The organism is Pacificoceanicola niger (assembly GCF_048553275.1).
Taxonomy (GTDB): domain Bacteria; phylum Pseudomonadota; class Alphaproteobacteria; order Rhodobacterales; family Rhodobacteraceae; genus Pacificoceanicola.
Window position 1 is genome coordinate 1 of record NZ_JBLZMW010000005.1, and the last position, 230,686, is coordinate 230,686.

Annotated in this window: 187 protein-coding genes, 1 tRNA gene and 1 pseudogene; 98 read left to right on the forward strand and 91 right to left on the reverse strand. The window is 63.1% G+C overall.

The window, feature by feature from the left end; translation table 11 throughout:
- Positions 1 to 77: 77 nt before the first annotated feature.
- Positions 78 to 173, forward strand: a pseudogene (locus tag ACN2XU_RS08505) (VOC family protein); the annotation flags it as partial.
- On the opposite strand, the gene ACN2XU_RS08510 reads toward ACN2XU_RS08505, so the two are convergent.
- From ACN2XU_RS08510 to ACN2XU_RS08525, 4 genes are all read right to left on the reverse strand, one after another.
- Positions 170 to 721, reverse strand: a complete 552-nt coding sequence (locus ACN2XU_RS08510; RefSeq protein ID WP_419409999.1) for an NADPH-dependent FMN reductase — start codon at positions 719 to 721, stop codon at positions 170 to 172. The pseudogene ACN2XU_RS08505 and the gene ACN2XU_RS08510 overlap by 4 nt on opposite strands.
- A 96-nt stretch (positions 722 to 817) precedes the next feature.
- Positions 818 to 1,486: a YiaD family glycine zipper/OmpA-like lipoprotein gene (locus ACN2XU_RS08515; protein WP_419410000.1), complete on the reverse strand. Its 669-nt coding sequence runs from the start codon at positions 1,484 to 1,486 to the stop codon at positions 818 to 820.
- Positions 1,487 to 1,621: 135 nt separating this feature from the next.
- Positions 1,622 to 2,458: a methylated-DNA--[protein]-cysteine S-methyltransferase gene (locus ACN2XU_RS08520; protein WP_419410001.1), complete on the reverse strand. Its 837-nt coding sequence runs from the start codon at positions 2,456 to 2,458 to the stop codon at positions 1,622 to 1,624.
- A gap of 56 nt (positions 2,459 to 2,514) precedes the next feature.
- The gene (locus ACN2XU_RS08525; RefSeq protein WP_419410002.1) at positions 2,515 to 3,210 is read right to left on the reverse strand and encodes a VPLPA-CTERM sorting domain-containing protein; all 696 of its coding nucleotides are present in this window, start codon (positions 3,208 to 3,210) and stop codon (positions 2,515 to 2,517) included.
- 193 nt (positions 3,211 to 3,403) lie between these two features.
- On the opposite strand from ACN2XU_RS08525, the gene nth reads away from it, so the two are divergent.
- From nth to ACN2XU_RS08540, 3 genes are all read left to right on the forward strand, one after another.
- The gene (gene nth / locus ACN2XU_RS08530; protein WP_419410003.1) at positions 3,404 to 4,048 is read left to right on the forward strand and encodes an endonuclease III; all 645 of its coding nucleotides are present in this window, start codon (positions 3,404 to 3,406) and stop codon (positions 4,046 to 4,048) included.
- Positions 4,045 to 5,037 (forward strand): adenosine kinase, encoded by a 993-nt coding sequence (locus ACN2XU_RS08535; protein WP_419410004.1) that lies wholly within the window; start codon positions 4,045 to 4,047, stop codon positions 5,035 to 5,037. Before nth ends, ACN2XU_RS08535 begins: the two co-directional genes overlap by 4 nt.
- A gap of 93 nt (positions 5,038 to 5,130) precedes the next feature.
- Positions 5,131 to 6,318 carry a S8 family serine peptidase gene (locus ACN2XU_RS08540; protein WP_419410005.1) on the forward strand — a complete coding sequence of 396 codons (1,188 nt, stop codon included), beginning with the start codon at positions 5,131 to 5,133 and terminating at the stop codon, positions 6,316 to 6,318.
- A 17-nt stretch (positions 6,319 to 6,335) separates the two neighbouring features.
- On the opposite strand, the gene polA is transcribed toward ACN2XU_RS08540, so the two are convergent.
- On the reverse strand, positions 6,336 to 9,143 hold the full coding sequence (gene polA, locus ACN2XU_RS08545) for a DNA polymerase I (RefSeq protein WP_419410006.1): 2,808 nt from the start codon (positions 9,141 to 9,143) through the stop codon (positions 6,336 to 6,338).
- Here polA and ACN2XU_RS08550 point away from each other — a divergent pair.
- Positions 9,114 to 9,689, forward strand: coding sequence for a hypothetical protein (locus ACN2XU_RS08550; RefSeq protein WP_419410007.1), 576 nt, complete (start codon positions 9,114 to 9,116; stop codon positions 9,687 to 9,689). The two genes, polA and ACN2XU_RS08550, sit on opposite strands and share 30 nt — an antisense overlap.
- Position 9,690: 1 nt before the next feature.
- On the opposite strand, the gene ACN2XU_RS08555 is transcribed toward ACN2XU_RS08550, so the two are convergent.
- The gene (locus tag ACN2XU_RS08555; protein ID WP_419410008.1) at positions 9,691 to 9,870 is read right to left on the reverse strand and encodes a zinc-finger domain-containing protein; all 180 of its coding nucleotides are present in this window, start codon (positions 9,868 to 9,870) and stop codon (positions 9,691 to 9,693) included.
- A gap of 75 nt (positions 9,871 to 9,945) precedes the next feature.
- Between ACN2XU_RS08555 and ACN2XU_RS08560 the strand changes: the two genes are divergently transcribed.
- Positions 9,946 to 10,863, forward strand: a complete 918-nt coding sequence (locus tag ACN2XU_RS08560; protein ID WP_419410009.1) for an ABC transporter ATP-binding protein — start codon at positions 9,946 to 9,948, stop codon at positions 10,861 to 10,863.
- Between the two features lie 43 nt (positions 10,864 to 10,906).
- Here the strand turns inward: ACN2XU_RS08560 and ACN2XU_RS08565 are convergent, their stop codons facing one another.
- On the reverse strand, positions 10,907 to 11,275 hold the full coding sequence (locus ACN2XU_RS08565) for a histidine triad nucleotide-binding protein (protein WP_419410010.1): 369 nt from the start codon (positions 11,273 to 11,275) through the stop codon (positions 10,907 to 10,909).
- A 27-nt stretch (positions 11,276 to 11,302) separates the two neighbouring features.
- A complete protein-coding gene (locus ACN2XU_RS08570) occupies positions 11,303 to 12,877 on the reverse strand; it encodes a DUF5928 domain-containing protein (RefSeq protein ID WP_419410011.1) in 1,575 nt (524 codons plus the stop codon).
- Between the two features lie 144 nt (positions 12,878 to 13,021).
- Here ACN2XU_RS08570 and ACN2XU_RS08575 point away from each other — a divergent pair, with 144 nt between their 5' ends.
- Both ACN2XU_RS08575 and ACN2XU_RS08580 read left to right on the forward strand, forming a co-directional pair.
- On the forward strand, positions 13,022 to 13,840 hold the full coding sequence (locus ACN2XU_RS08575) for a sulfotransferase family protein (RefSeq protein ID WP_419410012.1): 819 nt from the start codon (positions 13,022 to 13,024) through the stop codon (positions 13,838 to 13,840).
- A gap of 519 nt (positions 13,841 to 14,359) precedes the next feature.
- Complete coding sequence (locus ACN2XU_RS08580) at positions 14,360 to 14,536, forward strand: hypothetical protein (RefSeq protein WP_419410013.1); 177 nt, start codon at positions 14,360 to 14,362, stop codon at positions 14,534 to 14,536.
- 128 nt (positions 14,537 to 14,664) lie between these two features.
- Here the strand turns inward: ACN2XU_RS08580 and ACN2XU_RS08585 are convergent, their stop codons facing one another.
- Positions 14,665 to 15,258: a DUF1285 domain-containing protein gene (locus tag ACN2XU_RS08585; protein ID WP_419410014.1), complete on the reverse strand. Its 594-nt coding sequence runs from the start codon at positions 15,256 to 15,258 to the stop codon at positions 14,665 to 14,667.
- Positions 15,259 to 15,327: 69 nt separating this feature from the next.
- On the opposite strand from ACN2XU_RS08585, the gene ACN2XU_RS08590 reads away from it, so the two are divergent.
- From ACN2XU_RS08590 to ACN2XU_RS08605, 4 genes are all read left to right on the forward strand, one after another.
- Positions 15,328 to 16,335 (forward strand): AAA family ATPase, encoded by a 1,008-nt coding sequence (locus ACN2XU_RS08590; protein WP_419410015.1) that lies wholly within the window; start codon positions 15,328 to 15,330, stop codon positions 16,333 to 16,335.
- Positions 16,336 to 16,419: 84 nt separating this feature from the next.
- Entirely contained in the window at positions 16,420 to 17,298 is an 879-nt protein-coding gene (locus ACN2XU_RS08595; RefSeq protein WP_419410016.1) for a DUF58 domain-containing protein, read from the forward strand.
- Positions 17,295 to 20,078 carry a DUF4159 domain-containing protein gene (locus ACN2XU_RS08600; protein ID WP_419410017.1) on the forward strand — a complete coding sequence of 928 codons (2,784 nt, stop codon included), beginning with the start codon at positions 17,295 to 17,297 and terminating at the stop codon, positions 20,076 to 20,078. Before ACN2XU_RS08595 ends, ACN2XU_RS08600 begins: the two co-directional genes overlap by 4 nt.
- Positions 20,075 to 22,114 carry a glutamine amidotransferase gene (locus tag ACN2XU_RS08605; protein ID WP_419410018.1) on the forward strand — a complete coding sequence of 680 codons (2,040 nt, stop codon included), beginning with the start codon at positions 20,075 to 20,077 and terminating at the stop codon, positions 22,112 to 22,114. Before ACN2XU_RS08600 ends, ACN2XU_RS08605 begins: the two co-directional genes overlap by 4 nt.
- A 54-nt stretch (positions 22,115 to 22,168) precedes the next feature.
- On the opposite strand, the gene ACN2XU_RS08610 is transcribed toward ACN2XU_RS08605, so the two are convergent.
- Positions 22,169 to 23,065 (reverse strand): LysR family transcriptional regulator, encoded by an 897-nt coding sequence (locus tag ACN2XU_RS08610; RefSeq protein ID WP_419410019.1) that lies wholly within the window; start codon positions 23,063 to 23,065, stop codon positions 22,169 to 22,171.
- Between the two features lie 102 nt (positions 23,066 to 23,167).
- Between ACN2XU_RS08610 and ACN2XU_RS08615 the strand changes: the two genes are divergently transcribed.
- On the forward strand, positions 23,168 to 24,163 hold the full coding sequence (locus tag ACN2XU_RS08615) for an NAD(P)-dependent alcohol dehydrogenase (RefSeq protein WP_419410020.1): 996 nt from the start codon (positions 23,168 to 23,170) through the stop codon (positions 24,161 to 24,163).
- A 65-nt stretch (positions 24,164 to 24,228) separates the two neighbouring features.
- On the opposite strand, the gene ACN2XU_RS08620 is transcribed toward ACN2XU_RS08615, so the two are convergent.
- The 7 genes from ACN2XU_RS08620 to ACN2XU_RS08650 form a co-directional block, all read right to left on the reverse strand.
- Entirely contained in the window at positions 24,229 to 24,699 is a 471-nt protein-coding gene (locus tag ACN2XU_RS08620; protein WP_419410021.1) for an Hsp20 family protein, read from the reverse strand.
- 135 nt (positions 24,700 to 24,834) lie between these two features.
- Positions 24,835 to 25,635 (reverse strand): trypsin-like serine peptidase, encoded by an 801-nt coding sequence (locus tag ACN2XU_RS08625; RefSeq protein WP_419410022.1) that lies wholly within the window; start codon positions 25,633 to 25,635, stop codon positions 24,835 to 24,837.
- Positions 25,632 to 26,432 carry a trypsin-like serine peptidase gene (locus ACN2XU_RS08630; RefSeq protein WP_419410023.1) on the reverse strand — a complete coding sequence of 267 codons (801 nt, stop codon included), beginning with the start codon at positions 26,430 to 26,432 and terminating at the stop codon, positions 25,632 to 25,634. Before ACN2XU_RS08630 ends, ACN2XU_RS08625 begins: the two co-directional genes overlap by 4 nt.
- A gap of 108 nt (positions 26,433 to 26,540) precedes the next feature.
- Positions 26,541 to 27,830 carry a glycolate oxidase subunit GlcF gene (gene glcF / locus ACN2XU_RS08635; RefSeq protein ID WP_419410024.1) on the reverse strand — a complete coding sequence of 430 codons (1,290 nt, stop codon included), beginning with the start codon at positions 27,828 to 27,830 and terminating at the stop codon, positions 26,541 to 26,543.
- A gap of 3 nt (positions 27,831 to 27,833) precedes the next feature.
- On the reverse strand, positions 27,834 to 28,181 hold the full coding sequence (locus ACN2XU_RS08640) for a hypothetical protein (RefSeq protein ID WP_419410025.1): 348 nt from the start codon (positions 28,179 to 28,181) through the stop codon (positions 27,834 to 27,836).
- Positions 28,181 to 29,305 (reverse strand): FAD-binding protein, encoded by a 1,125-nt coding sequence (locus tag ACN2XU_RS08645; protein ID WP_419410026.1) that lies wholly within the window; start codon positions 29,303 to 29,305, stop codon positions 28,181 to 28,183. Before ACN2XU_RS08645 ends, ACN2XU_RS08640 begins: the two co-directional genes overlap by 1 nt.
- Positions 29,306 to 29,369: 64 nt before the next feature.
- Complete coding sequence (locus tag ACN2XU_RS08650) at positions 29,370 to 30,818, reverse strand: FAD-linked oxidase C-terminal domain-containing protein (protein ID WP_419410027.1); 1,449 nt, start codon at positions 30,816 to 30,818, stop codon at positions 29,370 to 29,372.
- Positions 30,819 to 30,955: 137 nt separating this feature from the next.
- Between ACN2XU_RS08650 and ACN2XU_RS08655 the strand changes: the two genes are divergently transcribed.
- Genes ACN2XU_RS08655 through ACN2XU_RS08665 form a run of 3 tightly spaced genes read left to right on the forward strand, consistent with a single transcriptional unit; the run spans position 30,956 to position 32,471 of the window.
- Entirely contained in the window at positions 30,956 to 31,366 is a 411-nt protein-coding gene (locus ACN2XU_RS08655) for a CopD family protein (protein WP_419410028.1), read from the forward strand.
- Between the two features lies 1 nt (position 31,367).
- Complete coding sequence (locus tag ACN2XU_RS08660) at positions 31,368 to 32,078, forward strand: DUF599 domain-containing protein (RefSeq protein ID WP_419410029.1); 711 nt, start codon at positions 31,368 to 31,370, stop codon at positions 32,076 to 32,078.
- 36 nt (positions 32,079 to 32,114) lie between these two features.
- Positions 32,115 to 32,471, forward strand: coding sequence for a hypothetical protein (locus ACN2XU_RS08665; RefSeq protein WP_419410030.1), 357 nt, complete (start codon positions 32,115 to 32,117; stop codon positions 32,469 to 32,471).
- A gap of 59 nt (positions 32,472 to 32,530) precedes the next feature.
- Here ACN2XU_RS08665 and pbpC read toward each other — a convergent pair whose 3' ends face one another.
- Both pbpC and ACN2XU_RS08675 read right to left on the reverse strand, forming a co-directional pair.
- Positions 32,531 to 34,543 (reverse strand): penicillin-binding protein 1C, encoded by a 2,013-nt coding sequence (gene pbpC, locus ACN2XU_RS08670; protein ID WP_419410031.1) that lies wholly within the window; start codon positions 34,541 to 34,543, stop codon positions 32,531 to 32,533.
- A 4-nt stretch (positions 34,544 to 34,547) separates the two neighbouring features.
- Positions 34,548 to 39,980, reverse strand: a complete 5,433-nt coding sequence (locus tag ACN2XU_RS08675; RefSeq protein WP_419410032.1) for an alpha-2-macroglobulin family protein — start codon at positions 39,978 to 39,980, stop codon at positions 34,548 to 34,550.
- A 212-nt stretch (positions 39,981 to 40,192) separates the two neighbouring features.
- On the opposite strand from ACN2XU_RS08675, the gene ACN2XU_RS08680 reads away from it, so the two are divergent.
- Positions 40,193 to 42,730 carry a hybrid sensor histidine kinase/response regulator gene (locus ACN2XU_RS08680; RefSeq protein WP_419410033.1) on the forward strand — a complete coding sequence of 846 codons (2,538 nt, stop codon included), beginning with the start codon at positions 40,193 to 40,195 and terminating at the stop codon, positions 42,728 to 42,730.
- A gap of 4 nt (positions 42,731 to 42,734) precedes the next feature.
- Here the strand turns inward: ACN2XU_RS08680 and yaaA are convergent, their stop codons facing one another.
- From yaaA to ACN2XU_RS08695, 3 genes are all read right to left on the reverse strand, one after another.
- Positions 42,735 to 43,511 carry a peroxide stress protein YaaA gene (yaaA, locus tag ACN2XU_RS08685; RefSeq protein WP_419410034.1) on the reverse strand — a complete coding sequence of 259 codons (777 nt, stop codon included), beginning with the start codon at positions 43,509 to 43,511 and terminating at the stop codon, positions 42,735 to 42,737.
- A gap of 30 nt (positions 43,512 to 43,541) precedes the next feature.
- Positions 43,542 to 45,596 carry a DNA helicase RecQ gene (recQ, locus tag ACN2XU_RS08690; protein ID WP_419410035.1) on the reverse strand — a complete coding sequence of 685 codons (2,055 nt, stop codon included), beginning with the start codon at positions 45,594 to 45,596 and terminating at the stop codon, positions 43,542 to 43,544.
- A 128-nt stretch (positions 45,597 to 45,724) separates the two neighbouring features.
- Positions 45,725 to 46,018: a YggT family protein gene (locus ACN2XU_RS08695; RefSeq protein ID WP_419410036.1), complete on the reverse strand. Its 294-nt coding sequence runs from the start codon at positions 46,016 to 46,018 to the stop codon at positions 45,725 to 45,727.
- 146 nt (positions 46,019 to 46,164) lie between these two features.
- On the opposite strand from ACN2XU_RS08695, the gene ACN2XU_RS08700 reads away from it, so the two are divergent.
- The gene (locus tag ACN2XU_RS08700; RefSeq protein WP_419410037.1) at positions 46,165 to 46,707 is read left to right on the forward strand and encodes an acyl-CoA thioesterase; all 543 of its coding nucleotides are present in this window, start codon (positions 46,165 to 46,167) and stop codon (positions 46,705 to 46,707) included.
- A gap of 120 nt (positions 46,708 to 46,827) precedes the next feature.
- On the opposite strand, the gene ACN2XU_RS08705 is transcribed toward ACN2XU_RS08700, so the two are convergent.
- The 4 genes from ACN2XU_RS08705 to ACN2XU_RS08720 all read right to left on the reverse strand — a co-directional run bounded on the left by ACN2XU_RS08705 (position 46,828) and on the right by ACN2XU_RS08720 (position 52,717).
- A complete protein-coding gene (locus ACN2XU_RS08705) occupies positions 46,828 to 47,700 on the reverse strand; it encodes a dimethyl sulfoxide reductase anchor subunit family protein (protein ID WP_419410038.1) in 873 nt (290 codons plus the stop codon).
- 79 nt (positions 47,701 to 47,779) lie between these two features.
- Positions 47,780 to 48,529, reverse strand: coding sequence for a 4Fe-4S dicluster domain-containing protein (locus tag ACN2XU_RS08710; protein ID WP_419410039.1), 750 nt, complete (start codon positions 48,527 to 48,529; stop codon positions 47,780 to 47,782).
- 115 nt (positions 48,530 to 48,644) lie between these two features.
- The gene (locus ACN2XU_RS08715) at positions 48,645 to 51,467 is read right to left on the reverse strand and encodes a molybdopterin oxidoreductase family protein (RefSeq protein ID WP_419410040.1); all 2,823 of its coding nucleotides are present in this window, start codon (positions 51,465 to 51,467) and stop codon (positions 48,645 to 48,647) included.
- A gap of 116 nt (positions 51,468 to 51,583) precedes the next feature.
- Entirely contained in the window at positions 51,584 to 52,717 is a 1,134-nt protein-coding gene (locus tag ACN2XU_RS08720; protein ID WP_419410041.1) for a citrate/2-methylcitrate synthase, read from the reverse strand.
- A 30-nt stretch (positions 52,718 to 52,747) separates the two neighbouring features.
- Between ACN2XU_RS08720 and ACN2XU_RS08725 the strand changes: the two genes are divergently transcribed.
- On the forward strand, positions 52,748 to 53,599 hold the full coding sequence (locus tag ACN2XU_RS08725; RefSeq protein ID WP_419410042.1) for a phosphate acyltransferase: 852 nt from the start codon (positions 52,748 to 52,750) through the stop codon (positions 53,597 to 53,599).
- 34 nt (positions 53,600 to 53,633) lie between these two features.
- Here ACN2XU_RS08725 and xsc read toward each other — a convergent pair whose 3' ends face one another.
- Entirely contained in the window at positions 53,634 to 55,412 is a 1,779-nt protein-coding gene (gene xsc, locus ACN2XU_RS08730; RefSeq protein ID WP_419410043.1) for a sulfoacetaldehyde acetyltransferase, read from the reverse strand.
- Positions 55,413 to 55,596: 184 nt separating this feature from the next.
- Between xsc and ACN2XU_RS08735 the strand changes: the two genes are divergently transcribed.
- Both ACN2XU_RS08735 and ACN2XU_RS08740 read left to right on the forward strand, forming a co-directional pair.
- Complete coding sequence (locus tag ACN2XU_RS08735; protein ID WP_419410044.1) at positions 55,597 to 56,010, forward strand: hypothetical protein; 414 nt, start codon at positions 55,597 to 55,599, stop codon at positions 56,008 to 56,010.
- Positions 56,000 to 56,680, forward strand: a complete 681-nt coding sequence (locus ACN2XU_RS08740) for an HTTM domain-containing protein (RefSeq protein ID WP_419410045.1) — start codon at positions 56,000 to 56,002, stop codon at positions 56,678 to 56,680. Before ACN2XU_RS08735 ends, ACN2XU_RS08740 begins: the two co-directional genes overlap by 11 nt.
- On the opposite strand, the gene ACN2XU_RS08745 is transcribed toward ACN2XU_RS08740, so the two are convergent.
- Positions 56,677 to 57,855 carry a glycosyltransferase family 4 protein gene (locus tag ACN2XU_RS08745; RefSeq protein ID WP_419410046.1) on the reverse strand — a complete coding sequence of 393 codons (1,179 nt, stop codon included), beginning with the start codon at positions 57,853 to 57,855 and terminating at the stop codon, positions 56,677 to 56,679. The genes ACN2XU_RS08740 and ACN2XU_RS08745 overlap by 4 nt on opposite strands.
- 208 nt (positions 57,856 to 58,063) lie before the next feature.
- Between ACN2XU_RS08745 and ACN2XU_RS08750 the strand changes: the two genes are divergently transcribed.
- A complete protein-coding gene (locus tag ACN2XU_RS08750) occupies positions 58,064 to 59,464 on the forward strand; it encodes a hypothetical protein (protein WP_419410047.1) in 1,401 nt (466 codons plus the stop codon).
- Positions 59,464 to 60,741 carry a glycosyltransferase family 4 protein gene (locus ACN2XU_RS08755; RefSeq protein ID WP_419410048.1) on the forward strand — a complete coding sequence of 426 codons (1,278 nt, stop codon included), beginning with the start codon at positions 59,464 to 59,466 and terminating at the stop codon, positions 60,739 to 60,741. Before ACN2XU_RS08750 ends, ACN2XU_RS08755 begins: the two co-directional genes overlap by 1 nt.
- Before the next feature lie 3 nt (positions 60,742 to 60,744).
- Here the strand turns inward: ACN2XU_RS08755 and epsE are convergent, their stop codons facing one another.
- Positions 60,745 to 61,950: an exopolysaccharide biosynthesis GT4 family glycosyltransferase EpsE gene (gene epsE / locus ACN2XU_RS08760; protein ID WP_419410049.1), complete on the reverse strand. Its 1,206-nt coding sequence runs from the start codon at positions 61,948 to 61,950 to the stop codon at positions 60,745 to 60,747.
- A gap of 197 nt (positions 61,951 to 62,147) precedes the next feature.
- Here epsE and ACN2XU_RS08765 point away from each other — a divergent pair, with 197 nt between their 5' ends.
- The 6 genes from ACN2XU_RS08765 (at position 62,148) to ACN2XU_RS08790 (ending at position 78,319) form a co-directional block, all read left to right on the forward strand.
- Positions 62,148 to 62,972, forward strand: coding sequence for a glycosyltransferase family 2 protein (locus ACN2XU_RS08765; RefSeq protein WP_419410050.1), 825 nt, complete (start codon positions 62,148 to 62,150; stop codon positions 62,970 to 62,972).
- Positions 62,969 to 64,333, forward strand: a complete 1,365-nt coding sequence (locus ACN2XU_RS08770) for an oligosaccharide flippase family protein (RefSeq protein ID WP_419410051.1) — start codon at positions 62,969 to 62,971, stop codon at positions 64,331 to 64,333. Before ACN2XU_RS08765 ends, ACN2XU_RS08770 begins: the two co-directional genes overlap by 4 nt.
- A 185-nt stretch (positions 64,334 to 64,518) precedes the next feature.
- A complete protein-coding gene (locus ACN2XU_RS08775; RefSeq protein ID WP_419410052.1) occupies positions 64,519 to 70,959 on the forward strand; it encodes a type I polyketide synthase in 6,441 nt (2,146 codons plus the stop codon).
- Between the two features lie 3 nt (positions 70,960 to 70,962).
- Positions 70,963 to 71,955: a glycosyltransferase family 2 protein gene (locus tag ACN2XU_RS08780; protein ID WP_419410053.1), complete on the forward strand. Its 993-nt coding sequence runs from the start codon at positions 70,963 to 70,965 to the stop codon at positions 71,953 to 71,955.
- Between the two features lies 1 nt (position 71,956).
- Positions 71,957 to 76,570 (forward strand): MupA/Atu3671 family FMN-dependent luciferase-like monooxygenase, encoded by a 4,614-nt coding sequence (locus tag ACN2XU_RS08785; protein WP_419410054.1) that lies wholly within the window; start codon positions 71,957 to 71,959, stop codon positions 76,568 to 76,570.
- Between the two features lie 423 nt (positions 76,571 to 76,993).
- The gene (locus tag ACN2XU_RS08790; RefSeq protein WP_419410055.1) at positions 76,994 to 78,319 is read left to right on the forward strand and encodes a Wzz/FepE/Etk N-terminal domain-containing protein; all 1,326 of its coding nucleotides are present in this window, start codon (positions 76,994 to 76,996) and stop codon (positions 78,317 to 78,319) included.
- Between the two features lie 140 nt (positions 78,320 to 78,459).
- Here ACN2XU_RS08790 and ACN2XU_RS08795 read toward each other — a convergent pair whose 3' ends face one another.
- From ACN2XU_RS08795 to ACN2XU_RS08820, 6 genes are all read right to left on the reverse strand, one after another.
- Entirely contained in the window at positions 78,460 to 80,085 is a 1,626-nt protein-coding gene (locus ACN2XU_RS08795) for a CpsD/CapB family tyrosine-protein kinase (protein ID WP_419410056.1), read from the reverse strand.
- A gap of 211 nt (positions 80,086 to 80,296) precedes the next feature.
- Complete coding sequence (locus tag ACN2XU_RS08800; protein ID WP_419410057.1) at positions 80,297 to 82,381, reverse strand: NAD-dependent epimerase/dehydratase family protein; 2,085 nt, start codon at positions 82,379 to 82,381, stop codon at positions 80,297 to 80,299.
- Between the two features lie 12 nt (positions 82,382 to 82,393).
- Positions 82,394 to 83,353: a glycosyltransferase family 2 protein gene (locus ACN2XU_RS08805; RefSeq protein ID WP_419410058.1), complete on the reverse strand. Its 960-nt coding sequence runs from the start codon at positions 83,351 to 83,353 to the stop codon at positions 82,394 to 82,396.
- On the reverse strand, positions 83,350 to 84,564 hold the full coding sequence (locus ACN2XU_RS08810; RefSeq protein WP_419410059.1) for a glycosyltransferase family 4 protein: 1,215 nt from the start codon (positions 84,562 to 84,564) through the stop codon (positions 83,350 to 83,352). The genes ACN2XU_RS08805 and ACN2XU_RS08810 overlap by 4 nt, the downstream gene beginning before the upstream one ends.
- Positions 84,561 to 85,535, reverse strand: a complete 975-nt coding sequence (locus tag ACN2XU_RS08815; protein WP_419410060.1) for an NAD-dependent epimerase/dehydratase family protein — start codon at positions 85,533 to 85,535, stop codon at positions 84,561 to 84,563. The genes ACN2XU_RS08810 and ACN2XU_RS08815 overlap by 4 nt, the downstream gene beginning before the upstream one ends.
- A complete protein-coding gene (locus ACN2XU_RS08820; protein ID WP_419410061.1) occupies positions 85,523 to 86,644 on the reverse strand; it encodes a Gfo/Idh/MocA family protein in 1,122 nt (373 codons plus the stop codon). Before ACN2XU_RS08820 ends, ACN2XU_RS08815 begins: the two co-directional genes overlap by 13 nt.
- Positions 86,645 to 86,899: 255 nt before the next feature.
- Here ACN2XU_RS08820 and ACN2XU_RS08825 point away from each other — a divergent pair, with 255 nt between their 5' ends.
- A complete protein-coding gene (locus tag ACN2XU_RS08825; protein WP_419410062.1) occupies positions 86,900 to 87,661 on the forward strand; it encodes a WecB/TagA/CpsF family glycosyltransferase in 762 nt (253 codons plus the stop codon).
- 7 nt (positions 87,662 to 87,668) lie between these two features.
- On the opposite strand, the gene ACN2XU_RS08830 is transcribed toward ACN2XU_RS08825, so the two are convergent.
- From ACN2XU_RS08830 to ACN2XU_RS08840, 3 genes are read right to left on the reverse strand one after another with little or no spacing between them, the layout of a single operon-like run.
- Positions 87,669 to 88,436, reverse strand: a complete 768-nt coding sequence (locus tag ACN2XU_RS08830) for an SDR family oxidoreductase (protein WP_419410063.1) — start codon at positions 88,434 to 88,436, stop codon at positions 87,669 to 87,671.
- Positions 88,433 to 89,998, reverse strand: a complete 1,566-nt coding sequence (locus tag ACN2XU_RS08835; RefSeq protein WP_419410064.1) for a GMC oxidoreductase — start codon at positions 89,996 to 89,998, stop codon at positions 88,433 to 88,435. The genes ACN2XU_RS08830 and ACN2XU_RS08835 overlap by 4 nt, the downstream gene beginning before the upstream one ends.
- A 3-nt stretch (positions 89,999 to 90,001) precedes the next feature.
- Positions 90,002 to 92,032, reverse strand: coding sequence for an acyltransferase family protein (locus ACN2XU_RS08840; protein ID WP_419410196.1), 2,031 nt, complete (start codon positions 92,030 to 92,032; stop codon positions 90,002 to 90,004).
- A gap of 243 nt (positions 92,033 to 92,275) precedes the next feature.
- Here ACN2XU_RS08840 and ACN2XU_RS08845 point away from each other — a divergent pair, with 243 nt between their 5' ends.
- Positions 92,276 to 92,770, forward strand: a complete 495-nt coding sequence (locus ACN2XU_RS08845) for a serine O-acetyltransferase (protein WP_419410065.1) — start codon at positions 92,276 to 92,278, stop codon at positions 92,768 to 92,770.
- Between the two features lie 249 nt (positions 92,771 to 93,019).
- On the opposite strand, the gene ACN2XU_RS08850 is transcribed toward ACN2XU_RS08845, so the two are convergent.
- From ACN2XU_RS08850 to ACN2XU_RS08860, 3 genes are all read right to left on the reverse strand, one after another.
- Complete coding sequence (locus ACN2XU_RS08850) at positions 93,020 to 93,535, reverse strand: DUF1697 domain-containing protein (RefSeq protein WP_419410066.1); 516 nt, start codon at positions 93,533 to 93,535, stop codon at positions 93,020 to 93,022.
- Between the two features lie 123 nt (positions 93,536 to 93,658).
- Positions 93,659 to 94,978, reverse strand: coding sequence for an ammonium transporter (locus ACN2XU_RS08855; protein ID WP_419410067.1), 1,320 nt, complete (start codon positions 94,976 to 94,978; stop codon positions 93,659 to 93,661).
- A gap of 35 nt (positions 94,979 to 95,013) precedes the next feature.
- Positions 95,014 to 95,352 (reverse strand): P-II family nitrogen regulator, encoded by a 339-nt coding sequence (locus ACN2XU_RS08860; protein ID WP_419410068.1) that lies wholly within the window; start codon positions 95,350 to 95,352, stop codon positions 95,014 to 95,016.
- 256 nt (positions 95,353 to 95,608) lie between these two features.
- Here ACN2XU_RS08860 and ACN2XU_RS08865 point away from each other — a divergent pair, with 256 nt between their 5' ends.
- The gene (locus ACN2XU_RS08865) at positions 95,609 to 97,795 is read left to right on the forward strand and encodes a transglycosylase domain-containing protein (protein WP_419410069.1); all 2,187 of its coding nucleotides are present in this window, start codon (positions 95,609 to 95,611) and stop codon (positions 97,793 to 97,795) included.
- A gap of 108 nt (positions 97,796 to 97,903) precedes the next feature.
- Here ACN2XU_RS08865 and ACN2XU_RS08870 read toward each other — a convergent pair whose 3' ends face one another.
- Positions 97,904 to 100,861, reverse strand: a complete 2,958-nt coding sequence (locus ACN2XU_RS08870) for a calcium-binding protein (protein WP_419410070.1) — start codon at positions 100,859 to 100,861, stop codon at positions 97,904 to 97,906.
- A gap of 300 nt (positions 100,862 to 101,161) precedes the next feature.
- Between ACN2XU_RS08870 and ACN2XU_RS08875 the strand changes: the two genes are divergently transcribed.
- The 3 genes from ACN2XU_RS08875 to ACN2XU_RS08885 all read left to right on the forward strand — a co-directional run bounded on the left by ACN2XU_RS08875 (position 101,162) and on the right by ACN2XU_RS08885 (position 103,641).
- Positions 101,162 to 101,518, forward strand: a complete 357-nt coding sequence (locus ACN2XU_RS08875) for a cupin domain-containing protein (RefSeq protein ID WP_419410071.1) — start codon at positions 101,162 to 101,164, stop codon at positions 101,516 to 101,518.
- Positions 101,519 to 101,533: 15 nt separating this feature from the next.
- Complete coding sequence (locus ACN2XU_RS08880) at positions 101,534 to 103,099, forward strand: 2-isopropylmalate synthase (protein WP_419410072.1); 1,566 nt, start codon at positions 101,534 to 101,536, stop codon at positions 103,097 to 103,099.
- A gap of 92 nt (positions 103,100 to 103,191) precedes the next feature.
- Positions 103,192 to 103,641, forward strand: coding sequence for a hypothetical protein (locus ACN2XU_RS08885; RefSeq protein WP_419410073.1), 450 nt, complete (start codon positions 103,192 to 103,194; stop codon positions 103,639 to 103,641).
- Between the two features lie 32 nt (positions 103,642 to 103,673).
- Here the strand turns inward: ACN2XU_RS08885 and ACN2XU_RS08890 are convergent, their stop codons facing one another.
- From ACN2XU_RS08890 to ACN2XU_RS08905, 4 genes are all read right to left on the reverse strand, one after another.
- Positions 103,674 to 104,186, reverse strand: a complete 513-nt coding sequence (locus ACN2XU_RS08890) for an alkylphosphonate utilization protein (RefSeq protein ID WP_419410074.1) — start codon at positions 104,184 to 104,186, stop codon at positions 103,674 to 103,676.
- A gap of 113 nt (positions 104,187 to 104,299) precedes the next feature.
- Positions 104,300 to 105,016: an LrgB family protein gene (locus ACN2XU_RS08895; protein ID WP_419410075.1), complete on the reverse strand. Its 717-nt coding sequence runs from the start codon at positions 105,014 to 105,016 to the stop codon at positions 104,300 to 104,302.
- Complete coding sequence (locus ACN2XU_RS08900) at positions 105,009 to 105,425, reverse strand: CidA/LrgA family protein (protein WP_419410076.1); 417 nt, start codon at positions 105,423 to 105,425, stop codon at positions 105,009 to 105,011. The genes ACN2XU_RS08895 and ACN2XU_RS08900 overlap by 8 nt, the downstream gene beginning before the upstream one ends.
- A complete protein-coding gene (locus tag ACN2XU_RS08905) occupies positions 105,382 to 106,368 on the reverse strand; it encodes a 2-hydroxyacid dehydrogenase (RefSeq protein ID WP_419410077.1) in 987 nt (328 codons plus the stop codon). The genes ACN2XU_RS08900 and ACN2XU_RS08905 overlap by 44 nt, the downstream gene beginning before the upstream one ends.
- Positions 106,369 to 106,475: 107 nt before the next feature.
- On the opposite strand from ACN2XU_RS08905, the gene ACN2XU_RS08910 reads away from it, so the two are divergent.
- Complete coding sequence (locus ACN2XU_RS08910; RefSeq protein ID WP_419410078.1) at positions 106,476 to 106,979, forward strand: SH3 domain-containing protein; 504 nt, start codon at positions 106,476 to 106,478, stop codon at positions 106,977 to 106,979.
- Between the two features lie 24 nt (positions 106,980 to 107,003).
- Here ACN2XU_RS08910 and ACN2XU_RS08915 read toward each other — a convergent pair whose 3' ends face one another.
- The gene (locus ACN2XU_RS08915; protein WP_419410079.1) at positions 107,004 to 108,395 is read right to left on the reverse strand and encodes a phosphomannomutase; all 1,392 of its coding nucleotides are present in this window, start codon (positions 108,393 to 108,395) and stop codon (positions 107,004 to 107,006) included.
- Positions 108,396 to 108,518: 123 nt separating this feature from the next.
- On the opposite strand from ACN2XU_RS08915, the gene ACN2XU_RS08920 reads away from it, so the two are divergent.
- Complete coding sequence (locus ACN2XU_RS08920; protein ID WP_419410080.1) at positions 108,519 to 110,849, forward strand: Tex family protein; 2,331 nt, start codon at positions 108,519 to 108,521, stop codon at positions 110,847 to 110,849.
- Positions 110,850 to 111,084: 235 nt separating this feature from the next.
- Complete coding sequence (locus ACN2XU_RS08925) at positions 111,085 to 112,527, forward strand: mannose-1-phosphate guanylyltransferase/mannose-6-phosphate isomerase (protein ID WP_419410081.1); 1,443 nt, start codon at positions 111,085 to 111,087, stop codon at positions 112,525 to 112,527.
- Positions 112,528 to 112,712: 185 nt separating this feature from the next.
- Here ACN2XU_RS08925 and ACN2XU_RS08930 read toward each other — a convergent pair whose 3' ends face one another.
- The 7 genes from ACN2XU_RS08930 to ACN2XU_RS08960 all read right to left on the reverse strand — a co-directional run bounded on the left by ACN2XU_RS08930 (position 112,713) and on the right by ACN2XU_RS08960 (position 120,165).
- The gene (locus ACN2XU_RS08930; RefSeq protein ID WP_419410082.1) at positions 112,713 to 114,074 is read right to left on the reverse strand and encodes a polysaccharide biosynthesis/export family protein; all 1,362 of its coding nucleotides are present in this window, start codon (positions 114,072 to 114,074) and stop codon (positions 112,713 to 112,715) included.
- Between the two features lie 140 nt (positions 114,075 to 114,214).
- On the reverse strand, positions 114,215 to 114,475 hold the full coding sequence (locus tag ACN2XU_RS08935) for a hypothetical protein (RefSeq protein WP_419410083.1): 261 nt from the start codon (positions 114,473 to 114,475) through the stop codon (positions 114,215 to 114,217).
- A gap of 116 nt (positions 114,476 to 114,591) precedes the next feature.
- A complete protein-coding gene (locus ACN2XU_RS08940; protein ID WP_419410084.1) occupies positions 114,592 to 115,260 on the reverse strand; it encodes a YjbF family lipoprotein in 669 nt (222 codons plus the stop codon).
- Complete coding sequence (locus tag ACN2XU_RS08945) at positions 115,239 to 117,371, reverse strand: YjbH domain-containing protein (RefSeq protein ID WP_419410085.1); 2,133 nt, start codon at positions 117,369 to 117,371, stop codon at positions 115,239 to 115,241. The genes ACN2XU_RS08940 and ACN2XU_RS08945 overlap by 22 nt, the downstream gene beginning before the upstream one ends.
- A 196-nt stretch (positions 117,372 to 117,567) precedes the next feature.
- Positions 117,568 to 118,467 carry a GNAT family N-acetyltransferase gene (locus ACN2XU_RS08950; RefSeq protein ID WP_419410086.1) on the reverse strand — a complete coding sequence of 300 codons (900 nt, stop codon included), beginning with the start codon at positions 118,465 to 118,467 and terminating at the stop codon, positions 117,568 to 117,570.
- On the reverse strand, positions 118,464 to 119,489 hold the full coding sequence (locus tag ACN2XU_RS08955) for an aspartate aminotransferase family protein (RefSeq protein WP_419410087.1): 1,026 nt from the start codon (positions 119,487 to 119,489) through the stop codon (positions 118,464 to 118,466). The genes ACN2XU_RS08950 and ACN2XU_RS08955 overlap by 4 nt, the downstream gene beginning before the upstream one ends.
- Complete coding sequence (locus ACN2XU_RS08960; RefSeq protein ID WP_419410088.1) at positions 119,467 to 120,165, reverse strand: class I SAM-dependent methyltransferase; 699 nt, start codon at positions 120,163 to 120,165, stop codon at positions 119,467 to 119,469. Before ACN2XU_RS08960 ends, ACN2XU_RS08955 begins: the two co-directional genes overlap by 23 nt.
- Before the next feature lie 137 nt (positions 120,166 to 120,302).
- Here ACN2XU_RS08960 and ACN2XU_RS08965 point away from each other — a divergent pair, with 137 nt between their 5' ends.
- Entirely contained in the window at positions 120,303 to 121,220 is a 918-nt protein-coding gene (locus tag ACN2XU_RS08965; protein WP_419410089.1) for a hypothetical protein, read from the forward strand.
- A 3-nt stretch (positions 121,221 to 121,223) separates the two neighbouring features.
- On the opposite strand, the gene ACN2XU_RS08970 is transcribed toward ACN2XU_RS08965, so the two are convergent.
- The 3 genes from ACN2XU_RS08970 to ACN2XU_RS08980 all read right to left on the reverse strand — a co-directional run bounded on the left by ACN2XU_RS08970 (position 121,224) and on the right by ACN2XU_RS08980 (position 124,795).
- Entirely contained in the window at positions 121,224 to 122,168 is a 945-nt protein-coding gene (locus ACN2XU_RS08970) for a hypothetical protein (protein ID WP_419410090.1), read from the reverse strand.
- A 76-nt stretch (positions 122,169 to 122,244) separates the two neighbouring features.
- Positions 122,245 to 123,360 (reverse strand): hypothetical protein, encoded by a 1,116-nt coding sequence (locus tag ACN2XU_RS08975; protein WP_419410091.1) that lies wholly within the window; start codon positions 123,358 to 123,360, stop codon positions 122,245 to 122,247.
- A 220-nt stretch (positions 123,361 to 123,580) separates the two neighbouring features.
- The gene (locus ACN2XU_RS08980) at positions 123,581 to 124,795 is read right to left on the reverse strand and encodes a hypothetical protein (RefSeq protein ID WP_419410092.1); all 1,215 of its coding nucleotides are present in this window, start codon (positions 124,793 to 124,795) and stop codon (positions 123,581 to 123,583) included.
- A gap of 556 nt (positions 124,796 to 125,351) precedes the next feature.
- Between ACN2XU_RS08980 and ACN2XU_RS08985 the strand changes: the two genes are divergently transcribed.
- The 20 genes from ACN2XU_RS08985 to ACN2XU_RS09080 all read left to right on the forward strand — a co-directional run bounded on the left by ACN2XU_RS08985 (position 125,352) and on the right by ACN2XU_RS09080 (position 156,050).
- Complete coding sequence (locus ACN2XU_RS08985) at positions 125,352 to 127,769, forward strand: phage tail sheath family protein (protein ID WP_419410093.1); 2,418 nt, start codon at positions 125,352 to 125,354, stop codon at positions 127,767 to 127,769.
- Between the two features lie 14 nt (positions 127,770 to 127,783).
- Positions 127,784 to 128,284 carry a phage tail protein gene (locus tag ACN2XU_RS08990; RefSeq protein WP_419410094.1) on the forward strand — a complete coding sequence of 167 codons (501 nt, stop codon included), beginning with the start codon at positions 127,784 to 127,786 and terminating at the stop codon, positions 128,282 to 128,284.
- A gap of 34 nt (positions 128,285 to 128,318) precedes the next feature.
- Positions 128,319 to 129,101 (forward strand): hypothetical protein, encoded by a 783-nt coding sequence (locus ACN2XU_RS08995; protein ID WP_419410095.1) that lies wholly within the window; start codon positions 128,319 to 128,321, stop codon positions 129,099 to 129,101.
- Complete coding sequence (locus ACN2XU_RS09000) at positions 129,098 to 129,925, forward strand: hypothetical protein (protein WP_419410096.1); 828 nt, start codon at positions 129,098 to 129,100, stop codon at positions 129,923 to 129,925. Before ACN2XU_RS08995 ends, ACN2XU_RS09000 begins: the two co-directional genes overlap by 4 nt.
- A complete protein-coding gene (locus tag ACN2XU_RS09005; RefSeq protein ID WP_419410097.1) occupies positions 129,925 to 131,178 on the forward strand; it encodes a Pvc16 family protein in 1,254 nt (417 codons plus the stop codon). The genes ACN2XU_RS09000 and ACN2XU_RS09005 overlap by 1 nt, the downstream gene beginning before the upstream one ends.
- A complete protein-coding gene (locus tag ACN2XU_RS09010; RefSeq protein ID WP_419410098.1) occupies positions 131,175 to 132,986 on the forward strand; it encodes an ATP-binding protein in 1,812 nt (603 codons plus the stop codon). Before ACN2XU_RS09005 ends, ACN2XU_RS09010 begins: the two co-directional genes overlap by 4 nt.
- Positions 132,979 to 133,212 carry a hypothetical protein gene (locus ACN2XU_RS09015; protein WP_419410099.1) on the forward strand — a complete coding sequence of 78 codons (234 nt, stop codon included), beginning with the start codon at positions 132,979 to 132,981 and terminating at the stop codon, positions 133,210 to 133,212. Before ACN2XU_RS09010 ends, ACN2XU_RS09015 begins: the two co-directional genes overlap by 8 nt.
- Entirely contained in the window at positions 133,209 to 140,159 is a 6,951-nt protein-coding gene (locus ACN2XU_RS09020) for an eCIS core domain-containing protein (RefSeq protein ID WP_419410100.1), read from the forward strand. Before ACN2XU_RS09015 ends, ACN2XU_RS09020 begins: the two co-directional genes overlap by 4 nt.
- 5 nt (positions 140,160 to 140,164) lie before the next feature.
- Positions 140,165 to 140,935 (forward strand): hypothetical protein, encoded by a 771-nt coding sequence (locus ACN2XU_RS09025; RefSeq protein ID WP_419410101.1) that lies wholly within the window; start codon positions 140,165 to 140,167, stop codon positions 140,933 to 140,935.
- On the forward strand, positions 140,932 to 141,216 hold the full coding sequence (locus ACN2XU_RS09030) for a hypothetical protein (RefSeq protein ID WP_419410102.1): 285 nt from the start codon (positions 140,932 to 140,934) through the stop codon (positions 141,214 to 141,216). Before ACN2XU_RS09025 ends, ACN2XU_RS09030 begins: the two co-directional genes overlap by 4 nt.
- Before the next feature lie 3 nt (positions 141,217 to 141,219).
- A complete protein-coding gene (locus tag ACN2XU_RS09035) occupies positions 141,220 to 142,350 on the forward strand; it encodes a hypothetical protein (RefSeq protein ID WP_419410103.1) in 1,131 nt (376 codons plus the stop codon).
- Positions 142,351 to 142,353: 3 nt separating this feature from the next.
- A complete protein-coding gene (locus ACN2XU_RS09040) occupies positions 142,354 to 142,923 on the forward strand; it encodes a phage baseplate assembly protein V (protein WP_419410104.1) in 570 nt (189 codons plus the stop codon).
- Entirely contained in the window at positions 142,923 to 143,255 is a 333-nt protein-coding gene (locus ACN2XU_RS09045) for a hypothetical protein (protein WP_419410105.1), read from the forward strand. The genes ACN2XU_RS09040 and ACN2XU_RS09045 overlap by 1 nt, the downstream gene beginning before the upstream one ends.
- The gene (locus tag ACN2XU_RS09050) at positions 143,255 to 143,650 is read left to right on the forward strand and encodes a GPW/gp25 family protein (RefSeq protein ID WP_419410106.1); all 396 of its coding nucleotides are present in this window, start codon (positions 143,255 to 143,257) and stop codon (positions 143,648 to 143,650) included. The genes ACN2XU_RS09045 and ACN2XU_RS09050 overlap by 1 nt, the downstream gene beginning before the upstream one ends.
- Positions 143,647 to 146,049, forward strand: coding sequence for a baseplate J/gp47 family protein (locus ACN2XU_RS09055; RefSeq protein ID WP_419410107.1), 2,403 nt, complete (start codon positions 143,647 to 143,649; stop codon positions 146,047 to 146,049). The genes ACN2XU_RS09050 and ACN2XU_RS09055 overlap by 4 nt, the downstream gene beginning before the upstream one ends.
- Positions 146,046 to 148,448 carry a baseplate J/gp47 family protein gene (locus ACN2XU_RS09060; RefSeq protein WP_419410108.1) on the forward strand — a complete coding sequence of 801 codons (2,403 nt, stop codon included), beginning with the start codon at positions 146,046 to 146,048 and terminating at the stop codon, positions 148,446 to 148,448. The genes ACN2XU_RS09055 and ACN2XU_RS09060 overlap by 4 nt, the downstream gene beginning before the upstream one ends.
- The gene (locus ACN2XU_RS09065) at positions 148,445 to 150,667 is read left to right on the forward strand and encodes a hypothetical protein (protein WP_419410109.1); all 2,223 of its coding nucleotides are present in this window, start codon (positions 148,445 to 148,447) and stop codon (positions 150,665 to 150,667) included. Before ACN2XU_RS09060 ends, ACN2XU_RS09065 begins: the two co-directional genes overlap by 4 nt.
- 21 nt (positions 150,668 to 150,688) lie before the next feature.
- Positions 150,689 to 154,237: a right-handed parallel beta-helix repeat-containing protein gene (locus tag ACN2XU_RS09070; RefSeq protein WP_419410110.1), complete on the forward strand. Its 3,549-nt coding sequence runs from the start codon at positions 150,689 to 150,691 to the stop codon at positions 154,235 to 154,237.
- Between the two features lie 11 nt (positions 154,238 to 154,248).
- A complete protein-coding gene (locus tag ACN2XU_RS09075) occupies positions 154,249 to 154,995 on the forward strand; it encodes a carboxypeptidase-like regulatory domain-containing protein (RefSeq protein WP_419410111.1) in 747 nt (248 codons plus the stop codon).
- 194 nt (positions 154,996 to 155,189) lie between these two features.
- Positions 155,190 to 156,050: a hypothetical protein gene (locus tag ACN2XU_RS09080; protein WP_419410112.1), complete on the forward strand. Its 861-nt coding sequence runs from the start codon at positions 155,190 to 155,192 to the stop codon at positions 156,048 to 156,050.
- On the opposite strand, the gene ACN2XU_RS09085 is transcribed toward ACN2XU_RS09080, so the two are convergent.
- From ACN2XU_RS09085 to ACN2XU_RS09100, 4 genes are all read right to left on the reverse strand, one after another.
- Positions 156,002 to 156,268 carry a phosphopantetheine-binding protein gene (locus ACN2XU_RS09085; protein WP_419410113.1) on the reverse strand — a complete coding sequence of 89 codons (267 nt, stop codon included), beginning with the start codon at positions 156,266 to 156,268 and terminating at the stop codon, positions 156,002 to 156,004. The two genes, ACN2XU_RS09080 and ACN2XU_RS09085, sit on opposite strands and share 49 nt — an antisense overlap.
- Complete coding sequence (locus tag ACN2XU_RS09090) at positions 156,255 to 157,706, reverse strand: class I adenylate-forming enzyme family protein (protein WP_419410114.1); 1,452 nt, start codon at positions 157,704 to 157,706, stop codon at positions 156,255 to 156,257. Before ACN2XU_RS09090 ends, ACN2XU_RS09085 begins: the two co-directional genes overlap by 14 nt.
- Positions 157,696 to 158,682: an aKG-HExxH-type peptide beta-hydroxylase gene (locus ACN2XU_RS09095; protein ID WP_419410115.1), complete on the reverse strand. Its 987-nt coding sequence runs from the start codon at positions 158,680 to 158,682 to the stop codon at positions 157,696 to 157,698. The genes ACN2XU_RS09090 and ACN2XU_RS09095 overlap by 11 nt, the downstream gene beginning before the upstream one ends.
- An 87-nt stretch (positions 158,683 to 158,769) precedes the next feature.
- The gene (locus tag ACN2XU_RS09100) at positions 158,770 to 159,936 is read right to left on the reverse strand and encodes a hypothetical protein (RefSeq protein ID WP_419410116.1); all 1,167 of its coding nucleotides are present in this window, start codon (positions 159,934 to 159,936) and stop codon (positions 158,770 to 158,772) included.
- Positions 159,937 to 160,728: 792 nt separating this feature from the next.
- On the opposite strand from ACN2XU_RS09100, the gene ACN2XU_RS09105 reads away from it, so the two are divergent.
- Positions 160,729 to 160,804, forward strand: a tRNA-Thr gene (locus tag ACN2XU_RS09105).
- A gap of 395 nt (positions 160,805 to 161,199) precedes the next feature.
- Here ACN2XU_RS09105 and ACN2XU_RS09110 read toward each other — a convergent pair.
- From ACN2XU_RS09110 to ACN2XU_RS09120, 3 genes are read right to left on the reverse strand one after another with little or no spacing between them, the layout of a single operon-like run.
- Positions 161,200 to 162,717, reverse strand: a complete 1,518-nt coding sequence (locus ACN2XU_RS09110; protein ID WP_419410117.1) for a heme biosynthesis protein HemY — start codon at positions 162,715 to 162,717, stop codon at positions 161,200 to 161,202.
- 10 nt (positions 162,718 to 162,727) lie between these two features.
- Positions 162,728 to 164,122 (reverse strand): COG4223 family protein, encoded by a 1,395-nt coding sequence (locus ACN2XU_RS09115; RefSeq protein WP_419410118.1) that lies wholly within the window; start codon positions 164,120 to 164,122, stop codon positions 162,728 to 162,730.
- 58 nt (positions 164,123 to 164,180) lie between these two features.
- Positions 164,181 to 164,903, reverse strand: coding sequence for a uroporphyrinogen-III synthase (locus ACN2XU_RS09120; protein ID WP_419410119.1), 723 nt, complete (start codon positions 164,901 to 164,903; stop codon positions 164,181 to 164,183).
- Between the two features lie 73 nt (positions 164,904 to 164,976).
- Between ACN2XU_RS09120 and tsaD the strand changes: the two genes are divergently transcribed.
- The 4 genes from tsaD to ACN2XU_RS09140 are packed head-to-tail and all read left to right on the forward strand — an operon-like array spanning position 164,977 to position 167,701.
- Positions 164,977 to 166,059 carry a tRNA (adenosine(37)-N6)-threonylcarbamoyltransferase complex transferase subunit TsaD gene (gene tsaD / locus ACN2XU_RS09125; protein ID WP_419410120.1) on the forward strand — a complete coding sequence of 361 codons (1,083 nt, stop codon included), beginning with the start codon at positions 164,977 to 164,979 and terminating at the stop codon, positions 166,057 to 166,059.
- Entirely contained in the window at positions 166,056 to 167,006 is a 951-nt protein-coding gene (locus tag ACN2XU_RS09130; protein WP_419410121.1) for an NAD(P)H-dependent glycerol-3-phosphate dehydrogenase, read from the forward strand. Before tsaD ends, ACN2XU_RS09130 begins: the two co-directional genes overlap by 4 nt.
- A gap of 3 nt (positions 167,007 to 167,009) precedes the next feature.
- Positions 167,010 to 167,285: a YciI family protein gene (locus tag ACN2XU_RS09135; RefSeq protein ID WP_419410122.1), complete on the forward strand. Its 276-nt coding sequence runs from the start codon at positions 167,010 to 167,012 to the stop codon at positions 167,283 to 167,285.
- On the forward strand, positions 167,282 to 167,701 hold the full coding sequence (locus ACN2XU_RS09140) for an EVE domain-containing protein (RefSeq protein ID WP_419410123.1): 420 nt from the start codon (positions 167,282 to 167,284) through the stop codon (positions 167,699 to 167,701). Before ACN2XU_RS09135 ends, ACN2XU_RS09140 begins: the two co-directional genes overlap by 4 nt.
- A 357-nt stretch (positions 167,702 to 168,058) precedes the next feature.
- On the opposite strand, the gene ACN2XU_RS09145 is transcribed toward ACN2XU_RS09140, so the two are convergent.
- The 3 genes from ACN2XU_RS09145 to ahcY form a co-directional block, all read right to left on the reverse strand.
- Positions 168,059 to 168,400, reverse strand: a complete 342-nt coding sequence (locus ACN2XU_RS09145; RefSeq protein ID WP_419410124.1) for a DUF2853 family protein — start codon at positions 168,398 to 168,400, stop codon at positions 168,059 to 168,061.
- A gap of 120 nt (positions 168,401 to 168,520) precedes the next feature.
- Entirely contained in the window at positions 168,521 to 169,489 is a 969-nt protein-coding gene (locus tag ACN2XU_RS09150) for a ketopantoate reductase family protein (RefSeq protein ID WP_419410125.1), read from the reverse strand.
- Positions 169,490 to 169,641: 152 nt separating this feature from the next.
- Positions 169,642 to 171,030 carry an adenosylhomocysteinase gene (gene ahcY, locus ACN2XU_RS09155; RefSeq protein WP_419410126.1) on the reverse strand — a complete coding sequence of 463 codons (1,389 nt, stop codon included), beginning with the start codon at positions 171,028 to 171,030 and terminating at the stop codon, positions 169,642 to 169,644.
- Positions 171,031 to 171,151: 121 nt separating this feature from the next.
- Between ahcY and ACN2XU_RS09160 the strand changes: the two genes are divergently transcribed.
- The 4 genes from ACN2XU_RS09160 to ACN2XU_RS09175 all read left to right on the forward strand — a co-directional run bounded on the left by ACN2XU_RS09160 (position 171,152) and on the right by ACN2XU_RS09175 (position 173,750).
- On the forward strand, positions 171,152 to 171,859 hold the full coding sequence (locus ACN2XU_RS09160; RefSeq protein ID WP_419410127.1) for an FkbM family methyltransferase: 708 nt from the start codon (positions 171,152 to 171,154) through the stop codon (positions 171,857 to 171,859).
- A 13-nt stretch (positions 171,860 to 171,872) separates the two neighbouring features.
- The gene (locus ACN2XU_RS09165) at positions 171,873 to 172,466 is read left to right on the forward strand and encodes a hypothetical protein (RefSeq protein ID WP_419410128.1); all 594 of its coding nucleotides are present in this window, start codon (positions 171,873 to 171,875) and stop codon (positions 172,464 to 172,466) included.
- Positions 172,467 to 172,937, forward strand: a complete 471-nt coding sequence (locus ACN2XU_RS09170) for a GNAT family N-acetyltransferase (protein WP_419410129.1) — start codon at positions 172,467 to 172,469, stop codon at positions 172,935 to 172,937.
- Between the two features lie 126 nt (positions 172,938 to 173,063).
- The gene (locus tag ACN2XU_RS09175; protein WP_419410130.1) at positions 173,064 to 173,750 is read left to right on the forward strand and encodes a M90 family metallopeptidase; all 687 of its coding nucleotides are present in this window, start codon (positions 173,064 to 173,066) and stop codon (positions 173,748 to 173,750) included.
- A gap of 119 nt (positions 173,751 to 173,869) precedes the next feature.
- Here the strand turns inward: ACN2XU_RS09175 and ACN2XU_RS09180 are convergent, their stop codons facing one another.
- Both ACN2XU_RS09180 and ACN2XU_RS09185 read right to left on the reverse strand, forming a co-directional pair.
- Complete coding sequence (locus ACN2XU_RS09180; RefSeq protein ID WP_419410131.1) at positions 173,870 to 174,424, reverse strand: ActR/PrrA/RegA family redox response regulator transcription factor; 555 nt, start codon at positions 174,422 to 174,424, stop codon at positions 173,870 to 173,872.
- Between the two features lie 95 nt (positions 174,425 to 174,519).
- On the reverse strand, positions 174,520 to 175,140 hold the full coding sequence (locus ACN2XU_RS09185) for an SCO family protein (protein ID WP_419410132.1): 621 nt from the start codon (positions 175,138 to 175,140) through the stop codon (positions 174,520 to 174,522).
- A gap of 77 nt (positions 175,141 to 175,217) precedes the next feature.
- Between ACN2XU_RS09185 and regB the strand changes: the two genes are divergently transcribed.
- The 10 genes from regB to hslU all read left to right on the forward strand — a co-directional run bounded on the left by regB (position 175,218) and on the right by hslU (position 189,049).
- Positions 175,218 to 176,615 (forward strand): sensor histidine kinase RegB, encoded by a 1,398-nt coding sequence (gene regB, locus ACN2XU_RS09190; protein WP_419410133.1) that lies wholly within the window; start codon positions 175,218 to 175,220, stop codon positions 176,613 to 176,615.
- 253 nt (positions 176,616 to 176,868) lie between these two features.
- Complete coding sequence (locus ACN2XU_RS09195) at positions 176,869 to 178,227, forward strand: PAS-domain containing protein (RefSeq protein ID WP_419410134.1); 1,359 nt, start codon at positions 176,869 to 176,871, stop codon at positions 178,225 to 178,227.
- Between the two features lie 48 nt (positions 178,228 to 178,275).
- Positions 178,276 to 178,749, forward strand: coding sequence for a tRNA (adenosine(37)-N6)-threonylcarbamoyltransferase complex ATPase subunit type 1 TsaE (gene tsaE / locus ACN2XU_RS09200; protein ID WP_419410135.1), 474 nt, complete (start codon positions 178,276 to 178,278; stop codon positions 178,747 to 178,749).
- Positions 178,746 to 179,705, forward strand: a complete 960-nt coding sequence (locus tag ACN2XU_RS09205; protein ID WP_419410136.1) for an aminoglycoside phosphotransferase family protein — start codon at positions 178,746 to 178,748, stop codon at positions 179,703 to 179,705. Before tsaE ends, ACN2XU_RS09205 begins: the two co-directional genes overlap by 4 nt.
- On the forward strand, positions 179,690 to 180,358 hold the full coding sequence (locus tag ACN2XU_RS09210) for a nucleotidyltransferase family protein (protein ID WP_419410137.1): 669 nt from the start codon (positions 179,690 to 179,692) through the stop codon (positions 180,356 to 180,358). Before ACN2XU_RS09205 ends, ACN2XU_RS09210 begins: the two co-directional genes overlap by 16 nt.
- A complete protein-coding gene (addB, locus tag ACN2XU_RS09215; RefSeq protein ID WP_419410138.1) occupies positions 180,351 to 183,269 on the forward strand; it encodes a double-strand break repair protein AddB in 2,919 nt (972 codons plus the stop codon). Before ACN2XU_RS09210 ends, addB begins: the two co-directional genes overlap by 8 nt.
- Positions 183,266 to 186,649, forward strand: coding sequence for a double-strand break repair helicase AddA (gene addA / locus ACN2XU_RS09220; RefSeq protein ID WP_419410139.1), 3,384 nt, complete (start codon positions 183,266 to 183,268; stop codon positions 186,647 to 186,649). Before addB ends, addA begins: the two co-directional genes overlap by 4 nt.
- A 68-nt stretch (positions 186,650 to 186,717) precedes the next feature.
- A complete protein-coding gene (gene trxA / locus ACN2XU_RS09225) occupies positions 186,718 to 187,038 on the forward strand; it encodes a thioredoxin (protein WP_419410140.1) in 321 nt (106 codons plus the stop codon).
- Positions 187,039 to 187,163: 125 nt separating this feature from the next.
- A complete protein-coding gene (gene hslV, locus ACN2XU_RS09230) occupies positions 187,164 to 187,721 on the forward strand; it encodes an ATP-dependent protease subunit HslV (protein ID WP_419410141.1) in 558 nt (185 codons plus the stop codon).
- A 20-nt stretch (positions 187,722 to 187,741) separates the two neighbouring features.
- Positions 187,742 to 189,049 carry an ATP-dependent protease ATPase subunit HslU gene (hslU, locus tag ACN2XU_RS09235; RefSeq protein WP_419410142.1) on the forward strand — a complete coding sequence of 436 codons (1,308 nt, stop codon included), beginning with the start codon at positions 187,742 to 187,744 and terminating at the stop codon, positions 189,047 to 189,049.
- A gap of 240 nt (positions 189,050 to 189,289) precedes the next feature.
- On the opposite strand, the gene ACN2XU_RS09240 is transcribed toward hslU, so the two are convergent.
- The 5 genes from ACN2XU_RS09240 to pip form a co-directional block, all read right to left on the reverse strand.
- Positions 189,290 to 190,843 (reverse strand): ABC transporter substrate-binding protein, encoded by a 1,554-nt coding sequence (locus ACN2XU_RS09240; RefSeq protein WP_419410143.1) that lies wholly within the window; start codon positions 190,841 to 190,843, stop codon positions 189,290 to 189,292.
- A 61-nt stretch (positions 190,844 to 190,904) separates the two neighbouring features.
- Positions 190,905 to 192,560 carry an ABC transporter ATP-binding protein gene (locus ACN2XU_RS09245; protein WP_419410144.1) on the reverse strand — a complete coding sequence of 552 codons (1,656 nt, stop codon included), beginning with the start codon at positions 192,558 to 192,560 and terminating at the stop codon, positions 190,905 to 190,907.
- Positions 192,561 to 192,563: 3 nt separating this feature from the next.
- Positions 192,564 to 193,760 (reverse strand): ABC transporter permease, encoded by a 1,197-nt coding sequence (locus ACN2XU_RS09250; protein WP_419410145.1) that lies wholly within the window; start codon positions 193,758 to 193,760, stop codon positions 192,564 to 192,566.
- Positions 193,757 to 194,746, reverse strand: coding sequence for an ABC transporter permease (locus ACN2XU_RS09255; RefSeq protein WP_419410146.1), 990 nt, complete (start codon positions 194,744 to 194,746; stop codon positions 193,757 to 193,759). Before ACN2XU_RS09255 ends, ACN2XU_RS09250 begins: the two co-directional genes overlap by 4 nt.
- Before the next feature lie 129 nt (positions 194,747 to 194,875).
- Positions 194,876 to 195,856, reverse strand: coding sequence for a prolyl aminopeptidase (gene pip, locus ACN2XU_RS09260; protein WP_419410147.1), 981 nt, complete (start codon positions 195,854 to 195,856; stop codon positions 194,876 to 194,878).
- Between the two features lie 48 nt (positions 195,857 to 195,904).
- On the opposite strand from pip, the gene ubiG reads away from it, so the two are divergent.
- Both ubiG and ACN2XU_RS09270 read left to right on the forward strand, forming a co-directional pair.
- Positions 195,905 to 196,645 carry a bifunctional 2-polyprenyl-6-hydroxyphenol methylase/3-demethylubiquinol 3-O-methyltransferase UbiG gene (ubiG, locus tag ACN2XU_RS09265; protein ID WP_419410148.1) on the forward strand — a complete coding sequence of 247 codons (741 nt, stop codon included), beginning with the start codon at positions 195,905 to 195,907 and terminating at the stop codon, positions 196,643 to 196,645.
- A 97-nt stretch (positions 196,646 to 196,742) separates the two neighbouring features.
- On the forward strand, positions 196,743 to 197,954 hold the full coding sequence (locus tag ACN2XU_RS09270; RefSeq protein ID WP_419410149.1) for an MFS transporter: 1,212 nt from the start codon (positions 196,743 to 196,745) through the stop codon (positions 197,952 to 197,954).
- On the opposite strand, the gene ACN2XU_RS09275 is transcribed toward ACN2XU_RS09270, so the two are convergent.
- Genes ACN2XU_RS09275 through ACN2XU_RS09285 form a run of 3 tightly spaced genes read right to left on the reverse strand, consistent with a single transcriptional unit; the run spans position 197,951 to position 200,234 of the window.
- The gene (locus tag ACN2XU_RS09275) at positions 197,951 to 198,541 is read right to left on the reverse strand and encodes a Smr/MutS family protein (RefSeq protein ID WP_419410150.1); all 591 of its coding nucleotides are present in this window, start codon (positions 198,539 to 198,541) and stop codon (positions 197,951 to 197,953) included. The two genes, ACN2XU_RS09270 and ACN2XU_RS09275, sit on opposite strands and share 4 nt — an antisense overlap.
- Positions 198,538 to 199,578, reverse strand: coding sequence for a murein transglycosylase A (gene mltA / locus ACN2XU_RS09280; protein WP_500797238.1), 1,041 nt, complete (start codon positions 199,576 to 199,578; stop codon positions 198,538 to 198,540). Before mltA ends, ACN2XU_RS09275 begins: the two co-directional genes overlap by 4 nt.
- Positions 199,575 to 200,234, reverse strand: coding sequence for a Tim44/TimA family putative adaptor protein (locus ACN2XU_RS09285; RefSeq protein ID WP_419410152.1), 660 nt, complete (start codon positions 200,232 to 200,234; stop codon positions 199,575 to 199,577). The genes mltA and ACN2XU_RS09285 overlap by 4 nt, the downstream gene beginning before the upstream one ends.
- A gap of 104 nt (positions 200,235 to 200,338) precedes the next feature.
- On the opposite strand from ACN2XU_RS09285, the gene ACN2XU_RS09290 reads away from it, so the two are divergent.
- Both ACN2XU_RS09290 and secB read left to right on the forward strand, forming a co-directional pair.
- Positions 200,339 to 200,848, forward strand: a complete 510-nt coding sequence (locus ACN2XU_RS09290) for an FxsA family protein (protein WP_419410153.1) — start codon at positions 200,339 to 200,341, stop codon at positions 200,846 to 200,848.
- 60 nt (positions 200,849 to 200,908) lie between these two features.
- Positions 200,909 to 201,403, forward strand: coding sequence for a protein-export chaperone SecB (secB, locus tag ACN2XU_RS09295; protein WP_419410154.1), 495 nt, complete (start codon positions 200,909 to 200,911; stop codon positions 201,401 to 201,403).
- Positions 201,404 to 201,418: 15 nt separating this feature from the next.
- Here secB and dnaQ read toward each other — a convergent pair whose 3' ends face one another.
- Genes dnaQ through ACN2XU_RS09315 form a run of 4 tightly spaced genes read right to left on the reverse strand, consistent with a single transcriptional unit; the run spans position 201,419 to position 204,162 of the window.
- The gene (gene dnaQ / locus ACN2XU_RS09300) at positions 201,419 to 202,156 is read right to left on the reverse strand and encodes a DNA polymerase III subunit epsilon (RefSeq protein WP_419410155.1); all 738 of its coding nucleotides are present in this window, start codon (positions 202,154 to 202,156) and stop codon (positions 201,419 to 201,421) included.
- Positions 202,149 to 202,742, reverse strand: a complete 594-nt coding sequence (gene coaE / locus ACN2XU_RS09305) for a dephospho-CoA kinase (RefSeq protein WP_419410156.1) — start codon at positions 202,740 to 202,742, stop codon at positions 202,149 to 202,151. Before coaE ends, dnaQ begins: the two co-directional genes overlap by 8 nt.
- On the reverse strand, positions 202,739 to 203,566 hold the full coding sequence (locus tag ACN2XU_RS09310) for a shikimate dehydrogenase (RefSeq protein WP_419410157.1): 828 nt from the start codon (positions 203,564 to 203,566) through the stop codon (positions 202,739 to 202,741). Before ACN2XU_RS09310 ends, coaE begins: the two co-directional genes overlap by 4 nt.
- Complete coding sequence (locus tag ACN2XU_RS09315) at positions 203,563 to 204,162, reverse strand: Maf family protein (RefSeq protein ID WP_419410158.1); 600 nt, start codon at positions 204,160 to 204,162, stop codon at positions 203,563 to 203,565. Before ACN2XU_RS09315 ends, ACN2XU_RS09310 begins: the two co-directional genes overlap by 4 nt.
- Before the next feature lie 502 nt (positions 204,163 to 204,664).
- Here ACN2XU_RS09315 and rho point away from each other — a divergent pair.
- Genes rho through ACN2XU_RS09345 form a run of 6 tightly spaced genes read left to right on the forward strand, consistent with a single transcriptional unit; the run spans position 204,665 to position 211,462 of the window.
- The gene (gene rho, locus ACN2XU_RS09320; protein ID WP_419410159.1) at positions 204,665 to 205,936 is read left to right on the forward strand and encodes a transcription termination factor Rho; all 1,272 of its coding nucleotides are present in this window, start codon (positions 204,665 to 204,667) and stop codon (positions 205,934 to 205,936) included.
- A gap of 14 nt (positions 205,937 to 205,950) precedes the next feature.
- On the forward strand, positions 205,951 to 207,234 hold the full coding sequence (mnmE, locus tag ACN2XU_RS09325; RefSeq protein ID WP_419410160.1) for a tRNA uridine-5-carboxymethylaminomethyl(34) synthesis GTPase MnmE: 1,284 nt from the start codon (positions 205,951 to 205,953) through the stop codon (positions 207,232 to 207,234).
- A 12-nt stretch (positions 207,235 to 207,246) separates the two neighbouring features.
- The gene (gene mnmG / locus ACN2XU_RS09330; protein ID WP_419410161.1) at positions 207,247 to 209,115 is read left to right on the forward strand and encodes a tRNA uridine-5-carboxymethylaminomethyl(34) synthesis enzyme MnmG; all 1,869 of its coding nucleotides are present in this window, start codon (positions 207,247 to 207,249) and stop codon (positions 209,113 to 209,115) included.
- A gap of 56 nt (positions 209,116 to 209,171) precedes the next feature.
- The gene (rsmG, locus tag ACN2XU_RS09335; RefSeq protein WP_419410162.1) at positions 209,172 to 209,732 is read left to right on the forward strand and encodes a 16S rRNA (guanine(527)-N(7))-methyltransferase RsmG; all 561 of its coding nucleotides are present in this window, start codon (positions 209,172 to 209,174) and stop codon (positions 209,730 to 209,732) included.
- Entirely contained in the window at positions 209,725 to 210,534 is an 810-nt protein-coding gene (locus ACN2XU_RS09340) for a ParA family protein (RefSeq protein WP_419410163.1), read from the forward strand. The genes rsmG and ACN2XU_RS09340 overlap by 8 nt, the downstream gene beginning before the upstream one ends.
- Positions 210,535 to 210,559: 25 nt before the next feature.
- Positions 210,560 to 211,462 (forward strand): ParB/RepB/Spo0J family partition protein, encoded by a 903-nt coding sequence (locus ACN2XU_RS09345; protein WP_419410164.1) that lies wholly within the window; start codon positions 210,560 to 210,562, stop codon positions 211,460 to 211,462.
- A 12-nt stretch (positions 211,463 to 211,474) separates the two neighbouring features.
- Here the strand turns inward: ACN2XU_RS09345 and hemW are convergent, their stop codons facing one another.
- From hemW to rph, 3 genes are read right to left on the reverse strand one after another with little or no spacing between them, the layout of a single operon-like run.
- Positions 211,475 to 212,632 carry a radical SAM family heme chaperone HemW gene (gene hemW, locus ACN2XU_RS09350; protein ID WP_419410165.1) on the reverse strand — a complete coding sequence of 386 codons (1,158 nt, stop codon included), beginning with the start codon at positions 212,630 to 212,632 and terminating at the stop codon, positions 211,475 to 211,477.
- Positions 212,622 to 213,236 (reverse strand): RdgB/HAM1 family non-canonical purine NTP pyrophosphatase, encoded by a 615-nt coding sequence (rdgB, locus tag ACN2XU_RS09355; protein WP_419410166.1) that lies wholly within the window; start codon positions 213,234 to 213,236, stop codon positions 212,622 to 212,624. The genes hemW and rdgB overlap by 11 nt, the downstream gene beginning before the upstream one ends.
- On the reverse strand, positions 213,233 to 213,946 hold the full coding sequence (rph, locus tag ACN2XU_RS09360; RefSeq protein WP_419410197.1) for a ribonuclease PH: 714 nt from the start codon (positions 213,944 to 213,946) through the stop codon (positions 213,233 to 213,235). The genes rdgB and rph overlap by 4 nt, the downstream gene beginning before the upstream one ends.
- Before the next feature lie 115 nt (positions 213,947 to 214,061).
- Here rph and hrcA point away from each other — a divergent pair, with 115 nt between their 5' ends.
- Positions 214,062 to 215,126, forward strand: a complete 1,065-nt coding sequence (hrcA, locus tag ACN2XU_RS09365; protein ID WP_419410167.1) for a heat-inducible transcriptional repressor HrcA — start codon at positions 214,062 to 214,064, stop codon at positions 215,124 to 215,126.
- Positions 215,127 to 215,135: 9 nt separating this feature from the next.
- Entirely contained in the window at positions 215,136 to 215,693 is a 558-nt protein-coding gene (locus ACN2XU_RS09370; RefSeq protein WP_419410168.1) for a nucleotide exchange factor GrpE, read from the forward strand.
- 120 nt (positions 215,694 to 215,813) lie between these two features.
- Here the strand turns inward: ACN2XU_RS09370 and ACN2XU_RS09375 are convergent, their stop codons facing one another.
- The 3 genes from ACN2XU_RS09375 to mutS form a co-directional block, all read right to left on the reverse strand.
- On the reverse strand, positions 215,814 to 216,248 hold the full coding sequence (locus tag ACN2XU_RS09375; protein WP_419410169.1) for a type II toxin-antitoxin system MqsA family antitoxin: 435 nt from the start codon (positions 216,246 to 216,248) through the stop codon (positions 215,814 to 215,816).
- A gap of 1 nt (position 216,249) precedes the next feature.
- Complete coding sequence (locus ACN2XU_RS09380) at positions 216,250 to 216,561, reverse strand: type II toxin-antitoxin system MqsR family toxin (RefSeq protein WP_419410170.1); 312 nt, start codon at positions 216,559 to 216,561, stop codon at positions 216,250 to 216,252.
- Between the two features lie 258 nt (positions 216,562 to 216,819).
- A complete protein-coding gene (gene mutS, locus ACN2XU_RS09385; RefSeq protein ID WP_419410198.1) occupies positions 216,820 to 219,441 on the reverse strand; it encodes a DNA mismatch repair protein MutS in 2,622 nt (873 codons plus the stop codon).
- 115 nt (positions 219,442 to 219,556) lie between these two features.
- Between mutS and ACN2XU_RS09390 the strand changes: the two genes are divergently transcribed.
- Both ACN2XU_RS09390 and ACN2XU_RS09395 read left to right on the forward strand, forming a co-directional pair.
- Entirely contained in the window at positions 219,557 to 221,812 is a 2,256-nt protein-coding gene (locus ACN2XU_RS09390; RefSeq protein WP_419410171.1) for an NADP-dependent malic enzyme, read from the forward strand.
- Between the two features lie 33 nt (positions 221,813 to 221,845).
- Positions 221,846 to 222,718, forward strand: coding sequence for a ribokinase (locus tag ACN2XU_RS09395; RefSeq protein WP_419410172.1), 873 nt, complete (start codon positions 221,846 to 221,848; stop codon positions 222,716 to 222,718).
- On the opposite strand, the gene msrA is transcribed toward ACN2XU_RS09395, so the two are convergent.
- Positions 222,715 to 223,326 (reverse strand): peptide-methionine (S)-S-oxide reductase MsrA, encoded by a 612-nt coding sequence (msrA, locus tag ACN2XU_RS09400; RefSeq protein ID WP_419410199.1) that lies wholly within the window; start codon positions 223,324 to 223,326, stop codon positions 222,715 to 222,717. The genes ACN2XU_RS09395 and msrA overlap by 4 nt on opposite strands.
- Positions 223,327 to 223,463: 137 nt before the next feature.
- Between msrA and ACN2XU_RS09405 the strand changes: the two genes are divergently transcribed.
- The 3 genes from ACN2XU_RS09405 (at position 223,464) to ACN2XU_RS09415 (ending at position 225,576) form a co-directional block, all read left to right on the forward strand.
- Positions 223,464 to 224,363: a D-amino acid aminotransferase gene (locus tag ACN2XU_RS09405; protein ID WP_419410200.1), complete on the forward strand. Its 900-nt coding sequence runs from the start codon at positions 223,464 to 223,466 to the stop codon at positions 224,361 to 224,363.
- Entirely contained in the window at positions 224,360 to 225,076 is a 717-nt protein-coding gene (locus ACN2XU_RS09410) for a sulfotransferase-like domain-containing protein (RefSeq protein ID WP_419410173.1), read from the forward strand. The genes ACN2XU_RS09405 and ACN2XU_RS09410 overlap by 4 nt, the downstream gene beginning before the upstream one ends.
- Positions 225,077 to 225,162: 86 nt before the next feature.
- Complete coding sequence (locus ACN2XU_RS09415; RefSeq protein ID WP_419410174.1) at positions 225,163 to 225,576, forward strand: DUF7282 domain-containing protein; 414 nt, start codon at positions 225,163 to 225,165, stop codon at positions 225,574 to 225,576.
- A 107-nt stretch (positions 225,577 to 225,683) separates the two neighbouring features.
- On the opposite strand, the gene ACN2XU_RS09420 is transcribed toward ACN2XU_RS09415, so the two are convergent.
- Both ACN2XU_RS09420 and ACN2XU_RS09425 read right to left on the reverse strand, forming a co-directional pair.
- Complete coding sequence (locus tag ACN2XU_RS09420; RefSeq protein WP_419410175.1) at positions 225,684 to 225,968, reverse strand: SCP2 sterol-binding domain-containing protein; 285 nt, start codon at positions 225,966 to 225,968, stop codon at positions 225,684 to 225,686.
- A gap of 141 nt (positions 225,969 to 226,109) precedes the next feature.
- Complete coding sequence (locus ACN2XU_RS09425) at positions 226,110 to 227,333, reverse strand: argininosuccinate synthase (protein ID WP_419410176.1); 1,224 nt, start codon at positions 227,331 to 227,333, stop codon at positions 226,110 to 226,112.
- Positions 227,334 to 227,454: 121 nt separating this feature from the next.
- Between ACN2XU_RS09425 and ACN2XU_RS09430 the strand changes: the two genes are divergently transcribed.
- Genes ACN2XU_RS09430 through ACN2XU_RS09440 form a run of 3 tightly spaced genes read left to right on the forward strand, consistent with a single transcriptional unit; the run spans position 227,455 to position 230,270 of the window.
- On the forward strand, positions 227,455 to 228,189 hold the full coding sequence (locus tag ACN2XU_RS09430) for a hypothetical protein (RefSeq protein WP_419410177.1): 735 nt from the start codon (positions 227,455 to 227,457) through the stop codon (positions 228,187 to 228,189).
- A 36-nt stretch (positions 228,190 to 228,225) separates the two neighbouring features.
- Positions 228,226 to 229,452: a threonine ammonia-lyase IlvA gene (gene ilvA, locus ACN2XU_RS09435; RefSeq protein WP_419410178.1), complete on the forward strand. Its 1,227-nt coding sequence runs from the start codon at positions 228,226 to 228,228 to the stop codon at positions 229,450 to 229,452.
- Complete coding sequence (locus ACN2XU_RS09440; RefSeq protein ID WP_419410179.1) at positions 229,449 to 230,270, forward strand: SDR family oxidoreductase; 822 nt, start codon at positions 229,449 to 229,451, stop codon at positions 230,268 to 230,270. The genes ilvA and ACN2XU_RS09440 overlap by 4 nt, the downstream gene beginning before the upstream one ends.
- A gap of 11 nt (positions 230,271 to 230,281) precedes the next feature.
- On the opposite strand, the gene ACN2XU_RS09445 is transcribed toward ACN2XU_RS09440, so the two are convergent.
- Positions 230,282 to 230,680 (reverse strand): Hpt domain-containing protein, encoded by a 399-nt coding sequence (locus tag ACN2XU_RS09445; RefSeq protein WP_419410180.1) that lies wholly within the window; start codon positions 230,678 to 230,680, stop codon positions 230,282 to 230,284.
- Between the last annotated feature and the right edge of the window lie 6 nt (positions 230,681 to 230,686).

Below are 230,686 nucleotides of genomic sequence, written 5' to 3' on the forward strand. Positions count from 1 at the left end.
CTTCATTCGAAATCTCCTCGTTCATCTTGCCGAGAAAATTCTACGTTTGCAGCCCCTTAAAATCGGGGGGGATTACCGGACCGGTCGCACGTACGGGTGCAACGGGCGCACTCATGTCGATCTATGTACGGGACCCCGACGGCAATTTGATCGAGGTCGCCAATCCGGCTTAGGTTTTCATCCGGATCGCCTCGGTACGGAGTTCATCCATCAGTTCATCGAGCAGTTTAATCCCGAATTCATTGATCAGATGGCCATTTTCGTCCCATTGATCCCCCGTCGCGGCGATCATCACCTCGGGCCCGGTCAGAAGGCGCGGGCGGAACGGCGTCAGGCAAAGGCGGGTCATATTCTGTGACCGCTCACCTCCCGCCCTCCCGGCGGCGGCAGAGACAATGGCGACAGGTTTATGAAACCACGGGTTACCCTCGGTCCGGCTGATCCAGTCCAAGGCGTTCTTCAGCACGCCACTGATACCCTTGTTATATTCGGGCGTGGCCACGACAACGGCATCCGCGTTGGCGATTTGATCCGCCACGGCTTGAACTGCCGGCGGAATGCCCTCCGCGTCATGCTCGTCGGCATCGAACACGGGGAACCGGATATCAGCGAGCGCGAAAGCCGACGCGCCAAACCGGCGCGCCGCCTCTTTCGCCAATAGCGTATTCGTCGATCCGGCCCGAAGCGAACCGCTGATCCCCAAAAGAGTCAAATCTGTCATAGCCAAGGCCCTTTCTGCTGCTGGGTCATGAGCTACAACGCAACAGCGCCACGGCAAGCCGCGGCGCTGCAAAAGTTTCGCACGAATTGGCGCAGGTTACGCGTTCGGCAGGATCACGATTTCGACGCGGCGGTTCTGGGCCTTGCCTTCAGCGGTCAGGTTGGACGCAACCGGCTGATCCTCGCCCCGGCCAATCGCGGCGATCCGGCTACCCGGCACACCTTCGGAGATCAGCACGTTCGCCACGGATTGGGCGCGGCGCTGCGACAGGTTCTGGTTATAGGCGGCATCGCCGTCACTGTCGGTGTGGCCAATGACCTGAACCGTGGTGTTCGGATAGGCGAGCAAGCTTTGACCCACGTCCCGCAGATCGGAAACCAGTGTCGGACGCAGCGATGCGCTGTCGGTGGCAAACAGGATATCCTGCGGCATGGTCACGATCAGACGATCACCGGTGTTGCGGATATCGACGTTGTTGCCCAGCTGCTGACGCAGCTCGGCTTCCTGCTTGTCGAGCTGATTGCCGATGGCCGCACCGGCTGCCGCGCCGACGAGGGCACCGGCAACAGTCGCGCGGTTGCGCTCGCCCACGTCGCTGCCACCGGCCAGACGGCCAGTGATCGCGCCAAGGCCCGCGCCAATCAATGCGCCCTGCTTGGCCTGGCGGTTCGGATCGTTTTCACTGATCAAGGGTCCGGTGGTACAGGCGCTCAGGCCAAAGGATGCCACGACGGCGAGAAGAATCGGGGAAGTTGCCCGGATCATAGAGAAGCCTCTCAGGTTTAATTGCCCTCCATTCATGAGGGCTATCATGCTTGATATACAATAACATTGGATAGCCTCGCACATAAGTCACGAGAAAATCGGCAAAGCTCCGCCCATCAAACGCTGCATTTCCCGTCAGGCCTCTTCGCGCGCGGCCTCCCAGGCGAGGATCGCGCGTTTGACGGGAATGCCCCAATGATAGCCGCCCAGCCCGCCAGATTTCCGCAGGGCGCGATGACAGGGGATCAAATAGCTGATCGGATTGCGCCCCACAGCGGTGCCCACGGCACGCACAGCCTTGGGATGTGCAATGGCCTGCGCAATTTCCGAGTATGTGGTGACATGGCCCGAAGGGATCTGCATCAAGGCTTCCCAGACCTTGATCTGGAACGGCGCCCCGATCAGGTACAACGGCAGCGGTCCGTCCTGCTGCACCCCGAAAGCCTGCAGCGCCCAGGGTCTGAGCCGAATGGGGTCCTCGATGAACGCCGCGTTGGGCCAGCGCCCGACCAGATCCTTCATGGTGTCCTCTGCCGTGGTCTCGGCCGCGAACCCGATGCCACAGATCCCCTTGTCCGTGCCCATGACGAGCGCCGGGCCAAACGGGCTCTCGAACCACCCCCAGTAAATCGTCAGCCCCTGCCCCGCGCGCGCGTAATCGCCAGGGCTCATCGCCTCCCAGCGCAGGAACAGATCGTGCAGCCGTCCGCCCCCGGAGAGGCCGGATTCATGCGCCGCATCGAGCGTCGTGAACTTCTGCTGCAACAGCCGCTTGGCGTGGCTCAGGGTCAGGTATTGTTGATATCGTTTGGGCGACACGCCCGCCCATTTGCTGAACAGGCGCTGAAAATGCGCCGGGCTCATGCCGATCTCGCCCGCCAGATCGTCCAGCGTGGCCTGCGGCCCAAGCGTGTCCACCGCGTCGATCGCGCGGCGCATCACGTGGAAATGGTATGAATCGCTCTGTGTCATGGATCGCAGGCTAGGCGTATCCTGCCCTGCCCGCGACCCGCTTCTTGCGCTTTGACTCAGGCTATTGTGCGCCTGCGCCGGATAACAGCCAGACCGCCAAGCGCCGCGAGCAAGAGCGGCAGACCCGCTGGCAACGGAACAGCGGCGGTGTAGTAGAAATTCCGGTAAAAGCTGGACTGGGCATTGCCATCTTCGGACGGTGCCGTGTTGGGATCGAAATAATTGTAAAACGGGACATATCCCGCCCCACCGGCATCATAGGAGCCACTTGCCGTTACGGCGAAGGTGACCACGAAGGGCACCGATCCGTTCACCTCCGTCACGGCAAAGATGTCCGGACTGGTGATGCCAACGGTCAGCGGATCAATCCAGCCGGATCCACCGCTGACGATGGTGACGACAGCGCGGGTAAAGACCGGACCGGCAAGGATAGACGTCGTGCCTTCGTAAACGAGGGTCGCGCCAGACATGGAGGCAACGCTCATAGTCTCGCCCGCGGCGTTGATCGACCCATCCATGGCGAGGCCAAATTCCTCAAGGCCCCACCAAAGCTGATCCCAGGCGGCGGAATCAAAGCCCGAATAGGTCCAGGTTGCAGTGCCGGTATTGGGACCATAGTTGCTGAACGCAAAACCTGACCCCGAGTAGCTCGTCCCGCCAGGCGCCGGATAGCCCGCCAGAGTCGCGGAATGGGCCGCCGATCCGAGCATCAAGACACCGATCAGTGCAGCAATTCGTTCAAGAAATTTCATTTTGAAGTCCTCCCTATCGCTCTGTTGAATGCAGGTATCTTACCATAAAACACGGCAATCTTTGACGGCGGCGGCACGGGTTTTGTGTCAAGCCCGCCCGCCTCCCGCCCCGGAGCCGACCTGCCAAGGCGCCAGGCCTCGTACTGCGCACTCGGACTTGCCCGGGACGACTTTGCAGTCCATACCTCCGCGCATGGCCAAACAGCTCGACTATCATACGATCCGAGAGATCTTCACCCGCTTTCAGGACTCCGAACCGGAGCCGAAAGGCGAGCTTAACCACGTCAACGCCTATACGCTTGTCGTCGCTGTGGCGCTCTCTGCTCAGGCGACGGATGCCGGGGTGAACAAGGCAACCGAAACGCTTTTCCAGATCGCGGACACGCCCGAAAAGATGCTTGCCCTTGGCGAAGACGGGGTGATCGAGCACATCAAGACCATTGGCCTCTTTCGCAACAAGGCCAAGAACGTCATCAAGCTGTCCCGCATCCTTGTCGAGCAATACGGCTCCGAAGTCCCCTGCTCGCGGGCCGCGCTGGAATCCCTGCCGGGCGTCGGGCGCAAAACGGCGAACGTGGTGCTCAACATGTGGTGGCACTACCCCGCGCAGGCCGTGGACACGCATATCTTCCGGGTCGGAAACCGCAGCGGCATCTGCCCCGGCAAGGATGTCGTCGCAGTCGAGCGCGCCATCGAGGATCACATCCCCGTCGATTTTCAACAGCACGCGCATCACTGGCTGATCCTGCACGGGCGCTATATTTGCGTGGCGCGGAAACCGAAATGCAAGGCCTGCCTGATAAGCGATCTGTGCCAATTCGAGGAAAAGACTGCATGAGCAAGAAGTACAAAGTCATCGGCATCGGCAACGCCGTCGTCGATGTGATCAGCCGCGCCGAAGATACCTTCCTTGACCTGATGGGCATCGAAAAGGGCATCATGCAACTGGTCGAGCAGGAGCGCGGCCAGACACTCTATGCCGCGATGGAAGACCGGGTACAGACGCCCGGCGGATCCGTTGCGAACACAATCGCCGGGATTGGCACGCTGGGTTTGCCGACGGCTTTCATCGGCCGGGTCCACGACGATGCGCTTGGGCGTTTCTATGCGGATGCGATGACCAAGGAGGGCATCGATTTCGTCAACCCGCCAGTGCCGGGGGGCGAGCTGCCGACCTCGCGCAGCATGATCTTCGTCTCGCCCGACGGTGAGCGCTCGATGAACACCTATCTCGGGATTTCCTCCGAGCTGGGGCCCGAAGACGTCAGCGAAAAGGTCACCGGAGAGGCCGAAATCGTCTTTCTCGAAGGCTATCTCTTTGACAAACCCAAGGGCAAGGAGGCCTTCCTGCGTGCCGCGCGCACCTGCCACGCGGCGGGCGGCATGGCCGGGATCGCCATTTCTGATCCATTCTGCGTCGAGCGTCATCGCGCGGACTTCCTCACCCTGATCGAAAACGAGATGGACTATGTCATCGGCAACGAGGCCGAGATCCGCTCGCTCTATCAGAATGATGATCTTGAAGCCGATCTGGCGGCTGTCGCGGCAATCTGCCCGCTGGTGGTCTGTACCCGCTCAGGCGATGGCGTCACCATCATCCGCAATGGCGAACGCTTCGATATTCCGGTGGAAAAAGTTGTCCCTGTCGACGCAACCGGCGCCGGGGACCAATTCGCCGCGGGCTTTCTCTATGGTCTCGCAACCGGCGTCGACATGAAAACCGCCGGGCGTATGGGATGCACGGCTGCGAGCGAAGTCATCCGGCACATCGGCCCGCGCCCGGAGGCGAACATGCAGGCACTGTTCCGCCATACAGGCCTGATCTAGCGGCGATTTTACGCTTGGTTCACGGAGTGGGCCTTTGGGATTTGCGCCACCGGGAGTAGCCTTTTCGACAAAGGTATTTTTCCGGAGCATTTCATGACGCGGTACATTGTCCTGCGCGACACGTCAGGGAATTGGTGCAGATCAACGGTTCCCGTGGTTCGCACCATCCGGCCAAATGACCCTGATCAGCCGGGCGTGCCGTATTTGTCCATCTGGGAGCTGACGCCATCCGAAGTCGATGAAATCGCGAAAGATCCGTCCTACCTGCGCGTCACCCCGGTCATGCCCACCCGCTTGCTGGCCCCGGAGCCGATGGACGATGTCAGAAGCTCGGATCTGGTGCCCGGGTGGGGTTCGGTCGCGGTTGGTGCCGATTCGACGCCCTATTCGGGAAAAGGCGTGCGTGTGGCTTTGCTCGACACCGGGATCGACGCGCGCCACCCCTGTTTCAAAGGGCTGTCCCTGACAACCCGCGATTTCGTCGGCACAGGAATTGACGACGTGAACGGTCACGGCACGCATCTTGCCGGGACCATCCTTGGGCGCGATCTCGGGGGCATGCGGATCGGCGTGGCGCGCGGCATGACAACCCTCGTGGCGGCCAAGACACTGACCGACACAGGACAGGGCCGCACCGACGAATTCCTTCATGCGCTGCTCTGGGCCTTGACGGAGAAGGCCGACATCATCGGCTTTTCCCTCGCCTTCGACACCCCCGCCTACGAAGAGCAACTGGCCGCCGAAGGGTACCCGCAGACGCTCGCCAAGAATGCCGCAATTCATGCCTATCGCGGCAATCTCCGGGTGTTCGAGACGATCCTGAGCATGATGGACCGTGAGACCCGTCCGCTTATCCTTGGCGCCGTCGGCAATGACAGCCTGCGGACCATTTCGCCCGACTTCGTGACCGGTCCCGCCTCTCCGGCCGCAGCGCGCGGCGTGTTGACCGTCGGCGCCATTGGCCCAAGCAGCACGGGTTACGTCCAGGCTCCGTTCAGCAACATCGGGCCGCTCCTTGTGGCGCCCGGGGTCGGCATCGTGTCAGCCTGCCCCGGTGGAGATGTGCGCAGCATGAACGGCAGCTCCATGGCCATGGCGCATGGGGTCGGCGTTGCGGCGCTTTGGGCCGAACACCTGCGCGAGACCGGCGCGCCCCTCAATGCGGAGACGCTGGCAGCCGCCCTGATCGGCGCAACAACCTATGATGGGATCTCACCGGATGTCGGCCTTTATGATCGCGGGCAGGGTCTGATTCAGGCGCCGCTTGCCCGGAACGATTGAGCAAACGAGCCCGGCAGTCAGTGCGCCTCGGCCCAGTTTGCCCCCTGACCCGCGTCGACGATGAGCGGCACGTCCAGCTTGACCACCGGCTCCGCCGCCCCCTGCATCACATCGCGCGCCGCGCCGATCAGATCATCCACCGCGGCCGTCTCCACTTCGAAAATCAGTTCATCGTGGACCTGCAGCAGCATTTTTGCAGGCAGCCCCTCGATCGCCTTCGGCATCCGGACCATAGCGCGCCGGATAATGTCCGCCGCCGTGCCCTGAATGGGCGCGTTGATCGCGGCGCGTTTGGCAAAGCCCGCGCGCGGGCCTTTGGCGGCAATCTCGGGCGTGTGGATCACCCGACCAAACAGCGTCTCGACCCGCTTGTGCTCGGTGGCAAAGGCAATGGTCTCGTCCATATAGGCCTTGATCCCCGGGAAGCGCTCGAAATACCGGTCAATAAAGCCCTGCGCCTCGGCGCGCGGAATGCGCAGGTTGCGGGCAAGGCCAAAGCCGGAAATGCCGTAGATCACACCGAAGTTGATCGCCTTGGCCTGACGGCGAATCTCCGGCGTCATCTCCTCCATCGGCACGTTGAACATCTCGGAAGCGGTCATGGCGTGGATGTCCTGCCCGTCGCGGAAGGCGTCCTTGAGAGCGTCGATCCCGGCCATATGGGCTAGAATCCTCAGTTCGATCTGGGAGTAGTCGAGACTGACCAGAACCTTGCCCTCGTCGGCCACGAACGCCTCGCGAATGCGCCGCCCCTCTTCGCTTCGCACCGGAATGTTTTGCAGGTTCGGATCATTCGACGCCATCCGCCCGGTGGTTGCCCCGCTTTGCAGGTAAGACGTATGAACGCGGCCGGTTTCCTTGTTGATGTGCTCCTGAAGCGCATCGGTGTAGGTCGATTTCAGCTTGGACAGTTGCCGCCAGTCGAGCACGCGGGCGGGCAGATCATGCTCGGTCGCGAGGTCTTCGAGAATGTCGGCGCCGGTGGCATAGGCCCCTGTCTTGCCCTTCTTGCCGCCCTCAAGCCCCATCTTGTCAAAGAGAATCTCGCCAAGCTGCTTGGGCGAGCCGACGTTGAAGCTTTCACCGGCAAGCGCGTGGATTTCCGCCTCCAACCCGGCCATCTTCTGGGCAAAGGCATTGGACATGCGTGACAGCACTTCGCGGTCCACCTTGATCCCGGCCATCTCCATCGTCTTGAGCACCGGCACAAGGGGCCGTTCCAGCCCCTCGTAGACCCGCGTAACCTTGGCTCTGTGAAGCTGCGGCTTGAAGGTCAGCCACAGGCGCAGGGTAATGTCCGCATCCTCGGCGGCATATTTCACCGCCGTTTCGATCGGCACCTGGTCAAAGGTGATCTGCTTCTTGCCACTGCCAAGCAGATCCTTGATCGGGATGGGCTTGTGCGACAGATACCGCTCCGAGAGCGTGTCCATGCCGTGACCATGCAGCCCGGCATTCATCGCATAGGACATCAGCATGGTGTCGTCGATCGGCGCGACCTCGACGCCATAGCGCGAGAAGACCTTGGCATCGTATTTCATGTTCTGCCCGATCTTCAGCACCGCCGGGTCTTCCAGCAGTGGCTTCAGAGCGTCCAGCGCTTCGTTCAGCCCCAACTGCCCCTCGGCCAGATCGTCGTTGCCGAACAGATCGTCGCCAGCGTTCTCGCGGTGGGTCAGCGGGATGTAACACGCCTCCCCCGGCACCACGCTCAGCGAGATCCCGACAAGATCACAGGCCATCTCATTGAGGCCCGTGGTCTCCGTATCGACGGCCACATACCCCCGCTCCCGCGCCTGCGCGATCCAACGCTCCAGCGCCGCCATGTCGGACACGCATTCGTATGTCTCGGGATCAATCGCGGGCCAGTCCGGTGCCTCCTCCGGCGGGTTCGCGCCTTCGGGCGTGGTGTCCGGCATGGTCGGGGCCTCGACGCCCAGTTTGTCCGACACGCGCTTGGTCAGGGTGCGGAACTCCATCTTGGTCAGAAAACCAAGCAAATCCTCCGCCACGGGCTCGCGCACTTCGAGATCATCAAGCGTGAAGGGCAGATCCATCTGCTCGTCCAGCTGCACAAGCTTCTTCGACAGCTCGATCTGTTCGCGGTGCTCGATCAGGGTCTGCCGCCGCTTCGGCTGTTTGATCTCTTCGGCCCGGTCCAGCAACTCTTCGAGCGAGCCAAACTCGTTGATCAGCAAAGCCGCCGTCTTGATCCCGATGCCCGGCGCGCCCGGGACGTTATCGACCGAATCCCCTGCCAGGGCCTGCACATCCACCACGCGCTCCGGGCCGACGCCGAATTTCTCCTCGACGCCTTCGCGGTCAATGCGCTTGTTCTTCATCGGGTCGAGCATCTCGACGCCGCCGCCGACCAATTGCATCAGGTCCTTGTCGCTCGACAGGATCGTGACCCGCCCCCCCGCTTCACGCGCCTGTCGTGCCAGCGTGGCCATGATGTCGTCGGCCTCAAAGCCTTCGATCTCCTTGCAGGCAATATTGAACGCAAGTGTCGCCTCGCGGGTCAGCGGGATCTGCGGGCGCAGGTCTTCTGGCATGGCCTCGCGGTTGGCCTTGTACAAATCGTACATATCATTGCGGAAGGTGTGGCTCCCCTTGTCGAAGATCACCGCCACATGCGTCGGGGCTTCGGGACCGGTATTCTCTTCGATGTAACGCTGCAGCATGTTGCAAAAGCCGCTGACCGCCCCGATCGGCAACCCGTCGGATTTCCGCGTCAGAGGCGGCAGCGCATGGAACGCCCGGAAAATATAGGCCGAGCCATCAATCAAATGAAGATGGCAGCCCTTGCCGAAGTTCTCGCCCATGGTACACCTCTGGAATTCCTGTTCAGAGGCCTGTTTGCCATGTTCCGTGTCCTCATGCCAGTTGTCCTTTGCCTCGCGGGCCCGGCCTTTGCCGATGGGCTGACGCTGCGCGCTCCGGGTGAAAATCCGCCGCCCGCAGAGCTCGCGCCGCCGTGCGAAAATATTCCCGGCAGACAAAGCAACTGCGTCCGCGTTCTGGCCTGTATCGGCGCCTCAGGGCTGTATTTCGATGGCGCGGCTCGGGGTTGGGATCAGGGCACCGTGGAGGGGGTCACGAGCGAAGGAATCGCCTGCGCCGGGCACTGGCGGTCCGGCGGGTTTCTTGGCTCCGGAACGTCCCGGATGCAGTGCGAGGACGGTCTGGAAGTCTCCGTGCTCTATTACACGCAAGACAACGAAACCGGCACGGTCATCGGGCGCGGCACCGATAGCATCGGACGCGCGATCACCGTCTGGACCGGGGAAAACGTGTTGCGATACCTGACGGGGGATGGGCGACCGTCGGCTGAACTGCCCTGCGGGCCGACCCCGATCCCGATCGGCTAGGTCAGACCTTGCCTTCGAAATCCGTGTGCACGTATTTCGCGTCGCAATAGGGACATTCGACAAAACCGGTCGTCTCAGGGATCTGCAACCAGACGCGCGGGTGCCCCAGCCCCGCCTCGCCGCCGTCACAGGCCACGCGATAGCTGTCAACGATCTTGGTTTCCGGCGCCTCGATGGTCATGGAACGCTTTCCCTTTGACTGGCTTTGCACTAGGTGCCTTATGCGCCAAGTGACCTGAAGGAGCAAGATGCAGCCATGACGCAGGACGCAATCCGGATTGCCGGACTGAAGAAAACCTATGACGGTGGCAAGGACGCTCTCAAAGGCATTGATCTCACCGTGCCGGCCGGGTCGGTTTTCGGTCTGCTCGGCCCGAATGGCGCGGGCAAGTCGACGCTGATCAACATTCTGGCCGGGCTGGTCACGAAAACCGCCGGATCCGTGGAAATCTGGGGGTGGGATCAGGACCAAAATCCGCGTCAGAGCCGGGCCGCCATCGGCGTCATGCCGCAGGAGCTCAACCTAGATCCGTTCTTCACGCCGCGTGGCGCGCTTGAAGTGCAGGCCGGGCTCTATGGTGTACCAAAGGCGCAGCGCCGCAGCGCTGAAATCCTTGAAATGGTCGGCCTGTCCGACAAGGCAGAGGCCTATGCCCGTACCCTGTCCGGCGGCATGCGGCGGCGACTGCTGCTGGCCAAGGCGCTGGTGCACACGCCGCAGGTGCTGGTTCTGGACGAGCCGACCGCCGGGGTGGATATCGAGCTGCGTCAGATGCTCTGGGCCAATGTGCGCAAGCTCAACCGCGAGCGCGGCATGACGATCATTCTGACCACCCACTATCTCGAAGAGGCCGAGGAGATGTGCGACGAGATCGCCATCATCAATCACGGCGCGCTGGTGGCGCGGGACAGCACGAAAAACCTGCTCGGACAGCTGGACGCCAAGACCATGGTGATCCTGCCGGAGCAGACGCCGGAGAGCCTTCCCGAAACACCGGGCATCGCGATCGAGCGGCGCGAAGACGGCACGCTGGCCTTCAGTTACAATGCCAAGGAAACCACTGCCGAGAGCGTTCTGGGCGCCGTTCATGCAGCGGGCATCCGCATCCGCGACGTGCGGACCGAACAGGCGGACCTGCAGGACGTTTTCCTGTCGCTGACCAAGAGCGCCTGAGCCTGGCACCGACGCCGGGCAACAGGCCGAAACTCCGCTTGGCTCAGCCCTTGGCCAGCATCCGCCCCAGCACGCGTCCGGCAAGGATGTGCACATGCAAATGCGGCACTTCCTGCACGCCGTCGTGGCCCGCGTTGGAAATCAGCCGCCAGCCATCCTCGGCCACGCCCTCCTGCTTGCAGACCTCGCCAACCGCGCGGATGTAATCGACGATTTCGGCATCTGACGCCGTCTGCGCGAAGTGATCAAAGCAGACATACGGTCCCTTCGGAATCACCAGGACATGCGTCGGGGCCTGCGGATAAAGATCGCGAAAGGCCAGGGAATGCTCGGTTTCGAGCACGGTGGTGTTCGGGATCTCGCCGCGCAGGATCTTGGCGAAGATGTTCTGATCGTCGTAAGTATAGCTCATGTCTGTCCTCGGGGTCGTGAACCGCTGTCAGTCGGCATAAAGATAGTCGGTGGCGGCGATGTCCAGCGCCTTCTCCGGCGTGATCGTCAGGAATTCCGCCAACGCCCGCGCATTGGCCTCGGGCAGGTCCGCCTCGCGGATTCGCAGGAAGTTGTCAAAGTTCGCATCGCGGATCTGATCGCTTTCGTGCAGCATGTCATTGCGCACCGTCGGCAGCAGCCGCTCCAGCGTCTCACGCGGTGTCCGTTCTCCGGCAAGGCCGACGCGCTTGGCATGGCCAACCAGGTATTCATCTGAAAACAAACACTCTATTTCCAGCATCCGGGTCAGTGCCCGGTCATTTCCGAAGTCTTCGAGCAAATCGAGATTGGCCGGGTCCATGCAAACGATCAGCCGGTCGGTTTCATAATAATCGTACAGCATTCGCATCAGGGCCCGGCGGTGGCGGTGGCGTTTGTCCATGCTGGACTGGATGCCACCGAGGTCCGGGAGCGGGCAGTCCTGTTCGTTAAACAAATATTCGATGCAGGGGATGTTGGTCATCTGCCGCACGCGGTCGAGCAGACGTTTGGCCACGTGCCACTTCTTGCACACCACGATAAGCAATTCGCGCTCGCGCCCGAGCGAGCTTTCCTTCTCCCAGAAGCGCGGCGCAAAGCGGCGACCAATGCGTCCTTTTTCCGTCAGGAACTTGTACAGCGAACGCCCCTCGTTGGAGATCTGGAAGCGCACCCCTTCGGAGGCATAAAGCACACCGAGGCGGCGGCGCAGCTCGGTGGCGTCAGGGCTGATCTTGCGGGCAAAGAGAAAGTCCTGCGAAAGCAGCAAGTCATAGTGATCGTTGTACAAAGTCACCGGCATTCCATAGTCCGAAAACATCAGGAAGGTCAGTGTCCGGCTGTCGATTTCATGGCCCGGCACGAGATGGCGCACCAGCGTCTGGAAGAAGGTCTCATCGGGAATCCAGGTCGTCCGGAAGAAGCGCATCACATCGCGGCGGCGCTTGGTGAAATCGAGAATCCATTCGATGGTGCGGCGGCGCAGACACCACCACTGGCTGCCGATCATGATCTCCAGATCGTCCGGGATACGGCGTTTGATCCCCAGGCGTTTTTGCACTTCGAACATGGCGTAGAAGCGCGCTTTCTGGGTGCGTTCGTTGAACCAGTGCCGATAAATCAGTCGCTCTTCCCTCCAACCGGTCTTGATCCACTCGGACTGAAAATAGTCAAAGCTTTCAACATAGTCGCAGTCGCGCCGGTCCAGAAACTCATGCGCGTATTCGGCGGATTTGATCGCCATGCAATCGCCGGAAAGCATGTAGAAATGGGTGGCGCGCGGGAAGCGGTCGACGGCGGCCTGAACCGCATTCAGGGAGGCCTGCACAAGGCTCCATTCACCCCAGCCGCATTTGATCCGCCTGGCGAAGGTGACGTTGGGATTGTCCTTCAGAGCGGCTTTGATCCTGTTGAAATCGGCGCGGGGGGCGCGGGCGTCGAAGTGGATCGCCATGTAATCCCCCACAGCCGTCAGGCTCTGCGCCTGCTTGATGATGGCGTCAGGATCCTTGTGACACAGGAGTATGAAGGCGATTTTTGCCATCGGTGAAACCGCGCTGCCCTACTTTCGTCTGAATGGTTATGTGATAAGGGTGAAAGGACGTTGAAGAAACCTGTTTTCTTTGTTTTTTCTTGGGAAGTTTGCGTACAGGGTGGGGCTGGTTGCGCCTTTTGGGAGGTTGAGTGCATGGGGTTTCCAGGCACCTGGATGACAGAAAGTCAGAGCGTCGTGTATCGGGTCGTGCCAAAGTGTGCGTGCTCGACCATCGGGCAGATCATGTATTATTCGGACCACGGGACGTTTTTTGATGGTGACATCCATGACGCCGCGGAAGGCATGCACAAGTGGGCGATCGAAGAGAGTCAGCCGCTGATCAAGGCCAATGTGAAGACCCGGACCAGCTATACCTTCACCTGCGTCAGGAACCCCTATACCCGTGTTTTGTCTAGCTTTTTCGACAAGATCTGCGGCATTCAGCGGAACGGGAAGCGCTATCGTGGCAACCTTGTGCCGCTGCTCATCCAGAAATACGGCGTCGAGGTCGGCGGGCCGGAGGGGCAGGACGATTTCGACCAGATCAAGAGCTTCCGGCGCTTCCTTTTGTTCGTGCGTGACACCATCCGCTGGCGTCGCCCGATGGAGCCCGACATCCATTGGAGCGCCATGTCGGGCCATGTGAGCACCTTCATCGTCAATGGCGGGCGCTACAATAAAATCTTTTGGACTGAACAGTTTAACGAGGGCATGCAGGATGTGCTCGACCACATAAACACGGCGCATCCCGTCGATCTGAGCAGCATTCCGCGCTTCAACGAAAGCGAAGGGCACGGGCCGAAACGGCTGCATCCGGTGGAGGATTATTTCGACGATCTGTCCATGCACCTGATGAAGGAAATCTATCACCGGGACTTTGCGCTGTTCAAGTACGACTTCGACAATCCGGCGAACAAGATGCCCATCGGGGAGATTGATCTGGCCGAGGTGCACGCCAAGCTGGGCGACTGATCCCCTTGCGAAAACCGGGCAAAGGTTACAGCACCGAACGCCCGGTAACGGACCGTTCGGTGCCCCCGCACACGCGTTTCAAGGGGCAATTCGGTACAAAATTCGCGGATTTTGGTACGAAATGCGGAGCCCGGATCGGGACCCTTTGGATGGCCCAAACAGCGTTTGGTACGATTCGCAGCGCGTTTGGTACAAAACCCCGAAGCGGGACGCGCAACCGGGCCGAATTCCGGTTAAGGTCCGTTAGGAAGGATTAATCCGCCGTCGCTGCCGCCCGACGGGAGGCCCCCTGAGCCGCAGCACGGCATTGACCGGACACCCGGAGTGCGATGGATCGCCCGGCCGCGCATGGCGCCGGGGATCGCTTGGGTGTGATCATCCGAGACCCCCTGCCCCCGCACAAGCCAGTCGGTCGTGGCGATGCCGGAACGCCCCTTTCAGAGGGACCGCCCGTACCGTTACATCGAAAGCGGCATGGCAATGCACAGGATGGGCAATTTGCGCATCTTGGTGGCCTTGATGGCCATGACACTGCTGTCGTTTCCCGCACGCGCGGCGGCGACGGTCTGCATCCTGATCGCCGATGCGGACACGGCGGATATCCTGTTGGACGAGGGCGATTGCCGATCCCGCACCACGCCGGCGTCCACCTTCAAGGTGCCTGTTGCGGTCATGCCTGTGACGCGGGGGTTCTGACGGGGCGCCATGCGCGGGAACGGGCCAAGGCGTCACCCCGCACTCTGACGCGGGATGGGTTGCCCAGGGATTGGTTCGGGCTGGTCGATTGAGGCCGGTCCGGTGATACCGGCCAGAGGGCGGGTGCCTCAGTCGTCCGGCAGCTCGTCAGAGGGGATGACCGGGAAGAACTGCCCCGAGGACCACAGACCGAACCAGCCCTCGTGATGGGAGCCGAGATCGACAAGGCGGTAGAAGCTCTTGCGGTCGATCAGCGCTTCGAGATTGGCACGGATCAGCACATAGGGCGACGGCTCGCCAGTTTCGGGGTCGCGCTCGACCCGAATGGGATGGTCGGGACCGGCGGTGGCGGTATCGCCCACATGGGTTTCGAAAGTCAGGCTCTGGGCCTCGCCGGTGCCCTGCGCGGTGAAGTCGACGGCGACGAAGGGCGCGTCATCGACGGTGATCCCGACCTTTTCCACCGGAGTGACCAGAAAATAGGCGTCGCCATCCTTGCGCAGGATGGACGAGAACAGTTTTACCAATTCAAAGCGCCCGATGGGCGTGCCAAGGTAGAACCACGTGCCATCACGGGCGATGCGCATGTCGAGATCGCCGCAAAACGGCGGATTCCACAGGTGGACCGGCGGCAGGCCCTTTTTGCCCGCCGTGTTGGAGGCAGCACGCGCCGAGGCGGCGAGGCCTTCGGCAGAGGGGGTCACGACATTTTGTCCGCTCATAACTTTTGCCATTTACGTTTCGGGCGATACACTCATCACCACAACTATAGTTCGTTCAGGAGAATTGCCATGGCCGAGGCCGAAGATCTGGTTGCCGATATCGAAGCGCTTGAGGCACGGCTGGCGGAGGCCAAGCGGTCGATCACCGCACGGTTCATCGGGCAGGAGCGGGTCGTTGACCTGACCTTATCGGCGCTGCTGTGCGGTGGACACGCGCTGTTGATCGGCCTGCCGGGCTTGGGCAAGACACGGCTTGTCGAGACGCTGAGCACGGTGATGGGCCTCAATGGCAACCGCATCCAGTTCACGCCCGACCTGATGCCCGCCGATATTCTCGGCTCCGAGGTGCTGGAGACCGGGCCGGACGGCAGCCGGGCGTTCAAGTTCATCGAAGGGCCGATCTTCTGTCAGCTTCTGATGGCGGACGAGATCAACCGCGCCTCTCCGCGGACGCAATCGGCGCTGCTGCAGGCGATGCAGGAAAAGGTGGTGACGGTGGCCGGGCAGACGCGGGCGCTGGAGGCGCCGTTCCATGTGCTGGCGACACAGAACCCGATCGAACAGGAGGGCACCTATCCGCTGCCGGAGGCGCAGCTCGACCGGTTCCTCGTGCAGATCGACGTGCCCTACCCGGATCGCGGCACGGAGAAGGATATCCTGCTGGCCACGACCGGCGTGGAAGAGGCGGATTCGCATCAGGTGTTCGACGGGCCGACGCTGATCGCGGCGCAAAAGCTGCTGCGCCGGATGCCGGTGGGCGATGCGGTCGTCGAGATGATCCTCGATCTGGTGCGGGCCTTCCGCCCGGGCGATCCGGCCTCTCCGGAGCGGGTGAAGGAGATCGTGGCATGGGGTCCGGGGCCGCGCGCGGCGCAGGCGCTGATGATGACGGTGCGGGCGCGGGCGCTCTTGCAGGGGCGGCTGGCGCCGTCGCCGGAGGATGTGCTGGACATGGCCAAGCCGGTTCTGGTGCACCGCATGGCGCTGAGCTTTTCGGCGCGGGCGCGGGGCGAGGATCTTGGCGCGCTGATCGACGATGTGGCGAGCGGCATGGCGAAGACGAAGGCCGCCGCGTGACGGGACCTTTGGCGCTCACGCTTGATCGGACACATGGCGCACCGCGTCTGACGGGGTGCGTCCGGACCCACAGAAGGCCTGCCCATGACCTCTGACATTCTCACGCTCCGGCAGCGGGCGCAGGAAGAGGCGATCAGCTTTCCGGCGCTGCTGGCCCGTGCCGAGCAACTGGCGGGCACCGTCCTGCTGGGCGATCATGGCCGTCGCCGGGCCGGGATGGGGGATGATTTCTGGCAATACCGTCCGCTGCGGGCGGGCGACAGCTATCGCCAGATCGACTGGCGGCGCAGCGCGCGGGGCGATGAGCAATTCGTGCGTGAACGGGAATGGCAGATCGCGCAGAGCGTGCAGGTCTGGGTTGATAATGGCGCCTCCATGCGGTTTTCCGGGGACAAGGACACGCCGACCAAGGCGGACCGGGCGCGGCTGATCACGCTGGCCGCCTGCATCCTGCTGCTGCGCGCCGGAGAACGTGTGGGGCTGACCGGCTGGAGCCTGCCGCCGCGCAGCGGTGACGTGCAGATCCTGCGGCTGGCCGAGGTTTTCGCGGGCGACGACCCGGAGGATTACGCCGAACCGGAAGCGCGCGGCATCATTCCGCACTCCAAGGCGCTGTTCGTGTCGGATTTCCTCGGCGATCTGACGGCCGTTGAGAATGCACTGACCAAAGCGGCGGATCGCGGGGTGCGCGGCCTGCTGCTGATGGTGCTGGACCCGAGCGAGGAGAGCTTTCCCTTCGAAGGGCGCACGATTTTCGAGAGCGTCGGCGGCACGCTGGCGCATGAGACGCTCAAGGCCGGGGATCTGCGCGAGCGGTATCTGACGCGGCTGGCCGAGCGCAAGGCACGGCTGAACGATCTGTGCCGCCTGACGGGCTGGCAGTTCAGCGTGCATCACACCAATTCCAGCGCGCAATCCGCGCTGCTGTGGCTCTATCGGGCCATGGATGGGAGTCACGGATGACGATTTTCGGTGCAATCGGCTTTGCCTCGCCCTGGCTTTTGCTGGGCCTGCTGGCATTGCCGATCCTTTGGGTGATCCTGCGGGCGGTGCCGCCCGCGCCGATCCGGCGGCTGTTTCCCGGGGTGGTACTGCTGCTTGGGCTGAAAGATGACGAGCAGGTCAGCGACCGCACGCCGTGGTGGCTTTTGCTGCTGCGGATGCTGGCGGTGGCGGCGGTGATCATCGGCCTTGCCGGGCCGGTGCTGAACCCGGAGACCGATGACCAGGCGGCGGGCAATGGGCCGCTGCTGGTGGTGATGGATGCAAGCTGGGCTTCGGCGGCGGATTGGCGCGCACGGATGACCTCGCTGGACGGGCTGCTGGCCAAGGCGGGGCGCGACGGGCGCACCGTGGCGCTGCTGCGGCTGACCGCGCCGGAGGAGGTGCGCTTTGGCGCGGCGGATGCGATGCGACGGGGCCTGACCGGGGTGACGCCGGAGCCATGGGAGCCGGATGCGGCGCGGCTTGAGGCGGCCTTGGAGGCCCTGCCGGAGGGCGGCTTCGACACATGGTGGATGTCCGACGGGCTTGCCCGCGACGGGCGCGAACCGCTGCTCACAGCGCTGGAGTCGCGGGGGCGGGTGACGGTCTATGAAAGCCCGCGCAGCGTGCTGGCGCTGGAGCCGGCGCGGTTCGAGGATGGCAATCTGAAGATCGTCGCGCATCGCCTGCGCCCCGGCCCGGAGGCCGAGGTGACATTGGTGGGCGAGGGCAAGGACCCGGCGGGCAATGATGCGGTTCTGCTGCGCGCGCCGGTGGTATTTGCCAGTGGCGAGACCCGCGCGGAGACGGCGATTGCCGTGCCGTCGGAGCTGCGCGCGCGGATGACGCGCTTCGAGATCGAGGGCAATCGCAGCGCCGGGGCCGTGAGCCTGCCGGACGACAGCCTGCAACGCCGCGAGGTGGCGCTGATCGCGGGCCGCGAGGACCGCGAGGGGCTGGAGCTGCTCTCGCCGCTGCATTACCTGCAAAAGGCGCTGGTGCCGACCGCGGACCTGCTCGATGGATCGCTGACCGACATTCTGCCCGCGAACCCCGATGTGATCGTGCTGGCCGATGTGGCGACCCTGTCGGAGGCGGAAACCGAGGGTGTCATGGCGTGGTTGGACAAGGGCGGCATGTTGCTGCGCTTTGCCGGGCCACGCCTTGCGGCCAGCGATGTCAGCCGGGCCGAAGAAGATCCGCTGATGCCCGTGCGCCTGCGCGCCGGGGGGCGGACCGTGGGCGGCGCGATGAGCTGGGGCGAGCCGAAGGCGCTGGCGCCCTTCGAGGCGGGCACCCCCTTTGCCGGGCTGAGCGTGCCGGAGGATGTGACCATCAGCAGCCAGGTGATGGCGCAGCCGGACCCGACGCTGGCCGAGCGGGTGATTGCGCAGCTCTCCGATGGCACGCCGCTGGTGACGCGCAAGCGCGTGGGTCAGGGGCAGATCGTGCTGTTCCATGTGACGGCGAATGCGGAATGGTCGAGCCTGCCGCTCTCTGGTCTGTTCGTGCAGATGCTGGAGCGGCTGGCTGTGTCGTCGCTGGCGGAAGCGCCGGAGGCAGGCGAGATGGAGGGCACCGTGTGGCAACCGCTGCGCGTGTTGGATGCCTTTGGCGCGGTGCAGGATGCCGGGACCCTGCCGGGGGTGGCCGGTGCGGCGCTGATCGACGATCCGCTGGGCCCCGATCTGCGTCCCGGAATTTACCAGGGGGAGACCCGCAGTCTGGCCCGGAACGTGACGCCGGTCGATGCCCGGATCGCCCCGGCGGTCTGGCCTGCGGACGTGTCGCTGCGCGGGCTGAGCGCGCCGCGCGAGACGCTGCTGACGGGATGGCTTCTGGCGCTTGCGATTGCGCTGCTTCTGGCCGATGTGGTGGCCTCGCTGGCACTGTCGGGGCGGCTGCGCGGGCCGCGCGCGATCGGCCCGGCCATGGTGCTGCTGGCGCTGATGGGCCTGCCCGACATGGGGCAGGCGCAGGCGGACGCGGAGACGCAGACCGACGATCGGCTTGCAATTCTGGCCAGTTCCGAAGTGGTTTTGGCGCATGTGATCACCGGTGATGCGCGGCTGGACGCCGTGGCGGAGGCGGGGCTGCGCGGGCTGTCGGACACGCTGTTTTTCCGCACCTCCGTGGAACCGGCGCTCCCGATGGGCGTCGATCTGGAGACCGATGAACTGGCGTTCTTTCCGCTGCTCTACTGGCCGATCACCCCGGATCAGCCGACGCCCTCGGATGTCGCCTATGCCAAGCTGAACGAGTATCTGCGCTCCGGCGGGATGATCGTGTTCGATACGCGCGATGCGGATATTGCCGGGTTCGGCTCCAACACGCCGAACGGGCGCAAGCTGCAGGCGCTGGCGCGTCCGCTGGATATTCCGCCGCTGGAACCGGTGCCGGAGGATCACGTGCTGACGCGGGCCTTCTACCTGCTGCAGGATTTTCCGGGGCGTTATGTGGGCCGCGATGTCTGGGTCGAGGCGGCGCCGCCGGATGCGGAGTTGATCGACGGGATGCCGTTCCGCAACCTCAATGACAACGTCACGCCAGTGGTGATCGGCGGCAATGACTGGGCGTCGGCCTGGGCGGTGGATGAGCAGGGGCAGCCGCTGGTGCCGCTTGGCCGGGGCTACAGCGCCGAGCGCCAACGCGAGATTGCCGCGCGGTTCGGCGTGAATCTGGTCATGCATGTGCTGACCGGGAATTACAAAAGCGATCAGGTGCATGTGCCTGCATTGCTGGACAGGCTTGGACAATGACCGGACAGATCGTTTTCGACCCGCTGCTGCCGTGGTGGATTGTCGCCGTGCTGGGCGCGCTGGCGCTTGGTGGAGCGATGCTGGCGCTGTGGCGGGGGCTGACCGGCTGGGCGCTGAGGCTGCTGGCCGGGGTGGTTCTGGTGGCGGCGCTGGCGCAGCCGTCCTGGCAGGTCGAGGACCGCGCGCCGCTGGCCGATATCGTGCTGATCCTCGAAGATCAGAGCGCCTCGCAGCAACTGGCCGAGCGGGCCGGGGTGACGGCGGATGCGGCGGACCGGCTGGAAGCGCAGCTGCTGGCGCGCGCGGGCACCGAGGTGCGGCGCATTCCGGTCGGCGATGGCACCGGCGATGCGGGCACGCAGCTGATGACAGCGCTGAGCGCGGCTTTGGCCGAAGAGCCGCGCGGGCGGATCGCGGGCGTGCTGCTGCTCTCCGACGGGCGGCTGCATGATCTGGAGCGGGCGCCGGATCTGCCCGCGCCGATGCATCTGTTGCTGACCGGACAGGCGGATGACTGGGATCGCCGCCTGATCGTGCAGAACGCGCCGGCCTTCGCCATCCTCGGCGAGGAGGTGGAGCTGACGCTGCGGGTCGAGGATGATGGCGCGGCGCCGGGCGCCGAGGCCACGGAGCTGCAGATTTCGGTCGACGGCGAAGCCCCGCAAAGCTTTACCGTGCCGATCGGCGAGGATCTGAGCCTGCCGATCACCCTGCCCCACGGCGGGCTGAACGTGATCGAGTTCATCGTGCCGGAGGCGGACGGCGAGCTGACCGACCGCAACAACCGTGCCCTGGTGCAGATCAACGGCGTGCGCGACCGGCTGCGGGTACTGCTGGTCTCCGGTGAGCCGCATCCCGGCGGGCGCACATGGCGCAATCTGCTGAAATCGGATTCCTCGGTGGATCTGGTCCACTTCACCATCCTGCGACCGCCCGAAAAGCAGGACGGCGTGCCGGTGAACGAGCTGTCGCTCATCGCCTTTCCGACCCGCGAGCTGTTCCTTGAGAAGATCGACGATTTCGACCTGATCATCTTTGACCGCTACAAGCGGCGCGGCATTCTGCCGTCGATCTACCTCGACAACATTCGCAACTATGTCGAGAACGGCGGGGCGGTTCTGGTGGCGGCGGGGCCGGATTTCGCATCGGCGGATTCGATCTATCGCTCGCCGCTGGCCGAGATCCTGCCCGCCGAACCGACCGCGCGCGTTGTCGAGCAAGGCTATCGCCCGGCGGTCACGGACCTTGGTCACAAGCATCCGGTGACGGCGGGCCTGCTTGGGGCCGACACCTGGGGCCGCTGGATGCGCCAGATCGAGGTCACGCCGGAGCGCGGCGATGTGGTGATGTCGGGCGTGGACGATCGTCCGCTGCTGATCCTCGACCGGGTTGGCGAAGGGCGCGTGGCGCTGCTCGCCTCGGACCATGCATGGCTTTGGTCGCGCGGATTCGAGGGGGGCGGGCCGCAGCTCGAACTGCTGCGCAGGCTGGCCCACTGGATGATGAAAGAGCCGGAACTGGAAGAAGAGGCGCTGTGGGCGGAGGCCACCGGCCAGACGATGCGGATCATTCGCCGCTCGCTTGGGGATACGGTGGGGGCGGTGACCATCACACGGCCGGATGGCGAAACCGAAGAGGTGCCGCTCGAAGAGATCAGCCCGGGCCGGTTCGAAGCGCTTTATGAAGGGCCGGATATAGGGCTTTACCGGCTGGAAGAGGGCGAACAGAGTGCCGTCATCGGCCTTGGCCCCGCCGCGCCGCGCGAGTTCGAACAGACGATTGCCAGCGCGGATTTGCTGGAACCGATGATCACAGGGCTGCGCGGCGGTACGCCCCGGCTCGAAGACGGCGTGCCGGGTATCCGCACGGTGCGCTCCGGTCGGCCCGCTGCCGGTCGCGGCTGGATCGGGATCACGCCGCGCGACGCCTTCGAAACGCTGGACGTGCGCCAATCGCCGTTGCTTCCGGCATGGCTGGTTCTGCTTCTTGCCTCCGCGTTGATCGTCGGCGCGTGGCTGCGCGAGGGGCGTAACTGACGGCAAGCCGGACGGGGCGCGACCGCGCGTTGGTCTGCGGCCCTGGCGATCGCGTCAGCCGCGCAGCAGGGCGGGCAGCATCTCTGCCAGCAGGTCCCAGACGATCCGCACGCGCGGGCTCGTCCGCAATTCACGGTGGGCGACCAGCCAGACCGGATAGTCGAGGGTGAGATCCGGCAGGACGCGCAGGATGTCCGGTTGCGCCGCAGCCAGCGTGACCGGACCGACGCCGATGCCAAGACCGGCGCGCATCATCTCCCAATGCACCGGATGGGTGGAGCCGGTGACGGAGAAGTTCTCTTCGGTGACGGGAATGTCCCGGGCGTTGAGCGCGGTGATGTAATTGGCGTTTTCGTCGAAGCCGATGAGGCGGGCCAGGGTCAGGTCGGCGGGTTTGCGGAGCGGCGGCAGGCTGGCGACATAGGCCGGCGTGGCAAAGAACCCGGCGCAGTCTTCCGCCACCCGCTTGCCGATCAGATCGGGTTGGTCGGGGCGGGCGTTGCGGATGGCGATGTCGGCCTCGCGGCGTTTGAGATCGCGGATGGCGTTGGAGGCGACGACCTCCACGCGGATGCCGGGCGCGACCTCCCGCAGCCGGGTCAGGACCCGGGGCAGCAGCCACATGGAGTAGATTTCAGAGGCGGTGATGGCGACATGGCCTTCGACTTCCTGCGCCTGTCCCGAGGCAGCAAGGGAGACGGCGGCGGCGGCCTCGCCCATTGCGCGGACGTGATCCATCAGCTGCGTGCCGGATTTCGTCAGGACCAGCCCGCGCCCGACGCGCTCGAAGAGCAGAACGCCGAGTTCCTCTTCGAGGGCGGTGACCTGACGGCCCAGCGTCGGCTGGGTCATGCCAAGCGCCCGCGCCGCCGCCGAGAGCGAGCCCTCCTCGGCGGTGACAAGAAACGCGCGGGCGCGGTTCCAATCGAAGGTGACAGAACGCCAATCCATACGTCATTGCATGGATACCAACCGGATTTTGTCAATCCCTTCGGCATGGCGCATAGTGTATCGCGCCGTAACGCTTGGCCCCCGTCTCTGAAAGGATACAGTATGAAAGCCGCCACACAGGACCGCTTCGGTCCGCCCGAGGTCGTCACCATCCGCGATCGCCCGACCCCGGTTCCGGAGCCGAAGGCGGTGCTGATCCGTGTGGGCGCGGCGGCGGTGACCACGGCGGACTGGCGCATTCGCGCGGCGGCGTTTCCGGGTATCACCTGGTTGCCGGGTCGCATCATGTTCGGCCTGCGCCGCCCCAAGGTGCCGGTGCTGGGCGTGACCATGGCGGGAACCGTGGTGGCAACCGGGGAGGGCGTGACGCGGTTCCAGGTTGGTGAGCGGGTGTTTGGCTTTGTCGGGCAAGGCGGCCATGCGGAGTATATCGCGGTGAAGGAAGACGCGGCGATCATCGCAACGCCGGAGGCGCTGTCGGATGTGGAGGCCACCGCCCTGCCCTTTGGCGGCGCGTCGGCGCTGGTCTTCCTGCGCGATGTGGCCAAGCTGACGGCGGGGCAGCATGTGTTGATCGTCGGGGCGTCGGGCGCGGTTGGCTCCTACGCGGTTCAGATCGCCAGGATTCTGGGGGCGGAGGTGACGGCGGTTGCCGGACCGGGGCGGGCAGACATGCTCACGGCATTGGGGGCACATCACGTCGTGGATTATCGCCGGGAAGACCCCGCCTCCCTGCGCAGTCAGTATGATGTGGTGTTCGACACCATCGGCGCGACCCGCTGGAGCACGATGCGGCACAGGCTGAAACCCGGCGGCGTTTTCGTACCGCTGAATATGGGTGGGCGCGAGCTGTGGGATATGATCCACGCCAAGGTGACAGGAGGGCCGCGCGTGGCGCTGTCGGTCAGCGGCGACACGGCGGAGGATCTGGAGCAATTGGTTCGCTGGATCGCCGAAGGCACGCTGCGGCCCGTGGTCGACAGCGTGTTTCCCCTCGCGCGCATCGTGGACGCCTATGAGCAGGTCGAAACCCGGCACAGCGCGGGCACCGTGGTTGTCAGCATCGAGCCCGCGGCAGAGGCGACGCAGACCGTCTGACAGAGACGAAAAAGGCCCCGGGGGATGCCCCGGGGCCTGATGGCTTACCTGACAGGGAGAGGGGGTCAGTTCACCGTGTCGGCGTTCACCACGTCTTTTTCGATGGCGCGGGTCGGCTTGGCGATTTCGATCTGGCGCGGTTTCAGCGCCTCGGGGATCTCGCGCTGCAGCTCGATGTGCAGCATGCCGTCCTCATGGGTTGCCCCCTTGACGCGGACGTGATCGGCGAGGTGGAAGCGGCGCTCGAAGGCACGGGTGGCGATGCCACGGTGCAGATAGGTGCGCTCGCCCTCGTCCTCGGCCTTACGGGCAGAGACGACAAGAGCCTGCTCCTTGACCTCGACCGAAAGGTCGCGATCGGAGAAGCCGGCCACGGCGATGGAGATGCGATAGGCATCATCGGCGGTCTTCTCGATGTTGTACGGCGGATAAGTCTGTTGGCTGACGTCGTTGGCCAGGACGCGGTCCATCATGTCCGCGATCTGATCAAAGCCGACGGTTGCACGGTAAAGCGGTGCAAGATCGAAGTGTCGCATGGGAATCCTCCATTTGAGCGATACCAATATGTGCGGCGCCTTCCCATCCGGGACAGGCGTCTGATTGTACCGGGACCTGCTTGGCAGCGCCCCGGTGATCATGAGGTAAGACCGGCCCCGGAGGGTTTCAAGCCCTCAGGGTCTGACGAATTTCGCCCCCGAGTCAGAGCGCTCTCCAATGCCGATCACCCGCGCACCGGGGCCGGGTTCGGTCCGCGCTGCGCCATCCGCAAACTGAGCCTTGAGGGCGCTCACCTGTGCCGTGAGGCCGGGACCATAGGCCACGTCCGCATTGCCCCCGGAGATGATCGACAGGATGCGCAACCGGCCGTTCTCCCGGATGAAGACCGGTGCACCGGAGCTGCCGAAGGTCACAGAGCAGTCGAAGCCGAGGATGCCCTCGACGAAGCGGCCAACAAGGGCGCAGCGGGCCTCGCGCGAGAGCACCTCGGCCCGTCCCCTGCCGTAGGACACCACGCTGACTGCGCTGCCCTCGGGCGGTGTGGTGGCGAGGGTGAAGGGCCGGGCCTCGGCGGCGAATATCTCTGTGTCGAGACGCAGAAGCGCCACATCGTTTGCGATCATGGTGGCGTCGAGTTGCCCATCGCCCGTATCGGTATAGCCCGCGCCCACCCGGTATTCGGTGATGCCACGCTCGGCAATGGCCTGCCCGTTCTGATAGCCCGCGCGGAAGCGCAGATTGGCCGCCGCCACGGGCCGCCCCGCCACATCGTGCACGCAATGAGCGGCGGTCAAAACAAAGTCCCGTGCGATCAGCGTGGCGGTGCAGAAACCGCGCCCCGTTTCGAGCCGCCCCACGGCCTCCCAGCCCAGAACCGCGCCCCGGCTGCCCATAACGTCCAGTTCGGTGCGGGTCTGGGCGGCAAGGGGGGCCGCGAGACTGGCGAACAGAACGAGGAGCGCGGGACGGATCATGGCCGGATGAACTTGGCCCCTGTCGCGTCGTTCCGGGTCCCGGCGGTTTGCCGGATCAGGCCGCGCGGCAGCCCCGCGCCATCGGCCACCAACGCGCGCAGCACGGAGAGGGGCGAGTCGAGCGAAACCGCCAGCGAGACCGCCTCGCCCGTCCCTTCGTCCCGCGCCTTGGCCGACACCACGGAGACCACGCGCGGCGTGCCATCTTCGCCGAAACTGAAGACCGGCGAGCCGGAGGCGCCGAACTCCACCGCACAGGAGAGGACGAGAATGCCATCCTGCCGCGACAGCACGGAGCACAGCTCCTGCAGGCTGGGTGCTTCGGAGCGGTTGTACGCATAGGAGACAACGCCGACCTCCGCGCCCTTGTCCGGGCGGGATTGTGTCAGGAAAGGTTCGATTGTGGTGTTGCGGATCGGATGCTGCAATTCGAGAAGCGCGAGATCCTTGCGAACCCGCGCTGTGTCCGCCGGGCTGCTGAAGTCGTAGTCCGGCAGATGGACCGCCTGCCGCACCCGGCGATAGGCGGCGGCGCGGCCATTGCGCCATCCGGCGAGAAACTGGATGTCATCGGTCGGTACACGGACGCCTGTGACCGGATCGAACAGGCAATGCGCCGCCGTCAGAACCAGGTCCGGCGCAATGAGCGCACCCGTGCAAAAGGCATCCCCGGCAATTTCGAGCCGCCCCACGGCCTCCCACTTTCTGTCATCGTTCTGACTGCCGAGGGAAAAGAAACCCTCGGCGTGCAACGCCGTACCCCAGAAAAGGGCGAGACAAATCAGAAAATGACGCACGACCGCAGCCTACTTGTTATTGCTCTTGAGCAATTAGACACAGGCTGCGGCGAAATTAGGGCGACCATGCCGACAATCCGGTTTTTGTTCGTCGCTGTGGCGCCGTGGTCAGCCTTCACCAAGGGCGCGCGGCTTCGGCCCGCCCGTCGCCCAATCCAGCAGCTCGACGGTGTGCACGATGGGCACCTCGGTGCCGGACCCGATCTGCATCATGCAGCCGATGTTCCCGGCGGCGATGATGTCGGGCTTTTTGGCTTCCAGCGTCTGGACCTTGCGGGTCTTGAGCTGCGTGGAAATCTCCGGCTGCAACAGGTTGTAGGTGCCCGCAGAGCCACAGCACAGGTGGCTGTCCGCCGGTTCGACCACCTCGAAACCGGCTTTGCGGAGCAGGTCCTTGGGGTGCGTCTTGATCTTCTGGCCATGCTGGAGCGAGCAGGCGGCGTGATAGGCCACGCGCAGGCCCCTGGCCGCGCCTTCGGGGATCTCCAGCATGGTCAGCACTTCAGAGATGTCCTTGGCCAACCCGGCGATCCTGGCCGCATCCGACGCCTGCGCCGTACCTTCGAACATATGGCCGTAGTCCTTCACCGTGGTGCCACAGCCGGAGGTGTTGATGACGATGGCATCGAGGCCATCCCCGTCGATTTCCGCCTTCCAGGCCTTGATATTGGTGGCGGCGGAGGCGTGGCTGAGGTCTTCCTTGCCCATGTGGTGGGTCAGCGCCCCGCAGCAGCCCGCGCCCTTGGCCACGACGACCTCCACACCCAGCCGGGTCAGCAGGCGGATGGTGGCGTCATTGATATCGGTGTTCAGCGCCTTTTGCGCACAGCCGGTCATCAGCGCCACGCGCATCCGTTTCGGCGCCTTGGGCGCGAAGCTTTGCGGGTCGTCGTTGCGGCTGACCGGGGGGATGGACTTCGGCGCCATTTCCAGCATCGCCCGGAGGCGCGGGTCCGGCATGAACCGGGCAAAGGGCCGGCCAATCTTTGCCCCCAGAAGTGCCAGCCGGAACCGCCCCGGATAGGGAATGATCCGCGCCAGAATCCAGCGCAGGGCGCGATCCGACCACGGCCGGTCGTAGTGTTTTTCTATATAGGCGCGGGCATGATCGACAAGGTGCATATAATGCACACCCGAGGGGCATGTGGTCATACAGGCAAGGCAGGACAGGCAGCGGTCGATGTGCCGGACGGTTTTCTCATCCGGGATACGCTCGTTCTCCAGCATGTCCTTGATCAGGTAGATGCGCCCGCGCGGGCTGTCGAGCTCATCACCCAGAACCTGATAGGTCGGGCAGGTCGCGGTGCAAAAGCCGCAGTGCACACAGGTCCGCAGGATCTGGTTGGCGCGGGCGGTTCCGGCATCCTCAAGCTGGGCGTCGGTGAAATTCGTTTGCATGCGTCAGACCATCAGTCGGGCCGTGGCCAATCCGAACCACGGCAGGGTTGTTGTCAAAAGCGCGATCGTGGTGACCCAGCGGCGCGCGCGGAGGCCCGTGAGGCGGCGCAGGAAGGCATGACCGGTCATCGCCACCGCCAGCACCCAGGCCAGCCACAGCAGGATCAGCGACGACAGCATCCGCATCGGCCCGAGGCTCTGCAGCATCAGGGCCAGCGTCACGCAGAAGATCGCCGCCAGACCAAGGCCGATCAGCACGGAAAGGCGGGTGGGCAGCCGCAACAGCAGCGCGCAAAGCAGTGGTCCGGCCCCGAAGATGAGCACGAAGGCGAGAAAGGTCATGCTGGCCATCAGCTCATCAGCCCCGGATTGAGAATGCCCCGGGGGTCGAACTTCTGCCGGACCCCGCGGGTCAGCGCCGCCACAGGCGCGGGTTCGGGATGGAACCGCGCGAGACGCTGGCGGGTGTCCGCGGAGGCCCGGATCAGGGTTGCATGGCCTTTGAAACCCGAAGGCCGAATGTCGTCACCCGGCTCGGTCTCGACCCAGATCAACCCGCCACCCCAGTCATAAAGCACGCGCTTCACCGCGCCGCGCTGGCGCAGGGCATCGACAAAGGCGGGCGCATCGGAAGGCTTGACCGAAACGCGCCAGACGTCGCCGCCGCTGCCGTGCATCGCTTCCACGTCGCGTACCCGGTGCCAGCCAGCCGCCACCTGCTCCGAATCGGATTCGACCGTTACGTCCTGTCCGCCGAACATCGCCTGCAGCTTACCCGCGCGATAGGCCACCGAGCCTTCGAACCCCTCGATCCGGATCATCGTCACCGGGTTCCCATCCATACCGGCAGGCATATGAGCCGCGCCGGTCACGTCGAACGGCGAGCCAAGCGCCCGCGCCATCGCAGTCACCGCATCCGCGTCACCCAGTCCCTTGACGCGCACACAGGCTGCCGCCTCCGGCTTCGGCAGCACCTTGAGGCTGACCTCCGTCAGAACGCCGAGCGTACCATGGCTGCCCGCCATCAGCTTCACGAGATCGTAGCCGGTGACGTTCTTCATCACCCGCCCGCCATTCTTGACCACCCGCCCCAGACCATCGACGAACCGCACACCGAGCAGGAAATCCCGCGCCGCGCCCGCCTGGATGCGCCGTGGCCCGCTGATGTTGGCCGCGATCACCCCGCCGATCGTCGGTACGCCGGTGCTGCCAAGCAATCCACGGTGATCCATCGGCTCGAACGCCAGCCGCTGGCCTTCCGCCTCAAGCGCCGCCTCGATCTCCGCGAGGGGTGTACCGGCCTGCGCCACCAGTGTCAGCGATCCGGGGTCGTAGAGGGGTATCCCCGACAGCCCGCCGGTCTCCAGCAAGGTCCCCAGCGCATCAAAGCCGCGCGTGCCACCGCCGCGAATGGAGAGTGGGCCATCCGCCCTGGCGATCATCTCGGCCACTGCCGCTTCGCTTGTCGGTCTCATGTGTTTCTTCTCTGTCCAAATATCCTGGGGGAGTCGCCGCAGGCGGCGGGGGCAAAGCCCCCCTTCATTCCGCCGCCAAACGCACCGTGCGCCGCGCTTCGGAGGCGGCCAGCGGGAACACCTTCGCCGGATTCAGCAGCCATGCGGGATCAAACACGTCCTTGACCGCCATCTGCGCTTCGAGATCGGCGGGATCGTATTGGTCGACCATCAGGTCGCGTTTCTCGATGCCGACGCCGTGCTCTCCGGTCAGGCAGCCACCGACCTCGACGCAGAGCTTGAGGATCTCCGCCCCGAACCGCTCGCACAGCTCAAGCTGCCCCGGTTCGTTGGCATTGAACAGGATCAGCGGATGCATGTTGCCATCCCCGGCGTGGAACACGTTGGCCACGTCCAGTCCGAATTCCGTCGACATCTCGCCGATCCGTTTGAGCACATAGGGCAGCTCCGACACCGGGATCGTGCCGTCCAGGCACATGTAGTCGTTGATACTGCCCATCGCGCCGAAGGCCGATTTCCGGCCAAGCCAGATACGGGCCGCCTCGTCCGCCGATTTTGCCTCGCGCAGCTCCACCGGGTTGTGCCGCCGCGCGATCGCGGTGATCTTTTCAAGCTGTTCGGCGATTTCCGCCTCGGAGCCTTCAACCTCGACGATCAACAGCGCCTCGCATTGCGGGTAGCCCGCGCCGGAGAAGTCGTCCGTGGCGCGGATACAGGGCGCATCCATGAATTCGATGGCCACAGGCAGCACGCCCGCCTTGATGATGTCGGAAACGCAGGCTCCGGCGACTTCGTTCGAGTCATAGCCGATCAGCACCGGCCGCGCGCCTTCGGGCTTGTGCAGGATGCGCAGCGTGGCTTCGGTCACAACGCCAAGTTGCCCTTCGGAGCCGCAGACCACGCCAAGCAGATCCAGTCCCCCGGCGTCCAGATACGCGCCGCCCAGCTCGACCACCGTGCCATCCATCAGCACCATGGTTACGCCAAGCAGGTTGTTGGTGGTCACGCCATATTTCAGGCAATGCGCCCCGCCGGAGTTCATGGCGATGTTCCCGGCAATGGCACAGGCCAGTTGCGACGACGGGTCCGGCGCGTAGAAAAAGTCGTTTTCCTCGACCGCGCCGGTGACAGACAGGTTCGTGCGCCCGGTCTGCACCCGAATAAAGCGATTGTCGTAATCGGTTTCCAGCACCGCGTTCATCCGCGCCACACCGAGGATGACGCAGTCGGCGGTGGGCAGGGCACCGCCTGCAAGCGATGTGCCGGAGCCGCGCGGCACCACCGGGACGCCTTCCTCGGAGCAGATGCGCAGCACGTCCGAGACCTCCTGCGTAGTGGCGGGCAGCACGGCGGCGAGCGGCGGGCAGCGATAGGCGGTGAGCGCGTCGCATTCATAGGCACGGGTTTCGGCGGGATCGTCGATCACCGCACCCTCGGGCAACACGCTTTTCAGCCGCGCAACGATGCGGGGTTTACGGGCGATGATCCCGGCGTCGGGCTCTGGCATCTGCATGGCGGCCTCCTCCAAGGCTTCCCGGAAACCGGGCAATTGGTCAGTTTATATAACCAAAACCGCAGATTTGCGAGTCACAAAACGCCACAGGCGCAGCGACTCTTGCGCTTGGCTTCCGTTCAAGGTCATTTGCCCCCATGGCATGGGTCAAAATCATACACATTCTTTGCGTCATGGGGTGGATGACCTCCATCTTCGCCGTGCCGCGGGCACTCATCTACTGGAAGCGCGATTTTCAGAAGGCCGGCGCGCAAGGGCCCTTGGGCGATCTGACATGGCGGCTTTATCGGTTTTCCTTCGGGCTGGGCGTGATCGCCATCGCCACTGGGCTTTGGTACGCGCATTGGCTTGGCTGGCCCGCCTGGGTGCATCTCAAGGCGGCCCTCGTGGTGCTGCTGGCGCTGCATTATCTGTGGACCGGCAGGCTGGTGAAGCGCGCGCAGAAGGGCATTTTCACCGAATCCGACACCTACCTGCGCATCTTCAACGAAGTCAGCGTCTTTGGCACCATCGCGGTTCTCTGGGTCGTGGTGGTCCAGCCGTTCTGACATGGATGTTCTGGCCCGCCTTTCGCTGTTCTCTCCGCCGGATTACATTGCTGTCGCGATGCTCTTGCTGCTTTGGGTCGGATCGACCCGGCTGATCGAGCATTCGCCAAAATCGCGCCCGTCCACCTCCAGCCTGATGGCCGCCTATCGCCGCGAATGGATGGTGCAATTCGTCACCCGCCAGCCGCGCATCTTCGATTCTCAGATCGTCGGACAGTTGCGGCAGGGCACGGCCTTCTTTGCCTCCGGTTCGATGATCGCCATCGGCGGTGGGCTGGCGCTTCTGGGGAACACCGAGCGGTTGCGCGGTCTGGCGCAGGATCTGACCCAGCAGTCCGATCCCATGGTGGTCTGGGAGATCAAGGTGTTCGTGATGCTGGCGTTTGCGGTGAATGCCTTTCTCAAGTTCGTCTGGTCGCACCGGTTGTTCGGCTACTGCGCGGTGCTGATGGCCTCCGTCCCGAACGAGACGGAGGACCCCAGCGCCCTGCCCCGCGCCGCCAAGGCGGGCGAGATCAACATTCTCGCGGCGCGTGGCTACAATCGCGGGCTGCGCTCGGTCTATTTCGGCATCGCCGCCACGGCGTGGCTGGCCGGACCCTGGGCGTTGATGATCGCGACGCTGTTCACCGCGGCGGTGATCCTCCGCCGCGAATTCGCCTCGCAGTCGCGCGAGGTTCTGCTGGCGCAGGGCGATCGCACGCAGTCGTGACCGGCACTCCGGGCGAACTCGGTTAGGCTGCCGCGCATGAGACGCTTTGTTTTCGCCCTGATCGCCAGTCTGCCGGCGACCTCCGCCCTGGCCGATCCGCCGCAGATCCAGGCCGTTCAGGCAACGCGCAGCGGTTCGGGCTATACCCTCTCGGTGACGCTGGCCCATCCGGACACCGGCTGGGATCATTACGCGGATGGCTGGCGGGTGGAGCGTGAGGACGGCACGGTGCTTGGCACCCGCGTTCTGGCGCATCCGCATGTGGAAGAGCAGCCGTTTACGCGCGCTTTGGGCAATGTCGCGGTGCCAGAGGGCACGACGGTCGTGTTTGTGCGGGCGCGGTGCCTTGTGGACGGGTGGCGCGATGATCGCGTGGCGGTCGACCTGCGCTGAGGCGGCGGCTTGGCGCGCGGCTTGTCTCACCGCCCCTGTCGCACTGTCGATGCGGGCGTCTAACGCACCTCCACCGAGACCCGGCCGGATTGCCCCAGGGCGTCGATCACCGACAGCGTGGTGAACCCGGCACCGAGGTCCGGCGCAAAGAACGCGCCACCGCGCAACTCTGTGCCGACAACGGCCCCATCCGCCAACAGCGTGTAGGGCGGGGTTCCACCCCGCACCTTGATCGGAATGTCACCCCCCGCCGAGAGCCGGGCGCCGTCTGGCGGAAAGGTCAGCTGCAGGCTCTGCGCGGCATCACGCGGCCCGAACCGTTGCAGGGTCGCGGGCAGTTGCGCCCGGGACACCAGAAGCGTCTCCGCCGGGGGTGGGGGCAGCGGCGCGGGGCGGACCGTCGCCCGGCCCAGCACCTCGAACAGCATCGGAGCGGCGAGATCCCCGCCAAAGGCCCCCGGCACCGGCGTGCCATCCGGCCTGCCGATCCAGACCCCGGCAACATAGCGCCCGTTCCAGCCGAGCGCCCATGCATCGCGGTGGCCATAAGACGTACCGGTCTTGTAGGCGACGCGGCCTTGCGGTCCGGCCTGCGGCGGAGGCATGAGCCCGGCCAGCACATGTCCCACCTGCCACGCCGATGCAGCGCTCATGATGCGGTCGAGCGGTTCCGGCGCCGCGCCGTTTTGCCAGGTCAGCGTCTTGGCCTCGCCGCCCCGCGCCAGCGCGCCGTAGAGCTGCACCATCTCCTCCAGCGTCACGCCCAAGCCGCCAAGCGAAAGCGCAAGGCCGGGTGCGCCGCCCTGCAGGCCCGGATTGACCCCGGCGCGTTTCAGCGCCGACATCAGGTGCGCCGGGCCGAGCGCCTCTGTCAGCCGCACAACCGGGATATTCAGCGACAGTTGCAGCGCCCGCCGCACCGGCACCTCGCCCCGGTACACTCCGTCGAAGTTTTGTGGCGCATAGGTGCCGAACTGCACCGGCGTGTCGAGGATCAGCGTCTCCGGATGCACCAGTCCCCGGTCAAAGGCGAGCCCGTAGACCAGTGGTTTCAGCGTCGAGCCGGGAGAGCGCATGGCCTGTGTCATATCGACAAAGCCCTGCCCTTCGGTTGCGGTGTAGCGCGGCGAGCCGACAGAGGCGAGGATCTCGCCGCTCTCGATATCGGCCAGCACCACGGCCATGGAAAGGCGTGGATCGCGGCCCTGCATGTAGGTGCGCGTCAGATTTTCCAGCGCGATCTGCAGCCCCTTGTCCAGTGTCAGGTCGTGCCGCCCCGGCCCGGTTGCCACGGCTCGGTCGGCCATATGCGGCGCGATCTGCGGCATGGCGTGGCGGCCCGGTGGCGCCGGATCGCTCTGACCCGCCTGGGCATCGCCCATGGTGATCACACCGGCCTGCGCCATACGAATCAGAACGCGGTCCCGCGCGCGGCGCGCGGCCTCCGGGTGGCGGTCCGGGCGGCGGCTTTCGGGGGCTTGCGGCAGCGCGACGAGCAGCGCCGCCTCGGCGGGGGTCAGACGGCGCGGCTCCTTGCCGAGCCAGACAAGGGAGGCCGCGCGCAACCCTTCGACGTTGCCACCGTAGGGCGCGAGCCGCAGATAAAGATCCAGGATCTCGTCCTTGCTCAGATGCCGTTCGAGCGCCAGCGCCAGCCGCATCTGGCGCAGCTTGCCCGCCCATTGTCCGGTGGTCCCATCCTCCAGCAGCCGCGCCACCTGCATCGTCAGGGTGGAGGCCCCGGAGACGATTTCACCATTGCGCAGCGCCTGCCAAGCGGCGCGCAGGGTCGCCTGCGGATCAACACCGGCATGCGCCCGGAAGCGCTTGTCTTCGTAGGCAATCAGCATGTCATAAAACAGCGGGTCCACCTGATCGGCGCTGAGTGCCATGCGCCAGAGACCGTCCTCGATGGTATAGGCGCGCAGCAGTGCGCCGTGCCGGTCGCGGACCTCCGGCGCCGTGGCATGGACCAGGACGGGCAGTTCCGTTTCATCGATGAGCCTGTCCAATCCGTCGCGGATCACCGCGACGGACCAGAGGCACAGGACAAGGGCAAACAGCCGTTTCATGGCGTTATGGCAGGATCGTCACGCTGCCCGAAGCCGTGGTGGCGCGGTAGTCGGGGCGGTACATGTCCTCCACAAGGGCGGCCGGGTGGTGGAAGTCCCCGGGCGAGACGGCGCGCAGGATATAGGCCAGCCGGAATGGCTCGGTTCCCGCGTGGGTCACCGCGGCGAGGAAGCGATCGGAGCGGAACTCGGCATGGTCCGCCTCAGCCGGTTCCAGCCAGTCGAGCGCGCGCAGATCGCCCGAGCGCAGCAGGGCCGGGTTGTCGATCTCGAACCCGGCGGGCAACGGATCGTCCACCATCAGGCGCGCGCGCGTGTCATCGGCGGGCCGCACGGTCAGCACCGCGACCATGCGGTCGCCGGTCCGGATCACATCGCCCAGCGGATCACCCTCCATGGTGTAATACGCGCGGGTCAGGGCATAGCCATAGCCGCCCGCCTCCGTCTCGCCCATCGGCACACCGAGGGTGGTGAGAGTCACATCGGTGGGCGTGTCCGCCGTGTTGCGGATCACCATCGGCTGCAGCGTCTCCCCGTCGAGTTTCCGGACGAAAGGACCGACCTGCGGGGTGCCATCCACTTCCAGGCCCGACACGGCCGGGTCCTGAACCATGGCGTGGGCCGCCAGCAGCGCCCAGCTTTGCTCCTGCGTCGAGAGTGGCCGGGTGACGGACGCCAGCCGCGCGGTGAGCGCGCCTGTGTCGACCGCCTCCGAACGTGCTTGGGTGGCCAGCGACAGCACCGCGGCGGTGTCGCGGAAGGCCGAGCCATAGTCGGCGCGATATTCCCGGTCGCCGGTTTGCGCCAGGCGGGCGATCCGCGCGGCGGCCTTGGCAAAGAGCCGGTCCGCCCTTTGTTGATCGCCATAGGCCGCGAGCGCCGCGCCAAGCTGCGCCTGCGCCATCGGAGTGGCCAGCGCGTCGGCCTTTTCATCCGCGTAGTAGCGCAGATCGCCCATCGCCGCCGCCCCTTCGCGGGCCAGCACCATCAGCGCATAGGCGATATCCTCGCCGCCGCGATCGAAGTCCGGCGCATAGGCGATGCGGTTCCTGAGATTGTCGAGGGCGCTGCGGAAGGCGATGTCCGGCACCTCATGGCCCTGCGCCCTGGCGCGGCTGAGGAAGTCCGTGACGTAGGCGTCGAGCCAGAAATCACCGGACTCCGCGCGCCACAGCCCGAACGCGCCACTGGCCGCCTGACGGGTCAGGATCCTGGTCACGGACTGGTCGATGCGCTGCACGATGCGGGCGGGATCGCCAAGACCGAGCGGTTCGGCAACCGACGACATATAGAGCAGCGGCAGCGCCTGCGATGTCACCTGTTCGGTGCAACCATAGGGATAGCGGTCCAGCCGCGCCAGAAGACCGGGCGCGTCGAACCGAGCCAACGGACCGGCGGAGACGAGCGCACTGCTGCCCTCAGGGCGCAGGTTGGCGAAGATTTCACGGTCCAGCGTGAAGCTCTGCCCCGGGGCCAGTGACAGACGGCGGGTGGCGCCGACGGGCGGATCGTTGGCGCGCACGCCAAGGGTCAGCGCCTTGGTCAGGCGTTGACCGTCCGGCGTGATGAGGGCGATGGCGATGGTGTGATCGCCGGTTTCGGACGCGGTCAGCGGGATGGTCAGCGCGACCTTCTCCCCCTCGGAGAGCGTGACCATTGCGGGGATCGCCGCCGTGTCCAGCGTCAGGCCGGAGGCGGTGACAGAGAGCGGCATCGCCCCGGTCTCGCCTTTCGTGTGGGTCAACTCCAGCAGCAGGCGGGAGCGATCGCCAGGCGCGAGAAAGCGCGGCAAGGACGCCGAGAGCACCACGGGATCGCGCACCAGCACGTCCTGTTCGGCCTGTCCAACGGCCGTGTCCGACCACGCCACGGCCATCAGCCGCACGGTGCCGTTGAAATCCGGCATGTCAAAGGAGACCTCCGCCCGGCCCGAGGCATCGACCTGCACCGGCCCCTGGAAGAAGGCGACGGTGGCTTCGGTCGGCGGCGGGCTTTGCAGGCGCATCGCAGACCCGGCATCGCCGCCAGAGCGCACCTGCCCCATGGCGCCGTTCATGCCGTCGATCAGGCGACCATAGATATCGCGCAGTTCCACGCCGAGGCGGCGCTGGCCAAAGTAGTAGCCCGCCGGATCGGGGCTCTGGAACCCGGTGAGATTCAGAATGCCGAGATCCACGGCGGCCACGGTGACATAGGCGGTCTCGCCCGCGCCAAGCCCGTCCAGTTGCACGGCGGCGGTCAGGGTCTCGCGCGGGAGCGCCTCTGCGGGCGCATCGAAGGCCACGGACAGCCTGCGATCTCCGGGATCGACAGCGGCGTGGGCGAGGCCGAGGGCGCGGGCGGGATTGTGACCGGCGGAAATGTCCATCGGTCGGATCACCTGCGCCGTGACATAAACGCCCGCGCCCCAATCGTCGGTGACGGGAAGCTGCAGGGTGTTCTCGCCTTCGGTAACCTCGATGGCCTGCATCGAGAGCACGCGGTCCGCCAGAACGGTAACCAGCGCCTTGCCCGCATAGCGCGGAACCATGCGCAGGGTGGCGGTCTCGCCGGGGGCATAAGCCGGTTTGTCGAGCGACACCGACAGCATGTCCGGCGTCTCGGCGGCATTGGCGGGTGCGTACCAGCCCGCATCAAAGCCCATGGAGGCCGAGACATAGGCGCCGTCCGTGCGCTCCACGACCACCTCGTACTGACCCCAATCCACATCGGCGGACAGGTTCAGCGGCTCCGCGCCGAGGCTGCCGGTGCCGCGGGCGATGGTCTCGCGTGTGCTCACCGGCTCCCAGTTCCAGTTGCCGTAAAGCTGATACCATTGGTAGTGCGTGTCGACGCGGTTGATCTGCCACGTGATGTCCATCGCCTGCGGCGCAAGGTCCGGGCCGAGGGCGATCACGTCGAAGCGGGCTTCGGCCCCCTCCGGCAAGCTGTCGTCAAAGGCGGGGCGAATGCCGATCATCGGTGTCGGCGGCGCGACGGGGCGGGCGATCTCGCGCTCGACCGGACGGCCCGAGCCTTCGGCGATGCGCAGGCGGGCGGTGGCCATCATCGGGCGGCCTTCGGGATCGAGATCGGGAATCGGCAGGGCCAGCGCGGCATGGCCCGCACCATCGGTCAGCAGATCCGAGGGGAAGCTTTGCGTGCGCACGGTGACGCCCGCGTCATGGCGACCGAAGCGGTACTTCGGGAAGGCATCGAGCGTGTTCTGCGCGCGCAGGATCACCTCGCCTTCGATAGGCAGATCGCTGCCCGGCGCGCCAAAGAGATAGCGGGCATCGACGGTCAGGTCCGGCGCTTCCAGCGGGTTGATCACACCCTCGGGCAGCGACAGGTCAAAGTCGATGCGCTCGGGCACGAAATCCTCGACCAGCACGGTTTTCGAGGTCAGCGCCGGGGCGTCCGGATCGGCAAAGGCCTCCATCCGCCATGTGCCGCGCGGAGCGGAGGCGGCAATGGGCAGATCAAAGACATGCCCGCCCGCCTGCCCGCCGTCCGAAACGTGGCGGGAATATTCGACGCCATCGGGGCGGGTGAGTACCATGGTCAGGGGCAGATCGCGCACTGCCTGCGCCGCCGCATCGCGGGTCAGGGCGGTGACATGGATGACCTCGCCCGCCCGGTAAGCGCCGCGATCTGTGGCAAGAAACGTGTCGATGGGGCCAGCCGGGGCGCGGCCCTCGACCCCGCGATCCGAAAGGTCAAAGGCGGGGTCGGTGAGCGAGAGGAACGCAATGTCCTCCTCGCCGCGTTTGGCGGTCACCAGCGCAGGCTGTGCGCCGCCGGTGCCGCGCATCAGCCCGGGGGCGAATTGCGCCATGCCGTCTGCATCGGTCTGCGCCGTTTCGAGGATACGGTTGGACGACGAGAGCAGGGCAACCTCAAGCCCCTGCAGCGGCTCTGCCGAGCCAAGCCCCCGGGCAAAGACCGTCAGCCCGTCATTGCCCTGCATCGTGGTCAGACCGATGTCCGACAGGATGAACCATTGCGTTGCCCGGTCGTTGTCATAGGGATCGCTGCCCGGAACGGCGGCCGTCAGCGCATAAACGCCAGCGGGCAGGTCCCCGACCACGTCGCCCATGGGCAGACGGGTGAGAACATCGGCATTAAGGCGGTTTTCCACCTCGCCCGTGCCGGTCCAGATGTCTTCGGCCACCTCGTTGCTGAAGGCCTGCTCCTCGTAGTAGCTGAGCGGCTTGCCGAAATAGCTGTCCTGAATGGCGCGGAGCAGGTTGCGGTCCGACACGCGGCGCAGCGTCAGATCCAGCTCCGACAGGTTCACCGTCTCCACCGGCAGCCCGGCATCGGCGCTGCGCGGCAGGACGTAGGCGCGGCCCGGGAAGGACACCGCCGGGGTGCGGTCGCGCACATAGGCGGTGATCTCCACATCCTTGACCAGCGTTTCGCCGGAGGCGGCAGGCAGACCAGAACGGAAGGTGAGCGTGTAACGTCCGCCATGCTCGACACCGCTGATGCAAATGCGTTGATCGTCGGCCTCGACCGCAAGGCGCGGGTCCGGCAGGCGCACATAGGGCGCATAATCCTGCCCGGCGGGGATCAGCGGTTCGGAGAATTCGGCGCAGATGCGGGGGCTGGCGCTGTCGGCCTCAACCGCATGTTCGGAAACGCGAAAACCGTATTTGCTGATGGCTTCGTCCAGCAGGCGGGTGACCTCCGGGTTGCCGGTCAGGCCTTCGGCAAGGCGCAGCGGCGGGATGGTGTCGCGTCCCCGGCCCTGCGTCCCCAGCACCTCGGCCATGAGAACCAGCGCCGATTCCCGGCGGCTGTCTTCCGCGCTGCGCAGGTAGCCGTTGACCGAGGCAAGGAACGCCCGATCGCGGTATTTGCGGCGGTCCCCGCCGGTCAGGGTTTCCGCCAGTTCCGCAGACCAGCGCCCGTACTGCAGCCAGCCGGACACGGCATCGGACTGCGCCAGTGCCGCCCCGGTCCAGTGAATGGCATCCCGCAAATTGCCCTGCGCGCGGCTGTTTTGCGCCGCATCGAGCAGTTGCCGCTCCGTCCATTCGCCGCCCCCATGGCGCACGCCAAGGTTTGCCGCCTCGTCCAGCGCGTTGGCCAGATCACCCTCACGCAGGAATTCGAGATCGGTCCGGCGGGTTTCGGCCAGTGCACGGATCGCGGGATCCGTGTCGACAACCTGCGCCGATAGCGCGCCCTCATAGGGCTGTCGGTCGGTGATGTCGGACTTCGGGAAACAGGCGTTGGAGCGTTTGTTGAAGGTGAAGGCCTTGCAGTCCGGGGTGTTCAGGCATTGCCGCTGGCAGGCCTCCTGCGTGGTATCGAACAGCGCCTGGAGATCCGCACCGTAGAAATCAACATCGCGGGTGACGACCAGCCGCCGGTCCGGGATGATTTCCTGTGCCTGCGCGGCGGTGATGGAAACAACGGCCAGCAGACCGGCGAGAAGAAAACGGCGCATGAAAACGCTCCTGCAAGGAATGGCCCATCGTGCACCCGCGACCCCCTGACTTGCAAGGATTCTGACCCTCCGGAAAACCATACCCGGGCAAGTTCGGCCACGGCGTCCGGCCAGCGGTATGCAGCGCGCCTTCCCAGCAGCGGGTTTGCGCACCTTAAGCGGATATTCACCCATAAGGGCGAAGACTGCGCACAATTTTCGGAGGGCTGACAATGACCATGGCCTCGCGCCTGGCCGAAGAAAGACGCGCCCGTCTTGCGGCAGAACGCCTGCTTGAGCTCAAGCAGGCCGAGCTTCATGCTGCCAACAAGAAACTCGGTGCTCACGCCCTCCAGCTCAGCCATGAAATCACCGAAACCCGCGCCGAGGTAGCGGAAGTCCGCGACGAAAACCGCCGCGTGATCACCCAGCTTGGCGAAGCCACACAGAAGATCGAACTGGTCGAGGATCAGCTTTGGAAGGCGTTGAAGACCGTGCGCGACGGCTTTGCCATGTTCAACGCCCACAACCAGCTGGAGCTCGCCAACCCCGCGTATATCTCGGTCTTCGATGGCATGGAGAGCGTCGACGTCGGCACCACCTATGCCGAAATCCTGCAAATCCTCGCAGAGGAAGGCATTGTCGACTTGCAAGGGGAACCCAGCGAAAAGTGGCAGTCGCGCATGTATGCGCGCTGGGGCAGCAACCCGATTCCGCCGGAAACCGTGCGCCTTTGGAATGGCCGGTTCATCAAGATTCAGGATCGCCGCACGCCCGATGGCGGGGTCGTGTCGCTCTGCGTCGATCTGACGGAATTGATGCGCATGTGGTCCGCCATCGAAGAGCTGCCCGATGGCTTTGTCCTCTACGATGACGAGGACCGGCTGCTCATGTGCAATGAACCCTACCGCGAAATTTACAGCGCCAGCGCCCCGGCCATCGTGCCCGGCGCCAGCTTTGAGGACATTCTGCGCTATGGGCTGGAACGCGGGCAATACAAGGAGGCGGCCGGGCGCGAGGAAGAATGGCTTGAGGAGCGGCTGAAAGCCCATCGCCGGGCCGACCGCGAACTGGAACAGCATCTGGATGATGGCCGCTGGCTGCGGGTGTACGAACGTGAGACCCGTGGCGGCGGGCGCGTCGGCCTGCGCGTCGACATCACGGAGATAAAGAAGGATCAGCAGCGCCTGAAAGAGGCCACGGTTCGGGCCGAGGCCGCCAATCGCGCCAAATCCGCCTTTCTGGCGAATATGAGCCATGAGATCCGCACGCCAATGAATGGCGTTGTCGGCATGGCGGACCTGATGTCGGAAACCAACCTGACCGAGGAACAGCGGCTTTATCTCGACACCATCCGCTCCTCCGGTGAAGCGCTCCTGGTGATCATCAACGACATTCTCGATTATTCGAAGATCGAGGCGGACAAGCTCGAATTGCACCCCGAGCCCTTCGATCTGGAACGGGCCATTCACGAGGTGGTGATGCTTCTGCAACCCACCGCCCGGGACAAGGACATCCAGATTCTGGTGGATTTCGACATGTTCCTGCCCACCCGGTTTATCGGCGATCCGGGACGGCTTCGGCAGATCCTGACCAACCTGATGGGCAATGCGGTCAAATTTACCGTGGAGGGGCATGTCCTGGTGCGGGTGGTCGGCATGGTGGCGGACGACGGCCCGTCGGCCATTCACATCACCGTAGAGGACACCGGCATCGGTATCCCGAAGGACAAGGTCGAGCATGTCTTTGGCGAGTTCAATCAGGTCGAGGACGAGCGGAATCGCAAGTTCGAGGGGACCGGCCTTGGCCTTGCCATCACAAAGCGGCTTGTTGAACTGATGGATGGCGAGGTCTGGGTCGACTCCGAGCTTGGCAAGGGAAGCTGTTTCGGCATGCGCATCATGCTGCTCCCGGATGAGCCGGCCACCTATGAGCGCGCCGCCCTGCCCGCGAGGCTGCGGCGGGTCCTGGTGGTGGACGATCACAGCGCCAACCGGGTGATCCTGTCCAAACAGCTCGATATTCTGGGGCTCACAACGGAATTCTGCACGACAGGCTCCGAGGCGATCGACCGGATCGCCGATGCGCCCGATCTGATCATCGCGGAGGAGGACCTGCCCGACATGCAGGGGCATGAGCTGGCCGCCCATATCCAGAATTCGCGCCACCCGGTTCCGGTTATCCTGATGGCGGACAACCCGACCCAGATTTCGAAACCGCAGCGGGAGGCAGTGCATGTGGTGCTGCAAAAGCCTCCGACCCGGCGGCAGCTTTTCTCTGCCCTTGAAACCGTCAAGCTCGCGGAGCCGAAAACCCTGTCCGAGTCGGAACCGGCCACTCCGATCACCATCGAGCCGATCATGGGAGACGACAGGTCCGACCCGCTGGACGTGCTCGTTGCGGAGGACAACAAGACCAACCAACTGGTGTTCCGCAAGATGGCGGCGGCGTTCAACGTCTCGCTTCGGTTCGCCAACAATGGCGTGGAAGCGGTCGATGCCTACAAGGAGCAGAAACCGGATCTCGTGTTCATGGACATTTCCATGCCCGTCATGGACGGCAAGCAGGCAACCCGCGAGATCCGGGCGCTCGAGACCGCCAGCGGGCGGGTGCCGATCATCGCGGTCACCGCGCACGCCATGGCCGGAGACCGTGAAACCATCCTTGAGGCCGGTCTGGACGATTACCTGACCAAGCCGCTGCGCAAGGCCGAACTTGGTGAGAAAATCCGCTTTTACCGCCGCCAGATCATGAAGGCCAAAGCCTCCTGACGCCTCAGGAGGCGGTCGTGGCGGCGCGGGTGAAGACCGGCTTGTCCGGCTCCGACAGATCGGCGCGATATGCGTAGCCGCCGCTATCGAAATCAAGCAGACCGGCCGGATCGGTCAGGCGATGCTGTACGATATAGCGCGCCATGGCCCCCCGCGCCCGTTTGGCAAAGAAGCTGACGATCTTCGGCGTGCCGTTTTTCTCTTCCATGAACTGCGGGGTGATGACCCGCAGGGTCAGCGGTTTCGCGGGCACCGCGCCGAAGTATTCCTGGCTGGCGCAGTTGATCAGCACATCCGTGCCAAGGGTTTCGCCCTGTGCATTCAATGCTTTGGCGATCTCGTCACGCCAGTAGTCATACAAGTTTGCGCCGCGCCGCGTCTTCAGCCGTGACCCCATCTCCAGCCGGTAGGCCTGGATGCCGTCCAGCGGCCTGAGCAGACCGTAAAGCCCCGACAGGATTCGCAAATGCTCCTGCGCCCACGCCAGTTCCGCAGCGTCGAGCGAGCCTGCCTCCAGTCCCATGTAGGTATCCCCGGCAAAGGCCAGCGCGGCGGGGCGCAGGTCCTCGGGGCCCGGCGCATCGGTGTAAGCCTTGAAGCGGTCGCGGTTGAGTTTGGCGAGGTCATCGGACAGGCTCATCAGCGCCTTGAGATCCTTGAGCGGCAGATTCCGCGCGGTGCGCGCGAGGCTCCCGGCCTCCTTGAGGAAATCCGGCTCGGTCATCTCGACCGACCGCTCGCTCCAGTCCAGCCGCTTGGCCGGCGAAATCACGATCAGCATGGCATCCCCCGTCTTGGTTCAGCGCAGGATCTAGCCCGCCTCCCGCAGAACCTCAAGGAAAGCCGCACCAAAACGCTCGGCTTTCTTCTCGCCGAGCAGCCGCTCCATGGAGGAATCGCAATCCGGGCGCTGTTCCGCGATTTTGGCCAGTTGGGACGCCGAGCAGGACAGCGGCTTGTCCACGCCCTCCGGCCCGCGCATCAGCTGCGCCTGCGCCTCCATCAGGGCGTCGTAGAGCGTGCCGGCGTTGCGCCCGGCCAGCTTGCGCCGCGTCGGGTGCAGCTCTTCGACACTGCCGTTGATGACTTCGAGGAAGGCATTGCCATAGCGCTCCAGTTTCGTCGCGCCGACGCCGTTGACCTGCGCCATCTGATCGAGGTTGGCGGGACGCCGCTCTGCCATTTCGATCAGGGTGCGGTCCGGGAAGATCATGTAGGGCGGCATCTGCGCGTCCCGCGCCAGCGCCGTGCGCTTGGCCTTGAGCGCCGAGAACAGCGGCGCGTCTTCCTCGGAAACCAGCGCCTTGACCGCCGGGCGGCGCTCTGCGCTGCGGACGATCGTGTCCATGCGAAGCTGGATCGTCTCCTCGCCGCGCAGCAAGGGCCGCGCCCCTTCCGTCATCACCAACGCACCGTGACGCTCCGCATCGGGCCGCATCAGGTCGCGGCCCATCATCTGCCGGAACACCGCCTGCCATTGCCCCTTGGACAGATCTTTTCCCACGCCGAATGTGGGCAGCCCGTCGTGGCCGCGCTGGCGGATCTTGTTAGTGTCCTTGCCCATGAGAATGTCGATCAAGTGGCCCGCACCAAAGGATTCGCCCGTCCTGAGCGCAGCGGACAGCGCCTTGCGCACCGCCTCGGTGCCGTCGAACAGCTCTGGCGGGGTGTCGCAGAGGTCGCAATTGCCGCAGGGCTCCGCCACCTCACCGAAGTATTTCAGCAGGGCCTGCCTGCGGCAGCCCAACGCCTCCGCCAGCCCGAGCAGCGCATTGAGCCGTCCGTGATCCGCATCGCGCCGCTCTGGCGGTGCATTGCCCTCGTCGATTTGCGAGCGGCGCAGGCGGATGTCATCCGGACCGAACAACGTCAGCGTTTCCGCCGGGGCGCCGTCCCGCCCGGCGCGGCCGATTTCCTGGTAGTAGGCCTCGATGCTCTTGGGCAGATCCGCGTGAGCGACCCAGCGGATGTCCGGCTTGTCCACGCCCATGCCAAAGGCCACCGTCGCCACGACGATCAGCCCGTCCTCCGTGGCAAACCGTTCCTCCACTGCGCGGCGATCCTGCGCCTCCATCCCGCCGTGGTAATAGCAGGCCGAATGCCCCGCCTCCGCCAAAGCCTGCGCTAGGGTCTGGGTCTTGGCGCGAGTGCCGCAATAGACGATGCCGGACTGCCCCTTGCGGGCCTTGGCAAAGCTCAGGATCTGCTGACGCGGGCCGTCCTTGGGTTGAAAGGCGAGGTGAATGTTGGGCCGGTCAAAGCCGCGCAGGAAGGTCTCCGGTTGCTGGCCATCGAACAGCCGCGTGACGATCTCTTCCTGCGTTTCGGCATCCGCCGTGGCGGTGAAGGCGGCCAGCGGCACGTCCAACGCGCGGCGCAGCTCCCCGATGCGCAGGTAATCAGGCCGGAAATCATGGCCCCACTGGCTGACGCAATGCGCTTCGTCCACCGCGATCAGGGAGACACCGGCCTGCGACAGCATCCGCTGTGTGCCGGTATTGGCAAGCCGTTCGGGTGCAAGGTAGAGCAGCTTGAGCGAGCCATTCTGCAGCATGTCCCAGACCGCGTCGGTCTCTTCGGGGGTGTTGCCGGAGGTCAGGGCCCCGGCGGCGACACCGGCCTCGCGCAGCCCGCGCACCTGATCGCGCATCAACGCGATGAGCGGTGAGATGACCACCGTCACCCCGCCCCGTATCAAGGCAGGCAGTTGAAAACAGAGGGATTTGCCACCCCCCGTGGGCATGATGGCAAGCACGTTCCGTCCCGTCGCGACGGCGTCGACGATCTCGCCCTGACCCGGGCGGAACCCGTCAAAGCCGAAAACATCCTTGAGAAGCGCCTCGGCGGGCGCGGCGTCGCGGGGCATGGGACCTGCCGATTATTACTAGATCTGCTCTATTCCCGACAATCACACACTAAGATTCGGTGAATCAAGCCCCGACTGACCGCCTTTGCCGCGCGCCCGTCCGATTTCAGCCGATTGCCCGAAGACCGTCAGTAGCCGTAGAAGACCCCGGCGTTGTTGGCGAGGATGATCCGGATCGCATAAACCGCAACCAGAGCGACAAGCGGCGCAAGATCAAGACCGCCCATGGCCGGCAGGATCGTGCGGATCCGCGAGTAGACCGGATCGAGAATACGGTTCAACCCGTCCCAGATCTGCGCCACGATCGGCTGCCGCAGGTTCAGCACCTGGAAATTAATCAGCCAGCTCATGATGACGTGGGCAATGATGAAGAACCAGACGATGTCGAGGATCAGCATCAGGATTTGGAACAGCGACTGCATCATACGCCCCTTGCGTTTCGATAGTTTCGTTAAGACCGCGCAAGACCTAAGCATTCGCTGCCGAAAGGGCAAGACGGGACGCAAGGTCGTGGTTGACGCGCGGTTGCCACCGGCGCACCACGGCGGCCAATCACAAGGAGCCGCCGATGTATCCGTTCTTCCGCCTGTACAAGGACATGTATTTTGCCCGCCGCGCGTCGCGCATGGGCCTTCTCGACACTCATGTCAGCCACCACCGCTGCATGCCCTGGGATCTCGACATGTGGATGGAACTGAACAACGGGCGGACCCTGACGATCTATGACCTCGGACGTATTCCCATGGCCGAGCGCAGCGGGCTTCTGGACGTACTGAAACAGCAACGCTGGGGCCTGACAATCGCCGGATCGGTGGTCCGCTACCGCCGCCGCGTGAGAATGTTCGACAAGGTCAGGATGCTGAGCCGGGTGACGGGATGGGATCACCGCTTCGTCTATCTCGAACAGTCCATGTGGAAAGACGGCGAATGCACCAGCCACGCGGTCTATCGCTCCGCGATCACCGACAGCAAGGGCATCGTGACCACGGACCGCATCATGCACGCGATGCAACAGGACGTGGCCTCACCGGAGCTGCCCGAGTGGATCAAGGCGTGGATCACCGCCGAAGACAAACGTCCCTGGCCGCCGATGCTGGATGCCGCAAACTGACCCCCCGCACCCTGCTTCTTCTCTTTCCAAATACCTCCGGGGGAGTCGGCGAAGCTGACGGGGGCAGCGCCCCCACACAAAATTTTGTTCCGGCAAAATTTTTCTGCGGCAAGAAGACGGTCACCGACCGTAATAGAGCCCAGCGACGTGCTCGGCCTCGGCAAAGAACAGCCAGCGCGCGGCAAAAACGCCGAGGATGTGGCACAGCACGGCCAGTGCCGCCAAAATATGCGAGAAGGGCAGCGACAAGCAGAGCACCGGCACGACTGCCATCAGCAAAAGCGCGATCACCCGCAGTTTCAGCGCATGTTTGCGGGCCACGCGATAGGCCATTTCGCGCATGACGTAATTTGATCCGGTATGCGGCGGCTCGAAAGCGCGAAGCGTCCCACCCATGGAACCAAGGCCCGTGGCCGTGGCAAGGGTCGAGCCGGACCCGGCAAGCCGTCTGTCGCCATCGATCCAGACATACAGTTGCAGTGCGCCCGCAAGAGCCAGACCAACGCCGCCTTCGACAATCCGCCCCGACAGCAAGGCCCCACCCGAGACGGAGAGCAGAAGAAACAGCGCGGGCGTGCTCCAGTGATGCCAGCGCGGTACGGTCCTGAGCTGCGCATAGATCATCGATGTGGCAAAGACCGTGACGAGGCATAGCAAGGCAGAGAGCCAGCCGATCGGCGCAATGTGCGCACCGAAGACCACCAGCGCCAACGCATAAAGCCCCGACACGCCCAGCGCGCCAGCCGCGGCCCAGGCCTCGCGTGAGAGCCAGCTGCTGCGCCACTGGGTGAACGCCTTGAGCGCCCGCTCCTTGCGGCCCAGGTGGAAGGCTGAGAACAACAGCCCGCCGCCCGACAGCGCAAAGGCGATGGCGAAGAACGCAAAGCCGACAAGACCGGTGGGCGGGTCCGGGTCGATCCCGAGCCAGACCAGCAAGCCAAAGCCGAGCCCCGAGAGCGTGGTGAAGGCGATGATTGACGGGGCCGGATGCATCAGGCCGCCTTTCGTCCGGCGTGCGGGGCAAAGCCCCGCCCTACAGAGTGTCGGATCATTGTCTCGGGTGGCCGCAGTGTCATAGCTTCTCCAGCGCTTTGTCGATCCAGCGCAGCAGCCCGCGCGGCTCTTCTGCGACCGGCTCAAGGAAGGGGGCCAACACATCGACCTCGCCCTCCCAGCGGTCCTTGGGCCGGGGCGGCAGGTATTTGTTGACCGGCTTCGTGCCCTGTTCCGGCATCAGATCCACGCCGCCGCGCTCCGCCACCAGCTGGCTGACGTCGCTGCCCGGATCGCCGAGATCCCCGAAATGCCGCGCGCCTGCCGGGCAGCTGCGCACGCAGGCCGGAACGCGGTCCTCTTCGGGCAGGTTTTCGTTGTAGATGCGATCGACGCAGAGGGTGCATTTCTTCATCACGCCCTCCGCGAGATCCAGCTCGCGCGCGCCGTAGGGACAGGCCCAGGCGCAGAGCCCGCAGCCGATGCAATCGCTTTCATTCACCAGAACGATGCCGTCCTCCACCCGTTTGTAGCTCGCCCCCGTGGGACAGACCGTCACACAAGGAGCGTCTTCGCAGTGCAGGCAGGACCGCGGGAAATGCACCAGCTGGGCGGCGCCCTCCTCTGGCTGCACCTCATAGCTGTGCACGCGGTTGAGGAAAGTGCCCGTGGGATCGGCGCCATACGGCTCCTGATCCGACAGGGGCGCGCCGTAATTCTGGGTGTTCCAGCCCTTGCAGGACACCACGCAGGCATGACAGCCCACGCATGTATCGAGGTCGATCACCAGACCCATCTTGCGCTCTGTGCGCTCTGGCAGCTGGGTCATGCCGCGCCCTCCCGGCCATGGTTCGATTCAGGCACAGGCTCAAAGGCAGTAGCGCGACAATGCGCACCCGGGCGAACCGGCGGGACAATGGCCTGAACGGGAAAATCACCGACCATCATTCTGTCACCTCCCATGCCAAAGCGCCCGGCGCCGGGGGAACCGGGCTTTGCTGCGCCTCGAAGACGGGCAGCGCCTCGTCCGGGGCCTTGGTCTTTTCCAGCCGCACACGCAGATCGAACCACGCGGCCTGACCGGTGATCGGATCGGAATTGGACCAGCGCAGCCCGTCGCCCTTGGGCGGCAGCAGCTCGTGGATCAGGTGGTTGAGCAGGAAGCCTTTCGTCGCCTCCGGCGCAGCCTTGTCCAGCGCCCAGGCGCCCTTGCGTTTGCCGATGGCATTCCACGTCCAGACGGTATCGGAATTGAGCGCGGCCATATGAGCGGCGGGTACGGTGATTTCGCCATGGGAAGAGGTGACGCGGACCCAATCGCCATCCTGCAAACCGAGTTTCTCCCACCAGTAGGTTGGCAGATAGAGCGGGTTGCGCCCGTGGATCTGCCGCAGCCAGGCATTTTGCGACCCCCAGGAATGATACATCGCCATCGGGCGCTGCGTCAGCGCGTGCACCGGAAAGCCCGCCGGATCTTCGTGCGCATCGGAAAGCGGCGCATACCAGATCGGCAGCGGGTCCATGGTCACGGCCATGCGCGCGCGCAGGTGCTCTGGAGGCAGATGCGCGCCTGTTCCTTCGGCGGCGGCCTGAAACCGGCGCAGCGGTTCGGAGTAAAGCTCAAAGACATAGGGCGTGGGCGCCTCGAACAGGCCCATCTCCACCGCCCAGTCCTGATAGGCGCTGTTCCATGGTTTGTAGAACCGGGCCGCCTCCGGGATGTGAAAACTGGCAAAGCCGCCGTTGGCGATATAGCTGTCGAGCTGTGCCGAGTTTGGCGCGCCACGCCCGTGGGTCAGCCCCTTGTCGCCCATCCGCCAGCCCGCAAGCGGCCCTATGCCCGGCTTGCGCTGATGGCTCTGGATGTAATCGGCATAATCCGCGTAGAGCGGCGCGCCGTCCTCATCCACGAACCCCGGAAGCCCGAGCCGCGCCCCGAGGTCGATCAGCACCGATTGAAACCCGCGCACATCGCGGTCCGGCTTCACCACCGGCCAGCGGATGGCATCACCCGCCGCGTCCGGCTCGGAGATCGGCCGGTCGAGCAGCGAAATGCAATCGTGCCGCTCCAGGTATGTCGTATCGGGCAGGATCAGGTCGGCATAGGCAACCATCTCGGAGCTATAGGCATCGGAGTAGATGATCCGGGGAATGACGTACTCCCCGTCCTCATCGGTATCGGTCAGCATTTCCATGACCTTGCGGGTGTTCATCGACGAATTCCACGCCATGTTCGCCATGTAGAGGAAAAGCGTGTCGATCTTGTACGGGTCCCCGGCGTGGGCGTTTGAGATCACCATGTGCATGAGGCCATGGACGCTCAGCGGGTTTTCCCAGGTAAAGGCCTTGTCGATGCGGATCGGCTGGCCGGCCGGGTCCAGCGCCAAGTCGGCGGGCCCCTGCGGATAGCCCAGATGCGGACCATCGAGCGGCTGGCCCGGCGTGACTTTGAAATGCGGTTTGGGATGGGCGTGCGCGGGTTTGGGATAGGGCGGCTTGAAGCGCATCCCGCCCGGCGTTTCCACCGACCCCAGAAGAATTTGCAGAATGTGCAGCGCCCGACAGGTCTGAAACCCGTTCGAATGCGCCGAGACACCGCGCATGGCATGGAAGCTGACCGGGCGGCCGATCATCTGTTCGTGGCGCTCGCCCCGGAAGTCGGTCCAGGGCTGATCCAGCACGATCGCCTCGTCAAAGGCCACCCGCGCCAGTTCCGCCGCGATCCGGCGGATACGCTCCGGGGTCAGGCCGGTTTTCGGCCCCACCACATCCGGGCTGTATTGCGCGTCCATGTAGCGCTCGACGATCCGGTGCATCACCGAGGCATGGGTCACGCCAGCCTTGCGAAAATGCCCGGTCAGGTCCGGCTGTACGCCCTGCCCGTCCCAGGGAGCGAGCCTGCCGGTGCGGCGGTCGATCACCTGCGGTTTGCCGTCTTCATCGCGCAGCGCCAGTCCGTAGCCCTCGGACTTCGGATCACTGTCGAGAATGAACGGCGCGTTGGTGAACCGCGCGAGATAGGACAGGTCGATTTTCCCGGCCTTCAACAGGCAATGGATCAACGACAGGATGAACAGCCCGTCGGTGCCCGGCCGGATTCCCACCCATTCATCGGCAATCGCGTTATACCCCGAGCGAATGGGGTTCACCCCGATCACCGTCGCGCCGCGTTCCTTCAGCTTGCCCAAACCGATCTTGATCGGGTTGCTGTCGTGATCCTCGGCAACGCCAAACAGCATGAACAGCTTGGTCCGATCCCAATCCGGGCTGCCGAACTCCCAGAACGCCCCGCCCATGGTGTAGATGCCCGCCGCCGCCATATTGACGCTGCAAAATCCGCCATGCGCGGCGAAATTCGGCGTGCCGAACTGCTGCGCCCAATAGCCGGTGAACGACTGGCTCTGATCCCGCCCGGTGAAAAAGGCCAGCTTTTCCGGCGCGGTTTCACGCAGGGGTTTCATCCACGACTCCGCCGTTTCCAGCGCGTCTTCCCAGCTGATTTCCTCGAATTGCCCGGACCCACGCGGCCCGACGCGCCGCAGGGGCGCGCGCAGACGCGAGGGCGCGTTGTGCTGCATGATCCCGGCGCTGCCCTTGGCGCAGAGCACGCCCTTGTTCACAGGATGATCGCGGTTGCCCTCGATATAGGCAACCTTGCCGCCTTTCATGTGGACGTTGATCCCGCACCGGCAGGCGCACATGTAGCAGGTCGTCTTGCGCACCTCGTCCGAGACCTCCGGCGATGTGTTCAGATCAGGCTGGGCCATCCTTGTCCTTCGTGTCGGGCGCAAGTCTGCGCAAGGTGTATCATTCGTATATCAATTTTATCGCTTCGCAAGGATTTCAGAGAAATTTCCCGCCCCTCGCGCCAGAATGCGAACCATCATCTCTGCGCCATCGGTATATAGGGCCGTTTTTCCGGTCCGTTGTACAGGGTCAAAGGCCGGATCAGGATGTTCTGGCGTTGTTGTTCCAGACATTGGACAAGCCAGCCGGGCATCCGCCCGATGGCAAAGATCGGCACGTAAAGGTCCATGGGAATGCCGTGCAATTGGTAGATCACGCCAGAGTAGAAATCGACGTTCACATTGAGGCCGTGGCGGGCGTAGGGCTTCATCGCTTCCACCACCGCCTGCAGGATCTCGTACCACTCCGGCGCGCCCATCTCTTCACCCAGTTTCCGCACCCCGTCGCGCATGTGCCGGGCGCGCGGGTCCTCGGCGCGATAGACCCGATGGCCAAAGCCGGTCACCGCCTCGCGACCCGCGCGCTTTTCCTTCACGTAGGCGGCGGCGTTCTCGGGGGTGCCAATCTCGCGCACCATTTTCATCACGTCCTCAGCCGCGCCACCATGGGCGGGTCCGGCCAGCGTGCTGAGCGCCGTGACCATCGCCCCATGCAGGGTGGCTTCTGTGCCCACGGTCACCCGCGCGGCAAAGCTCGACGCATTCGCGCCATGCTCCGCGTGCAGGATGAAATCCACATCGGCCAGACGCGCGGCATTGGCGCTGGGCCTTTCCCCCTTGAGCATCCAGAGCCAGTTTGCCGCGTGGCTCAACTCCGGGTCTGCGGGCACTGGTGCGCGCCCGTTGCGGATTGCCTCATGCGCCGCGATGATCATGGGCACCTGCGAGGTCAGGCGAATGCCATTGCGCAAGAAGCCATCTTCGCCCTTCTCCGTGCTCCCCGGCTCCAACGTCGCCAGGGCCGACACGCAGGTGCGCAGAACATCCATCGGATGGCCGTCCTTCGTGGCGTGGATCACGTCATGGATCGCATCGGGCAACTGCCGCGCCGCCTTCATCCGGGCATCGAAATCCGCAAGCTGTGCCGCATCCGGCAAATCGCCATGGATCAGCAGGTAACACACCTCCTCGAAGGTCGACTGCTCGGCCAGATCGTGGATCGTGTACCCGCGATAGAGCAGCTCCCCCGCCGCCCCGTCGATATGGCTCACGCCGGAGCGTTCGAAGTAAATGCCCTTGAGGCCACGGTTGATCTTCACGTCATCGCTCATCATGGTGCCTTTCGCAAACGGAGGGGTGTCATGGCGGTTCTGGAACAGTTGATGGAGGCGGCGCGCGCGCGGCGCCCCCGCGTGGTCTTTCCGGAAATGGACGACCCGCGCGTGGCCGAGGCCAGCGCCCGGCTGAGGGCCGAAGGACTTGCGGAGCCGCTGCCCCTGTCCGAGCCGTCAGAGGCGCAGCTGCGCGCGCTGACAGAGGCGCGGGGCATGAAAGAGGGCATTGCCCGAAGGATGCTGACGAAACCGCTGTTCCGCGCCGCCGCCATGGTCGCCGCGGGCGAAGCCGACTGCATGGTCGCCGGAGCCGACAGCCCCACCCGCCGCGTGATCGAAGCGGCCAGCATCGGGATCGGCCTTGCCGAGGGCGTCACCGTCCCGTCGAGCTTCTTCCTGATGCTGTTCCCGGACGGGCGCGAGATGCTTTTTGCAGATTGCGCCGTGACCGTGGCCCCGGATGAAGAGGCGCTCGCCTCGATCGCGGTTGCCTCCCATGCGTCCGCCATGGCCCTGCTCGGCACGGCGCGACCGGCCCTGCTCAGCTTCTCGACCGGAACCTCCGGCGCCGGCGCAAGCGTCGAGACTGTCCGCGCCGCTGCCCGACTCACCGGCTTTCCCGGCCCGATCCAGGCGGACGCGGCGCTGAACCCGCGCGTTGCGACAAAGAAGGGGATGGGCGAGGGCAATGCCAACGTGCTGATCTTCCCGTCTCTGGACGCAGGCAACATCGCCTACAAGTTGGCGCAGGAACTGGCGGGCGCGCAGGCGCTTGGGCCGATCCTGCAAGGCTTCCGCAAACCCGTCTGCGATCTCTCGCGCGGGGCAACGGTGGCGGATATCGTGGCGGCGACGGCGGTGACCGCCGCGCTGGGCTAGGGGACCAAAAGTCTCTGCACGGGTCTTGGCGCGCTCAGACCACTTGCTTGCGCATATCCGCAGGGTCGATCCCAGCCACGACATTGGGCTTTTTCATCGCGTCGCGGCGGAAGGGTTCGCCAAGCTCCTGATTGATCAGCGCCTCGATCAGCGTGGTCACGCCGTGCTCCATCTGATCCTTCACCGCCTGGGCCAGCGCGGCGGTCAGCGCGTCCATCGTCTTCGCCTGCACACCCTTCAGCCCACAGGCCTGCGCGATGGCCGCATAGGACACGCCGTCGTCCAGCTCCGTGCCGACGAAGTTGTCGTCATACCACAGCGTCGAGTTCCGCTTTTCCGCGCCCCATTGGTAGTTTCGGAACACCACCTGCGTGATCGCGGGCCATTCCTCGCGGCCGATCGCCGTCAGCTCCGTCACCGAAATCCCGAACGCCCCGTCCCCGGCAAAACCCACGACCGGCACATCCGGGCAGCCGATCTTGGCGCCGATGATGGCGGGCAGGCCATAGCCGCACGGTCCGAAAAGCCCCGGCGCGAGGTACTTTCGCGGCTCGTCAAACGACGGATAGGCGTTGCCGATGGCACAGTTGTTGCCGATGTCGGAGGAAATGATCGCATTGCGCGGCAGCGCGCTCTGGATCGCGCGCCACGCCATGCGCGGGCTCATCCAGTCGGGCTTGTCCGCACGGGCGCGTTCGTTCCACGTGGTGCCGGGATCATCGTCCTCATGGGTCATTTCGGTCAACTGCTGCGCCCAGCGCGATTTCGTCTCGGCGATCTTCGCCTTGCGCTCTGCGCGCCCGGCCTCGCCCGCGTCCTCGGACAACTGCCGCAGGATGCCCTTCGCCACCTTCGCCGCATCCCCGACGATGCCGACGCTGATCTTCTTGGTCAGGCCGATGCGGTCGGGGTTGATATCCACCTGAATGATCTTTGCCTGCGCGGGCCAGTAGTCCATGCCATAGCCCGGCAGCGTCGAAAACGGGTTGAGCCGGGTGCCGAGGCACAGCACCACGTCGGCCTCCCTGATCAGCTCCATGCCTGCCTTCGAGCCATTGTAGCCCAACGGCCCCGCAAACAGCGGATGCCCGCCCGGAAACGCATCGTTGTGCTGGTAGCCCACGCAGACCGGCGCCTCCAGCCGCTCGGCCAGATCCATGCTCGCCGCGATGCCACCCTTCGACAGCACGACGCCCGCCCCATTGAGGATCACCGGGTTCCTTGCCGAAGACAGCAGCGCCGCCGCCTCAGCCACGGAATTCTCCCCGCCGGAGGAGCGCTCGAATTCGATCGGCTCGGGGATGTCGATATCGACGATCTGGGTCCAGTAATCGCGCGGCATGTTGATCTGTGCCGGAGCGCTGGCCTGTTTCGCCTTGGAGATCACCCGCGTCAGCACCTCGGCCACCCGGGAGGGATCGCGCACCTCTTCCTGATAGGCGACCATATCCTTGAACAGTGCCATCTGCTCGACTTCCTGAAAGCCGCCCTGCCCGATGGTCTTGTTCGCGGCCTGCGGCGTCACCAACAGCAGCGGCGTGTGGTTCCAGTAGGCCGTCTTGACCGCCGTGACGAAGTTGGTAATCCCGGGGCCGTTCTGCGCGATCATCATGCTCATTTTACCCGAAGCGCGCGTATAGCCATCGGCCATCATCCCGCCGGAGCCTTCATGCGCACAATCCCAGAACATGATCCCCGCCTTCGGGAAAAGATCCGAGATCGGCATGAAGGCAGAACCGATGATACCAAAGGCATGTTCAATGCCATGGCGTTGCAGCACCTTCACGAAGGCTTCTTCGGTGGTCATTTTCATCGCTCGGATTCCCTGAATGGCACCGCCCTCGCACGGGGCGCTTTGCGATGCATCGTAGGCTCTGTGGCCCGCCCCGGATAGGGCCAGTTGAGGCACCCGATTATGTCCAAATATCCGCGCGCCGGAAACCGCCGGTTAAACCCCTTTGCTTACACCCTGCGGAATCCTTTCGGGAGAATCCGGAATGCCGAACGTCCTCTCTCTGCTCCTACCTGCGCTGATCCCGTCGTGGCGCTTTTTCAAGACCGTCGCGCCCAGCCCGCGTATCGAATACCGTCTGGACGGCGCACCGTGGTCGGAATGCCAGCATCGCCCGCGCCAAATAGGCCCCGCGCGCATGCTGCGCCGGATGCTCTGGAACCCGCGCTGGAACGAACAGCTATTTCTGGTCAGCCTGTCGGAACGATTGGTCGCGGACCCGGAGCAGGCCGATCACGCGCTTGCGGAGCTGAGCACACGGCTGATCCGCCTCAGCCACGCCGCACCAGGCGCGACGCTGGAATTCCGGCTGGTCTTCGTCGCCCGCGACGGGGCGCAAATCGGCAAATTCATCGAATACGAAAGCCCGCCAATCCCGGTGCCCGCGCATGAGTTTTGACACAGCCCTGCGCCTGACCGAATGCCTGATGGCGCTGGCGATCATCCAGCAGAGCCTTGAGCACCGCGCCACCGAACGGCGCGGCACGTGGATGTTTCTGCTGCGCATTGCGCTTTGTCTGTGGCTGCTCATGGGCCTCATGCCGGGGGCGGCGCTGGCCTGTCTGTTTGCAACGAGCCTCGCTCTGCTGCACCGCTTTCAGGGGCCATACAACGGCGGCAGCGACAAGATGACCCTGCTCATCCTCACCTGCCTGACCGCCGCCCGCCTCGCTCCCGAACGCTATGCCGAGCTGGCCTTTGCCTACCTCGGGGCGCAGCTCATGCTGTCCTATTTCGTCTCCGGCTGGATCAAGGTCATCAATCCCGAGTGGCGCAGCGGGCGGGCGCTGGCGGATGTGTTCCGCTTTTCCGCCTACCCGGTGAGCGAGGGGCTGCGCGCGCTGGCCCATCGCCCGCGCATGCTTTGGCTCGGGGGCTGGGCCGTGATGCTTCTGGAACTTGCCTTTCCGCTGGCGCTTCTGCATCCGCTGGCATTGATGGCTGCGCTCACGCTGACCGCCGCCTTCCATTTCGCCAATGCCTGCCTTTTTGGGCTCAACCGGTTTTTCTGGATCTGGCTTGGCGCATACCCCTCGATCCTGTGGCTGCAATCGCGCCTGATCGGCTAGGCTTCGGCTCGCTTAATCGCCACGGCTTCGCGCAGCAACCCTGCCACCGATTGCCCCCACGCATCCCAGTTCAGGCTCTCTTTATACTCGCGGTGTGCGGAAATCGTCAGCGCGATATAGTCCTTTGGCGCGTCGACGTAGGACATCACCTTATCGGCGAATTCGGTCGGGCCCGATCCGGCCGGCAAGGCATAGCCATTCACCCCGTTGCGGATCGGCACACCGCCCACCCGAAGGCACAGGGACGGCAACCCAAAGGCCGACGCCTCGCAAAACGCGAACCCATAGCTTTCGTAGGATGGCTGAACCAGAAAATGCGCCCGCGTGAGCTCCGCGTTGAAATGTTCAAGATCCGCCGGATCGGCCTTGTCAAGCTGGGGATGGACCGTAACCCATTCGTTTACATGAAAATCTGGTGGCACGCAGCCAATGACAGTAAGCCGCGCGTCGACCCCCCGCGCGCGCAATTCCTTCATGCAATCAAAGGCAATCGGCCCGCCTTTGGCAAACCAGTCACGCCCGATCATCAACAGGCGCACGGGCCGGTTGTGATGAATCTCGGTGCGGCTGAAGGGCGGGGGCGGCGTATCGAGGTTGGCCCCCCACGGCACGAGCTTCGAGCGCGCCTCGCCAAGCCCATAGCGTTGATCGGCCAGATCCTTTTGCCACCGGGACGGCCACAGCAAAAGATCGGTGTTGCGAAAGGTCTCTTGCTCACACCGCTCCACCCACCCATCAAGCCGCCGCCCGATGCGCAGCCAAGATTTGTGGAACTCACCGATTTCCGACATCCGATACGTGGTTTGCGTGGCGTCCGAGGTGTAGGCCGTGACCATCGGGCCGGGCGGTGTGACATGGCACATTGATTGAAACGAATAGGCGCAGAACAGCACATCATACGGACCCCGGGCCAGCTCCCGCTGAAGCCCGCGCGCAATCACGCGCGACAACGCCAGATGCATCCGCCACCGCAGGCGCAGATTGACGGGATCGGGCATTTTGTGAATGAGGCGGCGCAACAGCTCGGCACCATGCCAACTGTGCGACAGGATCGTCACCTCACCCGCGTGCTTGCGCAGCGAATCGTAAATCCGGGCATTGCCACCCGAATACAGGTTCCGATTTAGCGGAGACATATCACACAGATATGCGATCCGCAGCCTGTCCTCACTCATAAGCGCCCCCGCTTTTTCAAGCCGCCTGACTGCCGGGGAAATGCGGCGAAACTGGGGCAAAAGCCCGTGTTTGAGCTCAATCGGCCCAACTGTGGCGGCTTTGTTTCCGATTTCACGCTTTCGGCCCAATGTGGACGCGACATTGCCGCAGGCGCTCATTAGGGTTGACGTTATCCGGCTCCGCGCCGCCCGCAATCCGAAGGCTCCGATGCCCAATCCTGTCGCCTTTCTCGCGCTGGCCATCTGGCCCATCGTGACGGTGCTGCTTTTCCTGCGGCTGCCGCGCGAGCGTGCGCTGATCTGGTCTGTCATGCTGGGCTATCTCTTTCTTCCAGAGCCGCCCGCCGCCTTCGATCTGCCGCTGATTCCGCCGCTGAACAAGCACAACATCCCGGCGGTCGCGGCCTTTGTCTTTCTGCTCTGGCGCAATGGACCGCAGCAGGCGTCGCTGCTGCCGGTGTCCTGGGTCGGGCGGGCGCTGCTGCTGATCTTCATCCTGTCGCCGGTGATGACCGTGCTGACCAACGAAGAGCCGGTCTTTTTCGGTCAGGTCGGCCTGCCCGGGCTGACGCTCAAGGACGCCGCCGCGCTGATCGTCCAGCAATCGCTGCTGATCCTGCCGTTCCTGCTTGCCCGGCAGCATCTTGCCAGCGGCGGCGCGCAGCGGGATCTGATGGTGGCCCTGATGATCGGCGGACTGGTCTATTCGCTGTTCATGCTCATCGAAATGCGCCTGTCTCCGCAGTTGAACCTCTGGGTCTATGGCTATTATCAACACCTCTTCGGACAAAGCATCCGCAGCGGCGGCTATCGTCCCGTTGTATTCCTCTACCACGGGCTTTGGGTTGCTTTCTTCATCATGACCTCCGTTGTATCCGCATGGGCGCTCTGGCGGATGGACGATCAGGCAAGCCGCATGAAACTGCTCGCTGCCGCGCTTTACCTCTCGCTGATCCTCGTGCTGGCTAAATCTTTTGGCGCGCTGCTGTTTGCCCTCTTGCTCGTGCCTGCGGTGCTCCTGCTCAGCCACCTGATGCAGATCCGGATCGCCATCGTAATCGGGGCGCTTGCGGTCTGTTACCCGGTGATGAAGGGGGTGAACCTCATCCCGGAGGAGCGCCTTCTCTCTGCCATCACCGCCTACGAACCAGAGCGCGCCCGCAGCCTCGAATTCCGTTTCGACAATGAGCAGACACTGCTCGATCGGGCTTATATCAAACCGATTTTCGGCTGGGGCAGCTGGGGGCGCAACCACATCCTCGATCCGGTGTCGGGCAATATCCTGACGGTCACGGACGGACGCTGGATCATCCTGATCGGCACCTATGGCTGGGTTGGGTTCCTCGCCGAATTCGGTCTGCTGCTCTGGCCGCTGATCCTGCTCTGGCGCGAGGCAATCCCAAGCCGCAGAGACGCCATTTCGCCCTTCATCGCGCCGCTGTCGCTGATCCTCGCCATCAACCTCGCCGACATGCTGCCCAACGCCACGCTGACGCCGCTGACATGGCTGATCGCGGGGGCGTTGACGGGCTATGCCGAACAGCTCCGCGCCGCGCGCCTGAAAATCCGGCTGCATTCGTCGAAACTTCACTGGCAATCGGTGATGTAATGGCACGCCCGCGCGTTCTGGCCATCGCCGAAGCGGCGAACCCCGAGTGGGTCAGTGTCCCCCTTGTCGGCTGGTCGCTGGCCAGTGCGCTGCGGTCGGTGGCCGATGTGCACATTGTCACGCAGATCCGCAACCGCGAGGCCTTCCTGCGCGCGGGGCTGATCGAAGGGCAGGATTTCACCGCCATCGATTCCGAAGCCTTCGCCCGCCCGATGTGGCACCTTGCCGAACGGCTGCGCATGGGCGAGGGCAAGGGCTGGACCGTGGTTCAGGCGATCAATGCGATCAGCTATCCGCATTTCGAGCGGCTCGTCTGGAAGACCTTCGGCGCGGCCATCCGGCGCGGCGCGTATGACATCGTGCATCGCATCACACCGCTGTCGCCGACGATTTCCTCGTCTCTGGCTGGGAAATGCGCGCAGGCGGGTGTGCCTTTCGTCCTTGGGCCGCTCAATGGCGGCGTGCCCTGGCCCAAGGGTTTCGACGCAGAACGCCGCGCAGAGAAGGAATGGCTGAGCTACACTCGCTCCGCCTACAAACTTCTGCCCGGACGCAGGGCCACGCTGCGTCAGGCCGCCGCCATCCTCGCCGGCTCGCATCACACCGCGACGGAAATCCCGACGGAGCATGAAGGCAAGACACTCTATATTCCGGAAAACGGCATTGATCCCGCGCGCTTCAACCGGATCGCGGCGCCCGATGGCACGCTGCGCGGCGCGTTTGTCGGCCGTCTTGTCCCGTACAAGGGTCCGGACATGCTGATCGAGGCCGCCGCGCCCTTGCTCCGCGAGGGCAGGCTGAGGCTCGATATCATCGGCGATGGCCCGATGCGGCCTCAGCTGGAGCAGCTGGCGCGGGGCCTCCCCGGAATCACCTTTCACGGCTGGCAGGCGCATGAGGCGGTGCAGGACATCCTGAGCCAATGCCATTTGCTGCCGTTCCCGTCGATCCGTGAATTCGGCGGCGGAGTCGTGCTGGAGGCGATGGCGCTCGGCGTGGTGCCGCTGATCGTCGATTATGCCGGACCGGGTGAATTGGTGCAGGACGGCTGGGGCCTGAAGGTGCCCTGCGGCACCCGCGAGGAGATCACAGGGCATTTCGCCCGGACGCTTCGGGCGCTTGCGGACGATCCCTCGGGCCTGCCCGCGATGGCGCAGGCCGCGCGCGCCCGCGTCGCCTCGCATTTCCTGTGGTCGCGCAAGGCCGAGCAGGTGGCGCAGGTCTATGACTGGGTGCTGAACGGCAAACCGGGCCATGGCCCGCAATTCTTCGATTAGGCGTCAGCGCCCTCGCTGGATTTCCTCAACCAGCGTTTCCGCCCCGAGGGAGGCGCGGAAATGCTCTTCCACATGCGCCCGCCCCGTGGCCGACAGCCGCATCAGCGCGTCCGGATCGGTGGCCAGCGCCCGGATTGTCCGCGCCAGCGCGCCGGGGTTCTTCGGCGGCACGAGATAGCCGTGGGTGCCGTCGCGGATCAGTTCCGGCACGCCACCCGCATCGGTTCCGATCACTGGCACGCCCATGGACATGGCTTCCATATAGGCGACGCCCAGAGGCTCGTGCCACGACGCCAGAACGAAGATGTGCGCCTCTTTCAACTTCTCGCGCACGGCCCCTGCGTCGATCGCGCCCAGCAGCTTGACATGATCCTGAAGCCGCAGCTTTTTCAGATGCGCTTCGAGTTCCAGCCGGTAGCCGCCGCCGCCGGCATCATCCTCGCCCGCGATCTCCAGGCGGACATCCACACCCTGATCGAGCAGTTGGCGCATGGCGCTCATCACGTCCTGATGACCCTTGACCACGTTGAGCCGCCCACAGGAAAACAGCCTGACAGGCCGGGTTTTCTCGGGCGGACGATAGGGCGTGTCGCGGCTCAACATGCGGGTGTCGACGCCCATGGGCCGGATCACCATGCGATCCGGCAGCGATCCGGCGAGGGTTTGCTCGACCTCGTGCAACAGCTTGTGCGTGATGATGGTGGCGAATTTCGCGCCCGACCATTTGAAGCGCTGGCCGGGACCGTAATCGGACAGCGGGCCGTGCAGCGTGATCGAATACTCCGGCCCGCCGAGCTTTCTGGCAAAGGCGGCGATCAACGCGGCGCGGCCACAGGAATGGGCGTGAATATGGTCAAGGTTCTGATCGGTCGCATGGCGAAGCAGGTGCTGTGCCGCACCCAGCGCAACCGCCGCGTCCCTGGCAAAACCCGGCCCTTCCCGTGCGATCCAGCCCGGCAACCCCTCGGCCGTCAGCTTGCCCAGCGCCACGGCAGAGGCGACAGGATCGAAGCTGCCGAGATAATCGGTTCTCAGGATCGCATCATCGGACCAGTCATGGGCAATCAATCCCGACGGGGGCTTGCGGGTCGACAGCACATGCACGTCGTGCCCCATCGCTTCGAGCGCGAGAATCTCGCGCCAGAAGAAGATGTGGGTTTGCCCCGGGAATTGAGGCACCAGATACCCGATACGCAGCTTTTGCGACACCTTTGCCTTTGCCTTGGTTGATGGGCAGCGAAACCGGTCTTCCCCAAAAGACGGCTGCCCCGGACTATTCCAGCCGGAACCATGCTTTGGCCATAGTTAACCGGCACCAAGGCGCGGGTGAGGGCTTGTATTTTCTGAATGTGTGGCCCCAAAGGTACGGGGCAATGGTCGAGGTTACGTTGGAAGACGAAACGTCAATGTCGGTGATCGTACCGGCCAACAATGAGGCAGCGCTTATCGGCGGCTGCCTTTCGGCGCTTCTCGGCTCCGACGGGCCGCGAACCGGCGCGGTCGAGATCATCGTCGTAGCCAACGGCTGCAGCGACGACACGGCGGCGCGGGCGCGGGATTTCTCCGACCGGTTCGACGAAAAGCGCTGGCCCCTGACCGTGCTGGAACTGGCGGAGGGCGGCAAACTTGGCGCACTCAATGCCGGGGATGCGGCGGCCAGCGGCGCGATGCGGGTCTATCTCGACGCGGACGTGACGGTCAGCCCGCCACTGCTGGCGCAGATCGCGGAGGCGCTGCACAGCCCGGAGCCGCGCTATGCCAGCGGGCAGGTCCGGATCACGGCGCGGGGTTTCATAAGCCGGGCCTACGCGCGGATCTGGGCCAGGGTGCCCTTCATGGCCGACTGCGTGCCGGGTTGCGGGCTGTTTGCGGTGAACCGCGCCGGGCGGCAGCGCTGGGGCGCTTTTCCGGACGTCATCTCTGACGACACGTTCGTTCGGCTCAGCTTCTCCCCGGAGGAGCGCATCGGCGTCCCCGCCCCCTATGACTGGCCGATTGCCGAGGGTTTTGGCAGGCTGAAAAAGGTGCGGCGGCGGCAGGACGTGGGCGTTGACGAAATCGCGCGGACTTATCCCGCGCTGTTGGACAACGACGACAAACCCGCCTTTGGAACCGGGCGAAAACTGCGGCTCGCCCTGCGCGACCCGATCGGCTTTGCGGTCTATTCCGGGGTTGCGCTGGCGGTAAAGCTGACCAAGGGCACGCAAAGCGATTGGAGCCGGGGCCGATGAATGCGCTGATGGGACGTTTCCGGGGAGAGGGCCTGTCGGCGCGGATCATGCGCTCGTCGCTGCTCACCGTCGGCGGTTTTGGCTTCAGCCAGGTGATCCGCCTGGCCTCAAACCTGATCCTCACCCGCCTACTCTTTCCCGAAGCCTTCGGCCTCATGGCGCTTGTCATGGTGTTCCTCATGGGGCTGGGCCAATTCTCCGACGTGGGCGTCACTCCCGCAATTCTTCAGAGCAAACGCGGCGATGACCGCGACTTTCTCAACACCGCCTGGACCATTCAGGTGATGCGCGGTTTCGGCCTGTGGCTGGTCGCCTGCGCCGCAGCCTTTCCCATGGCCTGGGTCTATGATGAGCCGCAGCTGACTCATCTGCTGCCGGTTGCGGCGCTGACCCTGCTCATCGCCGGGTTCAAACCCACGCGCATGGACACCGCCAACCGCCACCTGCTGCTTGGCCGGGTCACGGTGATCGACATGGGCGTGCAGATCATCGGCGTGCTGGTGGCCGTTGGGCTGGCCTGGCTGACCGGCTCGGTCTGGGCCCTGGTGATTTCCGGCGTTGTTGGCGGCATTGCGGAGGTGGTGGTGAACAGCACATGCCTCCCCGGCGAGCGTAATCGCATCCGCTGGGAGAAACCGGCGGCGGAGGAGCTGATCAACTTCGGCAAATGGGTTTTCCTCGCCACCATCGCGGGGTTCCTGTTCTCTCAGGCGGACAAGATCCTGATCGGCAAGTATCTCGCACTCGATGATTTCGGTGTCTACAACATCGGCTATTTCCTCGCCGCCTTCCCCATGCTGCTTGGCGGGATGGTGACGCGCAAGATCCTGATCCCGATCTACCGCGAGACCCCGCCGACCCAGAGCCCCGCGAATTTTGCCAAGCTGCGCAAGATGCGCTTTGCCGTCACTGCGATGCTGATGGGCATGGTGGCGGTCTTCGCCGCGCTCGGCGTCTGGCTCGTGGCGCTGATGTATGATCCGCGCTATGCCATGGCCGGGCCTGTCATCGTGCTGCTGGCCTGTGCACAGATGCCGATGCTGATCGTGATGACCTATGATCAGGCGGCGCTCGCAGCGGGGGATTCGAAGCGTTTCTTCGTGCTCGCGGCGACGCGGGCCGCGCTTATGATCGGCTGCCTGCTTGTCGGGCTGGAAACCGCCGGTCTTCTCGGTGCCATCATCGGACAGGGCGCGGCGTTTGTGCTCGCCTATCCGGTGGTTGTCTGGCTGGCGCGGCGCATGGGGGCGTGGGACGGCCTGCACGACGCGGTCTTTGCCGGGGTCGGCCTCGCGCTGGCCAGCGGGGCGCTTTGGCTGAACTGGACCGCGATCCTGCAGCTCGCGGGGAATACACTCTAGAGTCTCCCGTTTCCAAAGTGGCAACAATAGCGCTAGGCTTGTGCTACATTTCCGGAATCCGCACTATTTGAGCCAATTACCGCGAGAACTGGGCGACAGCCGGGTCGGATTCCTAAAAAACGCCGCATTTTCCCCGCATCCCTTTAATTTAGTGGTGATGTAGAAAGGTGGCGGGGTAACAGTATATGTCGGGGAACACCGCACAACAGTATGGCGAGAATGACATCGCCATTGTCGGGATGGCCACGCACCTTCCCGGATCATCGGGTATTGCCGAATACTGGCGCAACCTGCGGGACGGGGTATCGTCGATCCGGCGGCTGTCCGAAGAGGATCTGAAAGCCGCGGGCGAAGATCCCGGTCTGATCCGCCACCGCGATTACGTGCCCTTCGCCGCGCCGCTGGATGATTTCGAACACTTCGACGCGGAGTTCTTCGGGTTTTCCCCGAAGGAAGCCATGATCATGGACCCGCAGCACCGCCAGTTCCTCGAATGCGCCTGGGAGGCGTTGGAAACGGCGGGCCATGTTCCGGAAAACTTCCCCGGACAGGTCGGCGTCTTTGCCGGTTGCGGCATGGGGAGTTATTTCTACTTCAACGTCTGCTCGAACCCTGATCTCGTTGAAAACACGGGCATGTTCCTGCTGCGCCACACGGGCAACGACAAGGACTTCATGACCACCCGGCTCAGCCATGTGCTCGACCTGCACGGCCCCTCGATCAACCTGCAGACCGCCTGTTCGACCTCGCTCGTGGCGACGCATTACGCGGTGCAGGCGCTGCTGAATGGCGAATGCGACATGGCGCTTGCCGGTGGCGTGACCATCGAACTGCCGCAGGGGCGGGGGTATCTCTACAAGGAAAACGAAATCCTGTCGCCCGATGGCGCCTGTCATGCCTTCGATCATCGCGCACAGGGCACGGTCTTCGGCTCGGGTGCGGGCGTCGTCGTGCTGCGCCGGATGGCGGATGCAGTGGCGGATGGCGATCACATCTGGGCCGTGATCAAGGGCACGGCGGTCAACAACGATGGCGCGCAGAAGGCCGGGTATCTGGCGCCTTCCGTCGATGGACAGGCGGCCGCGGTGGCGGAGGCGCAGGCAATTGCCGGGGTCTCCTCGGATACAATCGATTACATCGAATGTCATGGCACCGGGACCTATCTTGGCGATCCCATCGAAGTGGCCGCCCTGACGCAGGCCTTTGCCGAGAGTGGCGACGGCGTGGGCCATTGCCGGATTGGCAGCGTAAAAACCAACATCGGCCATCTGGATACGGCGGCGGGGGTGGCGAGTCTCGTGAAGACAAGTCTTGCGCTGCACCACAAACAAATGCCGCCGTCGCTCGGGTTTGAAAAACCGAACCCGGCGATTGATTTCGAAGCCTCGCCGTTTCGGGTGAACGATCGCCTGACGGACTGGAAACGGGGCGACCATCCGCGCCGCGCCGGGGTCAATTCACTTGGCGTCGGCGGGACCAACGCGCATGTGGTTCTGGAAGAGGCACCGGAGCGCATCGCATCCGAAGACAGCGATTTCCCCTTCCAGATCCTGACCCTTTCAGGGCGCAACAAGGCAGCACTTGAGAGCAATGCACAGCGGCTGGCCGCCCACCTGCGGGCGCATCCGGAGCAATCTCTGGCCGATGTCGCCTATACGCTCAAGGTCGGGCGCCGCGCCTTTGAACGGCGCATGGTTGTCGTCGCAGACAGCCACGCAGAGGCGGCCAGACTGCTGGACGAAGGCAATCCGCGCCGGGTTTTCCAGCACAAGGCGCTCGACCGGCCCGACGTGGCATTCCTGTTCCCCGGTGGCGGCGCGCAATACGCCGGGATGGCGCGGGATCTCTACGAGACCGAGCCGGTCTTTGCCGAGTGGATGGACAAGGGTCTGGACCACCTCGCGACGCTGAGCGATGTGGATATGCGCGGGCTCTGGCTGCCCGGGGGCGACACGGCAGAGGCCGACAAGGCGCTGCAAAAGCCAAGCCTGCAGCTGCCGCTGATCATGATTTGCGAATACGCGCTGGCGCAACTCTGGATGAGCTGGGGCGTGGTGCCTGCCGTCCTCGCGGGTCATTCCATGGGAGAGAACACGGCGGCCTGCGTGGCCGGTGTCATGGGGTTCGAGGACTGTATCGGCCTCGTCCATCTGCGCGGCCGGTTGTTCGACACGGTGCCTGCGGGCGGGATGCTCTCCGTCGCATTGTCAGCTGACAACATTAAACAATTTCTTAACGACGCCCTCGATCTGGGGGCCGAAAATGCGCCGAACCTGTGCGTGGCGTCGGGACCTCAGGCGGCGCTCGACGATCTGGAAGTGCGCCTCAAGGCCGAAGGTATCGACTGCCAGCGCATCGGCATCGACATCGCCGCACACAGCCGGATGCTGGAGCCGATCCTCGCGGAGTTCCGCGCCTATCTCGCCTCGATCCCGCTCAGCCCGCCGCAAATACCGCTGACCTCCAACCGCACCGGGGAGATGATGACGGACGCGCAGGCGACAAGCCCGGATTACTGGACCGAGCATCTGCGCGGCACGGTCTATTTCGCCAAATGCGTCGGGACACTGGCGCAGGAAAACCGGGTTTTCCTTGAGGTCGGGCCGGGCAAGGCGCTGTCCTCCCTCGCCCGCCAACATGAGAGCGTCAGCGCCAATCAGGTGCTGAGCAGCCTGCGCCATCCCGACGATCCGATCGCCGACGACAAACACCTGTTCGAAGTGCTCGGCCGGCTTTCGGCTCTGGGCGCGGAGGTGGATTGGGAGCAGATCTGGGGCGGCGCGCGGCGCAACCGCGTGGTGCTGCCGACCTATGCGTTCCAACGGGCCCCATATTTCATCGCGCCGGGCAAGACGACGACAGAGGCCGCGCCGCAGTTCCTGATGCGCAATGAAGATGTCTCCGGCTGGGGATGGAAACCGGTCTGGAGGCCGCGGGCCGCCGAGCTCGACGTGGATCTTGCCGATCTCAAGGACGCGGAGCCGCAAACCTGGCTGATCTTTGTCGATGATGCCGGGCTGGCCATTGGTGCCATCGCCAGATTGCGCAGGGCTGGCCACACTGTTGTCGAGGTCCGCGTGGGCGACACGTTCCAGCGGCTCTCGGGTGATCTCTATATCCTGTCACCGGAGCGTGGGCGCGAAGGCTATGACCTTTTGCTTGCCGATCTGGCGCAGAATGGCGTGGTGCCGACCCGCGTGGCGCATTTCTGGATGGTAACGGCGGACGAATCGCACCGCCCCGGCTCGTCCTTCTTCCACCGGGTACAGGAGCAGGGCTTCTATTCCCTGATGTTCCTGGCGCAGGCTTTGGCCGAGGAGGGCACCGCCAAGCCACACGTCACGGTCTTCACGAATGGCGCGGCCAAACTGCGGGACGAAGCGCTGCCCTATCCGGGCAAGGCAACGGTGGCCGGCCCGGCCCGCGTGATCCCGCGCGAATTGCCGGGCATGACGGTCTCCACGCTCGACGTGGTGCTGCCCGTGCAGGCAGAGGGACCGGTCTGGACGCGCAACCGGGCCAGGGCGGCCCATGCGGCGGCTTTGGACACGCTGACGGATCGCGTGCTCGAAGAGATGATGAGCGCGCCCTCCGGCGCCATTGCCGCGCTGCGCGGTGATCGCCGGTTTGAATGCGCGATGCGGCCCGTGGCCCTGGAACCGGACCTGCCAAAAGCCTCCGGGGGCGTCATCCTGATCACCGGCGGGTTCGGCGGGATCGGCCTGACGCTGGCGCAGGATTTCGCCGCCAAGGGCGCCAGGTTGGTTCTGCTGGCGCGCAGGGCCCTGCCGGACCGGCAAACCTGGGCTGATTACCTGACACGGCACGCGCCGAGCGATCCCCTGGCGCGGCGCATTCGTGCCGTGGAACAGCTGGAGCAGGCCGGGGCGGAGGTCATGGTCGTCGCCGCCGATGTCTGCAACGCGGCGCAGATGCAGCGGGTCAAGGACGATGCCGAACAGCGATTTGGCACGATCACCGGGGTGATCCACGGCGCCGGCGTCATCAAGGACGCGCCACTGCTGACCAAGACACCCGCGACGATCGAAGACGTCTTTACCCCGAAGATCCACGGAACAGAGGTGCTGGGGCAGGTTTTCCCGGATGGCTCCGTGGAGTGGATCGCGCTCTTTGCGTCCTCCTCCACCGTCACTGCGCCCGCGGGACAGGTGGATTACATTGCAGCAAACGAGTTCCTCAACGCCTTTGCCCGATCGCGGTCCGGCGGCAAAACGAAGGTCGTCGCGATCAACTGGGGTATCTGGAACGAGGTCGGCATGGCCGCAGAGGCCGTCACCGCGCGCACCGGGGACCTGCCCGCCGCGCCGGTCACGCCCGTTGACCTGCCGATGCTGGACGAGGCCAGCTTTGATGCGCAGGGCAACCGGACCTTCACTGCCCGCTATTCCGCGCGCGACTGGTTCATCGACGAACACCGGACGAAGGCGGGCGACGCGCTGCTGCCGGGCACGGGGTACCTGACCCTTGCCGCCCATGCCCTCAGGGCGCATCACGAAGAAGGCCCGTTCGAGCTGCGCGACCTGAACTTCCTGCGGCCGTTGCGGATCGCCGATGGCGCGGCGCGGGATGTGAAAGTGCGGCTGACGCGCAATGATCGCGGCTATGGCTTTGCGGTGCTGGCCGATGCGGCGCTGAACGGGCGGCAGGGGTTTGCCCTGACGGCGGATGGTGCGATTTCATTGCTGCCGATGGCGCGGCCCGAGACCATCGACCTGACCGCGATTCGCGCCCGCTGCGGCGCGCCGGTGGTGGCGGAAGGCGGCGGCAAACTGCCCGCCGCGCAGGAATTGCTGCTGCGGTTCGGCCCGCGCTGGAAAGTGCTGGACAGCCAGGCCTTCGGGATCGACGAAGGGATCGCGACGCTGTCCTTGCCTCAGGCCGCGCGGGACGATGGCTGCCTGTTGCATCCTGCGCTGATGGATATTGCCACCGGCTGGGCCATGGCGCTGATCGACGGCTGGCAACCCACGCATCTCTGGGCGCCGGTGCGCTATGGCCGCGTCCGGGTCCATGGCGCGTTGCCGGAGCGTGTCGTCAGCTGGGTGCGCAATGCGGCAGAGAACAAGGCCAGCGGTGAGACCGCCGGCTTCGATGTGACGCTGTGTGATGAGGACGGGGCGGTTCTGGTGGAGATCACCGGCTTTACCATCCGCAAACTGGCCTCGCTCGATGTGTTGAAAAGCGCCCCGCCTCTGAGCGCCTCCGAACTGGAAGTGGACGACACCGGCGCGGCGCAACCTCTGTCACCGGCAGAGGAACGGCTGGCGCACAATCTGTCGCAGGGGATTCTCCCGGCGGAGGGCGTGCGGGCGTTCCACGCCGCGCTGGCGCTGAACCTGCCGCAGGTGGTGGTCTCCTCCATGGATCTGGACGCGCTGACCCGGCAAACGGCGGCCAGCAGCGACGTGACGGGGGAAACGCAAAAATTCGAGCGGCCGCAACTGGATGGCGATTACGTGGCCCCCGAGGGAGAGATCGAACAGACGCTTGCCGGTTTCTGGGAAGACCTGCTTGGCGTGCAGAACGTCGGTGCGGAGGACAGCTTTTTCGATCTCGGCGGGCATAGCCTCATCGCGGTGCGGCTGTTTGCCATGGTCAAGAAAGCGTTCCGCGTGGATTTCCCGATTTCCGTGCTCTTTCAAGCCCCGACGATCCGCACCTGCGCGGCGCTGATCGCGGAGCAGACCGGGCATGTGGAGGCAACGTCTGATGCTCCGACGGATGCGAAACCGGAACGCCGGTTCAAGCACCTTGTCGCCATGCACGATGGCGATGGCGGTGCGCGGCAGCCGTTTTTCCTTGTGGCGGGGATGTTCGGCAACGTGCTGAACCTGCGGCACCTTGCCCATCTCCTGGGTGCGGACCGGCCGTTTTATGGCTTGCAGGCCAAGGGGTTGCTCGGCGGGGAAGCGCCGCATGCGACGATCGAAGAGGCCGCGCGCGATTACATTGCCGAACTGCGGCAGGTGCAACCAGAGGGGCCGTACATGCTGGGCGGCTTCTCCGGCGGCGGCATCACCGCCTATGAGATCGCGCAGCAATTGGACGCGATGGGCGAGACGGTGTCTTTGGTCGTCATGCTCGACACGCCCCTGCCCCGGCGCCGACCGCTCAGCACCCCGGACCGGCTGTTGATCCAGTGGCATCAGGCGCGCGAAAAAGGCCCGCTGTATCCGCTGATCTGGGCCAAGAACCGCATCGCCTGGGAATTTGCCAAACGGCGGCACGCCGAGGAGACGGGCGCCGATCACGCCTTTCACAATGCGGAAATCGAGGCTGCGTTCTATGGCGCGATTGCCCGCTATGAAGTCGAGCCTTGGGGAGGGCGCGTGGTGCTCTATCGTCCGCCTCTGGTGGGCAAATGGACGGTCAGCGGCGGACGGCTGGTGAATTCCGAGCGGAGCTATGTTCTCGATGACAACGACTGGGGCGAGACGCTGCCGCAGATTGAGGTGCACGAGGTGCCGGGGAACCATGACAGCATGGTTCTGGAGCCGAATGTGCGGGTTCTTGCCGGACTGATGCGCAAGGCCATCGAAGAGGCCGAGGCGCAGGCGATGGGCCACGGCGAGGTCGTGACCTTCCCGACGCAGGCGGCGGAGTAGCCAATGCCCAAGCTGCTGACAGTGCTGCTGAATTACCGAACGCCGGACATGACGATCCGTGCGGCAAAGGCAGCTTTGGTCGCTTTGCAGGGGTTGGACGCAGAGCTGGTGATTGTCGACAATGCCTCCGGCGATGGCTCCTTCGAGGCGCTGCGCACGGCGGCGCGGGACTGGCCCGGTGTCCGGGTGATCCAGTCCGGCCGCAACGGCGGCTTCGGCGCGGGCAACAATACCGGCATACGGGCCGGGATGGCCGACGGATCACGGCCCGATTACGTCTATCTGCTGAATTCCGATGCCTTTCCCGCGCCCGAGGCGATCCGGCGTTTGCTTGAACATCTGGAGACGCATCCGGAGGCCGGACTTGCCGGAAGTTTCATCCACGGCGAGACGGGCGATCCGCATATCACGGCGTTCCGCTTTCCCTCCGTCTGGTCCGAACTGGAGGGCGCGGCGCGGTTTGGCCCGGTGTCGCGGCTGCTGAAGGGCAAGGCCGTGCCTCTGCCCCTGCCCGAGCGGACCGGCCGCGTCGATTGGCTGGCGGGCGCGTCGCTGATGATGCGGCAATCGGTGCTGGATCAGATCGGCCTCTTTGACGAGACGTTTTTCCTCTATTTCGAAGAGACGGACCTGTGCCTGCGCGCCGCCCGCGCCGGGCATGAGACGCATTACGTGCGCGACAGCGCCGTGGCCCATATCGGGTCCGTATCGACGGGGATGAAGCGCTGGGACCGTATTCCCGGCTACTGGCTGGACAGCCGATGGCACTATTTTTCCAAAAACCATGGGCGCGGCACGGCGATGCTGGCCACTCTCATGCACGCGTTCGGCGGGGCGTTGTGGCGGCTGCGGATGCTGGTGCAGGGCAAGGCGCCCGCCGATCCGCCCAAATTTCTGCGCGATCTGATTGTACATGATTTCAAAGCGGTGTTCCGGCCTTTGCCGACCCGCCGGGCGGCGTCCATGGATGCTGCCGAAGCAAAGTGGAGTGATTGAGATGACGGCCTTTTCCTGCGTCCTGATGGGCAATGAATCGCTTTTGGTCGGCTGCGCCGAGCGGCTGCTCGAGCGCGGCAACACAGTGCGGGCGGTCATCACCGAGGCCAGCGACGTTGCGGATTGGGCAAAGGGGCGCGGACTGCGGGTCCTGCGTGATCCAGGCGATCTGAACGGCGAGGCGTTCGACTGGCTTCTGTCGATTGCCAACCTGCGGATCATTCCGGACAATGTGCTGCGGCTGCCCGCGCGCGGCGCGGTGAATTTCCACGATGGTCCCCTGCCGCGCCATGCCGGTCTGAACGCGCCGGTCTGGGCCTTGCTTGAGGGCGAAACGCGGCATGGAATTTCCTGGCACCTGATCGAGGGCGAGGTGGATGAGGGCGACGTTCTGGTCTCGCAGGACTTCGACATCACCGGGACCGACACCGCGCTGACCCTGAACACCAAGGCCTATGAGGCCGCGATGGAGAGCTTTCCCGCGCTGCTGGATCAGCTGGAAAGCGGCGACCTGCAGCGGCGGCGGCAGGATTTGTCCCATCGCAGCTATCATGGGCTGACGGATCGCCCCGCCGCGCTTGGCCTTCTGGATTGGACGCAGCCGGCCGAGGATCTGGACCGGCTTGTGCGGGCGCTGGATCATGGCGGTTACTGGAACCCGCTGTGCGCGGCAAAATTCCGCGCGGGCGGTGCGCTCTGGCTTGCCGGACATACGCGGCTGGCCGAGGGGATGGGCGCGCCCGGAACGGTGCTGGAGGTGACAGCGGATCACCTGACCGTGGCCTGTGGCTCCGGTGCGCTGCAGATCGAAACCGTGACGCGTCTGTGCGGGGCGCCCGTGAATGCCCATGCCGTGGCGAAGGACGGCGATGCCCTGCCCTTGCTGACCGAGGAGGAGCGGGCGCAAGCAGACGCCGCAGGGGCACGGATCGCCGCGCGGGACAGCGTCTGGCGTGTGGCCCTGGCCGATCTGAAACCGGTGCAGGTGCCCGGTGCCTGCCATGGTCAGGACAGCATCGAAACACGGGGGCTGAGCCTGCCTGCCGGAGAAGACGGGCTTGCGCTGGTGGCCAAATGGGCGGCGCGACTCGGGGGGACAGGCACGTTTGATCTGGCCTTTGCGGATGCGGACATCGCCGGGCTGGCGCAGACGGGCTTGGTCTCGCCCTGGGCCCCCATGCGTGTGACCGCAGAGCGGGCGAGCGGACTGGATCACGCCGTGAAAGCGCGGAGTTTCGCGCTTGATCTGAGCGCCCGCGCGCCGGAACTGCGCTGGCCGGAGGTGCCGCATATCGGGGTTACACTGGACGCGGGGCATGTGCCGGGAACGGTGATGACGGTGGACCTCGGGGCGCATCCGAAGCTGACCTATGATAGCGGCAGGATTGCCAGTCAGACCGCCGAACTGATGATCGCGCGGCTGGAATTGCTGGTCCATGCGCCAGAGCAGGCCCTGCCGGACGCAGAGCGGGATCTGGTTCTGTACCAGTGGAACGACACGGCGACGGACCATGACCGGACGCTTACGATGCACCGCGCTTTCGAAGCGCAGGTGGCGAAAACGCCAGAGGCCGTTGCGCTGGTCTTCGAAGGGCTGAGCCTGACCTATGCGCAGCTGAACGCCCGCGCCAACCGCGCCGCGCATGTGCTGCGCGAGATGGGCGTGGGTCCGGGTCAGGTGGTCGGGCTGTGCTGCCGGCGGTCCGTGGACCTGATGACCGGGGCTTTGGCGGTCCTGAAGGCGGGCGGGGCCTATCTGCCGATGGACCCGAGCTATCCCGCTGACAGGCTTCAGCATTTCGTGGAAGACAGCCATGCGCGGGTGATCGTGACGCAAGCCGCGCTTGAGGCCAGTTTGCCGAAGCATGACGCGCAATTGCTGGTGCTCGATGCGGAGCCGCGCCTGGATACGGCCTCCAACGAAAACCTGCCGGAGATCTCCGGACCGGAGGATCTCGTCTATCTCATCTACACCAGCGGCAGCACTGGCAAGCCGAAAGGCGTGATGATCGAGCATCGCAATGTGCTCAACTTCTATCGCGGTATGGATGAAGTGGTGCGCGATCATGGCGGGACGTGGCTGGCCGTGACGTCGCTGTCCTTCGACATTTCGGTGCTGGAGCTGTTTTATACAACGGCGCGCGGGTTCAAGGTGGTGCTGACCGGGGATGAGGATCGCGGGCTGATCTCGAAAGGGCCGCTCGGCGCGAGCGGGGCCGGAATGCAGTTTTCGCTCTATTATTGGGGCAATGACGACGGCGTCGGGCGGGACAAATACACGCTCCTTCTCGAAGGGGCGAAGTTCGCGGATCAGCACGATTTCGTGGCGGTCTGGACGCCCGAACGGCATTTCCACGCCTTTGGCGGACCCTATCCGAACCCATCGGTGACGGGCGCTGCCGTTGCGGCCGTGACGAAACAGATCGGCGTGCGCTCCGGCTCGGTCGTCGCGCCCTTGCACCATCCCGCGCGGATCGCCGAAGAGTGGTCGGTGATCGACAACCTGACCAACGGGCGCGCCGGTCTGGCCATTGCCAGCGGCTGGCAACCGGATGATTTCGTCCTTCGGCCCGAAAATACGCCGCCGGACAACAAGACTGCGATGATCGAAAACATTGACCAGATCCGCCGCCTTTGGCGTGGCGAAGCGGTCGAGTTTCCGCGCAAGGACGGCACGCCGCACGCGGTGGTGACGCAGCCGCGCCCGGTGTCGAAAGAATTGCCCGTCTGGGTGACGACGGCGGGCAATCCGGAGACATGGAAAGAGGCCGGGCGGCTTGGCTGCAACGTGCTGACGCACCTGCTTGGCCAATCGGTCGAGGAGGTCGGCGGCAAGATCAAGCTGTACCATCAGGCGTTGCGCGAGGCGGGACATGACCCGAAGGATTTCACCGTCACGCTGATGCTGCACACCTATCTGGCCGAGACGCGGGAGCAGGCGCGGGAGATCGCACGGCAGCCGATGAAGGATTACCTCAATTCCGCGGCGGGCCTGATCAAGCAATATGCTTGGGCGTTCCCCGCCTTCAAACGGCCTGAGGGGGTAAACAACGCTTTTGATCTGCAGCTTGACGGGCTGGAGGCTGAGGAGCTGGACGCGATTCTCGACTTCGCCTTCGAGCGGTATTTCAACGAAAGCGGTCTGTTCGGCACGGTCGAGGACGCCATGGCGCGGGCCGAGGAGGTCAAGCGGATCGGCGTCAACGAAATTGCTTGCCTGATCGATTATGGCATCGACCGGGACGTGGTTCTGGACGGGCTGACGCCGCTCGCGGAGGTGGTGCAGGCGACAAAGGGCGCGCCGGAGCCGGAGGCGGACGATTTCTCCATCGCGGCACAGATCCTGCGTCATGGCGTGACGCACCTGCAGTGCACGCCGTCGATGGCGCGGATGTTCGCGATGAATGATGAGGCGCGGCAGGCCTTGCGCGGCGTGAAGCATCTTTACTTTGGCGGGGAGCCGCTCCCCGGTGCGTTGGTCGATGAGTTCAGCGAGATCACTGAGGCCGGCATAACCAATATGTACGGGCCGACGGAGACCACGATCTGGTCTTCGACCCAAAAGGCCGAGGCCGGGGCATCGGTGGTCAACATCGGCTACCCGCTGGCCAATCAACAGCTTTACGTTCTGGATACGGCACTACAGCCCGCCGGGATCGGCGAGGAAGGCGAGCTATGGATCGGCGGCGAGGGCGTCACGCGCGGCTATTGGGAGCAGCCCGAGTTGACCGCCGAACGCTTTGTTCAAAACCCGTTTCACAGCGGTCGCATGTATCGCACAGGCGATCTGGTCCGGCGGCGCGCCGATGGGGCGATCGATTTTGTTGGACGCGTCGATCATCAAGTCAAGCTGCGCGGCTATCGCATCGAACTTGGCGAAATCGAGGCGGTTCTGGAATCGCAAGACGATGTGACACAAGCCGTGGTCATGGCACGGGAAGACACGCCCGGGGATCTGCGGCTTGTGGGGTATTACACCGGCACGGCGCAGGATGAGGCGGCCTTGAAGGCCAAGATGAGCGCCGATTTGCCCGGCTTCATGGTGCCGGGGCGGTTTGTCCAACTGGATGCTTTCCCGCTGACACCAAACAAGAAAGTGGACCGCAAGGCCCTGCCCGCGCCCGGCGCGCCAGCGCAGGCCAAGCGCCCTGCCGCGCCGCCCGTACCCGCAGCAGAGATTTCGCCTGCCGTGCAGCCCAACCTGCAGAATTCAGCAGAGATCGAGACCGCGATTGCCGCGATCTGGACCCGGTTCCTTGGCGTTGCCGGGATCACCGGGCGTGACAATTTCTTTGATCTTGGCGGGCATTCGCTTCTGGCGGTGCAGGCACATCGGGCCATCCGCGAAGAACTGGGTGCGGCCAAGCTGTCGATCACCGACATTTTCCGCTTCCCCGTGCTCGCCGATCTGTCCGGCAAGGTGGCAACACTTCTGGACGGATCGCTCGTGCTCACGCGGCCCAAACCCGTGGTGAAACCGCCCGTGACGCCCACGCCCCTCCCGGCGGCACCCGCCGTGCGCCCGGCACCGGAGCCCATTCAAAACGAACGCGCCGCCGCCAGGTCCAAGGCCATTGCCCGACGCCGAGAAATGCGGGCGCGCCGCAGCGCCTGACATACCGACACAACCGAACACGCAAGCCCGGGTGAGAGAATCACCCGGGCTTTTTCGTCTGAAAGCAGCGCAAAATTCGGCCCGAATGGGGCGCTGTTTGCCACATTTGGGCAAAATCGGGCGAGACTGGGGCGCGGAGTTTTCCCTTTTTCTCGCGCGAGAGCGGCCACCCGAAGTCAATTGTGACGAGAGTAAGGCAGAGCCCGGACCCCAAACCTCCAAGACTCCGCTAATTTCCTGAAATTATGACGAAAATGTGTTCGGAATCCCGATTCCAGACACGCACTGTTTCCTGAAAGCCTCCGGAAAACCATGGCGCAAATAAGGCAGCGTCGTTAGATTGTGACATGAAGATGGCGACACCCGGGCCAACCCATGACGTCATCTTCATCGCATTGGGGGCAACTTTGCGGGAGTAATAAAATGAACCAGTTCCAGTCGCTTGACGAAGTTGTCTCTGCCCTGAAGCGCCGCGCGTGGCTGATCGTGCTGATCACCTTCGTTGGCTGCGTCCTCTCGCTCAACTATGCCATCAGCCAGATCAAGACCTTCGAGGCAACCGCCGTTGTCCAGATCGAAGACGCCAGCGTGCCGGATCAACTGGCCGGTGCCACCGCAGCCGTTGAAGGTGCCGCCCATCGGGTGCGTCTGATCGAACAGCGATTGATGGCGCGCGACAACCTGATCCGCATCATGGAAAAGCACAACCTGTTCACGGACAATCCCGACATTTCCCTGAACGAGCGTATCTTCCAGATGCGCCAAGCTGCCTCCATTGATCAGATCGTCGATCCGTCGCAGATCTACGCCGCTGGCGGCAATGCCCCCTCCGGCCTGCTGATCACCGTGCGTCTGAACGATCCGCAGAAGGCCGCCGACCTTGCCAATGAGCTGATGTATTCCGTGATTGATCAGTCCCGTGACCGCTCCGTGAGCCGGGCCCGCGACACGCTCGATTTCTTCGATGCCGAAGAAGCCCGCGTCGGCAAGGAAATCGCCGCGATGGAAGAAACGATTGCCCTGTTCAAATCCGCCAATTCCGATCAGCTTCCGGCCGGTGTTGCCGATCTGCGTGATCAGCTGGCCAACCTGCGGGACGCCGCGCTCGACCTCGATCAACAGATCCTGACCATCGAAACCACGTCCGAGCGTCAGCGCGACGAGGTCAAACTGGCAAACATTCAGCTTCTCGAAGAGCAGAAGCTTCTGGTGACCGAACGCATTACCCAGATCCAGGCGCAGATTTCCGGTGCCCCGGAAGTGGAGCGCGCCCTGAACGGAATGGAGCGTGAACTGACCCGCCTTCAGGACCAGTACAGCGTGATTTCCCGCCGCAAGGCCGAGGCGGAAATGGGCCAGGCCCTGGAAGATCGTCAGCAGATGGACCGCTTCGAGGTGCTCGAAACCGCGCTGGTCCCCGAGAATTCGGTTTCCCGCAGCCGCAAGAAGACCGCCATCATGGGTGCCGTCGCCAGCCTGATCGTCGGTGTCGCAGTCGCCGTCGTCGCCGAGCTGATGAACCCGGCGATCCGCTCCGCCGCACAGATGGAGCGCATACTCGGCATCCAGCCGGTGGTTGCGATCCCGACCGTGTCGACCCGCCATGACCGCACCCGCCGTGGCCTGAGCATCTTTGGCTGGGTGGCGGGGCTGGCGGCCATGCTCTACGCCGCAGGCCGCCTGATCGGCAACAGCATCTCCTGGTCCGAGCTTCTGGGGCGCCTGTTGCCCCGAACCGCACGGTCCTGACTGCGCAGCTACAGCGCATGTGATCTGGTAGGGCCCGTGTCAGGGATATGGCCGGGGTGGAACACGCCAGGATCACGATGGAAAACCCCCGCAGCCGCGAGGCTCGGGGGTTTTTTCATGGGGCCGGGCAGGCGATCGGCTCAGTACTGATATTTCCCGACTTCGGTATTTTCGGCCTTGTTCAGGACCATACCGAGCAAGGGCGTCTCTTCGCCCAATCGGCGTTCGACTTCCTTGATTTCCTTTTCGGTGGTGATGCCCCCCCCGACAACCAACAGGACTCCGTCAAACAACGGACGGAATGCAATCACATCGTCGTAGTATAGCGCCGGCGGCAGATCAAAAAGCACAACATCGGGGGCCAGTTCTTCCTCGATCCGGTCGAGCGTTGCGGCGGTGCGCGGGTCTTGCAGCAGCTCCGAGGCGTAGGGTTCGACCACCTCGTTGAAGCCAAACGCAATGTTGCGCCCGGCGTTGATCCTGTTTTGCCCAATCCGGACGAGGTGCTCTTGCGGCTTTAGTTTCCCGCGCAGCATGTCGCCCATGGAACCCGGGTTCTTTCGCCCAAGAACCTTTTGCAAGGTCGGGCGCCGCATATCGCAATCGAGCAGGAGCGTGCGGCAGTTTTCCTGCCGCGACAGGCTGATGGCGAGGTTTGCGGCGGTGAACGTCTTGCCGCAGTCCTTGGTCGGCGATGTGATCGCGACACGTTTCCAGCCGTGTTCCCCAAGCGCCTGCAGCAACCGCGTGCGCAGGACATCGAATGTCGTATAAGCCGGATCTTCGCGGGTTGCCGTGATAACACGCTGCGCGGCGAGATGGCTTTCGCTCACGTCAAACTCGCGCAGGGACTGCCATGTCGCAGCCGCATCGCGCGCCGGGGCGGGCGCGGCTTCAGGCTGCGGTTGCACATCAATCGGGGGTTCAGGCGCTGGGTTCGGGCGTCCCGGAGTGATCGGTTTGGTCAGTATCGGCGGAACCGCGTCGTCATTTCCGGCGGTCGATGCCGGCTCCTTCGGCAGGGTGGCCGGCGCAGTCAGAACGGCGCGGGCATCGGCCTCGCGCTTTTCGGCCTCTTCGCGCAGGGCCATACGGCGCGCGGCGCGCTCTGCGGTCTGCCGCTCGGCTATCTTTGCGTCATCCTCGGCCTTGCGGCGCAGCGCCGCCTCCCGCGCGCGCCGCTTGGCCTCGAAAGCCTCTTTCTGGCGGGCCAATTCCGCGTCCTTGCGCGCCTGCTCTTCGGCCAGTCTTGCTTCGCGACGCGCCGTTTCGATGGCCTCTGCTTCGAGCCGATCCGCCTCTTCGCGGGCCTTGCGCGCGGCCTCTGCCTCGTGGCGGCGCTTTTCGTCGGCACGGCGTTGCCGCTCCGCTTCGGCCGCCTGACGGGCAGCGCGCTCTTCGGCCAGACGCTTTGCCTCGGCCCGCCGGCGCTCTTGCTCGGCCCGGCGTGCCGCGTCTTGTTCGGCTGCCTCGCGCGCGGCCTTCGCCGCGGCCAGACGCTTTGCCTCAGCCTTGCGGCGCTGGAGCTCCAACTGACGCGCGCGTTCTTCTTCGGCTTTTTCCTGTTCAGCCAAAGCGATCGCCGCGCGCTCCGCTTCGGCGGCCGCTTTCGTTTGCCGGTCAAGCTCGGCGGCGTCGCGGTCCTGTCGGGCCACCCTTTGGGTGCGGTTCTCAAGCGGCTCAATCGTGGCGCCGTCGTCCGCGTTTGTCTCCGGCTCCGTCTTGCGGAATTTTCGTTTGAATTTACGGCGGTCCATCATGTTCATCGCGCTCCGACCTCCGGGATCAAGCATACCGGGCTGGCGGCAAGATTGCCGCCCGCGCATGACTTGTTCAAATCATAGTCGGTATTCATACCTGCTCAACTCCGGTTCCCGGCGCGAATTGCGGCACACAGGGTGTCCCATCTGCTTACATCAAAGGAATCTGTCCAGAATAAGACCGTTCCGGGGGGATTGTTTCCAGATTCCACCACGCTCAGAAACCAAACAGATTGGCCTCCGTGATGGCTCGCTTGATGAAAGTGGTGCGATCGGCCTCTGGTTTCCATCCCAGGAGACGTTTCGGTTTTTCGTTCACGAAGGGCGAGAAATGGGCGCGGCTCTTCCAATCGGACAGGCTTGGCCGGATGACCCCGGAGCGGCGGAGGGCATATTTCTTCAACGCATATTTAACCGCGTCGGACGCGAAAAACGCGTGCAGATTGCCGGAAGATACGCGGATGCGCGCGCCGAGTTCATCATGAATGGCGTCGAAATAATCACGCGCCGACAACATCGGCTCTCCGATCAGATTGAAGCTCTCTCCCTCCACCGGCGCGTCGATCATCCGTACCAGCCCGTCCGCGATATCATCGTTCAGCACGAAGGGCAGGATGTTCCGCCCGTGGCCCCAGATGCGCACCGCGCCCGCACCGTGCCACCGGCCAATGCCCCAATGCTGCAGCGGGCCACCCGCGCCCACGACGATTCCGGGGCGGGCGATGACAAGCGGCAAGCCACGCTCGCGGTGCAGCGCCATCAGCTTTTTCTCGCATTCCGCTTTGGAGCGCGCATAGAGATTGCGGTCCGTCATGTCCTCGGCAAAGCCGGTGTCCTCGGTGATCCGCGTGTTCGGATCGGACATGTCATAGCTGGCGATGGTGCCGGTATAGACCAGCCGTCTGACCCCGGCCTTCTCACAGGCCATTCCAACGCGCGTGGCAACACCGACATCATTCACAAGGCAATCGGCCCAGGATGTTTCCAACGCCTTGGCGAGGTTGAAAACGACATCCATGCCCTTCATCGCCTCTGTCAGGCCTTCCAGATCATGCAAAGAGGCGCTGACCGTCTCGACATTGTCGGGAAGGTCCGGGAACGGCCCGGATCGCCCGCGTGACAGCACACGCACATCCCGCCCCTCCGCCACCAGACGCCGCGTCAGCGCGCGGCCGATAAAGCCGGTGCCGCCGATGACCATGGCGGTTGGTTTGGGCTTTCGGGTCTGCACGGCAGGGGCGGCGGTTTGCAACACATCGTCCGGGAGCAGGCCGATGGCATCGTCTATGGCCCGCATCACCTGCACCGCCGCCGCTCCGGAGAAGGGGTCGGCATCCCCGCCATAGAGCGCCGCGTTCATCCCGCGAAAGCTGCGCCCGTAGGGGTTTTTTGTGTTCAGGGATTTCAGCTGCACGGCGGCATTCTTCATTCCTTGCCACAGATGCTGCCGCGAGAGGTCCAACTGCCGCCGAAGCGGGTTGACCACCAGATCAGAGGCGTTCTCGCGCTCGACCACCAGAACATCCTGCGCATAATCCAGCCGCGCGCGAGCGGAGGAGCCGCGCAGAGTGACGCTGCGGTCATCCGTTGTCTCCACCATCGACAGGGTAAAGGTGATCTCCACCCCACCGGCCCGGGCGAGAATGCGAAAGGCCTGCGGGCGCATGTCTTCGCCGGGAAGGGCGACGGGCCGCGCGGCCTGTGCATGCAACACCTCGACCGGACCAAAGAGATCGCGGGCAAAGGCAAAGAGATGCGGACCGAGTTCGAGCAGCAGGTTCTTCGGCTGCCGCAAGAGCCAAAGGTTGAACGGCCCGGACCGCAGCGGCGCCAGCGGCAGCGCCCATGTGATCTCGCAGCCCGAGACACGTCCATAGAGTCCGGACGCCATGTCGTCCTTCATCCGGCGATAGGACGGCAGGCCGAGGAAATTGTGCCCTGCCGAGAAGCGTTTGCCTGTCTCGCGCGCGACTTCGGCGATTTCGGCGGTCTCTGCGGCACTTTCAGCCACAGGTTTTTCCACAAGCACGTCCAGGCCGCCGCGCAGGCACTGAATCGCGATTTCCTTATGTAAATGGGGCGGCGTGAGGATATGCACCGCGTCGCATTCCCCGGCGGAAATCAAATCGTCCACAGCCGCATATACTTTTGCACAGTATCCCGCCGCGAGCGCCGTTGCGGCGGTTTCATTGGGATCACAGACAGCGGCAATCCGCACGCCGGGCGTCGCGGCCAGGGCTTCGGCATGCCAGGTTGCAATATATCCGGCCCCGATCAGGCCAACGCGGGTTTCGGTGGACATGGAAGACGCCTTTTACTTGTACTCAATGATGCGCATGGCGCGGCCGGTCCGCCGCCGGACGTGAAATTGCGCCATGCCGATGAGATTGGGAAATTTCGAAAGGGTGAGCAGAAACGCGTGACGAAAGGCCTCGTCCGACGGCAGCCCGTCGCGGATCAGCCCCTGCGCGGTGCGCAGGTAGTTCAGTTCATAAATCGTCAGAAGGATCAGTGGCAGCCACCAGGAGATCACCACGCTGACCGGGATCAGAAGCGGTACTGCCGCGCCGTAGATCAGCGCGCGTTTGCGCTCACGCCGGAAATATTCAGGATGCAGGTGACCGACCTGGGCAAAGCCATGGCCCGTGCGCACCGCCCGGCGCCACCATTGCCTGAAGCTGAGCATATTGGCGTCATGGCGGGTCATCTCGACCGGAATGCGGTCGAGCTGCCAGCCCGCCTTGCGCAAGCGGGTGCAAAATTCGTCATCTTCGGCAGCGATCACCTGCGGGTTCATGCCGCCGACCTGCTGCCACGCCTCGGCGCGGACCATCATGTCCCCGCCACAGGCGTCGATTTTCCCGGCGGGACGGCGCCACTCCCAATCGCACAGCTGATTGTAGAGGCTGGCGTCGCGATGAATTTCCGAGCGCCAGCCGGTCACGAGGCCAAGCTTTGGATTGCTCTGAAGATGCGCGCGGGCCGCGTCGAGAAAACCCGGAACAAGGGCGCAGTCCCCGTCGATGAACAGCACGATCTGGGGATCAGTGAGCGCGTCGAAGCCGGCGTTGCGGGCGCGGGCGGCGGTGAAGGGCGTGGTCATGTCCAGCGACACGACCGTTGCGCCGCGTTGCTCTGCCTCCGCCACGCTGCTGTCGGTGGAGCCGCTGTCGACATAGACCAACTGCCGCGCCGCACCCAAAACGGAGTCCAGAGCGGCGACCAGACGCGCGCCCTCGTTGCGCCCGATCAGGACCACGTCGACGGGCGTCATGCGCGCTTCCCCTTTGGCGGCGTGTGATTGGCATAGCCGGAGAACAGGCGGGACAGACGCGCGGCTTCGGTCTGGATATTGAAGTCCTCGCGCACCGTGCCCTGCCCGGCCCGCCCCATGCGGCGGCGCATGTCCGGGTCGCTTAACAAAGCCGTCAGGGCCGCGCCCAACTGCGCCGCATCGCCGGGCGGGACAAGGCGTCCGCTGAAGCCATCCGCTACCAATTCCGGCACCCCGGCGATGCGTGTTGTGACCACTGGCACGCCAGAGGCCATCGCCTCCATCAACACCACGGGCACGCCCTCGGCAAAGCTCGGCAAGACGAAAACGTCGGTGTTGGCCAGAACGTCGGCCACCTCTGACTGGCTTTTGTAGCCGAGAAAATCGACCGGCATGCCTTTGGCTTGCGCCTCCAGGGCCGCGCGGTCCGGGCCGTCGCCGATCACCGTCAGACGCCAATCCCCGGGCAGCGCCTTGAGCGCCTCCAGCAGTACCGGCAGGCCCTTGACCGCCGCCAGCCTGCCGACGAACAGCAGCCGCGCGCCGTCATGGGCCGCAGTGCCATAGCGGTCGGGCTCCACACCGCAATGCACGATGTGAAAGCGATCCCAATGGGCTTGATCGGCAAAGCACATCAGTTGCGACCGGCAAAAATCGGAGATGCAGACCACGAATGCCGCGCGCGCCGCCTTTTCGTCAATGCGCCAGTGGTGCGGTTCGAAAAAGATGTCGGGGCCGTGAATGGTAAAGCTGTAGGGAATACCGCAGAGCGCGGAGGCCAGCATCGCCACGGTGCAGGAAGCCTTGGCGATGTGGTTGTGCAGGTGCTGCACGCCCCGATTGGCCAGTTCGTCGGCCAGAACCCCCGCCTCTGCGAAGTAGATCAGGTTGTAGACGCGGCCTTTCACGCCCTTCGGCGCGGTCTGCCACGCCAGTTTGAGCGCCCGGAAATAGCGGCTCGGTGCCCGAAGCCAACGCCCATGCGCCTTGAGCAGCCGCAGCGGAGATTTGCAGGCGTCCAGCACCTTCACCGTGCCTTGATGCTCTGCACGCTGCTCCGGCCCGACCAGATGCTCCGCCCCGGTGGTCCGGATCGAGCAGGTCAGCACTTCATGCCCGAGAGCGCGCAGGGCAGCGACCTCCCGTTGGATGAAAGTGTCGGAAGCGCGCGGATATTCCCCGGTCAGATAAGCGAGTTTGGGCAGGGTCATCGCCGCCGCTCCACGCTGCGGGCCAGCATGTCCTCGAAGCGGGCGCTGTCCTTGCCGCCAAGCACAGCGCGCAGAGCGGCGTTGGAATAGGTCAATGGCATCAGCCGGGCGCGCACGATTGGCTCTCGGAACAGGCCCGGCAAGCGCCCGGACAGAGGGCGCAGCGCACCCACCAGCCTGAACCAGAGTCCATAGGGCACCCTCACGACAAATTTCGGCCAGCCGGTCTGCGCGCGATGGGCGACCATGAACCGTGCACGGTTCGGCCGGTCATCATCCAGCGCGTTCAGCGCCGCAAGCCCCGTCGGTGCGGTCTGCACCGCATTGACCAGCATTTCAGCGAGGTGGTCCACGTGCACCACGGGCAATTCCCCCGTATTGCCGCCAATCTGCACAAAGACCTTCGAGGCCCAGAACCCCAGCAAGGCATGCCATGTGCGGCCCTCACCCCAGACCGCGCCGGGACGGATCAGCCATGCAGAGCGCACCGCCTCCGCGACCATAGCCTCCTGCTGGAGCTTGGCGCGGGTATAGGGATCGCGGGCCCGCTCCGGCGTTTCGGTCGGAGAAGACTCATCCAGGGTGTCCCCCGACTTCAGCGCCATGATGTCATAGACCACGATAGAGGAGACGAGCACGAAGCGGGCGTCCTGCCCCGCCATGGCGGACAGGACAGCGCGGGTGCCCCCGATGCTGAGCCGTTCATGCTGAACCGGATCGTCGCCAAGATGCGCCGCGGCGTGGATAATCGCGTCCACCTGCGGCATCACCTCGGAGAGCGCGTTTGCAGCGCCGGGTGCCGTCAGATCGAGCCGCAATGGCGTAATCCCTGCGTCGTCCTGCCATGCGGCGTGCGGCAGGCTGCGATACTGCGCAATGACCGAAAGGCCCCGCGCCCGCGCCGCGCGCACCGCCGCGCCGCCGACAAAGCCGCTGGCACCGGTAATCAGAATGCGGCTCACATCGCCCATGGCATCGGCTCCATTGGTGCGCAGCGGGTGGTCATGGCCTGGGCGCCGCTGTGCTCGCCCGCGTTCTGGATGGCAAGCGTGACCTCCGTCATGTGTAGCGCGAAGTCCCCGCCAAGGCGACTCTCCCTGCCATCGCGCAGAGCCTCCAGCACCTCCGCCGGGCCAAGCATGAAATTCATCGCCGCCGCGCCCCAGCGTTTCACCTTGGGGTGGGTCGGCCCCGATAGGCGAATGCGGCGCGGAAACGGCGATTCCATCAGCCGCCGCCGAACCGTCATGCGCCGGGCAAAACGCACCTTCGCGGCGTTGTCCCATGCCGCATCACAGCCGAGGACCCCTTTATCCCCGGTGATTCGTATCGCATGGTTGTGTTTGGCGACAATGCTGCAGGTCAGGCGGGTAACGGGGCCGTTCTCAAAGAATAGTGCCGCAACGGAAAGATCGGGGGCAAAAGGGCCGGTCCCGGCTTTCTCCGGCACCACCTCGGCGCTGGCGGCGACAACGGTGCGGACCGATCCGAACCAGCCGATCAGCCAGCCAAGATAATAGCCGGCATGTTCGAGGGTACAGCCCACGCGAAATTCATCGTCGTAGGGCCAAGGGGCGCCGCTTTCGGAGGTCCATCTAGTATAGGCCGCCTGCGGAATGAAGCCATCATCCAGCTCGGCATAGATCGCGCGCGGCGTACCCGCGATGCCGTTGCGAAGCGCATGACCAAGCGTCTGCGCCGCCTCTCCCAGAACGGAACAGGGTGCGGAGGCGAGGATAAGACCCTTGGCCAAAGCCAATGCGTGCAAGGACTTGGCATCATCGAGCCGCATGGCCAGCGGTTTTTCGGAATAGACCGGATGCCCCGCGTCAAGACAGGCGCGGGTTGTCGAAAAGTGGGCATCGGGATTGGTCAGGTTCAGCACCAAAGCCCCCGGCGCCGCAGCCATCAACGCCTCGAACGAGGGTTGCGATGGCACCGCCCAGAATCGACAGAACTGATCGAGCCGTGCGGCGTCGATGTCGAAGACCCCGGCCACGCGGATATCCGGCATGGCCGCCAGAGACCGCATATAGAGATCGGCCACAAAACCGCAGCCAAGTATCAAGATCTGTGTCATGATCCAATTGCCCCAGTGCGGCCAAGCCCCGGAATTCAGGCTGTTCGCGTCAGAAATTCGGGCTTCACTGCTCTACCCACTGTTAACTGACGCTTGCCTAATTGCCAAAGATGGCCAGAATTCGACAGGTTTTCGAAATTCGCACAATCCAAGTGAAACCCCTCTTTTGCCACGATTTTGGCATCAACGGCTGTTCTTTTCCCACTGAGGAAGCGTGAAAATTTTTACTAATGTGCCGCCGATAGAGAGGCTGGAATGCAGTTTACGATTAAAAGTCAGACGATCTCGGTCAACGTGCCGACCTGGGACGCCCTGGAAGCCCGGGTGCAAGAACGTCTGCTTGATCGTGAAGGCTTTTCGCTGGCGACCATTAACCTCGATCACCTGGTGAAACTCAATCGTTACAGTGAGTTCCGGGACGCTTACGCGCTGCAGGACTTCGTCGTCGCGGACGGTAATCCGATCGTCTGGATGTCTCGGCTGGCCAATCAGCCGGTGCAGCTGATCCCCGGATCTGACGCGATTCTGCCGCTGGCGCGGGTTGCTGCGCGCAATCAGGTGTCGGTTGCCTTTGTCGGATCGACCGACGAATCGCTCTTGGCGGCCAAGATCTTTCTGGAGCGCCGCGTTCCCGGGCTTCAGGTCGCGACCTGCCTGTCGCCGCCCATGGGATTCGATCCGCTCGGTCCGGCGGCTGAGAGAATGCTGCGACAGGTTGCGGCCTCTGGCGCGGGCCTGTGTTTCGTGGCGCTTGGCGCGCCCAAGCAGGAGATTCTCTCCGCGCGGGGCAGGCTGATTGCGCCCTCTGTGGGCTTTGCCTCGATCGGCGCGGGTCTGGATTTCTTTGCCGGATCGCAAAAACGCGCACCGGAATGGGCACGGCGCTATGCGCTGGAATGGCTGTGGCGGATGTTGAGCAATCCGCGCCGCATGACATGGCGCTATCTCAAGTGCTTCCTGATCTTGCCCGGTCAGGTTGTTCACGCTCTGTCGCTGCGCTCTCACAACGAGCGCTGACGCCGGATTACAGGCGCCGCGCCCGACGTTTCCTCATCAGCATCAGATCCTTGATCCGACTTTTCAGGCCACGGGGCGGCAGCACCTCGCGGTCCATTTCAAAGGTCGTCCCGGTCAGCGCCGGATCCCGCATCAAGGCAAGGGTTACCCCCCATTGGGCCGCCTCTTCCGGGGCCAGCCCGTCCGGAATGCCCATCTCCGTGCGCAGCATCCCGGGCATCCAATCGCCAATGACGATCCCCGGAAAGCGATCAGCCAAATCGACAATCAGACTGCGCGTCAGGATACGGGCCGCGCCCTTGGATACGGAGTAGGCTCCGGCGGTGGGCAACGGATTCAGGTCTGCGAAAGTCGCCACATTGAGAATTCGGCCCCTGCCCCGCTCGGCCATGTCTCGCAACGCGGCATGGCTACAGTGCACGATCCCGCCAAGGTTCGCCGCCACCACCTCCATGAAGGCCTCGGGGCTGGCGGCAAGGAAATCAGCATGGGGGTATACGGCAGCATTGTTGATCAACAGCGCGATGGGGCCATGGGTGTGCGTGAGCCGGGCAAAGGTCTGAGCGACGGCCGCACCGTCCGCCACATCCAGCGTTTCGCCGTGAAATAAACCCGGCGCGCAAAGGGCGGCGGTGTCTTGCAGCGGCCCGTGACGCCGACCAAGGCCAACCGTCGTAAAGCCGCGCTGCGTCAACTCCATCGCAAGCGCGCGCCCGAGTCCGGACCCTGCCCCCGTCACGATGGCAATCCCCTCCGCCGGTGTGAGCATGGTCATGGCATGGGCTCCTGCCTGAGGATATCCGCCACCCGCAGGGCGTTGGCGGCAATGGTTAGCGACGGGTTCACGCCCATGGACGTCGGCATGAACGAGGCATCCACGACCCAGAGATTGCCGATCTCGTGGCTGCGGCAATCCGGGCGCAGCACACTTGTTTCCGGATCGTCGCCAAACCGGAGCGTGCCGCAGGGATGGCCATAATTCAACTCCGGCACAAGGCCGAGAAACATCCTGCGGTGCCCCCTGAAGGCCCGGCGTATGGTACGGCGGAAGGCGCGGCGGCGGCGAAGCAATTCCGGAGCAAACGTGTAGTCGACCGAGAGCCTGTCCGGCATGGCGGGATCATAGGTCAGCCGGTTCTGAGCATAAGGCAGATCTTCCATTAGCCCCACGAACAACTGTGCATGACCAAAGAGACGCTCGGCGAGGGCGGCGGGCAGGCGTGTCATCTGCCGCGCTCCGGGCACCCGGGCAAAAGCGCTCCGGGCGAGCATAATGTTCAGATAATGCACGATTTCACCATAGGAGGCCCGAATACCCATGGCCTGCACCGTGCCGAACCGCTCGCCCACGTGGTAGAGATCGCGCAGCGAGATTGCCTTGGTCGCGCCATCCTTCGCATCACCCGCCTTTGGCCAGAGCGCGAAAATCTCGTTGAGGTGAAACATGAGGTTGCACCCGACCTGACCGGAGCGGTTGGCAAGCCCGTTCGGATGCGCATCCGACGCAGATTTCAACAACAGATGCGCAGACCCGAGCGCGCCCCCGGCGAGGATGAAGCGCCGGGCGCGGAAGACCTGCGGATCACCCCTCAGCCGTGCCTCCACATGGCTGATCCGGTCGCCATCACTGGCCAGCCGGGTCACCTTGGCATCGGTCAGCAAGGTGGCGTTGCCGGTGGCCAGCGCCGGTTCAACACCGGCAGAGCGCCCGTCCATCTTGCACCGTTTCGGGCACTTCGTGCCAAGGCAGCTCTGACAGTCCGGCACCCGCTCCAACGCCGTGTGGGCGTGGTAGGGGTGCAGGCCCGCCGCAGTCAGGCTTTGCATCAACGACTGTTCGGTGCTGTTGAGACCGGGCGCATCGCGCAGCGGCAGGGCGGTTTCCGCGGACAGCGGATCGGCGGTGCCATAGATGCGATAGGTCCGCGCCGCGCGGTCGAAATAGGGCGCCATGGCGTCAAACCCGACCGGCCAGCCGCCGGTGGGATGCGGCTTGCCTTCGGTCGGTTCCAGATCGTGACGTTCCGGGCGCTCCAGAGTGGCGGCATAAAACACAGAGCTGCCGCCCACACCGGCACCAAGCGGCGCATAGAACGCACTGTGCCTGCCATTCAGGACAACATGCAGCGGCTCCTGCCAGAGGCCCCGGGTCCGGCGGGCTTCGGGCAGGAAAACATCACTCAATCCATTGGCTTCACTGCGATAGCCAGCGACGCCCTGTTCGAGGAAAAGCACCGTCTGCCCGGCCTCCGCCAGCGCCCGCCCGATGGTCCCGCCGCCCATGCCAGTGCCGATGACGATGGCGTCCCAAATCGTATCACAGGCCGGGTGGGTCATGCGCTAATCGTTAGAGCTGACCGTCAGGGCGGTCTGCTGTGTCATGCCGGAAAAGACCGGCGCAAAGACATCGCGCAGCCGCAGCGCGGCGGCGTTGGTCACGTGGTTGTTGTCGAAATACTGGCCAGTGCCGTCGTGGATCGCAGAGCAATGGTACGGGTCGCACAGATAGGGCCATGTATCGAGCACCGTCACGCGGTCCTCCTCCTGAAGCGGCAGCCACAAGCCGTCAGCCAGGGCGGCGCGCAGGGCGAGGACCTGTCTGTCCACCTCATTGTGCGTGCTTGGTTTTGCCGCAAGGGGCCAATGCCGGTGGGCGGCCTCGCGAGCGGCCTTGCGGCTGTCGTAGTAGGGGATTTCCGGCGGTTGGCGCATGACAAAGACGGCGGGCCCCCAGGCCGAGAGCTTTGCCACCGTGTGCCGTGCGGCGCTGGCAAGAAGACGGGCCTGAATAGTTCCGATCTGTTCCAATCCGTCCGTGGGGTGCAGGGAAATGCGGTTTTGCGCATCCAGACCGACCCCCTGACCGCTGGCATAGTAGCTCCAGCGGCCGATCAGCAAAATGGATTCGAGGCTCGTCAGGCGCGGAAAGCTCTGTTCGATCTGCTTGTTGGCCTGGGTGCAGGCGGTGTCCTGTGCCTGTGTCGCGCTGCTTTCGATCTTGCGCACGCCAAAAAGCGGCGGGCAGCCGGCGCGCCAGAGGATGATGCCCGGTACGTTCGCCTCGAAGGCGGCAAGGTCGAGGCCCTCCCTGAACGCGCGGACGTGGCTGTCACCCCAGACAAGAACACGCGGCGGACCCTCCGGGCCGATCGGGCAGACTTCCAGACCGTCGAGAGGCAGCACCGTGGCGGTGTAGCAGCGGCTCCAGTCCTGCAGGAAATCGGCGCTGGCGGCAATGTGGGTGCGAGCCTCCAGACCGAAACGACCTGGCAGGCCGTCCGCCTTGTAGAGCCATCCGCCGAGGCCGAGCAAAATCGCGGAGGCGAGCGCGGTTCCGGCAAAGACAGACCCGCCGGGCAGGCCGCGGGCGTGGCGCACCGGGGTTTCGACATAGCGCCACGACAGCCAGCCAAGACCGAAGGAGAGCGCCATCCAAACCAGCGATTCCAGTACGTTGGCATAGCCCTCCCGAAGGTAGGTGGAGAGCGTGTAGACCGGCCAGTGCCAGAGATAGAGAGAGTAGGATATCGCCCCGACAAACATCGCGCACCGGTTGCAAAGCAATCGGTTGACCGGATTGCGATTGAGGCCGTTGGCGATGACAAGAACCGTGCCCAGCACCGGCGGGATCGCAAGCAGGCCGGGGAACAGGGGTCCGGCGGGAATAAACAACACAGATGCGAGGATCAGACCCATGCCGAGCCATGACAGCACCGCCCAGCCGCGCCACCGCCGCCCGGTTTCATATCCCCAAATGGCGAGGAGCACGCCGCTCAGCAGCTCCCACGCACGGAAAGGAAAGAGGTAGAAGGCCGCAGTCTGGGCGTAGGGGGTAAGCAGGATACTGCCAAGGAGTGACAGTGCCCATATGGCGACAAGCAAACCAAGCAACCCCCAACGCCAGCGCGCCAGGAAAAGAATGAGCAAAGGCAAGAGGATATAGAACTGCTCTTCGACCGCGAGGGACCAGGTGTGAAGCAGGGGCTTGTCCTCGGAGGCGGCGTCGAAATAGCCCGCGCTGCGGAAGAACAAGACGTTCGAGAGATAGACCGTGGCAGCAATCAGGGATTTCCCATACTCGCGGAATTCAAAGGGCAACAGCAGCGCCCAGCCAAGCAGCGTAGTCACGATGGCCATGACAAAAAAGGCGGGCGCGAGGCGGCGGAATCGGCGGATATAGAAATTTTTCAACCAGATACGGCCGGTCTGATCGTATTCCCGCCAGAGGATTCCACCGATCAGAAAACCGGAGATCACGAAGAAGACATCGACACCGACAAAACCGCCCTGAAGCGGCATACCAAAGTGATAAAGAACAACAGACAGCACAGCGACGGCGCGAAGGCCGTCGATATCGCCCCGGTAGGGCATGGTCTGACCGAGCGGGGCGCTCAATCGAGGGGCCTCAGCTGTGCGAGCCGGGTCATGTTTGCTCCTTCCGGGTTCTCCGGGTCTGCGGTCTGATCCGTCGGTCTGGATTTTCCCTGACGAGCGGACAGACGTAAGCGCGTCATGCACATGGAATACGGCGTGACGTGAAGGTGTTGCTATAGGTTTAACTATAGATCAAATCTTGGCGGGAATTGGGCGAATGACGGGCTGGGAGTGTATTTTGTGATCGAAAAACAAGTCTCTGCCGAGGTGCCGGATTGGAGCCGGGAATCTGTAAGACGCGTCTGGGATCCAGGACAGAAATTGTTGCGGGCGCTGCGCCGCTATCAGGCGGCGAAGGCGCGGGGGGGCGTTCTTGGCCGTTTGGCGTGCAAATACTGGGCTCTGAATCACCTGTTCTGGTCGACAATCTGTCAGACGGAGCTGCACCTGAATACGGAGGTTGGCGGCGGTCTGCGGTTGACGCATCCGACCGGGATCATCATCCATCCCGATGCCAAGATCGGCGTGAATTGCATGATATTTCATCAGGTTACACTTGCCGGACCGGTTGTTCTCGGGGGGCATGTGGATGTTGGCGCCGGCGCGAAACTGATCGGACCACTGACGGTGGGGGATCACGCGGTGATCGGCGCGAACGCGGTGGTGACCAAGGACGTTCCCGCAGGGGCCACAGTGGCCGGAATCCCGGCGCGGGTGATCCGGGACGGTGGTTAATTCGGCGATTTTCGACCCGGGATTAACGCGCCGCGCGGTGGGGTTAATACCCCGTGCGCCAAAATCAGGCCCAAGGACAACCTACATCTTGGGGCGCGGCCAGATCCACCCACCACGGGTTAATCGACGTTAACCGCTTCGCGGGGCGCGTTAAGGGGCGTTTGGTACGATTCTCGCCGAGTTTGGTACAAAACTCAAATGGCTGCGGTGAGTCGCGGAACTGCCGCCGTTGCAGCCCGATGTTTTTGGTTAATCAGTCGGGCCGCCCAGCAGATCGACCAGTTTCGCCACCGTGTTGAGATTGCGTGTGGTGCCCTGCTCCATCGCGGCCAGCTTCAGCTTTGAGCGCCCTATGCCATCCGGATAATGAATGAAGACCGTGCGGCCCAACGGGATGATTTCCTCGGTGGACAGGCCGCGCGGCGCGAGGGCGTCCGACTCTGGCGCGTCCGGCAGAAAGAGCACGCCGATCTGATTCGGCCGCGCGTCCGGCCACGGGTTGGCACGCAGGGCTGCCGCCATCTCGGACGCGCTGCGCAGGAGAACGCCGACGGGCTTGCCAGCATAGGCCGCGAGCCGGGTTTCGAGCGCGGCGCGGATGGTGGGCTCGTCGCCATGGGCGGTGAAAAGCGCATTGCCGCTGGCGATATAGGTGGAGACCTGCGTGAACCCGGCCTGCGTACAGAGTGCGCGCAAGTCGGCCATCGGCAGTTTGCCGGTGCCGCCGACATTCACGGCACGCAGGAGGGCGCAATAGCGGGTCATGGGCGAACAGTAGCGCAGCAGGAGGGATTGAGAAACGCTTCGCTTCGGACAGGGGGTCCGGGCACAAAAAGCCCGGGCGCGAACGCCCGGGCAGTGTTTCCTTAGGCCGATAGGAAGGAGAACTCAGCCCTTAGAGAATTCGGGGTAGGCTTCCATGCCCAGCTCCGCCATGTCGAGACCGTTGATCTCGTCCTCTTCGGACACCCGGATGCCGACGGTCATCTTGAGGATGAACCACACGATGCCGGAGGTCACGAAGACGAAGGCGCCGATGGACACGATACCAAGGATCTGCGTCGCGAAGGATGTGCCTTCGGTGTAGAAGGGAACCGCAAGGGTGCCCCAGATGCCGGCCAGCAGGTGAACCGGGATGGCGCCGACGACGTCGTCGATCTTCATCTTGTCGAGCATCGGGACGGTGAAGACCACGATTGCGCCGCCGATGGCACCGATCCAAAGCGCACCGAAGAGCGACGGGTCGAGCGGACCTGCGGTGATGGACACGAGGCCAGCCAGAGCGCCGTTCAGCGTCATGGTGAGGTCAGGCTTCTTGTACATGAACTGGGTCAGCAGGAGAGCGACGACAGCACCGGAGGCCGCAGCCATGTTGGTGTTGGCGAAGATGCGGGACACGTCGGTCACGTCGCCCACGGTGCCCATGGCAAGCTGCGAGCCGCCGTTGAAGCCGAACCAGCCGAGCCACAGGATGAACGTACCCAAGGTAGCAAGCGCAAGGTTGGAGCCCGGCATCGGGATGACGCGGCCGTCCTTGTATTTGCCGATACGCGGGCCGAGGATCAGAGCACCGGCAAGCGCTGCAAAGCCACCCGCTGCGTGCACCAGGGTCGAGCCAGCGAAGTCAGAGAAGCCTGCTTCCGAGAGCCAGCCGCCGCCCCACTGCCAGGATGCTTCGATCGGGTAGATGAAGCCGGTCAGCACGACAACGAAGATCAGGAAGGGCCAGAGCTTGATGCGCTCTGCGAGCGTGCCGGACACGATGGACGCGGTGGTCGCACAGAACATCAGCTGGAAGAAGAAGTCGGAGCCAGCGGAGGCATAATCAAGCGCCGCTGCATCCGCGCCAAGGCCGACGGGCTCAAGCGAAGTGATGGCGAAGAACGGGCCAAGCCAGCCTTCGACCAGCCATTCGGCCGGGTACATGATGCCAAAACCAACGAGCCAGTACATGATGGCCGCGATGGAGAAGAGCGCGATGTTCTTGGTCAGCTGCATCGTGACGTTCTTGGAGCGGACGAGGCCCGCTTCGAGCATGGCAAAGCCTGCCGCCATCCAGAACACCAGGAAGCCGCCGATCAGGAACAGCAGGGTGGTGAAGATATACGGGTTGATGTCCGGGGCCGCGGCTGCGGCGTCCTGAGCAGAGCCCAGCGTGGGCAGGGCCACGAGCAGCGCAGCGGGCGCCAGTGTTTTCAGAAGGTTCATTGTTCGGATGTCCTCTTTGTCCTGTTGGGTCCGCGTCAGAGCGCGTCTGCGTCGGTTTCGCCGGTGCGGACCCGCACGGCCTGCTGCACGTCGAGTACGAAGATCTTGCCGTCACCGATCTTGCCGGTCTGGGCGGTGGACTTGATGGTATCGACCACCTGGTCCGCCATGGCCGCGCCAACGACGATTTCGAGCTTGATTTTCGGCACGAAGTTCACGGCGTATTCCGCGCCACGGTAGATTTCTGTATGGCCGGACTGCGAGCCGAAGCCCTTGATTTCCGTCACCATCATGCCGCGTACGCCGATCCCGGTGAGCGCCTCGCGCACCTCTTCGAGCTTGAACGGCTTGATCGTTGCAATGATCAGTTTCACCTTGGTCCCTTTCGCTTTTGCAGGGCGTGCCTGCTATTGGCTTTTGCAGAAAGGCGCTCGGGACGGCGTTATGGAAGGTTGAAGCGCGTATTTCGGGGGCAGTTTCCGGGTTTAGTGTTCAAAAATTGTGCGTTCTAATTTTCGTGCCTAAAAATTATGCAACTTACGAAGCGAATTCTCGCCTAAATGTGGTCAACATTGCTGCGCAAGCACGATAGGTTTGGCACAACAAAAGCGAAAAAACCGGGCAGATTTCATGAGTGATTCACGACGCAGGCCGGGGCGGCTCGTCGCAGACAGGCGATACCCCAAGAAGGGCGCCGCTGCGGCAAAGTCCAAGGCGAAACCGACAAAGGCGCGCAAGAAGGCACCCGCGCGGCGCAAGGCTCCGGCCCGGCGACGCAATCCAATTGCCGCTTTCGTGCTCGGGTTTTTCGGTCGGATCTTCAGCCTGATCTGGCGCACGGTGGCGTTTGCGACGATCGTGGCGGTGCTGATCGTGGCCGGGATCGTCTTTGTCATGCAGTCGGACATGCCGCCTGCCTCGCAGATGGTCGATGGCCGGGCCAAAGGCTCCGTCACGTTGCTCGACAATCGCGGGGCCATCTTTGCGCTGCGCGGGGATCAGTTCGGCGGTGTGGTGACGGCGGCCAGCGTGTCGCCGCATCTGAAGAACGCGATCGTCGCAACGGAGGACAAGCGGTTCTACCGACACTTCGGGGTGAGTCCGCGCGGGATTGCCGGGGCGATCAAGATCAACCTGTCCGAAGGGCGCTCGGCGCTGTCCGGTCATGGCGGCTCGACCATCACGCAACAGACCGCCAAGCTGCTGTGCATCGGGGTGCCGTTCGATCCGACGGAATGGAAGAACGAGGCGGAGTACATCGAGGATTGCCGCCGGTCCTCGCTGGCGCGGAAGGCGAAGGAAGCCCTCTACGCCATCGCGATGGAAGTGAAATACACCAAGGACGAGATCCTCTCGATCTATATGAACCGGGCCTACATGGGCGGCGGCGCTTATGGGGCGGAGGCCGCGTCGCAGCGGTATTTCTCCAAACCCGCGGCGGCGCTGGACCCGGCGGAGGCGGCGATGCTTGCCGGATTGCTGACTGCGCCGTCGTCGCTTGCGCCGACCGCCAATCTCAAGCGAAGCCAGGATCGTGCCGCGACGGTGCTGCGCCTGATGAATGATCAGGGATATCTGAGCGACAAGGACACGGCCTATTATCAGGCGCACCCGGCGGCGCTGTCCGACGAGGCGGGCAACCTGCGGGGGGGATACTTTGCCGATTGGGTCATGCAGTCCGGGCCGGAGTTCTTTACCAAGGACACGACAGAGGACGTGGTGATCCAGACCACGCTGGACCAGCGAATCCAGCGCGCCACGGCCGATGCGGTGAACCAGGTCTTCAAGGAGAAGGTGCGCGAGGGTTCCAAGGCGCAGGTGGCCGTGGTGGTCATGGATGCCGAAGGTGCGGTGCGGGCGATGGTCGGCGGGCGCGATACCGACGCGTCGGGTCTGTTCAACCGCGCATCCCAGGCGGTTCGGCAGACCGGCTCAGCCTTCAAGCCGTTTGTCTACGCCACCGCGCTGGAGCTTGGCTACTCGCCGCTCGATACGGTTCTGGACGAGCCTTATTGCCTCAACATCGCCGGATCCGGACAGTGGTGCCCGGAAAACTATACCCGCCAGCATTATGGCCGCGTCACGCTGACCGAGGCGCTGAAGCGATCGCTCAATGTCCCGGCGGTCAAGGTGTCCGAGAGTGTCGGGCGCGATCTGGTGATCCGGGTGGCACATGATTTCGGCATCGTGCGCGATTTGCACGACACCCCCGCCATGGCGCTTGGCACATCGGAGGCAACGCTGATCGAGATGACAGGCGCCTATGCGGGCATCCTCAATGGCGGCTCCTCGGTGCAGCCATACGGGCTGAAGGAACTGCGCCTGAAAGGGGAGAGCGAGCCGCTCATGGGAAGTGGCGGCGGCATCGGCGAGCGGGTCATTCAGCCCGACGCGGCGCATCAACTGATCTGGATGATGGAAAAGGTCGTCACCGAAGGCTCCGGCGGGCGCGCACGCCTGCCCGACCGTGAAGCCGCCGGCAAGACCGGCACCAGCCAGGAGGCGCGGGATGCGTGGTTCATCGGTTTTACCGCCGATTACGTGACCGGCGTTTGGATGGGCTATGACGACAATACTCCGCTGACCGGTGTGACCGGCGGCGGGCTGCCTGCCGAGTTGTGGCACGAGGTCATGGTGCGGGTGAACGAAGGCGTGCCGGTGAAGCCGCTGCCGATGCAGGCGCCGGTGGCACCGCAGCGCGCGCCGGAACCCGAGCCAGAGCCCGTACCGCAGGCGCAGCAGCGCAATGGCGGGGCGCGGGTCGGCGATACGCTGCTTGATCAGGTGCTGCGCGATATCTTCGGCGGAGGGAACTGAGGGCTGGCGGGCGTTTGACGAGAACGCAACCGCCGACCTGCCCACGGCAATCGGACCGACCCTTTTGAAGGTGATCCGCTGGCCCTTCGGGTCGGCGGGCATCGCCCGTCAGAAGTCCGCTTCAGGGATGCCCACGCTTGCCGCGTCTTCGAAGACCAGCGTTTCGATCCCGCTCAGGCGCAGCACGCCGTCCGGCCCCGAGGCCAGCAGCAGACCGCCGTCGCGCCGGAACGTGTAGTCCTCCCGCGAGCCCGGCAGCACGGCGCGGTCCGTGCCCGGCCCACCGCCGAGCACATCCGCACCGCCCGACGCAATGAGGGAATCGTTGCCCGGCCCACCGATCAGGATGTCGTCGAAGCTGGTGCCCTGCATCCGCTGATTGCCGACATCGGCGATCCGGGTGATCCCGTTGCGGAAGGCGCGCTCCTCGCGCCGTTCCCAATCGTTCAGGCCGGAAGCGTTGAAGGCCATCAGCATATCCCAGCGCGGATTGACGTCATCCAGGTGCCGCAGGGCGCCCCAGCTGCCCCATTTCGTGGCCGGGGCCACATCGACGAACGCGTTGAACAAGGTGCCTCCCGCCCGGTTCCAACCCGCCAGAAGCTGTTCGTAGAGCTTGGCCATTTCCGGCGTGTAATTATACATCGCGAAGAAATCGGTGAGGCGGTCATCGTTCACCTGCGCCCCATGCGCGGTGACATGGGTGCCGCCTTCGTACATGACGAGACGCAGGCCCGCCCGGCTGGCCGCGCCCGCGTGGTAGGGGAAGATCTCTTCGGTCAGCTCGCGCAGGGACCCTTCTTCGAGCGCCAGAGTGACAGGCGCGATGGCGGCATCAAAGCGGGCGTCCTTGACGAATTCGCGCAGAGCGACCCGTTTGAGACCCTGCGCCTCTCCGGCGCGTGTCGCCATCGCCTCGGCGGTGTCGAGCCAGTCGGTCATGCGCTGCGCCATGTCCTCGCCGCCCATCTCGTAGCCGAAATAGCCGGTCACGGCGTAGGCGTCGAAGCTCTCCTGCGGAGCGCGCCCCAGTTGCAGGAAGGCCAGCGGTGCCAGCAGCACGCTTTCCTCCAACCCCGGCCAGCCGGTGTGCGTGGCGGCGACGCGGACCAGCCGGTCGCGCGTTTCGTCGCCGAAGACGTCGCTCCAGATATCCATGACCTGCGCCGCGCGCAGGCCGTAGTATTGCATCCACCCGGTTTCGGACTCGCCCCAGAGCACGCGCGCCTCGGCGGCGGCCCATTGCGCCTGGGGAAAGATGAAATTCCAGACTTCGTTGGAAAATTCGACATAGGCCTTGAGGCGCGGATCGAGATCGGCCTTCACCAGCGCGGCGAATTGCCGGACATAGTCGTCATCGGCGAGGTGGGGCATGTTGAACCACGGGTCGGCACCGATGCGATTGGCGAGCCGGATCATCACCTCCGCCGGAACGCCCCAGACCGTCCATGTGGCATCGTCCATGCGCGGGCGGTCATCCCACGTGGTGATGGGCGAGCCGTTGGTCATCATCCAGTCCATGAAGCGGATCGAGCGCAGATCTTCGATGCGGCCGATCCAGTCGGGATTGAACAGCACGCCCGCCTCGAAAAGCGGCAGATGCGCGCGTTTGACGATGTGAATGTCGCGGATCGGATCGTTTGGGTCGATGGCGCTCAGGGCGACACCGACGAGACCATCGCCCGGTTCGTAGAAAAAGCCGATTTCGCCGTCTTCATAGCGGACGCGCTTGGCACGGCCGGTGAGGGTGATCTCCCCCTTGCCCTCGTAGAACAGCACGTATTCACCGCGCAGGTGCGTCGCCTCGGTGGGTTGGTCGGTGAGCAGAACGGCTTCGAGCACATCGGCACCGTCCGGGATCGACGTGGGATAGCCGTCCGGGCCGATATGCCCCCCGGCGCGCAGCGCTTCGGAGGAGAAGGCCCCCCATGTGTCGCCGGAATGGCCGACCCAGTCGCGGGCAGTTTTCATCAGGTCGATGAAAGGATGCTGCGTGGACCAGTCGGCGATGCCGTTGAGACCCATGCCAAGCGCCGGAATGCCATCGGGCCGGATGCCGCGCGGCGGCAGTGCGACGGGCTGCCTTTGTGGCAGGGCTGGGACGTCGGTTGCGGCCTCGGCGATGGCGGTCTGCGGCGCGGGGCGCGGGGCGGCGGCGCGGGTGTTTGCGGTGGCCTGAACCGCAGTCCAGATCGCCTCCGCCAGTTGCGGATACTGGTCGGTCACGTCCGGGTGCAGGGTGATTGGCGGGGACCAGTCCGCCGGCGGTGGCGCGTCGTAGAGCACACTATAGGTGATCATCGCCGCGAGCAGGTAGAGCGTGCGCGTGCCGTGCGGCTCGGCGTCGACATAGAAGGCCTCTGCCGGAAGACCGGCCAGCGGCGCGCCCTCTTCAAAAAGCGAGCCAAGCACGGAAGCCACGGGGACAAGCGTGACATTCGCATCGGGGCGCGCCCGGGCGATGCGGTCCATGAGGTCCAAATACCATTGGTGCGTGTCGGTGCGGTTGGCGGCGTTGTAGCGGGCAAAGGCCTGCGCATTTGGCGGAAACTCCCCGGTGATCGTCCCCATCTCGGCCCAACCTTCGTAGAGAAGAATGCGGCTGTCGGGGCTTTCGCGGCGAATCCAGTCGATCAGTTGCAACGCGGCGCCAAGCGGGCTTTCCCCGGTTGGATTGTCGCCGTCGTAGGGCACGTCGGGCAGCTGATACTGAATGAAATTGGCCGGGGCGATCATAACCGCATCGAAACGCCCGGAGGCAAAGGGACGATCCGGGGACCACGCGCCGGACACGCCGGGAAAGGACCAGTTGGCCGTCGGGGGGCTGCCCGCGAAGTTTCGCAAGAAGCCCCATTGCCCGTCCACGGCAAAACTGCGGCCTTCGGAGCGCGCCATGGCGTTCAGCCAGTGCGGTACGTTTGTGTCATCCGCAGTCTCGCTGAGATAATTGACCAGTGAATTGCCGAACACATAGAGCCGTGCGCCCGCCTCCCCGGCGCGCTCCTGCGCCAGAGCCTGCCACGGCAAACACACCAGAAGAGCGGCCGCAAGCATCCTGAAGATCATATCACTGCCCTGTATTTTCCTGCCTTCGGTCAAGTATGGCGCAGCGCGGCCCCCGGTCAAAGCCCCCGCAGAGAATCCGGCTGAAAATTGCGGGTTTTCTTTTAAGATTCGGGGCGTATAGTGCAGCCCATGATCAACGCCACACATATCGCAGACAGCGCGCGCCTTCCGGCGCCCTTCGCGCGTGGCCTTGACCTGCTCCTAACTCGCCTCTGAGCGCGGCCAATTCGGCGCGCGTGCTCAGAGGAGACATGTGACGCGCCGTCTTTCCCACAGTGCACTCAGAGTTAGGAAGACCTCATGAAGCCCATAAACCTGGCCGAAAAGCTGGCGATGTTCACGTCCCACTGGGACCCGCATGTGATCGCAGGTTATAACGACAACGACGTGATGGTGGTGAAATTCCAGGGCGAATTTCCCTTTCACAAACATGACACCAGCGATGATTTCTTCTTCGTCCTCGAAGGCGAGATGACCATGGAGTACGAAGACGCAGATCCCGTAACGGTCCGCGCCGGAGAGCTTGTGATCGTCCCTGCCGGCGTCGTACACCGTCCCCGCGCCGATGAAGAAGTGCGGGTTCTGCTGATCGAACCCAAAGGTGAACCCAATACCGGAGACAGCGACCGGGCCGCCTCCGCCAAACCGCATATTTGAGTCAGGACCAAGACAATGACCAATACGACACAGGACCACGTCCTCATCTTCGACACCACGCTTCGCGATGGCGAGCAGAGCCCCGGCGCAACCATGACCCATGACGAGAAGCTGGAGATTGCCGAGCTGCTCGATGACATGGGTGTCGACATCATCGAAGCCGGTTTTCCGATCGCGTCGGAGGGCGATTTCCGCGCCGTGAAGGAGATCGCGGAGCGCTCGAAAAACTCCGTGATCTGCGGGCTGGCGCGGGCACAGCTTCCGGATATCGACCGGTGCTTTGAAGCGGTGAAACACGCGGCGCGTCCGCGCATTCACACCTTCATCGGCACGTCGCCGCTGCACCGCGCCATTCCGAACCTGACCATGGACGAGATGGCCGAGCGCATCGAACAGACCGTGACCCACGCGCGCAACCTGACGGACAACGTGCAGTGGTCGCCGATGGACGCGACGCGGACCGAATGGGATTATCTGTGCCGCGTGATCGAGATCGCCATCAAGGCGGGCGCGACCACGATCAACATTCCCGACACCGTCGGCTATACCGCGCCGCGCGAGAGCGCCGATCTGATCCGCCGCCTGATCGAAACGGTGCCGGGCGCCGATGAGGTGGTCTTTGCCACGCATTGCCACAACGACCTCGGCATGGCGACGGCAAACTCCCTGGCGGCGGTCGAGGCCGGTGCGCGGCAGATCGAATGCACGATCAACGGGCTGGGCGAGCGCGCGGGCAACACGGCGCTCGAAGAGGTGGTGATGGCGCTGCGGGTGCGCAACGACATCATGCCGTTCCAAACCCATATCGACACCAAGAAGATCATGCATATCTCACGGCGTGTCGCGACCGTGTCAGGCTTTCAGGTGCAGCCGAACAAGGCGATCGTGGGCAAGAACGCCTTTGCCCATGAGAGCGGCATCCATCAGGACGGCATGCTCAAGAACGCGGAGACCTTCGAGATCATGCGCCCCGAGGACGTGGGCCTTGCCGGCACGTCGCTGCCGCTGGGCAAGCACTCCGGCCGCGCCGCGCTGCGCGCCAAGCTCAAGGAGCTTGGGACAGACGTGGGCGACAACCAGCTCAAGGACATCTTTGTCCGCTTCAAGGATCTCGCCGACCGCAAGAAAGAGGTGTTCGATGATGACATCCTCGCGCTGGTCTCCGCCACCACCGAAGGCGCGGATGCGATCCAGCTTGTCAACCTCAGCGTCACCTGCGGCACCGGTGGTCCCGCAAAGGCGGAGATCGAGCTTGAAATCGACGGAAAGGATCTGACCGCGACCTGCGAGGGCGACGGCCCGGTGGACGCGTCGTTCAAGGCGGTGCGCGAGCTGCACCCGAACAAGGCACGGCTTCAGCTTTATCAGGTGAGCGCCGTGACGGCGGGGACGGATGCGCAGGCGACCGTCTCGGTCCGGCTCGAAGAGGACGGCATGATCGCCACCGGCCAGTCGGCCGATACGGACACCGTTGTCGCCTCGGTTCTGGCCTACATCCAGGCGCTCAACCGCCTCATCGTGCGCCGCTCCAAGGTCGGTCCTGGCGCCGACAAGCGCGAGATCAGTTACAAAGAGATGTAACAACCAAAGGCCCGGTCGAAACGCCGGGCCTTTTTTCATGGTGCGCTACCGTTGCATGGGAATGAGGAGGCGATGCCAATCAGCGTCAAGTCATGAGTAAGCATGCGAAAATCTCGACCGCAGCGGTGACGCTTTATGCGTTATACAAGATTGTACCAATCGTTCTTCTTTTCGTTTTCGTTATGCCCCATGGGGGAGACAGCGCCGACACAGCGAGCGTTTTCGCAGACGATCTTGAACCGGACATCGTGGAAGCCGCGATCGCCAGACTAGAAGACGAATTTGATGTCAGCTGCAGACGGAATGGTGAAGATCGCCGATGCACCTCTTGGAATGTGTTGACTGATGAAGCCGATGCTTCGGCCTTGATTTTGCGGCGGCGTAGGGATGAGCAGGATCGCCTGCTCGTCAGCTCCACTCCGGATCACCTTTTCCTTGTTGGTGCGCATCGGTTGAACAGGGTTCATGCGCGGATCGAACAGCTCTGGGGGCCCATGCTGAAGCCGGACGTGGCGAAGCCTCCGGAGACCAAAATTCGCTGACGTGTGAAACGCTGCTTCGGGCGTGGACCCCGTCAGCTCTTCTTCACGAATTTCGTCAGGATCACGATCCGCTGCCCCTCGACACGGCCCGAAATATGCTCCGCATTGTCGGCCTCAAGCGAAATCTTGCGAACGGCGGTGCCCTGTTTGGCGGTAAAGCCCGCGCCCTTGACCGGCAAAGCCTTGATCAACGTGACGGTATCGCCGTTCTGCAGGACCGTGCCATTGACATCCCTGTGCACGATCGCTTCGCCCGAGGGCATCCCCGCCTCGGCCCATTCCAAGACTTCGGGTTCGAGATAGGCAATCTCCAGAAGATCATTGGCCCAGGCCGCGTCCAGTCGATGCAGCAACCGGTAGGCGAGCACCTGTTCGGCGGGCTCCGTGCTCCAGATCGCCTCGTTCAGGCACTGCCAATGCGGGGCGTCCTGCGGGCCGTTGGCCACACCATCGGCGCAGGTCGCGCAAAGCGGGACGGTGTCGTCCTTCGGGGCAACACTCACGGGGCTGGCGTCATCGGCCTTGCACAGGGCGCATTGGGTCATCGGTGTTTTCCTTCGATCTCGGGTTAGCGCCCATAGACCCCAGGCCCTGCATCCTGTCCATGCGTCCTATCGCGCAGGCGGTCCGTAGGGCGGGGCTATGCCCCGCTCCCGCGTCAAAACAACAGCCCCACCACCAAAGGCGCGAGCACCGCCGTCAGCACTGCGTTCAGCCCCATGCCAATCCCGGCAAAGGCGCCTGCGGTTTCGTGGATGCGGAAAGCGTGGGCTGTGCCAATGCCATGCGCCGCCACGCCCACGGCAAAGCCGCGCGCACGCCAGTCAGAAACCCCCAGCATGTTCAGCATGGGCGTTGCGACGATCGCGCCGGTGATGCCGGTCAGGATCACCAGCACCGCCGTCAGCGATGGCTGCCCGCCAATCGCTTCGGACACGCCAAGCGCCACCGGCGCGGTGGCCGATTTCGGGGCCAGAGACAGCAGCGCCTGCCCGCGCACGCCCATGGCCCAGGCGATGCCCAGCGCTGAAAAGATCGCCGTCAGCGAGCCCGCCAGCAGCGCCGCCGCCATCGGCAGCAGGCTTTCCTTTACCCGCCCCAGGTTGAAGTAAAGCGGCAGGGCCAGCGCAACAGTTGCGGGGCCAAGCATGAAGTGCACGAATTGCGCACCCTTGAAGTAGGTGGTGTAGGGTGTGGTGGTGACTTTGAGAATGACCGCCAGAAGAATCACCGAGATCAGCACCGGATTGGCCAGCGCGTGGCGGTTCAGCGCCTCGGACAACCGGTCGGCAATGACATAGGCGCCAAGCGTCAGCGTCAGCCAGAGCAGTGGCTCGCGCGCGAGGTAGCTCCAGAGGGCGACGGCCTCATCCATCGCGGCCTCCCGTCATCCGCACCACCAGCAGGAACGCTCCGACCCCTGCAAGAATCGCGAGCACCGTGCTGCCGAACAGCGCCACGAAAAGCCCCGGCCCGTCGCGTCCGAATGTATCCAGATGCGCCACGACCCCGACGCCCGCCGGGACAAACAGCAGCGACAGGTGGCTGAGCAGCCCGGTCACCGTCGCCCGCATGTACTCCGCCAGCCGGGGCACCATCAGCAGCGTGACGAACAGCCCCGCAAGACCGAATACAGGGCCGGGAATGGACAGGTCCAGCCCCCGGGACAGCGTTTCCCCAGCCAGCTGATAGATCAGCAGCACCAGTAGGACGCGGATCATCTGCATCGGAAAGGCGCGATCACAGCATGGCAGGCACGACCTGGTCGGGCGGGCGGTGGCCATCGGCGAAAGTCTTGACGTTGATGATGACCTTCTCGCCCATCTCGACGCGACCTTCCTGCGTGGCGGAACCCATATGCGGCAGCATCACCACGTTGGACATCCCGCCAAGCTCCGGATTGCCCTTGATGCCGTGTTCGTAGACATCGAGGCCGGCCCCGCCGAGCTCTCCGGATTTCAGCATCCGGGTCAGCGCATTTTCGTCCAGCACTTCGCCGCGCGATGTGTTGATGATCACGGCGGAGGGTTTCAGCAGTTTCAGCCGCCGCGCGTTCAGCAGGTGATAGGTGCTGGGCGTGTGGGGGCAATTTACGCTGATGATATCCATCCGCGCGACCATCTGGTCGAGGCTGTCCCAATAGGTGGCCTGAAGATTGTCCTCGATCTCGCCGCGCAGGCGGCGGCGGTTGTGATAATGGATCTGCATCCCGAAGGCCGCCGCGCGCCGCGCCACCGCCTGTCCGATCCGGCCCATGCCCAGAATGCCGAGCCGTTTTCCGCCAAGCCGGGTGCCAAGCAGCGCGGTTGGGGCATAGCCCTTCCAGTCGCCGGTCTGCATCACCTCCATGCCTTCCTGAATGCGGCGGGTCACGCCGAGAATCAGAGCAAGAACCATGTCGGCGGTATCCTCGGTCACCACGCCGGGCGTGTTGGAAACCAGAATGCCGCGCTGCCGCGCCGTGGCCACGTCGATATGGTCAAACCCGGCGCCATAGTTGGCGATCAGCTTGAGATTTTCGCCCGCCTGTCCGATCAGCCCGGCGTCGATTACATCGGAGACCGTAGGGATCAGGACGTCCGCCTCCCGCACCGCGTCGATCAACTCACCGCGCGTCATCGGCGCATCGTCGGACCGAAGGCGCACGTCGAAGAGCTCCGTCAGGCGCGTCTCGACCACTTCGGGCAGGCGTCGCGTCACGACAACACTCAGACGTTTTGATGGCATTCCCGCTCTCCCGTTGCTTCCCCCGTTCGGGGCCTTGTGGCACAGTGCGTCAAAGGGATTTGGGGCGCAAGAACCCCGAACCAAATATAATCAGGCGGATGAGCGGTATGTTCAGGATATTCCGGGGCTTTTCCCTTTCTCTTCTGGTCCTCGCCGGGGCGGGGGCCGCGACGGCTGCGGAAAATCGCGGCGCTGTGACAAACCTGCCCCTGCCGCGGTTTGTCTCGATGAAGGCATCCGAGGGCAACGTGCGGCGCGGGCCGTCGCTGACCCATCGCATTGACTGGGTCTACAAACGCCGGGGCATGCCGCTTGAGGTGACCGCAGAGCATGGCCATTGGCGCCGGGTCCGCGACCGTGACGGCGCGGGCGGCTGGGTGCATTATTCGTTGCTGTCCGGCGTGCGCACCGTTCTGGTTGAAGAGGACATGCTGAAACTTCACCAACGCGCCGACTTGAACAGCCCGGTGACCGCGATGCTTGAACTGGGCGTTGTTGCGGATCTGGGCGAGTGCACGGTGAGCGCCTGCGAGCTGAGCGCGGGCGGATTTGAAGGCTGGGCGCCGAAGACCGCGCTTTGGGGCGTCGATGCGGATGAGGTCCGGGAGTAATCTCCCCCGGACCCCGCCGTGCAATCAGTCCGCCAATTGGTGCCGCAGTTTTTTCAGGTAGACCGTAACCAATTCCAGCGCCCGCTCTGCGCTGCCCGCTTCTGCGTAGCAACGGAACTCCGGCGCATTGCCAGAGGGGCGCAGGTGCACGATGTCGCCGGAGGCAAAGGTCACACGCAGACCATCGGTTTCATCGAGCCGCGCTTCGCTGCCGGTGTCGCGAAAGAAGCTGGCGCGCGTGTCCGCATCGGCGCTGAGCGCGGCGATGAAGGCTTTGGAACGGTCCGTCTCGATCCCGGCGATGCGGTCGGCGGCCGTAAAGCGCGGCGGCAGCGCATCGGCCAGAGCGGCCAGTGAAATGCCCTGCTTTGCGGCCTCGGCCAGTGGCGCGAGAATCGGCAGCAGGCAATCGCGGGTGAGCAGCGGCGCCAGCGGACCCGCCGGGCCATGCGCCTCGAACCCAAGAAGGAACCCGCCGTTGGCCTCGTAGCCGACGACCTTCGCGCCGCTGTCCTGCGCCAGCGTGTCTTCCATGGCCGCAATGACATAGGGCGAGCCGATGCGCGTCAGGGTGATGCGCTCGAACTCCGGCATGTGGCTGATCATGGTGTTGGAGCTGACCGGGGTACAGAGCACCTTGGCCCCGAGCGCCCGCGCGGTCAGTGCGCCGAGGACATCGCCGGGGATCACTCGCCCGGCGGCATCGGCGACCATGGGGCGGTCGGCATCGCCATCGGTGGAGATGATGGCATCAAGGCCGTTCTCCGCGCACCATCCCGCCAGCATCGCGCGCGTATCCGGGTCGAGTGCCTCGGTGTCGACGGGGATGAAGGTGTTGGAGCGGGCAAGCGGCACCGCCTCCGCCCCGAGCGTCCTGAGCACATCGACCATCACGTCGCGGGCCACGGAGCTGTGTTGATAAACCCCGACGCGCAGGCCGCGCAGGGCCTCGCCAAAGCCGATCACGTAGCGCTGCGTGTAATCGGTCACGGCGTTGCGGGTCTGGCGCTGCGGAGCGTCGCCCCTGGACAGGCTCTTGCCACGGTTGGCGGTGATTGCCTCTTCGTCGGGTTTGGTGATCTCTCCGGTGGGAACGTAGAACTTGAGGCCGTTACGATCCGCCGGGATATGGCTGCCGGTGACCATGATCGCAGCCTGCCCCGCGTCCAGAGACGACAGGGCCAGGGCCGGTGTCGGCAATACGCCACAGTCAATGGCCTGCACCCCGGCGCCCTCGATCGCGCGCAGCACCCATTCGGCGATTTGCGGCGAAGACGGGCGCAGATCGCGGCCCACGTGAACCGCGCCGCCATGCGGGCAGGCCGCGAGGAAGGCGGTTGTGTAATCCGTGACCAGATCTTCGGTCAGCTCCGTAACCAGCCCGCGCAGGCCGGAAGTTCCGAATTTCGGCGCCATTCCGCTCTCCTTTGTCGTTAAGCCGTTGATGCCCAAGGCAGACGGCAAAGGCAACCGATTTGGCCGCTTGCAGGGGGGTCGGGGCACGGCTATCACGGTCTTCCCACAGTGCAGGAGGCCCCCTTGTCCGACACCCTCGATCGCATCAGCCGCACCATCGCCACCGAGATCAACGCCACACCGAAACAGGTGACGGCCGCTGTTGAATTGCTGGACGGGGGCGCGACGGTGCCTTTCGTGGCGCGCTACCGCAAGGAGGTGACCGGGGGTCTGGACGACACGCAGCTGCGCACGCTCAACGACCGGCTTGGCTATCTGCGCGACATGGAAGCGCGGCGGGCGACGATCCTGTCGTCGATCAAGGATCAGGGCAAGCTGACCGACGCACTGGCGCGGCAGATCGCGGGCGCCGAGACGAAGGCGACACTGGAAGACATTTATCTGCCCTACAAGCCCAAGCGCCGCACGCGGGCGATGATCGCACGGGAAAACGGGTTGGAGCCGCTGCTGCGCGGAATCATCGACGACCGGAGCAAAGACCCGGCGACGCTGGCGGCGGGCTATCTCAATGCCGAGGTGCCGGATGTGAAGAAGGCGCTGGAGGGGGCGCGCGATATTCTGGCCGAGGAATTGAGCGAGAATGCCGATCTGCTCGGGCGGCTGCGGAGCTTCATGCAGGCGGAGGCGCGCATTTCGGCGCGCGTGCAGCCCGGCAAGGAGCAGGAAGGCGCGAAGTTTTCCGACTATTTCGACCATTCGGAGAAGTGGGCGGACATCCCGGCACACCGGGCGCTGGCCATTCTGCGCGCCGCGAAGGAGGAGATCGTCACCATCGAGATCGCCCCTGATGCGGAGACCGGCGTGCCGCGCGCGGTCGGGATGGTGGCCAGTGTGCTGGGCACCAAGGGCGATCAGCCCGGTGATCTGTGGCTGCGCGACGCAGCCGCCTGGACATGGCGGATCAAGCTGAGCCTGTCGATGTATGTCGATTTGCTTTCGGATCTGCGCAAGCGGGCGCATGAGTCCGCGATCGAGGTATTTTCCCGGAATTTGAAAGACTTGCTTTTGGCCGCACCGGCGGGGGCAAAGGCGACACTGGGCCTTGATCCCGGCATTCGCACCGGGGTGAAGGCAGCGGTGGTGGATGCCACCGGCAAGGTGATGGAGACGGCAACGCTCTATCCGTTCCAGCCGAAAATGGACGTGCGCGGGGCCGAGGCGAAAATCCTCGACATGGTCAAACGCCACGGCGTGTCGCTGATCGCCATCGGCAACGGCACAGCCAGCCGCGAGACGGAGCGGCTTGTCGGAGAGACCCTCAAACTGCTGCCGAAGGGAAGCCCCGCGCCGACCAAGGTGATCGTCTCGGAGGCGGGTGCCTCGGTCTATTCGGCGTCCGAACTGGCGGCGAAGGAATTCCCCGATCTGGACGTCAGCCTGCGCGGCGCGGTGTCCATCGCGCGCCGTTTGCAGGACCCGCTGGCCGAGCTGGTGAAGATCGAACCGCAGAGCATCGGCGTCGGCCAATATCAGCACGACGTGGATCAACGGCGGCTGGCCCAGGCGCTGCAAGCGGTTGTCGAGGATGCGGTGAACGCCGTGGGTGTGGACCTCAACATGGCCTCCGCGCCGCTGCTGTCCTACATCGCCGGGCTGAGCGCCAATATCGCGCAGGCGATCGTGGATCACCGCGACGCCAATGGCGCGTTCGGCTCGCGCAAGGCGCTGATGAAGGTGCCGGGGCTGGGCGCCAAGACCTTCGAGCAATGCGCCGGTTTCCTGCGTATCCAGGGTGGTGACGAGCCTCTGGATGCCTCCTCCGTCCACCCCGAAGCCTATGGCGTGGCCCGGAAAATCGTGAAGGCCTGCGGGCGCGACATCCGCGCGATCATGGGCGATGGCACCGCTTTGAGAGGGCTGCGCGCGGAGCAGTTTGTCGACGACACCTTCGGCCTCCCGACGGTGCGCGATATTCTTTCGGAGCTGGAAAAGCCCGGCCGCGATCCGCGTCCGGATTTCAAGACCGCGAGCTTTGCCGACGGGGTCGAGGACATCAAGGATCTCAAGGCCGGGATGCGGCTTGAGGGCACGGTGACCAATGTCGCGGCATTTGGCGCATTTGTAGACGTCGGCGTGCATCAGGACGGGTTGGTTCACATCAGCCAACTGGCGGACAAATTCGTGAAAGACCCACACGAGGTGGTGAAAGCCGGCGACGTGGTGACCGTGACGGTCACCGAAGTGGACGTGCCGCGCAAACGCATTGGACTGTCGATGCGCAAGGACGGCGGACAGGGCGGCGTGCGTCCCGAGCGTCAGGACCGGCGCGATGCCCCCCGCAGCAGCGCACCACGCGGTCCAAAAGGGCCGCCACCAAAGAGCAAGGGCGACAGTGGGGGCAGCACGAGCGCTCTCGGCGCAGCTTTGCTCGATGCGATGAAGAAGGGCCGATAAAAGGCCCTTCTGCCAGCCGTTCTATCGAGCAATCCAGCGCGGAAGACCCGTCCGGGCCAACGCGCCGCGCGCCTGTCGCGCCGCGCCGCCGGAGACACGGTCGATTTCCACCAAACCCAAGGCTGCAAACCCTTCCCTTGCCGGCGAAGTTCATTCTGCAACGCAGAACGCGGATTGGCCTGCCTGTTTTCATTTGCTAAGCATGGCGCAGCACCTCCAGAACAGGTTTCCAAAAATGGCTTTCACGACAATTATTCCTGTCATTCTCTGCGGCGGGTCCGGCACGCGCCTATGGCCGCTCTCCCGCAAGAGCTACCCCAAACAATTCGCCAAGCTGATGGGAGAAGAGACCCTGTTTCAGGCCTCCTCCCGGCGCATGTCCGGCGAAACCGAAGCGCTGGCCTTTGACAAGCCGATGGTGCTGACCAACGCCGATTTCCGTTTTATCGTGACCGAACAACTCGCCGAGGTGGGCATTGATCCCGGAGCGGTGCTGATCGAACCGGAAGGCCGCAACACCGCGCCCGCCGTTCTGGCCGCCGCGCTGCATGCCTCGCAGAGCAATCCCGATGCCGTGCTTCTGGTGGCGCCGTCCGACCATGTTGTGCCCGACGCGGCGGCATTTCATGCGGCTGTCGCGCGCGGCCTCGCGGCCGTCGAAGAGGGTAAACTCGTGACCTTCGGCATCGCGCCGACCCATGCGGAAACCGCCTACGGCTATCTGGAGCTGGCTGGCCGTCCCGACGAGACCGGCGCGGCCGTGGCCCTGACCCGCTTCGTCGAAAAGCCCGACGAGGCCCGCGCATCCGAGATGCTGAAGGCTGGCAACTACCTGTGGAACGCGGGGATCTTCCTGTTCCGCGCCTCCGACATCATCGCCGCTTTCGAAAAGCACGCGCATGATCTCTGCGCACCGGTCAAGGCCGCGGTGGCAGATGCGCAAGCGGACCTCGGCTTCCTGCGGCTGGCGCCGGAGCCGTGGAGCGGCGCGGCGGACATCTCGATCGACTACGCGGTCATGGAGAAGGCGGACAACCTCTCCGTCGTGCCGTTCGCGGGCGGCTGGTCCGACCTTGGCGGCTGGGACGCAGTGTGGCGCGAAAGCGGTCCGGACGCGCAGGGCGTGGTGGCCGATGACAACGCCACCGCCATCGACTGCCACGACACGCTGCTGCGCTCCGAGGATCCAAACCTGGAGATTGTCGGCATCGGCCTGAACAATGTCATGGCCGTGGCGATGAACGACGCGGTTCTGGTGGCCGACATGAGCCGCGCGCAGGACGTGCGCAAGGCCGTCTCCGCGCTGAAGAAGAAGGGATCGCTGCAAGCCGCGCAGTTCCCGAAGGATCACCGCCCGTGGGGCTGGTTCGAGAGCCTCGTGATCGGCCAGCGTTTCCAGGTAAAGCGCATTCTCGTGCATCCGGGCGCGTCACTGTCGCTGCAAAGCCACTTCCACCGCTCCGAACACTGGATCGTCGTGGAAGGCACCGCGAAGGTGACCGTCGATGACGAGGTCACGCTCCTGACCGAAAACCAGTCCGTCTACATCCCGCTCGGCGCGGTGCACCGAATGGAAAACCCGGGCAAGGTGCCGATGGTGCTGATCGAAGTACAAACCGGAACCTATCTCGGCGAGGACGACATCGTGCGCTATGAGGACGTCTACGCGCGCGGATAATCGCCCCGCGCCACCACCGATCGAGAATCTTCAAGAACAAGGCGGCACCTGACATCATTCGGGTGCCGCTTTGACGTCTTTGGTCCCAAAATACCTCGGGGGAGTCGCAGCTTTGCTGCGATGGGGGCAGCGCCCCCTCCCGCGCCGCAGGCGCGCCGGTCGCCGCGCGCAAGCGCGGCGAAACCTCAGTTCGCGGCGGCCGCCACCGTGGTGGTGATGATCGACGGGGTGATCTGGCGGATGACGCGGCTCCAGCGGGTCACCGGCTGCTCGGAGACAAAGATCACGTCATTGGGCCGAAGTTGAAAGCGCGTGGCGAGCATGAAATTTGCGGCGTTGCGCCCGTCGAGTTGCCATGCTGTGACCGCACCGAATTCGCGCGCATCCTCGGAGCCGCGCAGAACGTAGATTTCCCGCACATTGCCCGTCTCTGTCGGAACGCCGCCGTTGCTGTAGAGCGCGTCGGCCAGCGAGGCGGTCTTGCCGAAGGGCAGCGGGTAGCGGCTCTGCTCCGACACTTCGCCGGTGAGGTAAACGTAATCGCGCTCGACCGAGTCCAGTTCCAGCCGGGTGAGATAATTCTGCCGGGTGTCCTGCATGGCGTTGCGGCGGATATTCACCTCGGCCTGCAGCTCGTTCAGGGCGTTGATCCGCGCCGATTGGCGGAACTGTGCCGTGCGGATTTCCTGCTCGAAGTAGGCCTGCGCCTGGCCCAATTGCAGTTCGGTGTCGACAAAGACGCTGTCGCCTGCCTGGAGGCGGGTGCGTTGCAGACCGCGATTGGAATAAAGCTCGTTGAGCGGGATCTGGTAGAGCGTGCCGTCACGATAGATCCGGACAGAGGCATAATCGAGATTCTCGGCATTCACCCCACCCGCAGCGGCAAGCGCCTCGTCGAGATAAAGCGGCGTGAGACCGATGGAGGCCACGGCAGGCTGCGCCACCGCGCCACCGATCGAGACCTTGCGTGAGTTGAACTCGGCGATTTCGAGGCTGAAGGTCGGGTCGATCTGGTTTTCCACCAGCCTTTGAAACAGCTCGGCTTCGGCCTGATCAATGGTCATGCCGCGCACCTGCACGCGGCCGACATTCGGGATGGCGATGGCACCGTCGTCCTGCACGGTATAGCCCTGCCGCGAGTTCGAGGCGGCCAGCAGTCCGGTGAGTTGTTCGACAGTGTTGCCGCTCTGGGGCGTGGCGAGCAAAAGCACATCGCCCACCCCGATGCGGTATGGCGCGTCAGTGACCTGCGGCGGAACACGGGTTTCGAGCAGGCTGCTGGCGCGGCCCGGATCCTCGAACGGACGCGGCAGCGCGCCGCTCCCGCGCGGGTTGGCACCTGCGCCTGCAGCGGCAAAGAACACGCCGGGAAGCTGTTTCGGACGGTAAGCAGAGCGGTTTGCCGAGAGCACGGTTTCAGGGGTCATCTGCACGACCCGGACCTTCGTGTCATCGTCATTCAAAGGATTGACGCTCGGGGATTGGTACACCACGTCGCATCCCAGAAGAGCGACAAATGCCAGAGTGGCGAAAAATGGCCTGAGCATCGGGAAATCCTTCGGTCCGTGATATGATCCGGTTTTAGTCGGTCGCGCCTGGAGGTGCCAGTTTTCGGCGGTCCTGCCACGAAAAAAGGCGAACCCGATGCAGGTTCGCCTCATTATTTCAAACCGCCGGAGATCCGGACTTACTGTTGTGGGAAGGTGTTGGGCGTTTCACCTCCGCCGCCGCCACCGCCGCCAGCAATTGCAGCCGCTGCTGCAACGCCCGCGATAACGGCCGCACCGCCACCGCCGCCGGCACCGAAGAGGCCGCCAAGGATCGTGCAGTCATCGTCGGTTTGCGCCGTGGACTGGTCGCTGTCACATTCCTGCTGCTGCGCCGGCACAGCCGTCGCGCCCGCCATGGCTGCAATCAGCACGAAAGACGTAAGAACTTTCTGTTTCATGATTTGCACTCCGAAAATCATTCTGGTTCGGGCGTACACCATCCACCACTTTCGCGCAACGCAAGCAGTTAACCTTTCGGTAAGCTTGCCGCAAATAGGCGACGGATGCCGCATTATCAGTCTTTCAAACGCTCGATCAGGACATATCCGACAAGGGGACTGAGCCATTGGCGGGATTTGCGAACCACGCCGGAGCCGTCGATCCAATAGCTGTTGTCGATTCGCAATCCGCCACTGTCAAAACAACTCTCGTCGACCCGGCGCGCGGCAAAGCTGCCCGCCAGGGTTTGCGCGGTTTCCCGCCCTGCCTGCGTATAGTCACATTTGAAAGCGCGGATTTCGAGGCTGTTTTCGTGGGTGAGGTAGCGATGCACGCGCACGCCCCGTTTCGCGCCACGGCGCAGCGCGGCGACAACGTCGGAGACATCCGCCGAGATCAGATCGTCGCCAAGGGCGCGGCTGGCGGTCACAACCCCGCCGATCAGGCTGAGGCTGGCGCCATCCTGCGTGTTCCACTGCTGCACCGCACCATTACGTGGCCCCGGCGTCAGGCCCGCCTGAATACCACTGCCGAACACTTCAACAAAGAGCAGCGGTCCGCTGAACCGTGCGATGGCCTCTGGTGTGAGCGATTCGCGCAGGTTCGGCGGCGCGGCATTCTGGCCGAACGTCGAGGACCACACGCCACGCAGCGCGCCGGAGCTCAGCCCATCGTTGCCGCAGGCGGCCAGCATCAGCAGTCCAAGGAGCCCAAGCAGACGCATCATCGCCAGAACCGCCCCCATTGCTCCTGCAAGCCGTCCTGATGGTAATCCCGCACATCGTTGTAGAGCCTGCCAATCACGTTCAGGCGCGCGCCGCCGTCCCGCAGCACCGGGCGGATCGTCCGCGAAACGCTGCGTGTCGACTTGCTCCCGGTGATGGCCGAAAGCGGGATATCGAAGCGAATACCCTTGTCGAAGGAGCCTTCCCCGAAGGTATCGAAGGGCACATCGGTCAGCGTTGCGAATGCGCCGATCCTGATGCCGTTGGCGAATTCGCGATCCACGCTCAGCGTCGCACCCCAGTCCCCGGCGAGGTAACGGCCCATGTCGAGTTGATAGTGGAAATCATTTGCCGCCTTGTAATAGGCGGACAGGTGCCCGGTGACGGTCTCGTAATCGCGCAGGCCAAAGCCCTGATCATAGGCGCGCTGCCGCACGTAATTCAGTTCGGCCCCGAGGGCGAGGCGGCTGTTGACCGGCTTCCACAAAACCTCGCCCGAGACCCCGGCATACATCGGTTCGAGATAGCCCGCCGTGACCCGGCCATAGAGATCCTTGCCAGGGCGGAAGTAGCGGGCGATGGTCAGGTTGGTCAGCGCGGTTTCGCCCTGCTCGGCATAGAGTCCGACGTCGGATCGTACGCGTTGCAGCACGGAATCCGAAGGGCGGGTGTCGCCCCGGTTGCCGGTCAGCCGCTGTCGCAGGGTGCCGGAAAGGACAAGACCGCCGACCGGCTCATAGCGGAAGCGTCCCTCGACGCCCACATCCACGCGGATCGGGCTGTCAGGGTCGAAATAGGTGGCCTGCAGATACGGGCCGAGGCCCCAAGTGAACGAAGGCGTCGCCGGTCCGGACAACGCCGGAGCAAGATCGCCAGTCGTGGCATCCTCGATCCGGGCGCGGGCGAAGGTCTGCCACGCGCCATCGGGGGCGTACTCCAGCTCCTCCAGGTCGCTGCGCCGGAGGATGATGCGCGAGAGCGGCGTGCCATTGGCCGAGACCGGAACAATCTCGAACTGTTCGATCGAAGCCGGCATGAGCACGCTGAGGGTGCGCGCAATCCGTCCAACCGATTGCGCCGTATTCATTGCGCTGGGGTTACGGAAGCGCACAAGAGCGCGGCGCGGCTCAACCGTGAAACCATCAAGGCTGAGACCTTCGGCGACGAGAACCTGCGCCACGCTGTCGCGTAGCCCCTCGGCGGCGCCTGCCTGCCGGGTCCAGCCAAGATCGGCAGCAGCGCCCGGCGCCCGCACCAGGAGCGGCGGCGGCGCGCCTGCGCTCACCGGCGCGCGGCGCGTGGGCTTCTTCGCGTTGAGCGTATAGCTGAACTGCACCGCGAGCGTGCTGCCGTAGAGATAGCCCGCACGCATGTCGACGCCATTGCGGAAACGATAGTTGACGCCAAAGTTCAGAGGCGACGCACGATCAAACCCGGTGTTGGCCTGTTCGAGGCGGTAATTGTCGGAGGAGTATTCGAGCGCCAGACGGAAGCGATCATTGACGGCATATTCCACACCACCAAACAACGCGGCGTCCCCGCGGAACCATTGGCTGGTGTCCAAACGGCCGGTTTCGCCGACGCCGCGCACCTGCTTGGGGCGGGTCTTGAACCGGTCCGACAGCACGCCAAGCGGGTTGATAAAGCCATTATAGCTGCCGTAGCGGCCCCAGCCGATGCCACCGGTGGCGCGGAAGTTGCCGAAGGTCTTTGTTGCGACCACATATTCGCCCGCAAAGACGCCAGTTCCGCCAAAATCCTGCAAGGCGATGGTCACCGCCGGGCGATATCGCCCCTCTTCCATGAGCTGATAGCGCAGATCGAAGCTGCGGTCGTAATAGTCGTCACCGGAATTGAAGAAATCGCCAAACGCGGTGTAGCGGAACACGCCGGAGAGGCGCGGCGTGATCTGGAAATGGAAGGTGGTGCGGGCGGTCCCGTCGACGAAGCCGAGCGTGGCGGTCAGATCCGCGTCCCGCATCTGATGCGCGATGGGCATGTCGACCATGCCCGGCACACCGGTGAAGGCGAGCGTCGGGCGCGCCCATGGGTCGGTCTGTGGCACAGCCTCGCCACCCATGCTTGCAAAGAGGCACAGGGATACCGCGAAGGATCCGATCCGAAGGCGCAAGTGCGGTCTCCTGTTCCACCCAGCGCGCGGTGCGGCCCCGATCGGGCCTGACGCGACAGCCAAGGCCCCAGCGGGCCTGCTCTTCTTGTGCCGGTTTGCACGCGTGGAATAAAGGGGCGCGATCTGCACCGGGGCCGTTGCTCCCTGTCCCGTGCCGCAAAAACCACATCTGGCGAGATCGCACAACGCAACCGCCTCATTTATGGCCCTGTGGGCGGCGGTACAGCGGGAAGAACCCCGACGGCGGTGCGGACGCATTGGCTGGGGCGAGGGCGGCGTAAGCCTTGCGATCGACGATAAGACCGCACAACTGCGGACTTCGGCTGCCGTTGGCAAAACCACGCTTGAACCGGTCAAGCCCGGACGTTTGCTGGCCCTCCGCGCTGTCAGGCGCCCCGCCAAGCGTGATACGATGCTCCGCAAAGCTGTTGATCGAGGCATCGTAGACCGCGTAGGCCGCCCCGATGCCATAGCCCGCCTCACTGGATGCGGCGAGGTGACTGTAGAGGCGATCCCCGGCGCGGACCCAGATATGCGCGGACAGCAACGCGCCATCCTCGGCAAAAGCGCCAAAGCAGGGGAAGTCCTCCGGATGTGCTGCAAGATGCGCGAAATGCGCCGGGGAAAAGCGATGCTGCGCGCCCAGGCCGTGGCGCGCGCTCAGCGTATCGTAAAGGCCGATAAACGCGGCGAGATGATCGGCCAGCGGGATCCGGCGAGCCGCGCAGTGCCGCAAGGCGCGGCGGACTTCGGCGCGGTGATGCTTGGAAAAGCGAACCGGCCCGTCACCGGGGACAATCGTATGATGCGGTTTATATGGCCGCGCAAAATCAAAGCCTTGCGGTGTGTCCGCGCAAAACGGGTCGGAAACGAGAACAAGGCTGACGACGCCCAGCGCGGAAAGCTCGTCACGGAGCGCCGCGCGGCTGCAAGCCCTCAAATCAGGCGAAATGGGGTAGGCGCCGCAGGCGTCGATCCGGTCCGTGCCCGGGATCGTCCGCAGGCGCAGCGGCACGCCGAGGGCATCGCTCATGTGCACGGGGTCGCGCCCCGGCAGGGTTTGCGCATAGGCGCGGGAGTTGTACGGATGGGTCATCTCAGCACCGTCCGGACTGCGGCGGCGATTCGGTCCATGTCCGCTGCGCCATAGCGTTGATCGCAAGGCAGCGTGAGCAATTGCTTTTGCAGCATGGCCTCTGATGGCGGCGGGTTATTGGTGACCAACCGGGGCCAGTGGCGCGGCGCAAAGATGCGTTCCCTGGCGAGCCCAGCCCCAAGCGCAGCCGCATCCGGGACGCGGATCGGAAAGCCAAGCGGTGTCCATTTCGGCGCAGGATCAGGCCAGAGCGCAAGATCGGAGAGATGCGCATGCAGGCGCGCGTAATTGGCGCGGCGCGCCGCGATGAGCGCGTCGGCCCGTGTGCCCTGCAAGATGTTCCGGGTGTGGGCGCTCATGGCATGATCGCTTACCGTCATGGCCGCCTCCGCGCGTTGAAAGGCGGCGTACCATGCGGCGTTGTTGCGATCCTGCGGATCCGCTGCCCGCATCAATCCGGCATGGCGCAGGCGCGCGGTGGCGGCGGGACGCTGGCGCGGGGCCGGCAACAGACCACGGGCATCGACGAGAATGCCACCATCCGGCACGGCCAGCAGCTTGCGCGGGCTGAAGAGCCGTAAATCGGCCCAGGGCGTCGCGCCCGTATCGGCGGCCTGCGCGCAATCCTCGACCCAGGTGACATCAGGGCGGCTGCGGGCAAGCGCGGCAAGGTTCGCGTTCGGCCTGCCGAAATGATTGAGACCAAGGACCAGATCACCGGGCCGCAGCGCTTCGTCCAGCGCATCCACATCCGGCGTCAGAGTGTCATCACCGCCGTAGATCAGGGGCGCGCGGGTGGCTTCGGCCATGTCAGCACAGCAATAGGCAGGCAGCCAGATGCGACGTGGCGCAAGGCATTGAAGGATATGTGCAAATCCGGAACGGGCGTTCACGAAGGTCAGCGCCTGCGCGGCGGCGTCCGTCCAGAGCTCCCAGAGGTTGCCCGGCACCGGCGCACCGGGCGCGCCGATGGCAAAAACACCGCCAATGGCGTGAGGGTCAGTCGCGGGTGAGCGTGGCATTGAAGCGGTAGGCGGCGGCGTGAACCTGCGGCGGAAGCTCAGAAAAACGACAAACAAGGCCCAGATCGGCGGCCAGATGCGCCAAGGTCTCCTGCTCCCACCATGTACCAAAGGCGTCGGTTCCGGCGGCCACATGAGCGGCATGGGCCGCGCGGCGTTCCGGGGTGTCGAAGAAACAGTCCTTGCGGGCGACATCGGGCACAAAGCCGAGGAAGATCCGCAAATCCGGCGCAGCAATGCGCAGCACGTCGGACAGAATGGCGCGTCCGGCTTCGGGGGTGAAGTGCTGCCATGCACCATACATCATCACGCGGGTGAAGGGCGCTTCGGGACGGGACGACAGTGACGCGATCTCGGCCACGTCCATTTCGGCATAGGACAGGTTGGGCGCCGCATGATCGGCGCGCGCGACTTGCAGCATGGCCCCCGAGATATCGACGCCCAGCGCGGCCTTGGCGGGCTCGGCCAGCGGCCTGGTGAAGACGCCATTGCCACAGCACAGATCAAGCAGATGATCATCCGGGCGAATGTCCAGTTCGGCGGCGATCTGCGCCAGAAGCGCGTTGAAATGCTCGGTCGGGATCGGCTTGCCGTTTACCGTGTGCCCCACCTGCGCGAGATGAGCGCCGGGATCCAGCTCGGCCACGCGGGCGTCGTAGAAGGCTTTCCAGTCCAAGGGGTGCTCCGGCATGGTTGTGGGCCGTGTATAGCGCAGGGCAAGGCATGGAGCCAGAGCACGCAGGACCGGCGATTGTTTCAGCCCCCTGAATGGCGTAGACCTTCAGGAGATTGGGCAAGGCCGGGCACGACACGATGAAACTTGAATTCCTGCTCTGCGGCAGCGCCAATGACGGCTTTTTCTCGCAAATGGCCTTCTTTCGGAAGTGCCTTGATCATCTGGGTGGCGATGAAGCCGCGGCGCGGCTGGTCTGCGTGTTCGGCGATCACGACCTGCCGGAAATCCCCGCACGGTGGCAGCCCTATTTTGCCAATATCGACATCCATTGGGCGCATGAGCCGGGCGCGGAGAACCGCTTTCACGTACGCCAGCACAATATGCGGTTCGACCTGATTGACCCGAACGCCGATGTTTCCTTTATCTGCGATGCGGACGTGGCGCCGATGCGGTCGGTTGCACCGCTGGCGCAGGAGATCATTGACGACCCGGCGCTGACTGGCGCTATCGCCCACTACCACTTCCCGCGTGATGGCATGGAACGCGACCCGCAGCGAGATTGGGAAGAGATCGCGCTGGCCGTGCTTGGGAAGACAATCCCGACGCCTTACCGCTACACGCTGCTTCCCGAACACAGGCCCCCTCTTGCGCCGTTCTACATCAACTTCGGCGTCTTTGCGGGCACACCGGAACTGCTCCGGCGCTTTCATGCCCGCGACATGGAGATTCGGCCGATGGTCGAGGAAATCCTGAACGAATGGTGGGCGCCGCAGGTTTCGATCCCGCTGACCTGTGCGGACCTTGACCTGCCGGTGCGACCCATGCCGATGCGATGGAATTTCCCGAATGATGAGATCGCAGAGGCGCGATACCCCGAGGAGGCGGCCAATATCGGCCTGCTGCATTACCTGCGCCCCCTGCCCTGCTCCCGCAGCGACGTGTTCGCCGATCGGGACGTGTTCGAAGGCTATATGGAAGAAACGCTCAACGGGACGAACGCCGTGTTCCAGGCCTGGGTGCGTGATGTGACGGGCGGGGTGTTTCCGTTTCCCTGACGCTCAGGGCGCGATGTTGAGCGCCTTGACCTGCGCAAAAAGCGCATCGCGTGTGGCGTCATCATAGCGCCGCCCACCGAGGTCCTCGCAGCGGGTTCCGAGGTAGGTTTCGCTGAACGCCGCGTTGCTGGCGGCAAAACGGGCGCGCAGGGCTCGGGCCTCTGCGCTGCTCATCAACACCGCCGGGATGTCCTGCCCTTCGAAGCGGGCGAACAGGTCCCGATAAAGCGATAGACGCTCCGCGATCTCGATCCGATTGAGCAGAAGCGCGGTGCCCAGCGCCTTTGCTCCGAGCGATTTATTGGCATAGGCGGCGGCGTCGGTTGGGTTGCCCCGTGTGGGTTCGGGCAAGGCCGCAGGGTCCACCGGCAGACATTCGAGAAATCCCGTCAGAACTCCGCCGCTGGCATCGAACACCCGGCAGATCAGGTTTTCCGCGCCGAAAGCCTCCGCCCAACCCCGGCTCTCGTGCATATAATCCGCCCCTTCCAATGCGGCGGCATAATCGGCAAGACTGCGAGCCTCCCCTTTGAGCTTAACCATCTGATTATACTCGGATTCCGCCAGTTCATCCTGGGAGCGGACAAAAAAGATCACTTTCACCGCCGCTATATCGGGCAGCGTGCCTATCCAGTCTCGCACCCGCGCGATGTCCGCCAAGGGAAAGTTCTCCGAGCTCAGGAGGATGTTTGGCGCGGCGCTGGCGGCAATCTCGGCGGCGGTGTCGGTGCGCACCTGCTCGGGATTGTTGGCCGGGATCATGTATCCAGGAACATCCGCGATGAAGCCCTTGGCCAGGCTCTGATGGCCATGACCGCGCCCCATGTCTCCGGTCATGAGGTAATCGACACCGGCGGCCAGCAGCGCATCACGCTGCGTCGCGCAATAACGCTGGATCGCGGTGGTGCCGGTCTTGCCACGGCCGATATGCAGGTAAAGCGTTCTCATGCCTGAAGAATGGCATGATGCTCAGTCAAGCAAAAGGCCCCGCAACACGCAGGACCTTTTGTTAAGGACTCGGATCTTACTCAGCCGGAAGGCGGGATTCGACCGACGCCAGGCGCTCTTCGAGCTGAGCAATGTAGATATGCGCCTTTTCCAACTCGTTCAGCATGCCGGCCACTTTTTGGGTCACGTTGAACGGGCCGTTTTCGTCGGTTGGGCCAACATTGGGCAAATGTCGGGACGCGAACATCATTTCGGCCTGCTCGGCGATGGTCGGCAGTGGGTAATCCGCGTCGAACACCCGATCACAGCCCGACCCGCAGACCGCGCCGGTGGTGGTCAGATCGCCCATGAGGACCATGTCGCCCTGTTTGCTCAGTGCCATTTGCACGCCGCCATCCGAATGCGAGATCAGGAAACGGTTGGGCGCATTGTTCTCATGCGTGAAGAACCACGATTCCGTTGTGGCCGTGTTCTCCAGCGTGATGTAGCCACCGCCGTTGTTCTCCAGAAGCATCATCTGCTTGACGCCCGCTCCGGTGCGTTTGACGTGCAAGGCCGCATCGGAGGTCAGAGTCCCGATCCCGACATCGCCATCGGTGTCCACGACAAGCGCGTTACTCGGCGCGGTCGGCCGGATGCGGAACGGCAGCGTGGAGCCATTGCTCGCATCCCGGATAAAGAAGCTCGTCTCGTTACCAGCGAGGTCCCAAGATTGCGCGGCAAAGCCGGAGGACCCATCCTGTTGGAGCCTCATCGTCGGCGTGTCGCCATCAACCACGTGCACTTCGACAACCGGACTGGACGTGCCAAGACCGAGGCGGCCGCCGTCATCGAGGTAAAGCGCGCTGCTGGGTGCGTTGGCTTCGAGCGTGAAAACGCTGCGGTTGGCGGTCGCATCCATCACGCGGAAGTATTCGCCGCCGCCATTGGCGTTCGAGTTCACCTCGATGCGCCAATCCTGATTGGGAAAACTTCCCGTCGACGTGTCGTCGAAATGGATGCGCAGGTTGTTTTCCTTCAGCCGGACGGTGTCGGACCCGTAGGATTCCGTGGTGGCACAATCAAAGCCAACACAAAGGCTGTTGTGGATCGTCGTGTTCGAGTTGATCAAGTTTTGTGCACTGGCACTGCCAGCCAGCAGACAAGCGACAGTCGCCGTTGTGAAAACGGAATGATTTGTGGTGATACCCATCAGAATTCTCCCAATAGAAACAATGCCAAGACAAAAAACTGCGCCGAAATTCCGGTACGCTTGAGGGCAAGTATAACCCAAACTCAACAAATTTTGTGAAAAAAGACCGGTCAGGGGCCTCAGGTAAGGTGATCCTTACCCGAGGGCAGCCCTGATACCGACGTTCGCGATCAACGACTGGCGCGGGGCGCATTGAGCCGTGTCATGCGACCCTGGATTGCTATTTGGATTCTTGTTCGAGCCGGGCGACCCGGTTCAGCAGGGCACGTATGGCGACATCCTGATCCGCGATTCGCGCGCTCTGCCCTGTGATTTCCGCCGCTTGTTTCGAAACCGTATCGTGCAGTTGCCCGATGTAGAGATGCGCCTTTTCCAGCTCATTGAGCATACCGCCGGTCATGGCAGTGAGGTTGAAAGGCCCGTCCTCGTCTGTGGGACCGACGTTCGGCAGGTGCTTCATCTCGCGCATCATCGCCGCCTGCTCGGCAATCGTGGGGAGCGGATAATCCTCGTCGAAGACCCGGTCACAGCCCGCATCACAACTGCCGGCGGTGTACAGCGCGCCGGGGATCGTGAGATCGCCGGTGCGGGTCAGGGCCATTTGCACGCCGCCGTCGGAGTGGTTGATCATAAAGCGGTTGGGCGCATTGTTTTCATGGACAAAATACCACGATGCGGATGCTGACGTATTGGTTAGGGTAAAGTATGAGCCGCCGTTGTTCGTCATGTTGAACATCTCGCGCACCGCTGCGGGCGCCGGGGCCGTGTTCTCCACCCGCAAGGCCGCGCTGCCATCGGTGCGCAACACATGCAAGGCCGCGGCAGGCGCGGCTGTGCCGAGGCCGGTCTTACCGGTCGCGTCAATGTAGAAGGCACGGTCCGGCGCATTGGTCCGGATTTCGAATGGCAGCGTGCTACTGCCAGGATCGCTTAGGTAGAACCCGCCAGCGTTGCCATGCAGCCGCCACATGTGCCCCCCACCCGCCGTCTCGAAGGCGATGCCGGGATTGCTGGCATCGACGAGGTGAAGATCCGCCTGCGGAATGCTCGTGCCGAGGCCAAGATCTCCACTATCATCGAGATAGAAGGCATTCGCCGGAGCATTGGCCCGCAACGTGAACAGCGTCCGGTTGGCATCGACGTTGGAGATCGCGAAATAGCTTCCCTCGGTCGGGCTCGAGCCATTGGCATCCATCCGCCAATCGACGCTTGGGAAACCGGCGGTGGAAGAATCCTCGAAGACAAGACGAGGCTCCACCTGTTTCAACTTCAGCGTTGTATTGGTGAAGTCCTCGGTGTTCCAACAATCGGGCCCGGCACAGAAGCGGCCATCAATGCTGTAATTCCCGCTCAGCACGGTTTGTGCCGATACAGGCGCACACAAGGTCAGAAGGCCCAAAAGCACTCCCGTGTACAACGTTGCGAAATGGTTCATGGCATGTGCCCTGACAAACCCCAGAATTGGGCAGTTCCGGCCCTTTTGTAACAATCGGCCCCTGCCCCTGATTGATCCCGGAGATTGTCCACGAATGATTAAAAAGGCGTTTATTTCCGACTGTCACCGCTACAATCGAGGCCCCTACCTCTTTGCGCCGAAGCCACGGCACGCTCGCCCGGACCGATGATGCGGGCGCGCCAACAGGCCAAGCGCGAGGGGCGCGCGGCCCCCGGGACGACCTTCGATTTGCACTCTTAAGGAGAGTCAAATTTTCACCTGTTTTGTGAGGGTCGGTTTTCACGGTTCTTCAGACGTGTTCCCCCGACCGGATTTGTGGCAAGTGGCGAAGTCTCCACGATCAACCAACACCTCCAGAAAGTTATTATATCATTGTTTTTAAATCACTAAAACTGCCGCGCTTCGTTGCAACACTCCGAAAAATCGCGAGTCACGTTTGCCGGGAACGAAAGGTTGACGGAATCGCTGGCGCCTCTTACTCTACTCATAATTGTAGTATCGTTTTCATTTCTAAAATCATTCGGGGAGATGCACGTTGGTTTCTCTTACCTATCCCGGCGTCTACGTGGTTGAAAAACCAAGCGGCGCACGCCCCATCTCCGGGGCCTCCACATCCATCGGAATGTTCGTCGGGCGGGCGCAGAAAGGCCCCATCGGCCGCCCTGTCAGGCTGACGAATCTGACGGAGTTCATCCGAACCTTTGGCGATGACAGCGCGGTCAGCGACATGGCGCGCTACGTCCGGCTGTTCTTTACCAATGGCGGTTCCGACCTCTACGTGATGCGGATCGCCAATGGCGCGGTGCCCGCGTTCGTTCATTTGCAAAATGAGGCGGGGGCCAACACCCTGACCCTGACGGCCAAGGCCGCCGGGGCCACCGGAGAGACCATCCGCGCCCGTGTCAGCTATGGCGGTGAGGAGCCGGAAGCCCGCTTCAACATGGAAATCTTCCGTTGGGGTCCAAACGCCGCCGGTGTGAACGTGGAAAGCGAGATCGAGGTTTACGTCAATCTGACGATGAACCCGAATGATCCGCTTTATGCCGAGACGTACCTGACGCAAAACAGCGCCCTGGTCGATGCGCAGGACGTCGGCCCGGCGGCGAGCAATGGCATGGCGCTGATGGGTCGGCCCTTGCCCGGAAACACACCTGCCGCATTCCGCAACGCCTTTACCGCGCTGGTTGACGCCACACCCGGCGCCCCGGGCGGCACGCATTTTGCGATCTCCGTGGACGGGCTGCCCTATGTCGAAGTGGACCTGACGAGCACAGCGGCAGCGGTGGCCGCCGACGCGTCCGCCTCTGCGAACGCAGTGATCGACGATACGCTGGCTCCGGAGCTCCAAACCGTCATTCAGCAGGCGTATCAGGATCAGGGCACGCCCGGCGTTGCCTGCACCGTGGGGCGCGAACAGGGGCCGACGATCGGCGGCACCCCGACCCGCTATCTGACGATCACATCCGACAATGGCGGGGATATCCGCCTGCGTCCGGCAACGGGCGGAAAGGATATCACCGCCACCCTGATGATGGGGCCCGCAAACGGCGGGCTGGAAATCGGCGCCCATGCGGCGCGGCGTCCGGCGCCAACGGGGATCAGCATTCGCTTCGCCGATGCTGCCGCACTGCGGACCTTTTCGGCGCGGGCAAACAGCACACTGGATCGGGTGGATCTTCCGGGCCTGAACGCCGCCGGAGCCCCGGCAACGCTGAACATCACGGACACCCGTCCCGGTGCGAATGCCGCTGACGAGATCGTCACGGACACCTACGCCAGCAGCGCGAACGGCAACCACGACGGGGTCCGCCAGCGGCTGAACCAACTGCGTGATGCGATCAATGCACACCGGGCCGCCAATCCACGCCTCTCACCTTGGACCGCAACGACAAGCGGTCTGCGCCTGACCCTGAATTCGAGTACGGCGGGCGACACCGACGTGCCCACATTTGTTGCGCAACCTGCGGACTGGGCGGCGGCCACGCGGGTGCTGAATGTGCCGCGATATACCGTTGGAGCCGCAGGGGTGGCCGGGCTGCAGCAAGCAGCGGGCGCCGTGGCCAGTGACGGCAACCCGCCGCAGCTGGTAGATTACACCAACGCTTTTGCGGTGATCGACGAAGAAGTGCGCGACTGGAACATCATGGTGCTGCCACCGGACAACACCACGGTGCAGGACATGCAGCCCTTCATCGCCGCGGCCTCGGCGTTTTGCCGGGAACAGCGGGCCTTCCTGATCGTCAATCCGCCGGAAACCGGCCTGTCGCCGCAGGACATGGCCACCGCCGCCGATGCGCTGCGCGTCGGAGTCGCGACGGATCATGCCGCCGTCTACTATCCGAACATCCTGATCAACGAAGGCGGTCGGCAGGTGTCTATCGGCCCGGCGGGTGCCATGGCGGGCGTCTATGCCCGCACCGATCAGACGCGTGGCATCTGGAAAGGACCGGCGGGTCAGGATTTGCCAATCCTCGGCATCACCGGCGTGGCGCGGCAGTTGTCCGATGGGCATGTCGGAATGCTGAACCCGCGCGGCGTGAATTGCATCACGCAGGCGTCCTCCGGCATCCGGCCCTGGGGGGCGCGCACCTTGGCGGGGGCGAATGAGCTGGCCAGCGAATGGAAATACATCAACGTCCGGCGCACGGCGCTTTTCATCGAAGAGAGCCTGTACCAGGGGCTGCAATGGACGGTGTTCGAACCCAACGGCGAAACCCTGTGGGGGCAGATCACGCTGAACGTCGACACCTTCATGGGCCGGTTGTTCCGCGAAGGTGCTTTCAAGGGCACCACCAAGGCCGACGCCTATTTCGTGCGATGTAACGCCGAGACCACCACGCAGGCCGATATTGATGTCGGCGTTGTGAACGTGCTCGTCGGCTTCTCTGCGCTGAAACCGGCGGAATTCGTGGTCCTGACGCTCCAGCAGATCGCTGGCCAGGCGGATACCTGAGGGGGAGAGACGCCATGAGCACCGAATTTCCGATGAACGCCCACCGGTTCGAACCCTACAAGACTTTTCGGTTTCGGGTGATGTGGGATGGCAAATATGTCGCCGGGGTCTCCAAGGTTTCGTCGATCAAACAGACTGTCGAGACGATCACCCATCGGCAGGGCGGCGATCCGAACATCCAGCATATCGGCCCTGGGCTGGTGAGCGCCGAGGCGATCACGCTGGAACGCGGCATCACCTGGGACAAGGAGTTCGAGATCTGGGCGCGCAAGGTGTTCGAGCCCGGCGAGCTTGGCATTCTGTCGCTCCAGGGCTTTCGCAAGCCGATGACCATTGTGCTGAACAACCTCGCGGGCGAGGTGGTCCGGGCCTACAATATTCACAACTGCTGGGTTTCCGAATACGAGATGCTGCCAGAACTGGACGCCAATTCCGCTGGATACGCCATCGAACGGCTGGTGATCCAGAACGAAGGCGCGAGCCGGCAGGAAATCCCGGAAAAAGCCGAAACCTGACGGGGTGGCCCCGGGGATCGGGGCCTGCACAGCCATGCGATATGATCTGCTTCACTTTCCGGGGCCGGGGCCCCTGTATCTTCGCGACCTGACCGCACGTGTGGAACTGGCGGTTGAAGGCACGTCGCCCTTTGACGCCATCGCTCTGGTCGATGCGTTGCTGATGGATCGGCCGGGCGGCGTTCTGAGACCGGGTGAGGCGGCGCGGATGGCCGTGGCGGATCGTGACCGGCTGATGGCACAACTGCACCTGGCGGAGTTCGGATCGCGGATCGCCGGCGACCGCACCTGCGCGGCCTGCGAAGCCCGGTTCTCCTTTGATTTCGACCTTGGCGACTTGCTCGGCGCGCTGAAACCCTCGCGGGACGTGGAACGACTTGAGGAGGGCTGGCTCATGGCGGAAGGCGGCATCCGCTTCCGTCTTCCCAACGGCGAGGATGAGCGCGCCGGGGCGGCGGGCGGCCCGCGGGCCGGTGAGGTCATTGCGCTCCGATGTCTGCCGGAGGGCGAGACGGAGCATGTCGCAAAGATCGCGGAAATCGCCGAAGCGGTTGCGCCGCTGGTTGATCTGACCCTGCGCACGCAGTGCCCCGAATGCGGCGCGGATCACACCATGGCCTTCAACGCGGAAGCCTACTGTCTCGGGGCACTGCGGGCGCGGCGTGCGCGGATGATGTCCGACATCCACCTGATCGCATCGCGCTATGGTTGGAGCTTCGGGGCGATCGTCGACCTGCCGCAGAACCATCGGCGCGGATTTGTCGATCAGATCAACCGCGACCGCGAGGCTGCGCGCCGGACAAGGAGACTGGGATGAGCGGCTATTTCGAAAGACTTGGCGCCCGGCTGACGCCCGACGCCGTCGCCCCGCAGGAGAGCCCGGCCACGCCGGTGCGATTGAGCTTGCCCGAAGCGGAATTGCCCGACAACGCGGCGGCTTTTCCACGCGCTGAAAGCGGCGACCCGACCCCTGAGAAACCGCAGGCTGCAGCGCAGCATGACGCACCGGCCGGAGATCTGGGCGACTTCGATGCCGCGATGGAAGATAGGCCGCCACCGCACGAGTCAGACAACCCGCGCCCGCCCGGACAGCAGCCAGACTGGCCGGAGTTCGTAGCCGAGACCTTGCCCGATGCGCCCGCGGTCAACGGCGAAAGCGACACGCGACAGGAAAGGACCGCCGATGCCCCGGACACGAACGCGCCGGACCCCATCGCGCCGCCCCCTGCCAACATGGACCCACCGGACGCCGCAGGTGAACCCGCAGAAGCGGATGCACCTCTGCCCGAAGAAAGGATCGACCTTGAAACCTTGCTCGACGGATTTTTCGGGATGCCGCAAACGAACCATCCGGACTCGGACCCGGCGCCTCCACCAGAGGCTCACGATCGGCTCCGGATCGACCCTGCGCCGGATCGGCTGATGCCGGAGACACAGGACAGACCATGGCAGGATGCGGCAGGCGAGCCGCCAGAGCCGGAGCCCGAGGCGCAGACCCGGCTCAGCATCGGCGAGATCCGGATAGACGTGATCGAGCCGCAAGGCCGTGTGCAGCCCCCCGCCCCGGCACCCACACCGTTGCGGCGGTGCCTCGGCGCGAGCCGACCGGCGCGGCGCCGGTTCGGACTGGATCAAAGCTGATGCCGCTCCCGGATCTCAAACTGGCCACACAGGCCATCGCCGCGACGATCCGCTTGCATATGGCGGCCTCTCCGATTTGGGCGCCGCGCCCGGCTCCGGTTGTCAGCCCGCGCCCGCCGGATGAGGCGGGAAACGATCCGCTGACGCTGTTTCTCTATCATATCGGGAGGGATGGGTCGGTGTTGAACCGGGTTCCGCCGAATCCGGAAATCGCACCGCATTTCACGCCGCTCGGCCTTGTCTGCGCCTATCAGCTTGCCGCCCATGCCATGACGGACGACATAGACGGGGCGCTTGATGCGCAACTGGCGCTGAGCGCCGCGATGCTGGCCCTCAACGAGCACCAAGTGCTGACGTCACGGACCACGGTGGCCGGGACCAACCTCTTTGCAGATGTCGGGGTGGCCGACCCGACCACGCGGATGAACATTACCCTGCTGCCCATCGGGCAATCGGAGGCTGTGGGCTTCTGGACGCCCGGTGACATGGCGCCACGCCTGGCCGCCTATTACCAGGTGGCGGTGCAATTGATGCCGCCCGCGCCACGCCGCACCGGGGCGCGCGTCCTGAGCTACAGTGTCGGCGTGCGCGCGGCGGGGGCGCCGAATCTGACCACCTCGGAAAACAGCGTGACGCTGGTGCGGCCCGGCGGCGAGAGTGAAGACGTCACCCTGCGCCCGGCGCTGGTGTCCTATGGCGAGACGCTGCGACTGATCGGGGACGGCCTGACGGGCGATCACCCCCGGCTGATCCTCACCGGAGCAAGCCTGACCGGTCCGGTGCGCGTCGGGGTCGATTGGTCCGTGCAACTGCGCGGCCCCGCAGTGGAGGCGGTGGTGCAACGGACCGCCGGCGTCACGCAGGTGCCGCCGGGGCTTTATGCCGCGCAGCTGGAAATCGAGCGGCCCGGCGCCGGAGGCGCGACAGAGGTGCTGGCCTCTGCGCCAGTATCCTTTACCATCGCTCCGGCACAAAGCGCGCTGGCCGGTCCGGACGGCAACGGGCGGTTCACGGTCACGGGGCAGGGGTTTGCTCCGGCAGGCGCGGCAAGCAGCGATGCCGCGGTGATGCTCGGCGGAAGCAGCCTGACACGTGGAGCGGGCGCGAACCCGGCGGCAGGCGAATTCGTCGTCGACTCCGACACCGGCTATCGGTTCGCGGCCCCCGCCACGATGCCGTCCGGCTCGGTTCTGCCGCTTCGCTTCGTGTTTCGCGGGGCCACGTCCTTGCCGCTTTGGGTGACGGTGCCATGAGTGATGTCGCCGAAACCGTGGCAGCCGCCGGTGCCGGTCCACTGGACCTGATTTCATGGGCCGATGGTGTCATGGATGCACTGGCGACCGGCGCGCCGCTGCCGCCGCAGCCCGAGGTCGCGCGGATTGACCATGCGGCGGCGGTGCTTGCGTTGCCGGAGGGCAGCGACGCGCTCGTCGGTCTGCTTTTCGGGCTTTGGGCCGCGCCGCTGCCGCGCCAACCGCTGACCATGGGAACGCTGGTCCGGGTCCTTGGGTCAGAGGCCGCAAAGATGCGCGAGGCCATGGCGCTTTGGGGTTTGCTGCGCGAGCTGCCGCAACCGGGGGCGTCCGCGCTTGGCATTGCCCTTGATGAGAGCTTTGGCGATTGGATGCTCGGCGGCTCCGGCATTCCGCCGGTCTACGCAGGGCGCATCACGGCCTGTCCTTCGGGGCCTCCCCTGACGGATTGGCCCATTTCCGCGCTCGCCGCGCAGATCGCGCAAAGCACGGCACCGACGACCCTGTGCCTGACCGGCGTGCGCGGCGCGGGTGCGCGCGGATTGGTGGGCCAAATCGGTGAGGTTCTGGGCTGCGAGCCGCTGTGTGTGCGCAGTGATGGATTGGAGGGCGCGGGGCTCGAAGAGCTGGTCCGGGTGGCCGAGCGGCAGGCCCTGCTCTCGCTCGCACCGCTGTTCTGGTGCGATGGCGCGCGCCCGCCGCTTGCCCTGCCCGCACGCTTTCCGCTTTGTTTTCAGCGTGGCACGGATGGGGCCGACCGCTCGCGCCGGATCATCCACCGCATGAAACCGCTATCGCCAGAGGCCGCACGCCTGCTTTGGGCGCAAAGCAGCACCCTGCCGCCCGAGGCACTGGACAGCATCGCCCGCGCCCGCGCCCAAACACCGGCCCAGATCGCCCGTGCCGCAGCCACCGCACCGCAGGATCTTGAAGCCGCGCAAAAGGCACTTCACGCCGCGCGGCGCGGGGATCTGCCGCCCTACCTCTCAGCGGATAATGCGGACCTGACATGGGATGACATCGTACTGCCGGACCGTGTGGCGGCACCGCTCAGGAGCTTTTGCCATGAGATCAGACTGGCGCGCGATCTTTGGGCCAATCCGGAGCGCGCCCGGCATTTCCCGCGCGGGCGGGGCACGCTGGCGCTGATTTCCGGGCCAAGCGGCACCGGCAAGACCATGGCCGCGCAGGTCATGGCGCATGATCTTGGGATGGACCTTTACCGGGTGGATGCCGGAGCGCTGACGTCGAAATACGTGGGCGAGACAGCGCAGAACATGCAGGCGGTTCTGGACCGGGCCGAAGCGGACGGGGCGCTGCTGTTCTTCGACGAATGCGATGGGCTGTTCGGCAAGCGGGTGGACACGCGCGATGCGCAGGACCGCTATCAGAATGCCGACACCAACGTGCTGCTGGCGGCGGTGGAGCGCTTTGAGGGCGCGGCGATCCTGGCGACCAACCGGCGCGAGAACATCGACAGCGCCTTTACCAGACGGCTGCGCTATGCTGTCGATCTGCCACGGCCGGACGCGGCGGGGCGGCGGCGGATCTGGGGGCTTTTCCTGACTGCGCTGACGCCGTGCGGCGGGGCGGGCTGTGTCCGGTTGATCGAGCCGCTGGCGGCGCGTCTGGACCTGACGGGCGCGCAGATTCGCAACGCGGTGCTGAGCGCAGTGGTCGAAGCGTCGCGCCGGGGCGAGGCGGCGCTAGGGCCGCAGGTGCTGCTCGATGCGATTGATCAGGAACTGGCCAAGGAAAGCCGTGCGCTGAGCGTTCAGGACCGGGAGGCGATGCTGTCCCATGTCTGACACGCGCATCAACATTGGCCGCCTGATCGTCCAGCAACCCGGCACCGGGCGTCAGGGTCAGAGCGCCTTTGCCGAGGCCCTCGCGGCAGCTTTGCGCCGCGAGCTTGAGGGGTGTCCGGCGGGCGCGGTCGCTGGGATTTCACTGCAGGTCAGCCCGGACGAGGCCCGCGACCCGGCAGCCCTTGCGCGCAGGATCGCAGCAGATGTGCGGAGGCGCATCCCATGACGCGGCAGAGGCAGGATCAGACCCGGTTGACCGGAAAACCCGCCACCGGGCGGGTGCTGGAAGACGAGGCCCGCAAGGCCGCGCAAGGCCGCATCCCGGTGCTGAGCCGAGCGCCCGCCGCACGCCTGCCGGGGGATGCCGGGGTCGGGCGTCCAGTGGGCGGCGCGGTGCTGGGCCGCCTGCAGGACGCCTTTGATGCCGATCTCGACGGGCTGACGATCCATGATGGTCCCCGCGCTGCCGCGCTCGCCGAGCAGGCCGGCGCGCGCGCCTTTGCCGCCGGTCCGCACCTTGTTTTTGCAAAGGGCGCGTATCGTCCCGAAACCACCCGGGGCTTTGCGCTGCTGCGCCATGAAACCGCGCACGCGCTTCAGCAGAGCGGCATGGCGGACAGTGCGGGCCTGCGGCTGATCACCGGAGGCGCAAAGGCCGGTCCGATCCAGCGCGAAGACAAACCCGAAAGCGAGCAGGACAAGGCGGCGCGCGGGTATTGGAAGGAAGTGATTGACCTCTATGCAGCGGCCAAACCCTGGGGCGGGGCAAAGGATTTGCCCTTTGGCAAGGATTACGACACCGATCTGGCCGCCCTGACCAAAGCCGCCGATGGCAAGCTGTACCCGGCAAAGCGAACCCCCCACGGGGCGTCGATAGCGACCTTCGTCAAGACGTATGACTTCAAAAGCCTGCGCGGTGCGTCCCTAGCCGCCGACATTCTGACCCTGTCTGCCGAGTATCAAGCGACGCTGGATCTGATCCGGCGCATTCCCACGCTGGAGCAACTGTTCAGACCGATCGATCTGACGACGTTTGCGGTCAAGGCCGTGACGGCAGAAGAGCTTGTCCAGATCTTCGTGACCGACGAAAAATCGCCCTTCGTGCTGCGACAGTGGACCGCCATGGTGGACCGGATCGAGGCTCTGGCCACGACCGTTGGGCCCGATATCCCCATGACCTCGCCGGTAAAGCGATTGTTCGACGAGATGGACACCGCCACGGCGATGGACAAGACAAAGCCGAACATCCTGCAACATCTGGCGATTTCCGCAATGGGCAGCGCCGAGGACTTTTTCCTGCGGGTGTTGCGGAAGGCCGGAAGCCGCAAGAACGCCGCACAGCTGATCGAACAGACCGGCATCGCGATGTCGCCGGGATCGCCGGTGTTGCAGGCCATGGCGCGGCTCACTGTTCTGAACAGGGATCTGAAGACCCTCACCACGGCCTATACAGGCAACAACGCCTTCACCCCTGTGGCCGCTGCGTTGCTGTTGCCGCCGGTGCAGGGGCGCATGATGCGCTTCAACAGCGCCTTCGGGGTGTTTCAGAACATGCTGACCTCTCTCGGCGGTGGCCTGTTTCAGTTCGCCAGCCTCGGCACGCGAGGCAAGCTGACCATTCCGGACGCGCTGACCACCTTCCTCGACGCCCTGTCGGACATGGCCAAGGTAGATGCCGGGAACGGCGCCTTCACGCTGCTGCCCGCCTCCGCCGCGACCGCCACCGGAGAGACCGGCAGCGACGGAAAGCTGACAACGGCCCAGCAAACCGTGGCATTCCTTGCGCGGATGCCGGAGCCCGCGGATTTTGACACACGCCGCCGGACCATGGTCTCGCAGATCCGCGACAAGGCGCTGGACTTGCGCAAGACCCTGAATGGAAGGAAAACCCCGAACCGCGCGGCGAAAGAGACGCATTTCGACGGTATAAGCGCGCTGGTCCTGTCCTTGCTTTGGGTCGACTGGTTCACCGGATATGCCGATGAGGCCGGTCAATCGGGCGGCAGGGATGCCAATCAGGTTGCCGCAGCGCGCTACAATCTCGCGCGGGGGATTGGGGCGATTGGCCAGCTTTTTGGCCATGCCACGCTGTCGACCGAGGCTTTCAAGGTCTCCAGGGGCCGCGACGCGGGCCTGTCCTATGCGGTGATCCCGGAATGGGAATTCACCGAAGACACGAAGATCAAATATGCCACGGCCCTGCCGGAAGAGATCACGACAATCGGCAAGGATCGTCCCGGACCTGACGGCAAGGTGGACCCGAAGAACCGGACGGAGTTTGCCGTTCCGATGGATGTGCTGGTCGAGTTCTACCAGATCGACTTTCTGCGGCAGGCGCTGCCAAAGATGACCGAGGAGATCGCCCGGCAACAGGAAATCGTCGAGCGAAACAAGAAAACCGCCACCAGCAAGGAAGAGGATCTTCCGCCGGGAGATTCGATCCAGAGGATTCTCGATGGCGTCGAACAGCGTATGCAAAAGCCGCGAAAGTGGGTCGCGGAGGGCGGTGCGCTTGTCCGCAATCCAACCGACAAGGCGCGGCCGCTTGAGGTGCTGCTGCGGCATCCGGCGGTTGCGGCACGAATGGGCGAGCCGGGCAACAGCGCCGGGGCTGGCGGGTCCGGCATCAAGGGGATGTGGAAGGGCAATCTACTCGTGCGGCAGCGCAACCGCTGGGTCGGCGTGGATCTGTGGACCCTTCCTGACCTGTCCCCGCTGCGCGATGCCCTGCGCAAGGTGCCCGAGGTGCGTACCATTCTGGATGCTGCAAAGGAGAACAAGGTCTGGACCGAACCAAAGGCCGTCCATGAGTGGCTGTTCCAGCTTTATGACCTTGCGAAGAAGGACGGCACGCTCGCCAATCTGCGCGCCGGAATGCGCCGGGACTTCGATACGCAATGGGGTGTCGAGCAGCGGCGGATGAACCTGGCCCAGCGCAAGCTGAGCACGCTCAATCGCGGCATCCACGTTGATTACTTCCGGGATCGTCTGGCCGAGTCCGTCGATTCCACAGAAACGAAAGACCGCCACGAGATCTTGTTCGATGCCAAGCTGACAGGCGATCTGCGCGGGTCGATCACGGCGTTCTCACGATCGGTGCGGCCCAAGGCGGATCAGGACATCCAGACCGTCGCCTTGATGATCGAAGTGGCGCCGCAGTTGCTTGCGGCGATCAGCGTGCGGACCGGCGGCGACCACATTCAGAGCTTTTTCGAACCTGTGGCGCTGGCCCTGTCGATGGCGACGGGGTCCGTGGTTTTCGGGGTCAAGGGCGAGGGCGCCAGCGGTCAGGACGGCGGCCTGCCCGCGCCGGGCATCAAGGCCGACTTTGCCGCCAGAATCCGCGATCTCAACGTCTCCGACACAGATCTGGCCGTCGGGGTCAAGAATCTGCGCGAAATCCTGCGGCGTCTGGATACCGCGCGGCGCGAATCCCAGGAACAGTTCAAACTGCATGGCGACCCGGCCAAAGGTCTGCAGACCAAGCTGGCCGGGTACTGGATCGACCCGAAAAACGACGACACCTCGAAATTCGTGTTGGCCCTGCCGTACCGCAGCGATGTGACCGAGAGCAGCAAGGGCTGGAAACCCGCGCCGAGCGACGATGCAACGCCGCTGGACCGTGCGGCGGCTGAGAGCGACGGCGGGCAGACGACTGCCAAAGCGATTGAGCCGCTGTGGAAACAGGATGTGATCTACGGCACCCAGAACCCGATATACTACGAAATCGTCACGGTGCACCGCAGGTTCACCTACACCCCCGCCTACAAGGCCACCGGTGCCGCGCGCCGCGATGCGAGCCTTGTGGACGACAAGAAGCGCGCGATCCCGGACGGCGTCGATCTCGTGACGTTCCGCTTTGCCTACATGACGCAGACCGAGGGCCAGGTCGGCTTTACCCCGCCGCGGGAAGTCACCGTAAAGGCCGGGGATCATCAACTTCTGGAACTGCTGAACAACGTGGTCGATTACCACGGTCGCCTGCTGCAGATGCGCGCCCTCGGCGATGTGATCGAGGCGGCGGGATCGCTGATGCTCGATCTGCTGGAGTTTGTGCCGGGGGCCGGTCAGGTGCTGATGCTGGCACGGCTGACGGCCACGGTCATCGACATGATCGTCAACCTCGAATGGGATGAAATCCGCGAAGATCTGATCGACGGCCCACAGGAGATCCTGACTTTCCTGCAGGGGGATTTGCTGTCCTCGCTCGACTCTGTGGACATGTTCAGCTTCTTCATCGACAGCCTGATGACGGGCAAAGGCGCCGCGAGCCAGATCAAGGCGGTGCTTGAGAAAGCCAAGGCGCGCAAGGCCAAGCCAAAGCCGCGCACGGGGCGGAAACGCAAGAGCCAGAAATACCGGCAGCTGATGCAGTCCGTCTCGTCCATTGCACTCAATGTCGCCTCCGCCTTTGTCGGGGCGCAGGAAAAGATGGGCGTCGGCGTGAACAGCGCGATGGCGCGGGTCATGACTTCCCCGCTCTTGAGCAAGCATATCGACCGGCTGCCGCTGTACCTCGGCTATGCCAACCTGATCGAAGGGCTTGTCTTTGCGGGCAAGCACATGGCGGGGGCATTGCCCGATCTGACCGGAGGCGACAAGCAGAACGCCAAAGCTGAACGCTCCGGCGCCCAGGCCGATTTCCTGCAGGGCGGCGCGGGCCCGAAGGCGTTCGAGGCCGCGATCAATTCGATGATGGAGCCGCTCACCACCTTTGAATTGCCCAAGGAGGTCATCCCGATGGACCTCGCGGTGCAGATCATTCTCGAAATGACGGTCGGTCGTGTGCGCAACGCCAAGGTCAGGATCGTCTATGAGGCGCTGCGCCTCACCGGCGGGCTGGCCAAGATCAGTGCGCTGATTGCCGAAAACCTCATCAAGGACTCGGCGGCCAACCCCAACAAGATCTGGCAGAACGACATCGCTGGAAAGATCGCCCCGGCGATCACGACGGGGCGCAACCACCTTGTCGAGCAGGTTTTCGGCCTGATGGCGATGATCTTTCCGGGGTCGGGCATGCAGGCGCCGAATATGCCGGACATCACCGCCGAATGGGGTGAAATGACGCTGAGCGATGAAATCCACCCCTACGGCCACGCGATGGGGTTTCCGTCACTGCTGCATCCGATGACGGCCCTGCCACTGACCGGCGGTGTGCCGCTTGAGCCGGACCTGCGCACCGATCTGGAACGGCGCTTCGGCTATGATCTCGGACATCTGCGGCTGCATGACGACGGTCCGGCGCAGGACTTTGTGCAGGCCATCGGGGCGGAGGCGGCGGCCTCCGGGGCGCATCTCTATATGGGAAGCGGGCTTGATCCGCAGTCTGACCATGGCAAGCATGTGCTGCGCCACGAGGTCGCCCACGCCCTGCAACAGACCCGCCCGCCGGCGCTTGGCCAAGGCACGCCGCCGCGCCCCAAGCCGGGACAAAGCGGGCGCGGCCTGCGGCGCGATGCCCTGCGCGAGGACGGGGCCGAACGGATGGCCCGCGCCGCGCAAACGCACAATGCCACCTCCGAAGGACCAATGCGGATCGAGGGGGCCGGGCCACAGGCGATCATGCCCTACAGCCGCACCGACCTTGTCGATCTGCTGACCGCGCTTGGACCGGGCAGCGATCCGCGCACGTTCGGCCAGATGAAATTCGCGCAGCCGCTGCTGACCCAGGGCAGCAAGGAGGAGCGCGCCGCCGTCAAATCGCTTGGTAGCACGCTCAAGACCAAAGTCGCCAGCGCCAAACCGGCCACCGGCCTGTCCTATGGCACGTCGAGCGGCTCTCAGGATGCGGTCCGCAGCGAGCTTGGCAAGGTGCTCAGCGAATGGACCGATGACCGGGTGCTGCGGATCGCTTCGAGCGCGACAACCACGCTCACCGAGACGCAGCAGAAGAAGCTCAAGACAAGGCGCAAGTATTCGGTCGATTTGCCGAAGCTGATCCAGATCCTTGAAGGCGTCATCTTTGCCGAATGCGGGATTACCGTTGAACTGGGCTACAACAAGGCCAAACCGGATGCGATCACCTCTGTCACCTATCAGGGCATCCATTTCGGCGGTGTGCGCGGCGGCTCGGATTTTTATCACCACATCAAATCGCAGAACGGCACCGTCGGCAGCTTTGACTTTGCCTTTGTGCGGACATTCCTGCGCGGGCAATTCCCGATTCCGCATGAGTGGATGCGCGGCGGCGCGCTGAAGATCAGCCCGAGCGGTATTTTCAAGCGCACGCCCGAAATCGACGAAAAACTCCTGCCGGCGTGGAAGGATTACACCAAGAAAGGCGCAACCGACCCGAATGCCATCCGCGTCGACACCCATGGTAATCTGACCACGAACAACGGCGGCGGTCGCGAGAGCCATCACCTGCCGCAATATCTGTTCGTCGAGTTCTATCGCGGGCGCAGCAAGAAGGGACCGATCAGCATCTGGGGCATGAACGGCGATTACTGGATGCCGGGATTCAAGGCTACGGGGTTTGGACCGTTCAAACGCCCGAAAGGCAAACAGGAATACGACAGCTTCGAGGGCAACGGTTTCAGTTTCAACCTAAAGAAGCTGGACCCGGACAGCGGACGGGGCAGCGGCATGCCGGCGGTCTCGATCACCCGCGAAACCCACCAACAGGGCGCCCTGCACCTGACGCCCAAGAAGACCTGGGCAAAGGGCGACGAAGAGAATGCCCCCGGCACGCAGGGGCTCGCCATGTATGCGCAATACATCAAGTCCATTACCCGCGGGATCAAATCGAAGCAGAAGATCAAGAAAACCGGCCTGTCGGCGCCCGGCGGGATCACCTCGGCCAGTGGATTTCGCGAGATGGTGGATGATGCGGTGATCCCGGCGGCCCGCAGCGGCGCGGGCGCCAATGACACCGCCGCTGCCAGGGAGCTGGTTGATGTGACCGAAGACACGATCAGGCAAAGCTACCGCATGTTCGTCGGGGTCATGGCCCCGCAACTGCGCCGTCAGCTGGCCGCGCTGGAGGTCGAGACCTACCGCGCCGTGGCGCGCAAACTTCCCGGCTATTCCGAAACCGGCGGGGTGGAGACCTTCCCCAAGGGGTTCGAGGCCGACAAGTTCAACCCCTCCGGATGGATCGACGACGTGATGGGACAGCTCAAGAGCAACAACAAGACCAGCTACGGGACGTTCTACGATGCAAGTGCGTGGTGATCGCGATGACTGACTATCCTCCGAACAAACGCGGGTTCCTGCTCAAGGGTGCGATTGTCGAGCTTAAGGAGGGCGGGTTGATCGGCTTTACGCCGTCCTTCCACGTGTTCCAGTACAATCCGCAGGTTCTCAATACCACGCTCGGGCTCTCAGCCTATGGCGACACGCTCAACGCCAGGCAAGCCGGGGCGCGGCAGAAGGCGGAGGAGGCAGTCTATTATTTCGGCGGGCAGGCCATGGCGGCGCAGCCCGACGATCCGACGCTGTCGTTTTCGCTCGATATCGTCATCGACGCCATCGACGATCTCAACGAGAGCCACCCCATCGGCATCACCGTGGGCATCGCGGACAGGCTCGCCGGGTTGGAGCTTCTGGCTTATCCAAATGATACGCTGGTGGAGCAGGCCCTGTCTGCGGTGGGTGATGCCATCGGCGATGCGCTGGGCTTTCGCAGCACCGTGGATGTGCCGCTGCAGAGCATTCAGCTCTTCGTCTTTGGCCCCGGCAAGGTGCTGCCCATCCGTCTTACGGCGATGAGCATCGAAGAGCAGGCGTTTCACCCCAACCTGCTTTATCCGATCCGCGCCAAGGTCAGCCTCGCCATGCAGGTCCTGCGCCCCTCGGACCTGAGGATGTATCCCGAAACCTCGCTGGTCCGGCAGATCGCCAACGGCTGCTACATCTTCACCCGCGAACAAAAGAGCGCCCTGTCCACGCTTGGCGGCGCCTATCGCGCGGTCGAAGGCGTCATCGACATCGTAGGAGACATCTTTTGACCTATCCCAAGACAAGCCGTTACCACGATTTGCCGCTGCGCAGCGTTCCCGGCCCCGATGGCCCTCCTGTCACAGTGGTCGAGGCCCCGCGCCGGGAGGAGGCCCCGACGCGCGGCTGGCATCGCTATCAGCCCGGGCAGCGGCTCGATCTTCTGGGCAATGCCTACTGTGGCGCGCCGCAGGCGTGGTGGCGCATCCCGGATCACATGAATGTACTCTGGCCCGACGCGCTCACCGAAGAAGACGAGATCGCCATCCCGGACAAGGGAGGCGCGCGCTGAGCCATGGCCTACAACTGCGCCATAGATGTGGACGGAAGCCCGGCGGGGGATCTCGCGGCGCAGGCGCTTGTTCTGGTGACAGAAGAAATCGGGCGCGACACCCAGTGGGAACTGCAGCTCGACATCGTGCCCCGCGATGGCGATTTCCCGCAGCTGACCGACCCGAGGCTGACCCCGCCTGCGGAGATCGCAGTCTTCGCCAAGACCCCGCCGCTCGGGCTCGATTGCCTGTGCATCGGTCCGGTCGAAGGGCAATCCATCCGGCTGCTCAACGGCGCGGAAGGCTCCTCCCTGACGGTCTATGGCCGCAGCGCGGAGGCGCGTCTGGACCAAAGCGAAAGCATAACGGTGCATGAGGGCCTGACCAGCACCGACGGCACCATCGTCATGGGCATCCTCGCGCGCTACACCATGGTGCCGGATGTTGATCCGACGCTCATGGCGCGTCCGCCGCTGGGCCATCCGATCGTGCAGCGCGGCAGCGATCTGCAACTGATCCGCCACCTCGCCCGGCGCAACGGTGTGGAGTTCTGGCTCAGCCATATGGCCACCCCGGTCGGCCCCGTGGTGACAACCGGGCACTTCAAGAAGATCGCGCCGACGATGATGCCGGTCCTGCCAGAGCTGCGCCTTAACGCCGGGCGCGACCTGATGGGCGCGCAAAAGGCCAATATCGCGGCGCTCGACATACGCTTTGACAGTGTCGCACCTACCAAGGTCAGCGCCGACAGCATCGACATCGGCACCGGCAGCGGGATCAGCGGCACAACGGAGCTGCCAACGCTGGACGCGCTCGGGACCACGCCGTTCCATCAAATCGGCGACACCCCGCGTGAGATGCGGCTGACCGGGGCGGGCGATGGCGCGGGTGATCTGCAGGGCATGGCCGAAGGCGTTCTGGCCGAGGCACAGTTCTTCCTTCGGGCCGAATGCGAGGTCTCGGTTCATGACCTTGGCACCATCCTTCATGCCCATGACACCGTGAAAGTCAGCGGCGCGGGTTCGCGCCATTCGGGACGATACATCGTGGAGCGTGTGGAACACCGCTTCGACGATGCTGGCCACACCATGAAGCTCGGGCTGATGCGCAACGCCTGGGGCGAAGAGTCCGCTTCACCAATTCCGGGGATCTGAATAATGGCACGCGACAACACCGAACAGCTCACCGATATCGTCACCCGGCGCTACTATGGCAAGTATCGCGGCGAGATGATGGGAGTCGTCACCCTGTCCCGGCGCCCCCGTGTCACGGTGAAAGTGCCCGCCGTTCTTGGCGACGCGACCCTGCCTGCGGAGGTCTGCGTGCCCTATGCGGAGGATCAGGCCGGGTTCCTGATGGTGCCGGAGAACGGCTCGCTGATCTGGGTCGAATTCGAGGCAGGCGATCCGCGATTTCCGATCTGGGTCGGCTGTCTCTGGCCCGATGGCGCGGCCCCGGTCCAGCAGATGCAACTGCCCGGCAAGAAGATGCTGAAGACCGGCGTGACGACGCTGGAACTGGACGACACCGCCCGCACCGCGACGCTCAGCACATCGCGCGGGCCGCAAGTGGCGATGGCGGGCGACGTCAAGATCTCCACCGGCGTGGCGACACCTTCAGCCACCGTGTCCAGCTCTGCGGTCGAGCTGAGCACCACGGGCATCGGCAGTGTCTCCGTCACCAGCACGAAGACAAGCGTGAACAATGGCGGATTGGATGTGACCTGATGGCAAAATTCCTGACAGAAGCGACCGAGCTTACCTGCCCCCACGGCGCCAGCGTCACCGTGACCGCCAGTGAGCAGAGCGTCAGCGCCACCACCGGCAAGCTGCTCAAGCCCACCGACAGCTTCACGGTCTCCGGCTGCCAGTTCAAAATTCCAGCAGGCCCAGCGCAAATCCCCAGCCCCTGCACCACGATCGTCTGGATGCTGCCCACCATGCGCGTGCAGGGGCCCTTCCTGACGCAATCGAGCATCGGCCTGTGCATCAGCGCCCTCGGCTTTCCGCAAGGCACGCTGATCATCGCCAATCCCGATCCGCGCGCGGAGGGCATGTGATGCTGAGACCGACCCGAAAATCCTCCGTGGCGCGGAATCTCCTTGTGCCCATGGGCGTGGACCGCAGCCTTGGCGCGCTGCGCACGGTCACCGATGCCGAAACGCAGATAAAATCCCTGCTGATGCAACTTCTGATGACCGACCCCGGCGAGCGCGTGATGCGCCCCGAATTCGGCACCGGTATTCGCGGCATGGTCTTCGAGCCTCTGCGGCAGGCGTCTTCGGCACTGGTCAAGGCGGCGATCTACGGCGCGGTGCAGGCGCATCTTGGCGATGTCGTCAAACTCCAACAGGTCAAGGTGGAAGTGGTCGAAAGCACGCTGATCGTCGAGATCAGCTATGCCATCACACTGGCGCCCGAACCGCAGTTCCTGAACCTTGAGGTGCCGCTATGAACAACGGTCCCGACAGGCTGGCGCTGCTGCGCGCGCATCCGGTTCTGACCGGCATTGATTATGTGACGGTGGGGTCGAACCACGATCTTCTGGAGGTGGTGTTTCACAACCCGCCATCGCAGGACCTGCAGGATGATCTGACAATCACAGATGTCACCGTTGCGCCCGATCCGCCCGACGGCGTCCCCGCCCCCGCGATTACGGCCATCAACTGGGCCGGTCCGGCCGCTCACCGGCGCCTGCGCATCCTCTTTGCCGGTCCCGGCCCCTTCGCGCCGCAAAGGTTGACCATCGCGCACGGCGACGTGGATCCGTTTTTCGGAACGCTGCTAATCTCCTTCAAGGCGGGTTGCCCATCGCCCTTCGACTGCGCCCCGGATGACAGCTGTCCTCCCGAACCGGGCAGCGCGCCGCTGATCAGCTATCTCGCCCGGGATTTCGACAGCTACCGGCAGCTTCTGCTCGACTATGCCGAGACGCATTGGCCCAATTGGTCCGAACGCCACGCGGCAGATTTCGGGGTAATGATGCTGGAGGTCATGGCGGCGCTGGGCGATGAACTGGCCTATTATCAGGACCGAATCTCGCAGGAGGCCTATCTGCCCCGCGCCACGCAGCCGCGCTCCCTGCGCAGTCATGCAAGGTTGGTGGCACATGACCCCGTGCAGGCGGAGGCAGGGTTTGGCTGGGTCGTGGCCGAGGTCAACGGCGCGCCGGGCGCGGTGCCCGCTGGCACCCCAGTCTGGGCGCAGGCCCAAACCGGTGAACGCATTCCCTACACCGTTGGCCATGGCCTGAGTGACGCGTTGAGCGGCGCGGCCTACGGCGTCGATGCCGCCCGCAACGCACTGGCGCCGCATATCTGGGACGAGGACGATCTGTGTCTGCTTCCGGGCACGCGGGAGATCTGGCTTGCCGGGGCGCTGGCCGCCGCCCTGCCGCTCGACGATGCCACCGGGGACGGCACGCCAGCGCGGCGGCTCTTCCTTGTGCAGGCGGCGGACCCCGCGCAGGAAATCCCCTTCGAGGCGCGCATCGCTCTGATGATCGGCGCACAGGATGACAACGACCCGCTGACCGGCGGCGCCATCACGCGGATCACCCTGTCCGAGCCGTTGGCGACCCCGCTCTGGCTGCCGACGCTGACGGTCCACGGCAACCTCCTTCCCGTGACTCCCGGCGAGACCCAGTCAGGCTGGTGTGTTGCCGGTCGGGCAGAAGACGCGCCCGCTGGCCTGCCCGATCCGATCACTGCCACCCTTCTGACCTCCATCGAACGGCAGGGCGGCGAAGGCGAAGTGATCCACCGCATCTTCATCCCGGGCAGCGACGAGGCCGGGCTGGTGTGGCGCGGCGGCGTTCCGGACATTGCGCTGATCGCACAGCAGGTGGCGGGCGGTGTGCCGAACGACGATCTGACGTGGGATTGGCGGGCATCGCTGGTCGGGGCCGTCTCCTCCCTGCCCGAAAGCCGGGATTTCACGCTGGAAGAGGGACGCTGGGATACCATCCGCACCTTCCGCCGTCCCGAGGGCGACGTGATCCACCGTGATTATGCCAGCCCGTTCGGCCACACCATCCGCTTCGGCAATGGCGAGTTCGGCGCACAGCCTGCGCGTGGCACGCTCTTTCGCATGGTCTGGCGGCTTGGGGGCGGCGTTGCGGCCAATGTCGGGGCGCGGGTGCTGACCGGGATCGGGCCGTTGCCCGCCGGACTGGACCTGACCATCACCAATCCGCTGCCCATCGACGGCGGTCGCGCCGCCGAGACGCCCGCCGAAACCCGCATCATCGCGCCGGAAGCATGGCGGCAGATCACCTATCGCGCGGTACGCCCGGAGGATTATGCGGAGGCCGCCATGCGGCTCGATTGGGTAGAGAATGCCGCCGCCATCAGCCGCTGGACCGGATCATGGCTGACCGTGTTCACCACACCCGATCCGCGCGATACGACCGGGCTCTCCGCCAATCGGCGGACACAGCTTGAGCACTGGCTTGATCAGTTCCGTCAAACCGGACGGGATTCCCGTGTCTCCGATCCGATTTATGCCGATCTCGACCTTGAACTGACCGTCTGCGCTACGCGTGGCACAGATCCCTCGGCGCTGGCCAAACGGCTTCAATCCCGGCTGTCGTCGGCCAAGGGTGCGCTCTTCGATCCCAACACACTGAGCTTTGGCACTGGCATCGACCGCTCCGATATCGTGGCCGCCGTGCACGAGGACCCCGGTGTGCGGGCCGTGGAGCGCATACGCCTGCGGCGGCGCGGCTGGTTTGACTGGCGCGACATGGCCGCCCGCTACGCGCCAGAGGGTCCCGCCGAGATCATTCGCATCGAAACCGACCGCACACGCCCCGAACGCGGCGCGGTGACCATTCTTGTGGAGGGTGGCCTGTGAAAGCCTGTTTCTGTCCTGTTCCTGCGCCCGATCCGGCGCGGCTGAGCATTCCGCCCAACCTGCCGTGGATTCCGCGCCAGCCGGGGCGGTTCTCTGATTATGCCCGCGAATTGCGGCAATCCATCGGCGCAATTCCGGCGCTGGACGACTGGAGCACCTACGCGCCACGGGACCTTGGCCGGATGCTGATCGAGTTCTGGGCCGTGATCGCAGAAGTCCAGAGCTTCTACGACGCGGTGCGCGCAAACGAAGCCTACCTTGGCACAGCGCGGAGCGCGGAGGCTCTCGCCGATCTGGTCGCGGTGCTCAGCCATGAACGCAGCCCCGCTGTCTCGGCCCAGGCCTTACTCGCCCTGCAGGTCAGCGGCGTGCAAACCGTCACGCTTCCCTCTGCGACCGCGTTTCGCTCGAGCGCGGTGGCGGGCGGGCCGCCGCAGATCTTTGAAACCGGCGCGGATGCCGCGCTGCATCCGGCGTTCAGCCAGCTCGACCCCCTGCCGCCGCCCGCCGGAACGCTGCGCAGCGCGCTTGGTCTATCCGCAGCCGCGACCACGGTGCCGCACCTTTACGTGCTGCCCGATACGGTGAACCTCAAGGCGGGTGAGCTGATTGTGGCGGAAACCCCGGACACCCTGACCATCGCCAGGGTCACGGCCCTCCGGGAAGACGAATTCGACGACGCACCGCCGCTGATGCGGTTGAGCCTCGATCCGGCGCTGGCGTTGTCCCCGGACACCGCACCAGAGGATGTGAGCCTCTGGCGGATGAGCAGTCGAACCAGACCGTGGTTGACCGCCGCCGTGTCCGGCGATCCGGCGGTTTATCCTGCGGCGGGCGGGGAAGTCGTGCTTGAGACCACCCTGCCGCAGATCGGCGCCGGTGACCTTGTGACGCTCTTCACGCCAGGCGGGCAGGACGTGGTGCGGGTGTCTCAGGTCGGCCTCGTGCGCATGACCCTGACGGCCGCCACCAGCATCACCGCCGAGGACAGCGAGGGCGATGACTTGCCGATCCCGATCCCGGCGGTCAGGACGCAAGTGACGCGGCTGACCCTGCCCGGCCATGCGCGGCTGACGTCCAATCTCGGACTGCTCGGCATCGGCTATGCCCCGGTGAGCGCCGGAACGCTGGCAAGTCCACCCGCCACCCGCCTGATGGCATCCGGCGGCGAGAGCCTGCCGCTGGCCGATGGCCGCCGGGTCCGGCACGCGCTCAATGCGGCAGAGCCGCAAAACCGCAGGGTGATCCTGTCCGACCGCTTCGGCGCGGGACAGGCCCTCGATGCGGAGATTGACCCGGCGGCGGGCGTGTTGACACTCGGCGCGCTCGATACGCCGCTGGATCTGGCCCACCCGGCGCAGGCGCTGGGCAATGTGGTGACGGTGACGCGCGGCGAGAGCGTGCTGGACGAGATGCTGGGCCATGGCAACGGCGCGGTGGCGTTCCAACGGTTCACGCTCGGCAACGGACCTTTGACTTACCTTGAGGCCCCAAACGAGGCGGGTGTTGCCCCGCAAATCGAGGTGCGCGTCGATGGCCAGCGCATCGAGCGGGTCGAGACATTGTTTGCGGTTGCGCCGGAGCGGCTGGTCTATCGGCTGCGCGATGTGGCCAGCGACGCGCCGAAAGTCGAATTCGGCGATGGGCTCTGGGGCGCGCGGCTGCGCACCGGGGCGGTGGTCACGGCAAGCTATCGCTTTGGCGGCGGAAAAGCGGCGCCCGAGGCCGGCTCGATTTCGCAGCTTGTCACGGCCCGCGCCGAGATCGCCAGCATCGCACAGCCCTTCGCGGCCTTCGGCGGCGCGGATGCCGAAACTCCGGAGTCGCTGCGCGACAGCGCCCCGGCGTCCGCACTCTTGCTCGGGCGGGTCGTCTCGCTGATTGACTTCGAGACCGCTGCCGCGCTGCATCCGGGCGTGACCGGAGCCGAGGCGCGTTGGGCTTGGTCCGCGCGGAAGCAACGACCGCTCGTTCGGGTCTATGTCGCGCCGGATCCGGCGCTGACCGAGGGGGTTTCTGAGCGGCTGAGGGCGCTGAGCGATCCGTCTGTGCCGCTCGAAGTGGTGGCGGCAACGCCCTTGCCCCTGCGCCTGGTTCTGAATGTCACGGTCTTCGATGCGTTTCGTGAAGTCGATGTGCTCGCGGCGTTGCGCGCGGCGCTCACCGGTCCCGGAGCCAGGCTCGACTTCGACCGGCCCGAGATCGGCAAGGCGCTGTTTCCAAGCGTCATCACCGCCGAAGCCATGGCAATCGAAGGGGTGGATCGCGTGGATGCCATCACCCTCGACGGCGGCGTCCTGCCACAGACCGGCCTCGCCGTGCCGGAGGGCCACTGGGCCAGCATCGACCCCGCAAGAGGCGGGGCGCTGATCCTGAATGGAGAGGATGGCAGCGCATGAACATTGAAAAGGACACCACGGTTTTTGACGGCTATGACGTCTATTTCGCGGAAAAGCTCTGGGATCTGATCCCACGCCAATACCGCGACATGGACATGGCCGATAGAGAGAACCCCGGCGTACTGCGCGGCTTCATTGACGCCCTCGCCACGCAGGCGGCGGGCGTCCGGCGCAGCCATGATCGCCTCTGGGAAGACCAGATGATCGAAACCGCCGCGCCTTGGGCCGCGCCTTATATCGGGGCGCTGGTCGGCACGCGGATGCTGCCACAACAGAACCTGCGCGGGCAGATCGCGGACGTGGCCAAGACGATCTACTACCGCCAACGGATTGGCACGCCCGCGCTGCTGGAGCAGTTGATTTCCGATATCGCCGGGTGGGAGGGCGTGGTGGTCGAGGGCTTTACCACGCTGGCGCGCACGCCGCATGGACTGGATGCGCCGCGCGATGCGATGAAGTGGGCCGGGGCGGCGGATTTGCGTCATCCGACCTTGGGCTATACCGTCGATGGCGGGCCTTTCGATCCGCTCCGGCACACGCCGGAGACGGCCGCGCCCAAGGGGCGGCGCGGCAGCCATGCGATCAACCGGGTCACGTTTCACCTCTTTCCCGTCGCGGCAATCCGCAATCATGCCATCCGCCCCGCCGCTATTCCCGGCGCGGCGGACGCCTACACCTTCGATCCCTCCGGCCGCGATGTGCCGCTCTTTGCGCCGCGTGGTCGGGCGGAGGTGACACAAACCGCGACACCGGGTGCCGATTGGGCCGCGGCAGCGCCTTGGGATCTGCCAGCGCCGATCCCCTGCGGTCTGCTGGGTCACGAGAGATATCACCTGACCCGCGCCGCGACGCTGGCCCTGATCGCCGGAAACCACATCACCGCAGCGCAGGGCGCGGCGCTCGCGCCCTTGGAGGGGCGTGTGTACGAGGGGGTAAGCCGGCTCCGGCAGGCCCTGCTCACCCGCCCCGGCGGTGCGGCGCTGCTGGCCAATGCTGTTCTGGACGCGATCCGGGCCGAGACCCTTGCGCCCGATTGTGGCAAGAGCGCGCTTCTTGGCGTGGCGATGTCCGTCGAAACCGGCGGCGCGGCTGTGGAGACGCCGGAACGCACCAGCGCCGGTGACCTCTCTGATCCCGCCACCATCCGGGCCCAGCGCGGATTGGTGATCGACCCGGTGCGCGGGCGCTTTCGGTTTGCAGCGCCTCCGGCGGCGGAGGCACTGACCGTCGATTACCACACCGGACATCTGGCGGCGCTTGGCGCGACGGGCCACACCCGCACCGCGCCGAACAGCCCCGTGAATGAGGTGGCCAGCGGCGGCAATTGGCCCGTGCAGGCGGATTGGCCCCGCGACGGGCATCTTCAGGTCGAAGACAGCCTGACCTACGGCCAACCGCCAGACATCACGGACATTCAAACCCTGACCCTGTCCTCGCCATCCGGAACGCGCCCCTATGCCCGCCTGCTGAACGACTGGACCCTGACCGCGCTGGCGGACGGCAATGCCTTCCTGCATATCGATGGGCTTTGGCTTGGCGCCGGGGCGCCCGCACGTCTTGTCCTTGCGGGTGACTGGGAGGAGGTGCGGATCACCGCGAGCACGCTCGATCCCGGCGGGGCGGTGTCGCGGGACGCGGGCGCTCCTGTGCTGCCCCCTCTGTCACTCAATATTACCGGCCGGGTGGAAACGCTCGTCATCGCCCGGAGTCTCATCGGGCAGATCACCGGGACCGGCGCAATCGAGGCGATCGATATCGCCGACAGCACCCTGCAGGCGCAGAGCTTTGCCATAAACGCCCGCGATTCCCGGCTGACGATGCAACGCTCCACCGTTGTGTCCGGCAACATCCGGGTACAGGAGCTGTGGATTTCCGACAGCGTGATTGCGGGGCACACCCACGCCCGCAACCTGCAAACCGGCTGTTTTCGCTATTCGGCCACGCAAGAGCCGTCACATGTGCCCAAACCCTACCGCGCGCACATGCTGTCGGCCTCCGAAACCGGGGGTACGCTGTTTCGCTCTCGCCGGTTTGGCGACCCCGGGTATGCGCGGCTGCAGGTAACCGCACCCGAGGCGGTCCGCCGCGCGAACAGCGAGCGCAATGAAATGGGGGCTTTTGCCAGTCACCGCAGCGAAACGCGGCTGAGCAGCCTGAAACAGAAGATCGAGGAATATGCCCCCTTCGGGCTGCTTCCGATCTACCGATTTGAAACGTGACATTTGAAGAAGGAGCGCGTCATGGCGACCCGAGACCATACAGTTTCCCGCTTTGATCCCCGGATCAACACGCGCGGCATCGAAGGCCAGACCGGCCGTGTGATCACCGACGAGGACCTGACCCTGATCGGACAGGTTACCTCCGAAGAGGCCGCGCAGGACCGGATCGGGATTATCGGACCGCATGGCACCTCGGATCACGGATTCCGCATTTCCGCCGCCACCATCGCCAACGGCACGCCAGATTTTGACATCGAAGCGGGCAATTACTGGATCGGCGGGCTCCGCGCGCAGCTGCATGAGACAACCACCTTCAGAGGGCAGCCCGACTGGCTTCAGAACCCTGCCGGAACGGTCGCAGCCGGAGAGCGGATCGACATGGTCTGGCTTGAGGTTTGGGAGCAGATCGTCGGTGCGACAGAGGATGCCGCGATGGTCGATCCCGCGCTGGGCGGTGTGGATACCACAGCGCGGCGGCGGGTGATGAGCCGGGTTCATCTGGCGGAGGATCTGGACGGGGACGATTGTGCCGAAGTCTGGGAAAACCTGCAGCAGCGCTGGCGCGATGCGGGGCACGGTACGGTCACGGCGTTGAACGAATTGGCCGGCGATGGGACGCTGACCACTCGGTTTACCGGCGAGGGCGTGACGCAGAACCTGTGTTCGCCGCCGGTGGCCAGCGGCTTTCTCGGAGCCGCCAATCGCGCCATTCGGGTGCAGATGACCGGACCGGATACATTCTGCTGGGGCTTCGAGAATGGCGGACGCCTGCTGCGCGCCCTGGTGACAGAGGCCGGGAGGCTGACCTTGCTGACCGACCCGGTGGATGCCCATCACTGGCCCGCACCAGGACAGGTGGTGCAGGTTCTGCCCTGGGGCGGGGTACTGGACCACGGCGAGAAGATCGCGGATGAGCTGGCCGCGTGCCATTTCACCACCGTCGAGGCCGGTTATGATCCCGACGAGGGCACCTTTACCCTGACCGACCCGCTGCCCGCCGGGTTCGGCGATGCCTGGCTGACGCGCCCCGACGCGGACGCGTTGCGGCTGACAAAATATGGCACCAGCGATGCGCAGGGCGCCTTTGTCTTTGTCCGGATCTGGGACCGGGGAGAGGACCGCTCGGCGCCGGAACTGGATGCCACCCTGCCGCAGGTGCTTGGCGATACCGGCATCGAGGTGACACTCGCGGGCACCACCCTGCGGCGCGGCGACAGCTGGGAGATCGCCGCCCGCCCCAGCGCCCCGGACGAGATCATCCCATGGGAGCTGGACGTCGGCAGGGCCTACGGGCCGTATCGCCGCTATGTCGCGCCGCTGGCCCGGATTCTCTGGCACGGGCGTCAGGGCAGCGAGATCATCGACTGTCGTCGCAGGTTCCGACCACTCACCCGGATGGGCGATTGCATCACGCTGCGCGTCGGGGACGGCACACACAGCTTTGGCGATTATGAGCATATCCAGCAGGCGGTCGAGGCGTTGCGGCACACTGGCGGAAAAATCCTCGTTCTTCCCGGCGTCTATGAAGAGCGCGTCGAGCTTTACAATTGTCACGACATCACCATCGAGGGCTGCAAGGGCCGCACCCGCGTGATTGCGCCGGACGGCGATGACACGCCGGTCTTTCACCTGCGCGATTCGCGCGACATCACGCTGCGCGACCTGACCATCGACGCGCCACGGCAACTTGCCGTTCTGGCGACGCGCTCCCCAAATGGCAAACTCGGCACCGCGCGGGTGCGCCTTGAATCCCTGTCGATCACGCATTTTCAGCATGGCGGCATCATGATGTTCTGGACGCAGGACCTGACGATCTCGGGCTGTTCGCTCTTTGCGGAGGGCAGTTTTGTGCCCGGAGTGCGCCTGCCTGACATCACCCACCGCCCTGGCCTCTACGCCCAGGGCAAGGACATCACCATCCGTGACACCGAGGTTCTTGGACGGTCTCCCGATACCCTGACCACGGCGCTTGGCGGCATTCAGATCGGAGGCGGCAGCGAAGATGTGCTCATCGAACGCTGCGCCATCGCGGGCAGTTATGGCCACGGCATCACGCTTGGCTCTGTCAGCTACGTTCCGGATTTCAACACGGTGAGCATTGAGCAATCCTATTCCGCCCACGGCACGACCGCCGTGGTCAGCCACGACTTCTGGCTCAGCGCGAACAACTGTTTTGGCATTGATCCCGGAAGACACCCGGAAAACCCGGAAGGCGGCGCGGACCTTCTGCCGATATCGGATGGACCCATCGAGAGCATGGTGATCCGCGATTGCGAGATCCTCGGCATGGGCGGCTGCGGCATTTCGGTTGCCATGTATTTCGATTTCGACGCCAACCCGGATTTCATCACAACCAACGATCTGGAAATCCGCAATTGCCGCATACAGGGCAACCTGCTTGGCGAGAACGTCGCCTATCCGGAGCAGATCCGCGCAGTGGCGGCCTATGGCGGGATCACCTTGGGCGATGTTGCAGGACTGGACGTCCGCGACAACCGGATCGAGGACAACGGGCTGGAAGATGATACGCCGAAAACCGGGGTTTTCGTGCTGTTCGGGGAGGGGCTGTCGATTTGTGACAATACGATCCGGGCCAATGGACGCCGCGCGGATCAGACCGACAGCACGCCCTCGGGCTGGCGGGGTGGCGTGGTGATCGGACAGGTCCGGCCACTGCCACAGGTGGACGCAATCTCCGATACCGGCGTGCGCAGCGACGGCGGGCAGGCGCTGCGCGTCACCGGCAACACGATCGTCGCGCCGCAGGGCCGCGCGGTGACCGGCTTTGGCCTCGGGCCGATGATGGTCTCGAACAACCGGCTGACGACGCAGAGCGGCGGCACGGACAGCTGGCTTCCGGCCCTGTCGGGCATCGGGGTCGCGCCGCAAAAGCTCAATCTGGGGATTATCCTCGGTGCCGCGCTGATCGTCGCCCTGCAACAGGGTCGCAGGCCGAACGCCCTGTCCGGTCACGGCATCCTCACGGCTCTCGGCGGCGAGGTGGTGGCGTTGGGCAATACCGGCTTTTCCTCGGAGCTTTACCTGCAGGCCTTCGGCCTATCCGGCGCGCTGGTTCAGGGAGAGGACGCGGCCTTCGACTATGACGGCACTCTGCTCGCCGGAGGCGACATTCAGCTCAACGACAATCAGATCCGCCTCGACGGGCAGGACAGCCGCGCTGCCACCTCGGTCAGCGCCGTGGTCGCGGCCTCGCTCGACAGTGTGATGATACAGAGCAATCAGATCGCCCTCGACGTCGGCATCAACGATTTCGTTGCAATCAACGCGCTGGCGCTCGGCTGGACCGTCCACGTCAGCGCAAACCGGCTGAAGGAGCCGATCTTCAATGCGCTGCTCTCTGCGCTGACGCTTGGATTGATGAACACCACCACGGCCAATCAGGCGACGCATTGCGTTCTGGCCTTTGGTCCCGCCGCGATGCGGGTGGATAGCGGCAATACCGAACTGATCGAAGCGATCTTCAACCAGGACATTCCCATCTGCGGCCGGCTGCGCCAGGGCATGCTGGGCTTGCAGACCTTCGGTCAGACCATGCAACCCGTCCAGTGAGGAGACAGATCATGGCACGGAAAAACACGCTTGATCCCAAGGATTTCAAAAGTCCCATTGACCTGGACACGCTGGCGAACGGGCTGAACACCTTACCACAGTTGACCGATGCCATGCGTATCGCCGGGATGCGCGACGGGGCAGGATTTGCCCGCGCCAAGGCGATCAGCGCCGAGCGCGCGGCACTTCGAGCCAAACTCGCCGGGGACAGTCAGGCGCTCTCCCGCGCTGAGAAGGCGATGACCGACGCCACCGCACTGGAGACCGCGCTGGACAGGGAGGTGCAGCGTGTCGAAACCGGCCTTGCTGCGGTGCTGAACCCCGATGGCGGGAAACCGACGGCCAAGTCGCGGTTTGCCCTGAGTGGCTGTGTGATGACAAGCAAGGGGGCGCCAGCAGCCGGTGCCGTGGTTGTGCTGCGGTATGACGCAGACGAAACCCCGGTCCGCATCGAAACGGACGAGGGCGGCCGGTTTGCCATAGACCTTCCTGTGGGCACGGGAAAGGGCAAGGTGCCAGACGGCGCGACGCTGATGTTCGAGGTTGCTTTGGGGGAACGGCCGGTTCGGGCCGGACATTTCCCCACCGTCGTGGTCACAGGTGGCGGCGCCCAAGATGTCGTGCTGACCCTGCCAAAACCCAGCGATCAGACGGAACAGTCCGGCAGCGGGTCAGGCTGTATTTTCAGTCCAGACGCACAAAAGGCAAAGTCACGCCTGGCGCGCCTGACAAGCCCTTGGGATCTGTTCAAAGACTGACGTCCCGGAAGATCGGGAAAACACCGCAGGAGCGAGACGCCCGCCGACCATGTCGGCGGGCGTCTTTTGTCGAGTATTAATTGGCGCTTTTGGCCGTCGCCGGAGCGGGCGGTTCTACAGTGCCGATCTTGGGCGCGGCCGCCGAGGCTGCCCCCTTCAGGGTAAGAAGTTTTTCGGTTTGAAGCTTCATTCCAATGTCCTTTCACGAGATGAACCGGGGCCACAAAAAGGCATCGCACCCTCCTCTGCCCCGCCTTGGTCCATCCTCCAAAATTGACTGCTTCCGAACCGAATGCCAAGTCACCAAAGAAAAAATTGTTGCCTTAAAGGAATTTGTCGCGCGACAACGTAAGTTGAGCAGAAAAGGTAAACCAGCCATGACAAATGCCTGCAAAGATCAAAGCGAAAAGCAATTGATCGCTCTTGAGCGTATGATGCGTGGGTGGCCGGGAGAGCCGCTGGACCGGCGCGGCATCGTGCGAATCCTCAATGCCACCGGCAGCAAACCTCCGATCTTCTGGATTTTCAACGTCCGCCACGAACCGGAAAATTTCGCGAATGCGCTCGGACCGGATCAGCCCTTGATCTATGGTCGCTCGCTGCATTTGATTCTTGGCCCCGATGAAGACCGCGACAGCGCCTTGATTGGGCTGGCCAACTATTTCTTGCGCTGGCTAGCCCCAAGAATGACGGTTACGCGCCACTTCCTTGGCGCAAACTGTCAGGGTGCGCGCTGTTTGTTGATGCTGACACAGCGCCTGATGGCCAAGGACATCCGCGTATCAGGTGTCTGCCTGATTTCAGCGCTGCCCGATATCGAGGTCGGTGTGCCGGCGCTCTTGATCTACGGCAGCCGCGATCCGCATCATGATCCATTTTTCCATGATGCGGTTTCCGCCCAGAAACAGGCCAGCCGGTGCTTTGCCACCGTCCGAAGACAGCTCGTTGATGCCGAACATGGCCAATATGGCAGGGTCGAAACGGTCGAAACCGTGGTCGCACGGGTTCAGGATTTCCTGGCATCGCTCAACGCGCGCGCCGCGTTCAGCGCCTGAGCGAAATCCGCGACTGTCGGATTCTGGATCAGGGCCGATGGATGCACCGGAACCCCGAGCGTGCCCTCCATCGCTGCCGCAATTTGCACGGCCTTGATCGATTCACCGCCCAGATCGAAAAAATCGCTGTCTTCATCTATGACAGTGCCAGGGAATGCCCTGGAAAAGGCCCTTTGGACATGGGCTTCCAGCTCGGACAACGGATCAGAATTTGCCAAAACAACGCTCCTCTTGCGCGCTCAGCGCCATGAGATCCTTGAGGGAAATCTTGCCCGACGCGTTGCGCGGCAGGCTCGCGGTCACCCACATGATATCGGGATGTTTCAGGGTCGACACCGCGTTTCGTATGGCACGCGTCAGATCGGCCAAGGCAAGGCCACTTTCGACCGCGAGCGCGATCCTGTCCCCGCCGTCGCGGGAATCCGGTACGGCGAAGGCCATGCAATCACGCACACCGTTCAGCCCCAGAACATCGGATTCGATCTCGCTCAAGTTGACCGTGACACTGTTTCGGCAGGCAAGCTGGCCCGCCCGGCCCACAACATAGAGATAGCCCCCCGCATCCAGTTTCCCCAAATCGCCGGGCCTGATGATCTTGCCGTCGAGCCAGTGCATCTGAACCGTGATGCTGCCAATCGTGCCCGTTGGCAGCCGCGCGCCATCCGGCCCCTCGATCCAGACCTCGACGCCCTCAAGCGGCCGCCCGACGGAGCCGGGCCGCTCCGCCGCCTCTGCGCCCGTGATCAACGCAACAGCGCCCGCATGGCTCATTGAATAAGTGTTGCAGGCAGCGGGGCTGAGCAGGCGATGCGCCTTCTGCAAATCCTCCGGCGCAATCGGACCACCAACCGTCGAAAACCGAAGCAGCTGTGGATAGGCCGGTCCGACACTGGCCACATCCCGCGCGGCATGGTGCTGCAGCAGATCCCGGATCAACACCGGCGCGAGAGAGACCGACCTCAGGTTCGGCTGTGACAATGCGTTGTCCAGATCCTCAAGCGTGTGAAACAGTGGCAGGCTGATCAGCTGGCTGCCATAGGTCAACGTCCGTAGCCAATGGCTCACCACGGCATTGAACGACAAAGACCCCTGCGTAAGCCCGTGCAGCGCGTGAATGTCGCCCAACAGCGCAAAGGTCGCGTCCAGCACCCCGAGAAATTCCCGATGCGTCCGGGTCCGGAACTTGGCCGCGCCCGTGGTGCCGGAACTGGACAGGTAGACCGAAGGCAGATCGTCGATGCCGTCGAAGGACAACACATCGCGCGGCGGATTGTCCGGCGGTTGCGGCAGCAGCCTTGCGTCCGGCTCTCGGACAAGGCGTTTGAAGTCCGTGTAGAGACGCGTGGCGCCAACAATCGAGGCGGAGGCGCGCATCTCGGCAGCGGTCTGGCGGATGTCAAAGAAGACCGGCGCCGCGCCGAGCGACCACAGCGCCAGCATCGCTTCGGCGCCGCGCTCCTGATCCGCACAGGTCAACGCCACCGCGTCGCCGCGTGCAATGCCATCTTCGTGGAAGACCCGGGCCAACGCGGCGGCGCGCGCCATGAAGGCACCCCGCGTGAGGATCGCGCCCTCGCGCGCAATCATCGGGGCCTCCGGATCAGCCAGAACATGCGTCAGAAACGCATCCCCGAAATTTCCGGCCTCAACCGGCATTCAGAGCCTCCCGCGCATCATGAAACAGGGTTTGCCCAAAGGGCGTGAACTGCGCATCGCTTTGTAAGACCGGGAGGCAATCCCCGAAGGCCTGCCTCGCACCGGATTCCAACGGCAACAGGGCCTCGGACCAATCCGGTGCCTGGGCGCTGGCGCGGACGGCCTGCGCCGCGGCAACCATCCGGGCCGAGACCCAGGCCGCGTGGAAAATGCCCTCCATCGGACGCGGCTCGCGACGCAGCGGCGAGCAATACCGCGCCTCGCTGTCATTGAGCAAAACCGGATCGGCCAGATGGTAGAGGAACAGCCGCAGATGCGCGGCCTCATGGACAAGCCCCATGAGCGCCTGCTCCGGGCTTGTCAGCGACTGCGCATTGAACAACAGCGCCCCGAAGGCGTCGAAGCTGGACGCGCCGCCGAAATGGCCGGCGCTGGTTGGCCCCGGCACCGCCAATAGCAGTTGTGAGACAAGACCGCACAGGTCCGCATGCCACGTCGGCGCCGCCGCACGCAGCCCGCCCAGCGCCTGCATCAGCGCGGTTTCTGCCGCCTCCGCCGTTTCGTGGTCCGGGGCGTCGAGATCAGTCATCAGCCCTACGTCGTCCTGAAACGCCGGACGCAGGAGGCGCAGACCGGTGCGCGACAGATCCGGCGCGCCGAAGCGCAACACGGCAGGACGCTCGGGCGCGGCCGTGCCTGCCGGGGCGGCCTCCAACAAATCGTTGCAGGCAGCGGCAAAGCCCGCCTCGTCCTTGGCTTGCGCGGCTTTCAGCAGGGCGGCATGGGCGGCAAAAACGACAGGCGCAGGATAGGGCCGGGCCTCACGCGTCAGACCCGACACAAGATCCTGGGTCACGGTATCGGGTGCAATTCCTTGCCCCGCCTCGAAAATCAGGTGATGGAGGGACGTATAGAGCCGGTCCCGAAGATCGGCTTTTGTAGCGTCAAGCCCGCGCAGCGCCGGGTAAAGCGTCATGGCATGTTCCGTTCGTCCCTCGGCATGATGCAAGATATGCGCGACAGACGTCAGGCTGACAAGGCTACCCGGCGCATCCGCGTCGCGTCATTGCGCCTGCATCTGCACCTCAATCCGCGCCAGACGGGCTTCGAGGTCGGCGTTTACCCGTTGCTGCGCCTCCAGCGCATCACTCAACTGTCCGATGTACAGATGCGCTTTTTCAAGCTCGTTGAGCATGCCGCCCGACATCCGGGTCAGGTTGAACGGGCCGTCCTCCGGCGTTGGGCCAACGTTGGGCAGATGCTTCATCTCGCGCATCATGGCGCCCTGCTCGGCAATCGTTGGCAGCGGGTAATCCGCATCAAAGACCCGATCACAGCCTGCGGCACAGGACCCGGCAGTGAACAACTCGCCCTCGATCGTCAGATCGCCATCCGCCGTAAGCGTCATCTCCGGCCCATCTGCAACGGCATCGGTGATGATGAACCGGTTCGGCGCGTTGTTTTCATGGACGAAATACCAAGTCGTGCCGCTATCCGTATTGTCGAAGGTAAAGTAGGAACCCCCGTTGTTCTTCATCGCGAACATTTCACGCACTGCCTTGGGACCAGTGTCCTCGACCAGTACCTTCGCGGTGCCGTTGGCAGAAGACACATGCAGGCGGGCCGCTGGTTGATCTGTACCAAGACCTACAAATCCGTTGGCCTCGAGGTGCATGGTGTCCGTCGGTGAACCGGGCACGATGCGGAACGGTTCGGTGAGGTTCGACCGGTCGATGATACCCAGATCCCCGCCATTCAGGAATTCCCACGACTGCCCGCTGCTTGTTTCTTCAAGCCGGAAGGTCGGCTGAGTGCCGTCAACGATGTGCAGGTTGGACAGCGGGATCGACGTCCCGAAACCGACGTTGCTGTTGGAATCGAGGAAGATAGAATCCTCCCGTGCCCCGGCAGCCAGGTGCATCAGGACGCTGTCGCTGTCCACGTCATAGACCTCGAAATACTCTTCGCCGTTCTGAGATTCGTCGTTGAAGACCAAGGCCCAATCGTTGGTCGGATCTCCGGCAACCGTCGACGTATCGTTGATATAGAACCTGTTGTCTGGCGCTTTGATCATGACCTCGACGGTCGGTGGAAAGGACTCGGACGCCGTGCACTCCGTGCCAAAACAAATCTTTCCGTCGATGCTGTGATCACCGCTCAACAGAGTTTGTGCCGATGCACCGGAGGCGAGGAGGGTCATGGAGGCCACTGCATAATTAATCGTTTTCATCATGTCTTTCTGAACGTGCGCAGATGTCCGGGGCCGTCCTTGCACGGAATAATTCTATGTTTCAGTCACATGCACCGGCATGCACATTAAAAATCAAAAACGCATCAATCCCGCTGGTGCGCAATGTATTGGGTTGACCTCTGTTCAGGCGGCCATCTCGCCCCTTCACTGGTCAACCATCCAGATCGCAATCCCGACGACCGAGACGCTGACTTCTTAACTCAGGTTAATAACCTGATGGGTCCGCTGTCAAACCCGCGAGCGCGCAATTCGGAGCCCGGTCTCGGGGTTCCGCGCGAGCCAATACCTTTTCCGTGATCGCCCGCAATCCGCAGAGCGCAGATTGCCCAAAGGAAACCCGTACTCCGCCGGGTATCGGTTTCCTTTGCGACCCGATGGCCAGCATGAGGAAGGCATCGGAAGCGACGATCGTGCGAGCGACTGAACCGGGCTCTGTGACCGCCTGGCTGACCGATGAACACAGGTAACAGGTTTTCGCGGTCCACGATGCCGCTGAGGCTCCGTACAAGTCGACCGGACCATCTTACAAGGTGGACCCAAATCATCCCGCGCGTCGGCAAGGCCAAGGCCGATGAGCGGCGATCCACGGCCTGAGTGTGCTGTGGAACTTCCGCGCGATTGCCAAGCCCCTGAACCGCAAACACGGTGACTGCATTCCCAGCGCGATTGTTGGCCAAATGGACCCGAAAAGCGACGACAAGATTCTCGCTGCTTTCCATGTGGAAAACGCTTGAACGGATCGCTCACTCCGTTTAAACGCACGGGCGGTCCGCCTCAATAGCTCAGCTGGTAGAGCAGGTCCTTCGTAAGGACAAGGTCGGGGGTTCGAGTCCCTCTTGAGGCACCATTCCCAATCACCATCCGCCGAACCGGCAAATGTGCAGCGCGCCGTTGACGTATGGGTGGCGCAACTTGGGCATTGCATGTGACTTGGGATATCCAAGCCTCAAAGCCTGCTCCAAAACCAAGGGGCTTCCTGACGCCTCGCGGCACACTGTCATTCACGCGAAACCCAGGACTACGGTCAAGCGGCTCGCCCTTCACCGTGTCCGGGCGTTGCTCGCGGCGTTTCCACCATTTGGCGTCTTTTTCCGCTTCCGGGAATGTCGGCCAGCTGGTGGAGCCGAAATGCCCGCAACGGCCCGGTGCCCAGCACGAATCAAGCACCGTCGCACTGTCAGTTATGCCACTGCGGCGCTTTGCGGGCGGGCTATTGGCAAACAGCCCGCCGTCAGAAACGGGTTATCTTGCCTTCTCGGTCTCGGCGCCCTCTGTCGCCGCCTCGGTCTCGATGACTTCCGCATCTTCAGCCTCGGTCGGCGTGGGTTTCACATTTGGCTCGGCGGGATCGTCCACCGGAACCGGCGCTTTGGAATGATCCTCAAGCGCACCCACAATCAGCGGCAGCATGTCCGCACCGGCCGGCAGAACAACTTCGGATTGCGGCGGCTTGGTCCAGCTCAACGTGTCGAACGCCCCGCAATTCGAACACAGCGGCGCCCATTGCGCGTGGATCGTGTTGCAGTTGTCACAGACCCATTGCGGGCCGCGCGGCGCTGTCAGAGCCTTGGCAAGAAAGCCCCGCACCACGCTGTCCGGCGCGCCTTCGCCTTTTTCAATCGCGGCCATGATCGCCAGAACCCGCGCATCCGCATCGGTCTCGACCAGATCCCCAAGCGACCGTCGCGCTTCGGGGAAATTTTCTGCCGCAAGGTTGAGTTCGGCCTTGAGCAGTTTTGTCTCCCGGTGATCGGGTTTGATGGAGGTCAGCGCGCCAAAGCGCTTCACCCGCTGATCCGGCGTTTCGTCCGGCTCGATGGCGGCAAAGGCTGCGGCCAGATCGGGGTGGGGATGCACCTCCCAGGCCTTTTTCAGAATTCGGATCGCATTGCGTTTGCGGTTCTGGGCGATGTATCCACGGGCCGCCATCGCTGCAGCCGGAATAAGGTCCGGTGAAGCCTTGTTGGCCTTGATCGCCGCCTCCGCCGCGTCACCGCTGGCCTTGTCATCACGAATCTCCTGCGCCTCGGAGAGCGCCAGAACCGCATCGCGCCGCTTGAAGACATCGCGCGGCAGCGTTCCGGTCTTCAACTTGGTTTCCAACGTCTTGCGCGCGCCAACCCAATCGGAGCTTTCCGCCTGCAACCGCAGGAGCGTGTCCTGAATCTCGACATGCTTGGGTTTGATGGCAAAGGCGCGCTCGGCCAGCTTCAGCGCCGTGTCCGTGTCGCCCGCTGCCAACTTCTGCTTCATCAGACCGCGCACCCCGACAAACCGGGTGTTTTCGTCCTTCAGCAGGCGCTTGTAGACCTCTTCCGCCTTCTTGCGATCACCGATCATTTCTGCGGCCTGGGCCGTGATCAGGTTGGTCAGGTCAGGCCGATGAAGGTACTTGTCCGCTTTCGTCGCCTTGGCCATCGCCAGACGCCCTTCGCCGGACGCGAGCGCCATAAGGCCTTCAGACAGCGCCTGAAATCCCTTGCGTTCGCGGTTGCGGTCGAAATAGCGGCTCAGCGCGGTTTCGTCGCCGTTGATCCATTTCAACGTCGCAATCAGCAGGCCGAAGACCTTGAAGAACAGCCAGACCAAGGCGACCAAGATCAGCGCGGCAATCACCGACTGCAGCGGCCCGAGGGTGTATTCTGTCCCCGCCACCGTGATCTGAACGCCGCCAGAGCTTTCCATCAGATAGCCAGCGCCAAGGGTCAGGGCCGCGATAAGCGCGACAAAAACGACAATCTTGATAAGTGACCAAAGCATTTCGTGACCCTTATTGGTTATTCAAGTCTTGGGCGAGCGACTGCGCCGCAGCGAGCACATCCCGGCGCGCCTCGGCGCGCTCGGTCCATATCGACAATTCAGCCTGCGCCTCTTGGGGCAGAGCGGCGATCTCGGTCAGCGCGGCGTCCAGATCGCCATCCTTCACGGCGGCCTCGGCACGGGAGAGGATCGCATCGGGATCGTCCCCGGCGCGCGGCTGGACGGAGCGGGCGCCGAGCTGGTTCGACAGGAAGTTGGCAATGCCGCCCCCGCCCTCTCCATCGGGCCCAGCACGGCGCGCAGCAGCCAGCGCATCCCGCGCAACATCCGGGAAATCGGTGGCCAGCGCGGTCAGTGTCGTCACGCCCTCTTCTGCGTGGGACGCCAGGACATCGGGCACTGTCACGCCATTGCCCGACAGCATCTCCAGCGGTGTGGCATAGGGCTTGCCTTCCTGCGCCATGGCGATCACTTCAGCGGCGGCGCCACGGCTCGCGGCGAGGGTTGCCTGCCCCTCCGCCTCGGCATTGTTGGCCAGCGCCTCTTCGGCCATGGCCTTGATCTCGGCTTTCTGTTGCTCCACCGCCTGCTTCTGCGCGGTAATCGCCTGGCGCAGCTCTTCAAGCTCACGCTCGTATGCGGCGATCGCTTCCGGTCCGACCGCATCGGCAACCGGCGCTTTCTCGACCGCTGTCAGCCGGCTGTCGAAGGCGGCAATCTGGCTTTCCAGCGCAGCCTGCCCCTCGCTCAAGCCGCTCAGCGAATCCTCGACCCCGCCCACCGAAGTGGTCAGCGGCTGAAGGTCGATGATCCCGATTGCGGCCTTCGCGTCTTCGAGATCGGATTGAAGTTGGGCGATCTGCTCCGACTGGGCCTCGATGGTGGCGCGGGCCTCCTGCTCGAATGCGCTCTGCTCGGCACCGCCGAACAGGTCCATCTGCGCGGCACCAAAGCCCAGCGCCGCGGCCACGACCCCGCCAATGAGCGCCGGGACAAAGCCGCCCTTGCGCTCGACGACCTTTTCCTGAACCACCGGAACCGGGGCAGCGGCCGGGATCTCCTCCTGTTCGGACGCCAGATCATCCCCGCCCGGTGCGGTGCCAGTGTCATCGCCCGCCTCGTCGTCCAAAGATTTGGGGCGGATCAGCGCGTCGCCCGCGTTCTGCGGCACCTCAAGCGTCTTTTCCTCTGACGCCTCAGAAGTATCCTGCGCCTCATCGACACCGCCGCCTTCAGATTCAGACGTCACCGCAGCGCCATTTCCATCCGCATCAGCGGCGCTGATGCCTTGATCCGGGCGCGCCGTGTCGTCGCCGGTTTCGGTCACGGCCTCTGCCGTGTCATCGGGTTTGGCATCTTCTGCCTCGGTCTTGTCCGAGGGCTTGTTGGACTTTGCCTTTGCCACGTGTCGTCACCCTTTCACTTGTCCCGCGCGCCCATGCCGGTCGCGCCGGTCATAGCCTTCAACTCTCGCCCGATTCCCCTGCAAATTCCAGCATTTCCAGAACAGCGGCCAGCATCGCGTCGGATTCGGGACGTGTTGCGATTTTCTGTTTGTATATATGGAGCGCCGCGACGGGCTTGACCACAGCCTGACTGAGGCCCGCGACAAGAAGCGGCGCTTTTATCGGCAATCTGGCGAAAAGCGCGGCAGTTCTGGGCGAATAGAGGGGCGCGACCACCGGAGCTTTGCCCGCCAGAGCGTCCAGCGCCTCCGCCGTCGGCTCCAAAGCCGGCTGATCATAGAGCACGCAGGCTTCGATGTGCATGCCCGCCGCGCTCAACCGCCCGGCCACATCACCCCGGCTGTGCACCCCGCGCACGTGCAGCCACGCGCCCTCCGGCTTGCGTTCAGCGAGCAAGGCAATCAGGTCCTCCGCGTTTCCATCCGCCGAAATCGCCTGCAACCCCGCGTCCGCCGCCGCCGCCGCCGTCGCCCCGCCAACTGCATAGCAGGGAAGATCGCTGCGCCCGCCCCGCTGTGCCCAGGCCCTCACACCATTGGCGGAAGTAAAGATCAGCCCACCGAGCCCCTCCTGTTCGGGCATCGCTCCGGTCCACGCCACCCCAATCAGCGGCGCATAGATCGCATCGAACCGCGCGCCTGCATCCCGCAACGCAGCCACCACATCCTCTGCCTGCGCCTTAGGGCGCGTCATAAGTAGAATGGGCAACGGTTTGGCCATCGGGTCTCCGGGATTGTGGGGCGACTGTGCAGGTGGTACTCGGCAAGGCAACGTAACGCAACGGGAACGGCGGATGACCCCTCCCCCCTTGATCCTCGGCCTTGAAAGCAGCTGCGACGACACCGCCGCCGCCGTCCTGCGCGACCGTGACGTGTTGTCCTCTGTCGTGATGGGCCAAAACAGTTTGCATGCCGATTTTGGCGGCGTGGTTCCGGAGATCGCCGCGCGCGCCCATGCAGAACGTCTCGACCTCTGCGTGGAACAGGCCCTTAAAGAGGCCGGGGTGACGCTGCGCGAGATCGACGCCATCGCCGTTACTGCAGGCCCGGGCCTCATCGGCGGCGTGCTCTCCGGCGTCATGCTGGCCAAGGGCCTCGCCACCGGCCTGAACAAACCGCTGATCGGGGTCAATCACCTTGCCGGGCACGCGCTGACGCCGCGCCTGACCGATGGGCTGGACTTCCCCTATCTGATGCTTCTCGTCTCCGGTGGTCATTGCCAGTTTCTCGTTGTGCGCGGGCCAGAGAACTTTACCCGTCTTGGCGGCACCATCGACGACGCCCCCGGTGAGGCCTTCGACAAGACTGCCCGCATTCTTGGCCTGCCGCAGCCGGGCGGACCCGCAGTCGAGGCAGAAGCAGCCCTGGGGGATGAAAGCCGGTTTCGCCTGCCCCGGCCCTTGCTCGACCGGGAGGGCTGTGATCTGTCGTTCTCCGGCCTCAAGACCGCCATCCTGCGTCAGCGTGATGCGCTGATCGCCGGGAACGGCGGCCTGACGCGGCAGGACCGCGCTGACCTCTGCGCCGGATTCCAGGCCGCCGTGCGCGACGTTCTGACGGAAAAAACCCGCCGCGCCATCTTGCTTTATCTGGCGGAAAATCCCGCCAATCCGGCCCTGGCCGTCGCCGGTGGCGTGGCCGCAAATCAGGCCCTTCGCGGTGCGTTAGAGACTGTTTGCTCGGACACCGGCCTTATATTCACCGCCCCGCCGTTGCGCTTGTGCACCGATAACGCCGCGATGATCGCCTATGCCGGATCGGAACTCTTTGCCTTGGGCCAAACCTCCGATATGGCCCTCGCCGCGCGCCCCCGCTGGCCACTGGACCGACACGCCATGCCGCTGGTTGGATCGGGCAAGAAGGGTGCCAAGGCATGAGCATCTCGATCCTAGGCGGCGGAGCGTTCGGCACCGCTCTTGCCATTTCCATCGGCCAAAAACGCCCCGTTACGCTTTGGGCCCGCGATGCGCGGCACCTGACAGAGAACCGCGAAAGCCCCCGCTTGCCGGGGATGCAGTTGCCGGAAAACGTGACCGTGACGGCCGACCTCGAAATCGCTCTGGATGAAGCTGCCCTGCTGTTTTCGATGCCCATGCAAAGTCTGGAAAGCTTTGCCGGGCAAATCCCGGGTAGCCTGACCGGCAAGACCCTTGTCGCCTGCTGCAAAGGTATCGACCTGACCGCCCTACAAGGCCCCGCAGCGATCCTTGCGAAGCACTGGCCCGAGGCGCAGCCTGCCATCCTGACCGGCCCAAGCTTCGCCGCCGATATCGCGCGCGGATTGCCCACAGCCTTGACGCTAGCCTGCGCGGACGATGTGCTGGGACAGACCTTGCAAGAGTGGCTCTCGACTCCGACGCTCCGGCTCTATCGCACCACGGATGTTGCGGGGGCCGAACTGGGCGGTGCGCTGAAGAACGTCATCGCCATTGCTTGCGGCGCCTGCATCGGAGCCGGATTGGGCGACAGCGCCCGCGCGGCGCTGATGACCCGCGGTTTCGCCGAGATGACACGGCTTGCGGCGGCATTGGGCGCAAAGCCGGAAACCCTGGCCGGGCTGTCCGGACTTGGGGATCTGACGCTGACCTGCACCTCGGACCTGTCGCGCAACTTCCGCTATGGGCTTGCTCTTGGACGGGGCGAGGCGTTTGATCCAACCGTGACGGTCGAAGGCGCCGCCACGGCCCGCGCGGTTGCGCAAATCGCCCAGCAACGCGGTCTGCCGCTGCCCGTCTGCGCCGCTGTCGCCGAGCTGACCACCGGGGCGTTGACCGTGCCCGAAGCCATGAACCAACTGCTTTCCAGACCCCTGAAAGAGGAATAGACCATGCTCATCGCCCTGATCGCCCACGATAAACAAGACGCCCTACAGGTTCGCAAAGACAACCGAGACGCGCATCTTACCTATATCGAAGCCACTGGCGTGGTGAATCAGGCCGGGCCGTTGCTGGACGACGCGGGCGAGATGTGCGGCAGCCTCGTGATCCTCGACGTCACCGATAAGGCCGCCGCACAGGACTGGGCCGACAACGATCCCTACGCCAAGGCTGGCCTTTTCGAGAGTGTCTCCCTGATCCCGTGGAAGCGGGTTGTCGGCGGATGAAATACTGGCTCTTCAAATCCGAACCCTCGGCCTGGGGCTGGGATGATCAGCGGGCCAAGGGCGACGCGGGCGAAGAGTGGGACGGTGTGCGCAACTATCAGGCCCGCAATTTCATGCGAGAGATGAAGCTCGGCGATCGCGGTTTCTTCTATCATTCCCAGAAGGAGCGCGCGATTGTCGGCACCGTCGAGATCATCGCCGAGGCGCATCCCGACAGCAAGACCGACGATGACCGTTGGGAGTGTGTCGACATCAAGGCGCTGGAAACCGCCAAAACGCCGGTCACACTGGATGATATCAAGGCCGACGAGCGGCTGTCGAACATGGTTCTGGTCAAGAATTCCCGCCTGTCAGTGCAGCCCGTGACCGCGGAAGAATGGCGCATTCTGTGTGATATGGCTGGCCTCACCGGCTGAGACGCCATCCCAGAGCCATGGCGCGGGCTCTTTGCAGACGGCCCGCGCCGCCATGTTTATGGTGATCGACGGCGGCTATGTCACGCTGGCTTGTGCCATCATGGGTCTGGTTCTAACGCTGTTCTGAAACCGTAAAACCGGGGGTGCCAAACAAAAGCCCGGCACCCCCGTCACCCCGCGTGCTCCCTACGCACCACACGCGAAACCGAATTGGTCCGGCCTTCTGGCCTGTCTTAACCCAGTTGTAGGCGGTTATGAACTCGCGGGCAAATCCGCACTGTCGTCAATTTATCTCAACCTGAACCAAAAAAGAGGCCCCCGATCGGGAGCCCCTCACAATAACCCTGTAAAACAGGTTTAACCGTATACAGCTTCCTTGCCGAAATGCTTGGTCAGCATGTAATAAACCACGGCGCGATACTTGTTGCGCTCGGATTTACCATATGTCTCGATCACAGATTGAATCGCATCCATCAGCTCGGGTCCGTCGCTCAGACCAAGCTTCTTGATGAGAAAGTTGTTCTTCACCGTCTCCAGTTCGCCGTCCTGACTCGACGCGACGGTCGACGCATCCGCATCGTAAATCGACGGTCCGCAGCCAATGGTCACCTTCCGGAGCAGGTCCATGTCCGGCTCCATACCGCATTTGCTCTTCAGATCGTCTGCGTATTTCTCGATCAGATCGTCACGTTTTCCCATCTGTTCACTCTCCCTTGAGGTATGTCCACAGTTTTTATTCACATGCACATTGGACAAGCAAAACGCACAAATCTAGGGGAAAATCCCTTGAAACGGCTCACTTGGTCCGGAGAACCCGGCTCAGAGGCCCAGCTTGCGCATCAACATCTTCGCGTCTAACGCACCCGGCTTTTCGCGCGCACGGGCCATCGCACTGGCAATCCGGCAAATCCGCTCGTTCACCGGAGCAGGAACGCCGTGCATCCGCGCCATCAGGACAATCTCACCGTTGAGATAGTCCGTCTCAACAGATCCGGCACCCCGCATCAGGCTTTGCGTCGTCGATCCACCAATGCGCGAGACGCCTTCGATCTCCGTGACATTCAGAAACGCATCGCGGCGCGGATCGCTCGAGTCCGCCTTACGCCACGCGGTCCCCGCAGCGGTCAGAACTGCCTCCGCCTCCGCTTTCAAAGCAGCCTTGATCTCCGGCACCTCCACACCCCGGCCAAGGATCGCCTCGACGATATTATTCAGATTAACCAAAAGTTTTCCGTACTTCCCGGTAATCACATCCCGATCGACAAAGGCCGCCAGACGCGTCGCCTGCAACCTCTCGACAAGCGCCGCATCCGCCGCATCGCTGCCAGCGGGATAGCGCCCGACATCCAGAATCCCAAGCTTTGGCGTGGAAAACACTGCCACGTGCCCCGGCTCGACCAACGTCGCAGGGACCATGACCAGCACCCCGTGAACATTCGGGAAGCGTCGCAGCGCCATGCGCTCGTTGGTCACGCCATTCTGCAGACAAAAAATCGGCTGCTCCATGACCCCGGCGGCCGCCAGATCCTCCAGCGCGGCCACGGTGTGCTGAGTCTTCATGCAAAGCAGGATCATATCGTCCGCTCGAAAATCCACCTCCGACGGATGTGCAACCACGGGCACCTGCGCCGTCACATCCATGCCCGGCGCCTGCAAACGCAGCCCCCTGGACCGGATCGCTTCAAGCTGCGCACCCCGCGCGACGCAGAGGACCTCTGCCCCGCTCCGCACCAATTCCACCGCCAGCGCCCCCCCGATGGCCCCGGTTCCGAGAATGATGATACGCATTGCCCTGCTCCCTTGCTGTCACTGCGCGAACCATAGGCGGAGCGTCCGGCAAAGGCCAAGCTCACAACGAAAAACCGCGCGAGGCTTCCCTCGCGCGACCGTCAGATCCATCCATCTGGAGGGCGGGACTGTGCCCCGCACCTGCCGCGGGATCAGTAGCGATAATGCTCCGGCTTGAACGGGCCTTCGGGTGTGACACCGATATAGGCCGCCTGCTCCGCCGAAAGCGTGGTCAGCTTCACGCCGATGCGGCCAAGGTGCAGGCGCGCAACCTTTTCATCGAGATGCTTGGGCAGGATATAAACGCCGTTCTCGTAGCTCTGACCATTGTTCCAAAGCTCCATCTGAGCCAACACCTGATTGGTGAAGCTGGCTGACATGACAAAGGACGGATGGCCCGTGGCGTTACCCAAGTTCAACAGGCGCCCTTCGGACAACAGGATCAGACGGCTGCCCGAGGGCATCTCGATCATGTCCACCTGGTCCTTGATGTTGGTCCACTTGTGGTTCTTCAGGTTCGCCACCTGAATTTCATTGTCGAAGTGGCCGATGTTGCCAACGATCGCCATGTCCTTCATCTCGCGCATGTGCTCGATGCGGATCACGTCCTTGTTGCCGGTGGTCGTGATGAAGATGTCCGCGCTGGCCACCACATCCTCCAGAAGAACCACCTCGAAGCCGTCCATCGCCGCCTGCAGCGCGCAGATCGGATCAGCCTCTGTCACCTTGACCCGCGCACCGGCGCCAGCCAGCGATGCCGCAGAGCCCTTGCCCACATCGCCATAACCGCAGACCACGGCAACCTTGCCGGCCATCATCACGTCGGTCGCGCGGCGGATGCCGTCGACCAGCGATTCCTTGCAGCCGTACTTGTTGTCGAACTTCGACTTGGTGACGCTGTCGTTGACGTTGATCGCCGGGAAGGGCAGCTGGCCGTTCTTGTGCAGATCATACAGGCGGTGCACGCCGGTGGTGGTCTCTTCGGAGACACCCTTGATCGCGTCACGCACCTTGGTGAACCAGCCCGGAGACTGCTCCATGCGTTTCTTGATCTGTGCCTTGATGACCGCTTCCTCATCGGATTGCGGCACCGGAATGATCTCTTCACCGGCCTCGGCGCGGGCACCAAGCAGCACGTACAGCGTCGCATCGCCGCCGTCGTCGAGGATCATGTTCGGCCCGTCCGCAAACTGGAAGGACTTGTCGAGATAGTCCCAATGTTCCTCAAGGCTCTGACCCTTGATCGCGAAAACCGGAATGCCCGCTTCTGCAATCGCCGCTGCTGCGTGATCCTGCGTGGAGAAAATGTTGCACGACGCCCAGCGCACATCCGCGCCCAGCGCGACCAGAGTCTCGATCAGACAGGCGGTCTGGATGGTCATATGCAGCGAGCCGACGATGCGCGCGCCCTTGAGCGGCTTGCTCTCGCCATACTCCTCGCGCAGAGCCATCAGCCCGGGCATTTCCGTCTCTGCAATGTCCAGCTCCTTGCGGCCGAACCCGGCGAGGGAAATGTCTTTGACGACGTAGTCCTGAGTCATGATGCCTCTTGCTCCTGATGACACACGTATTAGTCGTGTCCGGTTAGCAAAGGGTTGCCCGATTGACAACAAGTGGCATGGGTGAGTCAATGAACGCCGGGTTAACCGGAGGACGGTCACCGTGGACTTCGATCACCGCATCTGCGTCAACGAATATGGTTTCTACTGTGTGCCGGCAGCCTATGAAAAGCGCGAGATTCCAAAGGTCTTGGCCGCTGGAGAGGTCTATGAGCCGAACACCCTGCGGCTGATGCGGCGCCGTCTTGGGGATGGCGATATCGTGACTGGCGGCGCGTTTATCGGGGATTTCTTTCCAGCGCTTTGTTCCTGTCTTGCCCCCGGCGCGCGGCTGATCAGCTTCGAGCCGAATCCACTCAGCTTTGCCGCCGCTGAACAGACCATCGCACTGAACGGTCTGACCAATGCTGTTCTGTCGCCCGTCGCCGTCGGCGATGCACCCGGCCAGCTTCCCCTGCAATTGAGCCGAAAGGGCGGCAGTGCCAGCGCCGCGCGCGCCAAGATCATCACCGATGAGGAGGAGAATCCCGGCGATACCGTCATGGTGGAGGTTGTGACGCTCGACAGCCTTGTCGCGCCCGGACGGGACGTCTCCGTCCTCCACCTTGACGTCGAAGGCTTTGAGAAACAGGCGCTACTCGGGGCCACACGCCTGATCCGCGACAGTGCCCCGATGATCATTCTCGAAGCCGAACGACCGTGGCAACGCGCGATGTACCGCGATTTTCTGGGTGAGCATTTCCCGAGCGTCGGCTATCAGCTTTGTGGCGGGCTGGAGCGCAACGCGATCTTCCTCGCTCAACCGCGGTAAACCGAGGCAAAACATGGCAAAGCAACCCCGCGCATGGCAGCGCATGCTCTCCGGTCGCAGGCTCGACCTGCTCGACCCCACGCCCGTCGACATCGAGATCGAAGACATCGCGCACGGCCTCGCTTTCGTGGCGCGCTGGAATGGTCAGACGCATGGCGATTACGCCTATACCGTGGCCGAGCATTCCCTTCTGGTCGAAGAGCTTTTTGCCCGCCTCGTGCCGAATGCCACACCGATCCAGCGTCTCACCGCCCTGCTGCATGACGCGCCAGAATACGTGATCGGAGACATGATTTCCCCTGTGAAATCTGCCGTCGGTCCCAACTATGACGCGCTCGACAAACGGCTGACCGCCGCCATCCACATCCGCTTCGGCCTTCCTGCCGTTACGCCCGTGCGCCTGAAGAAGCAGATCAAGAAAGCCGACCACATCAGCGCCTGGATGGAAGCCACGCAGATCGCCGGGTTCACCCGCGCGGAGGCCAACAAACTCTTCGGTGCTCCGGATGAGGCAATGATCGCCGATCTCACCATCCTGCTCCGCCCGCCAGTGCAGGTGCGCGAAGAGTTCACCGCACGCTTTTCAACATTGATCGGAGCGCTTTAGATGCTTGAAACCCGCGAGATGCGACCCGAGGACGTGCCCGCCTGCGTCCGCATCCTCAACCATATCATCGGCCTCGGCGGCACCACCGCCTATGAAACGCCCTTCGATGTCGCCACCCTCGACACGAAATACCGGCAGGAGCCGCCCGTCTGTAACGTCGCGCTCAGCGCGGGCCGCGTCGTCGGCTTTCTGGCCGCGTTTCAGGACGGTCCTGATTTCTACAGCATCGGCAGCTTCACGGACCGGCAGCGCCCGGTGACGGGCGCTGGACAGGCCTTGTTCCGCAAGACCCTGGCGGATTGCCGCGAACGCGGCGGCGAGGCGATCCTGGCCAAGATCACTGCCGACAACACCGGCGGTCTTGCCTTCTACACCAGGCTCGGCTTTGTGGATGATCACGTGATCCCGAGCGATCACACGCGCCCCGACGGCACCATCGTCGACCGCATCGTAAAACGTCACCCACTCTGAGCGGTGGAATTGTGCGGCAAAAGGCACACTCCACGCATTGGCGCTAATTGCGAAACAATCCGCCGCATTCTTGCCGCATTCGAATTCTAGCCAACCGAACAGTGGTTTCACTACAGGAGGTTGGACGTGAAAATTCGCAAATGCGGCATGCTGGCGATGGTGATTGTTTCCCTCTCCGCCTGCAGTCAGACCAAGTCCCTTCTCGAAACCTCACGCAATGACACCAGCTTTCTTGTTGAACCGGTCGCTGTAACCTCCGCACGCGAACGGGCCATCACGGAAGAGGCCATCGCCCTCGAAGACAGCATCCGCGACATCCTGCTTCAGGCCAAGGCCCCCGCTGGCGACTGCAGCGGCACGCTTTCCGATCCAGCCATGGCACAGTGTTCCGAACGCGATCTCATGGGGCGTACCCTCGGCGCCCTGCGCAGCCTGACCACGGACAACGGCCCCCTGAACAAGAACGCTCTCGCCCCGGCGATCACCCAAACCTTCGCCGCCCTCGACAGCATCGACTCCGGCATCAACGCCATGCTGCGCGAACAGGCAGAAGAAATGGACATGCTCGACGCCGAGCGCGCCTCTGGCCATCTCACCGAAGCCGAACACGCCACCCGCCTCACCCACATGCAGCAAGCCCGCGTCGCCGTCGCCGAAGCCCTTGCCCTGAGCGCGAGACGCGCCGGTCAGGGCCGTGCGTCCCTCGAAGCGGCACAGGCTTCCGATCCGGCCGATCTGTCATGGTACATTGCATCCATGGCAGAGATCGAAACCCGCAGTCTCGCCGCGCGAAACCGTCTCGGCCTCTCCTGATCTGCCGGCCTATGGCCCCAGAAAACCTCAGGGGATCTCTGCCCATGGCGACGCCGGGTCAGAGCCGCCAGGCAAAACTCCGTCCCGGCAGGATTGTCACCTTCACCCGAAGGCACCGCCTATCGCGGTGATCGTTTCGCCAGGATCCGCTGCAGGGTCCGCCGATGCATGTTCAGCCGCCGCGCGGTTTCAGACACGTTGCGGTCGCACAGCTCATAAACCCGCTGGATATGCTCCCAGCGCACGCGGTCGGCGCTCATCGGGTTCTCCGGTGGCGGCGGCAGATCGTCGCCCTTGGCCAGCAGCGCATTTGTGATGTCAGTGGCATCCGCGGGTTTCGACAGGTAATCTGTCGCCCCGATCTTCACCGCTGCAACGGCCGTCGCAATAGCGCCATAGCCCGTCAGAACCACCACACGGCTGTCCGGACGCTTTTCGCGCAGCACTTCGACCACATCGAGCCCGTTGCCGTCCTCAAGCCGTAGATCCACAACGGCATAGGCGGGCGGCCGAGCCGTGGCGACAGCGCGCCCCGCAGCGACAGATCCGGCAGTCTCGACATCGAAACCGCGCTTCTCCATCGCTTTGGCCAGTCGCTTCAGAAACGGCTCATCGTCATCGACAAGAAGAAGGCTCCGATCCTCACCAAGATCGTCGGTATTGCTGTCTGCCAAACCCCGTCCTCCCCGGACATTTTTGCCTGCGTTCCGAAGTTTTAGCGCTCGGATGCACCACGGTCAAACTGTAGGCATACTGCGGGACTCTGCGATCACGACGCATCGATAAAGCAGGCGACCGTTTCCGCCATCGCCTCCGGGGCCACCTCGCGCCGGAAGTATTCGACAAACCCCGCCTCGGGCAGCACCAGGTAGGTGAAGGTCGAGTGATCCACGAGGTAGTAATCATCCTCGGCAGGCTGCGCCTTGTAATAGGTCTTGTAGGCCCGGCTCGCCGCCTTGACCTGCTCCGCACTGCCGGTGAGGCCGATCATCTTGTCATGGATGTTCGAGGCAAAATCGCCGACCGCGTCGGGCGTGTCACGCTCCGGGTCGATGGAGATGAAGACCGGCGTCACCGAATACCCCTGCTCGGCCAGCACATCCACCGCATCGGCATTGCGCACCGTATCCATCGGGCAGACATCCGGGCAGAAGGTGTAGCCAAAGTAGATCAGCGAGGGCTCGGTGATCACATCCTTGTCGGACACCAACTCCCTGTCTGAATTGATCAACTCGAACGGGCCACCGATCTGACCGCTCCCGCCAGCCACGGCGGTACTCCGGCACTGGGCGAAAGGATCATCGCTGCCGGAGCCGAGCGTCACGTACCAAACACCGCCAAGCAAGGCGACAATCGCAACACTGGCGGACAACAAGGCTAAACGCGGCATTTCAGGCTCTCCCATTGCGTCGATGCTCGCGACAGGTAACAATCTCCACAGTCCCCGCAAGTGACGAATGAGCGCAGATGGCAAATAGTGAAATCGGTCTGACCAGCGAATATCAGCGCAGCAACTGGATCCGCCTCAGAACCATGATCCTCCTGCGCTGGTTCGCCATCATCGGCCAGCTCACCGCCATCACCGTGGCGCAGAAGCTCTATAATCTGCAACTCGAACTCGGCCTGTGTTATCTCGCGGTCGGTGTCTCCGTTATCGGCAACCTCGTGGCGATCTTCATCTTCCCCGAGAACAAACGCCTCTCGGAGACCGAGAATTTCCTGATGGTCATGTTCGACCTTCTGCAGCTGTGCTTTCTGCTCTACCTCACCGGCGGCCTGCACAATCCCTTTTCCTTGCTGGTGCTGGCCCCCGTCACCGTCTCGGCCTCGGTGCTTTCGCTTCGCTCGACGCTCACCCTCGGGCTTACCGCATTCCTGCTGGTGAGCGGTATGGTCTTCTATCACCTGCCATTGCGGACAGAGATGGGCTTCATCCTGCGGATCCCCGATCTTTTCGTCTATGGCCAGTGGACGGCGATCACCATCGCGCTGGTGTTCATTTCGGTCTACACCCGTCGCATCACGCGGGAGATGAACTCCATGTCCGACGCCCTCGCCGCGACCCAGATGGCCCTCGCGCGGGCGCAGAAACTCAACGACCTGGGCGGGGTTGTGGCCGCCGCTGCCCATGAGCTTGGCACGCCCTTGGCGACGATCAAGCTGGCCTCCTCCGAACTGGCCGACGATCTCGACGACCGCCCGGACCTTCAGGAAGATGCCCTGCTGATCCGCGAACAGGCCGACCGTTGCCGCGACATTCTGCGCTCCATGGGGCGCGCCGGCAAAGACGACCTGCACATGCGGTATGCGCCGCTCGTCGAGGTGATCCGCGAGGCTGCGGAGCCGCATCAGGACCGGGGCAAGGACATCGTTCTGGAGGAGGGCCCCGGCCCCGGCGGCGAATTCAACCAACCGCAGATCCTGCGCCGCCCCGAAGTCATCCACGGCCTGCGCAACCTCGTGCAGAACGCCGTGGACTTCGCCGCCAGCACCGTCTGGATCGAAACCATCTGGACGGACGATGTCATCTCGATCCGCATCATCGACGACGGGCGCGGCTTTCCACAACATCTTCTCGGGCGTATCGGCGATCCTTTCATGCGCCGTCGACGCAGTGACGCAGACCGCAAGGCCCGGCCGGAATACGAAGGCATGGGGCTCGGCCTGTTCATCGCAAAGACCCTGCTGGAACGCAGCGGCGCCGAGCTGAGCTTTGCCAATGCGTCCGACCCCTTCACCGCCGGACACCCCTCTGGCGAACGGCGCGGCGCGGTGGTCGAGGTTGTCTGGCCGCGCAGCAAGATTGTTGCAGATGTGGCACAGGCGGGCGGCGGTCTTGGGGAGAACCAGCCGATCGAGGCCTGAAATCATTCAAATTGAAAGCTTGATTAAGAATTCGTAAACTACTTTCTAGCTAGGTGGAATCTTGCCACATCAACCAAAGCGGGACTGACAGTTGAATGATTTGCTGGCCTTAAGTATCGGAATTGTAGCCGGTTTTTCGCTCATCCTGCTGTGTTTGGCGCTGTACAAACGCATGATAAGGCGCCTGTCCGCCAGCGCGAAGACAGGCGCGTTCGCAGAAACGGTTTTTCTTTTCGACTCCGATGGCACGCTGATGGACACAACGCCCGATGCCCGTGATGTGGTAAATGCGCCGCTTAATGACGGATTTGCCTGGAGCGATCTGCACGAGATCTTCGCATCGCGGTTTCCTGACATGCCGGACATGCTGCCGAGCGTTCCTCTGACCCTGCACTCAGACGACCTTGCCCCTACTGTCATGCAGGTCACGCCCGAAGGTCCAAGCGTGCGGGTCACACTCTCTGCCGAACCGATGGGTCCCGCCGCACAGCATCTCTACCTTGTCCAGAGCGAGGAGCTGGAGCGCCTGAGCACCGCTTTCGATGTCGCGCCCAATCCGATCTGGTCGACTGATTCCAGCGGTTCGGTGCTCTGGAGCAATGCTGCCTTCGAGAAACTCAAGCTCTCCACCGATCCCGACCGCGGCGCGCGATCTTTGGAGCACATCGCCCGCGAGAGTGGTCCGACGCAGCAAAACAGCCGCACGCAGATCGAACAAACCGATGGAACCGCCCGCTGGTTCGAAATCACCAGCCGCCTCACCCACGATGGCGCGATGCATTTTGCCACGGATATCGACACCCTGATCGAAGCCGAGCTCGCCCAGCGCAACTTTGTCCAGACCCTGGCCAAGACCTTCGCCCACCTGCCCATCGGCCTCGCGGTGTTCGATCGCGATCGGCGGCTTGTGCTGTTCAACCCCGCGCTGGTCGACCTGACCCGCCTTCCCGTCGATTTTCTCTCTGCCCGACCGAACATGCTCAGCTTCTTTGATCATATGCGGGAAAACCGCATGATGCCCGAACCGAAGAACTACGCCTCCTGGCGCGAACAGCTGACCGAAGTGATCGCCGCGGCGCGCGATGATCGCTATTGCGAGACCTGGAGCCTGGCCTCCGGCCTGACCTACAAGATCACCGGCCGCCCGCATCCGGACGGTGCCGTGGCCTTCCTGCTCGAAGACATCAGCGCGGAAATCTCGCTCACCCGCCGCTTCCGCTCCGAACTAGAGCTGACCCAATCGGTGATCGACAGCGTCCCCGATGCCGTCGCCGTCTTCTCCCGGCTCGGAGTGCTGACCTTCTGCAACGTCGCCTATCGCCAGCTCTGGAATTGCGATCCGGACAGCGTCTTCAACGAAACCACCATCACCGACGCCACGGACAGCTGGCAGAACGCCTGCGAGAACAGTGAAATCTGGCCAAATCTACGTGACTATGTGCTGACCATGCAGGACCGCAGCCCCTATAAAGAGGTGCTGTATCTGCACGATGGGCGGTCGATCCAGTGCTTTGTCGAGCCGGTCGCCGCCGGGGCGACCATGGTGCGCTTTTCCCTAACCCCGCCACGGCGTGAACGCCCTCTCGAAGACCGCAAAATCCGCCGCGCCTGATGTCCCGAACCGGCTTGCAGCCGCGCCCTGTCAGCGTATCCTTGGCGCATGACCGCCGAGCAGAAAACACACACCCTCCCAAGCCCCGAGCACACCAGCGCCCTCGCCCGGCGGTTGGGCGCCGATCTGCATCCCGGCGACATTGTCCTGCTGTCCGGCGGCATCGGCGCGGGCAAGACCCACTTCGCGCGCAGCCTGATCCAGTCTCTGCTGATCGAACCCGAAGACGTCCCCTCGCCTACGTTCACCCTCGTACAGGTCTACGATACGCGGCACGGCGAACTCTGGCACAGCGATCTCTACAGGCTTTCCGGCCCTGATGACGTGGTCGAACTCGGTCTTGTCGACGCCTTCGAGACCGCGATCTGCCTTATCGAATGGCCCGACAAACTTGAGGACCTCATGCCCCAAAATGCGCTCAGCCTGCGCTTCACCGATGGCCCGACAGAGGCCGCGCGCCTGCTGACCATGGACTGGACCGATCCACGCTGGACGCCGGTCGTGCGGAATCTGCAAGCATGAGCGATATTCTTGCCACTGCTGGCTGGGCCGGGTCCAGCGCCACACCGCTCGCCGGAGATGCCTCCTCGCGCCGCTATACGCGCCTGTCGCGCGGCGGTGAGACCGCGATCCTCATGGAAGACCCGGAGGGGGATGTGGCGCTCTTCGCCCGCCTTGCCCGCCATCTCATCGGCATCGGCCTATCGGCCCCACGCATCCTCGCGGAGGACGCGGGCAATGGGCACCTGCTGATCGAAGATCTCGGCGATGGGCTGATCGTCCGTCTGAGTACCGACGCAGAGAGCGAAAAGCGGCTCTATCTCACCGCAACTGATGCACTCATCGCGCTCCACCGCCATGCAGCGCCAGAAGGCCTGCCCATTGCTACGCCCGAACGCCTCGCCAACATGGTTGACCTCGCCTTCGACTTCTACGCGCCCGGAACACCGGGAAAATCCGAAACGATCGCCAGCTTTCAGGCCCTTCTGGACCTGCATGCCCAGCCCACTGACGTCATGATCCTGCGCGACTTCCATGCAGAGAACATTCTCGACCTGCCGGAACGCAGCGGCGCCGCCCGCGCCGGGCTTCTCGATTTTCAGGACGCGCTACAGGGCCACCGCGCCTATGATCTCGTTTCTTTGATTGAAGACGCCCGCCGCGATGTCTCGCCCGAGACCGCCCGAGCCTGTATTAGTCACTATCTCGGCGCAACCGGACTTGACCCGGCGCAATTTCACGCCTCTCTTGCCGTTCTCGGCGCACAGCGCAACCTGCGCATTATGGGCATCTTTGCCCGCCTCGCTGCCACCCGCGGCAAACCGCATTACATCGACCTCATTCCGCGCACATGGGCGCATCTTCAAGCCGACCTCGAACACGCGGCCCTCGCACCGCTGCGGCCACTCCTTGCGCGGCTGCCCGCCCCGGATGAAACCCACTTGACCAAACTGAGAGCGCAATGCCCGACGCCGTAATGCTCTTCGCCGCCGGTTTCGGCACCCGCATGGGTGCGCTGACGAAAGACAAACCCAAACCGCTGATCGAAGTCGCGGGCAGACCCCTGCTGGATCACGCGCTCGCGCTGACAGAAGGGCTGAAAACCCGCGTGGTCAACGCGCATCATCACGCGGATCAGATCACTGGCCATCTGTCGGGCACCGACGTCCACGTCAGCATCGAAACCCCGGATATCCTCGATACGGGAGGCGGGCTGCGCCACGCCCTGCCGCTCCTGCGCACGAACCCTGTGTTTACCCTCAACACTGACGCAGTTTGGAGCGGTCCCAACCCTCTCTCCCTGCTTGCCAAGCATTGGCAGCCCGAGGTGATGGACGCTCTTCTTCTCTGCGTCCCCCTCGTCCGCGCGATCGGGCGCAAAGGCTCTGGCGATTTCAGCCTGGCCAGCACCGGAGTGCTAACGCGCGCAGGTGATCTCGTCTATACTGGCGCACAAATCGTCAAGACCGATGGGCTGCAAGAGATCCCCGATGCCGCGTTTTCCCTCAATCGCCTTTGGAACCGCATGGCCGGGACAGGTCGCCTCCATGGCCTGACCTATCCCGGTTCATGGTGCGACGTCGGCCACCCGGATGGCATCGCCCTTGCCGAGGAGATGCTGCATGGCTGACACCCGCCTCTTCGCCCTGCCGCCGGGCGTTGATTTCGCCCGCGAATTGCTGACAGGTCTTCATGCCCGTGTGGATAGCCCGCCAGAGGCACTGGCCCGGGTCGAACTTTATGTAAACACGACGCGCATGGCCCGCCGCATTCGCGATCTCTACGACCAAGGCCCCGCGCGGCTCCTGCCCCGCCTTCGTCTTGTCACCGATCTTGCGGACCCGCTCACCCGCGCCGACCTGCCCCAGCCCATTCCCAAGCTGCGCCGCCGTCTCGAAATGACGGGCCTTGTTGCGCGCCTGCTCCAGTCGCAGCCTGACCTCGCACCACGCTCCGCGCTCTATGATCTCGCGGACAGCCTTGTTGGACTCATGGAGGAAATGCATGCGGAAGGCGTCACGCCGGAGACCATCGCGAGCCTCGATGTCACCGATCAATCCGGCCATTGGGCCCGCGCGCTCACCTTCTTTAACGCCGTGCAGCCGTTCTTTGACGAAAATGCAGAGCCCGACGCCGCCTCTCATGCCCGTTTTGCGCTGGAGCAGAGACTGATTGACTGGGAGACGAACCCGCCGGAACACCCCATTGTCGTCGCAGGGTCCACCGGCTCACGCGGCACCACCGCCGAATTCATGCGCGCCGTCGCGCGGCTCCCGCAGGGCTACGTGGTTCTGCCTGGCTTTGATTTCGACATGCCGCGCACTGTCTGGGATCGCCTGGGTGAGCCGCTGAAAGGCGAGGATCATCCACAGTATCGCTTTGCGCGACTCATGGGTGAATTGGGCCTGACCAGAGACGAAATTCACCGCTGGTCAGACGCCGACGCGCCCGCGCCCGGACGCAATCGCCTGCTCTCGCTCGCCCTGCGCCCCGCGCCGGTCACACATCAATGGATGAGCGAGGGACCAAAGCTCCCGGACCTGCGCGAGGCCTGCGCCGATGTCACGCTGATCGAGGCCGCGACCACCCGGGAGGAGGCCCTCGCCATTGCGCTGCGCCTGCGCGAAGCCGCGGAAACCGGCACGCGTGCCGCGCTCATCACCCCGGATCGCATGCTGACCCGACAGGTCACTTCCGCGCTTGATCGCTGGGACATCAAACCGGACGACAGCGCGGGCACGCCCGCGCAACTCACGCCGCCGGGCCGCTTCCTGCGCCATGCGGCCGCCCTGTTCACCGAGGATCTGACCGCTGAGGCGCTGCTTGCCTTGCTCAAACACCCGTTGACGCACTCCGGCAGTGACCGCGGCCCGCACCTGCGTCACACCCGCGATCTCGAACTGCACATTCGCCGCAAGGGCATGCCCTACCCCGCGCCCGACCAGCTGACGGCGTTTGGCGCGGCCCGAAACTGCGAGAATTGGGCCGCTTGGGTTGCCGGGACCTTTTGCGCCCTGCGCGAGGTCAGCACCCCGCATCTTACAGACTGGACCGCCCGCCACATCGCTCTGGCCGAGCGCATCGCCTGCGGGCCGGATGCCGAGGGCTCGGGCGAGCTTTGGGACAAGGACACCGGGCGCAAGCTGCACGAAATCGTCTCTAACCTGGCCGAGGAAGCCGAACACGGCAGCGAACTGACCGCTCGCGACTATGCGGATCTCTTTGGTGCCATCGTCAGCGCCGAAGAGGTGCGCAATCCGGACGCGGTGCATCCAAACATTCTCATCTGGGGCACGCTCGAAGCGCGCGTGATGGATGCCGACCTGCTTATCCTTGCCGGCCTCAACGAAGGATCGTGGCCCGAAATGCCCGGCGCCGATCCATGGCTGAACCGCGCCCTGCGTGCCCAGGCGGGGCTGCTTCTGCCCGAACGGCGCATCGGCCTGTCCGCGCATGACTTCCAGCAGGCCGCCGCCGCGCCAGAGGTCTGGCTGACCCGTGCCCTCAAGTCCGACGACGCCGAAACCGTGCCGTCGCGGTGGCTCAATCGCATGGTGAATCTGATGACGGGCCTCCCGGACCGCTTTGGCCCCGAAGCCCTGACGACCATGCGCACCAAGGGAAAGCACTGGCTCGCCCTCGCCGGCGCGGTTGAAGCTCCGATCGAAACACCGCCCGCGCGCCGCCCGTCTCCGGCGCCGCCGCCCGAAGCCCGCCCGCGCGAACTACCGGTCACCGACATCAAGAAGCTTGTCCGCGATCCCTTCGCGATTTACGCCCGCCGCGTGCTCCGCCTGAAGACCCTGGACCCGTTGATGCAGGCCCCGGACGCGCTCCTGCGCGGGGTTCTGGTCCATAAGGTGCTGGAGAATTTCGTCAAGGAAACGCGTGATGATGCTTCACTGATCCGCCCCAAAACGCTTCAAGAGCACGCCAAGGCCCTGCTGGATAATCCCGACATGGTGCCGTTCCCGATGATGCGCGTGCTCTGGCAGGACAAAATACGGCAGGTGGCCGACTGGTTCACCGAAACGGAGGCCGCGCGGCAATCGCAGGCGCGCCCGGCGCATTTCGAAATCAGCGGAAAGGCCCTGATCCCCTCCCTCGGCTTCACGCTCAAAGGACAGGCTGACCGTATCGACATCGACGAGCGGGGGCATGCGCATATCTACGATTACAAAACCGGCAAGGCACCGACCGGCCCGGAGCAACAACATTTCGACAAACAGCTCCTGCTCGAAGCGGCCATGGCCCTGCGCGGCGCCTTCCCCGACCTCATGCCAAAGCACGTCGAACGCGCGCTCTTCATCTCGCTCAAACCCGGTGACCCCAAAGAGGTACCCGCGCCCCTGGAGGAGTCGCCGCCGGACAAGGTTTGGGAGGAGTTGACACGGCTGATCAGTGCCTATCTTGCCCCGGATCGTGGGTTTACCGCGCGCCGCGCCTTGATGTCCGATACCGATTTCGCCGAATACGATCACCTCTCGCGCCTTGGCGAATGGGACGTCACGGACGCGCCGCATCGGGAGATCCTCGAATGATCCGCGACCTCGCAACCCAGCGGCAGGTAGACGCGGCCGCCCCCGGTAGCTCCACGTGGCTCGCCGCCAATGCAGGCTCCGGAAAGACCCGCGTTCTGACCGATCGGGTCGCGCGCCTCCTGCTCGAAGGTGTGCTCCCCGAACATATCCTTTGCCTGACCTACACCAAGGCCGCCGCCTCGGAGATGCAGAACCGCCTGTTCCGCCGCCTCGGCCAATGGGCGATGCTCGAAAGCGATGCCCTTCGGGCCGAATTACGCACGCTCGGAGTGGAACAGAGCCTGAATGACGATTTTCTGCGCGATGCCCGCACTCTTTTTGCCCGCGCCATCGAAACGCCCGGCGGTCTGCGTATTCAGACGATCCACTCCTTCTGCTCTTCCCTCCTGCGCCGCTTCCCGCTGGAGGCCAAGGTCAGCCCGCAGTTCCAGGAAATGGAAGATCGCGCCGCTGAACTGCTGCGGGCCGAGATCCTCGATACCATGGCGGAGGGACCGCAGGCCCCGCTCGTCCATGCACTTGCCCCCTATATTTCCGGTGACGACACCGGCAGCCTGCTCGCCGGGCTGACGAAACATAAATCCGCCTTTGCCCCCCTGCCGACGCAGGCTCAGATCTTCGCTGCCTATGGCCTCTCCGACGGCTACGGCGAAACCGATCTGACCGACGAGGTCTTTCTCGGCGACGAAATGGCGTTTCTGGCGGAGTTAGAGCCGATTTTGCGCACGTCCGGCGCCAACGATCAGAAATTCGCGGACAGCATCAAGGCCCTTACCGGCCCTTCGCTCCGGAGCCTGGCAATCCTCGAAGGCGCCCTTCTTACCGGCGGCAGCGCCAAGGAGCCCTTCACTGCCAAACTCGGCAAGGTTCCTACAAAGGGCTTCACCAAGAAGCATGATGTGGATCACATTCTGCCCAGGCTGGACGCTCTGATGACCCGCGTTGAAAGCGCGCGCCCCAAACGCCTCGCCCTGCTCGCGGCCCGCCGTGACGTCGCCTTGCACGACTTCGCCGCGCATTTCATCCCCGCCTATGAGACCGCAAAACAACTGCGCGGCTGGCTCGACTTCGACGATCTCATCACCCGCGCCCGCGATCTACTGAACGATCCGAAGGTCGCCGCATGGGTGCTGTTCAAACTCGACGGCGGCATCGACCATATCCTTGTCGATGAGGCGCAGGACACCTCGCCGGTTCAATGGCAGGTGATCGAACGCCTCGCTCAAGAGTTCACCTCCGGGATCGGCGCCCGCGCCGACACCCGCCGCACAATCTTTGTCGTCGGGGACAAGAAGCAGTCGATCTACAGCTTCCAGGGCGCCGATCCGGCGGAATTCGATCGTATGCGTGATGAATTCCGCGAACGCCTGCAAATGACCGATGCACCCCTTTCGGCAATGGAGCTCGAACACAGCTTCCGCTCCGCCGATCCGATCCTGCGGCTGGTCGACATGACCTTCGACACCGCCGGCCCTTCGGGCTTCACCCCCGATCAAAAGCACATCGCTTTCAAGGAGCGTATGCCGGGCCGCGTCGACCTCTGGCCCGTGGTGGAGCCAGTCAAGGAAGAGAAGGACGGCGATTGGTTCGAGCCCATCGACCGCGTTGGCCAGCGCCACCAGACCGTCATTCTCGCCCAGCGCATCGCGCAGTTCATCAAGCGGACCATCGACGCGAAGACCCCACTGCCCGTGGAAAAGGGGTTTTCCGGCGCCTATGCGGCCCGCCCGGTGCATGCGGGCGATTTCCTGATCCTCGTGCGCTCTCGCTCTCGTTTGTTCACGGAGATTATCCGTGCCTGCAAACAAGCGGACCTGCCCATCGCCGGGGCGGACCGGCTCAAGGTCATGGCCGAGCTTGCCGTCAAGGACATCATGGCGCTACTGAAGTTCCTCGCCACGCCCGAGGATGACCTCTCGCTCGCCATCGCGCTGCGCTCGCCGCTCTTCGGCCTGTCGGAACAGCAGCTTTTCGACCTCGCCCACCGGCGCAAGGACAAGGCGTACCTCTGGGAGGCGCTGCGTGACCGGAAGGAGGACTTTCCGGACGTCATGGCGCTAATCCGCGATCTGAACAAGCAGACAGATTTTCTCCGTCCCTATGATCTGATCGAACGCATCCTGACCCGGCACAAGGGTCGCCGCCTGCTGATCGGTCGTCTCGGTGCCGAGGCAGAGGATGGTATCAACGCCCTTCTGGCCCAGGCGCTGAGCTATGAGCGCACGGACATTCCTTCGCTCACCGGATTCATCGAGTGGGCGCAGAGCGACAACCTGGAGATCAAACGCGCCGCCGAAGGCGCCGGTCAGACGCTGCGGGTCATGACGGTGCACGGTTCCAAGGGTCTCGAAGCGCCCATCGTCATCCTGCCGGACTGCGCCGAACGCAAGAACACCCTGCGTGCCACACTCCTGCGCGACGAACACGGGCTGCTCTGGAAACAGACAGGCGACGCCCTGCCCCCACGCCACACCGCCGCGATCCAGACCGCGATGGAGGCCGAAGCCCAGGAGCGCGACCGCCTGCTTTACGTCGGGCTGACCCGCGCGGAGAAATGGCTGATCGTTGCGGCGGCGGGCGAGACCGGCAAGAGCGGCGAGGCCTGGTACGACAAGGTTCAGCGCGGCATGGAGAACAGCGGCGCGGAGGCCAAGACCTTCGACTTCGGCGATCTCGGCGGCGGCGAGGGCAAGACCCTGAGCCACGGCGACTGGTCTGCGCTCGACATGACGGAGCCAGAGATAAAGACTGAAGCTGTCCCGGAACTGCCCGCCCACCTGACACAGCCTGCACCGCAGCCAACACCCCTGCCCGAGGCTCGCAGCCCTTCTGACTTAGGCGGGCCCAAGGCCTTGCCCGGCGATCACGGCGACGAGGAAGACGTGGCAAAGGCGCGCGGAACACTGATCCATGAGTTGATCGAGCTGCTCGCCCCGCTGCCCTCGGACGCCCGCGAACCCTCTGGGCAACGCCTGCTCACCTCTCGCGGACAATGGCCTCAGGCCGCGCCGCTCCTGCACGAAACCTTGCATGTGCTGCAAACCCACCCCGCGCTTTTCACAAGCGAAAGCCTCGCCGAAGTGCCGATCACCGCCGATCTACCGGGGCTTGGCCGTGTTCACGGCGTTATCGACCGTTTGCACATCACGCCCGAAAAAATAACCCTCATCGACTACAAGACGAACCGCGAAGTGCCCGAAAACCCTGAACAAACCCCCGATGGATTGCTTCGTCAGATGGGTGCCTACGCCGCCGCGCTGGCTCAGGTCTATCCGGGCAGACAAATCGAAACGGCCCTGCTCTGGACCGCAAACGCCGTGTTTATGCCCCTGCCGCACGACATCGTGACACAAGCGCTCGGGCGGGCCGCAGTCCCTTGACGCCAGACCTTGCCGTCCATACCTTCCGCCTCCAAAGACACGCTGCCCCATTTTCAGGAGATACCGCCATGGCAACCGTTGCCGTCACCGACGCCACCTTTGACGAAGAAGTCAAAAACTCCGATGTTCCCGTTGTCGTCGACTTCTGGGCGGAGTGGTGTGGCCCCTGCAAGCAGATCGGCCCGGCGCTCGAAGAGCTGGCAGCCGAATATGAAGGCAAGATCAAGATCGCCAAGGTCGACGTAGACCAGAACCCCAACGCCGCCGCGGCAATGGGCGTACGTGGCATTCCGGCCCTCTTCATCTTCAAGGACGGCCAGGTCGTCTCCAACCGCGCTGGGGCCGCCCCCAAAGCCGCGCTGGAAGGCTGGATCAAAGACTCGATCTGATCCGTACCCGACGCATGATCAAGGCCCCGCCACCCCGGCGGGGCCTTTCTCTTTTCCCGGCTTCTTCTTGGCAAGAATGCTCAAATCCCCCATATGACCCCCTAACGACCCACAGGAGGCAGAGCATGAGCGATACCGATTTCCCCGGCTGGCACGGCACCACCATCATTGGCGTGCGCAAGGACGGCAAGGTCGTCATCGCCGGTGACGGACAGGTCAGCCTTGGCCAGACCGTGATCAAGGGCACGGCCCGCAAGGTCCGTCGCCTCTCCCCCGGCGGTTACGATGTGGTTTGCGGCTTTGCGGGCTCCACCGCCGACGCCTTTACCCTTCTGGAACGCCTCGAAGCCAAGCTCGAAGCCACTCCCGGCCAATTGCAGCGCGCTTCGGTCGAGCTGGCCAAGGACTGGCGCACGGACAAATATCTGCAAAAGCTCGAAGCGATGCTGATCGTCACCGATGGCACCGATCTGTTGATCATCACCGGTGCCGGGGATGTGCTCGAACCCGAACACAACGTCGCCGCCATCGGCTCCGGTGGCAACTTCGCCCTCGCCGCCGCCCGCGGCATGATGGACACGGACAAGGACGCCGAACAGGTCGCCCGTGCGGCCATGGCTATCGCCGCCGACATTTGCGTCTATACCAACGGCAATCTGACAGTAGAGACTATTTCGGCCTGAACCGGCCCGAGAGGAAGCATATGACCGACCTGACACCCCGCGAAATCGTCTCCGAACTCGACCGCTTCATCATTGGCCAAGCCGACGCCAAGCGCGCCGTCGCCGTCGCCCTGCGCAACCGCTGGCGCCGCAAGCAGCTTGCCGATGACCTGCGCGACGAGGTCTATCCGAAGAATATCCTGATGATCGGCCCGACCGGCGTCGGCAAGACGGAAATCTCCCGCCGCCTCGCAAAACTCGCCCGCGCGCCCTTCATCAAGGTCGAAGCGACCAAGTTCACCGAAGTCGGCTATGTCGGGCGCGACGTGGAACAGATCGTCCGCGATTTGACGGATGCCGCCATCGCCATGACCCGCGAGCAGATGCGCGAAGATGTGAAAGCCCGCGCCCACGAGGCGGCCGAAGAGCGCGTGATCACCGCGATCGCCGGCGAAGATGCCCGCAGCGGCACGCGCGAGATGTTCCGCAAGAAGCTCAAGAACGGTGAACTCGATGACACATTGATCGACCTCGACGTGGCCGAAACCGCTTCCCCCCTGCCGATGATGGATATCCCCGGCCAGCCTGGCGGGCAAATGGGCATGATGAATCTCGGCGACATCTTCGGGAAGGCTTTCGGCGGACGCACCACGCGCAAGCGTCTGTCCGTCTCGGACAGCTACGAGGTGCTGATCGCCGAAGAGGCCGACAAGCTGCTCGACGATGAGCAGGTCAAGCTGGCAGCCATCGAAGCGGTAGAACAGAACGGCATCGTTTTCCTTGACGAAATCGACAAGGTTGCCGCCCGCAAGGACGCCCGCGGCGGCGACGTGTCCCGCGAAGGAGTCCAACGTGACCTGCTCCCGTTGATCGAGGGCACAACGGTCAGCACCAAACACGGCGCGGTCAAGACCGATCACATCCTGTTCATCGCGTCCGGGGCTTTCCACATCGCCAAACCCTCGGACCTGCTGCCCGAATTGCAAGGTCGCTTGCCGATCCGCGTCAATCTGCGCCCCCTTACGGAAGGCGATTTTGTCCGCATCCTCACAGAAACCGACAATGCGCTGACCCGCCAGTACTCCGCGCTCATGGCCACCGAGAATGTGACCGTCAGCTTCACGGAAGAGGGCATCGCCGCGCTGGCCAAAATCGCGGCGGAGGTGAACACCTCTGTGGAAAATATCGGCGCTCGGCGGCTCTATACGGTGATGGAGCGTGTCTTCGAAGAACTCAGCTTTGAAGCGCCCGACCAGGCGGGCAGCGACGTGATCGTGGACGCCGCCTTTGTCGAGCTGCATTTGGGCGAACTCACGCGCAGCACGGACCTCAGCCGCTACGTGCTGTAACAAGCCGCTCGCCGGTTTGAGCATTTGACCCAGATAAACGCAGCGGCGTAGCCTGAGCCTCTGGCCAAACGGTTCGTAGGGCGGGGCTGTGCCCCGCACCCTGGCGTGACGGATGGAAGATCTTCTACTTTCCGCGCTCTGTACGCTCTCGATATCAAAAACCCGCCGATAGAGACTAAAGAAAAACGCCCCGGACCACCGGGGCGTTCTCCATGCGTTGAGGCTTTCGGATCGGCGGGCTTACGCCATCCACCACCGCTCGGCCATGCGGGCATTGTCCATCTGCCAGAGATTTCCGACGGTTTCGCCATGCTGGATCTTGTTGTTCACCGCCTGCACATAGTTGGCAAACATCGGCAGCACGACGCCACCGTCGTCCTTCAGGATCTGCTGCATCTCGCCGTACATCTCGCGGCGCTTGGCGCTGTCGAGTTCGGCACGCGCCTCGACCAGAAGGTCCTGGAAGCGCTCGGAATCGTCGCGACCCCACTGGGTGTCGTTCCACGGAACGCCCTCTTCATAAGCGCTTGAGAACATCCAGTCCTCCGTCGCACGGCCTGACCAATAGCACGCGCAGAACGGTTTTTTCAGCCAGACGTTGGACCAGTAGCCATCCGCCGGCTCCTGCACCACGTTGATATTGATACCGGCCGATTTCGCCGAAGCCTGGTACAGCTGCGCCGCATCCACCGCCCCTTCAAAGGCCGCATTGGACGCCGAAAGGTCGATATCGAGGGACGACAGGCCTGCCTCTTTCAAATGGAACTTGGCTTTGTCCGGATCATAGGAATTCTGTTCCATATCAGCGTTGTAATACTGGTTGGCAGGCCCGATCGGGGTGTCGTTGCCAACGCGCCCGTGGCCAAGCAGGATCTTGTCGACCATTTCCTGACGATTGATCGCGAACTTCAGCGCGCGGCGCACGTTCACGTCATTGAACGGTGCGACGTTAGTCAGCATCGGGAAGGTGTACTGCTGGTTGCCAGTCACTTCCTGAATGCGGATTTGCGGGTTGGCACGGAGCAGCGCCTCGGTCTTGAAGTCGATCCGGTTGATGGCCTCGACCTGCCCGGTCATCAGCGCGTTCATCCGGGCGGTATTGTCGTTGATGGCGATGTATTCGATCTCATCGAAGAAGCCTGCGGAATCGCCTTTGTAGTGGCTGTCCACGCGCTTGCCGACGAACCGGACACCCGGCTCGAAGCTGACGACGCTGTAAAGGCCGGTGCCGATACCATTGGCAATCGCCTCGTCAATCTGACCCGCCGGGAACATCAGCAGGTGATAATCGGACATCAGGTAGGGGAAGTCGGCGTTGCCCGCTTCCAGCGTGAACTGAACCTGGTGGTCGGTGATCTTTTTCATCTCGGTGATGGCGGAAACGATCGGCTTGGCCGCCGATTTTGCGCCTTCGGCCACGTGCATCTGCAGCGAGGCAATCACATCGTCCGCTCCGAAAGCCTTGCCATTGTGGAAAGTGACACCCTGACGCAGATTGAAGGTCCAGGTCTTGGCATCCGAGGAGGCCTCCCAGCTCTCGGCCAGCTCACCAGCGAGCGAGCCATCCGGCTTGATCTCGGTGAGGCTGTCGAAAACACCGCCCTGCGCAGAGGCGATCATGAACAGGTCGGAGTGTGTCCGGCTATCCCAGCTGTCGGAGGTGTTGGCGCCGGACAGGCCCGCGCGCAGGCGTCCGCCGCGGGTGGCTTGTGCGCGAAGCGGCAGGCCGGAGGCGGCGAGCACACCGGCCGCAGCGCCGGTGGTCAGAAGAGCGCGTCTACTGATGCGTGTCATGGTTTGATCTCCCTGTTGTCTGGCGGTCTGACCGCCTGTTCTTGTCCCGAGTGGGTCGGATTCACGTCATGTTGTCAACCGCTGCATCACCGATGTTGTCGACACCACGGTCTGTCAGAAGATTGGTCAGCCAATCCGGATCCATCTCCGGCACAGAGCTGAGCAGAAGGTCGGTATAAGGATGGTGAGGCGGGCGGAACATTTCCGTCTTTGGCCCCTGTTCGACAACCTTGCCCTCCTTCATCACCACCACCTCGTCGGCGATTGATCGCACCGTGGCGAGATCGTGGGTGATGAACATATAGGACAGTTTCAGCTTGTCTTGTAGGTCAGCGAGCAACCGCAGGATGCCTTCCGCAACAAGTTGATCCAGCGCGGAGGTCACCTCGTCACAGATGATGAACTTCGGCTCGGCGGCAAGGGCACGGGCGATCCCGATGCGCTGCTTTTGACCGCCGGACAACTCGGACGGCAGACGATCGAAATACTGATCTGCGGGAAGCTCGATCTGGTCCAGCAATTCCTCGACGCGGCGGCGTTTGTCGCGTCCCTTCAGGCCCATGTAGAATTCCACGGGGCGGCCGATGATTTCACCGATTTTCTTGCGAGGATTCAGCGCTGTATCGGCCATCTGATAGATCATCTGAACTTGCCGCAACTGCTCCTTGCTGCGCTGGCGGTAATCAAGCGGCAGGGGCTGTCCATCAAGTTCGATCACACCCTTGCGCGGCGGAAGCAGTCCGGTGATGCAGCGCGCCGTAGTGGATTTACCAGAGCCGCTTTCCCCAACGACGGCAACGGTGCGCCCCTCGTGAATGTCAAAGCTGACATTGTGCAACACGTTGATCTTGCCATAGGCCGCCGTCACGCCCTGAACGGAAATTACAGGCGTGGCATCGGACGCCACGGCAGGCTTTCGTGGGCGCTGGAATTCGCGCACGGCCCAGAGGCTCTTGGTATAGGCCTCCTTCGGCGCGCTCAGCATCGCGCGGGTCTCGTTTTCCTCGACCTCGTCACCCTTGAGCAAAACCTTGATCCGGTCAGCCATCTGCGCAACCACCGCGAGGTCATGAGTGATATAGATCGCCGCCGTGTCGTATTCTTCGACAATGTCGCGAATGCTGGCCAGCACCTCGATCTGGGTGGTCACGTCGAGCGCGGTCGTCGGCTCGTCAAAGATGATCAGGTCGGGACGACAGGACATGGCCATCGCCGTCATTGCGCGCTGAAGCTGACCTCCGGACACCTGATGCGGATAGCGAAATCCGATCTCGTCCGGGTTGGGCAGGCGCAGCTTGCGGTAAAGCTCCATGCCATCGGCCTCGGCCTCGGCGTTGGACATGACGCCATGTTGGGTCGGCCCTTCGCTATGTTGGTCAATCAGCTTGTGGGCCGGATTGAAACTGGCGGCGGCGCTCTGTGCGACATAGGCAATACGCTTGCCCAGAAGATGGCGCTTCTGCTCGGCGCTGGCAGAGAGCAGGTCGATGCCATCAAACATCACCGAGCCCTGGGAAATGCGCACGCCATCACGGGTAAAGCCCATGGCGGCCAGTCCAAGCGTGGATTTTCCCGCACCGGATTCGCCGATCAGGCCGAGCACTTCGCCCTTTTTCAGGATGAGGTCGACACCATTGATGATCGGCATCCAGGCTTCATCGGTGCGGCCCTCCATATGAATGCCGCGCATCTCGACAAGGGTGGGACGGTCAGACATCGCTTACTCCTTCAATCCCGAGCTGCGGTGCAGCATCCAGTCTACCACGAAGTTCACGGCGACGGTCAGCAGGGCAATCGCGCCCGCGGCCAGAAGCGGCGAGGCCGCAATCTGCGGCGCGAAGGCGGCATAATTGATGAAGGCGGACAGGTCCTTCACCATCGTGCCCCAGTCGGCCAGCGGCGGTTGAATGCCGAGCCCGAGGAAGCTGAGCGCGGAAATGGTCAGGAAGACAAAACAGAAGCGCAGCCCGAATTCTGCCAGCAGGGGCGCCGTGGCGTTGGGCAGGATTTCCCTGAAGATCAGGTATCCAAGGCCCTCCCCGCGCAACTTGGCCGCTTCGATGTAATCCATGACCACGATGTTCATGCCAACCGCACGAGCAAGCCGGAAAACGCGGGTGGCGTCGATCACGGCGATGATTACGATCATGGCAATGGTCAGCCCCGTGCCGCTGACCCAGGCGGACGCCACGGTGATCAGCAACAGGGAAAAAATCAGCGAGGGAATGGCCATGAGCACATCCACGGCGCGGCTCAGAAGCTGATCGACCCAACCGCGCAAAGTCGCCGCAAGGAATCCGAGGCTGCCGCCAAGAAGGAAGGCCAGAATGGTCGTCGCAAAGGCAATGCCAACAGTGTTCTGTGCGCCATAGATCAGGCGAGAGAGGATATCACGGCCAATCTGATCCGTGCCGAGCGGGAATTCCGGATTGCCGCCCAGCGCCGGATCCCCCCCGGGCACCACATTGGCGGCAGCAAAGACCTGCTCCTGGCCGTGCGGCGCAATCAGCCCGGCAAAGATCGCGGCAAAGGCATAGATCAGAACAACAAAAATGCCGAAGGCGGCGGTCAGGGGCATTTGCCGGAAAAGCTTTCGCGAGCTGGCGGTGCCGACGGCGCGCCCCAAAAGCCGGAAGAGAAAGGCCGCGACGGCGGAGGCGGCAAGAAAATGCACCGCCCAGCGCCAGAAGATCACGGAGGCGCGCGGCGTGCCCGCATCGGTCATCGCCGGCCGCAGGTACAGCCAAATGCCCCCGACGACCAGCGCCGCCGCGAGAACATAGCCAAAAGCCACGGCATAGGGCATGTCACGAAAGTAGGGTTTGTTCTTGGTCACCGTCTGCCCGACGAACCGGAACAGCCAGCCCAGCAAAGCGATGGCGAACAGCGCGACAACACTCCAGAGAAACGCGGTCATTTCGGATGCCTCAGGCGGGGGTTTGTCATGATCGACAGGATGTCAGCAGCGAGGTTCAGCAGGATATAGGCTGCCGCAAAGATCAGGCAGCAGGCCTGCACAACCGGGATATCCCGGTTTTTCACAGCGTCCACAAAGAGCTGGCCGATGCCGGGGTAATTGAACACCACTTCCACGACCACGACACCGGTGATAAGATACGCCAGGTTCAGCGCGACGACGTTGATGATCGGCGCCCAAGCATTCGGCAGCGCGTGTTTGATGATGACACGCAAGGGCGACATCCCCTTGAGCCGCGCCATTTCGATATAGGGCGAGGCAAGAAGGCTGATGATGGCCGCGCGGGTCATGCGCATCATATGAGCCGTAACCACAAGCGTGAGCGTCAGAGCCGGAAGCAACGTGGCGACAAGCCGATCCTGAAAAGAGATGCCCTGATAGATGTTGGCGATCGACGGCAGGACCGGGTTCAGCACCGCGAGAAACAACACCAGGACATAGGCAAGGAAGAACTCCGGCGACGAGATCGACGTGAGCGTCGCAATATTTACACCCTTGTCGAAAACCGAGTTGCGATAGAGCGCGGCCAGCAAACCCAGCGTGACCGCAAAGGGCACCGCGATCGCAGCCGTCACACCAGCCAGAAACATGGTGTTGGCGAAACGCGGTGCGATCTGGTCCACCACGGTTTTGAGCGTTGCGGCACCCATGTTGCTTTGAAAATTGAGCTGCGCATAGCTGACACCGAGATCGCCGGTGAGCATCGCGCCAAGCCATGAGAAGTATCGCACGAAGAAGGGTTGATCGAGATTAAGATCCCGCCGGATGGCCGCGACGGCCTCTGGGGTTGCGGATTGGCCAAGCAGCGCCTCGGCGAAGTCGCCCGGGAGCATGTTGACCGCAGTGAAGATCACGAAGGACACGATGAGCAAGGTCAACAGCCCGAGGGCCAGTCGTTGGAGGATAATCTTGATAACTGGGTTCACGATCCTTGTCGATCCGTTGTTATAATTGACTGGCAAGTTAACAACCAAGGCACAACTGTAAAGCCTTATGTCGTTTTTCGACGAGAATGTCGGTTTTTTGCACTGCTAGCGGATGGCTGAGCAAGTCTATCAGGCACCTTCCGCCTCGGCGATACGATCCATAATGCGCACCAATTCAGCGCTGATCCCCGGCTCGGACAGGGCGTGGCCTGCGTTGCGGATCATGTGCAAGTCAGCGTTTGGCCATGCCTGCGCCAGATCCCAGGCACGCTGCGGCGGACAGATCATATCATAGCGCCCCTGCACGATATCGCCAGGAATATCGGCAATCCGGTCAACGTTGGCCTGGATCCATCCGTCGTGCTCAAGAAAACCCTTGTTCACGAAGTAGTGGTTTTCGAGCCGCGCGAACGCACGGGCATATTCTCCGGGCGCTTCACCGCCATGACCGGACGAGTAGACGGAGGCGAGGGCGTTTTCCCAGGCGGACCATGCCTGCGCATGTTTGGTCTCGATCCGCAGATCGCCGCAAAAAAGGCGCTTGTGATAGGCTTCGATCAGATCGCCGCGTTCGTCTTCGGGAATGAGATCCCGGAACCGCGCCCATGTCTCAGGCCAGAACTGCCCGGCGCCGCCGCCATAAAACCAGTCCAGCTCTACTTTCGTCATCATGAAGACCCCGCGCAGCACCAGATGGCGCGCGCGTTCAGGATGCGAAATCGCATAGATGAGCGAAAGCGTCGCGCCCCAGCTGCCACCGAAAACGATGAACCGGTCAATCTCCAGCGTCTCGCGGATCGCCTCGATATCGGCAACCAAATCCCATGTGGTGTTGTTCTTGACGCTGGCATGAGGGCGCGACCGGCCACATCCGCGCTGATCGAAGAGCACCACGCGAAACACGGCAGGGTCGAAATAACGGCGCATTGCCGGGCTGCATCCTCCCCCGGGACCGCCATGCAAGACAATAACCGGAATCCCTTCGGGATTGCCGCATTGCTCGACATAGAGTGTGTGCCCGTCACCGACCGGCAGCCTGCGGTGATCAAACGGGTCGACAGGAGGATAAAGATACTGCACTGCGCGTTTTTGGCTCGGGAATTTATCCATGATCAAACTATATGTAAGAGCGATGCAAAAAAGACCATGGGGAATGTCATGACAGTTACGGTCGACCCGTCGGAAGTGGCGAAATTCGAAGCGATGGCCGCCGAATGGTGGGATCCGAACGGCAAGTTCAAGCCACTGCACATGCTCAATCCGTGCCGCCTGGACTACATCACCACGCAAATCGCAGGGGAGTTTGACCGCGATCTGAAACAATCCGAGCCATTCAAGGGCCTGAAGATCGTCGACATCGGCTGTGGCGGCGGGCTGCTGTGCGAGCCGATGGCGCGTCTCGGGGCCGAGGTTGTCGGCGTGGATGCCGCCGAGCGAAATATTCCTGTGGCCATGACCCATGCCGAGCAGTCCGGCCTGACGATCGATTACCGGCATACCACGGCGGAGGCGGTCGTTGCGGGGGGCGAGCGTTTCGACGTGGTGCTGAATATGGAAGTCGTCGAACATGTGGCCGATCCATTGGCCTACCTGACCGCCTGCCGCGAGCTGCTCAAGCCGGGCGGGCTTCATATCTGCTCGACACTCAACCGCAATCCAAAGAGTTTCGCCATGGCCATCGTGGGCGCGGAATACGTCATGCGGTGGTTGCCGAAGGGAACGCATGAATGGAACAAATTCATCACCCCGGACGAGCTTTATGACTTGATGGAGCGCGCGGGGTTGCAGCCGGTGGACCGCAAAGGCTTCGTCTTCAATCCCATAAGCTGGAAATGGAGCCTGTCCGACCGCGATCTGTCGGTGAACTATGTCACGGCGGCATTGGCGCCCGGCGGCTGATCGCTAACGGCATCCGGCCTGCGGCTTTTGCAAAATGCTCCACGCAACAGTGCGTTCGGGCATTGCCCCTGTCGTTGTTGCGCGACATAGCTTGCGCATGGCGTTCTTTTCGTTCCTGCTGGGCAACTTTCGTTGGCTGTCCGTCGGCATCCTGCTGACCTTCCTGTCCAGCTTTGGGCAAACCTTTTTCATTTCGATCTTCTCCGGAGAGATCCGCGAGACCTTTTCGCTCAGCCACGGCGCCTGGGGCGGGATCTACACCCTTGGCACAGGGGCCTCGGCGGCGGTGATGCTGTGGAGCGGAGCGCTGACGGATCTTTACCGGACGCGCGTTCTCAGTGTGATCGTGCTGCTGGCGCTGGCGTCGGCCTGCCTTGCCATGGCGCTGAACCCCTGGGCGGCCATGCTGCCGTTTGTCATCTTTGCCCTGCGCCTCTGCGGGCAGGGGATGATGAGCCATCTCGCCGTCGTGTCCATGTCGCGCTGGTTCATCGCCTCACGCGGGCGGGCGCTGTCGATTGCCGGGCTTGGCATTGCCCTGGGCGAAGCGGTCCTTCCGGTCAGCTTTGTCTCGCTCCTGCTCATCGTGGACTGGCGGTGGCTCTGGGTCATTGTGGCCGGTGTCAGCGTGGTCGCCATTCCTGTGATTGTCGTGCTCCTGATGCAGGAGCGCACCCCGCAGAGCCACGCCGAAACCGACATATCCTATGGCATGGACAAGCGGCACTGGACCCGGATGGAGGCCCTGCGTCACCCACTCTTCTGGTTCATGGTCCCGGCAATTCTGGGGCCCGCAGCCTTTGGCACCGCGTTCTTCTTTCAGCAGGTGCATTTCGCTACCGTAAAGGGCTGGGCGCACTTCGATCTGGTGGCACTATTCCCGATCTATACCGCCGTGACCTTCGGCGCGATGCTGCTGTCGGGCTGGATGCTCGACAAATTCGGCACGGCGCGCTTGATCCCATGGTTTCAGCTGCCGGCGGTGCTTGCCTTTGCGATCTACTGCTTCAGCGAAAGCCTGTCGACGACGCTGATCGGTCTGCTGTGCATGGCGCTGACCACCGGAGCGAACAATACGTTGCCGAACGCCTTCTGGGCGGAATTCTACGGCACGCGCAATCTAGGAGCGATCAAGGCAACGGCGGCGGCGGTCATGGTCCTTGGCTCGGCACTTGGGCCGGGGATCACCGGCGGGCTTATCGACTTTGGCGTGGGGATCGAAATGCAATACCTTGGCGTCGCGGGCTACTTCATCGCGGCCACGGTGTTCATGGTGATCGGTGTCGGGCGCTATGGCGGACGGCTCTAGCGCGTGCGTTTGAGGTAAACGTAATACGCGCCGCTGCCGCCGTGTTTGATGTGCGCTTCGGCCACCTGCAACACAATGAGCGACAAAGGCGGCTGCCGGAGCCACATCGGCACCTGCCGCTTCAAGATCCCGCGCCGGTGCGGCATTGGATCATAAGGGTCCTCGCGCGATCCCTTGCCCGTAATGACAAGAACCAGCCGCATGCCGCGCGTCTGCGAAGTAAGCATAAAGCGGTTGAGCGCAGGGTGCGCCCGATCAAGCGTCATGCCGTGCAGGTCGATCCGCGCCTCGGGGACCAGCTTGCCGCGCTTGAGCCGGGTGAACGCCTTGTTGTCCATCTGCACCGGCTCGGCCTTCAGGCGCTGACTGGTGGTTATCGGGAAATAATGGGTATCCGTCTGCGGTGTGACCGACTCCCCGATGCCGAAATCGCTGATCGGCTTGGGTGGCGGCGCAGTTTTGCGCAGGCTTGGCCTGGTCGGCTCCGGGCGCTCCATCGGGTTGGGACCCTTGTGCATGGGATCGGCGCTTTTCGCCACTTGATGCCACAGCTCAAGCTCCTCCGGGCGCAGGCGCCTCCGGCTCATTGAACCGGATCCGGAAGCAGCGCGTAGGCCCGCTGGATCGGCATGAAGACAACCATGCGCCCGGCATCCTTGAGTGTGCCAGCCACACGACCAGCCTCATCGCCGGTGCCGATGAAGATATCCGCGCGCTGCGCGCCCTTGATGGCCGAGCCGGTATCCTGCGCGATCATCAACCGCCGCATCGGTATATCGCCGTCCTTCTCGATCCAGACCGGCGCTCCAAGCGGGGTGAATTTCGGGTCGACGGCAATCGAACGCATGGCCGTGATCGACCTGTTCATCGCTCCAAGCGGGCCCTTGTCTGCCGGGACCTCGCTTACCTCACGGAAAAACACATAAGAGTCGTTGTGATACAACAACTCCTCGCCCTCGATCGGATTTCGTCGAACCCAGTTCTTGATCACATCGGCAGAAACCTGATGCGGCGAATACGTGCCGCGCCGAACCAGTTCGCGGCCAAGGGACCGATAGGTATGGCCATTGAAGCCGCCATAGCCCACCCGGATCATCCGCCCATCGGAAAACCGAACACGTCCGGAGCCCTGGACCTGCAAGAAGAACAATTCGACCGGATCATCCACCCAGGCGATTTCCAATCCGCGATTATCCATGACGCCAGACGTAAGGATGTCACGACGGGTCAGCCAGGGACGAATTTTCCGGGCCTCGGGCGGCATCTTGTAGATCGGATACCGATAGCGCGCGGTAGGGTAGGGCGACCCATCGAGCTCTGGCTCGAAATACCCGGTAAAAAGTCCCTCCTGACCCTCGGTGATCAGAACCGGCCGAAAGAACAGCTCAAAGAAGGCACGCGCATTGGTGGCGTCGGCGGCAACGCCGCAAAGCGCCCGCCAATCCGGATCATCGAGATCGTTGCATGTCGCCAGAAAGGCCTTCAGCGCGCCCTGTTGGTTGTCCTTTTCCCAGCCGTCCAGGTCCTCGAACCCGAGGATCTGGTACTGCACCTCGGGTTCGGCATTGGAACGGTCAGTCATGAGGGTTAGGGCAAGAAGCGCTGCTAGGGCCGTTCGTATCATTCGTCCGTGGCGACAAGCTGCCAGTTGGGATCATCGCTGCCCATGGTGCGTCCATAGGTCCAGACGTCTTTCTGTTTCTTGACCGCCGTCGCGGAGCCTTCGATCACCTGACCGGTGTCGTCCTTGACCACGGAGGTCAGCTCGCCGACGTAGCGCACGGTGATTTCTGCGCGCCGGGTGTCCTCGTCAAAGGTAGCTTCGACCAGAGACAGTTCACGAACGCCGATGAACTCGGACTGAATGGTCAGACCCTGTTCCGCACGTTGATCCACGACCTGCTCGAACGTGTCGTAGATCTCGCTGTCGAGAAATGGCTTCAGATCCTCGATCTCGCCACGATCGAACCCCATGAGGATCATTTCGTAAGCGCCGCGCGCACCGGACAGGAAGTCGGACACACCAAAGCTCGGCTCCGCCCGTTTCATGGCGGCAAGCGCCTTGGCGCTGTCCGAGCCTTCGGGCACATGGTCGGTGATGTCGAGATCCGGACCGCCTTCGATCACCTCGAAGTCACGGGTGTCGCGACGGGACGATGGCGCCGATTGGGCAGGGGGTTTTTCGAAGCCGTCGCGCGTCCCAAGGACGCTGCGCAGACGCAAAACCAGGAAAATGGCGATTCCGGCAAGGACCAGAAGCTGCAAAATAGGCGAATTCATCTGCACCTCTTGTTGGGGGAGGATGGCAATTGGGCTGTTGCATTCTTATGTAGGTGCTGTGTGCGGGCAAGTCTACCTGCACCGAGAGAAGAAGGAGCCTTCCCATGTGGGTCTTCGTTGCATTTCTTATGGTACCCCTGATCGAAATCGCCCTGTTCATCCAGGTTGGCGGGCTGATCGGACTGTGGCCAACGCTCGGGATCGTCGTGATCACTGCGATTATCGGAACATATATGGTGAAACAGCAGGGGCGGGCGGCCATTGCCAATCTGCAAAGCTCTTTTTCCCGATTGGAAAACCCGAGCGAGCCCTTGGCACACGGCGCGATGATCCTTGTCTCTGGCGCCCTGTTGCTGACGCCGGGATTCTTCACGGATGCGGTTGGTTTTGCTCTCCTTCTGCCGGCGGTGCGTGTCGCGGTTTTTGCCTGGCTGCGCAAACGGGTGAAGGTCACCTCCTTCGAAATGGGCGGTGAGATGCACGTCAATCGCGGTGGTCCGCAGCGCGATCCCCATCCATCCGCGCGCGGCGGCGATGTAATTGATGGCGAGTTCACCGAAGTGCCCAAGGGCAAGAACCCGAATCATCCCGGCTCTGGCTGGACGAGGCATTGAGCCTCTTGCGCCTGCCTGCTAAGGCTTGGCGCGATATTTTGACCCAGCGGAGTTCGGCTCATGGCAGAAAATGAAAACGGCGCGGCGCCTCAGGTCCCGCAGCCCCCGAAAATGAACATTCTTGCGCAGTTCGTGCGGGATATGTCCTTTGAAAACATCCTGTCGCAAAAAGGCGTAACCGGCGAGGTTCAGCCGGACGTTCAGGTGCAGGTGAATCTCGACGCGAAGAAGCGCTCGACGGAAAACCAGTACGAGGTAATCCTCAAGCTGAAGGTTGAAGCAAAATCCAAGGGCACCGGTGATCACCTGTTCCTGCTGGAGCTGGACTATGCAGGCGTGTTCCAGATCGAAAACGTCCCGGAAGACCAGATGCATCCCTTCTTGTTGATCGAATGCCCGCGGATGATCTTCCCCTTCGTGCGCCGCATCGTGTCGGATGTTACGCGCGACGGTGGGTTCATGCCGCTTAATCTCGACACCATCGACTTTCTTGCGCTGTACCGCGCCGAGATCGCCAAGCGCCAGCAAAGCAACGCAGACGCGCCGGTGGCCTAAGAACTTGCTATGCGCTCAGGCCTTGAGCCAGAGCGCATTCTCTCCAAGTTTCTCGACAAAGGCGGCGTGGGCCGCCTTTTCTTTTTCCGAAACCCGGGATGGAAGCGGCGTGGGACGCGGCTTCGGGCGCCAATTGCTGTCGATCTGCGACGACGCGTCCCGGTTCTTCTGAACAGGCGCCGCAAGCCCGAAGTCCGGCTGTTTTCCGCCTATAAGCTCAAGATAGACCTCGGCCAGAATTTCACTGTCGAGCAGAGCGCCATGCAGTGTCCGCGACGTGTTGTCGATATTGAACCGCCGGCAAAGCGCATCGAGGCTGGCTGGGGAGCCGGGAAATTTCTTGCGCGCGATCATTAGGGTATCAACGGCGCGGGAGTTCGCAATCTGCGGCAGGCCCATCCACCTCAGTTCCGCATTGAGGAATTTCATGTCGAAGCTGGCGTTGTGAATGATCAAATTACTGTCTTCGATAAAGTCGAGAAACGCCTGTCCCACAGCCTTGAAGACCGGCTTGTCCTTGAGCACGACCTCCCCGGGCCTGGCCGGTCGCGGACCACTGACCAAAAGGTCCGGGCCGATGCCGTGCACCCCGAACGCCTCATCCGGCATGTCGCGTTCCGGATTGATATATTGATGATACGTGCGACCAGTCGGCATGTGGTTGAAAAGCTCGACCGCGCCGATTTCGACAATCCGATCACCGCTTTCCGGTTCAAAGCCCGTGGTTTCGGTATCGAGTACAATCTCACGCATTCTGAAGCCTTTCGCGGATATCCTGCATCACAGTGTGCACCTGAGCGCGGGCGTGCTCAAGCGTGTCGGTTTCGATGACGTAGGTGGCACGGAGACATTTTTCTTCGTTCGGCATCTGGCGCGCGAGGATGCGAGCAAGATCCTCTTCAGACATAGTACCGCGCGCCAGCACGCGCTGTTTTTGCGTTTCACGGGAAACTTGAACGCAGGCCGTTGCATCCATCGCTACATCGCCGCCGGTCTCGAAGAGCAACGGAATATCAAAGACACCTATGCTTTCCGGGTTCGCAGTGATGAAATCCTGCCGATCCTGTTGAACCAAAGGATGCACGATGGCCTCGATCCGGGGCAGGGCAGTCTTGTCAGCCGCAATAATCTGGCGGAGACGATCGCGGGACACCCTACCGTTGTCGATAACGTCTGGAAATTCTTCTGACATCGGACGCAAAGCGGCACCGCCAACGCCATAAAGCCGGTGCACGGCGGCGTCTGCGTCCCAAAGAACACAGCCTTCCTCCACAAACATCTGCGCTGTGGTCGATTTGCCCATCCCGATGGAGCCGGTCAAACCAAGCTTGAACCTCATGCCATCACCGCCATGCGCGTGTCCTCATCCACCACCGGTCGCCGCCCGAACCAGCGCTCAAAGCCGGGAACCGCCTGATGCAAGAGCATACCGAGACCGTCAACCGTCGTGCAGCCGCGCTGTTCCGCCTCGTCGAGCAATCGCGTTTTCAGGGGCGTGTAGACAATGTCCGTCACGACCATGCCCGAACGCAAACCATCGAGCGGTACACGGAACGGCGGTTTGCCGGTCATGCCAAGAGAGGTCGTGTTGACGATCGTCTGGCAGTCTTCGACGAGGTTTCCGGCCTGAACCCAGTCATGAACCTGAACCCGGTTGCCAAAATCGGCGCGCAGCTTGTCAGCGCGCAGCCTTGTGCGGTTGGTCAGATGAATTTTCGGAACACCCACGTCGAGCAGGGACGCGATTACCGCCCGCGCTGCGCCTCCTGCGCCGATAACAAGCGCCGGTCCCGCTTGGGGCGACCAGTCCGGGGCGCCCTGCCGCAGGTTCTGGATGAATCCATAGCCGTCTGTGTTATCTGCATGAATGCGGCCATCTTCTCTATATATCAAGACGTTGGCAGCGCCGATCAACGTGGCCCGATCCGAGATCATGTCCGCGATGTCCATCACCCGCTCCTTGTACGGGATTGTGATGTTCACGCCGACAAACCCCATATCGGGCAAACGGCGAATGCAGGCTTCGAGCGCGTCCGGCGCGATGTCCATTGGAATGTAGTGACCGGGCAGCTCATACGCCTTCAGCCAATGCGAAAAGAGGCGCGGCGACCAGGAATGGCTGATGGGTCTACCGATAACGCCAGCAAGGGGAATGGCAGTCATCCTTCAACAACCCCGGTGATCGCAAGGTGGTTCAGCAATTCGAGGAGTGGCAGGCCAAGGATCGTGAAGTGATCACCGTGGACCTGGGAAAACAAGCGGATGCCTTCCTTCTCCAGTTTGTACCCGCCGACACTGTCTGAGATATCCGGCCAGTTGCGATCAAGGTAACTCTCAAGATAGCTGTCCGAGAAGGACCGCATCGTCAACCGAGCGGTCGACACATGACGCCAGACCGGCTTTGCGTCCTTGTACAAAACCGCGGCAGACAAAAGTCGATGAGCCTTGCCTCGCAGCATCATAAGCTGTGTCCGGGCTTCAGCTCTGTCGCGCGGCTTCGACAATAGCGTTTGTTCAAAATCGAGGACCTGGTCGCACCCGAGAACCGGCAGTTCGGGCACCTTGCGCGAGACCTTCTGTGCCTTGGCCTCAGCGAGGGCATCGGCGATGTCCCTTGGCGATGCTGCTTCGGCGAGCAGGCTAAGCTTAATGGCATCTTCATCCAGCCTCGGCGATTCGCAATGGATCGACAGGCCCGCGCTGCGCAACAGTTCAGCCCGGACTTGGGAGCCAGATGCGAGGATAAGATCAAGATTCATGTGGATTATTCTGCGCAAAACTGTGTGGTCGGATACGCGTATGGTTCTGGGGAAAAAGCGATGGCCATGCAAGCCTCGGGATAGACTGGGACGCTCAGGATGCGCCGCTGGTCTTATCCGCGCTGTGGGATGGATAACTGTGGGGCTGTGAACATCCTTAGAGAACGAAGGTTACACACTGAGATGTATTGTGTCCGAAGAGATGCAGAAAACCGAATAATCAAAGCGCTTAACAAGCCAAGGCGTAAAACTATCCACAAACCTGTACAGCGCACCGGTACTTGTGAACAACCTTGGTAAGATTGATTAATCCACAGTTAACCGCTCCCCCTAACTTAAACATACAACCTTACTATTTTCTTAAATATTATAGAAAGGCAGGGTGCTCAGGCTTGGTGATTGACGAAGGAGGGGCAGCTGAGGTACGAGGCTGATACTCCTGTTCTGGAGTGGTTTCCCATAAAGACACATAAGGCGGGCAGTTTTGCCCGAAGGGCACTGTATGACCCAAGAGCGTTTGAACCTGGCTGATCTCAAAGCCAAGAGCCCGAAAGATCTGCTTTCAATGGCAGAGGAGCTCGAAATCGAGAACGCATCCACCATGCGTAAAGGTGAGATGATGTTCCAGATTCTGAGGGAGAGAGCGGACGATGGCTGGGACATTTTCGGCGATGGTGTTCTTGAGGTCCTGCAAGATGGGTTTGGTTTCCTGCGGTCGCCGGAAGCGAACTACCTTCCGGGTCCGGACGATATCTACGTCTCACCCGAAATGATCCGGAAGTATTCGCTGCGCACCGGGGATACCATTGAGGGGGAAATCAAGGCGCCCGATGGCGAAGAGCGGTATTTCTGCTTTGTGTCCGTGACGCGGATCAACTTCGAAGATCCGGAGAAAGCCCGTCACAAGATCGCATTCGACAACCTGACACCGCTGTACCCGGATGAGCGGCTGAAAATGGAAATAGAAGACCCGACGATCAAGGACCGTTCCGCGCGGGTGATCGACCTTGTCGCGCCCATAGGCAAGGGACAGCGGAGTTTGATCGTCGCGCCGCCGCGGACAGGTAAGACCGTGATTTTGCAGAACATTGCGAACTCCATCGAGAAGAATCATCCGGAATGCTACCTGATCGTTCTTTTGATCGACGAAAGGCCGGAAGAAGTTACGGACATGCAGAGATCCGTGAAAGGCGAGGTTGTGTCCTCGACCTTTGACGAACCCGCACAGCGTCACGTTGCCGTGTCTGAAATGGTCATCGAAAAAGCCAAGCGTTTGGTCGAGCATAAACGAGATGTTGTTATTCTTCTCGACTCGATCACAAGACTTGGTAGAGCGTTTAACACTGTTGTTCCGTCATCTGGCAAGGTTTTGACCGGCGGTGTTGATGCAAACGCGCTGCAAAGACCGAAGCGATTCTTTGGTGCAGCACGGAATATCGAAGAGGGCGGATCTCTGACGATTATTGCAACGGCCCTGATTGATACGGGCTCGCGGATGGACGAGGTCATCTTTGAAGAGTTCAAAGGGACAGGTAACTCTGAATTGGTTCTCGATCGGAAGATTGCCGATAAACGCGTGTTCCCTGCGATCGACATCCTCAAGTCCGGCACCCGGAAAGAGGAACTTCTGGTGGACAAGATAGATCTGCAGAAGACGTTTGTCCTGCGTCGTATTCTCAACCCGATGGGGACTACCGACGGAATCGAGTTCCTTTTGACGAAGCTGAAACAGACCAAGTCAAACTCCGAGTTCTTTGACTCGATGAACACCTGATATCTGTTGATGTCATGGATACGATCTTTGCTCTGGCAACGGCACCCGGCAAGGCGGGCGTTTCTGTAATTCGCATTTCAGGTCCGGCAGCAGAGGCTGCCGGCCGCGCTTTGTGTGGGGAATTGCCAAAGCCGCGCATCGCCAGTTTGCGCAAATTACGGAACCACGATGGCGCGTTGATCGACGAAGCGCTTGTCTTGTTTTTTGAAGCGGGACGAAGCTTTACCGGCGAAGCTGTCGTAGAATTTCAGGTGCACGGAAGTCAGGCTGTCATAGCTGCAGTGCTTCATTGTCTATCGAGCATTGAAGGTTTGCGACACGCGGACGCGGGAGAATTTACGCGGCGCGCTTTGGAAAATGGTGTTCTGGATCTGACCCAGGTTGAGGCCCTGTCGGATCTCATCGAGGCGGAAACTGAAGCGCAGAGAAAGCAGGCGACCGATGTTCTTTCCGGCGCTTTGGGCGCTTTGGTTGGGAATTGGCGGCGAGATGTCATTCGGGCAGCCTCTTTGCTGGAGGCGACGATCGACTTTTCGGATGAAGACGTTCCAGTCGATGTCAGCGATGAAGTGCGTGATCTGATCAGTGGTGTCCGTGATCAAATAGATCGGCAATTGTCAGGTTTGGATGCCGCCGAGCGCGTGCGAAGTGGATTCGAAGTCGCTATTGTTGGATCACCGAATGTTGGGAAATCGACGCTGTTGAATTACCTAGCTGGTCGGGACGCTGCGATTACTTCCGAAGTCGCGGGGACAACACGCGATGTGATCGAAGTTCGCATGGATATTAGCGGATATGCGGTCACATTGATCGACACCGCTGGTCTGCGCGAAACGGAAGACGTGGTTGAACTTATTGGTGTAGATCGAGCCAAGGCACGCGCAGATCTTGCGGATGTGAGGGTCCATTTAATTGATGCGGATGAAACGCCGTATCTTGACGTCCGGTCGACTGATATTGTCCTTGTCGGAAAATGTGATGAGGGCGGTTATGTCGGTGGAATTTCGGGAAAGACGGGGCTGGGGACCGCTGAATTTCTTGATCGCTTGACTGGAATCTTGCATGGCCTGACGGCAGGCGCGGGTGTTGCGAGCCGGGTCAGGCATAGAATTGTCCTTGAGAATGGCATTTCAAACTTGAATCAAGCGCTACAGTTGTTGGCAGGCGGTCCCGAGGTTTATGATATTGTCAGCGAAGAGATTCGGACTGCGGCCCGTGGTATGAGTGCGCTCCTTGGGTACGTGGATGTCGAACATCTGCTTGATGAGATCTTCTCGAGCTTCTGCGTTGGGAAATGAGGAGTGTTTCACGTGAAACAAAATCGTTTTGATGTGATCGTCATCGGTGGCGGCCACGCTGGCGCGGAGGCCGCTGCGGCGTCAGCACGGATGGGTGCCTCGACCGCATTGATCACTCTGCGAAAGAGTGATCTGGGCGTGATGTCCTGTAATCCTGCAATAGGTGGATTGGGAAAAGGCCACCTTGTCCGGGAGATCGACGCCATGGATGGCGTTATGGGCCATGTTGCAGACACAGCAGGCATCCAGTTCCGTTTACTTAACCGAAAAAAAGGACCCGCCGTTCAAGGTCCGCGCGCGCAAGCAGATCGAAAACTCTATCGGGCAGCAATGCAGAATGCTCTTGCAAAGACTGAGAATCTGCACATCGTCGAGGGTGAAGTCGTTGATTTCGTTATTGAGGGCGGCAAAGTCCTGGGGGCGCTGCTTTCTGACGGAACACGGCTGTCCAGCTCTTCAACAGTGCTAACCAGTGGTACATTTTTGCGCGGCGTGATTCACATCGGAGATGAAAAGACGCCTGGGGGCCGCATGGGTGATAAGCCTTCCGTGCGGCTGGCCGAGCGGATTGACGATTTTGGGCTCACACTCGGACGTTTGAAAACCGGGACACCGCCGCGTCTTAACGGTAGAACGATCAATTGGGATATTCTTGAAAGCCAGCCAGGTGATGAACGGCCTGTACTCTTTTCATTCATGTCAAAGTCCGTCTCTGCAAGACAGGTTTCGTGCGGAATCACCCACACCAATGAAAAGACTCATGAGATCATCCGCCGCAATTTAGAGCGCTCTGCGATGTATGGCGGACATATTAGTGGCGTGGGCCCCCGATACTGCCCTTCTATTGAGGATAAAGTCGTCCGGTTCTCTGAAAAGGACAGCCACCAGGTCTTCTTGGAACCAGAAGGGGTCGATGACGACACGGTATATCCGAATGGCATTTCAACTTCGCTGCCGCAGGAAGTTCAGGAAGCCTACGTTCGGAGCATCGTTGGCTTGGAAAGCGTCGAAATTCTGCAGCCCGGCTATGCGATCGAATATGATTACGTCGATCCGCGGGAGTTGGATTCCCGGCTTGCCGTGCGCAGCGTGGATGGCTTGTTTCTGGCCGGTCAAATCAATGGAACCACCGGATACGAAGAGGCCGCAGCCCAAGGTCTGGTCGCTGGTTTGAATGCGGCAGCGGTGGCTCAAGGCCGTGATCCGATCCGGTTCGGGCGCAGCGAAAGTTATATTGGCGTCATGATTGATGATCTGACAACACGAGGCGTTACTGAGCCTTACCGTATGTTCACATCACGTGCGGAGTTTCGACTGTCTCTCCGTGCTGACAATGCCGATCAGCGGCTGACACCGAAGGCGATCGCTTTGGGTTGCGTATCACGACTTCGGCAAGACAAGTTTAACCTGAAGATGGAGCTACTCTCCAAGGTGCGCGATGTCTCGGAACAATTCGTTCTCGGCAAGGAAGATCTCATAGCGATGAATGCAGGTGTAAAACCTGATGGAACGAAACGATCCGCGTTCCAGGCGCTTTCGTTGAAGGATGTAGAATTTTCAGACGTGGCCGCTCTTTCCGAAGAGCTTTCGAACGTCGATCCCGAAATCGGGGAACAGCTTAAGCGGGAGGCGCTCTACGCCAACTACATAGAGCGGCAACAGAGGGACGTTGATGCATTGCGAAGAGATGAGGCGCTCGCAATTCCAGCTGACTTCGATTTTGATGCTTTGCCCAGCCTTTCCTCTGAACTCAAGTTGAAGCTTAATACAGCGAGACCAGAGGATTTGTCTCAGGCAGGGCGTATCGATGGGATGACTCCAGCGGCGCTTACGTTGATTTTGGCGAAGCTTCGGCAATATAACCGGCGTTCAGTCGGATGAGGCCGTCGGTATCGCTGCATGAATCGGATGTTTCACGTGAAACACAAGACAGGTTTTTGACTTACCTAAGCCTACTTGAAACGTGGAATCGAAAAATCAATCTGATATCGCCAACCACGATACGAGATGCGTGGACTAGACATTTTATCGATAGCGTTCAAATTCTGGACAGCTACCAGCCGCGTTCCGGGATATGGGGCGATTTGGGTAGCGGAGGCGGGTTTCCGGGGTTGATTGTTGCCATTCTATGCGCCGAGAGGTTTCCGGAAACCAAGGCTGTCCTGATTGAGAGCGACCTTCGGAAGTGTACGTTCTTACGCACCGTTATTCGGGAGACTGGAATTGATGCAAAGGTTCTTTCTGACCGCATTGAAACCGCACCGCCTCTCGACGCACAGAGCATCTCTGCCCGGGCACTTGCGCCGCTGCCTGTGTTGCTCGGATACGTAAACAGGCATCTTGCTCCTGGCGGAACGGCGATGCTGCCGAAAGGCGAAAATTGGCAAGCAGAGATCGCCGAAGCAGGAGAATCGTGGAACTTCAAATTTACAGCGCATAAAAGTAAAACAAACCCGCAAGCTGTCGTCCTCGAAATTGGAGAACTCACCCATGTCTGACCTGACGCGCTCGGCCAGCCCCAAGATTATTGCAGTGGCCAACCAGAAAGGCGGCGTTGGCAAAACCACCACAACGATTAATTTGGGTGCGGCACTGGCGGAAAAAGGGGAACGGGTCCTTGTCGTTGATCTTGATCCGCAAGGAAACGCGTCCACTGGACTGGGTATAGAGCCAGAAGACAGGGAATTCACTACATATGACTTGTTGTTGGAAGATATAGCGTTGGACCGGGTCATTTTGACCACGACAACCGATAACCTGAACCTCGTACCGGCCAACGTGGATCTCAGCTCTGCGGATATGGAACTGATATCAAACGAAAAGCGCAGCTTTTTGCTGCACGATGTGCTGCGCCAGCCCGCAATGGATGCGTTTAAGTTCGATTATATTCTGATCGACTGCCCGCCGTCTCTGAATCTTCTGACGGTTAATGCCATGGTCGCCGCGCATTCCGTGCTTGTGCCGCTTCAAAGTGAATTTTTCGCCTTGGAAGGCTTGTCGCAACTGATGTTGACTATCCGGGACGTCCGCCAATCCGCGAACCCAGATCTTCGCATCGAAGGCGTGGTGCTTACGATGTACGACGCACGGAACAACCTGTCGCAGCAGGTCGAGGCTGACGCGCGGGCGAACCTCTCGGATCTTGTGTTCAAGACTGTGATCCCGCGGAACGTGCGTGTGAGTGAAGCGCCGTCATATGCCTTGCCGGTGCTGGCTTATGACACCCAATCCAAAGGCGCGGCCGCGTATCGCATGCTTGCGGATGAACTTGTCGCGAAAAACACCAAGCTGGCGGCCTGAACGCCAGAGAGAACAGGGGGCCAAAATGGCAGACAAGAAAGAGCAGAGACGCGGCCTCGGGCGAGGATTGTCCGCACTGATGGCAGATGTCGAGGTCAAGCCGCAAGCGAGCACCGACACATCTCCCGTGCGGGCGGATCGCGTCGTGCCGGTGGAGCGGGTTGTCCCCAACCCGGATCAGCCACGCCGTACCTTCACGGAAGCCCAGCTTCAGGAGTTGGCGGATTCCATTCGTACGAAGGGGATCATTCAACCGCTGATCGTCCGTGTGAATCCCAGGAATGCCAGTGAATTCGAAATTGTCGCGGGCGAACGCCGCTGGCGCGCAGCACAGATGGCGCAATTGCACGAAGTGCCCGTTCTCGTTCGCGAGTTCGACGATACGGAAGTTCTCGAAGTCGCGATCATCGAGAACATTCAAAGGGCCGATCTCAACGCGATTGAAGAGGCCGCCGGTTACCGTCAATTGATGTTCAAGTTTGGACATACGCAGGAAAAACTGGCGGAGGCCTTGGGTAAGAGTCGCAGTCACATCGCCAACCTGATGCGGCTTCTGAATTTGCCAGAGACTGTTCAGGACATGGTGGTTCAGGGCGATCTCAGTGCCGGGCATGCACGAACATTGATCACAGCGCCAAATCCGGAAGCCCTGGCCAAGATGATCGTGGCCAAGGGGCTGTCGGTCCGTGCGGCAGAGAAGCTCGCGAAAGATGCGATTTCTCCGCCGCAGCCAAAAGTCAGGCCAAGCGGAAGCGTCTCGGTCGAAAAGGACGCGGACACGCGGGCGTTGGAGGGTGATTTATCCGCGGCGCTGAGTATGAGGGTTTCGATTGATCACAAGCCTGGACACGAGGCGGGCAAAATCACGATTTCTTACGAATCGCTCGAACAGTTGGACGCGCTGTGCGCCATTCTGAGTACAGCCTAGCCGAGCGACGTGTCAGGGAATGAGTTCCGAGACAACGGCATTCAGGATCATACGGCCCTTGGGCGTCACGCCGAGGGCCGTTTCTGTTTTCCAGATCAGGTCAAGATCCAACAGGTCTGCGATTGTCTGGTCCGAAATTCGATAGTTCGACATATTGTAGAGCCGTACCAGGTCGACACCGTCCAGTAGACGTAAGCCCATCATGAGGTATTCAGCGACTTGCTCTTCCGGCCCAACTGCGTTCATCAGCGTGTCGCCGCGCCCGTCTTTGACGAGATCAAGCCATTTCCCGGGCGCCGATGCTGCGACGGTCGCAAATTTCTGGCCATTCTGCGTCAGACGTCCATGGGCCCCCGGACCAACACCGGCATAGTCACCATAATTCCAGTAGATCAGATTATGCCGCGACTCGGAGCCAGGTCTTGCATGGTTTGAGACTTCGTAGCTCGGCAAACCTGCAGCCGAGCAGAGCGCTTGCGTCACCTCATACATATCGGCGGCGAGGTCTTCATCAGGTAGGCCCTTGAGTCGACCCGCGTTGTAGCGGTCGCCGAAAGCAGTGCCTTGTTCGATCGTCAGCTGGTAGAGCGACAGGTGATCGACCGACATCGAGAGCGCTTCACCGAGTTCGACCTCCCAGTCTGACAGGCTTTGACCCTGCCGGGCATAGATCAAGTCAAAACTGACCCGGTCAAAAACAGATCGCGCAATGTCAAACGCCGTCTTGGCTTCATGGACATCATGAAGCCGCCCGAGCCGTCTGAGATCCTCCGCGCGCAGAGCCTGAACGCCCAGTGAGACCCGGTTGACGCCAGCTTCGGCATAGCCTTCAAACCGCGCGGCCTCGACAGAGCGAGGGTTGGCCTCAAGCGTGATTTCAATATCATTGGCCCAGGTCCAGGTCTCTTGAGCGGCCCCAAGAATTTTCTGAACTGTCGCGGCTTCCATCAAGGATGGCGTGCCGCCTCCAAAAAAGATGGAATTCAACACCCGGCCCGGCGTGAGATCCGCCACGCGGCGGACTTCCCTGGCCAGCGCGTCGGCCCAAATCGTTTGATCTATGTTCTGTGTGACGTGGCTGTTGAAGTCACAGTAAGGGCACTTCGCTTCGCAAAACGGCCAGTGCACATAGAGACCAAAGCCGCCAAATTGCCAGTCTTCAGTCGCCAAAACAGCCTGCTACGAATTTGCGGAACGCATCGGCCCGGTGGCTGATCTTGTTCTTTTCCCAGCGATCCATTTCGCCAAAGGTAATCTCATAGCCGACCGGCTGGAAGATTGGATCATAGCCGTGACCCTGATCTCCGCGCATTGGCCAGACCACCTGTCCTTCCATCACGCCGGGAAAGACCTCGTCGTGTCCGTCGGGCCAGGCAAGAACCAGCGTACAGCAAAACCGTGCCGTCCACGGCGCAGGGGTGCCGCTCTCTTGAATACGCCGGTAGGACTTTTCCATGGCCACACCAAAGTCGCGACCCGTCTCTGTTTCGGCCCAATCCGCCGTATATACACCGGGGGCCTTGTCCAGCGCATCAATCTCGATGCCACTGTCATCGGAGAGTGCAGGCAGGCCTGTGGCCTTGGCGGCGGCATGTGCCTTGATGCGGGCGTTTTGAACAAACGTGGTGCCGTCTTCGACCGGCTCAGGCAGGTGCATCTCCTTGGCGCCCACGACGGTCACGCCAAAGGGCTTGAGGAGATCCGCAATCTCCTCAAGCTTGCCTTGGTTGTGTGTCGCGACAAGAAGGCGATCGCCCTCGAATTTGCGCGTCATGCCAGCGCCGCTTTCTGGGCTTCGACCAGTTCGGCGACACCCTGCTCGGCGAGGTCCATCAATGTCCCCATCTGATCGCGGGAGAATGTCGCGCCTTCTGCCGACATCTGCACTTCGATCAACTGGCCATCACCCCGGAGAATGAAATTGCCATCGACGCCCGCTTCGCTGTCTTCGGGATAGTCAAGATCGAGCACGGCCTGGCCGGCATAGAGTCCACAGCTGACCGCGGCCACGGGAGAGATAAGCGGATCCGTCTTGATGTCACCAATCTTCATGAGCTTGTTCACCGCCATGCGCAGGGCAACCCAGCCGCCGGTGATCGCGGCGCATCGGGTTCCGCCGTCGGCTTGAATGACATCACAGTCCACGGTGATCTGCCGTTCACCCATCGCGACCCGATCCACACCCGCCCGCAGCGACCGACCGATCAGACGCTGAATTTCCACGGTGCGTCCGCCTTGTTTACCGGTCGTGGCCTCACGGCGCATCCGCGAGGAGGTCGAACGGGGCAGCATGCCATACTCCGCCGTGACCCAACCAAGGCCGGATCCTTTGATAAACGGCGGCACGCGCTCCTCGATGGACGCGGTGCACAGCACATGCGTGTCGCCCATCTTGATCAAACAAGACCCTTCGGCGTGTTTCGTGACCCCTGTTTCGATTGAAACAGCTCGCATTTCACTTAGGTTCCGTCCCGAAGGTCTCATGATTGTCCTCTTTCTTAAGCTGCGCCACGGATAGACGGGGCAGGGGTCTTCACGCAAGCCCGATTGACGCCGCGCGCGCAGCGTCTTTAATGATCGGACGTTGACGAGGTAACGCATGACAACCGCGAATGAATTGCTGTCGCAGATGAATGATCGCTCCCGCGAGGTGTTTCGGCGGGTGGTTGAGGGCTATCTCGATTCCGGCGAACCTGTGGGATCCCGGACGTTGACCCGAACGCTGTCCGAAAAGGTCTCGGCCGCGACGATCCGCAACGTGATGCAGGATCTTGAGTTTCTCGGCCTGCTCGACAGCCCCCATGTCAGCGCGGGACGCATTCCAACGCATCTCGGACTGCGGATGTTTGTCGATGGCCTGCTTGAGGTGCGGGATCTGGATCATACGGATCGGGAGAAGATTGACGCGACCATGGGAGCCAATGCTCAAGATGTGGGTGGGTTCCTCGATAAGGTCGGCTCTGCGCTCTCAGGAGTGACGCAGGGCGCGTCACTTGTGCTCACGCCGAAGCACGAAGCGCCGCTCAAACACATCGAATTCGTCAGCCTGGGCCGGGATCGCGCGTTGGTCGTGATTGTTTTTGCCGACGGACATGTGGAGAACCGCGTCTTTACGCCGCCGCCCGGCCAAACCCCAAGCTCCATGCGCGAGGCTGCGAATTTCGTGAACGCCTTGGTCGAGGGACGCACGCTCAGTGAGCTGCGCCACGTGATGACCGACGAAATCAAACGCCGTCGGCTTGAACTCGATAGTCTAGCCGCCGAGTTGATCGAATCAGGTGTCGCCGTTTGGGACGGCGAATCCGACAGCTCGGCCCGGCTTATCGTGCGGGGGCGGGCGAATCTGCTTGGCGATGACTCTGCCGAAGAGGAACTGGAGCGTATCCGACAGCTGTTCGACGATCTCGAACGCAAGCGTGATATCGCCGAATTTCTGGAATTGACCGATCAGGGCGACGGCGTTCGCATTTTCATTGGGTCCGAGAACAAACTTTTCTCACTTTCGGGTTCCTCTCTGGTGGTCTCTCCATATATGAACGCTGACCGTAAGATCATTGGCGCGGTCGGGGTCATCGGACCCACGCGTCTAAACTATGGCCGGATTGTTCCCATCGTGGACTATACGGCGCAGCTGGTCGGCAAGCTGATCGCTGACCGCAGTTAGAGGTGAAGAATGGCAGACCCGAGAGACGACGACTTTCTCGACGACATCGAAGCGCTGGAAGCCGCCGAGGCTGAAGCCTCCGAAGCGGAGCCAACAGCGGACGAGGTGATTTCCTCGCTGGAGGCGGAACGCGACGAATACAAGGACCGCTTCATGCGGGCGCTTGCGGATGCCGAGAATGCCCGCAAGCGCGCGGCGAAGGACCGGCAGGAGGCACAGGCCTACGGCGGTACGCGCATCGCACGGGATCTGATCCCCGTCTATGACAACCTCAGCCGTGCGCTTCTGGCCGCGAAGGAGGCGGAGGGTGAAGCATCTGTTGCCCTCACCGAAGGCGTCGAGCTCACGCTGAAGGAGCTTCTGACGGTCTTTGATCGTCATGGGGTCAAGCGCGTGGCCCCGGCAGTGGGCGACAAGTTCGACCCGCAGGTGCACGAAGCGATGTTCGAAGCGCCCGTTCCCGGCACGAAGGCCGGCGATATCATTCAGGTCTCGGCTGAGGGATTCACTCTGCACGATCGCCTGCTGCGTCCGGCTCAGGTCGGCGTCAGCTCCATGGTTGGTTGAGCCTCGGTTTCATGTGAAACGTCGAAGGCGGGGCAATACCCCCAGCCCCTTACGGCAAATGTTGAAGCCTGCGAGTATTCGCGGGCTTCAAGCCTCTATGGAGGATGGCGGGATTGACGATCAAGCCACGCGCGGTTCGTCCAGAAGTTCATCCAGGCGCTTCGGATCGTTGGACAAAAGTCGCAGGGCTGTATCAGCGGCTTTGCTCAACACCACATCCCCTGATTCATATTTCTGAAACGCATTTGGCCCGCCGCCAATGAGGCGACCCGCATCACGCTGCGAAAGTCTGAGTTTCTTGCGAGCTGCCCGGACCTGCCCCGGAGTCATCACTCCAATCTCTCGGGCTTTCATGGTGTTGATCGCGCGGTCAGACACCTGCATGTCTTTGGCATCATGGATGCCTTGGTCCGCAGTAGGGTCGTCAGCCGGATACCATCCCGGCATTTCGACCGCCTCGCTTTGAGAACGAAAGGTGAGCACGACTGTGCGAACACCGCGAACGAGCGTCATACCGGTCTCCGGATGCACTCTTATCTCTTCAACTCCAGGCATCTCATTTCTCCTTGAAGGACGTGCACGTGAACTCAGCGACAGTGTCTTGTACGAACTTGATGTAGATCTCATATCCGTCCGCTCGCCCGTGATAGACATCCATCCACACCCTGTGATTATTGGGTGTGGTCATCGACTTGTAGAAATCACGATAGCTAAGGCCCTTGATGACGCCGATCATGTCGGCACGGGTCACTCCCATCTCTGCCGCACCCTGCATGGCGGCGTTCGTATTCCCATCGTCGAGCCGGCAGACGCTTGAATTGATCGGAGATCGTATGTCGGTTTCTTCTTTTCCATCACGTAGCACCATAATGGTGTAATTTCAAGTAGTCCAGCACCTCCGCCGACACACCGTCCAGCTTGCGCGGCGGCAACCTCTTCGCTGTCGAAGATATTTTCGGGACACAGCTCACCTGCTCCTCCCTCTGAGAACCCGCCAAGTGTCTTGACTAAAAGGACAAGTTGGCCGGAGTGCGACCAACAGAAGCGATCATATCAACAATTGCCGTAAGGGGCTGGGGCAATACCCCGCCTTTTTCTTGCGGTGCGCCATCCCGGATCGGCCCCGTCAGGGTTTTATCAGTGCCTTGAGGTCATAGAGCGCCTGCAAGGCTTCTCGCGGCGTCATCTCGTCCGGCAACAGAGCTTCGAGCCGCTGCTCCAATTCGGAAGGGCCTTGTTTTGGCTTCGGCTGTGGTCCAGCCAGCGCGGCGGCGGAGAACAGTGGCAGATCGTCAATCAAAGCCTTCGGCGAAGCCCGGTCCCGCTCCCCTTGTTCCAACGCATCAAGAACACTTCGCGCGCGGGCAATGACCGCCTTGGGCAGGCCCGCGAGCTGTGCGACCTGAACCCCATAGGACCGATCCGCCGCGCCATCGTGCACCTCGTGCAGGAAGATCACGTCGCCCTCCCATTCCTTAACGGCAACGGTTGCATTGCGCACACCGGGCAGCTTGCCGGCCAGAGCGGTCATTTCATGGTAATGCGTCGCAAACAGACCGCGCACGCGATTGCTTTCGTGCAGATGTTCCAATGTGGCCCAGGCAATCGATAGGCCATCATAGGTCGCGGTGCCGCGCCCGATCTCGTCGAGAATGACCAGCGCGCGTTCGTCCGCCTGGTTCAGGATCGCTGCGGTTTCGACCATCTCGACCATAAAGGTGGAGCGCCCTCGCGCCAGATCATCGCTTGCACCAACGCGGCTGAAAATCTGGCTGACGAGACCGATGTGGGCGCTGTTCGCGGGCACGTAAGAGCCGATTTGGGCCAGAAGTGCGATTAGCGCGTTCTGCCGCAGGTACGTCGACTTACCGGCCATGTTCGGACCGGTCAGCAGCGTGACAGAGGCGGCATCACCCTCCGCGTTCAACACGCAGTCATTGGCAATGAATGGCTCTCCGGCCTTGCTCAGAGCCTCTTCGACCACCGGATGGCGACCGCCCTGAATGGCAAAGGCGCGGCTGTCGTCCACGACCGGTTTGCACCAGTCCCTGCTGCGCGCCAGCGTGGCCAGCCCGATCGACAGATCAAACTCCGCCAAGGCCAGCGCAAGGTCCGACAGCGCGGGTGCATTGTCCAAAACAGCCTGCGTCAGGGTGGAATAGAGACGCTTTTCGATTTCAAGCGCCTCGTTCCCCGCATTCATGATCCGCCGCTCAAGTTCAGAAAGCTCAACAGTCGTGAATCGCACCTGATTGGCGGTGGTCTGCCGATGGATGAAAGTCTCCGACAGGGGGGGCGACATCATCTTGTCCGCATGAGTGGCGGTTGCTTCGATGAAGTAGCCCAGCACGTTATTGTGTTTGATTTTCATCGCTTTGACGCCGGTCTCTTCGGCATACTTGGCCTGCAGCGCCGCGATCACCCCGCGGCCCTCATCGCGCAGCTTTCGCGCGTCATCCAGATCTGCATCATATCCGGGCGCGATAAAGCCACCATCCCGCGCCAGAAGCGGCGGCTCGGCTATCAGTGCGGCATCAAGCAATTCCAGCAGAGTTTCCTGCCCCGACAGGCTCTGCGCCGCCCGCCCGAGCAGGGCTGGCAGATCCTGATTGCTCATCTGTTCGCGCAAAATCCCGGCCTGCGTTATCGCATTGCGCACCGCCGCCAGATCGCGCGGGCCGCCACGCTCCAGGCCAAGTCGGGACAGCGCGCGATCCAGATCCGGCACGCGCCGCAGGCTGTTGCGCAAGGCCTCGGCCAGTGGCGACTCGCAGGCCCAGGTGACCGCGTCGAGCCGTTCGCGAATGACCACCATCTCGCGAGAGGGCGAAGACACCCGGCGTTCGAGCAGACGTGCGCCGCCGGACGTTACGGTGCGGTCGATCGACGCCAGCAGAGAGCCCGCGCGCCCGCCATTCATGCTCTGAGTCAGCTCAAGATTGCGCCGTGTCGCGGTGTCGATCTGCATGAGGCGCGTGACGGCTTCCTGCCGTGGCGGGTTCAGCAGGGGCACGCGGCCCTTCTGGGTGATCTCAAGGTAATCGACCAGGGCGCCCATAGCGGACAGCTCACAGCGAGAGAAGGTTCCAAAACCGGATAGGGACTGAACCGAAAAGACAGTGCAAAGCCGCGTTTCGCCGGCGCTTGAATCGAAGGAGGCCGCGCCAAGGATCGTCGGCTCAAGCCCCAGATCCGCCAAAACGTCGCGCAGATCCTCTTCGGTCTTTTCTGTCGTGAGCAGTTCGGAGGGGGCCAAACGTGCCAATTCTGCCCCGATCCTGGCCCGCGCCAAGGGCATCACGTGAAACGCGCCGGTGGAAATATCGCACCAAGACAGGGAAAAATCGTCTCTAACACGGCCCAAAGCGGCCAGGAAGTTATGTCGCCGCGCCTCCAGCAAAGACTCTTCGGTCAGGGTACCCGGCGTCACAAGCCGGACCACGTCCCGCTTGACCACGGCTTTGTAGCCACGCTTCTTCGCGTCTTCCGGGCTTTCGAGCTGTTCGCCCACCGCGACGCGGAATCCCTTACGGATCAGGGTCAGAAGATAGTTTTCGGCGGCATGAACCGGCACCCCGCACATGGGGATGTCATCTCCGTCGTGTTTGCCGCGCTTCGTCAACGCAATGTCCAGCGCTTCGGCTGCGGCGACTGCGTCGTCGAAAAACATCTCGTAGAAATCGCCCATCCGGTAGAACAGCAAGGCATCCGGGTACTGGGCCTTGATCTCCAGGTATTGCGCCATCATCGGCGTGACTGTTGTTTTGTTAGCGCTCACGTGTCTTCCCCCCGAGGGTTTCGCGTGACATTAAGGCCCACGATCAGCGGGGAAAACCCGATATTCAGGACGTCCGGGAGGAAGCATGTCGAAACCCAAGTTTACCCGCGAAGAGGCGCTTGCCTTCCATCTCGAACCGACACCGGGCAAATGGGAGGTGCAGGCCACCGTCCCAATGACGACACAGCGGGATCTGTCGCTGGCCTATTCGCCGGGCGTTGCGGTGCCTTGTGAAGACATCGCCGCAAATCCCGAACTCGCCTACGACTATACCAACAAGGGCAATCTGGTTGCGGTAATTTCCAACGGCACGGCGGTTCTCGGCCTTGGGAATCTCGGAGCGCTGGGTTCCAAGCCGGTGATGGAGGGCAAGTCCGTGCTCTTCAAACGCTTTGCCGATGTGAACTCTATCGACATCGAACTCGACACCGAAGACCCGGATGAGTTTTGCAAGGCGGTCCGCCTGATGGGACCAACCTTCGGCGGTATCAATCTCGAAGACATCAAGGCGCCTGAGTGCTTCATTATCGAACAGCGTCTGAAGGAGGAGATGGACATTCCCGTCTTCCATGACGATCAGCACGGCACCGCCGTGATCTGTGCCGCGGGCCTGATCAATGCGCTGCATCTGTCTGGAAAGAAGATCGAAGACTGCAAGATCGTGCTGAACGGCGCGGGAGCGGCCGGGATCGCGTGTCTTGAGCTTATCAAGCGGATGGGCGCCCAGCACGACAATTGCATCATGTGCGATACGAAGGGCGTGATCTATCAGGGCCGCACCGAGGGTATGAATCAATGGAAGTCGGCGCACGCTGCCCAGACCGAAGCGCGCTCGCTTGAAGATGCGATGAAGGGCGCGGATGTGTTCCTTGGCGTGTCGGCCAAGGGGGCGGTGACGCAGGACATGGTTGCCAGCATGGCGGACAACCCGGTGATCTTCGCCATGGCGAACCCCGACCCGGAGATTACGCCGGAGGAAGCGCACGACGTGCGCCCCGACGCCATCGTCGCCACCGGACGGTCGGATTATCCGAACCAGGTGAACAACGTTCTGGGCTTTCCCTATCTGTTCCGTGGCGCTCTCGACGTGCATGCGCGCGCCATCAATGACGAGATGAAAATTGCCTGTGCGCAGGCTCTGGCCGAACTGGCGCGCGAAGATGTGCCGGATGAGGTGGCTCTGGCATACGGTAAGGCGCTGACCTTTGGCCGTGATTATATCATCCCGACGCCCTTTGATCCGCGCCTGATCCACCGTATTCCGCCCGCCGTGGCCAAGGCCGGCATGGCAACGGGTGCCGCGCGGCGTCCGATCGTCGATATGGACGCCTATGAGGAGACCCTGAAGGTTCGTATGGACCCGACGGCCAGCATTCTGCGCGGCATTAACGCCCGCGCTCGCGCGGCGCAGGCCCGCATGATCTTTGCCGAAGGCGATGACCCGCGCGTTCTGCGCGCCGCTGTGATGTATCAGCGCTCTGGCCTTGGAAAGGCCCTGGTTGTTGGTCGCGAGGGCGACGTTAAGGAAAAGCTGGAGGCCGCGGGCCTTGGCGATGCCGTGCGCGAACTGGAGGTAGTGAACGCCGCCAATTCCCGCCATCTTCAGACCTATAAGGATTTCATGTACGAGCGGTTGCAGCGCAAGGGCATGGATCGGCAGGACATCCATCGTCTTGCTGCCCGCGACCGCCACGTCTTCGCGGCCCTTATGCTGGCCCACGGTCATGGTGACGGGTTGATCACCGGCGCGACGCGAAAATCGGCGCATGTCATGCAGCTCCTCAACCACGTGTTCGACGCCGAGGCGGGTGATGGCGCCGCCGGTGTCACCGCCCTGTTGCACAAGGGGCGCATCGTCCTGATCGCCGACACGCTGGTGCATGAATGGCCGGATGAAAATGATCTGGCTGATATCGCGGAGCGCGCGGCTGATGTGGCCAAGCATCTCGGACTCGAGCCGCGCGTGGCCTTCGTCTCGTTCTCGACCTTCGGTTACCCGGTTTCGGAGCGCGCCGAGAAAATGCACATCGCACCCAAGGTCCTGGACCAGCGCGGCGTCAGCTTCGAATACGAAGGCGAGATGACCGTGGATGTGGCTCTGAACCTGAAGGCCCAAGAAGCCTATCCGTTTCAGCGCCTGACTGGTCCGGCGAACATCCTTGTCGTTCCGGCGCGGCACTCGGCTTCAATCTCGGTCAAGCTGATGCAGGAGATGGCGGGCGCAACTGTGATCGGCCCGATCCTTGCGGGGGTCGACAAATCAATCCAGATTTGCTCCACCAACTCCACCGCCAACGACATCCTGAACATGGCTATTCTGGCGGCGTGCAAGGTCGGCTGAGCGCGCGCAAAAACGCAAAAAAGGGGCGAGATAGTGACGATTTTCAACCTGGGATCGATCAATGCGGATCTCGTCTACCGCGTTCCGCATCTGCCGCAGGCGGGTGAGACGCTGGCGGCGCGCGGCTTCACGCGGGGCCTTGGTGGCAAAGGTGCGAACATGTCCGTTGCCGCCGCCCGCGCGGGCGCGCGGTGTGTTCATATCGGGGCTGTTGGCGCTGATGGCGCCTGGGCTGTGGAGCGGTTGACCGAATATGGCGTTGATACCCGGCAAATCGCAGTCTCGAACGAAGCCACGGGCCACGCGATTATCGCCGTGGATGATGCAGGCGAGAATTCGATCATTATCCACCCGGGCGCCAACACCGCCTTGTCGAATGCGTCCCTGATCAATGCTCTGGCCGAGGCGCAGGCAGGCGATTTCTTTTTGACACAAAACGAGACGACCCTTCAGGCCGAAGGCGTGCGGTTGGCGCAGTCGAAGGGATTGCGCGTTGCCTACGCCGCCGCGCCCTTTGATGCCGCCGCTGTCCAGGCCGTGCTTCCGGCGCTCGATCTGCTTGTCCTGAACGAAGTGGAAGCGGCCCAGCTCGCGGAGGCGACCGGCAGGCCTGTTTCGGAAATGCCCGTCGCCGACATTGTCGTGACACTGGGTTCCAAGGGCTGCCGCTGGTACGATACGCAACACGATGTTGCCAAGGACTATCCTTCGTTCAAGGTTGAACCGGTGGATACAACGGGCGCGGGAGATACCTTTACCGGTTATCTGATCGCCGGCCTTGATCGTGGGATGCCAATGGAGCAAGCCATTCGTCTTGCTTCAAAGGCGGGGGCGCTCATGGTCACGCGTCATGGAGCGGCGGATGTGATCCCGGACCTGAAGGACGTGCAGGACGCATCGTTCTAGTTCACGAACGGCGCGTTGCTCCCCCAAAGTGCTTTCACCCGCTGGTCCCGTCCGCAAGCGTCGCGGTAGCGCTTGTATGCCTTGCTTTGGCTCAGGGGCCCGAACCGCGTGAGCACAAGGTTACTGCCCTTGTAGTAGTCCTGATGATAGTCTTCGGCCTTGTAGAACGGTTTGGCGTTCAGGATCGGGGTAACGATCTTGCGCCCAAGCTCGGCTTCTGCGGCGGCCATTGCGGCCTCTGCTGCCTGCTTTTGCGCGGCGTTAGAGACGAAAATAGCTGTCCGATAGCTCTCGCCGCGATCACAGAACTGACCTCCGGCATCCGTTGGATCAACAGAACGGAAGAACAGATCATAGAGCGCACGGGGGGTTGTCTGACCGGGATCATAGTGGATTTTCACCGCCTCATAGTGCCCCGTTCCTCCCTTGGTGACCTGTTTGTACGTCGGATTGGCCGACGTGCCGCCAGTATAGCCGGAGATGACATCCTGCACCCCTCGGACTTTTTCGAAATCGGCCTCCACACACCAGAAGCAGCCACCGGCCACGATGATATCAGCCGCGAGCGCCTTTATGGGGGCACAGGACAGCACGATGAAAGCGAGCATTTTGGCAAAACGGGTCACGATTTATCTCCTCTTTTGGCCGAGGCTGACCGCTGCGCCGCAAACTGGCAATCCTTTCCACGCGGTCTCACCGGAAGGTGAGCTTGCGTGAGACCCATTTCCTGCCTAGCGTGCCGCCCATGACAGAGCATGTGACAACCCATCAGGCCGAAGAAGATGCGCGCAATGACAGCGTGCTGATCTGGCTGAACGGCCAACTGAAACCCCGAGCCGAGGCGACGGTCAGTGTCTTTGACTCCGGCTTCATGCTTGGAGACGGTGTCTGGGAGGGGCTGCGGCTCTATGATGGACGCTGGAGTTTCCTGGATGAGCATATGGACCGGTTGTTCGAGGCGGCCAAGGCCATTGATCTCGACATCGGGATGACCCGCGACGCGGTGATTTCCGCAATATCAGAGACGCAAGACGCCAACGGCATGACGAACGACGCCCACGCACGTTTGATGGTGACGCGCGGAGTGAAGTCGCGCCCATTTCAACATCCCGGCCTGTCGCAACAGGGGCCGACCATTGTCATCATCATGGAGCATTCCAAGCCGTCGATCCCGCGTCCGATCCGGCTCGCCACCGTGCCGCACATTCGCGGACTTCCGATGACGCAGGACCCCAAGCTCAATTCACACTCCAAGCTGAATTGTATCCTTGCCTGCATCGCGGCAGAGAAGGCAGGGGCTGACGAGGGTCTGATGCTCGATGTGCATGGTTTTGTGAACACCACGAATGCGTGCAACTTTTTCATCGTGCGCAAAGGCGCCGTTTGGACCTCGACGGGGGATTACTGCATGAACGGAATCACCCGGCAGAAGGTAATCGACCTGTGCCGCGCCAATGACATTCCGGTGTTTGAGCGGAATTACTCTCTGGTGGACACCTATGGAGCCGACGAAGCCTTCCTGACCGGAACCTTCGGGGCGCAAACTCCGGTGGGCGAAATAGATGGCAGGAAGATTGGTGACGGTCAGATGGGGCCGGTGACGAAGCGGCTCCGGGCGCTTTACAAGGAATTGGTGACACGATGAGGCTGGCCATGTGGTCCGGGCCGCGCAACCTGTCGACGGCGATGATGTATGCATTTGGCAATCGCGCCGATTTCCACGCCGTGGATGAGCCATTCTACGGGCCGTATCTGCGGCTTACCGGTCTGAATCATCCTATGGCCATAGAGATCAGAGAAAGTCGCCCCGAGGGGCCATTTGAGGTGGAACAGAGCCTGATCGGTCCGATCCCGAACGGCAAACCGCATGCCTATCACAAGCATATGTGCCAGCACATGATTGATGGCATCCCGCGCGACTTCATGGCGGATTGCGTGAATGTCTTCCTTTTGCGACACCCTGCACGCGTGGTTGCCAGCTTTACGAAGGGTTATCCGCAAGCCGGAGCCGATGACATCGGTTTTGAAAAGCAAGCGGAGTTGTTCGAGCACTGCCGTGCCCTGGGTCAGACACCGGTTGTGATCGACAGCGCGGATATCCGGAAGAACCCGGAACGCGCCTTGCGCCAGCTGTGCGAAACCGTCGGGCTTGATTGGGATCCGGCCGTGCTGACCTGGTCTGCCGGGCCCAAGCCCTATGACGGGGCCTGGGCGCCACATTGGTATAAGTCAGTACATGGCAGTACGGGCTTTGCCGGGGCGGAGGGGCCACTTCCAAATCTGGACGGCCGGGCCGGGGCGCTCGCCGATGAGGCCATGCAATATTATGACTTCATGGTCGCCCACGCAAAAAACTGACCATCGTCTGAAACTCTTTCACGACGTCTTCCGTGACTTGGACCAAGCGCGACCGAATTCGCGCCTTTCAAAAAACGGAGAGACCCATGAAGATGATTTTCGCCAGTACCCTTATCGCGCTCACCTCGACCTACGCCATGGCAGCCAGCCACAGCATGGCGCCGGGCGTCGAGGCCATGGACCAGGATGTGTCCGGCGGCACCGTGAGCGCCTCCAAGGTCATCGCCCCGGCCAACGGATGGCTCGTCGTGCACCGTACCGGCAGCGACATGAAACCCGGCCCGGTGGTTGGCTATGCGCCGCTCAAAATGGGTGAAAACATGGACGTGTCCGCCATTCTTCAGGAAGACGTCGCCTCCGGTGACATGCTGATGCTGATGGTGCACGGTGAAGATGGCGGGATGGCGACCGGCGTCTTCGAATACACCCTCGGTGCGAAAGAAGATGGCCCGATCAAGCCGGATGGCGAATTGGTCATGACCGTCGTCACCGCCGAGTGATGGCCCCGGCTACATGAGGGCGCGATGCGCCCCCATGCAAAACGGAGGCGACCACTCCCCGCCTCCGTTTCGTCCAGCGCCCGTATCAAGGCGGGTTAGCGACTGTTTCAGCTCAGAAGTTGGCTTAGTTTCAAAGCAAGGCTCATATCGCCTGACACCTTGATCTTGCCCATGGCAAAGGCAGTCATCGGGTTGAGTTTTCCTGCGATCAGCTTTTCGAGGTTCTTCTGAGAGATCCGGATCGTGCAGTCGGCTGGCATGTCAGCCAGATGCGCGGTGCCGTCCGCCAATGTGATGGCGCCATCCTCCATGCAATCGAATTTGATCGACTGTTCCAACGGATGTTTGTCGAGCCCGCGTTGCATTTTCGCGGCAATGTCGATGAGCGGCATGGGGTGTCCTTTGCGTATTTGCCTCAGCTACCGGTAGCTGAGCAAAGCGGACAACAGTGACGTTGCGGCGCATGCCGCGCCGTCAAAAGACCAACGGCCCGCCTGTTTCCAGACGGGCCCGATAGACACGACCAAGCGCCATTATTTAAGCCGGCGGTTCCGTGCAGCCAAGAGGCGCAGGCGCAGGGCGTTCAGGGTGATGAAGCCCGCTGCGTCTTTCTGATCGTAAGCGCCCGCGTCGTCTTCGAACGTCACATGCGCTTCGGAATAGAGCGAGTGCTCTGACCAGCGCGCGACGGTGCGCACCGAGCCTTTGTAGAGCTTGAGACGAACGGTGCCGGTCACGTGTTCCTGGCTTTTGTCGATCAGGGCCTGCAGCATCTCGCGCTCCGGCGAGAACCAGAAACCGTTGTAGATCAGTTCCGCATAGCGCGGCATGATCGAGTCCTTCAGATGACCCGCGCCGCTGTCGAGCGTGATCTGCTCGATGCCGCGGTGCGCTTCGAGAAGGATCGTACCGCCCGGCGTCTCATAGATGCCGCGGGATTTCATCCCGACAAAGCGGTTCTCGACGAAATCGAGACGACCGACGCCGTGCTTGCGGCCATATTCATTCAATTCGGTCAGGATCGTTGCGGGGCTCATCGGCACACCGTTGATCGCCACCGCGTCACCCGTATCGAAGGTGACTTCGATGATTTCCGGCTCGTCTGGTGCATCCTCCGGGTGAACGGTGCGCTGATAGACATAATCGGGCGCGTCCTGCGCCGGGTCTTCCAGAACCTTGCCCTCTGAAGAGGTGTGCAGCAGGTTTGCGTCGACGCTGAACGGAGCCTCGCCGCGCTTGTCCTTGGCGATCGGGATCTGGTGCTGCTCGGCGAACTCAAGAAGCGACGTCCGCGACGACAGTGACCATTCACGCCATGGCGCGATGCATTTGATATCCGGGTCGAGCGCAGCAGAGGACAGCTCAAAGCGCACCTGATCGTTGCCCTTGCCGGTTGCGCCGTGCGCGATGGCGTCTGCGCCGGTTTCGTGCGCAATCTCGACAAGGCGCTTGGAGATCAGGGGGCGGGCAATGGACGTCCCGAGCAGGTAGAGACCCTCGTACACCGCATTGGCGCGGAACATCGGGAAAACAAAGTCCCTCACGAACTCTTCGCGGACATCTTCGATATAGATGTTCTCTGGTTTGATCCCCAGCATTTCAGCCTTGGCGCGGGCGGGTTCGAGCTCTTCACCCTGTCCGAGATCAGCGGTAAAGGTGACCACTTCGCAGCCATACTCGGTTTGCAGCCATTTCAGGATGATAGACGTGTCGAGGCCGCCGGAATAGGCCAGGACGACTTTCTTGGGCGCGGACATGCTGGAATTCCTCTGTCTGTGATTGACGGGCGACTTACTGTGTTTTGCGGGCGTCGGCAAGGATAGCCGTTGACGGCAGGCCCGGACATGCTAGCCCATAGCCAAAAGGGGAGGGCCCGTGATGAAAGGCTGGACGATTTTCACCCATTCCGTGCGGCTGGTCCTGAGCAATCTGGAGATGGCGTTGCGCGTGTCGCTGGTCTTGTACCTTCTGCAGGCGGCCTATCATGTGATGGCTTTCATGGCGGCGCCGGAAGCTGCGGAACCCAGCGTCTTTGCTCCGTCGGACCCTGTCTTCGATCTGCCGCTGTTGCTCCTGGGCCTTGGAACCATCGTGTCGAGCCTCTGGATCGCCGTGGCCTGGCATCGTTATGTCCTAGTCGAAGAGATGCCTGCCGGATGGCTGCCCCGGTGGCATGGCGACAAGATCCTTGGGTATCTTGGGCGGTCCATCATGCTTGGTTTGCTGATTTTCCTGGTTCTCGCGGTGACCATGGTGGTCGTGGTGGTCCTTCCGGCATTGCAGGCCTTTATCATGCCTGGGCTCGTGCTCGCTGGTTCATATTTCTTTTTCCGCCTCGGTGTGATGCTGCCCGCAGGCGCTGTTGGTGAAAAACTCTCGGTTGCCGAGTGCTGGAGTGCCACCCGGGACAAGGACGGTGCGATTGTTGTTCTGGCGGTGCTGATGATGGCAGGCACCTTTATCCTGCAGGTGCCATCCCTGGTGAGTGGGAACCTGTATTCACCGATCACCTTGGTCTACAATCTGGTCACCGGTTGGTTCGCCACCATGATCGGCGTGTCGATCCTGACCACACTCTACGGGCATTATGTGCAGGGACGGAGCATAGACTGACTTGCGTGATGGCCTGCGCTTTGTCACCACTGGTCCATGAGTGATTTTCAAGACAAGGCCCGCGCGGCCACCCAAGCCATGCGGGAGGTGTTCCCGGAAACGCCCCTTCTGCGCAATGCCCACCTTTCGGAGATGTACGGCGCTGACATATGGCTCAAGCGCGAAGATCTCAGTCCGGTGCGCAGCTACAAGCTCCGGGGTGCGTTCAATGCAATGCGCAAACGCGATGACCTGGGTCTTGTCGTTTGTGCCAGCGCGGGCAACCATGCGCAGGGCGTTGCCTTCATGTGCAGACATTTCGGCGTGCGCGGCGTGATTTTCATGCCGGTCACGACGCCGCAGCAGAAGATCCAGAAAACCGCCATGTTCGGCGGAGACAGTGTCGAGATCAAGCTCATCGGCGATTACTTCGACGAATGCCTGACAGCGGCCAAGGCGTTTGCCGAGCGCGAAGACGGTTACTTCCTGTCGCCTTTCGACGATGCCGACGTGATCGAAGGTCAGGCCAGCGTTGGCGTCGAGATCGAAGAGCAGCTTGGCGCTGTGCCCGATATGCTCGTGATTCCGGTCGGCGGCGGCGGTCTTGGGTCCGGTCTTCTGAGCTATTTCGGTAGTTCGCCGCAGTATACCTTTGTTGAACCAAAGGGCGGGGCCTGTTTGCGGGCGGCGCTGGAAGCGGGCCGTCCCGTCACGCTGAACAAGGTAAATACCTTTGCCGATGGCGCTGCGGTGGCACGCATCGGGGATGTGACTTTCGACCGTCTCAAGGGCGTCGGGCTGGCCAGCACGCTGCAGATCGCGGAGGACCGCCTGTGTACAACGATGCTTGATATGTTGAATGTCGAAGGGATCGTGCTGGAGCCAGCCGGCGCGCTTGCGGTGGATGCGCTCAAGGATATGGGTCAGATGATCCGGGGCCGGCGGGTTGTCTGCGTCACGTCGGGCGGCAATTTTGATTTCGAACGGCTCCCCGAGGTCAAGGAGCGGGCGCAGACTTATGCGGGGTTGAAGAAGTATTTCATCCTGCGTTTGCCGCAGCGCCCCGGTGCGCTTCGCGGATTTCTCGATATGCTTGGCCCGGAGGATGACATTGCCCGGTTCGAATACCTCAAGAAATCGGCGCGGAACTTCGGCTCCGTACTGATCGGCATCGAAACCCGCGATTCGGGCAATTTTGCCCGTCTCTATGAGAAGCTTGACGCCGGAGGGTATGTCTACAACGACATCACCGACGATGAAGTTCTGTCGAATTTCATAATATGAGGTTCGCGGGACGCACGGCGATCGTTACAGGGGCCGGCCAGGGCATCGGCCGCGCGATTGCGATTGCGCTTTCGTCAGAAGGGATGCGGGTCTGCGTCAGTGACATGAATTTTGACGCGGCAGAAAGCACAGCGCAGTCCTGTGGTGGCCTGGCCGTGGCCTGCGACGTCCGCAGGCTCGAGGATCTTGAGCGGCTGGTGGCGACCGCTCAGGCCGCGCTCGGCGAGATTGATCTTCTGTGCTCGAATGCCGGGTTCGCCCGCGGCGCTGTCGAGGGGCCAGCCAGCGCGACGGATGAGCAATGGCAGGATAGCTGGGATGTGCATGTGATGGCGCATCTGCGGGCCTGCCGTCTGTTGCTGCCCGCGATGATTGCGCGGGGCGAAGGCTGGCTGGTCAATGTCGCTTCGGCGGCCGGATTATTGAGCCAGATTGGCGATGCCCCCTATTCGGCGACGAAGCATGCGGCAGTCAGTCTGGCGCAATCGTTGGCCATCGAGCATGGAGATCAAGGCATTCGCGCCAGTGTTGTTTGCCCGCTTTACGTTGCCACGCCATTGCTCGGTTATGCGGAGGGGGCTGTCCCGGGTGATCGGGCGAATGACCGGGTGCTTGGTCCGCAGGACGTCGCTGACGCATTGATCAGGGGTCTGCGGGAGGAGCGCTTCTTGATCCTTCCGCATGATGAGGCGGCTCAGTTCTTCCGCCGCCGGGCCGAGGACATGGATCGATGGGTCTCCGGAATGCGGCGCCTAAGGCGGGACGCGTTCCGTGATGATCCTCCGGAAACACTGGCAGAATTGCACAAAAGGCTTTGACTTGAGGAGCTTCAGGCCGCGAAACGTTGTGGAAAATCCTGAAGAAATGCGGCACGGCTGTTTTCGAAGATGGTGCGGACCGCGCCAAATGGCACCGCATGCGCATCCCCGGTTGCGGCGGCCTTTTCGCCTCGCTGGCAGACATCCGCAAGATCCGAGAATCCGAGGTTCAGCGCGGCGCCCTTGAGAAAGTGCATCTGCTCTTCGGTGACGATTGGATTTCCTGCCGCGCTTTCAAGGAGGACGATGGCGTTTTCCACTTCGCTCAGGAACAGCTCAAGAACTTCGGCAAAGTCCTCCGGTCCGATTTCGTCGCGCAACTCGGCGACACGTGCCCAATCGATCATGATCATGTCTCCACTATTGCTGCCGACCCTAGGAGCCAAAAGTGAACGGACGGTTTCCGTCAATGTTCG

Excerpts from the sequence above, each read along its gene's own strand:
- ahcY (WP_419410126.1), bottom strand. The coding sequence starts at position 171,030 with ATGACTCAGGACTACGTCGTCAAAGACATTTCCCTCGCCGGGTTCGGC.
- mutS (WP_419410198.1), bottom strand. The coding sequence starts at position 219,441 with ATGATGGCGCAATACCTGGAGATCAAGGCCCAGTACCCGGATGCCTTG.
- ACN2XU_RS08955 (WP_419410087.1), bottom strand. The coding sequence starts at position 119,489 with ATGCCACGCTCACCCGCGACTGACCCTCACGCCATTGGCGGTGTTTTT.
- ACN2XU_RS09010 (WP_419410098.1), top strand. The coding sequence starts at position 131,175 with ATGAGTGATGTCGCCGAAACCGTGGCAGCCGCCGGTGCCGGTCCACTG.
- ACN2XU_RS08520 (WP_419410001.1), bottom strand. The coding sequence starts at position 2,458 with ATGACACAGAGCGATTCATACCATTTCCACGTGATGCGCCGCGCGATC.
- ACN2XU_RS09020 (WP_419410100.1), top strand. The coding sequence starts at position 133,209 with ATGACGCGGCAGAGGCAGGATCAGACCCGGTTGACCGGAAAACCCGCC.
- ACN2XU_RS08970 (WP_419410090.1), bottom strand. The coding sequence starts at position 122,168 with ATGAGAACGCTTTACCTGCATATCGGCCGTGGCAAGACCGGCACCACC.
- ACN2XU_RS08990 (WP_419410094.1), top strand. The coding sequence starts at position 127,784 with ATGAGCACCGAATTTCCGATGAACGCCCACCGGTTCGAACCCTACAAG.
- ACN2XU_RS09080 (WP_419410112.1), top strand. The coding sequence starts at position 155,190 with ATGTCCTTTCACGAGATGAACCGGGGCCACAAAAAGGCATCGCACCCT.
- ACN2XU_RS08745 (WP_419410046.1), bottom strand. The coding sequence starts at position 57,855 with ATGAGTGAGGACAGGCTGCGGATCGCATATCTGTGTGATATGTCTCCG.
- ACN2XU_RS08875 (WP_419410071.1), top strand. The coding sequence starts at position 101,162 with ATGAAGCCCATAAACCTGGCCGAAAAGCTGGCGATGTTCACGTCCCAC.
- ACN2XU_RS09130 (WP_419410121.1), top strand. The coding sequence starts at position 166,056 with ATGAGCATCTCGATCCTAGGCGGCGGAGCGTTCGGCACCGCTCTTGCC.
- ACN2XU_RS08975 (WP_419410091.1), bottom strand. The coding sequence starts at position 123,360 with ATGGGTATCACCACAAATCATTCCGTTTTCACAACGGCGACTGTCGCT.
- ACN2XU_RS08650 (WP_419410027.1), bottom strand. The coding sequence starts at position 30,818 with ATGCAGATGCCAGAGCCCGACGCCGGGATCATCGCCCGTAAACCCCGC.
- ACN2XU_RS08540 (WP_419410005.1), top strand. The coding sequence starts at position 5,131 with ATGACGCGGTACATTGTCCTGCGCGACACGTCAGGGAATTGGTGCAGA.
- ACN2XU_RS09430 (WP_419410177.1), top strand. The coding sequence starts at position 227,455 with ATGAAAGGCTGGACGATTTTCACCCATTCCGTGCGGCTGGTCCTGAGC.
- ACN2XU_RS08645 (WP_419410026.1), bottom strand. The coding sequence starts at position 29,305 with ATGAGACCGACAAGCGAAGCGGCAGTGGCCGAGATGATCGCCAGGGCG.
- ACN2XU_RS09415 (WP_419410174.1), top strand. The coding sequence starts at position 225,163 with ATGAAGATGATTTTCGCCAGTACCCTTATCGCGCTCACCTCGACCTAC.
- ACN2XU_RS09090 (WP_419410114.1), bottom strand. The coding sequence starts at position 157,706 with ATGCCGGTTGAGGCCGGAAATTTCGGGGATGCGTTTCTGACGCATGTT.
- ACN2XU_RS09315 (WP_419410158.1), bottom strand. The coding sequence starts at position 204,162 with ATGAATCTTGATCTTATCCTCGCATCTGGCTCCCAAGTCCGGGCTGAA.
- ACN2XU_RS08740 (WP_419410045.1), top strand. The coding sequence starts at position 56,000 with ATGAGTTTTGACACAGCCCTGCGCCTGACCGAATGCCTGATGGCGCTG.
- ACN2XU_RS09425 (WP_419410176.1), bottom strand. The coding sequence starts at position 227,333 with ATGTCCGCGCCCAAGAAAGTCGTCCTGGCCTATTCCGGCGGCCTCGAC.
- ACN2XU_RS08835 (WP_419410064.1), bottom strand. The coding sequence starts at position 89,998 with ATGACCCACCCGGCCTGTGATACGATTTGGGACGCCATCGTCATCGGC.
- ACN2XU_RS08790 (WP_419410055.1), top strand. The coding sequence starts at position 76,994 with ATGAACCAGTTCCAGTCGCTTGACGAAGTTGTCTCTGCCCTGAAGCGC.
- ACN2XU_RS08675 (WP_419410032.1), bottom strand. The coding sequence starts at position 39,980 with ATGCGCCGTTTTCTTCTCGCCGGTCTGCTGGCCGTTGTTTCCATCACC.
- ACN2XU_RS09275 (WP_419410150.1), bottom strand. The coding sequence starts at position 198,541 with ATGAGCCGGAGGCGCCTGCGCCCGGAGGAGCTTGAGCTGTGGCATCAA.
- secB (WP_419410154.1), top strand. The coding sequence starts at position 200,909 with ATGGCAGAAAATGAAAACGGCGCGGCGCCTCAGGTCCCGCAGCCCCCG.
- ACN2XU_RS09210 (WP_419410137.1), top strand. The coding sequence starts at position 179,690 with ATGCCCGACGCCGTAATGCTCTTCGCCGCCGGTTTCGGCACCCGCATG.
- ACN2XU_RS09110 (WP_419410117.1), bottom strand. The coding sequence starts at position 162,717 with ATGCTTTGGTCACTTATCAAGATTGTCGTTTTTGTCGCGCTTATCGCG.
- ACN2XU_RS09310 (WP_419410157.1), bottom strand. The coding sequence starts at position 203,566 with ATGACTGCCATTCCCCTTGCTGGCGTTATCGGTAGACCCATCAGCCAT.
- hslU (WP_419410142.1), top strand. The coding sequence starts at position 187,742 with ATGACCGACCTGACACCCCGCGAAATCGTCTCCGAACTCGACCGCTTC.
- ACN2XU_RS08580 (WP_419410013.1), top strand. The coding sequence starts at position 14,360 with ATGGCCATGACACTGCTGTCGTTTCCCGCACGCGCGGCGGCGACGGTC.
- ACN2XU_RS08515 (WP_419410000.1), bottom strand. The coding sequence starts at position 1,486 with ATGATCCGGGCAACTTCCCCGATTCTTCTCGCCGTCGTGGCATCCTTT.
- ACN2XU_RS08700 (WP_419410037.1), top strand. The coding sequence starts at position 46,165 with ATGTATCCGTTCTTCCGCCTGTACAAGGACATGTATTTTGCCCGCCGC.
- ACN2XU_RS08930 (WP_419410082.1), bottom strand. The coding sequence starts at position 114,074 with ATGCTCAGGCCATTTTTCGCCACTCTGGCATTTGTCGCTCTTCTGGGA.
- hslV (WP_419410141.1), top strand. The coding sequence starts at position 187,164 with ATGAGCGATACCGATTTCCCCGGCTGGCACGGCACCACCATCATTGGC.
- yaaA (WP_419410034.1), bottom strand. The coding sequence starts at position 43,511 with ATGCTGATCGTGATTTCGCCGGCCAAGCGGCTGGACTGGAGCGAGCGG.
- ACN2XU_RS09185 (WP_419410132.1), bottom strand. The coding sequence starts at position 175,140 with ATGCCGCGTTTAGCCTTGTTGTCCGCCAGTGTTGCGATTGTCGCCTTG.
- ACN2XU_RS08750 (WP_419410047.1), top strand. The coding sequence starts at position 58,064 with ATGCCCAATCCTGTCGCCTTTCTCGCGCTGGCCATCTGGCCCATCGTG.
- ACN2XU_RS08535 (WP_419410004.1), top strand. The coding sequence starts at position 4,045 with ATGAGCAAGAAGTACAAAGTCATCGGCATCGGCAACGCCGTCGTCGAT.
- ACN2XU_RS08625 (WP_419410022.1), bottom strand. The coding sequence starts at position 25,635 with ATGATCCGTCCCGCGCTCCTCGTTCTGTTCGCCAGTCTCGCGGCCCCC.
- tsaE (WP_419410135.1), top strand. The coding sequence starts at position 178,276 with ATGACCGCCGAGCAGAAAACACACACCCTCCCAAGCCCCGAGCACACC.
- rph (WP_419410197.1), bottom strand. The coding sequence starts at position 213,946 with ATGAGACCTTCGGGACGGAACCTAAGTGAAATGCGAGCTGTTTCAATC.
- ACN2XU_RS09135 (WP_419410122.1), top strand. The coding sequence starts at position 167,010 with ATGCTCATCGCCCTGATCGCCCACGATAAACAAGACGCCCTACAGGTT.
- ACN2XU_RS08785 (WP_419410054.1), top strand. The coding sequence starts at position 71,957 with ATGACGGCCTTTTCCTGCGTCCTGATGGGCAATGAATCGCTTTTGGTC.
- ACN2XU_RS08825 (WP_419410062.1), top strand. The coding sequence starts at position 86,900 with ATGCAGTTTACGATTAAAAGTCAGACGATCTCGGTCAACGTGCCGACC.
- ACN2XU_RS08620 (WP_419410021.1), bottom strand. The coding sequence starts at position 24,699 with ATGCGACACTTCGATCTTGCACCGCTTTACCGTGCAACCGTCGGCTTT.
- ACN2XU_RS09375 (WP_419410169.1), bottom strand. The coding sequence starts at position 216,248 with ATGCCTGGAGTTGAAGAGATAAGAGTGCATCCGGAGACCGGTATGACG.
- ACN2XU_RS08800 (WP_419410057.1), bottom strand. The coding sequence starts at position 82,381 with ATGTCCACCGAAACCCGCGTTGGCCTGATCGGGGCCGGATATATTGCA.
- ACN2XU_RS09065 (WP_419410109.1), top strand. The coding sequence starts at position 148,445 with ATGAACATTGAAAAGGACACCACGGTTTTTGACGGCTATGACGTCTAT.
- ACN2XU_RS08705 (WP_419410038.1), bottom strand. The coding sequence starts at position 47,700 with ATGCATCCGGCCCCGTCAATCATCGCCTTCACCACGCTCTCGGGGCTC.
- rho (WP_419410159.1), top strand. The coding sequence starts at position 204,665 with ATGACCCAAGAGCGTTTGAACCTGGCTGATCTCAAAGCCAAGAGCCCG.
- ACN2XU_RS09145 (WP_419410124.1), bottom strand. The coding sequence starts at position 168,400 with ATGGGAAAACGTGACGATCTGATCGAGAAATACGCAGACGATCTGAAG.
- ACN2XU_RS09120 (WP_419410119.1), bottom strand. The coding sequence starts at position 164,903 with ATGGCCAAACCGTTGCCCATTCTACTTATGACGCGCCCTAAGGCGCAG.
- polA (WP_419410006.1), bottom strand. The coding sequence starts at position 9,143 with ATGGGCGAGAACTTCGGCAAGGGCTGCCATCTTCATTTGATTGATGGC.
- ACN2XU_RS09195 (WP_419410134.1), top strand. The coding sequence starts at position 176,869 with ATGGACACAACGCCCGATGCCCGTGATGTGGTAAATGCGCCGCTTAAT.
- ACN2XU_RS08525 (WP_419410002.1), bottom strand. The coding sequence starts at position 3,210 with ATGAAATTTCTTGAACGAATTGCTGCACTGATCGGTGTCTTGATGCTC.
- ACN2XU_RS09150 (WP_419410125.1), bottom strand. The coding sequence starts at position 169,489 with ATGCGTATCATCATTCTCGGAACCGGGGCCATCGGGGGGGCGCTGGCG.
- ACN2XU_RS08910 (WP_419410078.1), top strand. The coding sequence starts at position 106,476 with ATGTTCAGGATATTCCGGGGCTTTTCCCTTTCTCTTCTGGTCCTCGCC.
- ACN2XU_RS08710 (WP_419410039.1), bottom strand. The coding sequence starts at position 48,529 with ATGACCCAGCTGCCAGAGCGCACAGAGCGCAAGATGGGTCTGGTGATC.
- ubiG (WP_419410148.1), top strand. The coding sequence starts at position 195,905 with ATGACAGTTACGGTCGACCCGTCGGAAGTGGCGAAATTCGAAGCGATG.
- ACN2XU_RS09345 (WP_419410164.1), top strand. The coding sequence starts at position 210,560 with ATGGCAGACAAGAAAGAGCAGAGACGCGGCCTCGGGCGAGGATTGTCC.
- ACN2XU_RS09075 (WP_419410111.1), top strand. The coding sequence starts at position 154,249 with ATGGCACGGAAAAACACGCTTGATCCCAAGGATTTCAAAAGTCCCATT.
- hrcA (WP_419410167.1), top strand. The coding sequence starts at position 214,062 with ATGACAACCGCGAATGAATTGCTGTCGCAGATGAATGATCGCTCCCGC.
- ACN2XU_RS08565 (WP_419410010.1), bottom strand. The coding sequence starts at position 11,275 with ATGAGCTATACTTACGACGATCAGAACATCTTCGCCAAGATCCTGCGC.
- regB (WP_419410133.1), top strand. The coding sequence starts at position 175,218 with ATGGCAAATAGTGAAATCGGTCTGACCAGCGAATATCAGCGCAGCAAC.
- ACN2XU_RS08715 (WP_419410040.1), bottom strand. The coding sequence starts at position 51,467 with ATGGCCCAGCCTGATCTGAACACATCGCCGGAGGTCTCGGACGAGGTG.
- xsc (WP_419410043.1), bottom strand. The coding sequence starts at position 55,412 with ATGAAAATGACCACCGAAGAAGCCTTCGTGAAGGTGCTGCAACGCCAT.
- ACN2XU_RS09170 (WP_419410129.1), top strand. The coding sequence starts at position 172,467 with ATGCTTGAAACCCGCGAGATGCGACCCGAGGACGTGCCCGCCTGCGTC.
- ACN2XU_RS08735 (WP_419410044.1), top strand. The coding sequence starts at position 55,597 with ATGCCGAACGTCCTCTCTCTGCTCCTACCTGCGCTGATCCCGTCGTGG.
- glcF (WP_419410024.1), bottom strand. The coding sequence starts at position 27,830 with ATGCAAACGAATTTCACCGACGCCCAGCTTGAGGATGCCGGAACCGCC.
- ACN2XU_RS08600 (WP_419410017.1), top strand. The coding sequence starts at position 17,295 with ATGACGATTTTCGGTGCAATCGGCTTTGCCTCGCCCTGGCTTTTGCTG.
- ACN2XU_RS08925 (WP_419410081.1), top strand. The coding sequence starts at position 111,085 with ATGGCTTTCACGACAATTATTCCTGTCATTCTCTGCGGCGGGTCCGGC.
- ACN2XU_RS09205 (WP_419410136.1), top strand. The coding sequence starts at position 178,746 with ATGAGCGATATTCTTGCCACTGCTGGCTGGGCCGGGTCCAGCGCCACA.
- ACN2XU_RS08510 (WP_419409999.1), bottom strand. The coding sequence starts at position 721 with ATGACAGATTTGACTCTTTTGGGGATCAGCGGTTCGCTTCGGGCCGGA.
- recQ (WP_419410035.1), bottom strand. The coding sequence starts at position 45,596 with ATGCCCCGCGACGCCGCGCCCGCCGAGGCGCTTCTCAAGGATGTTTTC.
- pbpC (WP_419410031.1), bottom strand. The coding sequence starts at position 34,543 with ATGAAACGGCTGTTTGCCCTTGTCCTGTGCCTCTGGTCCGTCGCGGTG.
- msrA (WP_419410199.1), bottom strand. The coding sequence starts at position 223,326 with ATGCTCGCTTTCATCGTGCTGTCCTGTGCCCCCATAAAGGCGCTCGCG.
- mltA (WP_500797238.1), bottom strand. The coding sequence starts at position 199,578 with ATGATACGAACGGCCCTAGCAGCGCTTCTTGCCCTAACCCTCATGACT.
- ACN2XU_RS08560 (WP_419410009.1), top strand. The coding sequence starts at position 9,946 with ATGACGCAGGACGCAATCCGGATTGCCGGACTGAAGAAAACCTATGAC.
- dnaQ (WP_419410155.1), bottom strand. The coding sequence starts at position 202,156 with ATGCGTGAGATTGTACTCGATACCGAAACCACGGGCTTTGAACCGGAA.
- ACN2XU_RS09420 (WP_419410175.1), bottom strand. The coding sequence starts at position 225,968 with ATGCCGCTCATCGACATTGCCGCGAAAATGCAACGCGGGCTCGACAAA.
- nth (WP_419410003.1), top strand. The coding sequence starts at position 3,404 with ATGGCCAAACAGCTCGACTATCATACGATCCGAGAGATCTTCACCCGC.
- ACN2XU_RS09340 (WP_419410163.1), top strand. The coding sequence starts at position 209,725 with ATGTCTGACCTGACGCGCTCGGCCAGCCCCAAGATTATTGCAGTGGCC.
- ACN2XU_RS08965 (WP_419410089.1), top strand. The coding sequence starts at position 120,303 with ATGAAACTTGAATTCCTGCTCTGCGGCAGCGCCAATGACGGCTTTTTC.
- rdgB (WP_419410166.1), bottom strand. The coding sequence starts at position 213,236 with ATGACGCGCAAATTCGAGGGCGATCGCCTTCTTGTCGCGACACACAAC.
- ACN2XU_RS09005 (WP_419410097.1), top strand. The coding sequence starts at position 129,925 with ATGCCGCTCCCGGATCTCAAACTGGCCACACAGGCCATCGCCGCGACG.
- ACN2XU_RS08595 (WP_419410016.1), top strand. The coding sequence starts at position 16,420 with ATGACCTCTGACATTCTCACGCTCCGGCAGCGGGCGCAGGAAGAGGCG.
- ACN2XU_RS08680 (WP_419410033.1), top strand. The coding sequence starts at position 40,193 with ATGACCATGGCCTCGCGCCTGGCCGAAGAAAGACGCGCCCGTCTTGCG.
- ACN2XU_RS08815 (WP_419410060.1), bottom strand. The coding sequence starts at position 85,535 with ATGGGCGATGTGAGCCGCATTCTGATTACCGGTGCCAGCGGCTTTGTC.
- addA (WP_419410139.1), top strand. The coding sequence starts at position 183,266 with ATGATCCGCGACCTCGCAACCCAGCGGCAGGTAGACGCGGCCGCCCCC.
- ACN2XU_RS09370 (WP_419410168.1), top strand. The coding sequence starts at position 215,136 with ATGGCAGACCCGAGAGACGACGACTTTCTCGACGACATCGAAGCGCTG.
- ACN2XU_RS09050 (WP_419410106.1), top strand. The coding sequence starts at position 143,255 with ATGCTGAGACCGACCCGAAAATCCTCCGTGGCGCGGAATCTCCTTGTG.
- ACN2XU_RS08850 (WP_419410066.1), bottom strand. The coding sequence starts at position 93,535 with ATGACCCGCTATTGCGCCCTCCTGCGTGCCGTGAATGTCGGCGGCACC.
- ACN2XU_RS09410 (WP_419410173.1), top strand. The coding sequence starts at position 224,360 with ATGAGGCTGGCCATGTGGTCCGGGCCGCGCAACCTGTCGACGGCGATG.
- ACN2XU_RS08870 (WP_419410070.1), bottom strand. The coding sequence starts at position 100,861 with ATGATCTTCAGGATGCTTGCGGCCGCTCTTCTGGTGTGTTTGCCGTGG.
- ACN2XU_RS08885 (WP_419410073.1), top strand. The coding sequence starts at position 103,192 with ATGAGTAAGCATGCGAAAATCTCGACCGCAGCGGTGACGCTTTATGCG.
- ACN2XU_RS08665 (WP_419410030.1), top strand. The coding sequence starts at position 32,115 with ATGAGACGCTTTGTTTTCGCCCTGATCGCCAGTCTGCCGGCGACCTCC.
- ACN2XU_RS08905 (WP_419410077.1), bottom strand. The coding sequence starts at position 106,368 with ATGCCATCAAAACGTCTGAGTGTTGTCGTGACGCGACGCCTGCCCGAA.
- coaE (WP_419410156.1), bottom strand. The coding sequence starts at position 202,742 with ATGAGGTTCAAGCTTGGTTTGACCGGCTCCATCGGGATGGGCAAATCG.
- ACN2XU_RS09140 (WP_419410123.1), top strand. The coding sequence starts at position 167,282 with ATGAAATACTGGCTCTTCAAATCCGAACCCTCGGCCTGGGGCTGGGAT.
- ACN2XU_RS08780 (WP_419410053.1), top strand. The coding sequence starts at position 70,963 with ATGCCCAAGCTGCTGACAGTGCTGCTGAATTACCGAACGCCGGACATG.
- trxA (WP_419410140.1), top strand. The coding sequence starts at position 186,718 with ATGGCAACCGTTGCCGTCACCGACGCCACCTTTGACGAAGAAGTCAAA.
- ACN2XU_RS09405 (WP_419410200.1), top strand. The coding sequence starts at position 223,464 with ATGACAGAGCATGTGACAACCCATCAGGCCGAAGAAGATGCGCGCAAT.
- ACN2XU_RS08755 (WP_419410048.1), top strand. The coding sequence starts at position 59,464 with ATGGCACGCCCGCGCGTTCTGGCCATCGCCGAAGCGGCGAACCCCGAG.
- ACN2XU_RS09025 (WP_419410101.1), top strand. The coding sequence starts at position 140,165 with ATGACTGACTATCCTCCGAACAAACGCGGGTTCCTGCTCAAGGGTGCG.
- ACN2XU_RS09015 (WP_419410099.1), top strand. The coding sequence starts at position 132,979 with ATGTCTGACACGCGCATCAACATTGGCCGCCTGATCGTCCAGCAACCC.
- ACN2XU_RS09100 (WP_419410116.1), bottom strand. The coding sequence starts at position 159,936 with ATGAAAACGATTAATTATGCAGTGGCCTCCATGACCCTCCTCGCCTCC.
- ACN2XU_RS08590 (WP_419410015.1), top strand. The coding sequence starts at position 15,328 with ATGGCCGAGGCCGAAGATCTGGTTGCCGATATCGAAGCGCTTGAGGCA.
- ACN2XU_RS08655 (WP_419410028.1), top strand. The coding sequence starts at position 30,956 with ATGGCATGGGTCAAAATCATACACATTCTTTGCGTCATGGGGTGGATG.
- addB (WP_419410138.1), top strand. The coding sequence starts at position 180,351 with ATGGCTGACACCCGCCTCTTCGCCCTGCCGCCGGGCGTTGATTTCGCC.
- mnmE (WP_419410160.1), top strand. The coding sequence starts at position 205,951 with ATGGATACGATCTTTGCTCTGGCAACGGCACCCGGCAAGGCGGGCGTT.
- ACN2XU_RS09165 (WP_419410128.1), top strand. The coding sequence starts at position 171,873 with ATGGCAAAGCAACCCCGCGCATGGCAGCGCATGCTCTCCGGTCGCAGG.
- ACN2XU_RS09285 (WP_419410152.1), bottom strand. The coding sequence starts at position 200,234 with ATGAATTCGCCTATTTTGCAGCTTCTGGTCCTTGCCGGAATCGCCATT.
- ACN2XU_RS08555 (WP_419410008.1), bottom strand. The coding sequence starts at position 9,870 with ATGACCATCGAGGCGCCGGAAACCAAGATCGTTGACAGCTATCGCGTG.
- ACN2XU_RS08605 (WP_419410018.1), top strand. The coding sequence starts at position 20,075 with ATGACCGGACAGATCGTTTTCGACCCGCTGCTGCCGTGGTGGATTGTC.
- ACN2XU_RS08810 (WP_419410059.1), bottom strand. The coding sequence starts at position 84,564 with ATGACCCTGCCCAAACTCGCTTATCTGACCGGGGAATATCCGCGCGCT.
- ACN2XU_RS08660 (WP_419410029.1), top strand. The coding sequence starts at position 31,368 with ATGGATGTTCTGGCCCGCCTTTCGCTGTTCTCTCCGCCGGATTACATT.
- ACN2XU_RS08695 (WP_419410036.1), bottom strand. The coding sequence starts at position 46,018 with ATGCAGTCGCTGTTCCAAATCCTGATGCTGATCCTCGACATCGTCTGG.
- ACN2XU_RS08550 (WP_419410007.1), top strand. The coding sequence starts at position 9,114 with ATGGCAGCCCTTGCCGAAGTTCTCGCCCATGGTACACCTCTGGAATTC.
- ACN2XU_RS09390 (WP_419410171.1), top strand. The coding sequence starts at position 219,557 with ATGTCGAAACCCAAGTTTACCCGCGAAGAGGCGCTTGCCTTCCATCTC.
- ilvA (WP_419410178.1), top strand. The coding sequence starts at position 228,226 with ATGAGTGATTTTCAAGACAAGGCCCGCGCGGCCACCCAAGCCATGCGG.
- tsaD (WP_419410120.1), top strand. The coding sequence starts at position 164,977 with ATGACCCCTCCCCCCTTGATCCTCGGCCTTGAAAGCAGCTGCGACGAC.
- ACN2XU_RS08610 (WP_419410019.1), bottom strand. The coding sequence starts at position 23,065 with ATGGATTGGCGTTCTGTCACCTTCGATTGGAACCGCGCCCGCGCGTTT.
- ACN2XU_RS08880 (WP_419410072.1), top strand. The coding sequence starts at position 101,534 with ATGACCAATACGACACAGGACCACGTCCTCATCTTCGACACCACGCTT.
- ACN2XU_RS09440 (WP_419410179.1), top strand. The coding sequence starts at position 229,449 with ATGAGGTTCGCGGGACGCACGGCGATCGTTACAGGGGCCGGCCAGGGC.
- ACN2XU_RS09240 (WP_419410143.1), bottom strand. The coding sequence starts at position 190,843 with ATGACACGCATCAGTAGACGCGCTCTTCTGACCACCGGCGCTGCGGCC.
- ACN2XU_RS09245 (WP_419410144.1), bottom strand. The coding sequence starts at position 192,560 with ATGTCTGACCGTCCCACCCTTGTCGAGATGCGCGGCATTCATATGGAG.
- ACN2XU_RS08805 (WP_419410058.1), bottom strand. The coding sequence starts at position 83,353 with ATGACGCCCGTCGACGTGGTCCTGATCGGGCGCAACGAGGGCGCGCGT.
- ACN2XU_RS09095 (WP_419410115.1), bottom strand. The coding sequence starts at position 158,682 with ATGACGCTTTACCCGGCGCTGCGCGGGCTTGACGCTACAAAAGCCGAT.
- ACN2XU_RS08865 (WP_419410069.1), top strand. The coding sequence starts at position 95,609 with ATGAGTGATTCACGACGCAGGCCGGGGCGGCTCGTCGCAGACAGGCGA.
- ACN2XU_RS09000 (WP_419410096.1), top strand. The coding sequence starts at position 129,098 with ATGAGCGGCTATTTCGAAAGACTTGGCGCCCGGCTGACGCCCGACGCC.
- ACN2XU_RS08640 (WP_419410025.1), bottom strand. The coding sequence starts at position 28,181 with ATGGCCAGCATGACCTTTCTCGCCTTCGTGCTCATCTTCGGGGCCGGA.
- ACN2XU_RS08890 (WP_419410074.1), bottom strand. The coding sequence starts at position 104,186 with ATGACCCAATGCGCCCTGTGCAAGGCCGATGACGCCAGCCCCGTGAGT.
- ACN2XU_RS08820 (WP_419410061.1), bottom strand. The coding sequence starts at position 86,644 with ATGACACAGATCTTGATACTTGGCTGCGGTTTTGTGGCCGATCTCTAT.
- ACN2XU_RS08585 (WP_419410014.1), bottom strand. The coding sequence starts at position 15,258 with ATGAGCGGACAAAATGTCGTGACCCCCTCTGCCGAAGGCCTCGCCGCC.
- ACN2XU_RS08615 (WP_419410020.1), top strand. The coding sequence starts at position 23,168 with ATGAAAGCCGCCACACAGGACCGCTTCGGTCCGCCCGAGGTCGTCACC.
- ACN2XU_RS08940 (WP_419410084.1), bottom strand. The coding sequence starts at position 115,260 with ATGGGGGCGGTTCTGGCGATGATGCGTCTGCTTGGGCTCCTTGGACTG.
- ACN2XU_RS09270 (WP_419410149.1), top strand. The coding sequence starts at position 196,743 with ATGGCGTTCTTTTCGTTCCTGCTGGGCAACTTTCGTTGGCTGTCCGTC.
- ACN2XU_RS08775 (WP_419410052.1), top strand. The coding sequence starts at position 64,519 with ATGTCGGGGAACACCGCACAACAGTATGGCGAGAATGACATCGCCATT.
- ACN2XU_RS08840 (WP_419410196.1), bottom strand. The coding sequence starts at position 92,032 with ATGCCCTACCGGGGCGATATCGACGGCCTTCGCGCCGTCGCTGTGCTG.
- ACN2XU_RS08995 (WP_419410095.1), top strand. The coding sequence starts at position 128,319 with ATGCGATATGATCTGCTTCACTTTCCGGGGCCGGGGCCCCTGTATCTT.
- ACN2XU_RS08895 (WP_419410075.1), bottom strand. The coding sequence starts at position 105,016 with ATGGATGAGGCCGTCGCCCTCTGGAGCTACCTCGCGCGCGAGCCACTG.
- ACN2XU_RS08935 (WP_419410083.1), bottom strand. The coding sequence starts at position 114,475 with ATGAAACAGAAAGTTCTTACGTCTTTCGTGCTGATTGCAGCCATGGCG.
- ACN2XU_RS08980 (WP_419410092.1), bottom strand. The coding sequence starts at position 124,795 with ATGAACCATTTCGCAACGTTGTACACGGGAGTGCTTTTGGGCCTTCTG.
- ACN2XU_RS08765 (WP_419410050.1), top strand. The coding sequence starts at position 62,148 with ATGTCGGTGATCGTACCGGCCAACAATGAGGCAGCGCTTATCGGCGGC.
- ACN2XU_RS09070 (WP_419410110.1), top strand. The coding sequence starts at position 150,689 with ATGGCGACCCGAGACCATACAGTTTCCCGCTTTGATCCCCGGATCAAC.
- ACN2XU_RS08770 (WP_419410051.1), top strand. The coding sequence starts at position 62,969 with ATGAATGCGCTGATGGGACGTTTCCGGGGAGAGGGCCTGTCGGCGCGG.
- ACN2XU_RS09045 (WP_419410105.1), top strand. The coding sequence starts at position 142,923 with ATGGCAAAATTCCTGACAGAAGCGACCGAGCTTACCTGCCCCCACGGC.
- ACN2XU_RS08575 (WP_419410012.1), top strand. The coding sequence starts at position 13,022 with ATGGGGTTTCCAGGCACCTGGATGACAGAAAGTCAGAGCGTCGTGTAT.
- ACN2XU_RS09380 (WP_419410170.1), bottom strand. The coding sequence starts at position 216,561 with ATGGTGCTACGTGATGGAAAAGAAGAAACCGACATACGATCTCCGATC.
- ACN2XU_RS09290 (WP_419410153.1), top strand. The coding sequence starts at position 200,339 with ATGTGGGTCTTCGTTGCATTTCTTATGGTACCCCTGATCGAAATCGCC.
- pip (WP_419410147.1), bottom strand. The coding sequence starts at position 195,856 with ATGGATAAATTCCCGAGCCAAAAACGCGCAGTGCAGTATCTTTATCCT.
- ACN2XU_RS08900 (WP_419410076.1), bottom strand. The coding sequence starts at position 105,425 with ATGGCCACCGCCCGCCCGACCAGGTCGTGCCTGCCATGCTGTGATCGC.
- ACN2XU_RS09250 (WP_419410145.1), bottom strand. The coding sequence starts at position 193,760 with ATGACCGCGTTTCTCTGGAGTGTTGTCGCGCTGTTCGCCATCGCTTTG.
- ACN2XU_RS08950 (WP_419410086.1), bottom strand. The coding sequence starts at position 118,467 with ATGACCCATCCGTACAACTCCCGCGCCTATGCGCAAACCCTGCCGGGG.
- ACN2XU_RS08570 (WP_419410011.1), bottom strand. The coding sequence starts at position 12,877 with ATGGCAAAAATCGCCTTCATACTCCTGTGTCACAAGGATCCTGACGCC.
- ACN2XU_RS09040 (WP_419410104.1), top strand. The coding sequence starts at position 142,354 with ATGGCACGCGACAACACCGAACAGCTCACCGATATCGTCACCCGGCGC.
- ACN2XU_RS09055 (WP_419410107.1), top strand. The coding sequence starts at position 143,647 with ATGAACAACGGTCCCGACAGGCTGGCGCTGCTGCGCGCGCATCCGGTT.
- ACN2XU_RS08720 (WP_419410041.1), bottom strand. The coding sequence starts at position 52,717 with ATGAGCGATGACGTGAAGATCAACCGTGGCCTCAAGGGCATTTACTTC.
- ACN2XU_RS08915 (WP_419410079.1), bottom strand. The coding sequence starts at position 108,395 with ATGGCGCCGAAATTCGGAACTTCCGGCCTGCGCGGGCTGGTTACGGAG.
- ACN2XU_RS08855 (WP_419410067.1), bottom strand. The coding sequence starts at position 94,978 with ATGAACCTTCTGAAAACACTGGCGCCCGCTGCGCTGCTCGTGGCCCTG.
- ACN2XU_RS09035 (WP_419410103.1), top strand. The coding sequence starts at position 141,220 with ATGGCCTACAACTGCGCCATAGATGTGGACGGAAGCCCGGCGGGGGAT.
- ACN2XU_RS08830 (WP_419410063.1), bottom strand. The coding sequence starts at position 88,436 with ATGACCATGCTCACACCGGCGGAGGGGATTGCCATCGTGACGGGGGCA.
- ACN2XU_RS08795 (WP_419410056.1), bottom strand. The coding sequence starts at position 80,085 with ATGAACATGATGGACCGCCGTAAATTCAAACGAAAATTCCGCAAGACG.
- ACN2XU_RS08725 (WP_419410042.1), top strand. The coding sequence starts at position 52,748 with ATGGCGGTTCTGGAACAGTTGATGGAGGCGGCGCGCGCGCGGCGCCCC.